The 230,686-nt window shown below is 38.6% G+C and carries 209 protein-coding genes, 23 pseudogenes and 1 other annotated feature (1 of these 233 cut by a window edge); of the genes and pseudogenes, 14 read left to right on the top strand and 218 right to left on the bottom strand.

Translation table 11 applies throughout. The features are described 5' to 3' along the window. The 116 genes and pseudogenes from mutS to smc form a co-directional block, all read right to left on the bottom strand. Nucleotides 1-862, bottom strand: the beginning of a protein-coding gene (gene mutS, locus JCM9140_RS01160; protein ID WP_034741134.1) for a DNA mismatch repair protein MutS. It extends 1,730 nt beyond the left edge of the window; the window shows 862 of its 2,592 coding nt (coding positions 1-862); the start codon lies at nt 860-862; the stop codon falls past the left edge of the window. A gap of 140 nt (nt 863-1,002) precedes the next feature. Further along, on the bottom strand, nt 1,003-1,566 hold the full coding sequence (locus JCM9140_RS01155) for an outer spore coat protein CotE (protein ID WP_034741132.1): 564 nt from the start codon (nt 1,564-1,566) through the stop codon (nt 1,003-1,005). 378 nt (nt 1,567-1,944) lie between these two features. Further along, nucleotides 1,945-2,376, bottom strand: coding sequence for a YlbF/YmcA family competence regulator (locus JCM9140_RS01150; RefSeq protein WP_034741129.1), 432 nt, complete (start codon nt 2,374-2,376; stop codon nt 1,945-1,947). Further along, nucleotides 2,376-3,986, bottom strand: coding sequence for a tRNA (N6-isopentenyl adenosine(37)-C2)-methylthiotransferase MiaB (miaB, locus tag JCM9140_RS01145; protein WP_034741126.1), 1,611 nt, complete (start codon nt 3,984-3,986; stop codon nt 2,376-2,378). Before miaB ends, JCM9140_RS01150 begins: the two co-directional genes overlap by 1 nt. Before the next feature lie 355 nt (nt 3,987-4,341). Beyond that, complete coding sequence (locus tag JCM9140_RS01140; protein WP_034741124.1) at nt 4,342-5,208, bottom strand: 2-oxoacid:ferredoxin oxidoreductase subunit beta; 867 nt, start codon at nt 5,206-5,208, stop codon at nt 4,342-4,344. Beyond that, nucleotides 5,209-6,972, bottom strand: coding sequence for a 2-oxoacid:acceptor oxidoreductase subunit alpha (locus JCM9140_RS01135; RefSeq protein WP_034741121.1), 1,764 nt, complete (start codon nt 6,970-6,972; stop codon nt 5,209-5,211). It lies immediately after the preceding gene. A 271-nt stretch (nt 6,973-7,243) separates the two neighbouring features. After that, a complete protein-coding gene (locus tag JCM9140_RS01130; RefSeq protein WP_034632153.1) occupies nt 7,244-7,504 on the bottom strand; it encodes a stage V sporulation protein S in 261 nt (86 codons plus the stop codon). A gap of 165 nt (nt 7,505-7,669) precedes the next feature. After that, nucleotides 7,670-8,464 (bottom strand): TIGR00282 family metallophosphoesterase, encoded by a 795-nt coding sequence (locus JCM9140_RS01125; RefSeq protein ID WP_034741117.1) that lies wholly within the window; start codon nt 8,462-8,464, stop codon nt 7,670-7,672. A gap of 87 nt (nt 8,465-8,551) precedes the next feature. Further along, nucleotides 8,552-10,114, bottom strand: coding sequence for a ribonuclease Y (gene rny / locus JCM9140_RS01120; protein ID WP_034741114.1), 1,563 nt, complete (start codon nt 10,112-10,114; stop codon nt 8,552-8,554). 161 nt (nt 10,115-10,275) lie between these two features. Then, the gene (locus tag JCM9140_RS01115; RefSeq protein ID WP_034741111.1) at nt 10,276-10,941 is read right to left on the bottom strand and encodes an OLD family protein; all 666 of its coding nucleotides are present in this window, start codon (nt 10,939-10,941) and stop codon (nt 10,276-10,278) included. Continuing rightward, on the bottom strand, nt 10,934-11,182 hold the full coding sequence (locus JCM9140_RS01110) for a hypothetical protein (RefSeq protein WP_034741109.1): 249 nt from the start codon (nt 11,180-11,182) through the stop codon (nt 10,934-10,936). Before JCM9140_RS01110 ends, JCM9140_RS01115 begins: the two co-directional genes overlap by 8 nt. 20 nt (nt 11,183-11,202) lie before the next feature. Continuing rightward, nucleotides 11,203-12,624 (bottom strand): AAA family ATPase, encoded by a 1,422-nt coding sequence (locus JCM9140_RS22210; RefSeq protein WP_052001976.1) that lies wholly within the window; start codon nt 12,622-12,624, stop codon nt 11,203-11,205. Further along, complete coding sequence (locus JCM9140_RS01100; protein WP_034741106.1) at nt 12,617-13,606, bottom strand: metallophosphoesterase; 990 nt, start codon at nt 13,604-13,606, stop codon at nt 12,617-12,619. The genes JCM9140_RS22210 and JCM9140_RS01100 overlap by 8 nt, the downstream gene beginning before the upstream one ends. 75 nt (nt 13,607-13,681) lie before the next feature. Then, nucleotides 13,682-14,731 (bottom strand): recombinase RecA, encoded by a 1,050-nt coding sequence (gene recA / locus JCM9140_RS01095; RefSeq protein WP_034741103.1) that lies wholly within the window; start codon nt 14,729-14,731, stop codon nt 13,682-13,684. Nucleotides 14,732-14,956: 225 nt separating this feature from the next. Beyond that, nucleotides 14,957-16,566, bottom strand: a pseudogene (locus JCM9140_RS01090) (DEAD/DEAH box helicase). Between the two features lie 6 nt (nt 16,567-16,572). After that, nucleotides 16,573-17,817 (bottom strand): competence/damage-inducible protein A, encoded by a 1,245-nt coding sequence (locus JCM9140_RS01085; RefSeq protein ID WP_034741101.1) that lies wholly within the window; start codon nt 17,815-17,817, stop codon nt 16,573-16,575. Nucleotides 17,818-17,832: 15 nt separating this feature from the next. Beyond that, a complete protein-coding gene (pgsA, locus tag JCM9140_RS01080; protein ID WP_034741099.1) occupies nt 17,833-18,411 on the bottom strand; it encodes a CDP-diacylglycerol--glycerol-3-phosphate 3-phosphatidyltransferase in 579 nt (192 codons plus the stop codon). A gap of 199 nt (nt 18,412-18,610) precedes the next feature. Further along, nucleotides 18,611-19,501: a helix-turn-helix domain-containing protein gene (locus tag JCM9140_RS01075; RefSeq protein WP_235715242.1), complete on the bottom strand. Its 891-nt coding sequence runs from the start codon at nt 19,499-19,501 to the stop codon at nt 18,611-18,613. A gap of 10 nt (nt 19,502-19,511) precedes the next feature. Next, the gene (locus JCM9140_RS01070) at nt 19,512-20,285 is read right to left on the bottom strand and encodes a DUF3388 domain-containing protein (RefSeq protein ID WP_034741096.1); all 774 of its coding nucleotides are present in this window, start codon (nt 20,283-20,285) and stop codon (nt 19,512-19,514) included. A 238-nt stretch (nt 20,286-20,523) separates the two neighbouring features. Beyond that, nucleotides 20,524-20,774, bottom strand: a pseudogene (locus JCM9140_RS01065) (DUF3243 domain-containing protein). Between the two features lie 119 nt (nt 20,775-20,893). Then, nucleotides 20,894-21,622, bottom strand: coding sequence for an elongation factor P 5-aminopentanone reductase (gene ymfI, locus JCM9140_RS01060; protein ID WP_034741092.1), 729 nt, complete (start codon nt 21,620-21,622; stop codon nt 20,894-20,896). A 1-nt stretch (nt 21,623) separates the two neighbouring features. Next, nucleotides 21,624-22,919: an EF-P 5-aminopentanol modification-associated protein YfmH gene (gene yfmH, locus JCM9140_RS01055; protein WP_034741089.1), complete on the bottom strand. Its 1,296-nt coding sequence runs from the start codon at nt 22,917-22,919 to the stop codon at nt 21,624-21,626. Then, complete coding sequence (gene yfmF / locus JCM9140_RS01050) at nt 22,916-24,199, bottom strand: EF-P 5-aminopentanol modification-associated protein YfmF (protein WP_034741311.1); 1,284 nt, start codon at nt 24,197-24,199, stop codon at nt 22,916-22,918. Before yfmF ends, yfmH begins: the two co-directional genes overlap by 4 nt. Before the next feature lie 177 nt (nt 24,200-24,376). Beyond that, nucleotides 24,377-25,372 (bottom strand): LLM class flavin-dependent oxidoreductase, encoded by a 996-nt coding sequence (locus JCM9140_RS01045; protein ID WP_034741087.1) that lies wholly within the window; start codon nt 25,370-25,372, stop codon nt 24,377-24,379. 174 nt (nt 25,373-25,546) lie between these two features. Next, the gene (locus tag JCM9140_RS01040) at nt 25,547-26,266 is read right to left on the bottom strand and encodes a GntR family transcriptional regulator (protein ID WP_034741084.1); all 720 of its coding nucleotides are present in this window, start codon (nt 26,264-26,266) and stop codon (nt 25,547-25,549) included. A 33-nt stretch (nt 26,267-26,299) separates the two neighbouring features. Next, nucleotides 26,300-28,630 (bottom strand): FtsK/SpoIIIE family DNA translocase, encoded by a 2,331-nt coding sequence (locus JCM9140_RS01035; RefSeq protein WP_034741081.1) that lies wholly within the window; start codon nt 28,628-28,630, stop codon nt 26,300-26,302. Between the two features lie 117 nt (nt 28,631-28,747). Beyond that, nucleotides 28,748-28,969, bottom strand: coding sequence for a YlzJ-like family protein (locus JCM9140_RS01030; protein WP_034741078.1), 222 nt, complete (start codon nt 28,967-28,969; stop codon nt 28,748-28,750). Continuing rightward, nucleotides 28,966-29,712 (bottom strand): ClpP family protease, encoded by a 747-nt coding sequence (locus JCM9140_RS01025; RefSeq protein WP_034741308.1) that lies wholly within the window; start codon nt 29,710-29,712, stop codon nt 28,966-28,968. The genes JCM9140_RS01030 and JCM9140_RS01025 overlap by 4 nt, the downstream gene beginning before the upstream one ends. Nucleotides 29,713-29,872: 160 nt before the next feature. Then, nucleotides 29,873-31,539, bottom strand: a pseudogene (locus JCM9140_RS01020) (ribonuclease J). Between the two features lie 315 nt (nt 31,540-31,854). Further along, nucleotides 31,855-32,717 (bottom strand): annotated as a pseudogene (dapA, locus tag JCM9140_RS01015) (4-hydroxy-tetrahydrodipicolinate synthase). A gap of 26 nt (nt 32,718-32,743) precedes the next feature. Continuing rightward, nucleotides 32,744-33,973: an aspartate kinase gene (dapG, locus tag JCM9140_RS01010; RefSeq protein ID WP_034741075.1), complete on the bottom strand. Its 1,230-nt coding sequence runs from the start codon at nt 33,971-33,973 to the stop codon at nt 32,744-32,746. An 18-nt stretch (nt 33,974-33,991) separates the two neighbouring features. Next, a pseudogene (gene asd, locus JCM9140_RS01005) lies at nt 33,992-35,032 on the bottom strand (aspartate-semialdehyde dehydrogenase). A 150-nt stretch (nt 35,033-35,182) separates the two neighbouring features. Beyond that, nucleotides 35,183-35,776 carry a dipicolinate synthase subunit B gene (locus JCM9140_RS01000; protein WP_034741073.1) on the bottom strand — a complete coding sequence of 198 codons (594 nt, stop codon included), beginning with the start codon at nt 35,774-35,776 and terminating at the stop codon, nt 35,183-35,185. A 13-nt stretch (nt 35,777-35,789) separates the two neighbouring features. Further along, complete coding sequence (dpaA, locus tag JCM9140_RS00995) at nt 35,790-36,674, bottom strand: dipicolinic acid synthetase subunit A (protein ID WP_156314697.1); 885 nt, start codon at nt 36,672-36,674, stop codon at nt 35,790-35,792. 331 nt (nt 36,675-37,005) lie between these two features. Then, nucleotides 37,006-37,248, bottom strand: a complete 243-nt coding sequence (locus tag JCM9140_RS00990) for a YlmC/YmxH family sporulation protein (protein ID WP_034741068.1) — start codon at nt 37,246-37,248, stop codon at nt 37,006-37,008. Nucleotides 37,249-37,343: 95 nt separating this feature from the next. Then, complete coding sequence (locus JCM9140_RS00985; protein ID WP_034741065.1) at nt 37,344-38,582, bottom strand: M16 family metallopeptidase; 1,239 nt, start codon at nt 38,580-38,582, stop codon at nt 37,344-37,346. Between the two features lie 2 nt (nt 38,583-38,584). Then, entirely contained in the window at nt 38,585-39,574 is a 990-nt protein-coding gene (locus tag JCM9140_RS00980) for a polysaccharide deacetylase family protein (RefSeq protein ID WP_034741062.1), read from the bottom strand. 104 nt (nt 39,575-39,678) lie between these two features. Next, entirely contained in the window at nt 39,679-41,793 is a 2,115-nt protein-coding gene (gene pnp, locus JCM9140_RS00975) for a polyribonucleotide nucleotidyltransferase (protein ID WP_034741059.1), read from the bottom strand. 160 nt (nt 41,794-41,953) lie between these two features. Further along, a complete protein-coding gene (rpsO, locus tag JCM9140_RS00970) occupies nt 41,954-42,223 on the bottom strand; it encodes a 30S ribosomal protein S15 (RefSeq protein ID WP_034629550.1) in 270 nt (89 codons plus the stop codon). A 251-nt stretch (nt 42,224-42,474) separates the two neighbouring features. Continuing rightward, the gene (gene ribF / locus JCM9140_RS00965) at nt 42,475-43,419 is read right to left on the bottom strand and encodes a bifunctional riboflavin kinase/FAD synthetase (RefSeq protein ID WP_034741056.1); all 945 of its coding nucleotides are present in this window, start codon (nt 43,417-43,419) and stop codon (nt 42,475-42,477) included. A 30-nt stretch (nt 43,420-43,449) separates the two neighbouring features. After that, complete coding sequence (gene truB, locus JCM9140_RS00960; RefSeq protein WP_034741052.1) at nt 43,450-44,370, bottom strand: tRNA pseudouridine(55) synthase TruB; 921 nt, start codon at nt 44,368-44,370, stop codon at nt 43,450-43,452. 85 nt (nt 44,371-44,455) lie between these two features. Next, nucleotides 44,456-44,806: a 30S ribosome-binding factor RbfA gene (rbfA, locus tag JCM9140_RS00955; RefSeq protein ID WP_034741049.1), complete on the bottom strand. Its 351-nt coding sequence runs from the start codon at nt 44,804-44,806 to the stop codon at nt 44,456-44,458. A gap of 23 nt (nt 44,807-44,829) precedes the next feature. Next, nucleotides 44,830-45,111 (bottom strand): DUF503 domain-containing protein, encoded by a 282-nt coding sequence (locus JCM9140_RS00950; RefSeq protein ID WP_173585927.1) that lies wholly within the window; start codon nt 45,109-45,111, stop codon nt 44,830-44,832. After that, the gene (gene infB / locus JCM9140_RS00945; protein WP_034741046.1) at nt 45,108-47,213 is read right to left on the bottom strand and encodes a translation initiation factor IF-2; all 2,106 of its coding nucleotides are present in this window, start codon (nt 47,211-47,213) and stop codon (nt 45,108-45,110) included. The genes JCM9140_RS00950 and infB overlap by 4 nt, the downstream gene beginning before the upstream one ends. A 16-nt stretch (nt 47,214-47,229) precedes the next feature. Next, complete coding sequence (locus JCM9140_RS00940; RefSeq protein ID WP_034741043.1) at nt 47,230-47,532, bottom strand: YlxQ family RNA-binding protein; 303 nt, start codon at nt 47,530-47,532, stop codon at nt 47,230-47,232. Next, on the bottom strand, nt 47,529-47,801 hold the full coding sequence (gene rnpM / locus JCM9140_RS00935; RefSeq protein ID WP_166485441.1) for an RNase P modulator RnpM: 273 nt from the start codon (nt 47,799-47,801) through the stop codon (nt 47,529-47,531). Before rnpM ends, JCM9140_RS00940 begins: the two co-directional genes overlap by 4 nt. Before the next feature lie 18 nt (nt 47,802-47,819). Next, nucleotides 47,820-48,935: a transcription termination factor NusA gene (gene nusA / locus JCM9140_RS00930; protein ID WP_034741037.1), complete on the bottom strand. Its 1,116-nt coding sequence runs from the start codon at nt 48,933-48,935 to the stop codon at nt 47,820-47,822. A 55-nt stretch (nt 48,936-48,990) separates the two neighbouring features. Further along, nucleotides 48,991-49,461 carry a ribosome maturation factor RimP gene (gene rimP / locus JCM9140_RS00925; protein ID WP_034741035.1) on the bottom strand — a complete coding sequence of 157 codons (471 nt, stop codon included), beginning with the start codon at nt 49,459-49,461 and terminating at the stop codon, nt 48,991-48,993. 211 nt (nt 49,462-49,672) lie between these two features. Then, nucleotides 49,673-53,838: pseudogene (locus tag JCM9140_RS00920) on the bottom strand (PolC-type DNA polymerase III); the annotation flags it as partial. 304 nt (nt 53,839-54,142) lie between these two features. Next, nucleotides 54,143-55,839: pseudogene (locus tag JCM9140_RS00915) on the bottom strand (proline--tRNA ligase). A gap of 32 nt (nt 55,840-55,871) precedes the next feature. Continuing rightward, complete coding sequence (gene rseP, locus JCM9140_RS00910) at nt 55,872-57,128, bottom strand: RIP metalloprotease RseP (protein WP_034741034.1); 1,257 nt, start codon at nt 57,126-57,128, stop codon at nt 55,872-55,874. A gap of 20 nt (nt 57,129-57,148) precedes the next feature. After that, nucleotides 57,149-58,297 (bottom strand): 1-deoxy-D-xylulose-5-phosphate reductoisomerase, encoded by a 1,149-nt coding sequence (locus tag JCM9140_RS00905; RefSeq protein ID WP_034741302.1) that lies wholly within the window; start codon nt 58,295-58,297, stop codon nt 57,149-57,151. A gap of 36 nt (nt 58,298-58,333) precedes the next feature. Next, nucleotides 58,334-59,131: a phosphatidate cytidylyltransferase gene (locus tag JCM9140_RS00900; RefSeq protein WP_034741032.1), complete on the bottom strand. Its 798-nt coding sequence runs from the start codon at nt 59,129-59,131 to the stop codon at nt 58,334-58,336. A 14-nt stretch (nt 59,132-59,145) separates the two neighbouring features. Continuing rightward, nucleotides 59,146-59,913, bottom strand: a complete 768-nt coding sequence (gene uppS, locus JCM9140_RS00895; protein WP_034741029.1) for an undecaprenyl pyrophosphate synthase — start codon at nt 59,911-59,913, stop codon at nt 59,146-59,148. Nucleotides 59,914-60,061: 148 nt separating this feature from the next. Further along, the gene (gene frr, locus JCM9140_RS00890; RefSeq protein ID WP_034741026.1) at nt 60,062-60,619 is read right to left on the bottom strand and encodes a ribosome recycling factor; all 558 of its coding nucleotides are present in this window, start codon (nt 60,617-60,619) and stop codon (nt 60,062-60,064) included. Beyond that, complete coding sequence (gene pyrH / locus JCM9140_RS00885) at nt 60,619-61,338, bottom strand: UMP kinase (protein WP_034741023.1); 720 nt, start codon at nt 61,336-61,338, stop codon at nt 60,619-60,621. The genes frr and pyrH overlap by 1 nt, the downstream gene beginning before the upstream one ends. A gap of 74 nt (nt 61,339-61,412) precedes the next feature. Continuing rightward, a complete protein-coding gene (gene tsf, locus JCM9140_RS00880) occupies nt 61,413-62,294 on the bottom strand; it encodes a translation elongation factor Ts (RefSeq protein ID WP_034741020.1) in 882 nt (293 codons plus the stop codon). 140 nt (nt 62,295-62,434) lie between these two features. Continuing rightward, a complete protein-coding gene (rpsB, locus tag JCM9140_RS00875) occupies nt 62,435-63,157 on the bottom strand; it encodes a 30S ribosomal protein S2 (RefSeq protein ID WP_034741018.1) in 723 nt (240 codons plus the stop codon). A gap of 162 nt (nt 63,158-63,319) precedes the next feature. After that, nucleotides 63,320-63,802 (bottom strand): DUF6115 domain-containing protein, encoded by a 483-nt coding sequence (locus tag JCM9140_RS00870; protein ID WP_034741015.1) that lies wholly within the window; start codon nt 63,800-63,802, stop codon nt 63,320-63,322. 12 nt (nt 63,803-63,814) lie between these two features. Next, complete coding sequence (locus JCM9140_RS00865) at nt 63,815-64,123, bottom strand: hypothetical protein (protein WP_034741012.1); 309 nt, start codon at nt 64,121-64,123, stop codon at nt 63,815-63,817. A 4-nt stretch (nt 64,124-64,127) separates the two neighbouring features. Further along, nucleotides 64,128-65,516 carry a flagellar assembly protein A gene (locus JCM9140_RS00860; protein WP_034741009.1) on the bottom strand — a complete coding sequence of 463 codons (1,389 nt, stop codon included), beginning with the start codon at nt 65,514-65,516 and terminating at the stop codon, nt 64,128-64,130. Between the two features lie 5 nt (nt 65,517-65,521). Next, nucleotides 65,522-66,305: pseudogene (locus JCM9140_RS00855) on the bottom strand (FliA/WhiG family RNA polymerase sigma factor). A gap of 56 nt (nt 66,306-66,361) precedes the next feature. Further along, nucleotides 66,362-66,853 carry a chemotaxis protein CheD gene (locus JCM9140_RS00850; RefSeq protein WP_034741006.1) on the bottom strand — a complete coding sequence of 164 codons (492 nt, stop codon included), beginning with the start codon at nt 66,851-66,853 and terminating at the stop codon, nt 66,362-66,364. Then, the gene (locus JCM9140_RS00845) at nt 66,846-67,481 is read right to left on the bottom strand and encodes a chemotaxis protein CheC (RefSeq protein WP_034741003.1); all 636 of its coding nucleotides are present in this window, start codon (nt 67,479-67,481) and stop codon (nt 66,846-66,848) included. Before JCM9140_RS00845 ends, JCM9140_RS00850 begins: the two co-directional genes overlap by 8 nt. A gap of 13 nt (nt 67,482-67,494) precedes the next feature. Continuing rightward, complete coding sequence (locus JCM9140_RS00840) at nt 67,495-68,544, bottom strand: protein-glutamate methylesterase/protein-glutamine glutaminase (protein ID WP_034741000.1); 1,050 nt, start codon at nt 68,542-68,544, stop codon at nt 67,495-67,497. A 30-nt stretch (nt 68,545-68,574) separates the two neighbouring features. Further along, nucleotides 68,575-69,429, bottom strand: a complete 855-nt coding sequence (locus JCM9140_RS00835) for a MinD/ParA family protein (RefSeq protein WP_034740996.1) — start codon at nt 69,427-69,429, stop codon at nt 68,575-68,577. Next, nucleotides 69,422-70,585, bottom strand: coding sequence for a flagellar biosynthesis GTPase FlhF (gene flhF, locus JCM9140_RS00830; protein ID WP_034740993.1), 1,164 nt, complete (start codon nt 70,583-70,585; stop codon nt 69,422-69,424). The genes JCM9140_RS00835 and flhF overlap by 8 nt, the downstream gene beginning before the upstream one ends. Before the next feature lies 1 nt (nt 70,586). Next, on the bottom strand, nt 70,587-72,620 hold the full coding sequence (gene flhA / locus JCM9140_RS00825) for a flagellar biosynthesis protein FlhA (protein WP_034740990.1): 2,034 nt from the start codon (nt 72,618-72,620) through the stop codon (nt 70,587-70,589). A 31-nt stretch (nt 72,621-72,651) separates the two neighbouring features. Beyond that, nucleotides 72,652-73,746 carry a flagellar biosynthesis protein FlhB gene (gene flhB, locus JCM9140_RS00820; RefSeq protein ID WP_034740987.1) on the bottom strand — a complete coding sequence of 365 codons (1,095 nt, stop codon included), beginning with the start codon at nt 73,744-73,746 and terminating at the stop codon, nt 72,652-72,654. Between the two features lies 1 nt (nt 73,747). Then, nucleotides 73,748-74,521, bottom strand: a complete 774-nt coding sequence (gene fliR, locus JCM9140_RS00815) for a flagellar biosynthetic protein FliR (protein ID WP_034740985.1) — start codon at nt 74,519-74,521, stop codon at nt 73,748-73,750. Between the two features lie 3 nt (nt 74,522-74,524). Next, nucleotides 74,525-74,794, bottom strand: coding sequence for a flagellar biosynthesis protein FliQ (gene fliQ, locus JCM9140_RS00810; protein WP_034740983.1), 270 nt, complete (start codon nt 74,792-74,794; stop codon nt 74,525-74,527). Between the two features lie 13 nt (nt 74,795-74,807). Next, the gene (gene fliP / locus JCM9140_RS00805) at nt 74,808-75,512 is read right to left on the bottom strand and encodes a flagellar type III secretion system pore protein FliP (RefSeq protein ID WP_034740981.1); all 705 of its coding nucleotides are present in this window, start codon (nt 75,510-75,512) and stop codon (nt 74,808-74,810) included. Beyond that, nucleotides 75,512-76,210: a flagellar biosynthetic protein FliO gene (gene fliO / locus JCM9140_RS22205; RefSeq protein ID WP_052001975.1), complete on the bottom strand. Its 699-nt coding sequence runs from the start codon at nt 76,208-76,210 to the stop codon at nt 75,512-75,514. Before fliO ends, fliP begins: the two co-directional genes overlap by 1 nt. Nucleotides 76,211-76,244: 34 nt before the next feature. Beyond that, nucleotides 76,245-76,607 (bottom strand): response regulator, encoded by a 363-nt coding sequence (locus JCM9140_RS00795; RefSeq protein WP_034740978.1) that lies wholly within the window; start codon nt 76,605-76,607, stop codon nt 76,245-76,247. Between the two features lie 15 nt (nt 76,608-76,622). Next, nucleotides 76,623-77,845 (bottom strand): annotated as a pseudogene (gene fliY / locus JCM9140_RS00790) (flagellar motor switch phosphatase FliY). After that, entirely contained in the window at nt 77,838-78,830 is a 993-nt protein-coding gene (fliM, locus tag JCM9140_RS00785) for a flagellar motor switch protein FliM (protein ID WP_034740975.1), read from the bottom strand. Before fliM ends, fliY begins: the two are co-directional and overlap by 8 nt. A 33-nt stretch (nt 78,831-78,863) precedes the next feature. After that, nucleotides 78,864-79,295 carry a flagellar basal body-associated protein FliL gene (fliL, locus tag JCM9140_RS00780; protein ID WP_034740973.1) on the bottom strand — a complete coding sequence of 144 codons (432 nt, stop codon included), beginning with the start codon at nt 79,293-79,295 and terminating at the stop codon, nt 78,864-78,866. Continuing rightward, nucleotides 79,296-79,508 (bottom strand): flagellar FlbD family protein, encoded by a 213-nt coding sequence (locus tag JCM9140_RS00775; protein WP_034740970.1) that lies wholly within the window; start codon nt 79,506-79,508, stop codon nt 79,296-79,298. A gap of 64 nt (nt 79,509-79,572) precedes the next feature. After that, a complete protein-coding gene (gene flgG / locus JCM9140_RS00770) occupies nt 79,573-80,367 on the bottom strand; it encodes a flagellar basal body rod protein FlgG (RefSeq protein ID WP_034740968.1) in 795 nt (264 codons plus the stop codon). Nucleotides 80,368-80,450: 83 nt separating this feature from the next. Continuing rightward, entirely contained in the window at nt 80,451-80,828 is a 378-nt protein-coding gene (locus JCM9140_RS00765) for a TIGR02530 family flagellar biosynthesis protein (RefSeq protein ID WP_034740965.1), read from the bottom strand. Between the two features lie 32 nt (nt 80,829-80,860). Next, nucleotides 80,861-81,322 (bottom strand): flagellar hook assembly protein FlgD, encoded by a 462-nt coding sequence (flgD, locus tag JCM9140_RS00760; protein ID WP_034740962.1) that lies wholly within the window; start codon nt 81,320-81,322, stop codon nt 80,861-80,863. An 8-nt stretch (nt 81,323-81,330) separates the two neighbouring features. Next, complete coding sequence (locus JCM9140_RS00755; RefSeq protein ID WP_034740957.1) at nt 81,331-83,448, bottom strand: flagellar hook-length control protein FliK; 2,118 nt, start codon at nt 83,446-83,448, stop codon at nt 81,331-81,333. A gap of 28 nt (nt 83,449-83,476) precedes the next feature. After that, nucleotides 83,477-84,037, bottom strand: a complete 561-nt coding sequence (locus tag JCM9140_RS00750; RefSeq protein WP_034740954.1) for a MotE family protein — start codon at nt 84,035-84,037, stop codon at nt 83,477-83,479. A gap of 15 nt (nt 84,038-84,052) precedes the next feature. Beyond that, nucleotides 84,053-84,490 carry a flagellar export protein FliJ gene (fliJ, locus tag JCM9140_RS00745; RefSeq protein ID WP_034740951.1) on the bottom strand — a complete coding sequence of 146 codons (438 nt, stop codon included), beginning with the start codon at nt 84,488-84,490 and terminating at the stop codon, nt 84,053-84,055. Beyond that, nucleotides 84,490-85,815 carry a flagellar protein export ATPase FliI gene (gene fliI, locus JCM9140_RS00740; protein ID WP_034740948.1) on the bottom strand — a complete coding sequence of 442 codons (1,326 nt, stop codon included), beginning with the start codon at nt 85,813-85,815 and terminating at the stop codon, nt 84,490-84,492. The genes fliJ and fliI overlap by 1 nt, the downstream gene beginning before the upstream one ends. Continuing rightward, nucleotides 85,793-86,614 (bottom strand): flagellar assembly protein FliH, encoded by an 822-nt coding sequence (fliH, locus tag JCM9140_RS00735; protein ID WP_034740946.1) that lies wholly within the window; start codon nt 86,612-86,614, stop codon nt 85,793-85,795. The genes fliI and fliH overlap by 23 nt, the downstream gene beginning before the upstream one ends. Beyond that, nucleotides 86,607-87,623: a flagellar motor switch protein FliG gene (gene fliG / locus JCM9140_RS00730; RefSeq protein ID WP_034740943.1), complete on the bottom strand. Its 1,017-nt coding sequence runs from the start codon at nt 87,621-87,623 to the stop codon at nt 86,607-86,609. Before fliG ends, fliH begins: the two co-directional genes overlap by 8 nt. A 12-nt stretch (nt 87,624-87,635) precedes the next feature. After that, nucleotides 87,636-89,213, bottom strand: a complete 1,578-nt coding sequence (gene fliF / locus JCM9140_RS00725) for a flagellar basal-body MS-ring/collar protein FliF (protein ID WP_034740940.1) — start codon at nt 89,211-89,213, stop codon at nt 87,636-87,638. A 28-nt stretch (nt 89,214-89,241) separates the two neighbouring features. Next, nucleotides 89,242-89,540 (bottom strand): annotated as a pseudogene (gene fliE / locus JCM9140_RS00720) (flagellar hook-basal body complex protein FliE). Between the two features lie 12 nt (nt 89,541-89,552). Then, a complete protein-coding gene (gene flgC / locus JCM9140_RS00715; RefSeq protein WP_173585926.1) occupies nt 89,553-90,008 on the bottom strand; it encodes a flagellar basal body rod protein FlgC in 456 nt (151 codons plus the stop codon). 2 nt (nt 90,009-90,010) lie between these two features. Then, nucleotides 90,011-90,412 carry a flagellar basal body rod protein FlgB gene (gene flgB, locus JCM9140_RS00710; RefSeq protein WP_034740937.1) on the bottom strand — a complete coding sequence of 134 codons (402 nt, stop codon included), beginning with the start codon at nt 90,410-90,412 and terminating at the stop codon, nt 90,011-90,013. Between the two features lie 302 nt (nt 90,413-90,714). Continuing rightward, nucleotides 90,715-91,494 (bottom strand): GTP-sensing pleiotropic transcriptional regulator CodY, encoded by a 780-nt coding sequence (gene codY, locus JCM9140_RS00705; protein WP_034740934.1) that lies wholly within the window; start codon nt 91,492-91,494, stop codon nt 90,715-90,717. Between the two features lie 18 nt (nt 91,495-91,512). Continuing rightward, nucleotides 91,513-92,904 carry an ATP-dependent protease ATPase subunit HslU gene (gene hslU / locus JCM9140_RS00700; protein WP_034740931.1) on the bottom strand — a complete coding sequence of 464 codons (1,392 nt, stop codon included), beginning with the start codon at nt 92,902-92,904 and terminating at the stop codon, nt 91,513-91,515. 30 nt (nt 92,905-92,934) lie between these two features. Continuing rightward, nucleotides 92,935-93,480 (bottom strand): ATP-dependent protease subunit HslV, encoded by a 546-nt coding sequence (gene hslV / locus JCM9140_RS00695; RefSeq protein WP_034740930.1) that lies wholly within the window; start codon nt 93,478-93,480, stop codon nt 92,935-92,937. Nucleotides 93,481-93,501: 21 nt separating this feature from the next. Beyond that, a complete protein-coding gene (locus tag JCM9140_RS00690) occupies nt 93,502-94,401 on the bottom strand; it encodes a tyrosine-type recombinase/integrase (protein WP_034740927.1) in 900 nt (299 codons plus the stop codon). A gap of 69 nt (nt 94,402-94,470) precedes the next feature. Further along, nucleotides 94,471-95,777, bottom strand: a pseudogene (trmFO, locus tag JCM9140_RS00685) (FADH(2)-oxidizing methylenetetrahydrofolate--tRNA-(uracil(54)-C(5))-methyltransferase TrmFO). Between the two features lie 174 nt (nt 95,778-95,951). After that, a complete protein-coding gene (gene topA, locus JCM9140_RS00680; RefSeq protein WP_034740925.1) occupies nt 95,952-98,027 on the bottom strand; it encodes a type I DNA topoisomerase in 2,076 nt (691 codons plus the stop codon). Nucleotides 98,028-98,170: 143 nt separating this feature from the next. Further along, nucleotides 98,171-99,043 (bottom strand): DNA-processing protein DprA, encoded by an 873-nt coding sequence (gene dprA, locus JCM9140_RS00675; RefSeq protein WP_034740923.1) that lies wholly within the window; start codon nt 99,041-99,043, stop codon nt 98,171-98,173. Between the two features lie 68 nt (nt 99,044-99,111). Beyond that, nucleotides 99,112-100,026 carry a succinate--CoA ligase subunit alpha gene (sucD, locus tag JCM9140_RS00670; RefSeq protein WP_034740920.1) on the bottom strand — a complete coding sequence of 305 codons (915 nt, stop codon included), beginning with the start codon at nt 100,024-100,026 and terminating at the stop codon, nt 99,112-99,114. Nucleotides 100,027-100,042: 16 nt separating this feature from the next. Then, nucleotides 100,043-101,203, bottom strand: coding sequence for an ADP-forming succinate--CoA ligase subunit beta (sucC, locus tag JCM9140_RS00665; RefSeq protein ID WP_034740918.1), 1,161 nt, complete (start codon nt 101,201-101,203; stop codon nt 100,043-100,045). Between the two features lie 212 nt (nt 101,204-101,415). Beyond that, nucleotides 101,416-101,622, bottom strand: a complete 207-nt coding sequence (locus tag JCM9140_RS00660; protein WP_034740915.1) for a hypothetical protein — start codon at nt 101,620-101,622, stop codon at nt 101,416-101,418. Nucleotides 101,623-101,705: 83 nt separating this feature from the next. Beyond that, nucleotides 101,706-101,978 (bottom strand): EscU/YscU/HrcU family type III secretion system export apparatus switch protein, encoded by a 273-nt coding sequence (locus tag JCM9140_RS00655; RefSeq protein WP_034740912.1) that lies wholly within the window; start codon nt 101,976-101,978, stop codon nt 101,706-101,708. Beyond that, entirely contained in the window at nt 101,975-103,264 is a 1,290-nt protein-coding gene (locus tag JCM9140_RS00650; protein ID WP_034740910.1) for a hypothetical protein, read from the bottom strand. The genes JCM9140_RS00655 and JCM9140_RS00650 overlap by 4 nt, the downstream gene beginning before the upstream one ends. Before the next feature lie 16 nt (nt 103,265-103,280). Beyond that, a pseudogene (gene rnhB / locus JCM9140_RS00645) lies at nt 103,281-104,050 on the bottom strand (ribonuclease HII). Nucleotides 104,051-104,157: 107 nt separating this feature from the next. After that, nucleotides 104,158-105,010, bottom strand: a pseudogene (gene ylqF, locus JCM9140_RS00640) (ribosome biogenesis GTPase YlqF). 13 nt (nt 105,011-105,023) lie between these two features. Then, a complete protein-coding gene (lepB, locus tag JCM9140_RS00635) occupies nt 105,024-105,557 on the bottom strand; it encodes a signal peptidase I (protein ID WP_034740908.1) in 534 nt (177 codons plus the stop codon). Between the two features lie 153 nt (nt 105,558-105,710). Beyond that, nucleotides 105,711-106,055 carry a 50S ribosomal protein L19 gene (rplS, locus tag JCM9140_RS00630; protein ID WP_034740905.1) on the bottom strand — a complete coding sequence of 115 codons (345 nt, stop codon included), beginning with the start codon at nt 106,053-106,055 and terminating at the stop codon, nt 105,711-105,713. Between the two features lie 123 nt (nt 106,056-106,178). After that, nucleotides 106,179-106,913 (bottom strand): tRNA (guanosine(37)-N1)-methyltransferase TrmD, encoded by a 735-nt coding sequence (gene trmD / locus JCM9140_RS00625; RefSeq protein ID WP_034740903.1) that lies wholly within the window; start codon nt 106,911-106,913, stop codon nt 106,179-106,181. Beyond that, the gene (gene rimM, locus JCM9140_RS00620) at nt 106,910-107,428 is read right to left on the bottom strand and encodes a ribosome maturation factor RimM (protein ID WP_034740900.1); all 519 of its coding nucleotides are present in this window, start codon (nt 107,426-107,428) and stop codon (nt 106,910-106,912) included. The genes trmD and rimM overlap by 4 nt, the downstream gene beginning before the upstream one ends. Next, complete coding sequence (locus tag JCM9140_RS00615; protein ID WP_034740897.1) at nt 107,421-107,834, bottom strand: YlqD family protein; 414 nt, start codon at nt 107,832-107,834, stop codon at nt 107,421-107,423. The genes rimM and JCM9140_RS00615 overlap by 8 nt, the downstream gene beginning before the upstream one ends. A 102-nt stretch (nt 107,835-107,936) precedes the next feature. Next, the gene (locus tag JCM9140_RS00610) at nt 107,937-108,161 is read right to left on the bottom strand and encodes a KH domain-containing protein (RefSeq protein WP_034740894.1); all 225 of its coding nucleotides are present in this window, start codon (nt 108,159-108,161) and stop codon (nt 107,937-107,939) included. Nucleotides 108,162-108,302: 141 nt separating this feature from the next. Further along, nucleotides 108,303-108,575: a 30S ribosomal protein S16 gene (gene rpsP, locus JCM9140_RS00605; protein WP_034629696.1), complete on the bottom strand. Its 273-nt coding sequence runs from the start codon at nt 108,573-108,575 to the stop codon at nt 108,303-108,305. A gap of 88 nt (nt 108,576-108,663) precedes the next feature. After that, the gene (gene ffh, locus JCM9140_RS00600) at nt 108,664-110,019 is read right to left on the bottom strand and encodes a signal recognition particle protein (protein WP_034740891.1); all 1,356 of its coding nucleotides are present in this window, start codon (nt 110,017-110,019) and stop codon (nt 108,664-108,666) included. 11 nt (nt 110,020-110,030) lie between these two features. Next, nucleotides 110,031-110,360 carry a putative DNA-binding protein gene (locus tag JCM9140_RS00595; RefSeq protein ID WP_034740887.1) on the bottom strand — a complete coding sequence of 110 codons (330 nt, stop codon included), beginning with the start codon at nt 110,358-110,360 and terminating at the stop codon, nt 110,031-110,033. A gap of 92 nt (nt 110,361-110,452) precedes the next feature. After that, nucleotides 110,453-111,448 (bottom strand): signal recognition particle-docking protein FtsY, encoded by a 996-nt coding sequence (gene ftsY / locus JCM9140_RS00590; RefSeq protein WP_034740884.1) that lies wholly within the window; start codon nt 111,446-111,448, stop codon nt 110,453-110,455. Between the two features lie 56 nt (nt 111,449-111,504). Beyond that, complete coding sequence (smc, locus tag JCM9140_RS00585; RefSeq protein ID WP_034740882.1) at nt 111,505-115,071, bottom strand: chromosome segregation protein SMC; 3,567 nt, start codon at nt 115,069-115,071, stop codon at nt 111,505-111,507. Nucleotides 115,072-115,205: 134 nt separating this feature from the next. Between smc and JCM9140_RS00580 the strand changes: the two genes are divergently transcribed. Beyond that, nucleotides 115,206-115,427: a DUF1128 domain-containing protein gene (locus JCM9140_RS00580; RefSeq protein WP_034740880.1), complete on the top strand. Its 222-nt coding sequence runs from the start codon at nt 115,206-115,208 to the stop codon at nt 115,425-115,427. 64 nt (nt 115,428-115,491) lie between these two features. On the opposite strand, the gene rnc is transcribed toward JCM9140_RS00580, so the two are convergent. The 12 genes and pseudogenes from rnc to JCM9140_RS00520 all read right to left on the bottom strand — a co-directional run bounded on the left by rnc (nt 115,492) and on the right by JCM9140_RS00520 (nt 127,300). Beyond that, complete coding sequence (gene rnc / locus JCM9140_RS00575) at nt 115,492-116,214, bottom strand: ribonuclease III (protein ID WP_034741293.1); 723 nt, start codon at nt 116,212-116,214, stop codon at nt 115,492-115,494. Nucleotides 116,215-116,440: 226 nt separating this feature from the next. Continuing rightward, on the bottom strand, nt 116,441-116,674 hold the full coding sequence (gene acpP / locus JCM9140_RS00570; RefSeq protein ID WP_034740877.1) for an acyl carrier protein: 234 nt from the start codon (nt 116,672-116,674) through the stop codon (nt 116,441-116,443). 518 nt (nt 116,675-117,192) lie between these two features. Next, nucleotides 117,193-117,933, bottom strand: a complete 741-nt coding sequence (gene fabG / locus JCM9140_RS00565; RefSeq protein WP_034741291.1) for a 3-oxoacyl-[acyl-carrier-protein] reductase — start codon at nt 117,931-117,933, stop codon at nt 117,193-117,195. Further along, nucleotides 117,933-118,883, bottom strand: a complete 951-nt coding sequence (gene fabD / locus JCM9140_RS00560; protein WP_034740874.1) for an ACP S-malonyltransferase — start codon at nt 118,881-118,883, stop codon at nt 117,933-117,935. Before fabD ends, fabG begins: the two co-directional genes overlap by 1 nt. Nucleotides 118,884-118,896: 13 nt before the next feature. Continuing rightward, entirely contained in the window at nt 118,897-119,892 is a 996-nt protein-coding gene (gene plsX, locus JCM9140_RS00555) for a phosphate acyltransferase PlsX (RefSeq protein ID WP_034740871.1), read from the bottom strand. Beyond that, nucleotides 119,889-120,407, bottom strand: coding sequence for a transcription factor FapR (gene fapR / locus JCM9140_RS00550; RefSeq protein ID WP_235715241.1), 519 nt, complete (start codon nt 120,405-120,407; stop codon nt 119,889-119,891). The genes plsX and fapR overlap by 4 nt, the downstream gene beginning before the upstream one ends. A gap of 145 nt (nt 120,408-120,552) precedes the next feature. After that, nucleotides 120,553-122,601: an ATP-dependent DNA helicase RecG gene (recG, locus tag JCM9140_RS00545; protein WP_034740867.1), complete on the bottom strand. Its 2,049-nt coding sequence runs from the start codon at nt 122,599-122,601 to the stop codon at nt 120,553-120,555. Then, nucleotides 122,598-123,485: an L-serine ammonia-lyase, iron-sulfur-dependent, subunit alpha gene (sdaAA, locus tag JCM9140_RS00540; RefSeq protein ID WP_034740864.1), complete on the bottom strand. Its 888-nt coding sequence runs from the start codon at nt 123,483-123,485 to the stop codon at nt 122,598-122,600. The genes recG and sdaAA overlap by 4 nt, the downstream gene beginning before the upstream one ends. Nucleotides 123,486-123,511: 26 nt before the next feature. Then, nucleotides 123,512-124,174 carry an L-serine ammonia-lyase, iron-sulfur-dependent subunit beta gene (gene sdaAB / locus JCM9140_RS00535; RefSeq protein ID WP_034740861.1) on the bottom strand — a complete coding sequence of 221 codons (663 nt, stop codon included), beginning with the start codon at nt 124,172-124,174 and terminating at the stop codon, nt 123,512-123,514. Between the two features lie 170 nt (nt 124,175-124,344). Continuing rightward, a complete protein-coding gene (locus JCM9140_RS00530) occupies nt 124,345-125,202 on the bottom strand; it encodes a DegV family protein (protein WP_034740858.1) in 858 nt (285 codons plus the stop codon). Nucleotides 125,203-125,221: 19 nt separating this feature from the next. Continuing rightward, nucleotides 125,222-126,876: pseudogene (locus JCM9140_RS00525) on the bottom strand (DAK2 domain-containing protein). A 61-nt stretch (nt 126,877-126,937) separates the two neighbouring features. Beyond that, nucleotides 126,938-127,300: an Asp23/Gls24 family envelope stress response protein gene (locus JCM9140_RS00520; RefSeq protein ID WP_034740854.1), complete on the bottom strand. Its 363-nt coding sequence runs from the start codon at nt 127,298-127,300 to the stop codon at nt 126,938-126,940. A 226-nt stretch (nt 127,301-127,526) separates the two neighbouring features. Between JCM9140_RS00520 and rpmB the strand changes: the two genes are divergently transcribed. Next, a complete protein-coding gene (gene rpmB, locus JCM9140_RS00515; RefSeq protein WP_034629733.1) occupies nt 127,527-127,715 on the top strand; it encodes a 50S ribosomal protein L28 in 189 nt (62 codons plus the stop codon). A 48-nt stretch (nt 127,716-127,763) separates the two neighbouring features. Here rpmB and spoVM read toward each other — a convergent pair whose 3' ends face one another. From spoVM to JCM9140_RS00440, 15 genes and pseudogenes are all read right to left on the bottom strand, one after another. Then, on the bottom strand, nt 127,764-127,844 hold the full coding sequence (spoVM, locus tag JCM9140_RS00510) for a stage V sporulation protein SpoVM (RefSeq protein ID WP_034629734.1): 81 nt from the start codon (nt 127,842-127,844) through the stop codon (nt 127,764-127,766). 552 nt (nt 127,845-128,396) lie between these two features. Next, nucleotides 128,397-129,044 (bottom strand): ribulose-phosphate 3-epimerase, encoded by a 648-nt coding sequence (gene rpe, locus JCM9140_RS00505; RefSeq protein ID WP_034740851.1) that lies wholly within the window; start codon nt 129,042-129,044, stop codon nt 128,397-128,399. Then, on the bottom strand, nt 129,044-129,916 hold the full coding sequence (gene rsgA / locus JCM9140_RS00500) for a ribosome small subunit-dependent GTPase A (protein WP_034740848.1): 873 nt from the start codon (nt 129,914-129,916) through the stop codon (nt 129,044-129,046). Before rsgA ends, rpe begins: the two co-directional genes overlap by 1 nt. A 66-nt stretch (nt 129,917-129,982) precedes the next feature. Further along, a complete protein-coding gene (gene pknB / locus JCM9140_RS00495) occupies nt 129,983-131,986 on the bottom strand; it encodes a Stk1 family PASTA domain-containing Ser/Thr kinase (RefSeq protein WP_034740845.1) in 2,004 nt (667 codons plus the stop codon). Then, the gene (locus tag JCM9140_RS00490) at nt 131,983-132,741 is read right to left on the bottom strand and encodes a Stp1/IreP family PP2C-type Ser/Thr phosphatase (RefSeq protein ID WP_034740842.1); all 759 of its coding nucleotides are present in this window, start codon (nt 132,739-132,741) and stop codon (nt 131,983-131,985) included. Before JCM9140_RS00490 ends, pknB begins: the two co-directional genes overlap by 4 nt. Before the next feature lie 9 nt (nt 132,742-132,750). Next, nucleotides 132,751-133,830 carry a dual-specificity RNA methyltransferase RlmN gene (rlmN, locus tag JCM9140_RS00485; RefSeq protein ID WP_173585928.1) on the bottom strand — a complete coding sequence of 360 codons (1,080 nt, stop codon included), beginning with the start codon at nt 133,828-133,830 and terminating at the stop codon, nt 132,751-132,753. Between the two features lie 32 nt (nt 133,831-133,862). Beyond that, entirely contained in the window at nt 133,863-135,200 is a 1,338-nt protein-coding gene (rsmB, locus tag JCM9140_RS00480) for a 16S rRNA (cytosine(967)-C(5))-methyltransferase RsmB (RefSeq protein WP_034740837.1), read from the bottom strand. After that, nucleotides 135,193-136,149, bottom strand: a complete 957-nt coding sequence (gene fmt / locus JCM9140_RS00475) for a methionyl-tRNA formyltransferase (RefSeq protein WP_235715240.1) — start codon at nt 136,147-136,149, stop codon at nt 135,193-135,195. The genes rsmB and fmt overlap by 8 nt, the downstream gene beginning before the upstream one ends. A gap of 275 nt (nt 136,150-136,424) precedes the next feature. Beyond that, the gene (gene priA / locus JCM9140_RS00470) at nt 136,425-138,827 is read right to left on the bottom strand and encodes a primosomal protein N' (RefSeq protein ID WP_034740831.1); all 2,403 of its coding nucleotides are present in this window, start codon (nt 138,825-138,827) and stop codon (nt 136,425-136,427) included. After that, a complete protein-coding gene (gene coaBC, locus JCM9140_RS00465) occupies nt 138,824-140,029 on the bottom strand; it encodes a bifunctional phosphopantothenoylcysteine decarboxylase/phosphopantothenate--cysteine ligase CoaBC (protein ID WP_034740828.1) in 1,206 nt (401 codons plus the stop codon). The genes priA and coaBC overlap by 4 nt, the downstream gene beginning before the upstream one ends. 240 nt (nt 140,030-140,269) lie before the next feature. Then, the gene (gene rpoZ / locus JCM9140_RS00460; protein ID WP_034740826.1) at nt 140,270-140,491 is read right to left on the bottom strand and encodes a DNA-directed RNA polymerase subunit omega; all 222 of its coding nucleotides are present in this window, start codon (nt 140,489-140,491) and stop codon (nt 140,270-140,272) included. Then, nucleotides 140,491-141,104 (bottom strand): annotated as a pseudogene (gmk, locus tag JCM9140_RS00455) (guanylate kinase). The gene rpoZ and the pseudogene gmk overlap by 1 nt, the downstream one beginning before the upstream one ends. Before the next feature lie 59 nt (nt 141,105-141,163). After that, nucleotides 141,164-141,424 (bottom strand): extracellular matrix/biofilm regulator RemA, encoded by a 261-nt coding sequence (remA, locus tag JCM9140_RS00450; RefSeq protein WP_034629754.1) that lies wholly within the window; start codon nt 141,422-141,424, stop codon nt 141,164-141,166. Nucleotides 141,425-141,520: 96 nt separating this feature from the next. Continuing rightward, nucleotides 141,521-142,405 (bottom strand): YicC/YloC family endoribonuclease, encoded by an 885-nt coding sequence (locus tag JCM9140_RS00445; RefSeq protein WP_034740824.1) that lies wholly within the window; start codon nt 142,403-142,405, stop codon nt 141,521-141,523. A gap of 119 nt (nt 142,406-142,524) precedes the next feature. Next, entirely contained in the window at nt 142,525-145,230 is a 2,706-nt protein-coding gene (locus tag JCM9140_RS00440) for a calcium-translocating P-type ATPase, SERCA-type (RefSeq protein WP_034740821.1), read from the bottom strand. A gap of 191 nt (nt 145,231-145,421) precedes the next feature. Here JCM9140_RS00440 and JCM9140_RS00435 point away from each other — a divergent pair, with 191 nt between their 5' ends. Next, the gene (locus JCM9140_RS00435; protein ID WP_034740818.1) at nt 145,422-147,131 is read left to right on the top strand and encodes an Rqc2 family fibronectin-binding protein; all 1,710 of its coding nucleotides are present in this window, start codon (nt 145,422-145,424) and stop codon (nt 147,129-147,131) included. A 208-nt stretch (nt 147,132-147,339) separates the two neighbouring features. Here the strand turns inward: JCM9140_RS00435 and JCM9140_RS00430 are convergent, their stop codons facing one another. From JCM9140_RS00430 to JCM9140_RS00205, 46 genes and pseudogenes are all read right to left on the bottom strand, one after another. Further along, the gene (locus JCM9140_RS00430; RefSeq protein ID WP_034740815.1) at nt 147,340-147,987 is read right to left on the bottom strand and encodes a class I SAM-dependent methyltransferase; all 648 of its coding nucleotides are present in this window, start codon (nt 147,985-147,987) and stop codon (nt 147,340-147,342) included. An 82-nt stretch (nt 147,988-148,069) separates the two neighbouring features. Then, nucleotides 148,070-148,702 carry an orotate phosphoribosyltransferase gene (gene pyrE, locus JCM9140_RS00425; protein ID WP_034740813.1) on the bottom strand — a complete coding sequence of 211 codons (633 nt, stop codon included), beginning with the start codon at nt 148,700-148,702 and terminating at the stop codon, nt 148,070-148,072. Beyond that, the gene (gene pyrF, locus JCM9140_RS00420; RefSeq protein WP_034740810.1) at nt 148,699-149,412 is read right to left on the bottom strand and encodes an orotidine-5'-phosphate decarboxylase; all 714 of its coding nucleotides are present in this window, start codon (nt 149,410-149,412) and stop codon (nt 148,699-148,701) included. Before pyrF ends, pyrE begins: the two co-directional genes overlap by 4 nt. Next, nucleotides 149,394-150,323, bottom strand: coding sequence for a dihydroorotate dehydrogenase (locus JCM9140_RS00415; RefSeq protein ID WP_034740806.1), 930 nt, complete (start codon nt 150,321-150,323; stop codon nt 149,394-149,396). The genes pyrF and JCM9140_RS00415 overlap by 19 nt, the downstream gene beginning before the upstream one ends. Beyond that, nucleotides 150,320-151,099, bottom strand: coding sequence for a dihydroorotate dehydrogenase electron transfer subunit (locus tag JCM9140_RS00410; RefSeq protein ID WP_034740803.1), 780 nt, complete (start codon nt 151,097-151,099; stop codon nt 150,320-150,322). The genes JCM9140_RS00415 and JCM9140_RS00410 overlap by 4 nt, the downstream gene beginning before the upstream one ends. A 13-nt stretch (nt 151,100-151,112) precedes the next feature. Beyond that, nucleotides 151,113-154,303: pseudogene (gene carB / locus JCM9140_RS00405) on the bottom strand (carbamoyl-phosphate synthase large subunit). Nucleotides 154,304-154,322: 19 nt separating this feature from the next. Next, entirely contained in the window at nt 154,323-155,411 is a 1,089-nt protein-coding gene (locus tag JCM9140_RS00400; protein WP_034740800.1) for a carbamoyl phosphate synthase small subunit, read from the bottom strand. After that, nucleotides 155,408-156,688, bottom strand: coding sequence for a dihydroorotase (gene pyrC, locus JCM9140_RS00395; protein ID WP_034740797.1), 1,281 nt, complete (start codon nt 156,686-156,688; stop codon nt 155,408-155,410). Before pyrC ends, JCM9140_RS00400 begins: the two co-directional genes overlap by 4 nt. 13 nt (nt 156,689-156,701) lie before the next feature. Then, the gene (locus tag JCM9140_RS00390; protein ID WP_052001974.1) at nt 156,702-157,616 is read right to left on the bottom strand and encodes an aspartate carbamoyltransferase catalytic subunit; all 915 of its coding nucleotides are present in this window, start codon (nt 157,614-157,616) and stop codon (nt 156,702-156,704) included. Between the two features lie 161 nt (nt 157,617-157,777). Next, the gene (locus tag JCM9140_RS00385; protein ID WP_034740794.1) at nt 157,778-159,073 is read right to left on the bottom strand and encodes a solute carrier family 23 protein; all 1,296 of its coding nucleotides are present in this window, start codon (nt 159,071-159,073) and stop codon (nt 157,778-157,780) included. Between the two features lie 113 nt (nt 159,074-159,186). Beyond that, the gene (pyrR, locus tag JCM9140_RS00380; protein WP_034740791.1) at nt 159,187-159,735 is read right to left on the bottom strand and encodes a bifunctional pyr operon transcriptional regulator/uracil phosphoribosyltransferase PyrR; all 549 of its coding nucleotides are present in this window, start codon (nt 159,733-159,735) and stop codon (nt 159,187-159,189) included. Between the two features lie 210 nt (nt 159,736-159,945). After that, nucleotides 159,946-160,860, bottom strand: coding sequence for an RluA family pseudouridine synthase (locus JCM9140_RS00375; protein WP_034740788.1), 915 nt, complete (start codon nt 160,858-160,860; stop codon nt 159,946-159,948). Continuing rightward, nucleotides 160,861-161,334, bottom strand: a complete 474-nt coding sequence (lspA, locus tag JCM9140_RS00370; protein ID WP_034740785.1) for a signal peptidase II — start codon at nt 161,332-161,334, stop codon at nt 160,861-160,863. A 70-nt stretch (nt 161,335-161,404) separates the two neighbouring features. Continuing rightward, on the bottom strand, nt 161,405-162,052 hold the full coding sequence (locus JCM9140_RS00365) for a TraR/DksA C4-type zinc finger protein (RefSeq protein WP_052001973.1): 648 nt from the start codon (nt 162,050-162,052) through the stop codon (nt 161,405-161,407). A 145-nt stretch (nt 162,053-162,197) separates the two neighbouring features. Further along, nucleotides 162,198-164,956 (bottom strand): annotated as a pseudogene (gene ileS, locus JCM9140_RS00360) (isoleucine--tRNA ligase). A gap of 61 nt (nt 164,957-165,017) precedes the next feature. Next, nucleotides 165,018-165,235: a binding site (T-box leader), on the bottom strand. 67 nt (nt 165,236-165,302) lie between these two features. Continuing rightward, nucleotides 165,303-165,791, bottom strand: a complete 489-nt coding sequence (locus JCM9140_RS00355; protein WP_034740782.1) for a DivIVA domain-containing protein — start codon at nt 165,789-165,791, stop codon at nt 165,303-165,305. 313 nt (nt 165,792-166,104) lie between these two features. Then, nucleotides 166,105-166,881: a YlmH family RNA-binding protein gene (locus JCM9140_RS00350; RefSeq protein ID WP_034740779.1), complete on the bottom strand. Its 777-nt coding sequence runs from the start codon at nt 166,879-166,881 to the stop codon at nt 166,105-166,107. A 19-nt stretch (nt 166,882-166,900) separates the two neighbouring features. Then, a complete protein-coding gene (locus JCM9140_RS00345; protein ID WP_034740777.1) occupies nt 166,901-167,158 on the bottom strand; it encodes a YggT family protein in 258 nt (85 codons plus the stop codon). Nucleotides 167,159-167,183: 25 nt separating this feature from the next. Beyond that, nucleotides 167,184-167,642 (bottom strand): cell division protein SepF, encoded by a 459-nt coding sequence (locus tag JCM9140_RS00340; protein WP_034740773.1) that lies wholly within the window; start codon nt 167,640-167,642, stop codon nt 167,184-167,186. 21 nt (nt 167,643-167,663) lie between these two features. After that, entirely contained in the window at nt 167,664-168,344 is a 681-nt protein-coding gene (locus JCM9140_RS00335) for a YggS family pyridoxal phosphate-dependent enzyme (protein WP_034740770.1), read from the bottom strand. 10 nt (nt 168,345-168,354) lie between these two features. Beyond that, on the bottom strand, nt 168,355-169,179 hold the full coding sequence (pgeF, locus tag JCM9140_RS00330; protein ID WP_034740768.1) for a peptidoglycan editing factor PgeF: 825 nt from the start codon (nt 169,177-169,179) through the stop codon (nt 168,355-168,357). Between the two features lie 108 nt (nt 169,180-169,287). Further along, entirely contained in the window at nt 169,288-169,581 is a 294-nt protein-coding gene (locus JCM9140_RS00325) for a YlmC/YmxH family sporulation protein (protein ID WP_034740765.1), read from the bottom strand. Between the two features lie 127 nt (nt 169,582-169,708). Continuing rightward, nucleotides 169,709-170,494, bottom strand: a complete 786-nt coding sequence (sigG, locus tag JCM9140_RS00320) for an RNA polymerase sporulation sigma factor SigG (protein ID WP_034740762.1) — start codon at nt 170,492-170,494, stop codon at nt 169,709-169,711. A gap of 478 nt (nt 170,495-170,972) precedes the next feature. Beyond that, nucleotides 170,973-171,686 (bottom strand): RNA polymerase sporulation sigma factor SigE, encoded by a 714-nt coding sequence (gene sigE, locus JCM9140_RS00310; RefSeq protein WP_034740756.1) that lies wholly within the window; start codon nt 171,684-171,686, stop codon nt 170,973-170,975. Between the two features lie 24 nt (nt 171,687-171,710). Further along, complete coding sequence (spoIIGA, locus tag JCM9140_RS00305) at nt 171,711-172,640, bottom strand: sigma-E processing peptidase SpoIIGA (RefSeq protein ID WP_235715239.1); 930 nt, start codon at nt 172,638-172,640, stop codon at nt 171,711-171,713. Nucleotides 172,641-172,858: 218 nt separating this feature from the next. Then, nucleotides 172,859-173,995, bottom strand: coding sequence for a cell division protein FtsZ (gene ftsZ, locus JCM9140_RS00300; RefSeq protein ID WP_034740750.1), 1,137 nt, complete (start codon nt 173,993-173,995; stop codon nt 172,859-172,861). A 72-nt stretch (nt 173,996-174,067) separates the two neighbouring features. Next, nucleotides 174,068-175,314, bottom strand: a pseudogene (ftsA, locus tag JCM9140_RS00295) (cell division protein FtsA). 198 nt (nt 175,315-175,512) lie between these two features. Continuing rightward, the gene (locus JCM9140_RS00290; protein WP_034740748.1) at nt 175,513-175,863 is read right to left on the bottom strand and encodes a small basic family protein; all 351 of its coding nucleotides are present in this window, start codon (nt 175,861-175,863) and stop codon (nt 175,513-175,515) included. A 3-nt stretch (nt 175,864-175,866) separates the two neighbouring features. After that, the gene (locus JCM9140_RS00285; protein WP_034740745.1) at nt 175,867-176,577 is read right to left on the bottom strand and encodes a DUF881 domain-containing protein; all 711 of its coding nucleotides are present in this window, start codon (nt 176,575-176,577) and stop codon (nt 175,867-175,869) included. Nucleotides 176,578-176,584: 7 nt separating this feature from the next. Continuing rightward, on the bottom strand, nt 176,585-177,301 hold the full coding sequence (locus tag JCM9140_RS00280) for a DUF881 domain-containing protein (protein ID WP_034740742.1): 717 nt from the start codon (nt 177,299-177,301) through the stop codon (nt 176,585-176,587). Next, the gene (locus JCM9140_RS00275; RefSeq protein ID WP_235715238.1) at nt 177,285-177,902 is read right to left on the bottom strand and encodes a cell division protein FtsQ/DivIB; all 618 of its coding nucleotides are present in this window, start codon (nt 177,900-177,902) and stop codon (nt 177,285-177,287) included. The genes JCM9140_RS00280 and JCM9140_RS00275 overlap by 17 nt, the downstream gene beginning before the upstream one ends. Before the next feature lie 4 nt (nt 177,903-177,906). Continuing rightward, nucleotides 177,907-178,065: a hypothetical protein gene (locus tag JCM9140_RS24265; protein WP_235715237.1), complete on the bottom strand. Its 159-nt coding sequence runs from the start codon at nt 178,063-178,065 to the stop codon at nt 177,907-177,909. Between the two features lie 177 nt (nt 178,066-178,242). Continuing rightward, complete coding sequence (murB, locus tag JCM9140_RS00270; protein ID WP_034740739.1) at nt 178,243-179,160, bottom strand: UDP-N-acetylmuramate dehydrogenase; 918 nt, start codon at nt 179,158-179,160, stop codon at nt 178,243-178,245. Between the two features lie 73 nt (nt 179,161-179,233). Further along, nucleotides 179,234-180,325 carry an undecaprenyldiphospho-muramoylpentapeptide beta-N-acetylglucosaminyltransferase gene (murG, locus tag JCM9140_RS00265; protein ID WP_034740736.1) on the bottom strand — a complete coding sequence of 364 codons (1,092 nt, stop codon included), beginning with the start codon at nt 180,323-180,325 and terminating at the stop codon, nt 179,234-179,236. 185 nt (nt 180,326-180,510) lie between these two features. After that, a pseudogene (spoVE, locus tag JCM9140_RS00260) lies at nt 180,511-181,532 on the bottom strand (stage V sporulation protein E). Nucleotides 181,533-181,744: 212 nt separating this feature from the next. After that, the gene (gene murD / locus JCM9140_RS00255; RefSeq protein WP_034740734.1) at nt 181,745-183,112 is read right to left on the bottom strand and encodes a UDP-N-acetylmuramoyl-L-alanine--D-glutamate ligase; all 1,368 of its coding nucleotides are present in this window, start codon (nt 183,110-183,112) and stop codon (nt 181,745-181,747) included. Continuing rightward, nucleotides 183,113-184,086 (bottom strand): annotated as a pseudogene (mraY, locus tag JCM9140_RS00250) (phospho-N-acetylmuramoyl-pentapeptide-transferase). Between the two features lie 136 nt (nt 184,087-184,222). Then, nucleotides 184,223-185,689, bottom strand: coding sequence for a UDP-N-acetylmuramoyl-L-alanyl-D-glutamate--2,6-diaminopimelate ligase (locus JCM9140_RS00245; protein WP_034740731.1), 1,467 nt, complete (start codon nt 185,687-185,689; stop codon nt 184,223-184,225). 96 nt (nt 185,690-185,785) lie between these two features. Continuing rightward, nucleotides 185,786-187,705, bottom strand: coding sequence for a stage V sporulation protein D (locus JCM9140_RS00240; RefSeq protein WP_034740725.1), 1,920 nt, complete (start codon nt 187,703-187,705; stop codon nt 185,786-185,788). Nucleotides 187,706-187,854: 149 nt separating this feature from the next. Further along, on the bottom strand, nt 187,855-190,032 hold the full coding sequence (locus JCM9140_RS00235; protein WP_052001972.1) for a penicillin-binding transpeptidase domain-containing protein: 2,178 nt from the start codon (nt 190,030-190,032) through the stop codon (nt 187,855-187,857). Nucleotides 190,033-190,122: 90 nt separating this feature from the next. Next, the gene (gene ftsL, locus JCM9140_RS00230) at nt 190,123-190,470 is read right to left on the bottom strand and encodes a cell division protein FtsL (protein ID WP_235715243.1); all 348 of its coding nucleotides are present in this window, start codon (nt 190,468-190,470) and stop codon (nt 190,123-190,125) included. 9 nt (nt 190,471-190,479) lie between these two features. After that, a complete protein-coding gene (gene rsmH, locus JCM9140_RS00225) occupies nt 190,480-191,421 on the bottom strand; it encodes a 16S rRNA (cytosine(1402)-N(4))-methyltransferase RsmH (RefSeq protein WP_034740719.1) in 942 nt (313 codons plus the stop codon). Between the two features lie 23 nt (nt 191,422-191,444). Next, nucleotides 191,445-191,876 carry a division/cell wall cluster transcriptional repressor MraZ gene (gene mraZ / locus JCM9140_RS00220; protein WP_034741280.1) on the bottom strand — a complete coding sequence of 144 codons (432 nt, stop codon included), beginning with the start codon at nt 191,874-191,876 and terminating at the stop codon, nt 191,445-191,447. 150 nt (nt 191,877-192,026) lie between these two features. Then, entirely contained in the window at nt 192,027-193,649 is a 1,623-nt protein-coding gene (gene bshC / locus JCM9140_RS00215; protein ID WP_052001971.1) for a bacillithiol biosynthesis cysteine-adding enzyme BshC, read from the bottom strand. Between the two features lie 82 nt (nt 193,650-193,731). Continuing rightward, the gene (locus JCM9140_RS00210; RefSeq protein ID WP_034740716.1) at nt 193,732-194,112 is read right to left on the bottom strand and encodes a DUF3397 domain-containing protein; all 381 of its coding nucleotides are present in this window, start codon (nt 194,110-194,112) and stop codon (nt 193,732-193,734) included. Next, on the bottom strand, nt 194,109-195,050 hold the full coding sequence (locus JCM9140_RS00205) for a 2-dehydropantoate 2-reductase (RefSeq protein WP_156314693.1): 942 nt from the start codon (nt 195,048-195,050) through the stop codon (nt 194,109-194,111). The genes JCM9140_RS00210 and JCM9140_RS00205 overlap by 4 nt, the downstream gene beginning before the upstream one ends. 187 nt (nt 195,051-195,237) lie before the next feature. Between JCM9140_RS00205 and JCM9140_RS00200 the strand changes: the two genes are divergently transcribed. Continuing rightward, nucleotides 195,238-195,729, top strand: a complete 492-nt coding sequence (locus JCM9140_RS00200) for an N-acetyltransferase (RefSeq protein ID WP_034740714.1) — start codon at nt 195,238-195,240, stop codon at nt 195,727-195,729. Nucleotides 195,730-195,815: 86 nt separating this feature from the next. Here JCM9140_RS00200 and JCM9140_RS00195 read toward each other — a convergent pair whose 3' ends face one another. The 4 genes from JCM9140_RS00195 to JCM9140_RS00180 form a co-directional block, all read right to left on the bottom strand. Next, nucleotides 195,816-196,376 (bottom strand): RsfA family transcriptional regulator, encoded by a 561-nt coding sequence (locus tag JCM9140_RS00195; RefSeq protein WP_034740711.1) that lies wholly within the window; start codon nt 196,374-196,376, stop codon nt 195,816-195,818. A gap of 157 nt (nt 196,377-196,533) precedes the next feature. Beyond that, on the bottom strand, nt 196,534-197,304 hold the full coding sequence (locus tag JCM9140_RS00190; RefSeq protein ID WP_034740708.1) for an enoyl-CoA hydratase/isomerase family protein: 771 nt from the start codon (nt 197,302-197,304) through the stop codon (nt 196,534-196,536). 211 nt (nt 197,305-197,515) lie between these two features. Then, the gene (rpmF, locus tag JCM9140_RS00185) at nt 197,516-197,689 is read right to left on the bottom strand and encodes a 50S ribosomal protein L32 (protein WP_034627262.1); all 174 of its coding nucleotides are present in this window, start codon (nt 197,687-197,689) and stop codon (nt 197,516-197,518) included. A gap of 97 nt (nt 197,690-197,786) precedes the next feature. Next, a complete protein-coding gene (locus JCM9140_RS00180) occupies nt 197,787-198,305 on the bottom strand; it encodes a YceD family protein (protein WP_034740705.1) in 519 nt (172 codons plus the stop codon). Nucleotides 198,306-198,503: 198 nt separating this feature from the next. On the opposite strand from JCM9140_RS00180, the gene JCM9140_RS00175 reads away from it, so the two are divergent. Beyond that, on the top strand, nt 198,504-199,709 hold the full coding sequence (locus JCM9140_RS00175; RefSeq protein WP_034740701.1) for a nucleotidyltransferase: 1,206 nt from the start codon (nt 198,504-198,506) through the stop codon (nt 199,707-199,709). A gap of 41 nt (nt 199,710-199,750) precedes the next feature. On the opposite strand, the gene JCM9140_RS00170 is transcribed toward JCM9140_RS00175, so the two are convergent. Beyond that, the gene (locus JCM9140_RS00170) at nt 199,751-200,791 is read right to left on the bottom strand and encodes a SepM family pheromone-processing serine protease (RefSeq protein ID WP_034740698.1); all 1,041 of its coding nucleotides are present in this window, start codon (nt 200,789-200,791) and stop codon (nt 199,751-199,753) included. Further along, nucleotides 200,772-201,581: a patatin-like phospholipase family protein gene (locus tag JCM9140_RS00165; protein ID WP_034740697.1), complete on the bottom strand. Its 810-nt coding sequence runs from the start codon at nt 201,579-201,581 to the stop codon at nt 200,772-200,774. The genes JCM9140_RS00170 and JCM9140_RS00165 overlap by 20 nt, the downstream gene beginning before the upstream one ends. A gap of 128 nt (nt 201,582-201,709) precedes the next feature. On the opposite strand from JCM9140_RS00165, the gene spoVV reads away from it, so the two are divergent. Then, nucleotides 201,710-202,936, top strand: a complete 1,227-nt coding sequence (gene spoVV, locus JCM9140_RS00160) for a dipicolinic acid transporter SpoVV (protein ID WP_034740694.1) — start codon at nt 201,710-201,712, stop codon at nt 202,934-202,936. Between the two features lie 48 nt (nt 202,937-202,984). Here spoVV and coaD read toward each other — a convergent pair whose 3' ends face one another. Both coaD and rsmD read right to left on the bottom strand, forming a co-directional pair. Then, nucleotides 202,985-203,464 (bottom strand): pantetheine-phosphate adenylyltransferase, encoded by a 480-nt coding sequence (coaD, locus tag JCM9140_RS00155; RefSeq protein WP_034740691.1) that lies wholly within the window; start codon nt 203,462-203,464, stop codon nt 202,985-202,987. After that, nucleotides 203,461-204,026: pseudogene (rsmD, locus tag JCM9140_RS00150) on the bottom strand (16S rRNA (guanine(966)-N(2))-methyltransferase RsmD). The gene coaD and the pseudogene rsmD overlap by 4 nt, the downstream one beginning before the upstream one ends. A 363-nt stretch (nt 204,027-204,389) precedes the next feature. On the opposite strand from rsmD, the pseudogene JCM9140_RS00145 reads away from it, so the two are divergent. Then, nucleotides 204,390-204,778, top strand: a pseudogene (locus JCM9140_RS00145) (DUF7147 family protein). Between the two features lie 76 nt (nt 204,779-204,854). Here JCM9140_RS00145 and JCM9140_RS00140 read toward each other — a convergent pair. The 3 genes from JCM9140_RS00140 to uvsE all read right to left on the bottom strand — a co-directional run bounded on the left by JCM9140_RS00140 (nt 204,855) and on the right by uvsE (nt 206,726). After that, on the bottom strand, nt 204,855-205,133 hold the full coding sequence (locus JCM9140_RS00140) for a YlbG family protein (RefSeq protein WP_034740688.1): 279 nt from the start codon (nt 205,131-205,133) through the stop codon (nt 204,855-204,857). 133 nt (nt 205,134-205,266) lie between these two features. Then, nucleotides 205,267-205,707, bottom strand: coding sequence for a YlbF/YmcA family competence regulator (locus JCM9140_RS00135; RefSeq protein ID WP_034740685.1), 441 nt, complete (start codon nt 205,705-205,707; stop codon nt 205,267-205,269). Between the two features lie 41 nt (nt 205,708-205,748). After that, the gene (gene uvsE / locus JCM9140_RS00130; protein ID WP_034740682.1) at nt 205,749-206,726 is read right to left on the bottom strand and encodes a UV DNA damage repair endonuclease UvsE; all 978 of its coding nucleotides are present in this window, start codon (nt 206,724-206,726) and stop codon (nt 205,749-205,751) included. A gap of 73 nt (nt 206,727-206,799) precedes the next feature. Between uvsE and JCM9140_RS00125 the strand changes: the two genes are divergently transcribed. Then, nucleotides 206,800-207,573 carry an ATP-grasp domain-containing protein gene (locus tag JCM9140_RS00125; RefSeq protein ID WP_034740679.1) on the top strand — a complete coding sequence of 258 codons (774 nt, stop codon included), beginning with the start codon at nt 206,800-206,802 and terminating at the stop codon, nt 207,571-207,573. Here JCM9140_RS00125 and JCM9140_RS22200 read toward each other — a convergent pair. The 3 genes from JCM9140_RS22200 to JCM9140_RS00110 all read right to left on the bottom strand — a co-directional run bounded on the left by JCM9140_RS22200 (nt 207,560) and on the right by JCM9140_RS00110 (nt 208,790). Then, nucleotides 207,560-207,991 (bottom strand): hypothetical protein, encoded by a 432-nt coding sequence (locus tag JCM9140_RS22200; protein WP_052001969.1) that lies wholly within the window; start codon nt 207,989-207,991, stop codon nt 207,560-207,562. The two genes, JCM9140_RS00125 and JCM9140_RS22200, sit on opposite strands and share 14 nt — an antisense overlap. 86 nt (nt 207,992-208,077) lie before the next feature. Then, nucleotides 208,078-208,344, bottom strand: coding sequence for a YlbE-like family protein (locus tag JCM9140_RS00115; RefSeq protein ID WP_034740678.1), 267 nt, complete (start codon nt 208,342-208,344; stop codon nt 208,078-208,080). A gap of 26 nt (nt 208,345-208,370) precedes the next feature. Beyond that, on the bottom strand, nt 208,371-208,790 hold the full coding sequence (locus JCM9140_RS00110) for a YlbD family protein (protein WP_034740676.1): 420 nt from the start codon (nt 208,788-208,790) through the stop codon (nt 208,371-208,373). Nucleotides 208,791-209,038: 248 nt separating this feature from the next. On the opposite strand from JCM9140_RS00110, the gene JCM9140_RS00105 reads away from it, so the two are divergent. Next, complete coding sequence (locus JCM9140_RS00105) at nt 209,039-209,548, top strand: PaaI family thioesterase (protein ID WP_034740674.1); 510 nt, start codon at nt 209,039-209,041, stop codon at nt 209,546-209,548. A 205-nt stretch (nt 209,549-209,753) separates the two neighbouring features. On the opposite strand, the gene JCM9140_RS00100 is transcribed toward JCM9140_RS00105, so the two are convergent. Further along, nucleotides 209,754-210,836: a CAP domain-containing protein gene (locus JCM9140_RS00100; RefSeq protein ID WP_034740671.1), complete on the bottom strand. Its 1,083-nt coding sequence runs from the start codon at nt 210,834-210,836 to the stop codon at nt 209,754-209,756. 260 nt (nt 210,837-211,096) lie between these two features. On the opposite strand from JCM9140_RS00100, the gene JCM9140_RS00095 reads away from it, so the two are divergent. Next, nucleotides 211,097-211,444, top strand: coding sequence for a YugN family protein (locus JCM9140_RS00095; RefSeq protein ID WP_034740669.1), 348 nt, complete (start codon nt 211,097-211,099; stop codon nt 211,442-211,444). 36 nt (nt 211,445-211,480) lie between these two features. Here JCM9140_RS00095 and JCM9140_RS00090 read toward each other — a convergent pair whose 3' ends face one another. Next, nucleotides 211,481-211,933: a TcaA NTF2-like domain-containing protein gene (locus JCM9140_RS00090; RefSeq protein ID WP_034740666.1), complete on the bottom strand. Its 453-nt coding sequence runs from the start codon at nt 211,931-211,933 to the stop codon at nt 211,481-211,483. A gap of 165 nt (nt 211,934-212,098) precedes the next feature. Between JCM9140_RS00090 and ytvI the strand changes: the two genes are divergently transcribed. Next, on the top strand, nt 212,099-213,157 hold the full coding sequence (ytvI, locus tag JCM9140_RS00085; protein ID WP_034740665.1) for a sporulation integral membrane protein YtvI: 1,059 nt from the start codon (nt 212,099-212,101) through the stop codon (nt 213,155-213,157). A gap of 181 nt (nt 213,158-213,338) precedes the next feature. Here ytvI and JCM9140_RS00080 read toward each other — a convergent pair whose 3' ends face one another. From JCM9140_RS00080 to cyoE, 6 genes are all read right to left on the bottom strand, one after another. Beyond that, a complete protein-coding gene (locus tag JCM9140_RS00080) occupies nt 213,339-213,899 on the bottom strand; it encodes a DUF420 domain-containing protein (RefSeq protein WP_034740662.1) in 561 nt (186 codons plus the stop codon). 133 nt (nt 213,900-214,032) lie between these two features. Then, complete coding sequence (locus tag JCM9140_RS00075) at nt 214,033-214,377, bottom strand: cytochrome C oxidase subunit IV family protein (RefSeq protein ID WP_034740660.1); 345 nt, start codon at nt 214,375-214,377, stop codon at nt 214,033-214,035. Nucleotides 214,378-214,390: 13 nt separating this feature from the next. Next, a complete protein-coding gene (locus JCM9140_RS00070; protein ID WP_034740658.1) occupies nt 214,391-215,005 on the bottom strand; it encodes a cytochrome (ubi)quinol oxidase subunit III in 615 nt (204 codons plus the stop codon). Nucleotides 215,006-215,008: 3 nt separating this feature from the next. Next, complete coding sequence (ctaD, locus tag JCM9140_RS00065) at nt 215,009-216,877, bottom strand: cytochrome c oxidase subunit I (RefSeq protein WP_034740656.1); 1,869 nt, start codon at nt 216,875-216,877, stop codon at nt 215,009-215,011. 27 nt (nt 216,878-216,904) lie between these two features. Next, nucleotides 216,905-217,933 (bottom strand): cytochrome c oxidase subunit II, encoded by a 1,029-nt coding sequence (gene coxB / locus JCM9140_RS00060; protein WP_034740653.1) that lies wholly within the window; start codon nt 217,931-217,933, stop codon nt 216,905-216,907. A gap of 114 nt (nt 217,934-218,047) precedes the next feature. Next, nucleotides 218,048-218,983, bottom strand: coding sequence for a heme o synthase (gene cyoE / locus JCM9140_RS00055; RefSeq protein ID WP_034740649.1), 936 nt, complete (start codon nt 218,981-218,983; stop codon nt 218,048-218,050). Between the two features lie 299 nt (nt 218,984-219,282). Here cyoE and JCM9140_RS00050 point away from each other — a divergent pair, with 299 nt between their 5' ends. Continuing rightward, a complete protein-coding gene (locus tag JCM9140_RS00050) occupies nt 219,283-220,182 on the top strand; it encodes a COX15/CtaA family protein (protein WP_034740648.1) in 900 nt (299 codons plus the stop codon). 83 nt (nt 220,183-220,265) lie between these two features. Here JCM9140_RS00050 and pyc read toward each other — a convergent pair. The 3 genes and pseudogenes from pyc to glsA all read right to left on the bottom strand — a co-directional run bounded on the left by pyc (nt 220,266) and on the right by glsA (nt 225,235). Beyond that, nucleotides 220,266-223,711: pseudogene (gene pyc / locus JCM9140_RS00045) on the bottom strand (pyruvate carboxylase). 215 nt (nt 223,712-223,926) lie between these two features. Next, the gene (locus JCM9140_RS00040; protein ID WP_034740645.1) at nt 223,927-224,208 is read right to left on the bottom strand and encodes an Fpa/YlaN family protein; all 282 of its coding nucleotides are present in this window, start codon (nt 224,206-224,208) and stop codon (nt 223,927-223,929) included. A 97-nt stretch (nt 224,209-224,305) separates the two neighbouring features. Continuing rightward, nucleotides 224,306-225,235 carry a glutaminase A gene (gene glsA, locus JCM9140_RS00035; RefSeq protein WP_439644253.1) on the bottom strand — a complete coding sequence of 310 codons (930 nt, stop codon included), beginning with the start codon at nt 225,233-225,235 and terminating at the stop codon, nt 224,306-224,308. A gap of 201 nt (nt 225,236-225,436) precedes the next feature. Between glsA and JCM9140_RS00030 the strand changes: the two genes are divergently transcribed. Beyond that, nucleotides 225,437-225,946 (top strand): hypothetical protein, encoded by a 510-nt coding sequence (locus JCM9140_RS00030; protein ID WP_034740644.1) that lies wholly within the window; start codon nt 225,437-225,439, stop codon nt 225,944-225,946. Nucleotides 225,947-226,003: 57 nt separating this feature from the next. Here the strand turns inward: JCM9140_RS00030 and JCM9140_RS00025 are convergent, their stop codons facing one another. After that, complete coding sequence (locus tag JCM9140_RS00025; protein WP_034740642.1) at nt 226,004-227,335, bottom strand: PhoH family protein; 1,332 nt, start codon at nt 227,333-227,335, stop codon at nt 226,004-226,006. A 225-nt stretch (nt 227,336-227,560) separates the two neighbouring features. Then, nucleotides 227,561-228,019, bottom strand: a complete 459-nt coding sequence (locus JCM9140_RS00020; RefSeq protein ID WP_034740640.1) for a pyridoxamine 5'-phosphate oxidase family protein — start codon at nt 228,017-228,019, stop codon at nt 227,561-227,563. A gap of 190 nt (nt 228,020-228,209) precedes the next feature. Here JCM9140_RS00020 and JCM9140_RS00015 point away from each other — a divergent pair, with 190 nt between their 5' ends. Then, nucleotides 228,210-228,413: a YlaI family protein gene (locus JCM9140_RS00015; protein WP_034741264.1), complete on the top strand. Its 204-nt coding sequence runs from the start codon at nt 228,210-228,212 to the stop codon at nt 228,411-228,413. A 23-nt stretch (nt 228,414-228,436) separates the two neighbouring features. Here the strand turns inward: JCM9140_RS00015 and JCM9140_RS00010 are convergent, their stop codons facing one another. Together JCM9140_RS00010 and typA are read right to left on the bottom strand one after the other, a co-directional pair. After that, nucleotides 228,437-228,757, bottom strand: coding sequence for a YlaH-like family protein (locus JCM9140_RS00010; protein ID WP_034740639.1), 321 nt, complete (start codon nt 228,755-228,757; stop codon nt 228,437-228,439). A 15-nt stretch (nt 228,758-228,772) separates the two neighbouring features. Next, a complete protein-coding gene (gene typA, locus JCM9140_RS00005) occupies nt 228,773-230,608 on the bottom strand; it encodes a translational GTPase TypA (RefSeq protein ID WP_034740637.1) in 1,836 nt (611 codons plus the stop codon). Nucleotides 230,609-230,686: the final 78 nt, after the last annotated feature.

Here is a 230,686-nt window from a genome sequence, read left to right as displayed (position 1 = left end):
CCGTTACCGTCTGATCGACAATGGAAAGCAACGAACCAGCCTTCTTCTTCTCTCTAAGTGATTCTGTTAGCTCAAGGTTTCTTTTCGTGTGGGTATCCATTTTCATAAAAGAGTCAACATGGTAGTGAGTGACTTTTTGTAAATGCTGTAACGAACGCTTTTGTGTTCTAATTAAATATTGCAATAATCTAGCAAAACTTGTGATTAGTTTATCAGACTCCAACTTCTCACAAAGATGCATGTATTCGTGATCCATCTCTATATTGTCTTCATACGAAATGGTAACAGGACACCTTTCTAATATACGCTTCATGATTTTCTCATCAATGGTTGATGCAACGACTAATTCCTTAGTTCCTGAACTCGCAATATCATGGATCACATCTTCAAGAGTATCACCAATGAATGTTACGGCAGATTCACCAGTTGTTAAATCGGTTCGAGCAAGGCCAAACGTTTGATCGTCAAATAACGTTAACGCAACCAAGTAATTGTTTTCTTTCTCTTTAATAACATTTCCACTCATCATCGTACCAGGTGTAAGCATCTTTACCACTTCGCGTTTCACAACACCTTTTGCCACTTTCGGATCTTCTACTTGCTCACATAAAGCAATTTTATAGCCTTTTTCAATTAGGCGTGACATGTACTGATCAGCCGAATGATAAGGGACACCACACATCGGAATTCGGTCGTCTCCTTGGCCTCTTCCAGTTAGTGTTATCTCTAGCTCTTGGGCTGCCAATTTGGCATCTTCATAAAACAATTCATAGAAATCTCCAAGACGAAAGAATAAAAAGGCATCTTGATGCTGTGCCTTTATTTCTAAATATTGTTTCATCATAGGGGTAATTTGTGCCATCTTTTTCCTCCACCGTACTATAATTAATACGGTTTATTATATCATAGCCACTATCATTCTCGCATTAGGGAGTCTTTTACTAAAAACCTAGTGAGAAAAACAAAAAATGAGAGCAAGCTCCATTAGCTTGCTCTCACGTCTTATTTATCAAATTCACTGTGTAAGAAATTTGGATCAAGACGTTCATACTCTTCATCACTTACATCGTCAGCAGCTGCTGTAACTGGAAAGTCCTCTATTAGCCCATCAGGATTAACAGCTACCGCCACTTTTGTTTCCCCAATGCATTCAACAAGAAATTCTCTTTCTACTTGGACATCTACATTTGCACCATTTTCTGAAATCGTCGCCTCTAGCGTATTCGGTTGCTGGACAGCGCGTGCAATAACATCCATTTCTTCTGATAAAACATTCTCGTCTTGCATCGAAAGCGGAATCGCATCAGAATAAGTAACAGTTTGCGTTGCAACATCTGTTTTCGTATTTTTGTTATACGAGAACCAAACGTTAATATCGTAGCTTCCTTGCACCACTACAGAGTCGCCCTTTTTCTCTGCCGAGTACTTATGGTTGATAATCCAACAGCCTAGAATGCTTGACGGTCTGTGTGAAGGGCTAATCGTATGAGTTGCTTCTGAAAACTTACGACCTTTTCCACATACCGCTTTTGTAATAATTTCACGATAGTTAAATTCTTGAGACATGAAACAAAACCCTCCTCTTTCTCATATCATATCGAGTTGTCGGTCGCTCGTGTCGGCTCGTCGTGCCTAATTCGCTCCGCCAAATGCTTCACTGTCATCCTATGCAGGGCGAATAACCAATGTGCGAAAAAAGATTAAAAGATGATAGCAAAGCGTTATCCTTATCACGATATGATGAGTTTGCAAAGTTTAGTACATCAATCGAGAAAAGTTCGATAATCCTTTGATTATCGGATTTTCATAGAAAATAAAAAAGCAAATGGACGGAATGATGTAAGAAATAGTTCTAAATTATGTATATGTTAAAACTTCAATTTATGACCTAAAATACAAAAAAAGATCTATTCGTTTTGAATAGATCTCTTTTGTGTTAGTCGCTTATTGTTGACATCCACCATCAAAATAAGGATTTTTTGTTGTTGTTCCTTTTAATAAGTCCCCACCCATTGACGTGATGATTTCATCCGTAACCGTCTTAGAAATGGTATTGGAAACCATTTGAAGCAGCTCATTCACTTCTACTTGGCTTGATTTAAATTCTTGCACTAAAGGAATAGAATCCACCTCTTCAAGAAGTGCATTAATCTTTGTTTCCACTTCTTTTAACGCTTCTGTTTTTCCGTAATGTTGAAGATTTACTGCTTCCTTTTGCAATTTCTTAATTTGAGCAATTAACTCTTGAACTCGTAAGTGCTCATTAATTTGCTTTTCCGCCCGTTTAAAGAAATCAACTTCTTCTGTTTCAACCATCATTTTTGCTAATTCTCTTGCTTTTGCTCGAATATCTTCTCTTGTATAAGTTGCTCCCATTAGTTCCTAACCTCCGCCATTTCAACCATTTCTCCATTTAGTGACCATGTTTTTGCTTCTGTCACTTTCACATATACAATTTCCCCAATTACTGATTTCGGTGCTCTAAAATTCACCAAACGATTCGTTCTTGTTCGGCCTGCTAACACATCAGGGTTTTTCTTGCTTTCTCCTTCAACGAGTACTTCTACAATTTGATCTTGGTAATCAAGATTCTTCTTCGCTGAAATTTCATTGACGAGGGCATTCAGTCGACCTAAACGCTCACGCTTCACTTCCATTGGTACGTTATCCTTCATTTTTGCAGCTGGTGTTCCTTCACGTGGAGAGTAGATATATGTGTATGCACTATCAAACTCAATCTCACGAACAAGTGAAAGTGTTTCTTCAAACTGCTCTTCCGTTTCATTCGGGAAACCAACGATTAAATCCGTCGTGAAAGATGCATTTGGAATCGCCATTTTTATTTTGTGAGCAAGCTCTAAATAACGCTCACGTGTATACTTTCGAGCCATTAGTTTCAAAATCTCTGAGCTACCATGCTGAACTGGTAGATGAATGTGTTCTACTAAGTTCCCACCTTTTGATAACACTGAAATTAAATAATCATCAAAGTCTCTCGGATGGCTCGTCGTAAAGCGAACTCGCGGAATATCAATTTTGTGAATTTCATCCATCAAATGACCTAAGCCATATTCCTTGCCTTCAAGGTCTTTCCCATATGCATTCACATTCTGACCTAGTAAAGTGATCTCCTTATACCCTTGTCTTGCTAGATCACGTACTTCAGCAATGATATCTTCCGGAAGACGACTACGTTCTTTCCCGCGTGTATATGGAACGATGCAATACGTACAGAATTTATCACAGCCATACATAATGTTTACCCAAGCTTGTGTTTTCCCTTGACGAGCTCGCGGCATATTTTCAACAATGTCGCCCTCTTTCGACCAAACTTCAACAACCATTTCTTTACCATAAATAGCGTTTCTTAAAAGTTCTGGTAGACGGTGAATGTTATGTGTACCGAAGATTAAATCAATGTGCTGATGTTTTTGCATAATTCGATTTACAACTGATTCTTCTTGTGACATACAGCCACAAACACCAACGATCAATTCTGGTCGTTCCACTTTTAATGCTTTTAAGTGACCAATTTCTCCAAACACTTTGTTTTCAGCATTTTCACGGATCGCACATGTATTTAATAAAATAACATCGGCTTCCATTGTTTCCTCTGTCGATTCAAAGCCCATTTCAAGCAACAATCCAGCCATGTTTTCAGAGTCATGTGTGTTCATCTGACAGCCGTATGTTCGAATTAAAAATTTCTTTCCATTGCCAATTCCTTTCATTTCTTCAGGAATTAGACTATCAGGTCTTATAACTTGTACATCCTCTTTTCCACGACGCTTTCCCTGCTTGTAATCCGGTTGATCATAAATGGAAATTTCTCTTCCCTCAATACGAATGACCTTTTTGTTTTCTTCTTCAGAAATGACTTTGGCATTGGAGAAATCGAAGTATTTGCTATAATCTTTCTTTGTTTCTTTCTTCTCTATCGGATTTTCTGTATTTCCTAAACGTCCTAAACGTTGATCTTCATTCATCTCTATAACTCCTTCCAACAAGCTTTTCCAACAAACAAATAGAAAGCCCACAAAACGTGAGCGAAATTTTGTGCATAGTTTCCTTTATACATTATACGTGTAACTTTCAAGAAACTCAATCAATCTTGTTTGTCTATCTTTTAACAAGTCCGTACGTAATTGGAAAATCTCAAAGTTATCGCAAAAAGACCAAAAGGGAAAACCACCCTTTTTTTATCTAACCCTGCGATGGCTTCTCTCTCTGCGCGTCTGTTAGGAGAAGAGCACTCCTAACAGACTTAAAACCTTTGCAGCGGCTCCGCTCATCGCTTCGCAAAAAGACCAAAAGGGAAAACCACCCTTTTGGTCTTTTTGCTTACATAAATTCCGCCATTAGTTCGTTGAATTTTTCTTCGGTTATTTCTAGGTCTTGGTTTGCTAGTGGGTTTTTGTCGTACGTGTTGATTAATTCTTGGTATGATTTTTGTTCTGTGTTTTGATAGATCAAGCCCGTTACGAGTCCGTTGTGTTCCATTAATGTTTGCATGGCTGTCATTCGGTTAGCTGGATCGTAGTTTTCTACATCTGCTAGCTTTGTAATATTTTCTTTAAACCAATCGTACGTGTTTACTTTATTAAATGTTACACATGGGCTGAAAACGTTTATAAGTGAAAATCCTTTATGGTTAATGCCTTGTTCAATTAGGGAAGTTAACTCTTTTAAATCACTTGAGAAACTTTGTGCCACAAACGTAGCCCCTGCTGTTAACGACATTTCCATAACGTTTAACGCTGATTCAATCGAACCACCAGGGGTACTTTTTGTTTTGAAGCCCATATCACTACGTGGTGAGGTCTGACCTTTCGTCAAGCCATAAATTTGATTATCCATGACGATGTAAGTGACATCTATGTTTCTACGAATGGCATGAATCGTATGGCCCATTCCAATTGCAAAACCATCTCCGTCACCACCGGAGGCGATTACCGTTAAATCTCGGTTTGCCATCTTAACACCTTGGGCAATAGGCAAAGCACGTCCATGAACACCATGGAATCCATAAGAGTTGATATATCCTGAAATACGGCCCGAACAGCCAATTCCAGAAATGACAGCAAGGTTATCTGGTTCAAGGCCAACATTGGCTGCGGCACGTTGAATCGCTGCTTGAACGGAGAAGTCACCACAACCCGGACACCAGTTAGGCTTTACTTTGTTTCTAAAATCCTTAAATGTAGCCATTTACACCAACTCCTTGCTATCTTGGTATTTTTCTTTACAGATTTCATGTAATTCACCGGGTAAGAACGGATTCCCATCATATTTTAAGACACTTTCAATGTTTGTGTGCCCGACATTCATCTTAATAATATTTGCTAATTGTGCTGTTGCATTGTTTTCTACAACAACTACTTTTCTCGCGCGTTCCATTAATGGTTTTAACTCATCAGTTGGGAATGGGTGTAACAATCGAATTTGAGCATGGTTTACTTTTAATCCATCGTTCTCAAGTCTTGGCATTGCTTCAGCAATCGTTCCTCGAGTTGAATTAACACCAATGATCAGTAAATCAGCTTCGTCATGATTTGCATTCACAAAAAGAGGATTTTTAAATTGCTTTGGTAAATTAGCAACTTTTCTCATCCGCTTATCCATTTGATTTTTACGATTGACTGGACTTTCAGATGGCTTTCCTGTTTCATCATGTTCGACTCCTGTTACGTGATGAATTCCGTTTTTCATTCCTGGTATGACTCGATTGGATACTCCCGATTCTGTCAATTCATAGCGTTTGTAATATTCTTTCTCTTCTCGTTCAGCAATTTCTTGTCCAACTTGCAATGCGCCACGACGAATTTCTACTTTCGTAAAATCCAGTGGTTCAACGGTTTGTTTACCTAGTGACAAAGCAAGGTCTGTAACCAAAATAACTGGACATTGATACTCTTCTGCAAGGTTGAACGCTTCCACAGTATCATAAAAAGCTTCTTCTACGGTACTAGGTGTGATCACAATCTTCGGTATATCGCCATGTGTACTATAAATCATTGCCATTAAATCAGATTGCTCTTGTTTCGTTGGTAGCCCTGTACTTGGACCTCCTCGTTGCGTATCCATAATCACCAAAGGCTGTTCCGTCATTCCAGACAAGCCAATTGCTTCAGCCATTAATGACAGTCCTGGACCAGCTGAAGCAGTAAAGGAACGAACTCCCGCATAGTTTGCTCCTATTGCCATCGTACAGGCTGCAATTTCATCTTCCGTTTGGATGACCGTTCCACCAAACTCAGGTAATTTCTCTATCATATACTCCATAATTTCTGATGCTGGTGTAATCGGGTATGCAGCCATGAATCGACTACCCGCTGCAACCGCCCCCATCCCAATCGCATCATTCCCAATCATGAACATACGTTTCTTTCCATCAGCTGGAGCTAGTTGTAGATCCGGAATACTGGTTCCTGCTTCTTTTCTGAAGTATGCTGCACCAGCGTGAATTGCCTCCATGTTTTTCTCTACTACACTTGCTCCTTTTTTTAGAAAAAGGTCTTCAACGACATCTTGGTAGGAGTCAGGAGATATTCCAAGTATTGCACTAGAAGCACCTACAGCCACCATGTTTTTCATAAGAGATGTGCCTAATTCGGTAGCAATTTCTGTAAATGGCACAGCATATAATGGGACGTTAAACCCGTCGGTTACAACTGGATTAAACTTTGCATCTGCAATAATAATCCCATCTTCACGTAACTCATGAATGTTTACATCAATCGTCTCTTGATCAAAAGCAACCAAAATGTCCAAATCATCAGAAATCGAATTCAATGGAGTTGTACTAACACGAATTTTGTTATTCGTATGTCCACCTTTAATTCGAGACGAAAAATGACGATAGCCAAATAAAAAATATCCTTGACGATTTAGTGCTGAGGCAAAAATTTCACCTGTACTTTCAATTCCTTCCCCTTGCTGCCCGCCAACTTTCCAAGATAACTGTTCTCTCAAATTCCCCACCCCTTGCTTGTCTTTTAGACTAAAAAAACAGAAAACTATTAAAATTATTACTATCTTAGCAAATTTCCGAGTAAAGATCTATACATAGTCAAGTATACGTCATGTACCCACTAAACGTTTTTATATTATTCTCTCTTCTTTCAAAAAGCAAGAGCGATTTTCTTCTATATGAAAAAGTGTTGTTTCATAAGGTTCTTCTTTTAACACAATGTTTAGCCTAAAAAAAACCACTTACACAAAGTAAGTGGGGGTAGTACCATTGTTATCTAGGTTCAACAATGATCTTCATTGCTGTTCTTTCTTCTCCTTCAATCTGGATATCTGTAAAAGCCGGGATGCATACAAGGTCAATTCCACTTGGGGCCACAAAGCCCCTTGCAATCGCAATTGCTTTGATTGATTGATTAAGTGCTCCTGCTCCAATTGCTTGAATTTCTGCCGCTCCCCGTTCACGAATGACTCCGGCTAACGCGCCAGCAACAGAATTGGGAGTAGATTTTGCTGAAACTTTTAAGACTTCCATTCTTGTACCTCCTCTTTATGCGTAAAGTGGGCTGTCCATGATTACGATTGGTTCATGCGTTCAATAGTACTAAAGCATGTGTGACTAATCGTACAAGATGTGAATCTACTTCATCTTATTTCAGAAAACCTATCCTTATTCCTAAAACCGAAAATTTATTGTTATTTACGCATAAAAAGGATGATCATCATTAATTAATATTCGCTTAATAGACTTAGCAAGACCCGTCTTTGGATCAAGATCAATCACGACTCCACTTAACTGTGCGCGGCCTTGCGCCACTTCAAAACGCACAGGTAAGTTTGTTAAAAACTTATGCAAGACGGGCTCTTTCTCAACACCAAGTATTCCGTCATATGGCCCCGTCATTCCTACATCTGTTAAATAGGCTGTTCCTTTTGGCAATATACGCTCATCTGCCGTTTGAACGTGGGTATGAGTACCAACAACAGCCGACACTCGTCCGTCTAAATACCATCCCATCGCTTGTTTCTCACTTGTTGCTTCAGCATGAAAATCAACAAATATATACGGAGTTCGCTCTTTGATTTCTTCTAAAATCTCATCCATTTTTGTAAACGGACAATCCATAGCTGGCAAGAACGTACGACCCATTACATTTACTACAGCTACTTCAATGTTGTTAATCTTCACAAGTGTATACCCTTTGCCAGGTACACCAGCAGGATAATTCGCTGGTCGAACTAACGCTTTTGCTCGATCAATAAACTCAAAAATTTCTCGATTATCCCATGAATGATTGCCTAGGGTAACAACCTGTGCCCCTGCATCTAAAAAACCTTTATAAATTTTCTCTGTTATTCCCTTTCCAGACGCTGCATTTTCACCATTGATGACGGTAATTGTCGGTTTGTATGCTTGTTTTAATTTCATCGTATACTCTTTAATCATCTCACGGCCTGGTGCTCCTACAACATCACCAATAAATAAAATTCTCATAATAACTCCTTCACTTTATGTACTTTACTTATAGTATTAGCTATATTTTTCTCCTTAAAAACAAATAAAGTGGCGAGAATCGCCACTTTATTTCGCGTACTCAACGGCACGTGTTTCCCGAATAACGGTTACACGTATATGCCCTGGGTAATCTAGTTCTTCTTCAATTCTCTTCGTAATATCACGAGCGAGCTTATGTGCAAGTGCATCATCAACTACATCTGGACGAACCATAATACGTACTTCTCGTCCCGCTTGGATCGCGTACGTTTTTTCAACACCTTCGAATGACTCTGAAATTTCCTCTAGCTTCTCAAGTCGTCGAATATAAGTTTCAAGCGTTTCACGTCTTGCTCCTGGTCTAGCAGCGGATAAAGCATCTGCTGCCGCTACTAAAGTCGCAATAATCGATGTTGATTCTGTATCACCATGATGAGATGCAATGGAATTAATCACAACTGGGTGTTCTTTATACTTCGTTGCTAATTCAACCCCAATCTCGACATGACTTCCTTCAACTTCATGATCAATTGCTTTTCCGATATCGTGAAGCAAGCCTGCTCGTTTTGCTAGTTTTACATCTTCACCTAATTCAGAAGCCATCAAACCAGCTAAATGAGCTACTTCCATCGAGTGCTTTAATACATTTTGTCCATAACTCGTTCTAAATTTCAAACGACCGAGAATTTTAATTAAATCTGGGTGTAACCCGTGAATTCCCATCTCAAACGTTGTTTGCTCTCCGTACTCTCTAATGGCTTCATCAACCTCACGGCGAGATTTGTCAACCATTTCTTCAATACGTGCAGGATGGATACGACCATCTTGGACAAGCTTCTCAAGAGCCGTCCGAGCAATTTCACGACGAATTGGATCAAAACCAGATAGAATGACAGCTTCAGGCGTATCATCAATAATTAAGTCGATTCCCGTTAACGTTTCTAGCGCCCGAATGTTACGGCCCTCTCTCCCGATGATTCTTCCTTTCATCTCATCGTTTGGAAGAGTCACTACAGACACAGTCGTTTCAGCTACATGATCTGCTGAACAACGTTGAATCGCTAATGACAACACTTCTCTCGCCTTTTTGTCTGCTTCTTCTTTTGCTTGTGCCATTCTTTCTTTCACAATTAGAGCTGTTTCATGAGCAATTTCTTGCTCCACTTCTCTACGAATGGTTTCACGAGCTTCTTCGCGGGAAAATCCAGAAATACGTTCAAGCTCAGCTTGCTGCTTGTTCAAGATTTCCTCCACTTTGCTATCCATCTCTTCAATTTGTCGTTGTTTTTTGGTGAGAGATTCCTCCCTTTTATCCAAAGACTCTTCTTTCTTATCTAAGGTTTCACTCTTCCGGTCAAGAATCTCTTCTTTTTGTACCAAACGATTCTCTTGTTTTTGAATCTCATTTCTTCGTTCACGAACTTCGCGCTCTGCTTCTGTACGAATTTTATGAGCCTCATCTTTCATCTCGAGGACTGCTTCTTTCTTCCCCGCTTCTGCTTCACGCTTCGCATCTTCCACAATTTGTTTCGCTGCATGTTCCGCACTGGAAATTTTCGCTTCTGCAATGGATTTTCGAACAAGATATCCAACAACTGCACCAATACCTGCAGAGACAACAAGCAAAATGGAGATGATCAATATTTCCATACCCTTTCACCTCCTCTTGCTATCTAATTGTTGGTTTCAAAAAATTAATACGTTTCATTAATATAAAAAACAAACGCATATTACATTTGATCGCGGAAAAAATAAATAGGACAAGAACTTAACCGCATTCTACTTAATTTTATAGCCCGTTTTCATCAATGTCAAGTGCTGTCAATTTGCGCGACTTCACTAACGCCATCCTTAATAGAGACTTCATAGGACAAATCCCCTGATTGTGCAAGATGATAATTATGTGTAATCATGATAATTTGTCGATTAAACATTGTACTTAATGATTTTAAAAATTCATATAAATAAAGAACATATTCCCCTGAAACATGTTTACCTGGTTCATCTAGAAGCAAAGGTCCTTCTCTTTTTGGCTGAATCGTTTCAATTAATGCCACTCTAAGCGCCAATGTAACAATATCAACCACACCACCACCACGTGAATCTTGAGGCTTTGTTTTCACTTTCACTCCCTCATATTCAGAAACAACATAAAAGTCAGCAACGGCTTTATTCCCATGCTCTTCTAACTCAATTTGAAAAGAAAACAGAGGCCCAAAAACGTACTGGAGCGCATTTGTTACGAGTGCTTCAATTTGTTGTTTAGCTTGTTCTCTTGCATACTCAGCTGATTGTTGTAAAAGCACTCTTGCTTTCTCATATGTATCAATTGTCTCAAAATAAGAATCTAATTCTTTTATTTTTTGAGCCAATTGCTCTTCTAACAATGCACGTTTCGCATCTAATCTTGTCCATTTCTCTTGAGCCTTTTCATATCGATTTTCTAGCAATTGCAATTGTCTTGTGAGATTACACATCTTCAATCAATTCCTTAGGAATCAACTCCCAAGTCTCTTTAAGTGATACCTCAATTTCTTTTTCAAGTGTTTGAATCTGATGATCCAGTTCTTCCGGCTTCACTCCAAGTTCTTCTAATTCAGCTAGCAATCTATTTTTTTGGTTTTCTAATTCTTCCAGCTTTGCTTCTGCTCGGTATCGCATATCACGCGCTTTATCAATCGCCTGTTTCATTTGTGCTAATTGTTTCTCAACTGACATACATGTTCACCTTCTCCTCGTTATTGTTCATGCTTGCACAGTGACTGTCCACATGTTGGACAAGTCCCTTCTTCTAACAAACGGCTTTGCCACAAACGTTCTGCTCGTTCCTGTTCCTTTTTTTGCTTTTCAATAAATCGTTTGCCTTCTTCTATTCTCATTTGATATTCTAGTAAATTGGAGCGAATGGATTGGAGTTGCATGGCTTGTTTTACTGTTGCTTCAATCTTTTCTTGGTTTGACAGTAAGTGATTAACGACAGGGAGGCGTTGTAGAATCTGCTTTATTTGCCTTGACTGGGTTTCATTCTTCTGAATTTGTCCACTTACAACCAGTAATTTCCTCAATGTTTCTTTCCGAAATGAGATCTTTTCAATTGTTTGGAGGTTAACCGTATCAATAAACATTGTTCTCATAACCTTCTGTCTTTCTTGTTTTGTAGAGTGCACAACTTCGTCCCATTGTTCCTTCTTTTGCTTTAATTGTTTCATATTATTTAATTTCTTTTGTAATTGATCATGGCGAGAAAAAGCGTCTTCTGTCTCCTCTGTTTTCTGTATCCAATGCTCACAGATCGAAATCGCTTTCGTCACTTCTTTTTCTTGTTTGCGCTTTTGCTCAAACATTACATAACGTTGAATCAGTTCATGCAAATTTATTCTTTTGCTTTCCCACTGCTCTACATCTTTTACACGTTCAAAGCGATCCTTAGTTTCTTTCTCTTCTTTTTGCAGGGTTTCCCATGTTGTCTTTAAAATCTCTAATTGTTCTTTTCGCTTTAAAAGTGATTTTATTTGTTGTATGTTCTTTGCTGTTTCTTGTAAAGGAGTTTGTAATGTATCTAAATGAGCAAATGGCTCTAAATCTTCTTTTAGATGATCAATCATTTGTTGTTCTTGCTTCATTCTTACATTTAGCTGGGAAACATCCTTCGTTGTATCACGAATTGCCATATCAAGAAAATGAGCCCCACTTATTCTTCCAAGTACCTTTGCCCGCATGGAACTTGTCTGTTCTAATAAAAATGGAGCGTCTAATTGCTGAGAAAGGTGAATCATCAGCTCATTGTCATGATCAATTCGTAAATGCTCCATCCCGTGGGCTTTCATTACTTCCTCAGGAACATGAATACCAAACCCTTCTAAGACAAGATCTTCTTTATCTTCAGCTCTTATGATATAGCGGTTTTTTGAGCCTGTACGTTCACGAGTAATTTGAGTACCATTTTCAAACGTTATCGTTACTCGAACAAAGTCACCAGACACTCTAATAAAATCGGTTCCTCGTGGCTGATTATAAAGAACCCAACGAATCCCACGAAGAATAGCTGTTTTTCCACTATCTGACTGTCCAACGATAACATTTAACCCGTTCGTAAACTCTACGAATGTATCTAAGTGTGATTGGAAATTCTCTAGTCGAACTGACTTTATGTTATTCATATTCTCCGTCCTTCCATACTTCTTCAATCACCGTCATTCTTCTGAGCGCTTCTTGCTTCACCTTATCTTCTACATTTTTCAACGAGGCAATTTCTAAAATAATATCACTCATATTGAGTGTTTGAAATTGAGAAGATTCTTTTACTTGCTGAACAAAACTATGTAACTTTTCTTCTTGATGAACAGCTTTCTCTAAAAAGCTCCGATCTAATACCTCTTCACCTTTTTGCGCACTTTTTATAGTCACTTCTTTCAGGCAAATCTTTCCGTTTGTAATCGAGCCAATAATCACTTTCGGCATTCTACTCATTTCTGACCAATGGTTATTAACACGAGACAAAGCACCAGGATTACAAATGAATTTACCATTTCTCTCCTTAATTCCAAAACCTCCGTGAAAATGTCCCGTTAATATAATGTCTGCTGTAGTACCCCAAATATGATCAATGATTGTATGAGGAACTCCTTCAGGCAATGCTTTCTCCACGAGCATGCTATGGACGATATGGATGAGAATATCAGCATCTGAATCATTCGTTGGGTAATAATCTAGTTTGGGATCCCGTTGATCTAAATCATAATGATAAGGTTGTCCGGTTATTTGAACGCGTTGCCCGCCTTTTTCGAATAGAATTGGATTCTGTTGGTCAATAACCGTCATAACTCCAAACGAGTCCATTAACCCTAACATCGTTCTTGAAATCGTTTCAGGGTTGTGGCCAAAGGTATCATGATTACCAGCTACTACATAAATAGGCATTGTGGCTTTCATAAATATTTTTGCAAATTGCCCTACAATGTTTGGAGATAAATCGGGTCTGTCAAACACATCTCCTCCATGTAATAAGACATCTACTTTTTCTGAATTGGCAAGGGCAATCACTTCTTCTAACTTTGCTTTCAGTGTATCGGCATAGACATCTAACCGGTTTTTTGGAGTGGTTCCACGTATATGTGTATCCGTAACATATAAAAATTTCATTCTGTCTCCAGCCCTTTCTCCCTGTTAAACGAAGAAGGCGTTCCACTATTGGAACACCCCTTCAATATACCTATTTTACTTTAAATCAAGAGGAACATCTTCAAATTCTTCATCCGTCGCAGCTGCAACTTCAATTTCTCCATTTAACCCGTGGTGTTCACGAATCAATGTTTCAATTTGTTCCGCAATATGTGGATTCTCTTTTAGAAACTGCTTTGAATTTTCTCGTCCTTGGCCAAGGCGTTCTTCGTTAAAGGAATACCAAGCACCACTTTTTTGAACAATATCAAGATCTGATGCAATATCCAAAATCGAACCTTCACGAGAAATTCCTTCTCCATACATAATGTCGACTTCTGCCACTTTAAATGGAGGAGCAACTTTGTTTTTGACAACTTTAATCTTGGTTTTGTTCCCGACCATATCATTGCCTTGCTTTAATGTTTCCGCACGACGAACTTCTAATCGAACCGACGAGTAGAATTTCAATGCACGTCCCCCTGGTGTTGTTTCAGGGTTTCCAAACATAACTCCTACTTTTTCTCGAATTTGGTTAATAAAAATCGCAATTGTCTTAGATTTGTTAATCGCACCTGATAGCTTACGAAGTGCTTGAGACATAAGACGAGCTTGCAAACCGACATGACTATCTCCCATGTCACCTTCGATTTCCGCTTTTGGAACAAGGGCAGCGACACTATCAATAACAATCATATCAACCGCACCACTACGTACAAGAGCTTCAGCAATTTCTAGTGCCTGTTCCCCTGTATCTGGCTGTGAAAGAAGCAATTCATCAATATTAACCCCTAATTTTTGAGCATAAACAGGGTCAAGTGCATGCTCGGCATCAATAAATGCTGCTTGACCACCTTGCCTTTGAATCTCTGCAATCGCATGTAGAGAGACCGTAGTCTTACCTGATGATTCTGGTCCGTATACTTCAATAACACGTCCTTTAGGATAGCCACCTACTCCTAATGCAATATCAAGCGCAAGAGCGCCACTTGAAACAGTCGATACGCGTTGCTCAGCCTGTTCACCAAGCTTCATAATCGACCCCTTACCAAATTGTTTTTCGATTTGACGCAACGCCATATCAAGAGCAGCTTTACGATCACTCATACTAAATCTCTCCTCTATTATAAAAAGTAATGTATTTAAATTGGAAAAGCGAATCTATGTTTTGTTTCTTATCTATCATACATTTTTTTTTCGCTTTTGCCAATAGTTTTACGAACATTTATTCGCTTAATGGAATTAACAATAAATAACATGGAGGATGAAGAGGGAGAAAGGGTGTCCCATAAGTATTTACCTTTGGGACAGTCCCTTCCTAATTTGTCGTCTTTAGCTACGTGTAGGTGTACGACGTGGTTCACGTTTCGGGCGTGGTTTAGCAGGCTCTAAATTGACTCTAGCGCCACTAATTCTAGAATAACGAAGAGCTTCATATACAAAAGGAGCCGCTTCTTCTGGTACTTCGACAAATGTAAAGTTTTCGAAGATATCGATTTTCCCAACAGACTTTCCTGGAATGCCAACAAGATCTGAAATGGCTTCAATTAATATTTTCGGTGTCATATTAACATTTCTACCTACATTAATGAAGAAACGAACCATTCCCTTTGCTGCTCCTGTATCTCCAAAGCTATAACCAGACTCTTCTGAAGAGGAAGCAGGAGAGAAATTCATTTTTAACAAAGCAGAAACAACATCGCGTGCCGAAAACTCAGCTAATACTTCATCTACAAGTGGATCGAATAACTCTGCCTCTTTCCCACTCGTTGTAATGGTATCTGATATTAACTTCTTCCAGGACCCTTGCTGTTTTACAACAACTTCTTCGATGGTCGGAACATCTTGTGAAGGAATACTCATTTTTATTTCTTGTTCGATTGAACGTAAATGCTTCATTTCACGAGGTGTAACGAGCGTAAGTGCAAGACCTTTACGTCCAGCTCGACCCGTTCGACCAATACGGTGAACATAGCTTTCTGGATCTTGAGGAATATCATAATTGATGACATGTGTCACGTTGTCAACATCAATTCCTCGTGCTGCTACATCCGTTGCAATTAGAAATTCGATTGATGAATCGCGAAACTTCTTCATAACCGCATCGCGTTGCGACTGAGTAAGATCTCCGTGCAACCCGTCAGCTAAGTAACCACGAGCCTGTAGTGCTTCTGCTAATTCAGCAACGCCTTTCTTTGTACGACAGAACAAAATGCCCAACTCAATATCTTCACTATCAATAATCCGACATAGTGATTCAATTTTGTTACGTTCTAGCACTTTATAGTACATTTGATTAATTAACGGAGCGGTAACTTCTCCTTTGTTGATCGTTACCGTCTTAGGAGCAGTCATATACTTCCTAGACAATTTCTTGATAGCTGGTGGCATCGTAGCTGAGAACAACAACGTTTGACGCTCTGTATTCACTTGACGAAGGATGGATTCAATATCATCAACAAAACCCATATCAAGCATTTCATCAGCCTCATCAAGAACAATTGTATGGACCTTATCTAACTTAAGTGTTTGTCTTCTTAAATGATCAAGAATACGTCCAGGTGTACCGATCACCACTTGAACTCCTTGTTTAAGAGCTCGAATTTGATGTCCGATCGATTGCCCTCCGTAAATAGGCAATGTTCGAATGGATTTATGAACAGATAACTTTTGCAACTCACCTGATACTTGGATGGCCAATTCTCGTGTAGGAGTAAGAATTAACGCTTGAACAAAGCGCTCAGATGTCACCTTATCGACTACCGGAATTCCAAACGCAGCCGTTTTTCCAGTTCCTGTTTGCGCTTGTCCTATCACATCTCCACCTTCTAAAATAACTGGAATCGCTTTTTCCTGGATAGGAGATGGCTCTTCAAAGCCATATCTTTAATTGCTTGTTTAATTGGTTCTGAAATTTGAAAATCGTTAAAATACGTAGTCATTCTTTCTTATTCCACCTTTTTCATTTCGTTCAATAAATAAAAACATCCATATTTAATTGCACGATCTCTTATTGCCTCGCGACTTCCTGCAAGCCTCAAATCAAAATGAAGAGGTTCAGGCGTCAAACCAACCACTCCAATAAAAATGGTGCCAGGTTCTTTTCCTTCTTGCTCAGAAGGTCCTGCTACACCTGTAAAACTAATGGCAATGTCAGAAGAAAATTGTTCTTTTGCACACTTAGCCATTTCGACCGCACAATAATGACTCACAACACCATGTTGTTTAATAACATCATTCGACACACCTAAAACATTTTCCTTCACATCTGTCGAATAAGAAACCATTCCCCCTTGAAAAACAGAGGACGCTCCGGAGATCGATGTTAACATGGCTGAAAACTTGCCTCCTGTAAAACTTTCTGCTGTAGCTATCGTACAGTTTTTCTCTTGCAAATGCAAAAAGAGCTGCTCCATAAGAGACGTATCATCATATCCATATAAATATTGCCCGACACGACTCGTAATTTTCTTTTCCGTTTCATCCAAGAGCCTCTTTTGTTCACTAGTGTCTGAATGTTTCACCGTTAATCGCAATGTAACCTCACCTTCATTTGCCAAAGGTGCAATTGTAGGATTCGTTTGAGCCTCAATCAAATCCAACAAATCGGTTTCAAGTTGGGATTCCCCAATCCCAAAAAAGCGTAACACCCTTGAAGTAATAGGTGTTTTCTCTCCTAACATATTAGATAGGAGAGGTAACAGCTCATTCGTAAACATCGGCTTCATTTCTTGTGGAGGCCCTGGCAAAAGAACGATTTTCACATTACCAGTTGAAACAACCATTCCTGGTGCCATTCCGTAGTAATTAGAAAGGACTTGACTTCCTTCTATGACTAAAGCTTGTTTGCGATTATTTTCAGACATTGGACGATTGAGTTTTTGAAAAAAAGCCTCAATCGTATGTAATGATTTCTCATCATGAACTAGTTTTTTTCCTACAAGCGCTGCAACCGTTTCTTTCGTAAGGTCATCCTTCGTCGGTCCTAAACCACCAGTTAAGATGATTAAATCAGACCTAGATACGGCCTGCTCTAAGGTAGTAGTGAGTCTTTTATCATTATCACCAACTGTTGTTTGATAGTACACATTCACACCAAGAACGGCTAATTCCTGGGATAAAAAAGCAGCATTCGTATTAACAATTTGTCCTAATAATAATTCAGAGCCTACAGAAATTAATTCCGCATTCATTTTCTCTACCACCTATTATTTTGACTTTAGAAGAATATGTTGATTTTTTTGGAAATACTCCACCCCAGAAACAATCGTTAGAAATGTTGCAACATACATCATAATCATATCAAACGGCAAGCCAACCGCTTGAAAAGGCCAGTTATGTAACATTAAAGCAGAAATGGCAACGATTTGTGTGACAGTTTTCAACTTACCAAGTTGACTTGCAGCAATCACATCTCCATCGGCTGCCGCAACTAAGCGGATTCCTGTCACAGCAAATTCACGACTGATAATAACAATCGCAATCCAAGCTGGCAAAAGTTGCAATTCTACTAACGCAATTAAAGCAGCCGTAATCAATAATTTGTCAGCAAGTGGGTCTAGGAATTTCCCTAAGTTCGTTACAAGTTTGTATTTTCTTGCATAATAGCCATCAAGCCAATCCGTTGCTGCAGCAAAAATAAAAATAATTGCCCCTATGAAATGAGCAAGAGGAATCGTCGTACCTAAAAGATGGATGTTACCAAGTGAGAAAGGAACTAAGAAAAAAATCATAAACAATGGGATAAGAAATATTCGAGAGATCGTAATTTTATTTGGTAAATTCACAAAATTCCCTTCCTTCATCTAACAATGATCGCTAGTAAAATATGGTCTATATTGCATTGTACCATAATTCTTATCAATTAATAAATAAAAGCAATTCTCAATCATGTTGACACAAAAAAAGCTCATCGGTCTCAATGCCAGCTCGCCAATAAAGGAATGCGCGAGAAGATCATTGAGGTCACGATGAACCTCTCTTATTTTATGATTCAGCATTTAGTACGGTAATATCAAGCTTCTGATGAGTAATATCAAGTGGAAATTCAATTAATTCGTCATTAATATACAACTCAACAAACTGAGAAGCACCAAAATTAAAGATCACTTGTTCTTCTGCTTCTAGCTCAAGAGAAATGACATCACCTTCTGTTGGAGTTCCACTATAAAAAGTTCTTCCTAGTGCGTTCTTAACATCAATATAAGAACGGTCACCTGTAATTTCAATTCGCACATCTGAAAGTTGAGCATTTTCTAGTTCGAAAAATGACGTGTTTCCTGAACTTTCAATGAACCTCAAATCAAAATCAGGTTCTGGTTCAATTTCTTCTTCAGGCTCTTCTTCCTCAGGGCGAACTTCCTCAACTTCTGGTTCTTCGTCCACCTCAGGAGCCGTCCCTACCCCTTCTGAAAAATCAGCTTCAAGATTCTCACTGTCATCTGGGGCAACCGCTCCCCCATCACCCATACCGCCACCTTGTGCCATTAACCAAATCCCCACTACAATAATCCCTACAAAAACAACTGCAATTAAAGCAGGAAAAAAGGAACCTCTTTTCGCTCTTTTTTTCGGAGCTGGTGCAGGCTTACTTCGTTCTGTACGAGACGGAAGCGTCACAGCTTCTTTTTGTGGATTAGGGAGTTCATTTCGATATTGGTCAAACAAAGGCTCTGGGTCAAGGCCGATCGCTTCTGCATATGTTTTCACAAAAGCCCTTGCATAAAAAATCCCTGGCAACGTATCAAAGCGCCCTTCCTCAATCGCAAGCAAATAGCGTCTTTGAATTTTCGTCGTACGTTGAAGGTCATCTAACGACAATCCTTTTTGTTCACGCACTTCTTTTAAATGTTGACCTAATTCTGACAATCCTAACACCTACCTACCTCTAACTAATATCAAAAGAGGAAAAACCTGATTCTACAACCTCGTATGTAATCTCTTCTCCCTCATCATTCCTAAGTTCAATAATACAATCAAAATCATCCAGCTCGTATTCAGTCTCACGTACAAAAATGTCTGGATGTTCAACAACTTTTACAGCTGGAAGTCTCATAATGTCACTAACGAGTGTCCGATGTTTCTCTGTAGACCTCATTGTTGTTACAATTCCATCAATAATGAAAATGTGGTCTTCGCTCATTTCGTCTTCTGCTAATTGACTCCGTACGGTTTGCCTTAGCAATGTTGACGAAATAAAAGACCATCTCTTATTAGCACAAACGCTAGCTGCGACAATTGACTCGGTCTTTCCGACTCGTGGCATTCCACGAATACCCACTAAGAAATGGCCTTCACGTTTAAATTGTTCAGCCATAAAATCAACAAGCAAACCAAGTTCGTTTCGAATAAACCGAAATGTTTTCTTATCATCAGCATCGCGCTCTATATACCGACCGTGACGAATAGCTAGTCGGTCCCGCAGCCTCGGCTCCCTCACTTTACTTACTGAAATGTCCTCAATTGTTTCTAAAATAGCTTTAAATCTAGCTACTTGATCATCGGAGGAGCTTCTTATTAACATTCCACGGCGCATATTATCAACACCATTAATCGTTACGATATTAATTTCTAACATTCCAAGCAAGGATGAAATATCTCCAAGTAACCCTGGTCTGTTTTTATGTATTTCGTATTCCAAGTACCATTCTTTTAAACCCATTTGCTTCACCCTTTTGAACTAATTAAGTCATATGTGAGGCTTTAGAGACTTCATCTATCATGATAATTGATTTTATTCATAAATGAAAGAACTTTGTCGGAAATAATTAACTGTTGACAACCGTGAGATACGTTTGGTATTAATTTTAGTTTGCTTCACTTAAGGTTCTATTATGTAAGAGTACCCATTTTTCCCAAAGAAAAAACGCCGCAACACGCGGCGTTCATTTTTATTTAGCTTAGCCTTCGTTCTGAACAAGTTTCACCATCATGTTGGCAATGGCATGCTGTTCTTGCTCATCCGCTACTTTCCATAGCTCAGCTAAGACACGCTCTTGTTCATTTTTAGGTTCAACTTGTTGCGCCAAATATTCGCCAACTTGATAAGCAACATCAGACACAACACTTTGATTCATCCTTCGCCTTGTGCTTGGTTTAAACGATCTCCTAAAAAGTCTTTCCATTGTTCCCAGTTGTCAAGTACAGACATGTTAAAACCCTCCTAAAAAATGTACTTCGATAGTATTTTTTCTTATTAGGAGAAGAATATTCATCGTTCCTTATTTTTTAAAAAGAAAATTAATCATTTGGGATTAAAATGAAACACGATTAACAGTACCAAGCACCGTTTATCGATAAAATTTGACCATTTATGTAATTGGATTTTTCAGAAGATAAAAATCGAACTGCATGCGCAATATCACTTGGTTGTCCAAGCCTATTTGCTGGTATTTCCTCCTGTATTTCTTTCAAATGTTCATCATCTATTTTGGATAACATTTCTGTCTGAATTGCTCCAGGAGCTATGGCATTTACTTGAATCTGACTGGGTGCTACTTCTTTTGCGAGCCCCTTCACAAAACTATTGACTCCACCTTTAGCTGCAGAATACACCACTTCACAAGAGGCACCTGTTTCCCCCCAAATGGAGGAGATCATAATAATTTTTCCATGGCGTAATTTAATCATATTTGGTAATAAACGTCTTGTGATTTTCATCGGATTCAACAAGTGAACATTCATTAATTGATTCATTTCTCTGTTTGAAACATCCGTAAACAATCCGAATTGACTAATTCCTGCATTATGTATGATTGTGTGAAAAGCAATATCTTCAGGAATTTGTGAAAGGATTTGTTCATCTCCGTTATCTTGGGTTAAATCTGCCTTAATAAATTGTACAATTGCCCCTTTTTCTTTGCACTCTTTTGCTAGGTTTAGAATCGCTTGTTCATTCTTGTAGTAATGCAAAAAAAGAGAGCAGCTAGGAGAAGCCAGCTCTCTTGCAATCGCAGTGCCAATCCCTCCAGATGCTCCTGTAATTAAAATGGTTTTCATCTTATTCTTGATACCCCTCCGCTTTCACTTGGCAAATGGTAAACCGTTCCAATTGAAAATGGTCGTTCAATATATTCGTTAAATCTTTAGCTGTGATCGATTCTAAAACCGGTACAACATCAAATAAATTCATGTCATTAAATTCATATCGAGTGAATTGGTTCGCAATATACTCCGGTGAATTTAATGAGCGTAAAAACGATCCAATTTTCTTCTTAACTGCCCTAGTTACTTGTTCTTCAGTTAACTCAGACTTTTTAAATGATTCAACCATTTCTTGAATTCGACTAGCTAACTTGTCAGGATGTTTCGTATCACCACCAATAATGGTAAAACCAAACCCTAACTCCGCTGAATGGTCAAATGAGAATGAATCGTCAATTAACCCTTCATCAAATAACGCTTGGTAGTTATCTGAACTTTGACCAAACATTAAATCAAGTAAAATATTAATCGATAATTCCCGAGTTAACAATTCATTGCCTTGTCTTGTTGGTCCTATCTCTTTAAACCCAACTAAACATTTTGGCGTTTGAACAGGCATGGTAATAACATTTTTTTCTTTAGCAACGGTATCTGGCTCTTCTTCAAAGAAACGTTTAATTTCTTCAAGCTTAGCAAACGTTTTTTCTGATTGATTTTGTTTTACTTGCTCCATAATCTTCTGTGGTTCGACCGGCCCAACGACAAATAATAACATGTTGGCTGGATGATAAAACGTTTCATAGCATGTATATAATAAATCTTTTGTTATATGAGAAATCGACTCAATCGTTCCAGCAATATCAATCTTTACTGGATGGTGGTGAAACATATTTTCAATCACACCAAAGTACGCTCGCCAATCTGGGTTATCGTCATACATCGTAATCTCTTGGTTAATGATTCCTTTTTCCTTCTCAACACTTTCTTCTGTAAAATAAGGATGCTGGACAAAATTAAGCAATGTATCCAAGTTCTTTTCTACATTATTTGTACTCGAGAAAAGATAGGCTGTTCGTGTAAAGCTCGTGAACGCATTAGCGGATGCACCTTGCTTACTAAAGTCTTGAAATACATCTCCCTCTTCATCCTCAAACATTTTATGTTCAAGAAAATGAGCAATCCCGTCAGGAACCGTTAGCGTATCATCTTTTCCAAGCGGAACAAATGACTGATCAATTGATCCATATTTCGTCGTAAACGTTGCAAATGTTTTATTGAAGCCCTTCTGTGGCAAAATGTAGACATCTAAACCATTCTCAAGTTGTTCATGATATAACGTTTCGTCTACTTGCGAGAATTGAACTGGTTTCATTGGCTCTCCTCCTCCTTACCTTTTAAGAAATAAATTGTATCTAGTTTCACCTTTTGTGCGACACGAACAATATCCTCTTTGGTCACTTGATCAATTTGCTGTAGCCATTCATCAATAGAGCGCTTTTTTCCACTTACGACTTGATGGTAAGATAGTTCAACGAGTCCCCTGGCAACATCAGCTGTTTCAAGTACTTGATTTTTTAACATCGCTTTTGTTTGTTCTACTTCGGCTTCTGTAAAGTCACCTTGCTTCATCGCTTCAAACTGTTCTTTAATGATTTCAACGGCTCTGTCATATTTCGAAAATTCAATTCCAGACATAACCATCATAATTCCTTTATGACTTTCAAACCTTGACGCAGCATAATAAGCTAGACTTTCTTTTTCGCGTACGTTGATAAAAAGCTTTGAGTGAGAAAAAGCACCGTATAATCCATTGCAAACTTGCATCGCTACATAATCATCGTCAGCGTATGTTGTATACGTTCTAAATCCCATATGTAGTTTTCCTTGCTTTACATCTTGTACATCATTGACAATGTTAACGTCTTTTATTTCTGGGCTTTTGGTCGTTTTAAATTGGGTGTCTGTTCCTTCAGGTAAACGAGTAAATGTTTCTTTGACCGTTTGCACAGCCGCATTCTCATCAAATGCACCAACGATATAAAGATCAAATAGATTGTTTGTTAATAACTGCTCATAATAGCTGTATAGTGACTGAGCCGTGATCCCGTCCACTTCTTCTTCGGTCCCAAATGCTGTTAGAGCAAACGGCTCACCTTTACACATTTCTTCCGTTACCCTTACGTTAGCATAACGCATTTTGTCATCATAAACAGATTGTATTCTCTGCTTTAAAGAACGCTTTTCATTTTCTACAACGGACGATACAAATGATCCATTTTCAACCTGTGGCTGCAAAATGATTTCTCCTAACAAGGAGATTGCATGAGCAAATAATGGAGTTGTATCAGATAGATAGCGTTCATTTGCCACATCCAGACGAATGGAGATAACATGTTCCTCCCCTTTTTTCTGAACATCTGTAGATAACATGGCCCCGTACATATCATCAAGTCTTTCACGCAATTGTTTTCTTGACGGGCTATTGGCTGTTCCATTTTGAAGAACATGTGGAAGCAAGGCACGCATTGCTACCGTTTCCTTTGTTAAGGGAGCTTTCATCATAAGGATGAGTGAATTGGTCTTATATTTATCGGTATTCATAGTATGAACGGTTAATCCTTTTAAGTCATGTATACGTTCTTTCAGCTGCATCAAAGTCAATCATCTCCTTTTTCCAATCACGTTAGGTTATGCTTTTACTCTATTTCCTACTACAGTAAATTTGTAACGACATTCTATTTGTATTGTCTTTACAATCGATTTAGATACCTTAAAATCTCCTTTTACCACTCTTTCCAATTCTTTTGTTTGTTATAACCATTTGCTCGTTTACTGAAACATCGATGCTAACAATTCAAATGATTCAATTCGATGGTTAAATTCATGAGTTATCGTTATAACCATCACTTCCTCTACTTCATATCGATTCGCTAATAATGTAAGTTGTTCTTTTACCCTTTCTGGACTGCCCACAATCATTCGTTTTCTATTCTCGTTTATTAAAGCAAGGTCATTCGCCGTATAAGGATATTGCTTCGCCTCATCAATCGACTGGATTTCTAACGACCGGTTTCCTTTTTGAAGCATGAGTAAAGAAAGGTCTAAGCTTAGTGCACGCTCATTCGCTTCTTCGTCTGTTGGTGCACAGATTAAATGGATCGCAACACTAGCAACTGGATTCTCATAAAAAGCAGAACGCTTAAACTGGTTGCGGTATGCCTTTACAACGTCCTCTCCTCCATTGCCATTAATGAAATGAGCAAATGTGAAAGCAGTTCCTCTTTCAGCAGCAATGTGTGCACTTCCCCCACTCGACCCTAACAACCATAGCTCTGGTAATGTCTCAATTTCAGGGGTAGCAGTGATTCCATAATATGGATGACTTTCTGGCAGATTTGTAAAATACGATTGCAAATCGAAAACTTGTTCTGGGTACCGGTCATACTCTCTGCTTCCACTATTTTGCTGTAAAGCCATCGTTGCAATTGGATTGCCCCCAGCTGCTCTCCCTACCCCAAGGTCCATTCGATTTGGATAAAGGGCTTCAAGCATTTTAAAGTTTTCTGCTACTTTGTAAGAACTATAATGAGGTAGCATAACCCCACCTGACCCTATTCGGATGGTGTTTGTTTTTGCCCCAATATGTGCTAGCAATACTTCTGGAGTAGATCCAGCTACTCTTTTAGCATCGTGATGCTCAGAAACCCAAAATCGATGATACCCTAATTGTTCGGCCTGCACAGCTAATTGAACCGTTTGTTCTATAGCTGTGCGAGCGTTTGCTCCTTGTGCAACAGGTGATTGATCTAAAATACTCAGTTTCATTTTTTATCCTCTCCCACCATATTCTATCAAAATCTATACTGTTAACTCGATTATGTTCTTCTTTTAACATGATGTCTACCAATTACTACGATTTTTTTGTAAAGGTTTCCAAAGATTACTTAAGTACCCAGAACAAAAAGGAAACCCTCATTTAAAGCAAGGGTTTCCTTTTGATTAATTTCGTTTGCGAACAACATGAAACTTAAATTTATCGGCTCTAAAATAATTTAGACTATAAAGGACAGGTTGCTCTGTTTGGTCGTAGTGCATTTGCTTTAATAAGAGCAATGAGGCACCTGGTTCGCACTCTAGAATTTCTGATACATGTTCGTGGTAGCCGATCGGCTCAACAAACGTAATCGCATACGAAATCGTTCTTCCGCTTTCCTCTAAAAAGCTAAAAATTGATTTTGTTTCATGAATGGAGTGGTTTTTCACTAATTCATTTGGAATCCGATCTAGACAGTAAACAACTGGTGAATCATCAGCTGTCCTCACTCTTTCAATTTCCATGATTTCCATTAGGTCTTCATTTAGAAATTTTCTTTTATCGTCTTCATTTGCCTGTTGAACTGAGGAAGACAAAAAGATCGTACCTGGTTTCATCTTGGCTTTGACAATCATATCCGTCACACTATCAAGTTCTTCTATTCCAGCTGAAAAGAGTGGTTTTGAATGGACGAACGTTCCCACACCATGTCTCCTGATCACGACTCCTTCTTCTTCTAATAAGCGAAGTGCTTCACGAAGCGTAGCACGGCTTACCCCTAGTATTTTAGAGAGCTCAAATTCTGACGGTAATTTCTGTCCCTCTTTATAAACACTATTTTCTATGTCTTCTTTTAAGCGATCAATTACTTGCAAATATAATGGTCTGTGGTCTGCTCTAATCACACTCTCAACCCCTTCTCAAATCCCATTTCACATTTACGAGGAAACTTCATCTTCTCGTGTTTTATCTACTAACACTTCTCTAGGCTTGCTTCCCTCGTAAGGACCTACAATTCCTCTTACTTCCATTTCATCAATCAGTCTAGCTGCCCTTGTATATCCAATCCTAAATCGCCTTTGTAACATCGATACAGAGGCTGTATTGATCTCCGTGACTAATTCTACCGCTGCATCATAAAGTTCATCAGCTACTTCTTCTGTCACCACTTGTTCTTCAGATGGTGTCATTTCTTCTTGATATTGGGCTTTTTGCTGTGAAATCACAAAATTTACAATGTCTTCAACTTCATTATCTGATAAGAAAGCCCCTTGTATTCTTTTTGGTTTTGTCGCACCAACTGGCATATAGAGCATATCACCACGTCCTAGTAGTTTCTCTGCCCCTCCTGAATCCAAAATCGTCCGTGAGTCGGTTTGAGACGAAACACCAAAGGCAATACGTGATGGAATATTTGCCTTGATCACACCTGTAATAACATCTACGGATGGTCGCTGTGTGGCAATGATCATATGAATTCCTGCGGCACGTGCCATTTGCGCTAGTCTCGCGATAGAATCCTCAACATCTCCTGACGCAACCATCATTAAATCAGCAAGCTCGTCCACAATCACAACAATGTATGGCAACGTCGGCTGCTTGGCCTCTTCTGTTTCATTTTTACGATTCACTAGATCATTATAACCCTCAATATTTCTTGTCCCGCTGTGAGAGAACAGGTCATAACGTCTTTCCATTTCTGCAACCACCTTTTTCAAAGCTTGTGACGCTTTTTTAGGCTCTGTCACAACTGGGGTTAACAAATGAGGAATTCCATTATAGACCGTTAACTCAACCATTTTTGGATCGATCATCATCAATTTCACTTCATGAGGCTTTGCTTTAAGCAAAATACTCGTAATGATTCCGTTGATACATACACTTTTTCCACTGCCCGTTGCACCAGCGACAAGTAAATGGGGCATCTTGTTTAAATGAGCCAAAACAGGTTCACCGGATATATCACGACCTAGCCCAACGGCTAGAACATTTTTGTCAGACGTCGCTTCTGGAGAATCAAGAACTTCTCTTAACGTAACAATAGCGACTTCATGATTAGGCACTTCAATACCAATTGCAGATTTTCCGGGAATTGGAGCTTCAATCCGAATATCTTTCGCTGCAAGTGCTAAAGCTAAGTCATCTGCCAAATTTACAATCTTGCTTACCTTAACCCCTACACTCGGATTGACTTCATATTTTGTGACAGCCGGTCCTAGGTGGACTTTGGATACCCTAGCTTTTACACCAAAGCTTTCTAATGTCTGTTCCAACTTTCTAGCATTTGCTGTTAATTGTTTCTTTTCATTCGTTTGACTAGGGTTATTAGGTAGCAATAACATGTCCACATCTGGAAGTTTATAAGCTTCATTCGTTTCTTCAGCTGTTACAAGAGACACTTGCACCTCTTCCATTTCTTGTTTGTCCTCATTTTTATCTTCCGCTACAGGCTGCTTTTTTTCGACAGGAGCATTACGATATGCTTTTTGCGTAAAATCTACAATTTCTGGCTCAAGCTCTTCAACTTGTTCACTTGAAATGGCATCTCTCTTCTCTTCTTGACGTTCACTCTCTTGTTCCCGACTTTTCTTTCGTTCAAGTTGTGCGTGTCGTTCTTCTTTGATTCGTTCTTGAGCTTTTTCACGTAATTGTGTCAATTCACTTTTTACACTTGCAAAGGTATCACTTACAAAGAGATAGCACTTCCTCACACCTTTTTCCATTAATTCGGCAAGTGATTTTCCCGTCAGTAAAATAAACCCGATTATAAAGAGAATAAAACATAAAAAGTACGTTCCCATTTCTGCAAATAAAAAGTGACTAACAGCAAACGCTAACGATCCAACCATCCCTCCACCTAAGTCTGCTGTAGGCGTCTCTCCTTGCATTTCCATCCAAAATAATTTCCATGTGTTACGGATGACCGACTGATCTTCAAATCCTTCTCTGCCACTAAGTTGGTGAAAAAGTCCAACGTGACTAAATAAGACAAAAGATAAAATGATCACATACATACCTGATAATCTTCTAGACCATACTTTGGGCTTTTGTCGTTTAATCATAATATAAAGAGAAACGACAAGGAGTCCGATGGCTAGCACGATAAACCATTCTCCAAGGAAGAAACGAAAAAGCCTTACAAATGTTTCTCCTACTGTTCCTAATCGTGCAAATGTAACGACGGCAATGACTAATAAGCCGAGACCGATTAATTCATAAGATAGTTGTGACTTCCACTCGGTTTTTCTTTTTTTCTTTCGTCTTGCCATACCTTTCACCCTTTGCTACTATATCTAGCCTTAATATTAAGAAGCAGCCAAAATTGGCTGCTTCGACCATGCTTGGATGAAATTAATTATAGCATAAGACAAACACTCACTACAGAGCTAAAGTTGAGGTTTTGCCTGAATGATAGAGCCTGGAGCATATTTGTTATCTAAATAATTCATGACATTACCACTAATTAATCGAATGATTCGATACTGATTGTTGCTTAATTGTTCAACGACTAAATGTCCAGCATCACAAGAAATCACTTGTTGTGACGTGAAATGTTGTTCATCTTCCGGAAAAACCATTTCATGTGGCATCATCGTGTATAAGATCATTGAACAACATCTCCCCCATGGCTTGGTTTGTTTTGATCAATTAACTCATTCAGCTTTTTTAATGCTTGACCAATTCCTCCTACTTCATTAATCAAGCCATACTCAACAGCATCTGTTCCAACAACGTTCGTCCCAATATCACGGGTTAAATTTCCTTTTGAGAGCATAAGTTCCTTAAATTTCTCTTCACTAACGGACGAGTTTTTCGTAACAAAATTGATCACTCTTTCTTGCATTTTATCCAAATATTCAAATGTTTGAGGAACGCCAATCACTAATCCTGTTAAACGTACAGGGTGAATCGTCATTGTCGCAGTTTCTGCAATAAAGGAATGATTAGCTGCTACAGCGATCGGTACCCCAATTGAGTGACCTCCACCTAAAACAAGTGTGACGGATGGCTTTGACATAGAGGCAATCATTTCAGAAATGGCTAAACCGGCTTCCACATCTCCTCCAACTGTATTTAGAATTAAAAGCAGTCCTTCAATCTTAGGATTTTGTTCAACTGCAACAAGTTGAGGAATAATATGTTCATATTTAGTTGTTTTGTTTTGAGGAGGGAGTTGCATATGCCCTTCAATCTGTCCTACTACTGTCATACAATGTATATTAGATTGGCCCATGTCAGGGACATTTGTTTGTCCAAGTTCTTGAATTTTTTCAATAATGCCTGAACCTTTCTGCTGCTCTTTAGATGGTGTTTGAGGTGCTGGCTGTTGCTCTTGATTTGGGTGTTCCATCGTCATCGGTGAAGACCTCCTTAATAATGATTACTAGGAGTAGTATGAACCTGTTCTGCCTTGATCATCCAAAAAAGAATTACTTTTTCCATTTCATTATCGAATAAAAAAAGTTATCTCAAAAAAGGAATAGTTCACCTTTAAGAGATAACTTTTTAAATTAGACTTCCATAATAATTGGGAGGATCATTGGTCTTCTTTTCGTTTTTTCAAACAAAAAGCGGCTTAACCCTTCTCTGACATTACTTTTTAGTGATGACCATTCATTGACGTTTTCACTTACACACTTCTTCAAAATGACACTAACCAATTCATTTGCATCTTCGAGTAATTTCTCTGATTCACGTACATATACAAATCCGCGAGAAATGATATTAGGCCCAGAAACAAATTCACCGGTTTTTTTATTAAGCGTTACGACCACTACCAAAATTCCATCTTGTGAAAGGAGTCGTCTGTCTCTAAGAACGATATTGCCTACATCTCCTACACCTAGACCATCAATCAGAACATTTCCAGATGGAACTTTTCCGGTCTTTCTTGCTTGTCCATTCGTAAACTCAACGACTTCGCCTTTATCAACTAAGAAGATATTTTCAGGTGCTGTCCCAGTATGAATCGCCAAATCCCGATGAGCATGCTGCATTCGGAATTCTCCATGTATCGGAACAAAATATTTGGGCTTCATAAGATTCAACATAAGCTTTAACTCTTCTTGACTACCGTGACCAGATGCATGTACCTTCGCTTGTCCATAAACAACTTCAGCACCAATGCGGTGTAATTTATCAATGATAGCCGAAACAGATCTTTCATTACCAGGAATCGCCGACGCAGCAATGATGACCGTATCGTATTCGGTAATCGAAATTTGACGATGAGCTCCTTTTGCCATCCTTGTTAAAGCGGACATTGGTTCACCTTGACTACCAGTCGTTAAAATCGTTAGCTGTTCATCTCGATATTTTCCAATTTGATCAACATCAATAAAAATATCTTTAGGAGCATCAATGTAACCCAATCTCGTTGCAATTGTGATAACTCGAACCATGCTTTTACCTACAACAACTAACTTTCGCTTCGCTCTTTCAGTTGCTTGAATGACTTGTTGAATCCGATGAACATTAGAAGCAAATGTAGTCACAATGATTCGCCCTTCTGTTTTTTCAAACACTTCTGAAATCCCTTGACCAACCTCTGTTTCTGATTTCGTCGTTCCAGGCGCTCAGCATTTGTGCTGTCTGATAATAAGCAAAGAACACCGCGCTCACCGATTGCTGCCATCTTGCCAATATCAGCTTGTTTGCCATCAACAGGTGTTTGATCAAATTTAAAATCACCTGTATGGACTACAGCTCCTTGGGATGTTTCAAAACAAATACCAACTGAATCAGGAATACTATGATTTGTACGGAAAAACGACACTTGTGTTGATCCTACCGTCAAACGGGAATTTGCATCAATTAAATGTAATGTAGTATGACGGAAGATACCTGCTTCTTTTAACTTTTCTTCAACTAGGCCAAGGGTTAATTTTGTTCCATATACTGGTACATTCACTTTTTTTAGTACGTACGATAAACCTCCGATGTGATCTTCATGACCATGTGTTAGGAAGATACCTTGTACACGCTCGGCATTTTCGACAAGGTAAGATACATCAGGGATAACAATATCAACACCTAACATGTCATCATCCGGAAACATTAATCCCGCATCAACAACCAAGATGTCATCATTAACTTCAACTACGTACATATTTTTGCCTATTTCACCGACTCCACCTAGGGCAAAAACACGTACTTTTTCAATATATTCTTTTGACAATGGACGTTCCTCCTACTAGTTAAACTGACTAACCGAAATGTTATGTTTGATTACCGCTCTCATCCTTGGCATAGATGATATCACTCGCTAAAATAACAGATGACCGTATTTTTACGATCTAATCCAACCCGAACAAATCAATTACATTTAGTATACCTTAATCATGAAATGAAAAACAAGACTCAACTTCCTCTCCTGGAAACCACGATCATTATTTCAATTTTTTACATATAAAAAATGACAAAAAAAGAGGTTACTTAAAAAGGGATGATCATTCCCTTTCCAGTAACCTCGATGCAATGGTCTTGCTTTTTACTAATTTACTTTATTTTTTACTTCAGACATTTGATCATGAGTTAATGGAATTAATGGTAGTCGTACAGAGCCGGTATCAATTCCTTTTAGTGATAAGGCATACTTAACGGCCGTTGGATTAGGAGCTAAGAACATGGCTTCATAGTTGGAAGAAGATGACGATGCATGTTAGCAGCTTTCTTCACATTCCCACTCTTGAACGCCTCGATCATCTCTTTCATTTCAGCACCAATGACGTGAGCTGCTACTGAAACAACTCCATCTGCTCCAATTGCTATAGCAGGAAGTGCATTTCCGTCATCACCTGTGTAAAGGCTAAACGTATCGTCTGTAGATGAAATAATTTTAGCCATCTGTTCTAGGTCCCCACTCGCTTCTTTTACCGAAACAATGTTAGGAATTTGAGATAACGCAATCGTTGTCTCAGCTTCAATTTGAACTCCCGTCCTCCCAGGAATATTGTAAAGCATAATTGGAAGATCTGTCGCTTCACTTATCTTTTTAAAATGCTCATACATTCCTTGTTGCGACGGCTTATTGTAATATGGCGCCACGAGCATAATACCATCTACACCAAGATCTTGTGCCTTTTTCGTTAGTTCAACTGAAGCTTGAGTATTATTGCTCCCCGTCCCTGCAATAATAGGAACTCTTTTGTTAGAATGCTGAACACACACATCAAAAAGCTCAAGTTTCTCTTTTGTTGTGAGTGTTGGAGATTCGCCAGTCGTCCCAGCTACAACTAACGCTTCCGTCCCATGATCTATCAAATAATCAATTAACTCTTTTGTTCTCTCAACATCTATAGAACCTTTTGGGGTAAAAGGTGTTACCATTGCGGTAACGATATGGCCAAAGTACATAACCTTCAGCTCCTTGTTTCGTATTTCTATGAAGTTTCTTCTTGCTGACCTACTTGTTCAAGTTGAAACATATGATGGAGTGCGTTTACTGCCTTAACCATATCTTGTTCTTTTACTAATACCCATATTGTTGTGTGAGAATCAGCTGATTGAAGTATTTGAATGTTTTGCTTTGACAAGGCACTAACAATTTTAGCAGTAACTCCAGGAACACCGCTCATTCCAGCTCCTACCGCTGACACTTTCGCACAGTTTCTCATCACTTCCGGTTCATAACCCATCTGATGTAAGATGCTAATAGCTTTGTCAGCGACATCCTCCATTACGGTATAACAGACACCTCGAAGGTTGATATTGATGAAATCAACACTAATTTCTTCCGTTGCCATTGCCTTAAACACTTTCTCTTGTAAATCATATTCGCCTTCTTTAGCATATACTTTTATCTGAGCAACTCCTGATAAATTAGCAATACCTGTGATCACTCGGTCTCTCACTGCTACTTGTGACTTTGCTGCCCTTGCTGTTACAATTGTACCTTCACTAGTAGAATAAGTAGAGCGCACACGGATCGGAATGTCTGCTTGCATCGCTACTTCAACCGCTCTTGGGTGAATGACTTTTGCGCCTTGATAAGCCATATTGCATACTTCTTCAAAAGACATGGCATCAAGGGCTCTAGCATCTTCAACGATTCTCGGATCTGCCGTCATGACCCCTTCTACATCAGTAAAAATATCAACCCATTCAGCTTTCACAGCTGCTCCTAGAGCGGTTGCAGATGTATCGCTTCCACCTCTACCTAACGTCGTTGTTTCACCTTCAAACGATTGACCTTGGAATCCAGCAACAACAACAACGTCATGAGTTTCTAGTTGTCTTATTAATTTGTCACACTTCATATCGATAATTTTCGCATGGGAAAAATCATCATTTGTTCTGAATCCTGCTTGAGCTCCTGTAAAAGCCGTGGATGTTATCCCCATACTTTGTAACAAATCGGTAAAAACAACAGATGAAATCACTTCCCCACATGATACTAGCAAATCTTGCTCGCGGTTAGGCAGTTGCTTTTGATTAATGAGTCCGAGTAATGTGTCCGTGGCGTAAGGCTCTCCTTTACGCCCCATTGCTGATACAACGACAATGACCTTGTATCCACCTTCAACAGCTTTTTTTACATGACTTGCTGCCATCGATCGGCTTTTGTCATCACGTACTGAAGTACCACCAAACTTTTGAACAATTATTTTCATACGACACCTACTTTAGATTTACGATAAAAGATTTAGTTTCACGAGACTTTCAGCAATCTGAACTGAATTCCACGCTGCACCTTTTAGTAGGTTATCCGAAACAATCCACATGTGATAGCCATTATCACGATCAAGGTCATGACGAATCCGTCCAACAAAAACATCATTTTTTCCTACACACTCTGATGCAAGTGGGTATACTTGATTTGCAGGGTCATCTTGTAATGTTACCCCCGGAGCTGTAGCAAGAAGATCCTTCAGTTCCGCAACAGTAGCTCCACCTTTTTCTGTTTCAATGTAAACAGACTCAGAATGACCTGTTTCAACAGGAAGACGAACGCAAGTAGCGGCTACTTCAAGATCTGCCATTTCCATGATCTTCTTTGTCTCGTTGATCATTTTCATTTCCTCAAACGTATATCCATTATCTTGGAAAAGGTCAATTTGTGGAATTGCATTAAAAGCAATTTGATAATGCTTTTTGTCCCCACCTACTGGTAAGATCTCAGGTGTAAATTCATTTCCTTCAAGAATATCTTTCGTTTGTTGCTTCATTTCTTCAATAGCTTCAAGTCCAGCTCCAGATACCGCTTGATAAGTTGAAACAACCACTTTGTTTAAACCATATTTTTCACGGATTGGCTCTAATGCAACAACCATTTGAATCGTTGAACAGTTAGGGTTTGCGATAATTCCGTTATGGTTTTTTAAAGCTTCTTCATTCACTTCTGGAACAACAAGAGGTACAGTTGGTCCATTCTAAATGCGCTCGTATTATCAACAACAATCGCACCACGTTTTACGGCTTCAGGTGCTAACGCTTTAGATACAGAGCCCCCCGCTGAGAATAAGGCAATTTGAACGCCTTCAAACGATTCAGGAGTTGCTTCTTCAACTGTGTATTCTTTCCCTTTAAAGGTTAAAACTTTCCCAGCAGAACGCTTTGAAGAAAGTAATTTTAAACTTGCAATAGGAAAATCTCTCTCCTCTAATCGTTTTTAACATTTGTTGACCTACAGCGCCCGTTGCGCCTACTACAGCTACATGGTAATTTGACATTTTCCGTTCTCCCCTCATCTAGTTACACATTTAATAGAGTTTTTTCACATAGATGGAATGATTATAGCATATCCAATCTAGTTTGTATCTGTTGCTTTTCTCTATTAAACTTTAAGGGAAATATTTCATTTGTGCAACCGCGTGAAATGCTTAATCTCTGAATTTTTCAATTAGTACAGGCTGATATTGCTTACCAGCTATGGCAGACTCAACCGTATCCGTTAATGCTTCCATTCTAGCCACTAACGAGTTTGGTTTCTTAATTGGATCATCTTGCCCGAACGGAATAAAATAGATATTTTTTGTTGCCATAAGTTTCATGATGTTGACACCATTAAGCCCTAATGCATCATTTGTAGAAATACCTAAGACGACTGGATTTCCGCTGCGTAATGTCGCTTTTGCAGCCATGAGAACAGGTCCATCTGTCATCGCATTTGCAAGTTTGCTCGTTGAGTTTCCTGTGATCGGAGCCATTACCATACAGTCTAGTGGTGTTTTCGGTCCAAACGGTTCTGCTTTTACAATCGTATCGACAATTTCTTCTTGTGTAATGTCTTCAATTCTCTTTAACCAATATGCGCTCGTTCCAAATTTCGTATCCGTTGTCTTTACATTCCCAGAAACAAAAGGAGTTACTTTTGCTCCTAATTTAAGAAGCTTTTCAATTTGAGGCATTACCTCCTCATACGTACAATGTGAGGCAGATATACCAAATCCTATATGCTTTCCTTCTAGTGACATCAGTCATCCTCCTCTACTTATCTGTCTGATTCGTTAACAATACCGCTAGCACATCAGCTAAAATTTGACCCGCTGTTTTCGGTGCGACAATTCCAGGTAAACCTGGAGCCAGTAACGCCTTCATTCCCCGCTTTTCTGCATAACGAAAGTCGGTCCCACCTGGTTTAGAGGCTAAGTCAATGATAAGTGTGTGAAGTGGCATTTCGGCTAAAACATTGGATGTGATAACTAGAGCTGGTATTGTATTGATACAAAGGTCAACGTCTTTTAATTCATTTTTCAAATCATTCGTGTGAAAGGCCTGTAAACCCATTTCTGTAATTCTAGCTAATTGTGAAGATTCATTGGCACCGACTTTCACATTAGCTCCTAATGCACTGAATGTTCTCGCCACAGACATTCCTACTCTTCCTAACCCAAGCACTGCTACTTTTGCCCGATGGATTGTAATATCCGTATGCTGAATGGCCATCATTACGGTTCCTTCGGCCGTCGGAATGGAATTGTAGATCGCTACATCATCTCTTTCCATGAGCTTCACTAACGAACGGTTGGCATCCTTCATACATTGATCAAGGTATTCATTACTAATCCCGGAATAAACAACACAATGTCGAGGCGTTTGCTTAAGTTGATCCGTTTTAAAGAAAAGAGATTCACTTGAAAACACCGTTTCAACTTTTCCTTCTAAGCTAGCACCACTAACCGGTAGCAAAATCGCATCAACTGTAGACCATTCAATATCTTCTAATGACTGTTTTGATGCACCAATAAAGCCATCATTCAATTGATCAAATCCAACCATTGAAATTTTGGCATCTAAAGTCGAAAGTTTTCTGATGATTTCGAGCTGTCGTGCATCTCCTCCAATAACAACTACGTGTTTATCTGTTAGCATCTGCTTTTGTTCTCCTTTCATCATGCATCTCATTCCAGTCGCTCGCCCAAAAGAATCTTTGCGACACCAAATGCATCTATTTTTTATGAGCAAAGGATGAACAGCAACGATTCACCATAGCATATGAACCTGATACTTAATAGGTGAATACCATTTTTTATTGCTATGACTCTGTTTTTCTACCCGTTTCTCTTATGTCCATTAAGTAAAAAAGAGTGCCTGAATAGGGCAAATAAACCCCGTTTCAGACACTCTAAAATACGAATACACAGACGAAGAGCCTTGAGAAAAATCTTTTTCTCTAAGGTAAATAAACTCCAAAAGTGATCTTTTATTCAAATTCTTCTAAGTTAATAATAATCATGTCCTCACCAATTTTTTTTACTTGATTCCAATAAACAGTCACTTCTCGATCTTTCTTTCCAAAACCAAACCATTTCATCGTAGGAATAATAAACGCCTCAATTTCACCTGTTTCTTCATTGACAAGTAAATCGGTTTGCCCTAAGATCCCGAGACGTTCTCCTTTTTGGTAATCAATGATTTCTTTGCTGCTAATTTCACTAAGTCTCATATTAACTCCCTCCTCGTCCCTCACTTGTAGTAACGTATGAACGACAACGCAAAAAAAGACCAGAGATATGGAAAATCTGGTCTTTGTTTTGTTTATTATTGTAAAGCTTCAGGTAATTTTCCTGTAGTATTAATCAAGGAAACAGAAGGTTTTTCTTTTAAAATCGAAGCTGCTAAATGGTTCACCTGTGTGAGGGTTACACTGTCAATTTCATGAACGATATCATCAAGAGTACGATGACGTTTTAATAATAGTTCATTTTTTCCATTTCGACTCATTCGACTATTGGTGCTTTCCAAGCTTAACATGAGACTTCCTTTAAGTTGTTCTTTTCCATTTCTTAATTCTTTTTCAGACATTCCTTTATCTGCTAAAGAAAATGTCGTTTCTTGGAGTGCTTTTGTTAAGTCCTCTAGTTGGTTATGCGCGGTTGCGGCATAGATCGTCAACATTCCACTATCCTGATACGATGTATGGTACGAAAATACAGAGTAACATAACCCTCTTTTTTCCCGAATTTCCTGGAATAAGCGACTACTCATACTTCCACCTAATAAGTTATTAAGTAAAACAAGAGCATAAACATCTTTTTCACCAATAGATAATCCTGGATAGCCTAAACATAAATGGGCCTGCTCCGTTTCCTTTTTACGAACAAGCGAATGGGCAAAGAAAGTTGGTTTCTCATCTTTATGCTCATATGTTGTGCGTTCTACTTTAGAAAACGTTTCTTTTAGTTGCTCAATCACTTCATCTGTCAGGTTACCCGCAACGGAAATAACGACATGATCTCCCGTGTAAAATCTTGACATATAGTCTCGTAAGGAATCTCCATTGAACGTCTCTAACGTATCAACTGTTCCTAAAATTGGATAGCCAAGTGAATGTTTTTGATAGGTTGCTTCACTTAACATGTCATGAACGATATCATCTGGTGTATCATCAACCATTTTTATTTCTTCAAATACGACATTTTTTTCTTTTTTAAGTTCGTTTTCATCAAATACCGAATTGAAGAACATATCTGCAAGTACATCCACTGCAAGCCCGGCATGATCATCTAATACTTTTGCGTAATAACACGTATACTCTTTTGAGGTGAAAGCATTAACTTGCCCTCCAATTCGATCAAAAGACTCAGCAATTTCAGCAGCTGTTCTCGTTGTTGTTCCTTTAAAGAACATATGCTCTAAAAAGTGTGAAATTCCATTCTCTTCTTTTGTTTCAAAGCGTGAACCTGTTCCAATCCATACACCTATTGATACAGAACGCACTGAAGATATATGCTCTGTTAATATTCGAACTCCATTGTCTAACTCAATTCTATTAACCAATCTTAATCCCCCTTATTTTCATCAAGGGTTACACCTAACGTAACTCGATCTTCCGATAAAACATCTGAAACCGTTCCAATCTTAAATCCTTTTTCTTGTATCCCAATAATTAAGTCTTCTAGACCTTCGGCTGTAGGCTCAGTAGGGTGCATTAATATCATTGCCCCATTATGGACTTTCGATAACACTCGATTCACCATTTCAGTCGGGTTAGGCTTACGCCAATCAACCGTGTCGACAGACCATAAGACTGTTTTCATTCCTTGTTTATGAGCTTGTTCTACCACCGTTTGATTATAGCTACCACTCGGAGGGGCAAACCAGTTAGGTGTAACTTCAATTGTAGCTTCTATGACTGAATTTGTTTTTTGTATTTCTTCATCAATTCTTCCAATTGTTAGTTTGTTCATATCAGGATGCGAATACGCATGATTTCCGATCTCATGTCCTTCTTCCACAAGCATTTTAGCTAGACTCGGATTGTTTTTTACCCATGAACCGTCTAAAAAAAACGTTGTATGTAGGTCATGTTCTTTTAATGTTTTAAGCATATCTGGTAAATATTCATTCCCCCACGCCACATTAACTAAGAACGTAACAACAGGCTTATTTTCATTGCCTTTATAAATAGGCGATGGTGGAAGGTCATCTAAATGTACATTTGGACTCGTTTCTTTAAAGACTAACCGATCTTCATCAAACATATCAAGCTTCTTCATCTTATCATATGAAGCTTCCACGTCAACTTCTAGCCCATTATATCCTGGGACAGCTTTCCAAACCTTATCAACTCTTGCATCAATAGCCGGTTCCGAATACGATTCAGACCGAGCAACAATTTCATCATATAGCGCATCTTGTTCTTTTAAGACCATTTGACTTTCTTGTTTTAATTCAGTTATATAGTTCAACGAAAATGGATTTTGTACAGCTCCAACCGATAGGATGACAATGATACAAAATACGCCAACATGAATTATCTTTTTCTTCATCACCAGTCCCCCCTCCTCTAGTGCGATTGTATGCGAGAGTAGGACAGGTTAGAACGCAAAAGGAGACAAGGTCAGATCCCCCAGTCTCCTTTTTCTTTATATCATTACTTTTGAGCTTGTTGTTTGCGTTCTTTCTCTTCTTTCAGGATGACTTTTCTTGAAAGGTTTACTCTTCCTTGATTATCAATCTCTGTTACACGGACAAGAATTTCATCGCCAAGTTTAACAACATCCTCAACTTTTTCAACTCGCTCTTCCGCTAATTGAGAAATATGAACCAAGCCATCTTTACCTTTGAAAAGTTCAACAAATGCTCCGAATTTTTCGACTCGCTTTACTTTTCCTAAGTATGTTTGACCCACTTCTACTTCACGAACGATATCTTCAATAATCGAACGAGCTTTTTCATTCATTTGTGCCTCTACAGACGAAATGTATACCGTTCCATCTTGCTCTATGTCAATTTTCACGCCAGTTTCTTCAATGATTTTATTAATCATTTTTCCACTTGGCCCGATAACATCACGAATCTTATCTGGATTGATTTTCATCGTCATGATTTTAGGGGCATACGTTGATAGTTCTGTACGATATTCACCAATTGCAGAAAGCATGTTATCAAGAATAACCATACGGCCTCTTTTAGCCTGAGCAAGAGCTTCAACTAAAATTTCACGATTAATACCTGAAATTTTAATATCCATTTGCAATGCCGTAATCCCATCACGAGTACCAGCAACTTTAAAGTCCATATCTCCTAGTGCATCTTCCATTCCTTGAATATCCGTTAAAACAGAAACATGCTCATCTTGTTTAACAAGTCCCATTGCGATACCAGCTACAGGTGCTTTAATTGGTACTCCTGCATCCATCATAGCCAACGTACTCGCACAAATACTTGCTTGAGACGTTGAACCATTTGACTCTAGTACTTCAGATACAAGTCTAACGGTATATGGAAACTCGTTCTCATTTGGAATAACTGGTTCAAGTGCACGTTCCCCTAACGCTCCATGTCCTATTTCACGACGTCCTGGTCCACGGATTGGGCCCGTTTCACCAACACTAAATTGTGGGAAATTGTAATGATGCATAAAGCGTTTTGATTCTTCAATGCCAAGACCATCCAGAATTTGAACATCTCCTAATGCACCAAGTGTACAAATACTCAATGCTTGTGTTTGTCCACGAGTGAACAAACCTGAGCCATGTGTTCGTGGCAGAAGGCCAACTTGAGAAGCAAGCGGACGAATTTCATCCACTTTCCGTCCATCTGGACGAACTTTGTCAACAGTAATTAAACGGCGAACTTCTTCTTTTACAATCTTATGTAAAACTTCTTTGACATCGCCTAAGTCAACATCTTCGCGCTCTTCAAAAGAGCTAACCGTTTTATCCTTTACTACATCAATGGCTTCCGCTCTCGCATGCTTTTCTTGTACTTGAACAGCTTCTTTTAATTCAGCTTCTGCTAGTTGGCGAACTTCTTGTTCTAAATCAGCATCAACTTGCTTTAGTTTCACTTCTGACTTTTCTTTTCCAACTGCTTCTGCAATTTTTTCTTGGAAGGCAATTAATTTCTTAATCTCTTCATGTCCAAACATAATGGCTTCTAGCATCGCTTCTTCTGTCACTTCTGATGCTCCAGCTTCAACCATGTTGATCGCATCTTTCGTTCCAGCAACAACAAGGTCGATGTCACTTTGCTCAAGTTGTTCTGAAGTCGGGTTGATGACGAATTTGTCATCTAAACGTCCAACCGTTACACCAGCAATCGGACCATCAAATGGAATATCAGAAACACAAAGGGCAAGTGATGATCCAATCATCGCAGCCATTTCAGAAGATGCGTTTTGATCTGAACTCATTACAATACTAATGACTTGCACTTCATTTCTAAATCCATCAGGAAAAAGTGGTCTAATTGGACGGTCAATTAAACGGCTAGTTAATATAGCTCTCTCACTAGGACGACCTTCTCTTTTAATAAAGCCCCCAGGAATTTTCCCTGCAGCATATAGACGCTCCTCATAGTTCACAGTTAGAGGAAAGAAATTTAAATCCTTTGGTTCTTTTGAAGCAGTAGCTGTTGATAGAACTGCCGTATCACCATATCGAACGAGAACAGCACCATTAGCTTGTTTAGCTAATTGACCTGTCTCAACAGTCAGCTCTCTACCAGCCCACTCCATTGAAAATACTTGTTTCGTTTGATCCATTTCGCGTACTCCTCTCGTACACCATTATTAATCCAGCTTCATTTATTATTACCAATTCCTTAAGAAACTAAAAGATTTTATAAAATTGGTTAATATTAGTTTAATTACCAATGTAAATTAATCAAGAAAAAAGCGGGATAGATTCCCGCTTTCATCACAATTATCGGCGTAAACCAAGCTTATCAACTAGGTTACGGTAACGTGTAACATCCTTATTACGTAGGTATGTTAACAAATTACGACGTTGACCTACCATTTTAAGAAGACCACGACGTGAATGGTGATCCTTCTTATGAGTACGTAAATGCTCATTTAATGTGTTGATTTGCTCTGTAAGGATAGCAACTTGAACCTCTGGAGAACCAGTGTCCGTGTCATGCGTTTTGAATTCAGAAATTAATTCATTTTTACGCTCTTGTGTTAAAGCCATCCTATTCACCTCCCTTTTTTTATCTCCTATTCCCTAGCAAACGTCGGTGACTCGATCTGCCAAGAAACGGATTTGTACATATAGTACAAACAATACTATACCTTTTTTATGATAGAATTGCAAGTATTCCTGATTATTAATGATTGTTTTCAAATACTTTGTTGTTTTTATCTCTCAACTTCGTTCACAATCGTTTCATAGCAAGAAGTAAGAGTATTCATTCATTACCTATTTTTGAAGAAGGTAGTGGGTTAATAGACCTTTGTTTGTAACAAGGAAATCGCTGTCTCTTTATCTCGTTGAATTTGCTCTATTAATTGTTCAACTCCATTAAACTTTTTCTCGGATCGAATTCGAGAAATCCACTGCAATTCTACTTCCTTGCCGTAAATATCTTGATCAAAAGCAAATAAGTGTACTTCAATTGTAGGGTCTGCCTCATTTTCTTGATGGAAAGTAGGTTTGTACCCGACATTACATACGCCATCGTATTGTGTTTCATTTACGGTCAATTTGACAGCATAAACACCTGTTTTAGGAATGATGTAACGATCATTTGGTTTTATATTAGCTGTTGGGAAACCAATTGTCCTCCCTCTTTTCTCACCATCGACAACAGTTCCCATAAGCGTGTACTCTGAACCAAGGAGAGAGACCACGTCCCAAACGGCTCCTTGTTGAAGAAGTTCTCTAATTTTTGTAGAGCTAACTTTTTCATTATTCATTTCAAACTTCTCTACGGTTGTTGAATGAAGGCGATTGCGTGCATGAAAGGGTAAAGTTTCCATCGTACCTTTTCCTAAAGCTCCATACGTGAAATCAAAACCTGCAACGACATGTACAACATGTAGACCAATTAGGTAATCATCAACAAATTGCTGTGGTGTTAAACTAGCAAATTCCAAACTAAACTCCACAACAAAAAGAGTATCAACCCCTAATTTTTCAATCTTTTTTATTTTCTCAGACAACGGAGTGATATAATTCATTTCCGTATTTCTTAATACTTCTTTAGGATGAGGGTGAAACGTCATTACGGAAGTTGACGTGTTTAATTTATTTGCTATTTCTATCGCGTTCTTAATGACTTTTTGATGCCCAATATGTACACCGTCAAAATAGCCTAAAGCCATTACTGTTTTTTCATGCTTTAACGTTGTTCCATCAATAGGATGTTTCAAGTATATGGTATCCATTGGAGAATCCCCTTTTCACTGCCAATATGTTTACGTTGACTCGCCGGTCCAGAACATTTTCTCTGGTTTAACGAGTCCTTCTTTTGTAGGATGGCGCTTATACACAGCTAAACACTCCCCTTTTTCATTATAAACGGTAAACCGTAATTGATCTAATCCTTTCTTTATCTCTAACACCGAACCATTTTTTATTTGCTGTTCCGTTTCCTGATCAACGGTCGTTTTCGGTAATTCAAATAATGCCGTATCAAATGGAATTAACAGTGAATCAAGAGTCCCATTTTTCTCATAATCTTCTAGTTGTTCAAATGTATAACTCTCTTCAAGCTTATACGGTCCTGAAGCAGTACGAACTAAATCAGACATATGTGCAGGAAATCCTAGTTTTTTTCCTATATCGACAGCTAGAGTTCTTACATAAGTCCCTTTACTACAATGAACTTGAAAACGAAATGAGGCCGTATCGTTTTGATATATTACATCAGACAAAAGTTCTAACGAATGAATCGTTACATTTCTTTGGGGGCGATCAACCTGTTTCCCTTCTCTTGCATATTCATACAATTTTTTTCCTTTTATTTTTACAGCAGAATACATGGGAGGTACTTGAGTAATTTCTCCTTGAAACGAATTAAGTAGATCAGTGATTTCATTGTTTGTCCATTTTGTTGCAACTGGCTTTGACTCGACAACCTCTCCACTTTTATCTTCTGTAGTAGTCGAATAGCCGATGGTTACTTCGCCTTTATATTCTTTTGAGGACCCTGACATGTACTCAACTACTTTTGTTGCCTTGCCAATGCAAATGGGCAATACTCCATTAACATCAGGATCTAGTGTGCCGGTATGGCCAACTTTTTTTGTTTGAAACAAGCGACGAACTTTCATCACACAATCATGTGATGTCATTCCTCTTGGCTTATGTAAAATTAAAATTCCGTTCGGGTTCATCATATCCTCCATAATCGATGTTTTTTGTTTTTAGTTTAACCACATATCAAAAAGGTAGAAGAGCTATTGCCCTTCTACCGTTATATTATCGTTGATTTTTATTAAGGTCTTGAAGAAGTGTTTCAATTCGATTTCCGTATTCAATGGATTCATCGAATTCAAAGAAAATATCTGGTGTTTTACGTAAGCGAATTCGCTTGCCAATTTCCGAACGGATAAACCCTTTTGCTTTTGATAAAGCTTGGAGCGTCGCTTCTTTTTGTTCGTCACTTCCAAGAACTGTAATAAATACCTTTGCTTGCTGTAGATCTCCTGTCACATCAACACCAGTGACCGTTACAAAGCTTACACGAGGATCTTTTAGTTCACGCATAATAATATCACTTAGTTCTTTTTTCATTTGTTCACCGACACGGTGTGCACGAACATTACTCATAACTTTCACCTCTGTCCTTTACATTAGAGCCATTCATAATCGGTAACTGTCCGTTCTGCGTTTGGATCGCCGTCAATGAGACTAAGTGCTTTTTGCAACTCGCGCTCACATACAGCACGATCATTCGAGACAGTTACCATCGTTAGTTCAGCCCGCTGCCAAACATCATGATGATCTGTTTCAGCAACAGAAAGGTTAAATCGCTGCTTTAATCGTGTTTGAATACTTTTTAAAACAGAGCGTTTTTCTTTCAGTGATTGAGCATCATAAATGAGAAGTTCTAGGCGAACAAACCCGATGATCATTTACGCTCAATTTCTTCCATGACATATGCTTCAATAATGTCGCCTTCTTTAATGTCGTTATAGTTTTCAAGCGTGATACCACACTCGTAACCAGCAGCAACTTCTTTTGCATCGTCTTTAAAACGTTTTAAAGCATTGATTGAACCCTCATATACCACAATTCCGTCACGAATAAGACGAACAGTCGAATCTCTTGTTACTTTTCCGTCTGTAACATAAGCACCGGCAATCGTTCCTACTTTAGAAACTTTAAACGTTGTACGAACTTCCACTTGACCGATCACTTTTTCTTCAAATTCAGGGTCAAGCATTCCTTTCATTGCTGCTTCAATCTCATCAATCGCATTATAAATAACGCGGTGAAGACGAATATCTACTTTCTCCGCTTCAGCAGTACGTTTAGCATTCACATCTGGACGAACGTTAAATCCGATAACGATCGCATTTGAAGCTGATGCAAGCATAACATCATATTCAGTAATAGCACCAACACCCGTATGGATGATGTTTACCTTTACCCCTTCAACGTCAATTTTCTCTAAAGAACCGCGCATCGCTTCAGTAGAACCTTGAACGTCAGCTTTAATAATAATGTTAATATCTTTTACTTCCCCTTGCTGAATTTGGTTAAAGAGATCATCTAAGCTTACTTTAGAGTTCTCTGCAAGATTCTCTTCACGTTGACGTGACATGCGAGCTTCTCCAATTTGACGCGCTTTTTTCTCATCAGCAAAAGCTTGGAATTGATCACCCGCAAGAGGGACTTCGTTAAGACCCGTGATCTCGACCGGAGTCGATGGACCAACCTCTTTCACACGGCGACCTAGATCATTTACCATTGCACGAACACGACCAAATGCAGAACCTACAACAATTGGATCTCCAACTTTTAATGTTCCACTTTGAACAAGTAGCGTTGCTACTGCTCCGCGTCCTTTATCAAGCTCTGCTTCAATGACTGTACCTTTTGCTAACTTATCCGGATTTGCTTTTAATTCTTCTACTTCTGCAACTAAAAGAATCATTTCAAGCAGTTCATCAATTCCCGTTTGAGCAAGAGCAGAAACATTTACGAAAATCGTATCTCCTCCCCATGCTTCAGGGACTAATTCAAATTCTGTTAATTCCTGCATAACACGGTCAGGATTAGCAGCTTCTTTATCAATTTTATTTACCGCTACAATAATAGGTACACCTGCTGCTTTTGCATGGCTAATTGCTTCTTTTGTTTGAGGCATTACACCGTCATCTGCAGCGACCACCAAAATGGTAATATCAGTTACTTGCGCTCCACGAGCACGCATCGTTGTAAAAGCAGCGTGACCAGGTGTATCCAGGAATGTAATTTTCTTCCCACCTGATTCAATTTGATAAGCACCAATATGTTGTGTGATACCGCCTGCTTCTCCCTCTGTCACTTTTGTATGACGAATAGAGTCAAGCAATGTTGTCTTCCCATGGTCAACGTGCCCCATAATTGTTACAACTGGTGGTCTCTCTTGTAAGTCTTCCTCTGAATCGGCATCAACATAACTTTCGAAGTCCATTTCATCAATGACAATTTCTTCCTCAACTTCAACCCCATAATCACCTGCAATGAGCTCAATCGTATCTTTGTCTAACTCCTGATTTATCGTAGCCATTACACCAAGGGCCATTAACTTTTTAATGATTTCAGATGGTTCTTTATGTAGCTCTTTTGCCATCTCGCCTACAGTAAGTGAACCGCTAAATGTAATTTTATCTGGTAATGGTTTTGGCTTTGGTGGCTCTTGACGTTGTTGTTGTCCACCACCACGTTTATTTTGTTTGTTGCCACGGTTTTGTTGATTTTTATTATTGGAAGGTTTCGATTGGTTGTTACGATTTCCCACGTTTTTAGACTGTCCCTGACGGTTGCCACTTTTATCATTGCTTTTTTGTGCAGGAGCTGCTGGAGCTTTTGCTTCCGCTTTTTTACCTTGAAGTACTTCCATCATTTTATCGTCTAAAACAGACATATGATTCGTAACGGCAAACCCTGACTCTTTTAACTGATCAATGATGACTTTACTTGCAACGTCCTTTTCTTTTGCATATTCATATATTCGCATTTTTTTCATGTACTTACCTCCACAATCATTGGTCGAGTAATGCGGTCATTTTCTTTGCAAATCCATCATCCATTACTCCAATGACGACTCTCTCCGCTTTTCCGATCGCTTGCCCAAGCGTTGCTCGATCAGACGTAATTCGTACCGGAATATTGTAATGGCCGCATTTGTCCAATACCTTTTTCTTTGTTTGTTCTGCAGCATCAGAAGACAATATCACCAATTTAACTGATTTTCTTCTAACTTCCTTAAGAACGAGCTCTTCCCCAGTAACAAGTTTTCTGGCTCGTGCTGCTAACCCGAGTAACGATATCCACTTTGCCATCATTTACGACTTCTCTTACTTGCTTCGTGAAGAGCATCATAAAGATCTGGATCTACCTTCACTTGTAAGTGTCTTGATAGTACATCCTTCTTTTTCGCTAACTCGAAGCTTTCGTCATCATTACTTATATAAGCCCCTCGTCCATTCTTTTTTCCTGTAAGGTCAATCGAAACCTCTCCCTCAGGAGAACGGACAATTCGTATTAGTTCTTTTTTGGGCTTCATCTCATTAGAGACTACACATTTTCGAAGAGGAACTTTACGTTGGTTCACTGGCTCCATCTCCTTGCTTTATTCTTGTTCATCTGGAACGAACGTTACTTCTTCATTCCCAAAAGGCACAAGCTCTTCTTCTTCATCTAATAACCCTAATTCTCGTGCATCTGATTCACTTTTGATATCAATTTTCCAACCAGTTAGCTTCGCAGCCAATCTTGCATTTTGTCCACGTTTGCCAATAGCCAGAGAAAGTTGGTAATCTGGAACAATGACTTGAGTCATTTTTTCTTCCTCATTAACATTCACTTTTAATACCTTAGATGGACTAAGCGCATTTGCAACATATTCGACAGGATCTTCAGACCAACGAACGATATCAATTTTTTCACCTTTTAGTTCATTGACAATCGTTTGTACCCTTTGACCTCTTGGACCAACGCACGCACCCACAGGGTCAACTTCTGGGTTATCTACATGAACAGCAATTTTAGAACGATCGCCCGCTTCACGAGATACTGATTTGATTTCCACTGTACCGTCATAAATTTCAGGGACTTCTAGTTCAAACAGTCTTTTTAAAAGACCTGGATGAGTTCGAGAAATTAAAATTTGTGGACCTTTGGTTGTTTTTTCTACTTTTGTAATGTAGGCTTTAATACGATCATTATGCTTGTATGATTCATTTGGCATCTGTTCGCTTAATGGTAAAAGGGCTTCTACCTTTCCGAGGTCTACGTAAATAAATCGGTGGTCTTGGCGTTGAACAATCCCCGTCATAATATCTTCTTCGCGGTCAATGAAATCAGAGTAAATAATGCCTCGCTCCGCTTCACGTACACGTTGCGTAACAACCTGTTTTGCAGTTTGAGCAGCAATACGACCAAAATCTTTTGGTGTCACTTCAATTTCTACAACATCGTCGACTTCATAGCTAGGATTTAATTTTTGCGCCTCATCTAATGAAATTTCAAGCCTTGCATCAAACACTTCTTCCACAACTGTCTTTCTTGCAAATACACGAATTCGACCATTATCGCGGTTCACATCAACACGAACGTTTTGTACTTGATTGAAATTTCGTTTATATCCTGAAATGAGGGCAGCTTCAATCGCCTCAATAATTACTTCTTTTTTAATGCCTTTTTCTCTTTCTAACGTTGCTAATGCATCCATAAAATCACTATTCATGGATTGTATTTCCCCCTTTCATTTATCAAAGCTAATGCAAATGGTCGTTATCTAATTAAAAAATAATCGCAAGCCTTGCATTTGCTACTTTGTCATATGGGATCGTAAAGTTCTTTTTACGTGTTTTTATTTTTACCTCAACTTGTAAGTTTTCTCCATCAAAGTTCACAAGCTTTCCTTCGAATACTTTTTCCCCTTCAATTGGCTCATAAGTTGAAATATGGACGTTTTTCCCTACTGCTTTATGAATATCTTTTTCCTTTTTAAGTGGCCGTTCTGCTCCTGGGGACGAAACTTCTAGAAAATAAGCTTGTGGGATTGGGTCTAGTTCATCAAGCTTCTCACTAAGCTTTTCACTTACTGTCCCGCAGTCATCAAGGTCCACTCCCTTATCGGAGTCAATAAACACTCGTAAAAACCAATTTGGCCCTTCTTTTTTAAATTCCACTTCAACTAACTCAAGTTGGAGTTCATCTAAAATAGGCGTGACGATTTCAGTTGTTATCTCAGTAGCTTTCTTACTCATTTGTACCTCCTCGCTGTTCTACCATTTCATATAATAGCGAACCGATATAATGTCACATGTACGATCTTCAGTTACGCTAAATGAAAAGTTGAAAAAGTAGATCGAACAACGAAAGAGTGGGTTTCCCCACTCTTTTGCGTAACGTATTCTAAGTATTACCATATATCACAATACCATACTCTACAACGCATTGCAACAGGACGACATGAGCCTAAAACAAAGATAACTGGTTTGAATCAGGCATTCCTTCTAGACATCCATGCTCGTCTAAATGTTCTAAAACTGTCTTCGTTAATTTGCTTCGTTGTTGAAGATCTTCCTTTGATAAGAATTCGCCATTCTCTCTAGCCTTAACAATATTCAAGCTGCATTTGTCCCTACGCCTGTCATCGCATTAAAAGGTGGCAATAAAGAGTTACCTTCGACGATAAACTCAGTCGCACTTGAACGGTATAAATCAACTTTTTGCAACGAGATCCCACGTTCAGACATTTCTAAAGCAATTTCAAGAACGGTTAGTACAGACTTTTCTTTTGGTGAGGCATCAAGGCCTTTCATCGTAATCTCTTGTACCTTTGCTTTTATTGCCGCCGAACCTTTAATCATCGTATCCAAATCAAAATCATCTGCTCGTACCGTAAAATAAGAAGCATAGTACAGGATTGGATGATGGACTTTAAAATAGGCAATACGGACGGCCATTAAAACATATGCGGCAGCGTGGGCTTTCGGGAACATATACTTAATTTTCAAGCATGAACCAATGTACCAATCTGGAACATCATGCTTTTTCATTTCATCAATCCACTCTGGTTGCAAACCTTTTCCTTTACGCACAAATTCCATAATTTTAAACGCTAAAGACGGTTCTAATCCTTTGTAAATTAAATAAACCATAATGTCATCTCGACATCCAATTACATCTTTTAATTCGCATGTTCCATTGTAAATAAGTTCATTGGCATTATTTAACCAAACGTCCGTTCCGTGTGAAAGACCTGAAATTTGGACAAGTTCAGAAAAGGTACTTGGTTTCGTTTCTTCAAGCATTTGACGTACAAATCGTGTTCCGAACTCCGGGATTCCTAATGTCCCCGTTTTACACATAATTTGTTCTTCTGTTACGCCTAACACTTCAGGCCCACTAAAGATTTTCATTACTTCAGGATCATCTGTCGGAATTGTTTTTGGATCAATTCCACTTAAATCTTGAAGCATGCGAATAACGGTCGGATCATCGTGTCCTAATATATCGAGTTTCAGTAAGTTATCGTGAATCGAATGGAAATCAAAATGAGTTGTTCTCCATTCTGAATTTTTATCATCCGCTGGAAATTGAATTGGGCAAAAATCATGAATATCCATATAATCTGGAACAACGATAATTCCCCCAGGGTGTTGCCCTGTTGTCCGTTTAACCCCTGTACATCCAGAGACGAGCCGATCAATTTCTGCCCCTCTCATATGAAGATCATGATCACCTTGATAACCTTTTACATAGCCATAAGCCGTTTTTTCCGCAACGGTTCCGATTGTTCCAGCACGGTAAACATAATCCTCTCCAAAAAGCTCTTTTGTATAATGGTGAGCTCGTGGTTGATATTCTCCAGAGAAGTTCAAATCAATATCGGGTACTTTATCACCTTTAAAACCTAGAAACGTCTCAAACGGGATGTCTTGTCCATCTTTCACATAGGCAGTTCCACATTCTGGGCAGTCTTTATCTGGTAAATCGTATCCTGAGCCGACTGATCCATCATCGAAGAAATGCGAGTGATGGCAACTTGGACAAACATAATGCGGAGGCAATGGATTTACTTCTGTGATTTCTGTTAATGTGGCAACTAGTGATGATCCAACAGACCCCCTGGAACCAACTAAATATCCGTCAATAAGAGACTTCTTAACAAGTTTGTGTGAAATTAAATAAATAACAGCAAATCCATGTCCGATAATGCTTTTCAACTCTTTTTCAATACGTGCCTCTACAATTTCTGGCAAGGTCTCACCGTAAATACTTCTTGCCATGTTATAACTCATTTCTCTGATTTCATCATCAGCACCTTCAATCTTCGGCGTGTAGAGGTCATCTGGAATCGGTTGAATTTCGGCAATCGAATCCGCTACTTTCTGTGTATTACTTACGACAACTTCTTTTGCCTTTTCTTTTCCTAAAAACGAAAAAGCTGCAAGCATTTCATCGGTTGTTCTAAAATGAACCTCTGGTAACGTTTGTTTGTTTAGAGGATTAGCTCCACCTTGAGACGCAATTAAGATCTTCCGATAAATATAGTCCTCTTTGTGCAAATAATGAGCATTTCCCGTTGCTACAACAGGCTTATCTAATTTTTCACCTAAATGAACAATGTTTGAAACAATTTCTTGCAAAGCTTCTTCATTTTTCACAAGTTCTTTTTCAATGAGATGTTGATAGGTTGCTAGTGGCTGGATCTCAAAATAATCATAGAATTTAGCGATCTCTTCAACCTCATCGATTGATTTTTGCATCATTCCTTCGAATACTTCTCCCTTATCGCAGGCAGAGCCTATTAACAAACCTTCACGATGTTTTTGCAGCTGTGATCTAGGGATTCTAGGTGTCCTAAAAAAGTATTCCAGATGAGACATCGAAACTAATTGATAAAGGTTTTTTAATCCCTCTTGGCTTTGAGCAAGGATTGTACAATGTGCAGGGCGCTGGCGATGAAAGTTTCCTTGCCCCATATGCTCATTTAATTGGTCATGATACGTAATGTCTCTCTCATTGGCATCTTTGACCATTTTCCATAACAAGTATCCTGTTGCTTCTGCATCATAAATGGCGCGGTGATGGCTAACAAGTTCAATATCAAACTTTTTACAAAGTGTATTAAGACGATGGTTTTTCAACTCTGGATAAAGGAAACGCCCCAATTCTAAAGTATCAATAACCGGATTAGTAGCTTCACCTAGTCCTATTTTTTGAAAACCAACGTTTAAAAAGCCCATATCAAAACTAGCATTATGAGCGACTAGTATCGAATCCCCAATGAAATCTTTGAAGTTACGCAAGACATCAGCCACCTCTGGCTGACCTTTTACCATATCATCTGTAATCCCTGTTAGCTCAATGATAGTATTCGTTAACGGCTCATGTGGATCAGCAAAAGACTCAAATCGATCAATAATCTCGCCACCCTTAATTTTGACGGCAGCAAGCTCAATAATCGTATTGTAAACAGCTGATAAACCAGTTGTCTCCACATCAAACACAATGTATTCGTCTTCCATTAGTAGTCGGTGAGCCTCATTATATGCAATAGGTACCCCATCGTCGACTAAATTGGCTTCAATTCCATACAACACTTTAATTCCATGTTTCTTCCCTGCTGAATACGCTTCTGGGAAAGACTGAACAACGCCATGGTCAGTAATGGCTATAGCTGGATGGCCCCATTTTGCAGCCTGTTCAACATATTTCCCAGCCGAGATGATTCCATCCATTTGACTCATGGTCGTGTGAAGGTGAAGCTCAACCCGTTTCTCGTCCTCGTTCGCTTCGTCTTTTCGCTCAACAGGATTCAATTGGTTCACATCATTCCCAATCATGACTAAGTCGCGAACAAATGTATCATTTTGGATTCCGCCACGAACTTTAACCCACATTCCTTTTTTAATTGCCTGAAGAAGAGGAACATCCTCCTTGTCTCTTGAAAACATTTTAATGAGGATGGAATCTGTGTAGTCGGTAATTTTGAACGTTAATAGTGTACGACCACTTCTTAACTCACGAGTCTCAGCATCAAACACATAGCCTTGGACCGTTACACGACGCTCTTCATCAACAATTGCCTCTAACGGCATTGGTTCATCTTTAATCGGATAACCAATAACAAGCGGTTTGCCACTAAGGTCCTTTTCTGCTTGTTGCTCATTTTTCTTTTTCTCTAAAATGGCTTCCACTACTTTAGAATGGTCTTCTTGTTCACGTTTTTCTATGAACTTTTCAAACTCTTGCTTTGATTCATGAATATGCGTATCTATTTGAACTGACGGTAAGCTAAGAAGTGCAAGCGTATCTTGAAATGGTTCTGATAATTTTCTTTTTAATGCGACAGCTTCCGTCTCATTTCTAACCTGAATAACAAGTCTTTTTCCATCAAACGAAGGAGTTTGTTTTTTTAATAATTCTCGAATCCCTTCTGAAATTTGAGTTAGCTTTGATAAAATTAATGGCCAATAATCAAGCCAGCCATCTTGTTCGAGATGTTTCTGGTTGTAATGAAACGTAAATGATACTGCTGCAATATGTTCAAATGTGATACGTAATCGTTCACTAAATAATTCATAAACACTCGCCGGTACAATAACAGGCAAATCAATATGGAAATGCCATGCTTTCTTTTCTTTGGATATAACAAGTTTTCGGATCATGCATCTTCAAAATGCGATTTCACTATTTGGTCTGGCATTTGTAACTGCTGGAGAAGTAGCTGCAATCGTTCTTTTCGCACTTGCTCATCTGACATAACTTTACCTCCCCATTAAAATCTATTTAAAGTTATTATTTATGTTTGCAGGAAAAGAGAAGGGCTGTCTCAAATGTTTCTGACTTATCACAGTTGACGCGATTGTGAGTCAGAATATCAAAATTGAGACAACCCTATTTTAACATATGAACTTCAATTGATCGTACTATCTTTTATAAAAGAGTTGATAATGTCTTTACCAATTCAGAAACGTGAACTTCCATCATTTCACCTGTTTTTCTCATTTTCACTTCAACAATTCCTTCTGCAGCCTTCTTGCCGACCGCTATACGAACTGGTAAGCCAAGTAAGTCTGAATCTTTAAATTTCACCCCAGCACGTTCAGGGCGATCGTCAAATAGGACGTCAAAGCGCTCTTTCTTTAGTTGCTCATAGAGTTCTTCCCCAAGATTCTTTTGAGCCTCATCTTTCACATTTATGGTGACAAGATGCAAGTCAAATGGAGCAACTGAGGCAGGCCAAACGATTCCATTTTCATCTTGATGTTGCTCGACAATAGCTGCAACTGTTCTCGATACACCTATTCCGTAACAACCCATGATCATCGTTTGATTTTTTCCATTTTCGTCGAGATACATAGCCCCTAAAGCTTCACTGTATTTCGTACCGAGTTTAAAAACATGCCCTACTTCAATACCCATGGCAAATTGAATCGTTCCATTTCCATCTGGTGACGGATCACCTTCTTGGATAAAACGAAGGTCCTCATAACGTGAAACAGCAAAATCACGACCAGGATTCACATTGATAAAATGCTTATCTTTTTCGTTAGCCCCACAGACAGTATTTCTCATGAATTCAACTGCTTGATCAGCAATAACGGTTACCGAATCTGGAATGTCAACAGGGCCAATATAACCTGTTTCACATCCTAAGATGGAAGCAGCCTGTTCTGGAGTAGCAAGTTCTACAGCTGTCTTTCCTAGTACATTTCCAACTTTAATTTCGTTTACTTCGTGATCTCCTCGAACAAGGACAAGAACAGGCTCCTCGTTAACGATGAACAATAATGATTTAATTGTCTGTTTCGCTTCAACTGACAAGAAAGTAGTAAGCTCATCTATTGTCCTTGTATTAGGGGTGTCAACCTTTTCTAACTCTAACAATGCTTCTTGAGAATGCTCATAATTGACACGTACAGGAGCTATTTCAATGTTAGCAGCAAAATTCGATTGATCCGAATAGGCAATCGTATCTTCCCCGATATCACTTAGAACCATAAATTCATGGGTGTCCGTTCCGCCAATGGCACCGGAATCAGCTTCAACAGCTCTAAAGTCAAGTTCACAGCGTGAAAAGATATTTGTATAAGCGTTATACATGTCTTGATAACTTTTATCAAGTCCTTCTTGAGATGTATCAAACGAATAAGCGTCTTTCATAATAAACTCACGTGAGCGCAATACACCAAAACGTGGTCTTCTTTCATCCCGGTACTTCGTTTGAATTTGATATAGGTTCATAGGAAGCTTCTTATAAGACTTCACGTCATCACGAACCAATGTCGTAATAACTTCCTCATGTGTAGCACCTAAGACAAAATCACGTTCATGACGATCTTTTAACCTCATTAACTCAGGACCATAATCACCAAGGCGACCTGATTCTTCCCAAAGTTCTGCGGCTGAATGGCTGGCATTAAGACTTCCTGTCCACCAGCAGCATCCATTTCACTTCGAATGATTTCTTCAACTTTACGAAGTACTTTTTTCCCTAATGGTAAATATGAATAAATTCCAGATGCTGTTTGCCGAATCAAACCAGCTCTTAGCATCAGTTGGTGGCTTTTAATTTCTGCATCAGCAGGTACATCACGTAATGTTGGTGAAAAATAATTTCTTTGTCTCATAGTAAAGTCCTTTCCCGCTTATCATTAAACACTTACATGAAAAACTTATTAATATCGTTCCATGTAACGACAATCATTAGTAACATTAACAGTGCAAATCCAATAAAATGGACCATTCCTTCTTTCTGAGGATCAATTGGCTTTCCTCTTACCGCTTCCAGACCAATAAAAATGAGTCGTCCGCCATCCATTGCTGGTATAGGAAGCAAGTTAATGATTCCTAAATTAACACTAAGAGCTGCTGCCCATTGCATTAAAACAAAAATCCCCATTGCCGCTGCTTCCCCAGTATAATTATAAATCCCAACAGGTCCAGCAACGTAATCTAGCGAAAAGTTACCTGTGACAATCATGCCTAGTACTTCAAAGATCATGGTCATAAATAAATAGGTTTGTGTAAAACCAAAAACAATGGAGCCCATTAAATTAAATTCAGTTGGTCTAGCGATTCCTACAAAACCTTCTTGATCACCAAATTGACCGACTCGCTCATCAGGTGTAACAGGGATAGTCAGAACTTCACCCGCTCGTTCTATTTCAAAAACAATGGATTCATTTGGGTGCTGCTGAATAATCGATGTCATTTCTTCCCAACTATCTATAGGTTGCCCGTCTATAGACAGCACCTGGTCACCTTCTTGCAAGCCAGCTTCCAGTGCAGCGCTATCCGGTGTTACATCGCCAATTTGAGCCTCATCAACAGGCATTCCTTGGAATAGGGCAAAAGCAATTAAAATCACGATGGCCAATAAAAAATTCATTAAAGGTCCAGCAAAAATAGCCATGGCACGTTGACCGACTGTTTTTGAACCAAACTGACGATTCCATGGAGCAATCTGTGTTTCCTGTTCATCTTGAACAAGAACCGCTCTTTCATCAACTTGATATTGAATTCGTTCCCCATCATCGTTATATGCTTCAACAATCAAACGATGCTCAAGGTCGATTTTTTCAACTTGAACAACAAGCGCTTCTGGGTGTTTTGATTTGTTATTCACAATAATCTTGCTTACTTTTCGTGAAGCATTAAACACAAGTCCAATTTCAAACCCTGGCTTAATATTGATCATTTCAGGATCTTCACCGGCCATACGAACAAAACCGCCTAAAGGTAGGAGGCGAATCGTATAAACGGTTTCGTTTCGTTTGAATGAAAAGATTTTTGGACCAAATCCAATAGCAAATTCTCGGCATAAGATACCTGCCCGCTTTGCAAAGTACAAATGTCCCCATTCATGAATGAAAACAAGAAGACCGAAAATAATTATGACTGATAATAACGTATTCATCGCTAAATTGTCCACCTTTCTTATTTAATGGTAGAGTGGATAAAGGCTCTTGTTTCGGCATCAACTGCCATAATTTCCTCTAAAGTAGGTTGCTTCAATACAGTATGACCTTCTAAAGCTTGTTCAATCATATGTTCTATTTCTAAAAAAGAAAGTTTCCCTTCTAGAAAGTAAGCTACAGCTACTTCATTGGCTGCATTAAGGACTGTAGGCATGGTTCCACCAGTTTTCCCAGCATCATATGCAAACTTCATACAACGAAAACGGTCCATGTCAAGCTTTGTGAAATTCAAAGTACCTAGCTCCCATAGGTGAAGTCTCTCTTTTGAAACGGCTGGAAGCCTGTTCGGGTATGTTAACGCATATTGAATCGGTCCACGCATATCTGGAGTTCCTAATTGTGCAATCACACTTCCATCTATATATTCAACCATAGAATGAATAATGCTTTCCTTATGTAGAACGACATCAATTTTCTCATATGGTATTCCAAAAAGCCAATACGCTTCAATCACTTCCAACCCTTTGTTCATCATCGTAGCCGAGTCAATTGTAATTTTTGCCCCCATAGACCAGTTAGGATGATTTAACGCTTCACGTACCGTTACTCCTTCTAGTTGATCACGAGATCGGTCACGAAAACTCCCACCTGATGCCGTTAAAATTAGACGATCTACTTCTTTAATTTGTTCTCCATTTAGAGCTTGAAAAATGGCTGAGTGTTCACTATCAACAGGAATGAGTGATACATGATGACGCTTGGCTTCCTCTGTCACAATATGTCCTGCTGTAACAAGTGTCTCTTTATTAGCAATGGCAATCGTCTTCCCCGCTTGAATGGCTGCTAATGTAGGAGCAAGTCCTACACTTCCTAAAACGGCATTAACAAGCACATCCGATTCTTGAACAGTTGCTACTTCAATTAATCCCTCTGCCCCATACACAACTTTTGTTGTACTAGGAACTTCATGAATTAGTTTATCATAGTCTTCCTTTGATTGTACGGATACAAGCTTTGGCAAGAACTCATGAATTTGCTTCAATGCCAGGTCTGTATTTTTCCCCACAGACATAGATTGCAAAGTAAATTGATTTGGATATGCACGTATCACATCCAATGTTTGCGTTCCAATAGAGCCTGTCGACCCTAACAAACTTATATGCTTCAACACTCTCACCCACTATCCTATTTATCTGTATCCTGCTTAAATTAATTGAAGTAGATGCAGGATTGGCATAACATAAATCAAACTATCAAAGCGATCTAATATCCCTCCATGCCCCGGTAGAACATTCCCAGAATCTTTCACAGAATAATGCCTTTTTAAAGCAGACTCGACTAAATCACCTAGTTGTCCAAATACAGAGGCAACAATCATGACAATAATGGCTGTAATATAACTTGGGAAAATCGGAAAGAAATAATAAAAAATCGATCCGACTATTACAGCTGCTACTATTCCCCCTACTGAACCTTCGATGGTTTTTTTCGGACTAATATCTGGCCATAACTTGTTTCTGCCCCACTTGCGACCAACGAAATATGCACCTGAATCAGTTGTCCAAATTAGCAACAAAACAAAAAATACAAGGTAAAGGCCATATTCAGGGATGTCTCTTGTCATAATTAAGAAGTGAAATCCAAAGCCAACATATACGGAAGATAAAACGACAAATCCAACTTGATCGAACGTAAATGTATTTTTCGTAATGACCGTAAACATAAGAAGTACTAATATGACAAAAATAAAGATTTCCACTTTTGTAAAGTGAGACGGTACTAGTTGTTCAAACCAGCTTGCCGGTACAAGTAGTAACCACATGGATAAAAGACTAACGATACCCATAATTGAAAATGGTGCAATTCTTTTCATCTTCAAAAGTTCGACCATCGCTACAGATGCAAGTACAGATATAAAAAGCGCAAACATCCAGCCCCCAAGTAACACCATCGTTAAGAAGACGGCGCCTCCTATAATACCCGTTACAATCCTTTGCTTCATTTTATTCGCCCCTTCTATACGCCACCGTATCTTCGCGCTCGTTTTTGATAGACGGCAATCGCTTCTACTAGGTGCTGTTCATTGAAATCGGGCCATAGAACATCTGTAAACCAAAACTCACTATATGCCAATTGCCAAAGCATAAAATTACTTAACCGTAGTTCTCCACTGGTGCGTATTAGCAAGTCCGGGTCACGCAGTTCAGCAGTCATTAAATGGCTTGTCAATACGGACTCATCTACTTCTGTAGCAGAAATCACACCTTCTTCCACTTGCTTGGCTATTTCTTTCACTGCAGTTATTAACTCAAAACGACTACCATAGTTTAGAGCAAAATTTAAAACGAGTCCTGTGTTGGCTTCGGTGTCTTCCACTGCCTTAAGTACAGCTTTTTTCGTATGATCTGGCAAGCCGTCAACACTCCCCATTAAACGCACCTTCACATTTTTCTCCATTAAAGTTGGAAGTTCTTTATTTAAGAAACGTTCGGGAAGTCTTAGTAAATAATCTACTTCCGTTTTGGGACGCTTCCAATTTTCTGTTGAAAATGCGTATAATGTTAAGATTTCAACACCTAGCTCATCCGCTTTTCTGACCACTTTATTGATCACCTTCATGCCCTCATGATGACCAGCAACTCTAGGCAATCCTTTTTGCTTGGCCCAACGACCATTTCCATCCATGATTATAGCTATGTGCTTTGGGACATTAATATCATCTATATCTTTGCTTTTTTGCTCAGAAGTCATGGCTGACTTCCATTTTGTTAACTTTTCAAGCATGTTTGCGCCCTCCATCTATGTAAGCAGCAGGTTCATCTTCTTTTAGCTTTGCCTTTTTTTCGAAGAGTCATAACTACTAAAGAAAGTGTAAAAAACCCCCTAGAATAAAAGAGGGTCTTTTACTATGTCTATTTTACATGGAACTTGCTTACACTTCCATGATTTCTTTTTCTTTCTTTTCTGCTACCTCATCAACTTGCGCAATGCTTTTATCTGTTACTTTTTGAACATCATCGTTACTACGACGAAGTTCATCTTCAGTCATTTCGCCATCCTTTTGCAACTTTTTCAATTCATCATTTGCATCACGACGAACATTGCGAACGGCTACTTTTGCCTCTTCAGCAGCTTTTTTCACTAGCTTCACTAAGTCTTTACGACGCTCTTCTGTTAATGGAGGGATCGTTAGACGAATTACCGTTCCATCGTTTGAAGGTGTTAGCCCAAGGTCAGCCATTTGAATGGCACGCTCGATATTGGCAATAGAAGATTTATCAAATGGTTGAATTAACAACAATCTTGCTTCAGGTACCGAGATGGTAGCTAATTGATTAAGAGGTGTCTCAGCACCATAATATTCAACTGTCACACGGTCCAGTAATGCTGGATTCGCACGACCTGCTCTTAATTTAGCTAATTCACGATTTAATGCTTCAATCGCTTTTGACATTCGTTGTTCGGCGTCTTTTTTTACTTCAGCTGACATTACGAATTCCCCCTAACTAATGTTCCAATTTCTTCACCTAAAACAGCTCGTTTAATATTTCCTTCTTCCATAATGGAGAAGACAATTAAAGGAATATCATTATCCATACATAAAGATGAAGCTGTTGAATCCATCACAGCTAATCCTTCTTTTAATACATCCATATACGAAATTTTCGTATACTTCTTAGCATTTACATCTACTGATGGATCCGCACTATATACGCCATCGACTTTGTTTTTCGCCATTAAAATAACTTCCGCTTCAATCTCAGCTGCTCTTAATGCAGCGGTTGTATCTGTTGAGAAGTATGGATTACCAGTTCCAGCTGCAAAAATAACAACGCGTTTCTTCTCAAGATGGCGTATAGCTTTACGACGAATATACGGCTCAGCAACTTGGCGCATTTCAATTGACGTCTGAACTCTTGTTTCAACGTCAATGTCTTCTAAGCTATCTTGTAATGCTAAAGAGTTCATGACTGTTGCAAGCATCCCCATATAGTCAGCTGTAGCACGGTCCATCCCTTTTGCACTTCCAGCCATCCCACGCCAGATGTTACCACCGCCGACAACAACAGCTACTTCTACTTCAAGTTCGACTATTTCTTTGATTTGTTTTGCTACGGATTGAATCACAATAGGATCAATTCCATACCCTTGTTCTCCAGCTAGTGCTTCACCACTTAGTTTTAATATAACTCGTTTATATGTTTGCATGAAAACCTCCGACATGAGATGAAGTTGTTCGTATTCTCTCTTTAAAAAAGGGACACATTGTGCCCCTAAAAAAATTATTTTTTAACTTGAGACATTACTTCTTCAGCAAAGTTATCTTCGCGCTTCTCCATGCCTTCTCCAACTTCATAGCGGATAAAGCTCTTAACACTAGCACCTTTGTTTTGAACGTATTTCCCAACTTTTTGATCGCCATCTTTTACAAATGGTTGGTCAAGTAGACAAACTTGCTCAAAGTATTTTGAAAGACGTCCTTCTACCATTTTTTCAACGATATTTGCAGGTTTTCCTTCATTAAGAGCTTGTTGTGTAAGAACTTCACGCTCACGCTCTACTTCTTCTTGTGATACTTCATCACGTGATACATAAGTAGGGTTAATTGCTGCGACATGCATCGCAACATCTTTTGCTAATTCAGCATCATTTGATCCACCTACAACTGTAAGAACACCAATGCGTCCACCCATATGTAAGTACTCACCAAACGCATCGCCATCTTCTTTTTCTACTACTTCAAAACGACGAAGAGAAATCTTCTCGCCAATTTTCGCGATAGAAGCGTTAATGTATTCTTGAACAGATTGACCTTCTGCAAATGGTTGTTCTAAAGCTTCTTCAACTGAAGCAGGTCCATTTGAAATAATGTGTGAAGCTAGATCTCCAACTAGTTTTTGGAAGTTTTCATTTTTCGCAACGAAATCTGTTTCAGAGTTAACTTCAACGATAACCGCTTTGTTTCCTTCTGATTTTACAAGAGCAAGACCTTCCGCAGCTACACGATCAGCTTTCTTCGCTGCACTTGCAATTCCTTTTTCACGAAGAAAATCGACTGCTTTCTCCATGTCACCATTTGTTTCTGTTAAAGCCTTTTTACAATCCATCATTCCTGCGCCTGTTTTTTCACGCAATTCTTTTACCATACTAGCTGTTACTGCCATTTAAAACGCCTCCTTAATAGTGTCAGTATGTACACGTATATAAACGTATAAACAAAACTTCATTGTTGTTTTGAACTTAAATTCACAAAAAAAGGTGGTAAAAGGGTATACCCCTTTACCACCCTTTTGAGTAAATGAAATTAAGCTGTTGTTGATTCTTCAACTTCTTCTACTTCTTCTTCACCAGAAGTAGCTTCGATAACTGCATCAGCCATTTTACCTGTTAAAAGTTTAACAGCACGAATTGCATCATCGTTTCCTGGAATGACATAATCAATTTCATCAGGGTCACAGTTTGTATCTACAATCGCAACAATTGGAATGTTCAACTTGTGAGCTTCCGCAATTGCAATGCGCTCTTTACGAGGATCAATAACAAAAAGTGCGTCAGGAATTCCTTGCATATCCTTGATACCGCCTAAGAACTTCTCTAAACGATCCATTTCCTTTTTAAGAAGAATAACTTCTTTTTTAGGAAGAACATCGAATGTACCGTCTTCTTGCATCTTTTCTAGATTCTTAAGACGAGTAATACGCTTTTGAATTGTTTCAAAGTTCGTTAATGTACCACCTAACCAACGTTGGTTAATGAAGTACATTCCACAACGCTCAGCTTCTTCTTTAACAGAATCTTGAGCTTGCTTTTTCGTACCAACGAAAAGGATTTTTCCTCCGTCAGCTGCTAAGTCACGTACAAAGTTATACGCTTCCTCAACCTTTTTGACTGTCTTTTGTAAGTCAATAATGTAAATACCGTTTCTTTCTGTGAAGATGTAGCGATCCATCTTAGGGTTCCAACGACGAGTTTGGTGACCGAAGTGTACCCCAGCTTCTAGTAATTGCTTCATGGAGATTACTGCCACATCAAACACCTCCTTTAAAATTGGTTTTTTTTATCCTCCGCTCTCATCATCTCTATGCGACACTGATAAATCAGCACCATCACATAAATTAGAGGGCGTGTGTGATTAACACCATGGATTACTATATCATATCCATTGTCTTGTTGCAAACAGATTTAGACATTAACGATAAAATTTCAACATTAGCTCTACTTCACCTTTGCCTAAGTTCAATTTTTGGGCAATTTCTTCAGCACTATATCCTTGCCTCGAAAGAGAAATGATGTTTGCCGTTTCTGACTGCTGAAATTCTACTTCTTTCGAATCCTCAACCATTGGTGGTAAGTAATCTTTGTATTTATCTTCTTCCTTTTGCTCTTTGTGATTTACAACCCTGCTAGGCATTACCGTTTCTGCTGTTCTAGTTTGAACCGGCTTATCCTTTTCCATTTCCTTTTCATGGTCTTTTGACAATTGACGTAATAGTTTCTCATTTTCTTCTTTCATCTCTAATGTATAGGAAATAAGTAAATCTTCTATTTCCTGTTTTCTTTTTTCTTCGTCTTTCGAAGAAGGTCGTGCTTGTTGTTGTTTGATTAATGTTAGAATCCATAGAAACGTAAAAGCATGCAAGAGCAAACTAATTGTGACGAGTAATGTTGTCATAAGTATCCTTTCCTAACCAGAAAAATCAATAAACTTCCCTTTATAAGGATGATCTATTTTCTCTTGTTCTTCTATTTCTTGTTTTCTTTTTTTGTTCTTCTTTTTTGGGTGGTTTTGCTTTTTATCTTCCTGATTAAGTCGAACTCTTTCTTTTCCTTCAGACTCATTCACTTTTTTTCTTCTTTTTTGTTCTTGCTGTTTTTGTTGCTCCGTTAATAGATCGTGACTTATTTGTCCTCGTTGTTGTAACTGTTCTTGAATCTTACCTGTTTTTTGTGAAATAGGAACCGAGCCTTGGACTTCAATTGGACGTAAACTCATTAGGTTACCCTCCTGTTATCACAATCTCATTTTCTATTAAAGAAATATACGGATGCTGATATCTCTTTGTTATATTACGACGATATTTTCCAAATTGTACATGAACGTTAGCAAAAATGGCCCCAGTAGCTTGAACAAATTGCAATGAGCTATCCCATTCATCATTCTCTTCTTCTACGTTTGACACGAGCTCGTCTATTCTTTTTTTTGTTTGTTGGAAAGAGTTTTGCACTCGTAGTTTTGTAATCTTCTCTTTCCCTTGCAAAACGCGCCCGCTTTTTTCTAGTTCAACATAAATTTTGAGTAATTTCCCTAATTTCATAAACTCATCTTTAGCTCGAACTAAGTCTTGTTCCTTTTCTCTTTTTAGCCGGACAGATTCTTCATTGGGACCTATGTATAACTCTGTTTTTGTTTGCATTTCATTTCCAATTTCATTGGCTTCTATGCTTGTTTGAGCAGAAAGAATACCTCCAACGATTAATCCTTTTCCTTCTACGCATACAACACGATATGATGTACAATGACTATGTAAAATCGCTTGGGTTGCTTCAATTTTTCCTTTTGCTTTAACGGTTCCTTCGTTTATAAAAGTTGTTTGAATATTTCCATTTGCCTCAATCAAAGATTTTGATTGTCCAACAATTCCTGCTCCTATATAAATAGACCCGCCAGCTTTTAACGTGGCAGATTCGACTGTTCCAGAAACTCGAATATCTCCACCCGCATGTACAGAAAATCCAGAAGGAACATTTCCATTAATCGAGACATTCCCTATAAACGATATATTCCCTGTTTTCATAGATACATCACTATTTACTTCAAAAGTCGGGTGAACATGAACCGTATATCGTTCAATGCTCATTTGTCCGTTAATTAGAGAAATAAGTGATTGTTCTTCATCATCCAATCGGGTATTTTTCCCTTGGCGTAATACAAAATCCTTCCCTGGTTTTGCTGGTATTGTTTCTCCTAGTACATTCGTACCATCACAGCCTAAGGTTGCAGAAATTTTCCTTGCAACTTGTTCTCCCGAAGAAACAGACGGTATTTTCAGAAAGTCCTTTAAGTCTAATTTTGAAATGGTTTCACTTTCTTCTCGACCAGATTTATTGATCAAGGGATTAATCGGCAAAAGGTAAGCTGCTTCACCATTCATCGGCCTCTCACCTGAGGCTACTAAATAGCTTGTCGACACCATTTCTTTGACTTCCATAATCTTTTCAACCATTTCGTAGTCAATCCCGAAAGTAATTCCATTGGAATGCAAATATTGAAGAAGGTCTTCTGAAGTTAGTTGTTTATCAGCCTTATCTATTTCTTCTTTCACCATAACAAACGCTCTCATTTTATCTTTTGCTATATTGATCTCAAAATAATGCTCTATACACATCTTGATCAAATCCTTATCTGTGTTAAAACCTTTTTTTTAGTAACCTGTTGTAACTTAAACAAAGACTTTGAATGTATTTGAGAAATGCGAGACGTTGATAAATCGAGTATATGCCCAATTTCAGTTAATGTTAATTCTTCAAAATAAAACAAGCTAATAACCAATTGCTTCTTTTTCGGAAAGTTGATTGATAACTTCTGCTAATTCTTTTTTCGTTTCAATCTCCTCTGAATGCTGTTCCGGTGATTTCGTCCATTTATCTTCAATTAAAGAAGCATACGTTTCTTTTTTTGATGATTCTTTTGTTTTTTCATCAATCGACATAATCGCAGAAGTAGCATATTCCATCATCACTTGTTCAACCTCTTGTGGTTCCATATTTAATTTATTCGCTACTTCATCACTTGAAACAAACCGGCCATACTCTTGCTCTAACTCTTCCGTTGCAGATTCAACCTTTTTAATTTTGTCACGCATAGATCTTGGAAGCCAATCTTCCTTTCGCAACCCATCAATAATGGCTCCTCTAATACGAAAAGATGCATACGTATCAAATTTTAAATCCCTATCTGGATCAAATTTTTCTAATGCATCATAGAGACCAATTAGTCCATGACTTTTTAAATCTTCTTTTTGAACGCTTTTAGGTAGCCCTACTGCAATGCGTTGTACATGATAATTCACAAGGGGCATATAACGACGAATCAATTCATCACAAGCAATATGGTTACGCTCTAACATCCATTTATCCCAAAGTACTTGATCTTCAACTGTTGTTACATGTCCCATAAATTACCCTCCATTTAGAGTCATTTCATTTTAAAACCGGTTTTATTATGTAAAAACTATATTTCCGTTGTTCCTTTATTCACGGTACGAATATTCAACAATTTCGTTTTTGGATTAAACTCAATGGTTCTTCCACTCTTCCCACCTACATCTTCTGCAATAAGAGGAATGCGTAACTCTTTCAGCTTTTCCTTTACTGCTTCGACATTTCTAGGACCTATTCTCATTAAATCACTATTTCCTGTTGAAAAAGAAAACATCTGAGCACCGCCTGCAATCTTTGCTTTTAAAGAATAATGACGAATGCCCAGTTTCTCCATTTCAAAGAGCAAAGCTGGAATTGCCGTATCAGCGTACTTTGCTTCATTTGTCTTTTCTTGTCTTGATAGGGATGAGGTAGGTAACATGACATGTGCCATACCTGCTACTAGGCTAGTATCGTCATAAATTACAACCCCTACACAAGAGCCAAGTCCAGAAGTTCGGATCGTATTTGGTGGGGTAACAACTTGTAAGTCTGCCATTCCAACTTTAATGACCTCACTCATGTCGATCCACCCCTAAAGCAGAAAAAATGATCTCAAATGATTCTGGATCAGGAAGTAAAAAGAAATGGCCTGATATAGGCTTTTCAGCTTCAAGTTCCATCATTTGTGTATCAATAACAATCGCATAATCTCCCACTTCAGAAAGAGAGATTAAACCATAGCTTAAAATCGCTCCTGCCATATCCACACTAAAACCTGGCACAGACGGTTGCAAAGATAATTGCGTAAAATCGGATAATGAAGACAGGTAAGATCCTGCAAGGATATTCCCTACCTCTAGGAAAGCAGACTCTCCCATTTCATCAAAAGGAGGTTGTTGCAATTGAAAGGCTTCCTTATTAATGAGTTGACGTATAAGCTTTTCTGTATCTTCAATCGTAGAAATAAAGAACATGCTCCCAGGCGCATCTCCATCAATTCGCAAAAAGATAGCTGCCACTTTCGTATCCGCACCCCCAACTTGGTCAGGTAAATCTTGAAATGAGACGATTCGCACTGAAGGTACACTCATGTCAATGGATTTGTTTAACAACTGAGATAAGGCGGTTGCAGCATGGCCAGCTCCTATATTTCCAATTTCCTTTAAGACATCTAATTGATACGGTTTTAATTTTTTGGCAAAGTCCATCCAATTTCCCCCTTTAGAAGCGCTTCAAAATACGCTCTGTAATTTGCTGAACATGGACTCTTTCATCAACAAGTCTAGTTTGCATAGCTGCTTTTGGCATACCATATACTGTACAAGACTCCTCTGATTCTACGATAGCATAGCAATGGGAGGTCTTTTGTTTTAAATGTATAAGACCTTCGGTACCATCTGCTCCCATCCCCGTCATAATTACTGCAATGGTTTCAATTTCTGGTAATGAAGCTAATGATTCAAACATCACATCAACCGACGGCCTATGCCCTCTCCTTGCCTCTTCCTCTTGATGAATATGAACGACATAGTCAGATGCTACCTTTTTAACAGCTAAATGGTACCCTCCAGGTGCAATATAGGCAACTCCATTTCTTACTATATCACCATCTTTTGCTTCCGTTACATGAATGTTCGAAAGGGAATTTAAACGATTTGCAAGAGACTTTGTAAACCCAGCTGGCATATGTTGAACAATTAAAATGGGAGCATTAAACTTTGCAGGGATCTTTGTAAGAACATCTTTTAAAGCTCTCGGGCCACCCGTTGAGGTCCCAATTGCAACCATTTTTTTTAATTTTGTTTTATTCTTAACTTTGCTTTCCTCTTTCCGTTCAAGAGGTTTCACTACGTTAATTCGTTTTACATTTGCTTTAGAGGCTTGAATGATTTTATCAATTAGTGAATCCTTCACTTTCTCTATATCTAGCGAAATCGCACCAGACGGTTTTGTGACAAAATCGACAGCACCGTACTCAATCGCGAGTAACGTATTTTCAGCACCTACTTTTGTTGTACTGCTAACCATAACTACAGAACAAGGATCATTGTCCATAATCATTTTTAATGTTTCTAACCCATTCATAATGGGCATTTCCACATCAAGTGTTATCACATCTGGACGTAGCTCTTCTCGTTTTGTTAAAGCGTCTTTCCCGTTTCTGGCTGTACCGATCACTCGGATTCGTGGATGGTCATTCAGCATTTCGGAAATGATTTTTCGCATAAAAGCTGAATCATCTACAACGAGTACTTTGATGTATTCAACCATAACCAATCCCCAACTTTCCTATGAGGTTTATCATTTAATTCCAATATTTTTTACATTTTTTATAAATTGGCTCAGTTTGGTTGTAGTTATTTTTTCTTCCCCGATATAGGACGATGCAATCCCTTTAATCGCTTTACTTGCTTTTGATTGCTCATTCCATACGATAAGGGGGACTTGAGCTTTAACCGCTTTTGTTACATTACTATCATCTGGAACGTATCCCAATTCGATGATATCTTTTTTTAGAAATTGCTTGGCTACATGTTTAAAACTATTCAATGTTCTTGAGCCCTCTTTTTCTGTTTCAGCTCGGTTCACAATCACATATAATGGTTTTTCGTGATCTTGTAAATAAATGAATTTCAACATCGAGTATGCATCGGTCATCGCTGGCGGCTCCGGCGTTGTCAGAATAAAGACTTCATGGGCAGCAAGAATAAACTCAAGGCTTTCTTTCGTAGCCCCTGCACTCATATCTAAAAAAATGTAATCATAATGTTTCTCGATTAGTTCCATTTGGGAGAAAAAACGATTCATTTTCTCATCATTGAAGGTTGCAAGTGTTGAAAAACCAGCTCCCCCTCCAATATAGGATATACCATGGGGACTTTCCTCCACAATATCCCAAATGGATAATTGAGGGTCAAACAAATCCATTAAATGATAGCGAGGGGTTACACCCATTAAAACATCAACATTACCCATTCCGATATCTAAATCAATAATAGCTACTCTGTTGCCAAGATTAGCGAAACTAATGGATAAATTAAGACAAATATTTGATTTCCCCACTCCGCCTTTTCCACTAACAATTGCAATAACTTTTGATTGTTTCTGGTTGCTACTTTCAATTAATTTCCGTAAATTTTCAGCTTGATCACTCACCACTTTTCACCTCAAGCACTTGGTCAAGCAAATAAGGAATGGATGCTTGGACAATATCATCTGGGACATTTTGTCCTGTCGTCACATACGCAATGCCTTTCTTTAGCTCCAATGGTATATTTAACATTGCTCCGTTCGTACTCGTCTCATCCTGTTTCGTTAAAATAACTTGGTGAATCGGGATTAAATCGAATTGATTAATAATGTTTTTCATATCTTCAAACTTAGAAGTTAAGGAAAGGATTAAATACGTACTCGCATCATGTTCAAAGTCAATGATCTTGGAAAGTTCCTCAACATAAAGTTTATTGCGAAAGTTCCTTCCAGCTGAATCCACTAAAATCAAATCATAATTCTTAAATTGCTGAATAGCTTTTCTAAAATCCTCAATTGTATAAACTACCTCTAAAGGAATTTTTAAAATTTTTGCATACGTTCGCAGTTGTTCCACAGCAGCAATTCTGTACGTATCCGTTGTAATTAGCGCAACCTTCTTTTGCTTTTTCAAAACACAGTGAGCAGATAATTTCGCAATGGTTGTTGTTTTCCCAACCCCTGTCGGTCCAACGATGTTTACTACCTTTTTATCAAAAGAAAGACCTCCCATATCAAATTGAGTCAATAAACGTTGCAAATGATGATATAGGTCTTGAGTGACAGCAGCTTCAGTACGTTCCTCTAAAGAGCGTTTATTCCATTTCTTCATTAAATCGGTCATCACTTGTAAGCGAATGGCATCGGTAACCCCTTGAGCTTTAAGTCGGTTATCCATTTTTTGAAATGGCTCTGGGTATTCTTCTTTGCTTTTACCTTGTGAAGTGATTCCTTGAACAAGTTCTTTTAACTGATTTATTTCTTGCAGCAATTGTTGTTGTGAAGGTTCTTCTATTTTTGTTTGACTTTTTGGTGATGGAATTGCTCGTTCATAGACACTTTCTCTATCAATATTAGTCTGCTTTCGAATTGGTCTCGGTTGTTTAGTAACAGGTGGACTTATTGCTGCAATGACTTCAATTTGTTTTTTTGTAAAGAAGCCTAAAAAGCCACCTGTTTCAATTTGTTTTGAATTTAAGATCACCGCATCGTTGCCTAGTTGTGCACGAATTTCCTTCATCGCTTCATGCATCGTATTAGCTGTAAACTTTTTCACTTTCATGCTATATGTTCACCACCCCTACACTCTGCACTTCTACATCAGCTTCAAGTTCATTGTAAGATAAGATCGGAACTTGTGGTAAATACCTTTCTAACAATTGTCTTACATACATTCGGACAGCCGGGGAACAAAGGATAACGGCTTGTTGTCCCATTTGGCTAAGTCGTTCTGTTTCTTGAGCCGTTGCTTCTAGAATCGCTTGAGAATCATTTGGATCCATAGAAATAAAATTACCATGCTCCGTTTGTTGCACAGAATCAGCTACCTTCTTTTCCACTTGTCCACTCAATGTAATCACATAAAGTGGCTCACCTGGAATGGTCATCTGTTTAGAAATTTGACGTGATAGGGATTGTCTGACATATTCGGTTACTAAATCCATATCTTTCGTCATATGTCCATAATCAGCTAATGTTTCAAAGATAATGGGCAGGTTACGAATAGACACGTTCTCTTTCAAAAGATTCGTTAATACTTTTTGGATTTCTCCTGTAGATAATGTATTAGGTGTTACTTCTTCTACAAGAGCAGGATATGTTTCTTTTAGATGATCCACTAACTGTTTCGTTTCTTGACGTCCTAATAATTCGTGGGCGTGGCGCTTAATCACTTCTGTTAAGTGAGTGGACACAACAGATGGTGGATCAACAACTGTATAACCTGATAATTCAGCTTGCTCTTTCATCTCTTCCCCAATCCAGAGAGCTGGTAATCCAAATGCCGGTTCAACTGTCTCTACCCCAATAATGCTTTCATCTTCAAATCCAGGACTCATTGCCATATAATGGTCAAGCAATAAATCGCCTTTGGCAATCTCATTGCCTTTAATTTTAATCGTATACTCATTCGGTTGTAGTTGAATATTATCTCGAATTCTAATTACAGGAACAATCATTCCTAATTCAAGTGCCATTTGTCTTCTAATCATAACAACCCGATCTAATAAATCCCCACCTTGATTGGCATCAGCTAGCGGAATAAGACCATAGCCAAATTCAAATTCAATTGGATCAATTTGCAATAAATTGACAACACTTTCTGGGGACTTCATATCATCCGCTTCCACTTCATCCTCTACTTGCTCCTCTTCCGTTTTAACTATTTGCTCATTCTTAGAAAGGAAAAAGCCTCCTAGTCCTAAAAGGATAGCAATCGGAAACGTGAATACAGGACTAATAGGCGTAATTACACCTAATAGAAAAATTGTTCCTCCAGCAATATAAAGCATTTTAGGGTATGCGAAAATCTGTTTTGTTATATCGTGACCTAAATTTCCTTCTGAAGCAGCACGTGTAACAACAATACCCGTAGCTGTCGAAATGAGTAAGGCTGGAATTTGACTGACAAGGCCGTCTCCAACCGTTAAAAGTGTGTACGTTGATGCTGATGTCGATAGGTCCATTCCCATTTGAGTCATACCTATAATTAGACCAAATAATAAATTAATAATAACGATGACAATACCCGCAATGGCATCCCCTTTTACGAACTTACTAGCACCATCCATCGAACCGTAGAAGTCAGCTTCTCTTTCTATTTTTTCTCTTCGTTGTTTTGCCTCAATATCTGAAATCATGCCTGCATTTAGGTCTGCATCAATACTCATTTGTTTCCCTGGCATAGCGTCTAACGTGAAACGTGCCCCAACTTCTGAAACACGTTCAGCACCCTTTGTAATAACGAGGAACTGAATAATAATTAAAATTAAAAACACAACGAAACCAACTAACGCATTTCCACCTACCACAAAATTACCAAACGTATCAATTACATTTCCTGCATTCGCTTCTCCAAGGATCGAACGAGTTGTCGATACATTTAACCCTAACCGAAACAACGTAACAAGTAAGAGCAATGTAGGAAAGATGGAGAATTGCAGTGGTTCTTGCGTATTCATTGCAACAAGGATAATAATGAGGGCAAGAGAAATATTAATAATGATTAGAAAATCTAACATCGCCGTAGGCAACGGGATGATAAGCATGATGACAATTAAAATAACCCCTAATAATACAGATAAATCTCTTGCAGCCAAAAAACTTCTCCCCTAACTGAATCAATATTTACTAATTTATTTGTTTATTTTTTAGACGATAGACATAGGCAAGTATTTCAGCGACTGCCTTAAACAAATCTTCTGGTACTTGATCACCAATATCAGCCTGATGATACAAAGCTCTTGCTAATGGCTTATTTTCAACCGTAACAACTTCATGGTCAGCAGCAATTCCTTTAATTTTCTGAGCTACAAAATCAACACCTTTTGCAACTACAAATGGTGCATCTGCTTTTTCTTCATCATATCGCAATGCAACAGCAAAATGTGTAGGATTGGTTATGACTACATCTGCTTTTGGTACCTCTTGCATCATTCTTTGCATGGCCATTTCCATTTGTTTCTGCTTACGTTTTGATTTAATTCGAGGATCCCCTTCCATGTTTTTATGTTCATCTTTAATGTCTTTCTTTGACATCTTCATTTGCTTTTCGTGGTCATATTTTTGATATAGATAATCAGGAATAGATAAAATTAATAAAATAATCGCAACAGCTATTCCTAATAGAGCGGTCAATTGCGCAATCATAGCAAAGCCTTCCGAAACACTCTTCTGCGATAACAACATCACATCTTCTAAACTCATCCATATGATGACAAATACGACTAGGCCTGCTAACGATATTTTCAATAAGGATTTCAGAAGCTCCACAATAGCTCGAACGGAAAAAATTCGTTTTGCCCCTTTTATAGGATCAAGCTTCGACAGCTTCATCTTAACAGCCTCTGGAGCAAATAACACCCCAACCTGAATGTAGCTTGCTGCCACCCCAGCGATTAATGCAATAACCATAATGGGCAAAAGTACAAGCGCTGCTTCCATTACCAATTCATAAAACAGGGTTGAAACCGTAGCTTCTGTCATATCCATTAAAAGGTACGTTTGGAATGTATGTTTTAATAAATTGAATAAGGTTTCTCCGAGCAATCCACCGAACATCCATAAAAATAAGAAAACCAATAACAAAATAATGGCCGTATTCACGTCCGTACTTTTGGCTACTTGTCCCTTTTTTCGTGTGTCCTGTCGTTTTTTCGGGGTTGCTTTTTCTGTTTTTTCTTCAGCAAAATATTGTAGGTTTAAACGCCACTTGAAATTTTGCATTTTATGCCCCCCCGAGTAATTGTAATAACGTTCGCATCGTGACAATCAATTGATCAAACAAACGTTGAACGACCATAAAGAACACTCCCATGAAAACTGTTAACAATAACAACCCAACAATAATTTTTAAAGGCATTCCGACAACAAACACATTCATTTGGGGAACCGCTCTTGAGACCATCCCTAACCCAACATCAACTAAAAATAGGGAACCGACGATCGGGAAAGCCATTTGAAAGGCAATAATAAACATTGCATTAAACGTAGTTGTTACAAATTGAATTATATTTTCTTGACCAAAAGGGAGAAAAACTTGATCCATTGGAACAAACTGATAACTATAAAAAATTCCATCTAATAATAAATGATGACCGTTGACTAACAACAAAAACAGCAGAGCGAATGTGTATAGATAACTACCAGTCAGTGGCGTTTGCGCTCCCGTTTGAGGATCAACGACATTTGCAATCATAAACCCCATACTATAATCGATAAATCCACCAGCTACTTGAATCGCATATAATAAAATAGTCGCAATAAGCCCTACAAATAACCCTACTAATACTTCTTTAATCAAAAGAAAATAGTACATTGAATCAAACGCAATGACAGGAGATTCTAATGTAAATACCATTGTCCATGCTAGGAAAAGAGACAATCCGATCTTCATTGTATTTGGAATCGACCTATGTGAATAAATGGGCAACACGGCTAAGAAAGCAAGAACTCTCATAAAAACGAGTAAAAAGGCAGGTAAAACATTAATAAAAATCAATCATTATCCAACAAACCTATGAAGATTGCTAAAAATTTGGTACGTGAAATTCGTAACATTAGATAACATCCAAGGACCGAATATAATTAGTGCCGCAAAAACACCGACAATTTTCGGTATAAAGGCAAGAGTTTGCTCTTGAATTTGTGTTGTAGCCTGAAAAATACTTACAAATAAACCTAGGCCGAGTGCAACGAGTAAAAGCGGACCCGCCACTAGGAGGACGGTCCATACTCCATTTTCTGCCATACTGATAACAAATTCGGGACTCATTTACCCCACCACCTTATTGAAAGCTAAGTAACAACGATTGAACAATTAAATACCAACCGTCGACTAAAACAAATAACAGTATTTTAAAAGGCAAGGCAATCATTACAGGCGGTAGCATCATCATTCCCATTGACATCAAGACACTTGCTACAATCATGTCAATGACTAAAAATGGAATGAAGATTAAAAAGCCTATTTGAAAGGCTGTTTTTAACTCACTAATTGCAAAAGCAGGAACTAAAGCAGTCAGAGGAATATCGTCGAGCGTTTCCGGTCGATCTAAACCAGCATAACCCATAAAAAGAGCTAAATCTTTTTCCCGCGTATGGTTTGCCATAAATTCTTTTAATGGAATAGAAGCTAAATATAAAGCTTCTTCTTGATCAATTTCTCCCTCAAAAAAAGGAGTAAGCGCCGTTTCATTCACTTCGGCAAAAATGGGTGCCATAATAAAAAATGTAAGAAAAAGTGCTATACCAATTAGAACTTGATTGGGTGGCATAGATTGAGTGGCCAACCCTTGGCGTACAAATGAAAGAACAATAACAATTCTCGTAAAACTTGTCATTAAGATTAGAATAGAAGGTGCTAATGACAGGACCGTTAAAACAAGAAGCAGTTGAATGGTTGTGGCCACATTGGCTGGCTCGTCCGAAATAAAATCAAGATCGAGTCCAGGTACTGTCGTGACTGCTGAAAGAAGGAACGAATCTAGCATTACTTATCACGCTCCTTTACGACATCACGCAATTGCTTCTGTGATTTTGAAACTTCTTTCAAGTTATTTTCTAATAGACTTTTAAATCGTTCATCATTCAGTGATTTGGATCCTTTGTTCATTTGTTCACTTGAGTTACGATTCACTTTATTTTGAATCCAATTGGAGAACTTTTGGATCGGTTGATCAAACTGCTCCAATTGTTCTTGTTGATGAGTCATAATCGCTCTCACTTCATCTTTGTCTTCTATTTCTTTTAGTAACTGAATCGAATCACCAACACCAACAACCAACACCCGATCTCCAATTTTAACCAATTGAACAGATTTATTTGCGCCAACTGGAACTCCCCCTATATTTTCAAGGAGTTTAGATGAATGAAACGACTGCGACCGTTTACTAATAAAACGTAAAAGAAAATAAATAAGTACGATGACCAATGCAAGTGCACTAATCATCTGAGCAAAAATGAGAAACGTATTTTGCTCAGGAATTATTTCCTCCATTGAACCCTCTTCTGTTTCAGGTACAGGTGCAGAAGGACTCATTTCATCTTCTACTGGTTCCTCCGTAGATGGATTTAACGTTTCTGATACTCTACGATTCTCATCATTTGGTGTGTTCGCTTGTGCCAAAGGTGGTAATCCAACAAAAGTAAAAAGGAAAATGAGAGCTACGATAAACACTTTATTGCTCATTATTTTCGTTACGCCCCCCCCGTTATGGAACATTCTAGCCAAGTGCTTTTTGAATAGCTTCTACTACTCGATCGGCTTGAAATGGTTTTACGATGAAGTCTTTTGCTCCAGCTTGAATGGCATCAATAACCATCGCTTGCTGTCCCATCGCAGAACACATTATAATTTTAGCACTCGGGTCAATGGCTTTGATTTCCTTTAAAGCTGTGATACCATCCATTTCCGGCATTGTAATGTCCATTGTGACAAGATCTGGTGACAATTCCTTAAACTTTTCTACCGCTTCGGCCCCATCATTGGCCTCACCTACTACATCAAAACCATTTTTTGATAATATATCCTTAATCATCATGCGCATAAAAGCCGCATCATCAACTATTAACACTCTCGCTGACATGTCATTCACCTTTTCTTATTTTAAATTTCGTATACGATCTTCTTGACTAACGATATCTGTCACCCTTACACCAAAATTCTCATCGATGACAACGACTTCTCCTTTTGCTATTAGCTTTTGGTTAACCAATATATCAACTGGTTCTCCGGCTAACTTATCAAGTTCAATGATCGATCCTTGTGTGAATTCAAGTATTTCCTTTATGGAACGCTTTGTTCTTCCCAACTCAACTGTAACTGAAAGAGGAATGTCTAATAGCATATTCAAATTATTTGATTCTGTTTGCGATAGCTTCGGCGGTGCAAATGTGGAAAATGCTGCTGGTTGAACATCCACTTCCCTTTGTTGAAAACTACCTAAATGCTGCTGACCTCTCTCTTCGTAAGTAGGTTGTGGTTGTGCCTGATGAGTAGTTGGCTCAACTTCTTTCCTTTGCATCGGCTGTGAAGGTTGTGAAACACCTGGATTTTCCTTTTCCTCTTTGTTCGGCTCCACTGGCTTTTCTGATTGAGCTTGCTGTGGTGTTTCTTCAGACTGCCCTGGATTCATTAACTCTTCCACCAAATTTTTAGCAAATGGTACTGTGACCAATTGCATAATATTTGAATCAATCAATTCGCCTACTTTTAGCCTAAAAGATGTTTTTACAAGAATGTCATCTTCAGGAACTTGGGACGTACCTTTGTCTTTTCTCACATCCATTAAATCAATACCTGGAGGAGAAATATCTACTCTCTTATTAAAGATCGTCGACATCGATGTGGATGCAGATCCCATCATTTGATTCATAGCTTCTTGGACGGCACTTACATGCATCTCACTAAGTTCAGACGAAGCTCTGTCCCATCGCCACCAAGCATTAAATCAGCTATGATCGCAGCATCTCTTGTTTGAATCACTAATAAGTTAATACCTTGAAACCCTTCTGTATATTCAACATGAACTGCTACATGTGGTTGCGGGAATTCCTGTTCAAGTTCTCTCCTTTGAATCATCGAAAGTTGTGGTGTCGTTATGTCGACCTTCTGATTCAATAGGGTTGACAATGCAGTTGCTGCACTACCAAATGATATATTGCCAATTTCTCCAAGCGCATCCTTTTCAATATCTGATAGATAATCAGCTAACTGTAAGGGTTCTGTTTCCTTTGGTTGTTCATCACTTTGTTCGTCTGTGTCTCCACTTACACCTTTTAACAGTTCGTTTATTTCATCTTGGGAAAGCATATCATCATTCATTTTCCTCTGCCTCCTCAATAATTCCTGTCACTTGGACAGCAATCTTATTCTTTGACTTTCCTGGTTGAGCATGATATTTTCTTTCGCCACCAACGGTTACAATTAGTGGTTGATTGATAAGTTGATTTAATTCAATAACATCTCCTTGATCGAGATGCAAAAACTCCTGAATGGAAATTTCTGAACGGCCAAGCTCTGCTTGAATGAGCAAAGGAGCTTTTTGTATGTTCATTTCAATGCTCTCTATTTCGCCAGGTTCTCTTTGCTTTTTCTTTTCTTGCATCCAATAATGAACCGAAAGCTTCGGCAATACTTCTTCCAATACAACATGTGGCAAACAAATATTAATCATTCCAGACGTTTCGGCAATTGTAGTAGAAAGTGAAATGACGACAACCGTTTCATTTGGAGAAACCATTTGAAGAAACTGCGGATTAACCTCAATCTCCTCCATGACTGGATCAAGCTCGATAACAGAGCTCCATGCTTCTTGAAAACTATCTAACGTGCGCTGAAAAAGCTGCGACATGATTCTTGTCTCAATTTCAGTTAGATTTTCCACTTTGTTCACACTTACCCCTCTACCACCTAATAGCCGGTCTAACATCGCATACGCAATGTTTGGGTTAATTTCCATAAGCAGTCTTCCATCTAAAGGATACGGTTCAAAAACATTTAAGATCGTCATTTTTGGTATGGACCGAATAAACTCCTCGTAAGGAAGTTGATCAACTGATGCGACTGAAATTTGAACATGTGTACGCAATTGTGCTGAAAAGTAGGTTGTTAATAATCTAGCGAAATTTTCATGAATTCGTGACAGACTTCGAATTTGATCTTTCGAAAAACGTAACGCTCTCTTGAAATCATAAACTTTTACTTTTGATTCTTTTTCTTCTTTTTTTAATTCATCAGCATTCATTTCTCCAGTTGAAAGTGCTGATAACAGGGCATCAATCTCTCCCTGTGACAAAACGTCAGCCAAGATCCTCACCTCTTTATGTTGGGTAACAAAATGTTACTGGATTACCCAAGCAGTTGTATAAACTTGAATAACTTCCCCCTCTTGCATTAACTCATTAATTTGGTTGCGAATGTCATCCTCGAACGCCTCAATTCCTTCAGGACCAGCTAAATCTGAAGCCCTTTTGCCAGATAAGGCTCGTAAAATAATATTCTTCACTTGAAAATCGCGTTTTTGAACTTCCGTTAATGCACCTTTGCTATCAACGTGTATTCGGAAAGAGGCTCGAACAAAGTCATTAGAAAGGAGGTTTGTTGTAATTTCAGCTGTATCAAATGACTGGGCAATGATTTCGTCAATCGTAGGTTCAGCATCAGGGTCAGGTTCATTCATATATTGATTAACAAGCACAAATGCAACTACGCCAACTAGCGTAAGTGCTACTAAAATGATTAGCATGATGTTTACAAGCTTATTTTTAAACAATCATGACCCCTCCACATCTTTATAAATTCCAATTAAACCAATTTGATTAAACCGAACATTAATCAATTTTTGTACTTCTTCTATACTATTTTTTACCACTATTTTCTTTCCGCTTAACAGCGTAATAGTCGTATCAGGGAACGCTTCTACTTGTTCAATTAACAATGCATTTAATAAAAATGGTTTACCATTTAACCGAATTAATTCAATCATAAATAAATGAACGGGCTAGACTTAGCCTAGCCCTATCCTCCTAGAGTTGTATTGACAGTCTAAATTAACGTTTTAAATTTACTAACTCTTGTAAAATCTCATCTGATGTTGTGATAATACGAGTGTTTGCTTGGAATGCACGTTGCGCTACGATCATTTCAGTAAATTCTTCGGACAAATCAACGTTAGACATTTCTAGTGTTCCAGCAACTAAAGTGCCTGTACCGTTCTCTCCTGGGATCGAAGGGGCACCTGGTTCTCCTGAGTTGACAGTAACTTGGTAAAGATTATTCCCAGCTTTTTGTAATCCTTCTGGGTTCGGAAAAAATGCTAGGGAAATTGTTCCTACAGTTTCTAAGTTACCTTCAGCATCAATGACGTTAACATTACCAGTTTGACTTATACTAAAGCTTTGTGAAGTTGGTGGGATATTAATAACTCCTCCATCCATTCCTAGCAAGTACTGTCCGTCTGAGTTAACAATATCCCCAGCTTGGTCTAAATAAAAATTTCCTGCTCTACTGTAAAAAGTATTCTCTTGATCACCTAATCTAAAATAACCATCGCCGGAAATCCCTAAATCCAACTCGCGATTTGTATTTTGTAAACTTCCTTGCGTATGAATCGTATCAATCGATGCTAATTGTGACCCTAATCCAATTTGTCTTGGATTTGTACCACCAAGATTTCCTCCAGGACCAGATGCACCAGCGATTTGCTGGCTGACCATATCTTTAAATGTGGTTCTTCCCTTTTTATATCCAAATGTATTAACATTGGCAATATTATTTCCAATCGTATCCAATTTAGTTTGCATGTTTCTCATACCTGAAATACCAGAATACATTGATCGTAACATAACAATTTTCCTCCTCTTTATGACTGCTTCAATCGGTCCACAGTCATAAACCTCCCTTTATGGGTCCAGTTTTTTTATTATAATTAATCTATTAAAATCGTTCCATTAATGTTGGTGAAAATTTGGGACTGTGCTTCTTCCCTGTTTAAAACTGTTATAACTGTTTCATTTTTTGCACTAACGACTAATGCTGCATCATTCGTTATCACAATCGAGTCTGTAACCCCTTTTTGCTGGGCTTCCTTCACTTTTTGTTCAATCGTTAACCATTTGTCTGATGAAAACTCAATTCCTCTAGACGTCATCCGCTCTTGCGCATGTTTACTCACTTTTAAATTTGGAGAATCTGCCAGTTGTGTTTGTAGCAACGAATGAAAGTTATTTGTCTGAGGTTTATTGATCGGTTTTCTCGTTGGCTTTGGAAGTGTATGGAATGACTGAGCAATAATTCTAGGATCCATTTATCTTCACATCCTTATAAACGCCATTTTTCTTATTCTGCCTCTTTTGCTTTACTTATTTGAACAATCTGCTCATTACTAATCCAACGACCATCATCTAGTTGAACACGTATGGTTCCATTATTTTCAAGCTTTACAGATTTCACAACATTCTCAACTAGTTCTGTTCTGGTACGATACTGATCAACTTGAACTTCTCGCTTCCATTCGATTTGCTTTCCAATTAGTTCACTATGTTGGACAAGACTTTGACTAGATTGTAATTGAACAAACTTTTGCACTGCTTGATTCATATTTGTCATTTGTTCGAGTGATGAAAATTGAGCCATTTGCGCAATAAATTCACGATCATCCATTGGATTTGCAGGGTCTTGATTTTGAAGTTGTGTAATTAAAATCTTCAAAAAATCATCTTTGCCGAGAATTCCTTGGTTGTTTTGTTGTACTTGCTTTTGCTGATTGTTTAACATTAAATTTTCTTGAATTGTTGTCATCCGATCACCTATACTTGTTCATTTATGGTTGCATCTTGCAAGAAGTCTTCAAATAATACTTGATTGTTGCGATCACGTTTTCCTTGTTGCTCCTCTTTAGGTTGTTGGTCTTTAGAAGAACCTTTATCTTTACTATTCTGTTCATCTAATTGTTGATCTTCTAAGACGACAATTCGATCAATTTGCATCTGTTGTTGTGTGAACGTTTGTCGCAAGTGATGAATGTTCGCATCGATTATCTCTCTACTTGCTGAATTCGCTGCAATGATTTTAGCTGTAATTAGGCCTTCTTGTTGACTTATTTGAATACTCAAACGACCTAAGTGTTCAGGGTGCAACTTAATTGACAACGTATGAATCCCTTGTGGTGTTTGTGTAAAGGTACCACGTTTGACAATGTTAACTAGTTGCTTAATAAATTGTTGTTGCTGCATTTGTTTTGGAAGTCTATCACCTATATAAAGTTGATACACTCCATTTCTTGACCCTTTGTCTTCAATGCTTTGATTCAAACGGACCTCATCCAAAAGACTGCTTTGCTTAGGAGCATTCTCTTCGTCGGTTTCCAAAGTGTTTGAAAAACCCACTACTGTCTGGCTTTTCTCGTCACTACTCTTTTCACGGAATAATGCCACGATTTCATTCAAATCAACTTGGTCGACGTTCGAAAAAGAGTTAAGCACCTGCCCCAACTTTCTTACAGTCACTTTATCTATATTAGCGGTTTGAACAATATCATTACGAACAGTACTGGCTATTTTCGAAAGGTTTTGTCTTATAAACTCTTGGCCATCATTGTTTGATTGATTGAATAGAAGTGCCAAAAATACAAGTTGCTCCTCCATAGGCCACTTAGATAGCTCTAATCCCAGTTTCCCCTGTGCTTCACTTAGAAACGGTGTAACTTTTTCGAGCATTGTCTCTGGTAACGAGTCTAGAAATCGTTGATCCAATATAGCTTCATTGGATATGTGACCTCTGCTTAACACTTCAGAAGTAAGGTTCGCAATGTCTTTCATAATTAATAACGCTTTGTCAGCTAGTGAATTAAATGGTGACATAGACGACTGTTGCATTGTACGAAAGTTTAGATTTTCTGAGGGACTACGTTTAATTTCATTCGTAAGTAGACGAGAATCGGGTTCCCTGACCACTTCTCCCATATCTCTCTTCGTATTAGAGACATGCAACAATGACTGAGAGACGGTCTCTGTTCCTTCTCCTTCAGTAAACCAATTATTCACTTTCGTTACATGGTCCCCTTCCCTTCTTAAGAAAGGCCGAGATTCAGTTTCTTTAACCAGCATGGACATTTTATTGGCATCTTCAAAGCTACGATTCGGCGAATAAAGAGTTCTCCCTTTTTCATTAGATAGTTGATTACCCTCAATCATTCCCTTACTTTCTGGTTCAGGAAGGGAAGGACTATTCACCATTTTCTGGCCGTTACCTACATTTAATTTTCCATCTTGCTGAACTAGCATCAAGTTAGGACCTGAATAAAATGGAGTTACTCCATAAGTAGAAGTTAAAGTTCTAGTCTCTTTGTTCTCCTCAGATCCTAGAAATGCATTAACTACTTCTAACTCATCCTTTAATAAAGATCGTTTCTCTTGAATTTCTATCGAGTTCACATCATCTTTTAGATTGTTTTTAATAAAAGGTACGGAACTAAGTGACAGTTGTTTTTGTCCCTGGTCTAAATCAGTAATAAGTTTTGATGGAACAAGTCCTTTAATAGCATCTTTCACTTCTTCATTCCCTACATAATAGGAGGTGGCTATAAATGAGAGTTGTTTCCCTTCCGGCCACTCAGATCTAATGTGTTGTAAATGATCTTCACTACTTACTGACCAACTACTTAAAAAATCTTCAATCCATAACTCCGGTATTAAGTCAGATAGATCTTCATCTACCGTAACGCCGATTTCAGTAATACGCGATAATGTTCTAAGTAAGAAATCTTCTTCCTCTGCCTGGTGATCTTTAGCCTTTTCGTCAATGGTTTCAACAAGACGTGCGAGTAAATTGGAAAAACCTTGATTCGAGTCAGGCGTTTTGACCGCAGAAGCAGCAGTGGTGACAGATAATGCATTTACAAGATTCGTTACTAAGGCTGCATTCATTTTTTCACCTCCTTTCAAGTAACAACCCTTATTGGTTCGCAAAACCACTCATAATTTCAGCGGCTAGTTCACTTTCCATTTTCGATAATATCCCAGATCTAGCATCTACTGATACTTGTGATAGATGAAGAAGGGCTTCTTCAACAGGTAACTCAGAAATAATGGCAGCAGCATTTTTCGAAGACATCGATTCATACACTTTCGCAATCTCTTTCAAATCTTGTTGTACTTCAATTTGATATTCTTCTATTAATTCACTTTGTTCTTCAAGTTGTTCAACTTCTTTTTCGAGTTCCGCGATGACTTCATCTTTTTCAATTAAAAGCTGTTGCAACCTCTCTAGTTCCGCTTCCTGATTAGAGATTTGCTGTTCTAAGTTAATTACGTCAACCTCGATCATTTCTTCTTCCTCCTCCATCACGGAGGAAATACCAGGTACATTCGTGGCCAGTTCTTTTGATTTCCCAATCACATCGATCCCTAGAAAAGAGAGAATGACTGTAAATAAAATAATGGCAAAAAGGACAGGGATAACAATCACAAGGAAAAACCATTGAAATTTGCTATATGACTTTTCAGTTTCTGACATACTACGTCACCTTTTTCAACGCTTTGCAAATAATTGAATCGATATTTCGTCCATTTGCACAGCTTCTTTTCTTTTCTCTTCTTCTATAAATTCATTTTCTTTCAATTGTTTCATTTTTTCATACTTTTTACATTCAATGGCTTTTTGTAAAAAGTCCTGTTCCTTCATCGACATTTTGTCACGTGCTCGTTGAGTCTCACGTTGATGCAACTGGATTTCTTGTTGTAACCGCATCATTTCATTTTGGTTTTGTTGCAACTCATAAATAGAAGTTCCAACTGAAATCTGTTTACGAGCCCTTTCCTCTAAACTTTCTTTCTTTTTAAGCAATTCATAAAGCTTGGTTGCAACTTTTTCAAATTGATCGATAGCTTTTTGATATTCAGCTTGGCCCTGATTTTTCTCTCTTTCTCTAACCTGCATGACTTTTTGAAGGGTAAATTGGAATGACATTACGAAGAACCGCCTTTCGCAAACTCCGCAATTAACCTGTCAATGGACTGATCTATTGAGACCACTTCTGTTGTAGACTGTTTTAGAAAGTTAATAATTTGCGGATACACAGAAATAGCCTCATCTATTTCTCTGGATGCACCTCGTTTATATGCACCAATATTAATTAAATCTTCATTATCATCGTAAATCGATAAAAGGGAACGAACTTGATCGGCTGTCGATTTATGTTCTTCATCCACAATATCTGCCATAACACGGCTCACACTTTTCAAAACATTAATAGCAGGAAATTGACCTTTATTGGCTAACTTACGATCTAACACTAAATGTCCATCTAGTATTCCCCTTACTGCATCAGCTATCGGTTCGTTCATGTCATCACCATCAACTAAAACCGTGTAAAAAGCTGTTATGCTCCCGAATTGATCCGTTCCAGAACGTTCTAGCAATCTAGGAAGCATCGCAAATACGGATGGCGTGTACCCTTTTGATGTAGGTGGTTCACCAATAGCTAGACCTATTTCACGTTGAGCCATAGCAAACCTAGTTACAGAATCCATCATTAAGTTCACATCGAGACCTTGATTTCGAAAATACTCTGCAACCGCTGTGGCCGTCATTGCACCTTTAATTCTCATAAGAGCTGGTTGATCAGAAGTGGCAACAACTAAAACAGTCTTCTGAAGTCCTTCTTCCCCTAAGTCTCTTTCAATAAAGTCTTTTACTTCTCTTCCACGTTCACCAATGAGAGCAATGACATTCACATCCGCTGCTGAATTTTTAGCAAGCATGGATAATAATGTACTTTTTCCTACACCACTGCCGGCAAAAATCCCAATTCTCTGTCCTTTTCCAACGGTGAAGAGGGAGTCAATTGCTCGAATACCAAGCGACATTTTTTCATGTATTCTCGGTCTAAGTAAAGGATTTGGTGGAGAGTTATCTGTTGGAAATGACGTAAGCCCCTTTGGCAGAGAAGCGTCATTTGTCAATAGCTCCCCACATCCGTCTATGACTTTTCCAATTAATTCAGTACCCACTTTAACCTCTAATGGCTTCCCAGTAGCTTCCACTAAACTTCCAGGTGATATGTCAACTGTTCCATTTAATGGCATTAATAAGACATTCTCATCGCGAAATCCAACTACCTCCGCTTTTACTTTTTGAGACTTAGATTTTCCACAAAATATATAGCAAAGATCACCAATAGAAGCTTGAGGTCCTTTTGATTCGATCGTTAAGCCAACAACACGTGTGACTTTCCCGTACCATTTAAACGGAGTAAGAGACGGGACAATGCTAACTAATTTCTGCGCGTTCATTGTCACCCTCCTTTACCTTTTCAAGCAATTGGCTTTTTAATTCCGTCAATTGACGATCAATCGTAGCATCAATACGTCCATATTTTGTTTCAATCACACAACCATTTTTCATCAGACCAGCATCTGGATAAATAAACAGTTTTTCTGTGTGACTTAACATTTGCTCTAATTCGTCTTTTTGCTGGGTGGTTCGTTCAAACCAATCTGGATGTACATAAATTCTTACATTTTCATGCTCTCTTACTTCTGTCATTACTTGCAAAAGTAGTTGAGACCACATGTCTTGATCTTCTTCAAACTTCTGATTCACCATCCGTTGCGCTAAGGCAGCAGCAAGTTCCACAATAATTGGTTGGGCCGATTCAATGGTTCTTCCATATTCTTGCTCAGATTGGCGAATTACCGTTTTTGCCTGCTCAATTAACTGAGAATAGGTTGAAAATCCTTCTTCTTGGCCTTGAATAAACCCCTCCTCGTAGCCTTTTTCTCGCGCTGTATTTCTTTCTTCCTGGATTTGAATTTCAAATTGCTTTTGTTGTAACGTTATACTTTCTCGTGTTTGCTCGGCCTCTCGCTCAGCTTCAGTTATAATTTGATTTGCTCGTTCTTTGGCATGTTGAACTTCTAGCTCCAATTCCATTAACGTGGCTTGTAAGTCTTCTTGAACTGTTTGGTCTGGTAAGTGTTCAGCATTTCTTTCTTTCACGTAATCGTCTTGTTGATCAAATAAATTTTGGATCTCAATTTTCTTTGATTCCATTTCAGATCGATTAAATTGTGATTTGATGATCTTAGACAATGATATCGTCTCCTCCACCACGGGCAATCACGATTTCTCCAGACTCTTCTAATCGACGAATAATGGCAACAATTCTTGACTGTGCTTCTTCGACATCTCTTAAACGAACTGGACCCATAAACTCCATTTCATCTCTAAACGTTTCGGCCATTCGTTGCGACATGTTGCTAAAGACAATATCTTTCACTTCTTCGCTAGCCACTTTTAACGAAAGCTGCAAATCTTCATTCTCCACATCCCTAATAACTCGTTGAATCGAGCGATTATCAAGGGTGACAATGTCTTCAAAGACAAACATACGCTTTTTAATTTCTTCAGCAAGCTCAGGATCTTGAATTTCTAAAGCGTCAAGAATTGTTCGTTCCGTACTTCGGTCTACACTGTTTAACACTTCAACTACAGCCTCTATACCACCCGTAACCGTGTAGTCTTGAGTAACAGTTGAAGATAGCTTTTGTTCTAAGATGGACTCCACTTCATTCACAATTTCTGGAGAAGTGCTATCCATAAGTGCTATACGCTTAGCTACATCTGCTTGAACTTCTTGTGGCAATTCAGACAAAATCTGTCCTGCCTGTACAGAGTCTAAATAAGACAAGATGAGCGCAATTGTTTGCGGATGTTCATTTTGAATAAAATTTAGGATTTGCGACGGGTCAGCTTTTCGCGCAAAATCAAATGGGCGAACTTGCAAGGTTGATGTTAATCGATTAATGATATCCATCGCATTTTCCTCGCCTAATGCCTTTTCTAAGATGCTTTTGGCATACCCAATCCCACCTTGAGCAATATAATCCTGTGCCAACACCAACGAATGAAACTGCTCAAGTATCTCTTCTTTCATACCACTATCTACTTTTCGAACATTTGCAATTTCAAGGGTTAATTGTTCAATTTCTTCTTCCGATAAATGCTTATACACTTGAGCAGATACATCAGGTCCAAGAGATATAAGGAGGATCGCTGCTTTTTGTTTTCCAGTTAACTCTTTATTTTTTGCTCCAGCCAATTGTCACCCCTCCTAATCTTCCGATAACCAAGTACGTAGTAATTTTGAAAATTCATCTGGTTTCTCTTTTGCCATGTTTTCAAGCTGTTTACGTTTTGCTGCTGCCGGACTATCCTCTTCATTTGGAAGTTCTGGGACTTCATATCCGGTTGCTTCTTCTTCAAGAAATGCTTCATCGTTTTCTACTTTTCTCTTTCTGAAAAGCAAGAACGCTAGAATAAGAATGACAACAACAAGAGCTCCACCAATGATATACATCCACATCGGAATAGCTTGAACTTGTTGTGGTTCAAATTCAACTTTGCCCTCGAATGGCTGAGAGGACACGAAGATTTTCTCGTTAATCGCATCTTGATCAAGTTCCTCTGCGTAAACTCCTGAAATGCTTGTTCGGACAATTGTCCCTAATATTTGTTGGATATCATTCATTCTTTCTTGTGGCAAGGCATCAAGTCCCTCTGGTGGCTCAACCATTACTTGAATTCCAATATCTCTAATCTTATAAGGACTTTCTACAATATCTCGATTAATTCGATTGACTTCGTTATTAATTCGATCTTCCGTTCGCTCCCATTCTGTCGCCCCTTGATTTTGTGCACCCGGGAAATTAGGAATTTCTTCCCCAGCGCCTGGGACTCCCCCTTCTCCAACACCTTCACCACTATACGTTTCAGCAATTCGCTCAATGCTGACAGCGATCCCTTCTATATTTTCAGGGTCAACTGGTTCAACCAATGCTTCGGTTCGATTCTCCTGAGTAAAGTCAATGTCTGTTGATACAGACACTAACACTTTATCTCTCCCCACAACGGTTCCTAACATTTGTTGAAGATTACGTGTTAAATCACGCTCAATCTCTCGTTGGATCGACCGTTGCTGTTCAAATACGGTTAACGTCGTATTTACTTGATTTGCATTTTCATATAAATAATCATTAAACATTTGGTCAGAAATGACGATATTTTCTATAGGAAGGTTTGGCACACTTTTTGATACTAGATGATAAAGGGCTTGTACTTGTGAAGGCTCCAGTTGATAACCGGGAGCTAAATCTAAAACAACAGCTGCTGTTGCTGCTTCATTTGATGAATTCAACCAAACGCTTTCTTCTGGTAAAGTAATCATGACATTTGCATTGTTTACACCATTTACATTTCTAATCAAGCTACCAAGTTCAGTCTGCATAGCAGCTCTTTCCATCAGTGAGAATTCATTATCAGTCATCCCAAATCCCATTTGGTCTTGGAAAAAACTATAATCAATACTTCCGCTTCTTGGCATCCCTTCTGCGGCGAGCTCTACCTTAAGAGAATCTGCAAGTGGCTCTGGAACCATAATCGTTGTTCCATTATCAGCTATTTGCGATTGAATGCCCCTTGCATCTAGCGTCTCTTTAATTTGACCTGTTTCTTGAAGTGTTAAATTACTATATAGCGGTACATAATTGGATCTAGTCGAAAAAAACATTAAAAGAAAGAGCACGATTATAAGTGCAAAGACAGACCCTAAAAGGATGGCCTTTTGTTTTTTCGTTTGACCAGTCCAGTATTCCGTTAGGCGCTCTTTATATGTGGTAAATTTTTCGTTCATGTGGCCTCTCCTTCAAAACTACTTCCTTTTACACTTGCATTCTCATAATCTCTTGATAGGCTTCAACGACTTTGTTACGGACTTCTACTGTACCTGAAGCGCGACACTAGCTTTCTGTCCAGTAATCATTACATCATGAAGGTTATCAATTTTCCCTTTAGCTAGTAAATCCGTTTTATGGGCTGACACATTTTGTAGTTCATTTACATCTTTAATTGCTTTACTTAGTGCCTGTTTAAATGTATCCTGAGCCTGTGCAGGTGTATATTTAGGTTTATTCTGCAGAGTGTTCGTTTGTATGAAAGGAGACTGTATTCTTACGTCCATTCATCATTCCTCCTATTTTCCAATCTCAAGTGCTTTTAACAACATATTTTTCGAAGCATTCAACGTTGTTACATTTGCCTCATATGACCGAGTCGCACTCATTAAATCAATCATTTCTCTTAATGGATCAACATTCGGCATTTGTACATACCCTAATTCGTTCGCATCTGGATGTTCTGGATTGTACACTTGTTTGAAAGGAGTCGTATCGTTAATAATCCCCGTAACTTTAACTCCGTTTCCTACTTGCGTGTTTGTTGACTTCGCTTGACTTAAAAAATGCGAAAAAGGTTGGCCTTCGTTTGGTTGCATCACAACCATTTTCCTCCGATAAGGTTGCCATTCACCGTCAACCATTTGTGCTCTAGTCGAATCAGCGTTGGCCATATTAGCTGAAACAACATCCATGCGAAGGCGTTGAGATGTTAACGCTGATGCACTCGTATTAAACCCATGAAAAATCGTCATCGTTAATTCCCTCCACGTATTACGGTTTGCAAACTAGAGAACCGGCCATTCATACGTTCAATTAGTGCATTATAATAGATTTGATTTTTAGCTAATTCTGCCATTTCAAAGTCAATATCAACGTTATTACCATTATGGTTATACACCGATTGACGATTTGTTTGTATCATCACATCATTTGGATTTCCACTGAATTCAAGATGCCTCTCATTTGTTCGATTAGCCTTTAACGAATGATTATTATTCATCACTTCGTCCAAAGTATGTTTAAAGCTCACTTGCTTCGCTTTATAATTAGGTGTATCTGCATTGGCTATATTTTGAGAAATCGCATTTTGTCTAATTTGTGCACCATTTAAGCCTCTCTCTAGTACTTGAAATGTTGCACTTCCAAATAAATTCAAAACAACCCCGCCTTTCACAATAAAAAACAACATTTTACACAATTCGACATTTCGCAAACGCACGTATATTCAATTAAGGCTCTAAAAGAATTGTAATAAACTCACCTTTAAAAGTCTAACACCGTTTTATCCAACGTTTGAATCAATAAAAAAGAACTAGATCAACCTACGACTTTTGTCACAAAATACTATGTTCGTGTTGTTAATTTACAAGATTCGACATACTCTTTCAAATTGTAACACAAATAATAAAAGAAAATAAAAAAAGAACGTAAAATCTACGTTCTTTTTACATATTTCATTTATTTTGCTTTCAGCTTATCTAGTTCAATTAAAAACTTATCGTTTAATACTTTAATATATGTGCCCTTCATTCCAAGTGACCTCGATTCGATAACACCTGCACTTTCAAGTTTACGAAGTGCATTAACGATGACCGAACGCGTAATTCCTACCCGGTCAGCAATTTTACTCGCAACAAGGAGTCCTTCTTTTCCATCTAATTCATGAAAAATATGTTCAACAGCTTCTAATTCACTATACGAAAGAGAGCTAATCGCCATTTGTACTACTGCCTTACTTCTAGCTTCTTCCTCAATTTCCTGTGTTTTTTCATGAAGTATTTCCATTCCAACCACAGTTGCTCCATACTCAGCTAAAATGAGGTCATCGTCATTAAACGAGTCGTTTAACCGAGCTAAGATTAATGTACCTAGACGTTGTCCTCCGCCTTGTATCGGTACAATTGTTGTCAGTCCACTGCTAAACAAGTCTTTATTCTCTATTGGGAAAGCTGTATATTCACTCTCAATATCTAAATTAGCCGATGTTTCCTCAATTTTGAATAAACCATCTGTATATTCTTCTGGAAAACGACGATCCTCAAGCATTTTTTTCATTCTTTCATTTTCAATTTCCTGTTTAATCGCATAACCTAAGAGCTTTCCACGACGACTCACAACAAAAATATTCGCACTAATTGTATCACGAAGTGTTTCTGCCATGTCTTTAAAATTCACATGTTGAACACCTGTTTTCTGTAACATTTCATTAATCTTTCTTGTTCTTGTCAATAAATCCATTCTTTCTCCTCCTGCATTTTACAATATAAATTGACTTAAATCTCGATTTTTAGCAATAGAAGCTAACTTTTCATCTACATATTCTGGCGTAATTACGATTTCTTCTAACGTGATATCGGGGGCCTCAAAGGATAAGTCCTCTAGTAATCGCTCAAGAATTGTATGTAATCGTCTCGCTCCGATGTTTTCTGTTTCTTGATTCACTTCAGTGGCAATTGTCGCAATCTTATGAACAGCTTCGTCAGAAAATGTTACTTTTATACCTTCTGTTTCAAGTAAAGCGACGTATTGTTTAATTAGCGCATTGTTTGGTTCAACTAAAATCCGCTTAAAGTCTTCAATCGATAAGTTTGATAGCTCTACCCGAATCGGAAAACGTCCTTGTAACTCCGGGATTAAATCCGATGGTTTTGCGATATGAAAGGCTCCTGCTCCAATAAAGAGGATATGATCCGTTTTTACAGAGCCATGTTTTGTGACAACTGTTGAACCCTCAACGATCGGTAAAATATCGCGTTGAACGCCTTCTCGTGAAACATCTGCTGATTGTTGACCTTTACTAGCCACCTTATCAATTTCATCAATGAAAATAATGCCGAGTTGTTCAGCTCTTGTAACAGCTTCTTGTGTCACTTCATCCATATCAATTAATTTTTGAGCTTCTTCGTCGATTAAAACTTTTCTCGCATCAGATACTGGCAAACGCTTTTTCTTCTTTTTCTTTGGCAGCATTCCACCAAGCATTTCTTGCATGTTCATTCCCATTTGCTCCATCCCTTGCCCTTGGAACATATCCATAAAACCTTGAGATTGCTCATCCATTTCAACTGTTACCATATGGTCTTCCAGTTCACCTAACGCCAATTTATGAGCCATTTGTCTTCGTCTTTGCTCAATATTGTTGTCCTCAGTCTGGTCTGACTCTACTTCTTCTGTCCCCTGTTGGCCAAAAAGCATCTCTAATGGATTTTTATAAGTGGATTGCTTCTTCACTTTTGGTACGAGTAGCTCAACTATTCGTTCATTTGCATTCGTTTCCGCTTGAGCCCTGACTTTATGAGCCTTTTCTTCTTTGACAATCCGAACACTCGTTTCAACTAAATCCCGTATCATTGATTCAACATCACGTCCAACATAGCCTACTTCTGTAAACTTTGTCGCTTCCACCTTTACAAAAGGCGCCCCAACTAATTTGGCTAATCTCCGGGCAATCTCAGTCTTCCCGACCCCAGTCGGTCCAATCATTAAGATGTTTTTCGGGGTAATTTCATCCTTCATTTTCCCTTCGAGCAAGCTGCGACGATAGCGGTTTCTTAAAGCAATAGCAACAGACTTTTTTGCTTCTTCCTGTCCGACAATAAATTGATTTAAACGGCTAACAATCTCTCTAGGAGTTAAATTCGTTTTCACATTACCACTCTCCAATTAAAGTATCGATCCCTATTTAAGTTCCTCAACGATAATGTTTAAGTTAGTATATACACAAATTTCCCCAGCAGTCTCTAAGGATGCACGAGCAATTTCTTTAGCTGATAGCTCTGGAGCATGTTTCTTAAGAGCTCTACCTGCTGAAAGCGCATAATTGCCACCTGAACCAATCGCTAAAATTCCATCATCTGGTTCAATAACTTCCCCAGTTCCCGATACGAGCAGCAGATGCTCTTTATTCATTACGATGAGCATAGCCTCTAATCTTCTTAGTACTTTATCACTTCTCCATTCTTTCGCTAATTCAACCGCAGCACGCTGGAGATTTCCGTTATATTCCTCTAGTCGCCCTTCGAACTTCTCAAATAGTGTAAAAGCATCCGCAACCGAGCCAGCAAAACCTGCTATTACTTTCCCCTGATAGATTGTACGAACTTTCTTTGCCGTATGTTTCATAACGACGGCATTCCCAAATGTTACTTGGCCATCTCCAGCCATTGCACATTCACCATTATGTTGCACAGCAAAAATTGTCGTAGCGTGAAAAGTTTGATCCATAAATATCCTCCTTAACATCCTTTACGCTCTAGGATGAAAATGTTTGTATACATCTTGCAATCGATCTTTCGTTACATCTGTATAATTACGAATGTCTATCAGCTGTTCGTTCCCTAATAAGTCCTGAACAACTTTCACATCAGCTCCATTTTTTAACAAATGAGACGTAAAAGAATGTCTAATATCATAAGGACGGAGTTTCATGTCGTTACACTCAACTCCAATCCGTTTCTTAATTATTGATCTTATACTCCGATCAGAGAGGGATAACCCTTGCACATTAAGAAATAACGAAATTTGTGGCTGATTCGTCTTTTGTAAAAGGACATTGCGTCCATCATTAATATACGTTTGAAGAGCTTCTAAAGCAAACTTTCCCACTGGCAAGTACCGTTCTTTTCTACTTTTTCCCTCAATTAAGATTGTTCCTAACGAAAGATTTAGATCTGTTATTTTAATCTTTGCACATTCACTCACCTTAATCCCAGTACCATAAAGAAGTTCTAGAATGGCACGATCTCGCTGTTCTAACGGGCTAGCCCCACTTACTAACTGCAGGCTATAAACCATCTGATCTTCACTGAGTGTATGGTAAGTTTGATTTGATCTTTTTGGTAGAATTACCGTTGCAAAAGGATTCTCGCTCACTCGACCTTCTTTCATATGAAACTTAAAAAAGCTTCTTAAAGAAGATACCTTTCTAGAAATAGTTGCCCTTGAATACTCCCTATTAAACAGGAAAGACAAAAAGTCTGCCGCATCAGATCCCTTTACATCTAAAAATGAAACAATTTGAGCCGCTTTCATATACTCAACAAAATCTGTTATATCATTTGTATAATTTCTCGTCGTATGTATAGAACTATTCTTTTCTAATTGCAAATATGTAATAAATAAATGTATCCAGGCTTGCTCTTTCACACAAGCACCACCTAACACTAATGAGAGCTACTAAATTCTATCATGATTTAGTAGCTCTGACAACGTAATTTACACTTTTTTCACAAAATTCTGAATTGATTCTAATGCACGGTTAGCAAGTTGTTCATATCTTTCCTTCTTGTCTCGAATACGCTCTTCAAGTGGTGGAAGAAGTCCGAAGTTCGCATTCATTGGTTGGAAATTCTTTTTATTAGCGGTCGTAATGTAAGCCGCCATGCTTCCCATTACAGTCGTGTCAGGGAAAACAATCATTTCCTTACCTTGTACATAATTTGCCGCATTAATACCTGCTACGAGCCCAGCTGCTGCAGATTCAACATAGCCCTCTACACCTGTAATTTGACCAGCGAAAAACAAATCATCACGGTCTTTGTATTGATAAGTTGGCTTTAATAAGTTTGGTGAATTAATAAACGTGTTCCGATGCATAACCCCATAGCGGACAACTTCTGCATTTTCTAGTCCTGGTATTAACTTAAGGACTTCCTTTTGAGGTCCCCATTTCAAATGAGTTTGAAACCCTACTATGTTATAAAGCGTCCCAGACGTGTTATCCTGTCTTAATTGAACGACAGCAAATGGCCGTTTACCCGTTTCCGGATGCTCTAGCCCTACAGGTTTCATTGGTCCAAATAACATCGTTTTTCGACCGCGTTTTGCCATAACTTCAATTGGCATACATCCCTCAAAAAAGACTTCCTTTTCAAATTCTTTCAACGGAACGGTTTCAGCAGCAATTAACGCTTCATAAAAACGATCAAATTCTTCTTCTGTCATTGGACAGTTTAAATAGCTGCCTCACCTTTATCGTATCTAGATTTTTTGTATACTTTGCTCATATCAATTGAATCTGTTTCAATAATTGGAGCAGCCGCGTCGTAGAAGTACAAATATTCTTCTCCCGTTAACTCCCTCAGTTGCTTGGATAAATGCTCTGAAGTTAAAGGTCCAGTTGCGATAATCGTTGGTCCTTCGGGAATCGATGTGATCTCCTCAGTAAACACTTTCACGTTTGGGTGATTCCGAACTCGATCTGTTACTGCTCCAGCAAACTCATGTCGATCTACAGCTAGAGCGCCTCCAGCTGGTACAGAAGCATCATCAGCAGAACCGATGATAACAGAATCTAATCTTCTCATTTCTTCCTTTAACACACCGACGGCATTTGTTAAACTATTTCCTCTTAGGGAATTGCTACAAACTAGCTCAGCAAATTTATCAGTATGGTGAGCTGGAGTTTGTTTAACAGGACGCATTTCATATAAGTGTACAGTAACGCCTCGTTTTGCAAGTTGCCATGCTGCTTCACTGCCAGCAAGACCTGCTCCGATTACGTTAACATGTTGTTGTGGCAAAATAATCCCTCCATCTAACAGTAGAACGAGGGTGACTCATTTTGTCTAACTGCTAGTCCATTTACTCATGTCCTACCAGTTAGACATTTGGTTTGTGTGAGCCACCCTCTCTTTATGATGAAACTATATTATCATAATACATTAAACAACTTCAAGATTTTCCACTTTTCCTTATTAGTTTGAATCTTCCTTATAGTCACATGCTGAGCATTCGACATGAACACCTTTTTTCGTTTTCTTCTCTACAAGCATTTTGCTGCACTTTGGACAAGGCCTTGCGATTGGCTTATCCCAGGAAATAAACTCGCATTCTGGATAGCGATCACAGCCATAAAAGATACGACGCTTCTTACTTTTCCGCTCGACAATGTTTCCTTCCTTGCAGTTAGGACATTTCACGCCGATATCCTTAACAATTGCTTTTGTATTTCGGCAATCCGGGAAATTGGAACATGCCATAAACTTTCCATATCGGCCCATTTTGTAAACCATCTCATGTCCGCATTTTTCGCAATCTTCCCCTGCAGGTTCATCCTTGATTTCTACTTCTTTCATTTCTTCTTCAGCTACAGTTAAGCGCTTTTCAAAACCATTATAAAACCCATCAATGATTTGAATCCATTCTTGTTGTCCGTCTTCAATCGAGTCCAAATCATCTTCCATTTTTGCCGTGAACTCAACATCAAGTATTTCCGGAAAGAATTCAACAATTAACTCTAACACGATTTGACCTAGCTCTGTTGGTACAAAGCGTTTATCTTCTAAAGCAACATACCCGCGGCGTTGGATGGTATCCAATGTCGGAGCATATGTAGAAGGACGTCCAATTCCCAACTCTTCCATTGTCTTAACTAACCTTGCCTCTGTATATCTTGGTGGCGGTTGTGTAAAGTGTTGAGTGGGATCGATCTCAACTTTGTTAACTAGTTGACCTTCTTCTAAGTTTGGCAATAAGCGATCTTCTTCTTTTTTTCCATCATCGTTGCCTTCAATATACACTTTCATAAATCCGGCAAATTTGACTTTTGAACCCGTCGCTCGGAATAGAACGCCATTTTGTTCAATGTCTACAGTCATTGTATCCATCACAGCCGGTGCCATTTCACTCGCAACCATTCGCTCCCAAATTAACTTGTAAAGTCTTAATTGATCTCTTGATAAATAACTTTTCACTGTCTTTGGATCTTTAAAGACGGATGTTGGTCGGATGGCTTCATGGGCATCTTGTGCTTTTTTATCCTTTTTGACTGCACGCTTTTCTTTCCTCGTATACTCTTCACCAAAGTTCTCTTCGATGTATTGCTTTGCTTCAGCCTGGGCGGTTTCAGATATACGAGTTGAATCTGTACGCATATAGGTAATTAACCCTACAGCTCCCTCTTTTTTATCTAACTCAATTCCTTCATATAATTGCTGGGCAATCATCATGGTTTTCTTCGCACGAAAATTTAACTTGCGCGCTGCTTCTTGTTGTAGAGATGAGGTTGTAAATGGTGAAACTGGATTCCGTTTACGCTCTTTCTTTTTTACCGACGCAATCGTAAATTCATCTTTACTTAGTTTCGCAAGGATTTGTTTAACATCTTCTTCTGACTTTAAGTCTTGTTTTTTCCCTTCGATCCCATAAAATTTGGCATCAAATGTTTCACCCTCTAAAGAAAATTGGGCTGGAATGCTCCAATATTCTTCTGGTTCAAAATTCTGAATTTCTTTCTCTCTTTCAATAATCATCTTCACTGCTACCGATTGAACACGACCAGCACTTAACCCTTTTTTCACTTTCTTCCATAATAAAGGACTAATGTTATAGCCTACTAGGCGATCAAGGATTCTCCGCGCTTGTTGCGCATCAACTAGGTCCATATTAATCGGTCTAGGCGTTTTGAATGCATCTTTTATGGCATCTTTTGTTATTTCATTAAAAACAACTCTACATTCCGAATTTTCATCAATATCAAGACTATGAGCAAGGTGCCAAGCAATTGCTTCCCCTTCTCTATCGGGGTCAGCCGCGAGATAAATTTTTTTAACTTTTTTTGCAGCGGTTTTTAATTCTTTTAAAACGGGACCTTTTCCACGAATTGTAATGTACTTGGGTTCATAACTTTTTTCAACATCTACTCCCATTTGACTTTTTGGTAAGTCTCTAACATGTCCCATTGAAGCTTTCACAATAAATTTTTTCCCTAAATATTTTCCAATGGTCTTTGCTTTGGCGGGAGATTCAACGATTACTAAATAATCGGCCATGTACGTAACTCCCTCTCTCGAAGATATAATTAAAATCTTCCCTATTATTAAACAGACTTTTGCTATTTGTCAAACAGGAGTTGGAAAGAAAGGAAATGAAACAGCGTTGATTTTTGTCGTTTTTTGTAAAAAGAAGTGAGGTATTATTGGAAGTCTTCTAAAATATCTTCGGCACTCATGACGAGTTTTGCCCCTTGCTGAATGAGGTAATTTGTTCCTTTAGAGAGAGGAGAAAAAATGGAACCAGGAATAGCATAGACGTCTCTTCCTTGCTCTAATGCTTGATCAGCTGTAATTAAAGAGCCACTTTTCTCTTTTGCTTCAATCACTAAGACTCCTTTACTCATCCCACTTATAATTCGATTTCGTGCAGGAAAGTGCCATTTTTGCGGTGGTGTATCAGGAGGGTATTCCGAAAGGATGAGTTGATTTTTTGACATTTGTGAAAATAATTGCACATTTTCTTTAGGGTACATATGCAAATGTCCTGAACCTAAAATAGCCATAGTCCGACCAGACGTTTGGATCGTCTTCCAATGAGCAATTGAATCAATCCCTTTGGCAAACCCGCTGACAATGGTCAAACCTTGTTTTGAAAGGGCCGGTATGAGCTTAGCAACTGTTTGAGATCCAGTAGATGTAGGAGAGCGGCTTCCTATGATGGCAAGATTTTTTTTAGATTGAATTATCCCTCTATGCCCCATACCATACAGAACAAAAGGAGGATCATAAATTTCTTTTAATAATGTGGGATAGTCTGAATCTAAATACGTAAGTGGAAATACATGAATAGAAGAAAGGTATTTCAAACAAGAATCAGGAGAGGAGCTTTTTAAATAAGCATGAATGGTTTGTGCTTTTTTTATAGGAAGGTTAATGTGATTTTGGAGAAATGAAAGGGAACAATCATAGATGTTAAGTAATTCTGGATCGACGCGTATGATAGAATGAAGCAAAGATCTCGACATGGCGGGGCACATGTGTAGATGAATCAGCCTTTTTCGAACATCTGTCATTAGATGACCAACTCCTTGCCATTAGGAAGAAAGCCCTCATTATTGAGGACTTTCTTTCTTATCTTTTATTAGTTTGTTACTTTATGTGTTGTACATTTTTCTAGCAATCCCTTTTCTTTTAGAACAGAGATTAACGTTTCACCCATAACTGAAGGTGTTTCAGCTACTTTAATACCGCAGCTTTCCATTGTTTTGATCTTCTCTGCTGCCGTACCTTTCCCTCCAGAAATAATGGCACCAGCATGCCCCATGCGCTTTCCAGGAGGTGCTGTTTGACCACCAATAAAGCCAACAACAGGCTTCGTCATGTTTGCTTTTACCCATTCAGCGGCTTCTTCTTCTGCTGTTCCACCGATTTCACCGATCATGATGACAGCATACGTATCAGGATCTTCATTAAATAGATTTAATACATCGATGAAGTCCGTTCCATTTACTGGATCGCCACCAATTCCTACTGCTGAAGATTGACCAATGCCATTTGTTGATAATTGATGAACAGCCTCATACGTAAGAGTACCAGAACGAGAAACTACTCCTACATGACCTTTTTTGTGAATGTAACCTGGCATAATACCAATCTTACATTCTTCTGGTGTAATTACACCTGGGCAGTTAGGTCCTACTAGGCGCGTTTTCTTACCTTGCATATAACGCTTCACACTAACCATATCCATTACTGGAATTCCTTCCGTAATACAAATAGCTAAGTCAAGTTCAGCATCTGTTGCTTCCATAATCGCATCTGCTGCAAAAGCTGGTGGTACATAAATAACTGACGCATTGGCACCGGTTGCTTTTACTGCATCTTCTACTGTATTAAATACTGGGATTCCTTCAACCTCAGTACCACCTTTACCAGGAGTAACACCCCCGACAATATTTGTACCGTATTCTACAGCTTGCTTCGTGTGGAACAAACCAGTTGCCCCTGTAATTCCTTGAACAATTACTTTTGTATCTTTATTAATAAGGATACTCATCTTTCGTCCCGCCTTTCTATTTCACTAATGAAACGATTTTTTGTGCGCCATCAGCCATTGAATCTGCAGCTGTAATATTCAATCCAGAGTCTTTCAGGATTTGTTTACCTAGCTCTACATTTGTTCCTTCTAAGCGAACGACAAGTGGAATCTCAAGACCAACTTGCTTCGTAGCCTCTACAACACCTTCAGCGATAATGTCACACTTCATAATTCCACCGAAGATGTTAACGAAAATCCCTTTAACATTTTCATCTGAAAGAATAATTTTAAAAGCCTCTGTTACCTTTTCAGCAGTAGCACCGCCACCTACATCAAGGAAGTTTGCAGGATCTCCATTGTAATGTTTAATGATGTCCATCGTTGCCATTGCAAGACCTGCACCATTTACCATACATCCGATATTTCCATCTAAAGAAATATAGCTTAAGTCATATTTTGACGCTTCAATTTCTTTAACATCTTCTTCTTCAAGATCACGATACGCAAGAATCGCTTTTTGGCGATACAAAGCGTTTGAATCGAAGTTCAATTTCGCATCTAAAGCCATAACTTTCCCGTCGCCTGTTGTAACAAGTGGATTGATTTCAGCAATTGAACAATCCTTTTCAACAAATACTTTGTATAGGCCTAACATAAATTTAACTGCCTGACCAACCAATTCTTTAGGAATGTTAATGTTAAAAGCAAGACGGCGAGCTTGGAACCCTTGTAAACCGACTGCTGGGTCTATAATCTCCTTAAAAATTTTCTCAGGAGTTGCTTCAGCTACTTCTTCAATTTCCGTTCCGCCTTCTTCTGAAGCCATTAAGACAACGCTTGAAGTAGCACGATCTAATACTAAACCGATGTAATATTCCTTTTGAATATCGCAACCTTCTTCGATAAGTAAGCGCTTTACTTCTTTGCCTTCTGGACCTGTTTGATGAGTGACAAGTGTCTTACCTAAAATTTCATTTGCATATGTACGAACTTCATCTAAATCTTTCGCAACTTTTACACCGCCAGCTTTTCCACGCCCACCTGCATGGATCTGTGCTTTAACAACATTAATCTTTGAACCTAGTTCTTTCGCTGCCTCTACTGCTTCTTCAACCGTGAATGCTACCTTACCATTTGGTACAGCAACACCGTACTCACGAAGTAGCTCTTTACCTTGATACTCGTGGATATTCATTCTCTGTCCATCCTCCTATCAGTTGCATGTATTTTCATGCCATTCTATACATTCGAGGTTGAATGGCTGAATCCTTCTTTATTCTACCATTCTTTTCTTGAATTGGGGAGGGGTAATTCCTCCCTAATTCAAATTAGTAAAAAAACTTAGACTTTTTCAGCTTTTTTACTTACTTGCTTATTAGTTTAAAAGAATGAAATCCACTTTGGTTTTTACGTATCAAAATTATTTTTTTCTTCCTTTGCTTTTACTTTTTTCTCTTTTTTCTCTTCTTCTTTTTTACGATTTAAACGTTTTGCTGCCACATATTTTGCGTCCATTTCCTGTACGGAATGGTGAATGCCAAATTCGTTTCCATACTCCTCTTTCGTATTCGATCGTTGAAATTCATTCCGATTTGATTGTCGTTTTTTCTCCATTTCCGAACTCTCCTTTCTAACATAAAAAAACTGGCTATTATCAGTATGTCCACGATGGAACAAACTACTATAACCAGTTCGTATTACGTATTTTGATCAATTTTATAAATAAATGCAAAAACTTCAGCTACTACTTCATATAATTCACTCGGGATCGCTTGATTGAGCTCAAGCTGAGCTAACATTTCGACCAATGTTTCATCTTCTTGAATGGGAATATCATGCTCTTTTGCTTTTGCAATTAACTGTTCTGCAGCCATCCCTTTACCGGTACCAATAACTTTAGGCGAAACGTCGAGATCTGGCTGATACCTTAGTGCTACAGCTTTCTTTTTATTTATCCCGTTCTGAATCATATGCGAATGTCAACTCCTTTGTAGGTAGAAGAAGATTGTTGGATTGGACCACTAGTCTTTACTTGAGCATCAGATATTTTTTTCCATGATACAGTAGACAAAAGATACTGTAAGTTAGATAAATGTGTTTGTAAGGTCGGGATTAGATGCTTCAACAATGCTTCTGGCTTTTCGTTTTCATTATAAATGGAAATGGAAACAACTCGATTTTGCACTTGAACATCCACCATTGTTTCCTCGAGTTTTTCCAGGGTGAGATAGAATACTATTCGACAATGATCAGGATCTAGCTCCCCATTTTCTTCTCTTTTTCCTTCCCATTTTATAGTTGCATCTGTTTGAAATGGCCCTAGAGCTAATGGCAAATGAAGAAGAAACTGATGATATGCTCCTGTTTGCTCATGTGCTGTAAGCTGATAAGCAGTAATTCGTGAAATGACTTCTTTCGAGAGGTTTTTCATTTCCATAGAAATATCTTGTTGTTGCAGCTGTAAGAGCAATGCCTTTAATTTTGTTGAAGTGAGGTCTTCTTTCCCCATTTCACCTCGAATGAACTTTGCTACATCATGTTCATAATCATAGCCAATTAACGAAGCAATCGATTGTATAAAAGAACCGGCATTTCTCGAAACTTGACCAGCATTGAAGCCAAAATTCTCTGTTACATCCGTCTTGAGTAATTGGTTTAAAACATTGACGGCTTGATTTGCCACCTGATTATCAGCTACCCTTAGTTTAGCAACCAATTGCGAGAGGAGTTCCCCAAATGACTGCGACTGATTGCTCGAGTGAGATGCGAGGAACCATTCTTGTGTAAGAGGGATCCCTTGTTGAATCATTGTCACCATTGTTTGTATGGCATTTGGATTGGACTGGTTAAGCTGTTTTAGTATTTGTAGTCCATTCATCACTTCGTTTCGAGTAAATAGAGTTTGTTTCGCTGTTAATTGACTTAAGATCATTTCTGATTCTTTTTTTAATGGTAACCCTAAATTTTGTACAAGATTGCTATTTGAGGCGAGTTTTGTTTGATTATCTGTAAGCACCTTTAGCTTAGGAATTCCTTTCCCGTCCTTCACTTCAAACCAATAGCGTTGCCCCACTGTTAAGGCTGCTTCAAGTTTAGCTGTTAAGTGCATTCTCCCGACCTTTAACGTCGCTAACTGATTTGGAAAAAGCTTTGTAATTTCCCCTTGAAAAAGTTGCCCTTCTTTTAGGTTAACTACTTTAGATTGTTGTGCTGGCACTCCACCTGGCTGTTGAGTTTGAATAGAAGGTTGAAACATACTTACTCACTCTCTCTTATGATGATATTAATTCCCCAATCGGTTTAAACGATTTCCGGTGCTCTTTCGTAATACCCAACTTTGAAATAGCCCCAAGGTGTTCACGTGTACCGTAACCTACATGACTTTTAAAACCATAATGCGGGAACTGCCGATCTACTTCTTCCATATATCGATCACGTGTTACTTTAGCTAAAACTGAACTAGCAGCTATTGTTATGCTTTTTGATCACCTTTTATAAGAGATGTTTGCGAGATAGTTAAATCTAGTTTCATAGCATCAAGTAAAAGGTGATCTGGCATGTAGGTTAATCCCTTTACTGCATTAGACATAGCTACTTTGGTCGATTCATAAATATTTAATTCGTCAATTTCAGCTGCATGAACCATTGCCACTGAATAGCAAATGGCTTGTTCGACAATGACATCGTAAAAAGCTTCTCGTTTTTCTTTTGATAACTTTTTAGAATCCGTTAGACCTAGTAACTTGAAATCATGCGGTAAAATGACTGCCGCTGCAACGACAGGGCCTGCAAGCGGTCCACGACCAACTTCGTCAAGACCTGCTATATGTACATACCCTTCTTTGTGTAACGCTTTTTCATACTGAGACATTTCTTTGTGCATATTTTCCAATTCTATTGTTTTTTGTTTCATTGAGTCATAGCGTTTTAGTAATTTTTGAACCCCTTTACGTTCGTCTTTCCTTAGACGTTCTACCATCGTTTCATCTATTTCTTCTCTACCTAAAAGCTCTTCTTCTAGTTGTTTAATAGAAACAGTCATATCTTCACTCCTCACTATGTATATCGGCCATTCCTCTTACATTCTCAATACTTTATATGTACTAAAAAATAAAACCGATGCAAAAGCCAATTTGGCTTGCACCGGTTTTACACATTTGTAGGTGTTTCCAATGAAATTCTCCCTAGTGTTCCCGAACGCATTTCACGTAGGATTATTTCGGCAGCCTTATCATAGTCAACATATCCGCCACCTAACAAACATCCTCGTTTTTTGCCAATTTCATCGAACAATGCGAGCCCATCATCTGGTACATCTTCAAGCTTGTATCGATTTTGAACAGATGTTGGATATTCATCTTTTAAATAATTTAAAATAAATAAAGCTATATCTTGAAAATCAAGCAATTCATCTTTAATTGCTCCTGTTGCCGCTAAACGATATCCAATAATTTGATCTTCGAACTTAGGCCATAAAATACCTGGAGTATCTAGAAGTTCTAATTCTTTTCCAACTTTTATCCATTGCTGTTTTTTTGTTACCCCAGGTCGATCGCCGACTTGAGCTGTACGCTTTGATGCTAATCTGTTAATCAAAGTCGACTTTCCAACATTCGGAATTCCTAGTATCATCGCTCGAACTGCACGAGGTTTCATTCCTTTAGAAATCATCTTATCAATGATCGGCTTAGCTAATTGCTTACATGCATTTGGGATTTTTTTCTGTCCCTTTTCCGGTTTGTGCATTTACAGCAAGCACCATTGCACCTTTTTCTTCAAAGTATGTCTTCCACTTTTCCGTTACACTTGGATCCGCTAGGTCTGCCTTGTTAAGCAATATCAATCTCGGTTTATGAGAAACAATCTCATCAATCATTGGATTACGTGAAGCGAGTGGGACTCTTGCATCAAGAAGTTCAATTACAACATCGATAAACTTTAATTTTTCCGTAACTTCTCGTCTAGCCTTGGCCATATGACCAGGAAACCATTGAATCGTCACATCTTTCACCTTCCTATCTTGCTACACGAATATTTGAAATGGGCCAGAATACGACATTAGCTTTCCCAATTACCTCGTCAATATGAATCGTGCCTATGTCTCGACTATCCTTGCTGCGCCCCCTGTTATCCCCTAAAACAAAAAGTTCATTTTCAGGAACAGTAATAGCTTGAAAATCTCTTGTTATTCTTTCGCCGCCGGACATTTGCTTTAATTCCTCAAGGTGAGGCTCGTCAATCGCTTCGCCATTCACATATAGGGTATCATCTTTAAACTCAATTACGTCTCCTGGCAATCCAATGATTCGTTTAATATAGTCTTTCCCTGCTGGAGCATGAAAAACAATAATATCGAATCGATCTGGCTTACCAAAAGAGTAGCTAATTTTGTTCACAATCATTCGATCACTATGTTCAAGAGTTGGCATCATTGATTCCCCATCAACGATAACTGGAGCAAATAAAAAATGGCGGATAACAAATGCAAGGACTAGTGCTATAACGACCGCTTTAAGCCACTCCCAAGATTCTTTCTTCTCCTTACTCATGTTAATGCCCTCCATTATGTAACGAATCATAAACATAAGTGTACCATAACTGCATGTAGATGTCGTTTGAATTATCTTATGAAAATATAGAAGGTTTTTGGTATCAATGAATTTAAAAAAGAGCTTAGTTTCCTAAGCTCTTTTCGTTGCTCTTTATCGAATTTCTTTAATACGAGCTTTTTTACCACGTAGGCTACGTAGGTAGTAAAGTTTAGCACGACGTACTTTACCGCGACGCTTCACTTCGATCTTAGCGATCTTCGGTGAATGTAATGGGAATGTACGCTCAACTCCTACACCGTACGAAATTTTACGTGCTGTGAAAGTTTCGCTAATTCCAGTACCACGACGCTTGATAACAACGCCTTCGAATAACTGGATACGTTCACGAGTACCCTCAACAACTTTAACGTGGATCACTAACGTATCACCAGGACGAAATGCCGGAAGATCAGTACGTAGTTGCTCACTTGTAATTTCACGGATAATGTTGTTCATATAATTCCACTCCTTCCATACAGATGCTCTTGATAGGTTTATGCTACAGCGGAACATCGTAATAACAGGCCTTAAGCCACAAGATCTATATTAGCACAAATAAACACCACTCACAAGTTCTATTTAATTTTTTCTAGTAAATTCGTCAATCCATTTCAGTTCTTTGTCACTAAGTGGTTTCTCTTCTAGTAAATCAGGACGTCTTTCCCAAGTTCTTCTTAATGCTTCTTTCTGTCGCCAATCCTCAATATTCTTATGATGTCCTGATAATAGAATATCCGGAACCTTCATTCCTCGAAAATCAGCAGGTCTCGTATAATGAGGATGCTCTAAAAAACCAGTCGAAAACGAATCCGTTATGGCTGACTGTTCATTACCAAGTACGCCTGGAAGAAGCCTTGTTACACTATCTGCTATCACCATCGCCCCTAACTCGCCTCCAGTTAGAACATAATCACCAATAGAAACCTCATCTGTTACAAGGTATTCTCTCACTCGTTCATCATAACCTTCATAATGTCCGCAAAGAAGAATTAGATGCTGTTCTTTACTAAATTCTTCGGCTTTCTTTTGCGTATATCTCTCCCCTTGTGGACAGAGCATAACCACTCTAGGCTTTACTTGGCCTTCTTTTACTAAATCATCGACTGCATCAAAAAAGGGTTGAGCTCTAAGTACCATCCCGGCTCCTCCACCATACGGATAATCATCTACTTTTTTATGTTTATTATCAGCGTAATCACGAAAATTCACAACTTGATAGCTAACAGCACCTGATGTTTGGGCCTGTTTTAAGATGGAAGAGCCAAAGACATTGGTAAACATTTCTGGAAAAAGAGTTAAAACATCTATTCTCATTCTAGCAAGCCTTCTAATAAATGAATTCGGATGACTTTGTTCTCTATATCTATTTCTTTGACAACATCCTCAATATATGGAAGTAAAAGATCCTTTCCTCCACCGGCCCGTTGTACCACCCACACATCATTCGCACCTGTTTCAAAAATTTCCTTTACTTTCCCCAAATTCTCTTCCGCCTCTGTTACAACCGTACAACCAATAATTTCATGATAATAAAATTCATTTTCTTCGAGTTCTTCAAGATATTCTTCAGATACGTAAAGAGTAGAACCTTTGAATGGCTCAACATCATTGATTGAATGATATCCTTCCAATTGAAGCAAATCAAAATTTTTATGTTTACGATGATGACGAACCACTACGGTCTGCTGTTTGTTGTTTTCTCCCTGAATCATCAATTTTGTGCCAACTGCATAACGATCATCTGCAAAGTCCGTTGAAGAGATCACACGAATCTCTCCTTTAACACCATGTGTATTCACAATTTTTCCTACTTTGTACCATTCACTCATCAACATTCCTACTTTCACGAATTTCTTCTATTATACCGTCTTTCACAACAATTTCAGCTGGCTGGTGCATCTCTGGCCATGGATCCCCTTTTCTTACCTCAATTATGCTAGAAACGGTTCCTTCAGACAATTCTATCCCTTCAGTTAGCGTTTCCATTTGCTTTACTTTGAATAAGATAGAAGATGCCTTTGCTTCTCGATTTTTTATATCTTTCATATATCGTGCTCGTATTTCTTGCTGATCATGCTTATTTCCGCTTTCTTTCGTTGCTTTATGTAAGTGAAATTTTAATTGCTCTATCTCACGATTAACTTGTTGTAACTTCCCTTGTAACTCCTGAATCATTTTGGCTTTTCTCTTCTTTGTTAGCACTTGCTTAATGACAACATCACGTAATAACTTCATCTAGCACCTCTTTTCATAAGAAAGTGATCATTCTAGTAAAACGAGATTGTCTAAGTAATAGAAAAAGGGAGAGGTTATCCCTCACCCTTTCCACCTGCGTTACTAATCCACGATGTCTAGCCGGACCCGTTGCGAAGGTGTTGCGGCATATACAACCGAACGGATCGCTTTTACAGTTCGACCTTGCTTCCCTATAACCTTCCCCATATCTTCAGGGTGAACAGTTAACCGTAAGTTAAGGGTTTGTCCTTCTTCAACTTCTTCAACTTGAACAAAGTCAGGCTGATCGACAATTGCTTTTACAATGTGTTCAACTAACGCTTTCATCTGATTCTCCTTTTAATCTGTCATCAAAAAAGGGAGAGGCAATGGCTCCGTATAGCAGCTTAACTGCTACTACTCGGTTACGTACATTGCTACATACAGAAAAGAAAAAGGTGAAAACATCAGCCTTTTTCTCTCTAGATATTACTTCTGGTTTTTAGCGTTGTGTAACTTTTCCATTAAACCTTCTTTAGAGAAAAGGTTACGAACTGTATCAGAAGGTTTTGCACCTTTCAACATCCAGTCAAGTGCTTTCTCTTCAGCAATATCAACCTTAGCTGGTTGAGTTAATGGGTTGTACGTTCCAATCTCTTCAATGAAACGACCATCACGCGGTGCGCGAGAATCTGCTACTACTACACGATAAAATGGGGCCTTTTTAGAACCCATACGCTTTAAACGAATTTTTACTGCCATTCGTGGGACACCTCCAAAAATATTTAACACAATTTTTTATAATATCATCAATTTTTCTAGTTATCAACTAAAAAAATGGATTTCAACGTTAAAATGGAAGTTTAAAACCTCCAAGACCTTTGCCTTTTTTCTTACCTTTGCCAGAGGTCATACCAGCCATTTGCTTCATCATTTTCTTCATATCTTCAAATTGTTTGAGAAGACGGTTAACATCTTGAATGGTTGTTCCGCTTCCTTTCGCAATTCGACGACGTCTACTTGCGTTCATAATGCTTGGGTCTTGTTTTTCTTTTTTGGTCATAGAGCGAACAATCGCTTCTACTTTCCCAATTTGCTTATCATCAACTTTTAAGTCTTTCATGCCTTTTTTATTCATACCAGGCATCATATTAAGCAATTCATCAAGCGGACCCATGCTACGAACTTGATCGAGTTGCTCAAGAAAATCGTCAAAGGTAAAATCCATTGTTCGCATTTTCTTCTCAAGCTCTCGAGCTTTTTCTTCGTCTACACTCGTTTGTGCTTTTTCAATAAGGGAAAGCACATCCCCCATTCCAAGAATTCTAGACGCCATACGGTCTGGATGGAATGGTTCGAGTTGGTCAATTTTCTCTCCCATACCCGCAAATTTAATTGGTGTGTTCGTAACAGCTTTAACAGAAATCGCAGCACCACCACGAGTATCACCATCAAGCTTTGTTAAAACAACACCCGTTACATCAAGCTGTTCATTAAAACTCTCTGCAACATTAACAGCATCTTGTCCAGTCATCGCATCGACAACAAGTAAAATCTCATCAGGTTTCGCGATCTCTTTTACTTGTTTCAACTCATCCATTAGAGTTTCATCAATATGCAAGCGACCAGCTGTATCAATTAAAACATAATCATGATGATCTTCCTTTGCCTTTTCAATTGCCTGCTTGGCAATTTCTACAGGACTGACTTGATCACCAAGTGAGAAGACAGGCATATTTAGTTGCTTCCCTAACGTCTCTAGCTGCTTAATCGCAGCAGGTCGGTATATATCAGCCGCAACAAGAAGTGGCTGTCTGTTATGCTTTTTACGCAAATGGTTAGCAAGCTTTGCTGTAGTTGTCGTTTTTCCGGCCCCTTGAAGACCAACCATCATAACAACTGTTGGCGATTTTGCTGCAACAGCAATTTTACTTTGCTCACCGCCCATTAATGCTGTTAACTCTTCATTTACAACTTTAATGACTTGTTGTCCAGGCGTTAAGCTTTTCATTACTTCTTGCCCAAGTGCTTTTTCTTTCACACTTGCAATAAACTGTTTGACAACTTTAAAGTTAACATCCGCTTCTAGTAAGGCTAAACGAACTTCACGCATCATTTCTTTAACGTCAGTCTCGCTTACCTTTCCTTTTCCACGAATTTTGGTTAACGTCCCTTGCAGTCGTTCCGCTAAACCTTCAAAAGCCATGTTGTCGCCTCCTAGTCTAATTTCTCAAGAGAATCAATCAGTAACATGATCTCTTCAGGAGTCGCATTTTCTTCAACTGCCGATTTCATTTGAGTTAACAGTTGTGTACGCTTTTCGAATTTCGAAAGAAGCATCAACTTCACTTCGTAATCTTCTAACATTGCTTCTGTGCGCTTAATGTTATCATATACGGCTTGGCGACTAACCTCAAACTCCTCAGCAATCTCACCTAACGAGAAATCGTCAAGGTAGTACAATGACATATACTTTCGTTGCTTCTGTGTTAGCAGTGACTGATAGAAGTCAAATAGATAATTCATTCTAAACGTCTTATCTAACACACAACCAACCCCTTGTTAAGTGAATTACCTTTACGAGATATCATGTTACAACATCTAGGTTTATGTGTCAAGTTTTTTTCTTAACATTCATTTCATTCTTCCTCTTCTACTTCAGCTTCTACTAACTCTCGAAACAATCCGTAGACAAATTGTTCTGCATCAAATACCTGAAGGTCATCCATTTGCTCACCAAGCCCAACAAACTTAACAGGAATATCAAGTTCATGGCGGATGGCAAGCACAATCCCTCCTTTGGCTGTCCCGTCTAACTTTGTTAAAACAATGCCAGATACATCCGTTGCTTTACCAAATGTCTTTGCTTGAGACATCGCATTTTGACCTGTTGTTGCATCTAAAACAAGCAGAACCTCATGGGGAGCTCCTGGAACTTCACGTTCAATAACCCGCTTTACTTTTTCAAGTTCATTCATAAGATTAACTTTGTTTTGAAGTCGTCCAGCAGTATCACATAATAAAACATCTATATTACGCGATTTTGCAGCCTGTAAGGCATCATACATAACAGCTGCTGGGTCCGATCCTTCTTGCTGCTTAATAACGTCAACTCCAACACGTTCTCCCCATACTTCTAACTGTTCAATAGCTCCTGCACGGAACGTATCTCCAGCTGCCATCATAACGGATTTGCCTTGTTGTTTTAGATGATGAGCTAACTTTCCAATTGAAGTTGTTTTTCCAACTCCATTTACACCAACAACTAAAATAACCGTCATTCCATTTTCTTGTATGTTGAGGCTTGTATCATCACCTTCTTTTTCTAAGAGCTCGGCTAGCTTTTCTGAAATAACAGGTTGTATTTCCTTCGTATCCTTTATATTACGTAAACGAACTTCATCTTTTAAGTCATCAATTAAATCCATAACAGTCGTAACACCTACATCAGAACTAATGAGAAGTTCTTCCAATTCCTCAAAAAAGTCTTCATCTACTTTTCGATACTTGTAAACCAACTCATTCATTTTCCCAACAAAGGATTCACGTGTTTTCTCTAATCCTTCTTTAAACTTATCTGTGACTTCTGTTGTTTGATTCGTTATTTTGTCTTTTAATTTCTTAAAAAAACTCATTGCGATCACCTTGCCCTTCTTAAGTAGATTTCAATATATATATAATTCGAACCTAACTAACTCTCTATTAGTTCTTTCGTTTCCTCTAATTTAACCGAAACAAGACGAGACACACCAGACTCCTGCATCGTAACCCCATACAAGACATCTGCTTCTTCCATTGTACCTTTCCGGTGAGTAATAACAATAAATTGCGTAGCTCCACTAAAGTCTTTTAAGAAATTGGCAAAACGGCTAACGTTTGCTTCATCAAGGGCTGCCTCTACCTCATCTAGTACACAAAACGGTACAGGTCGTACCTTTAAGATTGCAAACAAAAGTCCAATAGCGGTTAAGGACCTTTCCCCACCTGATAATAAGGCTAAGTTTTGCATTTTCTTCCCAGGTGGCTTTGCCAAGATCTCTACACCCGTATGAAGCAAATTATCTGGTTCCGTTAACACTAAATCAGCTTGGCCACCACCAAATAATTGCTTAAAAACAGTTTGAAAATGTGCACGTATTTGAACATAAGAGTCATGAAATCTCTTTGTCATTTCTTCATCCATTTCAGAAATAACATCGTGCAACGTTGTTTTGGCTGTAAATAGATCTTGCTGTTGTTCAGTCAAGAACTCAAATCTTTCTCTCACTCGCTCATATTCCTCAATGGCTCCAAGATTGACCGTCCCTAACTCTTCAATCGCAAGTTTAATCAGCTTTACTTTTGTCCTTGCTTCTTCAGGCGGAAGCGCCAGTTCATATTGACTTTTCGCTGCTTCAAATGACAATTCATATTCTTCGCGAAGGTGAGTAAGTCGATTATCAAGCTCTACATCCATTCGATTTACTTTCACTTCTATTTTCCGACATGTATCCGCTAAAGTAACAAGTTCTACCTGCTCACCTTTTAATTTATGTTCTAAATCTGCATAATTTGCTTCTACCTCTGCACGCTCTTCCTTCATCTTTGAAATGGCTTCTGATAATTCCACTTTTCGCTTACGCTTTTCTTCAATCGTTGAATCAAGGCTTGTCTCACCATCAGAACGATTTGTCATCTCACCAAGTAACAAGTCATAATGATCTTTCAGTTCTTTTAACTCTTCTTCTAATGCCTCTTTACTCCTACTTAACGCTTTTAACCGTTCATCTATTGAATGATAACGTTCTTTAGCCGTTGCCAAATCAATTTTTTCCTGCATTAATTCTTCTTTTAAATTTTCTTTTGTTTCCCTCTGCATTTGCTGGTCTTGTTCTAAATGCTTTACTTTTTTCTCCAACTTAGAAGCTTCGTTTGTTGCCACTTCATATGATGTTTCGAGTTCAATTATTCTATTTTTTAGACGATCAATTTCTTCTTTAAAGCCTACTTTATCTCGGTCAAAACGAGAAAATTGTTCTTGAGATCGCTCTACCTCTCGTTCTAACTCACGAACAGCTGATTTTGCATCTTGAAAATCCTGTCTTGCTACTTCCCCTTTTGTTCGAAGTTCTTCTAGTGCTTGTTCCATTTGTAATTGAGTTTGCTTCAGCCCTTTTACCTCTTGTTCTAACTTTGTTGTACCAGCTTTTAATGTAACTAGCTTACCTTGTAAATCTTCTAGTTCTCTTTTGCGTCCTAGTAACGGTGTTTGCTTCTGCTTAACAGACCCACCAGTCATCGATCCACCTGGATTCACCACATCTCCTTCGATGGTTACAATTCGAAAACGATGTCCAGATAGTTTCGCTATTTCATTTGCACCTTGTAAATCTTTTGCAATAATGACGTTTCCTAATAAATTGTAAACGATTGACTCATACATGTTTTCATATGTTAGCAATGAAGCTGCAACACCGATAAAAGATGAATGTTTATTCATTTGCGCAAGCTGAAAATCAGGAATAACTTTTGGTTTAATGACTGGGAGTGGCAAAAAAGTAGCTCGTCCAATTCGATTTTGTTTTAAAAACTGAATCGCTAACCTTGCATCTGCTTCAGATTTCATCACAATATGTTGAGACGCCCCCCCTAAAGCAACCTCAATCGCTGTTTCATATGATTTAGGAACTTGTAATAATTCAGCTACGGCACCAATAACCCCAGAAAGCTTTCCTCCTCTTGCCTTTAATACTTCTTTAACCCCATGAAAGAAGCCAGAGAAATCAGCTTGCATCTCCTCTAACACATCAGCACGCGATTGAATTTTTTGGATCATTTGATACGTTTCATACAACTGCGTTTGTTTTTTTTGATACCGCTCTTTATCTTGTTCATATTGTCGCGATACTTGTCGGTACTCTTCTCCTATTTTTTCTAACTGCCGTTCTTTTTCACTCATATTTTCTTTTTCGGCTTTTGCCTTCAACTGTATTCGTTGTCGCTCTGTAAGTAAATCCTCATTTTCAAGCAAGAGTCGCTGCTGTCTTCCTTCTTGGTTGCTAAGCTGTTCTTCTAAATAACGCTTTTCATTGCGAATACTCGCTTGTTCATTTAGCACTTCAATATAATCGGCCTTTAACTGATCAATCTCTTCTTCTATATCAACATTTGACCGTTCAACTAGCAGTTGTTTACTTTCTACAGCGTCTTTTAATGCATTTAGTTTTTGACGCGCTTCACTTGAGGCAACTTGTTCTTTTTTCCAATCATTTTTGACATTTGCTAACTGAATCGTCTTCTCTTCTATAGAGCGCTGCAGCTGCTCTTTATTTTGTGATGCGTTCTTTTTTCTTTCTTTTAGAACTTCTCGCTTCCCCTCACTTTTCTCAAGATCCTCACTCGTACGTAGAAGTTCATCTTGCAAATTTGTGAAAGCCGAAGATAATTGACTCGTCTTTTCTCTTAATTCAATCCGTAAACGTTCCATCTCATCTAATCTCTTTTGGCGCTCATCATAAGAAATAACTAAACGTTGTAGTTCGTTTTTCTTTTCGGTCCAAGTTTCATGTAATTCATCAATCTCATGAACGAGAAGAGCAATATCCACTTCCTTTAATTCAGACCGCTTATGTAAATAATCTTTAGCAATAGATGCCTGAATTTCTAATGGCTCCACTTGTCCTTCAAGTTCATGTAAAATATCTTCCACTCGATAAAGGTTTTCTTGTGTTTCTTGTAGGCGTTTTTCCGCTTTTACTTTTCTTGTTTTGTATTTTAAAACACCTGCTGCTTCTTCAAAAATAACGCGGCGATCCTCTGCTTTGTTACTTAAGATTTCTTCTACCTTGCCTTGCCCTATAATAGAATAGGCTTCTCTACCTAAACCAGAATCAAGAAATAAATCAACGATATCTTTTAATCTGCATGTTTGTTTGTTGATTAAATATTCACTTTCTCCCGTTCGGTATACTCTTCTTGTCACACTAACTTCACTATAATCTATCGAAAGATGTTGATCTTCATTATCTAAAATCAAACTAACTTCTGCGTAATTTAATGGTTTTCTACTATCGCTACCGGCAAATATAATGTCTTCCATTTTTGACCCACGTAAAGATTTAGCTGACTGTTCACCTAACACCCAGCGAATGCTATCTGAAATATTACTTTTTCCACTTCCATTCGGTCCAACTACTGCTGTTACACCTGGTACAAAATCAATATTGATTTGTTCAGCAAAAGATTTGAACCCAACGACTTCAAGTCGCTTGAGGAACATATTCCTTCCCCCTTACTTTAATTAACAACAATCTATTTTACCATAGCTATAGCCTGAATTACAGATGAATGGGACAAACTAATGGACAGTATGGTACGATACTTACATAAACCAAACAGGGGTGAATGAAGCACATGAATCTAGACGTCAATACACGTGATAACATTGAATACATGATTGAAGAGATTAAAAACAAACTACAAATTGTAAATGCTGGTGCCCTTAACTCAAAAAGCTTTGATACTGAACAATATGAAGATCTTCGTGACATTTATGAAATGATTAAAAAGAAATCTTCTTTCTCCGTAAGTGAGCTAGATGCCATCGTAACCGAACTAGGAAAACTACGCAAATAGCCAGGAAGCTTTTGAACGCAAACAAAAAGTCCTCTCGAATTGTCATTATGAGAGGACTTTTTTGTTATTTTAACTTTTCTTGCTCACTTAACTTCATTAAGGCTTGTTGCGCAGCGTGTTGCTCTGCTTCTTTCTTTGAACGCCCAGTTCCAATTCCAAGAGCTGCTTCATTCAACTGTACCTCTGAGACAAACTCTCGATTATGTGCCGGACCTCTTTCTTGTACGATAATGTATTGGATCTGTCCTAGGTTATCACGTTGAATGAACTCTTGAAGCTGACTTTTGAAATCCATCATATGAGAAAAAGCACCCTCATTAATTTTTGGATACATCGTATCATTCAAAAATTTCAGTACAGAATCTAATCCTTGATCAAGATAAAGAGCACCAATAAACGCTTCAAATACATCTGCTAATAGAGCTGGTCTTGCACGACCACCTGTCATTTCTTCTCCTTTTCCTAACAGCACAATCTCCCCAAATTTTAACTCAAGTGCAAATTGGGCAAGTGACGGCTCACAAACAATAGATGCTCGCAGTTTCGTCATATCCCCTTCACTCATCGTTTTAAATTTCTTAAATAAAAACTGTGAGACGGAAAGCTCTAGTACAGCATCTCCTAAAAACTCTAAACGTTCATTATCTTGAAAAGAATAAATTCGGTGCTCATTCACATAGGATGAATGGGTGAAAGCTTGAATTAAAAGCTTTTTGTTTTCAAAAGTCAACTCAGTTCGCTGCATTAAATCATCAAACTGTTTTTTCTGTTCTTCTGTAAGAATCATTTTACGATTTCCCCGTCTTCGATCATTTGAATAATGGGACTTCGATTTCCGATGGTATTTCGAAGATTGTGGCATAGCTACCTCCAACACTATAAATTAAACAAAGGCTTTGGAAAGTCTTTTGAAAGGAAGAGGTTGTCTCACCAAGCTTTAAACTCCCAGAAGGACGAACGTACGTTTCATCACCATAAGAAGCTTAAGACACTCTGAGACAACCTAACCACTCTTACTGACGGCTGTTTATGTAATCAACTACATCCGCTACAGTTGAGATTTTTTCAGCTTCCTCATCAGAAATTTCTAAATCAAACTCATCTTCAAGCTCCATAACAAGTTCTACAACATCCAATGAGTCAGCGCCTAGATCATCTTTGAATGAAGCTTCTGGTTTCACTTCTGCTTCTTCCACACCTAAACGATCAACAACGATTTTCGTAACACGTGATAATGTATCTGCCATGTTTCGTTCACCTCCTCTCAAAATTAACGCAAGTTGCACCACTACAGGTGAAGGCTAGGAAAAGTTTACCTATGAACACCCTCTCTGTCAACTAACTTTTCAACAATTTACAATAAAACATTCTAATCGACTGGATTCGAGTCGATGACTGTTCCATGGTCACTTCATTTCAATATGAGAAAAACCAGCCATTTTTCACGAAAAAAAGTTCACCAAAGAAAAGTCACCCTTTCTCTTTAACAGTGCGAACCTGTTGCGATGGCTTCACTCGCCGTGCGCCTTTAGGAGAAGATCACTCCTAAAGGCTTAAAACATAACGGCGGCTTCGCTCAACGCTTCGAGTTTATACCAAAAGGAAAGTCACCCTTTCTCTTTAACAGTGCGAACCTGTTGCGATGGCTTCACTCGCCGTGCGCCTTTAGGAGAAGACCACTCTTAAAGGCTTAAAACATAACGGCGGCTTCGCTCATCGCTTCGAGTTTATACCAAAAGGGAAAGTCACCCTTTTGGTATAAACTCTACATAACCATTCCTCCGTCTACGTGGAGGGTTTGGCCTGTCATGTAGTCTGCATCTGGGCTTGCTAGGAAGCGTATGACATTCGCAATGTTTTCTGGTTTTCCTAGTGTAGCGAGCGGAATTTGGGTAAGCAATTGCCCCTTAATATCCTCTCCTAGCTCATCTGTCATATCTGTTTCAATAAACCCAGGAGCTACTGCGTTTACATGAATGTTTCGATTAGCTAATTCTCTTGCCATCGACTTCGTTAATCCGATCACACCAGCTTTAGCTGCTACGTAATTGGCTTGTCCAGGATTACCAAGAACTCCTACAACTGAGGCTACATTGATAATACGACCATAACGTTGCTTCATCATTTGCCTTGTAACAGCTTTTCCACAGTTAAAAACACCCTTAAGGTTCGTGTTTATAACAGCGTCCCACTCGTCTTCTTTCATCCTCATAAGCAAATTATCTTTTGTGATCCCAGCATTGTTCACAAGAATATCTACACGGCCAAAAGCGTCAATTGTTTCTTTGACCATCGCCTGCACTTCTTCACTGTTTGCTACATTTGCTTGAATCGCTAGAGCATCTACACCAAGACCTTTGATTTCAGCCACAACTTGTTCTGCTCGTTCTTGACTGCCAGCATAATTGACCACGACATTCGCACCATTTCGAGCAAGCTCAATAGCAGTAGCTTTTCCAATTCCACGAGAAGCTCCCGTGACAATCGCTGTTTTCCCTTGTAACATCATCCTGTCACTCCTTCTAGCATTTCTTTCACTTTCAGCACACCATCTCGATCACTGACTGAAACGACGTTTGCTCTTCTTTGCACCTTACGAACAAGACCTGCTAAAACATTGCCAGACCCAACTTCTACGAATAAATCAACACCCTCATCCAATAGCGTCCGAATCGTATCCTCCCAAAGAACTGGTGAGTATACTTGTTCTATAAGGTTTTTTCTAATTTCGGAAGCGTCTTGAACTGCATTCGCTGTACTATTAGCGATGACTGGTACCGTTGCATCTGTAACGGTTAAATCCTTCAAAACACCTTCTAATTTGTCGGCTGCCGGCTTCATCAAGCTCGAATGAAACGGTCCACTCACTTGTAATGGAATCACTCTTTTTGCACCCGCTTCTTTTGCTTTTTCTCCAGCTATTTCCACCCCTTTGGCAGAGCCGGAAATCACAATTTGTCCTGGACAATTTAAGTTCGCTAATTCAGCTGATTCAGAAGTTTCCTTGCTTACGCTTTGGCATACGTCTTCTAAAACTTCTCGTTCTAACCCTAAAACCGCAGCCATTGCACCCTCTCCAAAAGGCACAGCTTCTTCCATGAATAAACCACGATTTCTAACTGCAAACACCGCATCCTCAAACGTCATTGCTCCAGCGGCAACTAATGCACTGTATTCTCCTAAACTATGTCCAGCTACAAAATCGGGCTTAATGTTCTCTTCTTTAAAAAGTTCCAACACAGCTGTGCTCATCGTTAATAGTGCAGGTTGTGTATGTTCAGTTCTTCTTAACGTTTCTTCAGGACCATTGACCATAATCTCTGTTAAAGAATAACCTAGCGTTTTGTCAGCTGCTTCAAAGATTTTTTTACTAACTTGCTCTTTATTTAATAATTCTTGCCCCATACCAACAGATTGAGACCCTTGACCTGGAAATAAAAAAGCAACTTTGGCCATATTCGTCCCCCCTTTACTCTTTTTCTTCAACTTTAGCGACTTCATTTTTGATAATCGTGACAACTTGATGATTTACCATTTCTTTTGCTTGCCTAATGGCATGAAAGAAGGCTGTCTCATCGGATGAACCGTGCGCTTTTATAACTGGTGCCTTCAAGCCATAAAGACCTGCGCCGCCATATTCTGAATAGCTTAATTGACTTTTTATATCTTTAAAGCTTGATTTCAAAACACCTGCAGCAAGTTTATTAACAAAAGAACTGGTTAATTCTCTTTTCAACAAAGAAAACAAAGTTCCTGCAGTTCCTTCTACCGACTTTAAGACAAGATTCCCCGAAAAACCATCACATACGACAATGTCGGCTACACCCGACAATAGATCTCGCGCTTCTACATTTCCAACAAAATTTAGATCACTGGATTTTAATAGAGGAAACGCTGCTTTTGTAAGTTCATTCCCTTTTCCATCTTCCGTGCCAACATTTAATAACCCAACACGAGGATTTTTCACGTTACGGACCATTTCCATATACGTTTTTCCAATAATAGCGTACTGTTGTAGATGCTCTGGCTTAGCATCCATATTCGCACCTACATCTAAAAGTAAGAAGCCTTTCCCATCTAAAGTTGGTAGCATTGGCGATAAGGCTGGACGATCAATCCCTTTAATGCGCCCAACATATAACAAACCCGCTGTCATTAAAGCACCAGTATTCCCAGCTGAAATACAAGCATCTGCTCGCCCTTCCTTTACCTCCCTAACAGCTAAAACCATCGACGACTCTTTTTTCCTGCGAACAGCTGTTGTAGGTTGATCCGTATCTTCAATTTTTTCTGTTGTATGTAAAATGGTAATACCTTTATCAATTGTTAAATACTTTTTAATCTCTTCTTCATTTCCAACAATTGTCACTTTCAGTTCTGGAAATGCTTGTATCGCCTTTTGAGCTGCTTCAACTTGAGCTTTGGGCGCATGATCTCCTCCCATAGCATCGATCGCTATATTCATTCAGTTTCTCTCCTTTTTGTTTCTCTTTCATTCGTCCGAAACATGATGAACTCTCCTGAAAACACTAATTCTTTGTCAACATAGCTTTTTACTTCTACTGTTGTTCTTTCTTTTTCTGTTCCCTTCACGCTAGCTTTTGCAATGACTCTTTCACCGGCCTGAACTTGTCTTGTAAAGCGAATAGTTGCTTTTTGTGTAAGAGCCAGTTCATCATTAATAATAGCAACAGCTAATGAATTAGCTTGGGCGAATAAATGATGTCCCCGCGCAATGCCTGTTCTAGCAAATACGTGCTCTATTCTTACATCTAAAATAGAAATAGCTCGTTCATCTAACTGAAGGTCAATGATTTCCCCAATTACTTCTTCAGGCGACAATGCCTTTACATCATCTAGCTGCTTTTTGGCAACTCCTTTTATTCTTTCACGTAATTCCGGAATGGCTAATTCTAACCGATCAAGGCGGATGGTTTGAATACTAACAGAGAATTGATCAGCTAAATCTTCATCTGTCATAAAAGGGTTCTCTTCTAACGTTTCCCTCAAAAGGTCCTGTCTTTCCTTTTTTTACGCTTCATGCATTCACCGCCTATTTTAATACAACGAATATATGACTAGGTACTAAGAGTAGTATATAATTGCTTTCCAGTGATTTCAATAGTCAATCAATTTTTTGACCATTTAATACACCTTGTTGTTCAACATACTGACGTAATCCTTCATACTTTTTCTCTTGCCAAAATTGTTTTGATTGAAACATTGTTGCCGCATCCTGTCTAGCTACTTCTAATGCTCGGTAATCATGAACAACATCCGCTACTTTAAAATCTGGTAACCCACTTTGCTTTGCTCCAAAAAAGTCTCCAGGACCTCTAAGTTCTAAATCCCTTTCTGAAAGGGTAAATCCGTCATTCGTTTCCGTCATAATCTTCATTCTTTCTTTTCCAACTTCTGATTTCGGATCAGCTAACAATACACAATAGGATTGGGCATCTCCCCGCCCAACTCTTCCTCTAAGCTGATGAAGTTGAGCCAAACCAAACCTCTCCGCATCATAGATAACCATGATCGTCGCATTAGGAACATTCACTCCTACTTCCACGACGGTGGTAGAAACGAGGATTTGTGTCTCATTTAGACTAAAAGATTCCATTACTGCATCTTTTTCAGATGCATGAAGGCGCCCATGCATCAAACCGACCTTCCATTTGTCTTTGTAATGTTGCTGCAGAATCATATGAACATCAATGGCATTTTGAACATCCAATTTTTCAGATTCCTCAATTAACGGGCAAATAACATAAGCCTGTCTTCCTTCTTTCAGTTCTTTTTCTATGAAATCTAACACTCTTTCAAGCATGTCTGGTTTAGCCCAATAAGTTTCAATTGTTTTTCTTCCTGCTGGCATTTCATCAATGATGGAGACATCCATGTCTCCGAAAACAGAGATGGCTAACGTTCTAGGAATCGGCGTAGCTGTCATAAAAAGAACATCGGGATTTTCTCCTTTGTCTCTTAATACACGCCTTTGTTCAACACCAAAACGATGTTGCTCATCTGTAATGACCAAGCCAAGACGAGAAAAATGGACATCATCTTGTATTAAAGCATGAGTCCCAACGACGACTTGAATGTCACCATTTTTTATTCTATCCAAACGTTCTCTCCGCTTTTTACCTTTAACCGATCCTGCTAGTAGCTCAACCGTAACATCAAAGGGCTCTAATAAGCTTTTCAAGGATTGGACATGCTGCTCCGCTAAAATTTCCGTCGGTACCATTAAAGCTGCTTGATAGCCTGAACAAACGATCGCATACATACAAATCGCTGCTACAACGGTTTTCCCTGAACCTACATCTCCTTGTAGCAAACGATTCATGCGGTAATCAGACTCTATATCCTTTATGATTTCATTCACAACTCGTTCTTGCGCACCTGTTAACGGGAACGGAAGCTCTGTCATAAAACGCTCAATTTCTTCTTTTGGAATAATGATGGCTTTCCCTTGAGATTTATCTCTATTTACCTTTCTGAAAACTTGCATTTTTAATTGAAATAAAAGAAATTCCTCGTAAACCATTCTTCTTCTTGCATGTTTCATTGATTCAGCATTCGGGGGACAATGCAACCTGGATAAAGCTTCTTTTTTTGTTGGTAGTTTATATTTTTGAAGCAGCTCATCAGGCAATAGATCCGTCAATTCCGAGCCGAACTGTTTCATTGCTTGATAAATATATTTTTTCAGTGCCTTAGTTGTTAGTTTACCTGCGACAGAGTAGATGGGAGAAATAGTTGTATCTCTAATAACCTGGCCTGCTTGTAGCTCATTTCCCGTTATCGTCATCCGGTGCTGATCCCATTTTCCTGTAATCGTCAATTCCGTCCCAACTGTAACTTTGCTTTTCAAAAAAGCTCTGTTAAAGAACGTAACCGTAATTAATACTTGATTCACCAAGAAGCGAAAAGTTAGTCTGTTTTTTTTCTTACCAAAATAACGAATGGACGGTTCACTTTGAACAATACCATTAACCGTCACACGTTCCTCATGCTTTACTTCATGTAAATCTTTTAATTGATAGTCCTCATACCGAAATGGGAAATGCTCAAGCAAATCACCAACCGTATAAATTCGTAATCCTTCTAATTGCTTTGCTGTTTCCTCACCAATCCCATTCACTTCAATAACTGGTCTATTCATTGCTCCACTCATTTTCGTTTCTGCGACTCACCGTAAATTTTAGCTTCTAGCTCTCGTCCAGTCTTTGTCGCCGCCAAACCTCCTTGTCCCGTTTCTCTTAACGCCTCAGGCATCGTCTGTCCAATTTTATACATGGCATCAATCACTTCATCACATGGAATCCGACTTGTAATTCCTGCTAATGCCATATCAGCAGCAACAACAGCTATCGACGCACCTATTGCATTACGTTTTACACATGGTACTTCCACCAACCCGGCTACAGGATCGCATACAAGCCCCAACATATTTTTCAACGCAATCGCCATAGCTTCAGCGGATTGTCTTGGCGTTCCGCCCGCTAGTTCCACTAAGGCAGCTGCCGCCATACCGGTTGCTGAACCAACTTCTGCTTGACAACCACCAGCCGCTCCTGAGATAGATGCATTATTTGCAACAACAAATCCAAATGCACCCGCTACGAATAAATATCGGACCATTTGCTCATCAGTCGGCTTTAATCTTTTTGTCATCCCAAATAATACACCTGGTACTACTCCCGCAGAACCAGCAGTAGGTGTTGCACAAATCATTCCCATTGCTGCATTAACCTCATTTGTTGCCACAGCTTTACTAACTGCATCTAAAACGGTCTCACTCGATAAGTAATTGCCTCGATTGATATAATCCTGGAGAAGAACAGCATCTCCACCTGTTAAACCAGAAACAGACCGCACTTTTTCTGAAATTCCTCTCTCAACGGCCGCTTTCATAACGTGTAAGTTCTTTTCCATTTGTGAAGTTATGTCTTCTCGCGTACGGCCCGTCACTTCCATCTCTTGTTCAATCATTACTTCTGAAATCTTTTTTTCATTTACTTCAGCTAAATTAATTAGCTCAGCTACATTTTTGAACATGAGGATTCCCCTCTTCTTATCATTTTTTAGTCGTGTATCTTTGTAACGTTCATAATGTTAGGCAATTTTTCTAACTCTACTAATAACGGATTTTCTACGTTTTGATCTACCTCAATGACCATTAGGGCTTCTTTTCCACGCTCTTTCCTTGATACTTCCATGTGGCCAATGTTTATTTCATATTTAGCAAGAACATGTGAAACTCCTGCAATGACCCCATAACGATCATTATGAACGACAAGTATAGCAGGATGGTTACCAGATAACTTAAGAGCAAAACCATTTAATTCAGTGATTTCTATTTTACCACCACCAATTGAAATACCTACAAGCTCCAGTTTATGATTACCTTTGGAAAGGATAATTTTAGCTGTATTCGGATGTTCAGCAATGGCTTCTTCCTCAAAAAAATTCACTTCTATATTTTGATCTTTTGCAATGGTTAATGCTTCCGTTATTCTTTCATCTGAGGTTTCGAAGTCTAATATACCTCCAACTATGGCAACATCTGTAGCATGACCTCTATACGTTTTGGCAAAAGAACCATAGAAATAAATATTTGCTTGATCTGGTTTTTCAGCAAATAACGTTCGGGCCACTTTACCAATCCTTGCTGCTCCAGCCGTATGTGAGCTAGACGGGCCAATCATAATCGGGCCAATAATATCAAAAACCGTTCGGTACTTCATGAACCAACCTCCTTAGAACTATCCTTTTAAACGAAAAAGAAGTGACCCAAGTTGAGCCTGTACGTAGCAAAAACAATTATAACAACGAAAAACAAGATGCTTTCCATTATCTATTGCACACTAGTAGCAAGACTTCTTTACATGAGTCACCCTCATATTTAATCCATTTGTTAAGCTTTCGTTATGGCTATTGAAATCGTACCCGGACCTACATGAGATCCAATAACAGCACCAATTGACGTTACAACACTGCTCTTCACATCAAATTCTTCCTGTAACCTAAGAATCATTTCCTCAGCCAGAGATTCATTCACTGCATGCGAAATCCCTATATGAACTGAATCAGATCCATACTTTTCTTTCAGTATTTCAACAATACGGTTTAATGCCTTTTTTTGTCCACGAACTTTTTTACTAAAAGGGGTAACCTCTCCTTCTTCTGTTAACGTTAAAATAGGTTTGATTTTCAATATAGAACCTAACATTGCAGAAGCTTTCCCAATTCGTCCATTCTTTTGAAGATATTCAAGTGTATCGACCATAAAAAAGACATTTGTATCGTTTAGTAATTCGTCTAACCTCAAACGACACTCTTCAAGAGAAGCGCCTTCTTTAGCTAACTTTGCAATTTCTGCAACAATAATCCCAATGGCATAAGATGCTCGCTTTGAATCAACAACGATGATTGAATCATCGTCATCCATTGATTGCTTAGCAATCGTAGCTGCCTGGTACGTCCCACTCATTTTAGAAGAGATATGAATCGAAATTATTTTCGTGTCACCTTCACTTAAAATGGAACGATAGACTTCTTCAAACTGATATGGTGTCGGTTGAGAAGTGGAAGGGATTGTATTTGACTGAGTCACTTTTTCATAAAATTCATCTGCTGTTAACGTCACACCATCTTCATATGATTCTGTTTCTGAGAAAATCACATTAAGTGGAACAATTGTAATTCCTAAATCTTCCGCCAGGCTAGCTGGAAGATCAGCCGTACTATCTGTTACAACTTTAATCTTTGGCACATCAATCGCTCCTTTGCCTTTACTCAACAGAAATAATGTATGAGTAAAGCGGTTGATTTCCTAAGTGTACATCGACTTCTACTTCAGGAAATTCTTTTTCTATAAATTGAACAAGAATATTCGTTTGTTCATCAGCCGCATCTTCGCCTTGTAACAGAGTCACAATTTCCGTTTCATCGTCTATCATTTGCGTGAAGAGTTGTTTTGTCACATCTAAAATGTCAGATCCTGAGCTGACAATTTTCTTCTCAGCAATACCCATAAAATCGTCTTTTTTAATGTCAATTCCATCAATATTTGTGTCACGTACGGCATAGGTAACTTGCCTGATTTAACTGTTGACAGAGCATCCTTCATCATTCCACCATTTACTTCTAGACCTTGAGTTGGGTTAAATGAAAGCAACGCAGCTAACCCTTGTGGCACCGTTTTCGAAGGAACAACAATCGCTTTCTCACCAACAACTTCTGCTGCTTGCTCTGCAGCCATAATAATGTTGCCGTTATTTGGTAAAATAATCACTTTTTCTGCATGAACTTCTTCAATCGCATTCACAATATCTTCCGTACTTGGGTTCATTGTTTGTCCACCTTCAATGACAACCCCAGCTCCTAACCCTTTGAAAAGATTTGCGATCCCATCTCCCATTGCGACCGTTACAATTCCAAACTCACTTTTTTCCTTTTTCTTTGATACCACATCTTGACTCGTATTCTGGCCATACGCTTCTTTCGTTTCATCAAGTAAATGAGTATGTTGTTCACGCATGTTCTCAATTTTAATATTAATCAATTCGCCATAGCGTTGAGCTTTCGTTAAAACTTCTCCTGGTTGTTCAGCATGAATATGTACTTTTATTAAATCGTCATCTGAAACAACAAGAAGGGAATCTCCAATTTGGCTCAGCTCTTCTCTAAAATCAGATTCGACATAAGGATGTTTTCTGATTTTATCATCCTCAATTCGAACCATCACTTCTGTACAGAAACCAAATTCAATATCCTCTGTAGCCATGTGACTTTGCGCATTGTGATGCTCCATTTTAACAAGGTTATCCATGGAAACCTCATCTACAGGTGAAACATCCGAAAGCTCCTCGCCCTTTAGAACAGCTAAGAAACCTTCATAAATATAAACTAAACCTTGCCCACCTGAATCGACTACACCAACTTCTTTTAAAACAGGTAATAAATCAGGTGTACGCTTTAACGACTCTTTCGCTTCTTTTAACGTTTCTTCCATGACATATATAACATCATCATGTTTTTTCGCTATTTTCATTGAATGCTTTGCTGCATCCTTCGCTACTGTTAGGATCGTCCCTTCAACTGGTTTCATGACAGCTTTATAAGCTGTCTGTACACCACTTTCAAAAGCTTGAGCTAAATCAGTAGCTGAAATTTGAGCTTTGCCTTCTACATGCTTTGAAAATCCACGAAACAGCTGGGAAAGGATGACCCCTGAATTTCCTCTTGCTCCCATTAATAACCCCTTCGCAAAAGAAGCAGCTACTTTACTGGAGTCATCTTGAATAGCAAGTTTTACTTCCTTTACTCCTGAAGTAATAGAAAGATTCATATTCGTACCAGTGTCCCCATCTGGTACAGGAAACACATTTAGTGCATCCACCACTTTAACATGCCTTGATAAATTAGCTGCTCCCTCAATAAACATGTAGGCAAGCTGTTTACCTTCAATTTGTTTTGCCACGAACTTTTTCCTCCTAACCAAGCACTTACGGGTTCGTCACGCGGACCCCTTGAACAAAGATGTTCAGGGAATCAACATCAAGCCCTAACATTTGTTCTAGTTGGTATTTTACTTTTGTTTGTACGTTGTAAGCTACTTCAGAAATTTTTGTTCCATAGCTAACGATAATGTACATATCGATATGAATTTGTTCTTCGTCTTCACGAATGACGACGCCCCGGCGAAAGTTCTCTTTTCCAAGTAAATCGGTAAGACCATCTTTCAGTTGCTTTTGAGAAGCCATTCCGACAATTCCATAACAATCTACAGCTGCTCCACCAGCAATTGTTGCAACAACATCCTTTGATACATCTACAACCCCTAGTTGAGTTTTCATTTCGATTGACATTCCCATTCCTCCCTCTCGAAGACAAACTTGATTCACTACTATCATTTTACTATACTATGCTCTAATTTAAAAGCGTACGCAAAAGTGTAAGTTTTTTCAAGTGGTAAGTGTCAAGTAAGAATACTTGATAAACTTTTCACGAACCTATTGCATTATACCAAGGGCTATGCTACTATATTCAAGTATGATTTCAAGTGTCTGTATTGGGAATAAGGAGGTGCATATCATGGCACGTAAATGTTATATTACAGGAAAACAAGCTCGCACGGGAAACAAACGTTCTCACGCACTTAATAAAACGAAGCGCCGTTGGGGTGCAAACGTTCAAAAGGTACGTATTTTAGTAGACGGTAAACCAAAACGTGTGTACGTTTCTACTCGCGCACTTAAGTCTGGTAAAGTAGAACGCGTATAAGTTGTCTTACAACGCTAACAAAAAAGCACCGAATTCGGTGCTTTTTTGTTAGCCTTTTTTTAATGAGTTCAATACTGCCTTGACAAACCCACCTAGAAATTTAGGTAGCTTGATCGTGTAGAATTTCATAGCTCCTCCTCCTCAACGTGAATAGCGACCACGGGGATAATGTTAAAGAAACTTGACTCACGACCTAGGACGAAGCGACGTGCCCCTATCCATCAAGCCATTTTACTTAGACAAGAATCAATGATAAGGATAAAAATAATTGCTCCTTATAAACTTATATCTAGATACGACAAACTATTCCTATTTTTTTATAAAGCCGTATCAACCTTCATTTTTCTCCTGAGCAAATTATCCTTGTCTCTTTATCATTATGCATATGCCCTATACCTCAATATATGTCTATGGAAAAAGAATGTTCATCTACAAACAAAATTTAATTCTTGATCCTACTTAGAGCGAGTTGAGTCTATAAACATTATGTAAAAGGCTGTAACTTTTTTGTTTATCATGTTATTTTTCCTTAACAGAGCCATACCATTGCGCTTTAGAAGGAATCCAAGTATCTAACAACAACCTTAAGAAAGCAGCCATGTAAAAATAGAGTTGTCAAAAATATAGTATAAAAAAAGAAAGGAACATAAGAATCATGCTCCTTTCTTTTCTTAAAACCACTTATTCGCCTCTTATTTCCTTTATGGCTTGAGCTCGGTCTTTGCGATTGTAGATAGCTGAACCAGCCACTAAAACATTCGCACCAGCTTCGACACATTTTTTAGCTGTTTTCTCATTAACTCCACCATCTACTTCAATTTCTACTTGTAGCCCTTTTGTTTTGACTAAATGAGCCACTCTTTCAATTTTCGGCAAAACCGATTCAATAAACGATTGGCCTCCAAAACCAGGATTTACGGTCATAAGAAGGACTAGATCAATGTCTTCAAGAACAGGTTCAATCCATTCAACAGGTGTAGCAGGATTGACAACGACTCCAGCCTTTACACCTTGTTCCTTAATTAAATGAATCGTTCTATGTAAATGCGTACATGCTTCGACATGCACGGTAATAATATCTGCTCCCGCTTGAGCAAACTGAGTAACATAACGATCTGGATTCTCAATCATTAGATGAACATCAAGCGGCAATTTCGTAATTGGTCGGATTGCTTCTACTACTAATGGACCAATTGTAATATTTGGAACAAAATGACCGTCCATCACATCAACGTGTATGTAATCAGCCCCACCATTTTCAACATCTTTAATATCATCGGCTAAGTGGGCAAAGTTTGCCGATAATATCGATGGTGCAACTTTAATCATCAATCATATCTCCTTTTCTGACTTTTAATTTCATCTAGAAATTGCAAATAATGCTTCATTCTTGTTTCACTGATTTGTCCTTGATTCAAAGCGTCCTTTACCGCACATTTTGGTTCAGATGTATGAGTACAACCTCTAAATTTACAAGCTGACGAAAGCTCAGCCATTTCCGGAAAACAATTTGATAAGTCTTCTGCTTCTAGGTCAACAAAATCAAGAGAACTAAAACCAGGGGTATCAGCTACTAAGCCTCCACCAATTGATAGCAATTCAACATGCCTCGTCGTATGTTTTCCTCTTCCTAGATGCGAGGATATTTCATTTGTCTCAATATTCAACCCTGGCTTTAAACTGTTCAATAAAGAAGACTTTCCTACCCCTGATTGTCCTGCTACAACTGTAATTTTACCGTGAAGATACGGCACAATGTCATTGATACCGTTGTTTTCTAATGTTGATGTTAAAAGTACCGTATAACCTATCTTTTCATATTGCTGTTTGTACTCTTTTATCTCATCAAGTAATTCATCCGTAAGAAGGTCAACCTTGCTAATGACGATTAATGGAGATAAATCATTTGCTTCGATATGTACGAGAAAACGATCAAGAAGTAACGGGCTAAAATCAGGCTCTAATGCTGAAAAAACTAAAAGAGCTTGATCTACATTCGCGATGGGGGGGCGTATTAACTCATTTTTTCGTTCAAAAACATCAAGAATATAGCCATCTGTTTTATTTTCAGCTTCAAACTCTACTTCATCCCCAACTAAAGGCTTAATTTGACGCTTCCTGAAGTTTCCTCTTCCACGACATTGGAACACACCGTCATCTGTTTGTACGTAGTAAAAACCACTTAAAGCTTTTACAATCATCCTGTTGCCATTAGCGACCTCCTATAATCATCTAAATAACAAGAGGCGCTACCCCCTTGTTATTGGTTAATTCTCTCGAAGTTGATAAGGACCTAATTCCTTTTCTAAATTTCCATTAATAAATATTTTGACAAAACCGCTTTGGGACCTAGTTGCTTCTATCGGGATCGTATATTGGACCGAATCGCTTATCGTTTCTTCCGTAAACACAACTTCTTGTCCACCGGTAGAGTGATCTCTTATTAAAATTCGAATATCAAAGGTTTTTCCAGCATCTCTGTCAGCCTCAGATACTTCAATCTCTTGCGTAACTTCGTATGAAGAAACTCGTTCTTCTTCAGGCTCTGGTTCTGGTTCTGCTCCTTGAGAGATTGTCACGCGAACAAGATCGCCTTTATTGAGTACAGTATTTGGTGCTGGTGATTGACGTAAAGCTCTTCCTGAATCAATTGTATTGGAATGTTCATACTGAAAATCATACCTTAACCCTATTTCATTCAAATAGCGAGTAATGTCTGCTTCTCTTTCATTCTGAAGATCACGTAATCGAATTTGTGGTTCAACACTATATGTTAAAAAGACAGTTGTTTCATCCACAATAACAAGAGTTCCTTCCGAAGGATCTTGAGAAAGGACGATTCCAGTATTTTCCTCATCCGTTTCTTCTTCTGTTGATTCCACTTCAAAACCAAGACCTCGAAGGTGTCTCTCAGCTCGATCAATGTGCATCCCAACAACATCATCAAGTTCAATCTCTTCTTTACCTATACTAACAAACAATCGAATCGTAGAACCTTCTTTCACAATAGATCCAGGAGCTTGATTCTGTCTAACGACATGATCTTTAGGAATTTCATCATTTTCACTCACATCTTCGCGCTGTACATTTAAATTTAATGCTAACAATTCCTCTTCTGCCTCATCAAACGGAAGATTTACAACGTTCGGAACTTCCACCTCACCTACTTGGAAAACACTTGGTAAAACCGCAAAAGCAGCAACGATGGCTCCAAAAATTAAAAAGGCAATCAATATTAAAATAACAAGCCACTTTTTACCTTTTTTCTTCTTTTTCTTTGCAGGTTCTGAAGTTCCTTTTTCTTTCGGTTGTACTGGTTTTTTATCAATCGTAACTGGTTTCGCTTCAACCGTTTTTTCTAATTCATCCGAATGGTCATTCGTTATAATCGGAATCGCCTTTGTTACTTCATCTTCTTCATCATTCAGCTGAAAAATTGGTTCATTTCTTCGTTCAGGTTCAAGTGCTGTAACAACATCTTCTTCCATTTCTTGCACGGTAGCATAACGATTAAGAGGATCCTTCACGGTCGCCTTGCGTATAATGTTTTCTACACTTTGTGGCAACGTTGGTACTTTGGTCTTTGCAGAAGGAACCTCGCTTTGGAGATGCTTAATAGCAATTGATACAGCTGTATCGCCTTGAAACGGTAGCTCACCTGTAAGCATCTCATAGAAAACGATACCTAACGAATAAATATCGGATTTATATGTAATATGCCCACCTCTGGCTTGTTCAGGAGATAAGTAATGAACCGAACCCATAACAGAGTTTGTATGTGTAATCGTTGCAGCAGATATCGCTCGTGCAATCCCAAAATCTGTTACTTTCACAACACCATCTTGGCTAATTAAAATATTATGTGGCTTTATATCTCGGTGAATGATGTGATTTGCATGAGAATGTTCGAGCGCTAGTAGCATTTGTACCATATAGTCAATCGCTTCTTGGACGGGAAGTGGTCCGCGGGCTTGGATTAATTCTTTTAACGTTTGCCCTTCGACATATTCCATTACGATATAATACGTATTCCCCTCTTCACCTACATCATAAATATTAACAATATTCGGGTGAGCAAGGCTTGTAGCAGACTGCGCTTCACGTCTAAACCTTTTTATAAATTGCTCATCATCTGAAAATTGTGGCTGCAACACTTTGACAGCAACATGGCGGTCAAGAATGACATCGAGCGCTTTATAAACATTTGCCATTCCCCCTCCACCAATTGTGTCTAATATTTGGTAGCGGCCACTAATACGTTGTCCAATCATTCTTTTATGCTCCGTACATTTGGCTTTTCACTGTAATGAATAAGAGCAATTGTAATGTTATCTTCTCCACCGCGCTCATTTGCTAAGTCAATTAGCTTTTCTGCTTTTGATGGCAATTCCTCCGGTTGTTCAAGATTCCTTTTTAATTCGTCATGATTCACTTTGTTTGTTAATCCATCTGAACATAATAATAAGTACTGCTCATCTTCTACTTGCAACGTTGTAACATCTAACTTAATTTCTTCTTCCGTTCCTAACGCTCGTAGTAAAACATTTCGTCTTGGGTGATGCTCAGCTTCTTCTTCTGTTAGTTGCCCTTTACGAACAAGCTCTTGAACAAGGGAATGGTCGGCTGTTTTCAATTGAAACCCAAATTCATTAAAGAGATAAGCGCGACTATCACCAATATGTGCAATCGAGACAAACTCATCGGTACAAAGGGCTGCGACTAATGTCGTCCCCATACCTTGGCACTCTGTGTGTTTTTTTGCGTGCACGTGTAATTTTAAGTTAATTTGTTCAAATTGCTCTGTGAGCCATCTTTCAGCATCGAGAACGGAAGTCATTTCTGTTACTTCGTCCCATGCCTCACGTAATAGATTTGTCGTCATCGAGCTCGCAACATCACCAGCTCGATGTCCCCCCATTCCATCAGCGACAACGGCTAAAACGCCTACCTCATTTTTAAAGACCCCGCCGCTGTCTTCATTATGCGCACGAACTTTTCCTACATCTGTTCGAAACGTAAACTCCATCTCCTATGTTCACCTCGTCTCCTCTTTTCGCTCCTTTGCCCGGAGCTGTCCACATGCCGCATCAATGTCATGACCTTGCTCTCTACGAATCGTTACATTTACGCCACGATTTTTCAACACTTTCTCAAAAGCAAAAATTTGATTTCGTGGTGTACGAACGTAATCTCGTTCTAATACATAGTTTACAGGTATTAAGTTCACATGACATTTAATGCCTTTGATTAGATCAGCTAACTGTTCTGCGTGTTCTTCTTGATCATTCACTCCACCAAACAACCCGTATTCAAACGTAACTCGTCTTCCTGTTGTTTCAATGTAATAGCGAATGGATTCCATTAATTTTTCAAGTGGCCAAGCTCGATTAACAGGCATCAACTTGCTTCGAATTTCGGTCGTTGGCGCATGTAGTGAAATCGCAAAGTTAATTTGCATTTTTTCATCAGCAAACTTGTAAATCTTTGGAACAACTCCACTAGTTGAAACTGTAATGTGTCGTGCACCAATGTTAAGTCCTTTTTCATGATTAATGGTTTTTAAGAAAGGCACTAGTTCGTCATAATTATCAAATGGTTCACCAATCCCCATAACAACAACAGAACTTACACGCTCGTCCACTTCGTCCATAGCCCTTTGAGACTCTAAAACTTGTGCAACAATTTCTCCTGCCTCTAAGTTTCGTTTTAATCCTCCGAGAGTTGATGCACAAAACGTACAGCCTAAACGACAGCCGACCTGCGTCGTCACGCAAACGCTATTCCCATACTCATGGCGCATAACAACCGTTTCAATTGAATAACCATCATGTAATTCAAACAGAAATTTCACTGTCCCGTCTGAAGAAGCTTGTCTTGTAACAATTTTCAATGTTGTAATTGAAAAGGATTTCGTCAATTTCTCACGTAAATCCTTTGAAAGATTAGACATTTGTTCGAATGATGTTACACGTTTTTGATACAACCATTCAAAAATTTGCGTAGCTCGGAACTTTGGCTCTCCTTGATCTACTAACCAATTTTGCAGGTCTTCAAATTTTAATGAATAAACAGAAGGTAGTTGTCCTGTCTCTGGAACTTCTACCGTTTTTTTAATTCTTCCATCGTCGCACACCTTTCGCCTTTTTGTTATTGTTTGACTAGACTTGCAATAAAAAATCCGTCCGTTTGAAAATCTTGTGGAAGAATTGTAATCATCCCCTCTTGATAACGGCTCAGTGCTTTTTTCGGCAGTCTATCTTTTAACGTATGATCTAGTTGAAATTCTGGATGTCGAGCTAAGAAATTCGCGACAGATTCTTCATTTTCATCTTTATCAACCGTACATGTACTATAAATCAGAGTACCACCTTGTTTGAGTAATGGAGCAACTGCATCTAGAATTTCTAGTTGAATGCTTTGGATTCCCTTTATATCATTCTCTGTTTTTGACCACTTAATATCTGGCTTTCTTCTAATAACACCAAACCCGCTACACGGAGCATCAACCAAAATACGGTCAAACGGACCTATTGCTTTTTGATGAATGTTTCTTGCATCACCAGCTTCAGCCGTAATACAAGTTAATCCTAATCTGCTCGTTTGTTGATGAATCAGCTTCACTTTGTGATCATGTAAATCAAAAGACATAAGGGTTCCTGTATCATCCATTTGTTCAGCAATATGAGTTGATTTTCCTCCTGGGGCTGCACAAGTGTCTGCTACCATCATTCCAGGTTTGGCACCAATGGCTCTTCCAACTAACATTGAGCTTTCATCTTGTACCGTAACATACCCTTGTTTATACGTATTTGTTTGAAATACATTGCCACTCTCGATGATAATCGCATCAGAAGATAAATCACCTTTTCTCACTTTCAGGCCTTCCTCACCTAATAGCGAGATCACTTCCTCAACGGTTGCTTTTATTTGATTCACTCGAACAGTTACGTTCGGAGGCTCTAAACTAGATTGACACATTTTTTTTGTTTCCTCAAAACCATATTGGTCGATCCATCGTTTTATAAGCCAGATCGGATGACTAGATTCAATCGCTAATCTTTTCGTCTCGTCGGTTATCGTATCGAAGGAAGGAACCCCTTCCCTGACAAACGAACGAAGCACACCGTTAACCATCCCGCTTATTCCTTTATGGCCTCGTTTTTTGGCAATCGTAACAGCCTCATGAACAACAGCGCGATCAGGAACTCGGTCTAAGTAAACCAATTGATATACGGAAAGTCGCAGTAACACCTTAACCCAATCTTGTAAGGAGTTTACCCCTTTTTTTACAAAAGATTGTAAAAAATAATCTAATGTATCTCTTCTTTGAATTGTACCATAGACGATTTCGGTTAATAACCCAACATCTCTTGGATCTAATTTGGACCGATTAACCGTTTGATTTAACAAAAGATTGCTATATGCCTGATTTTTTTCAATTTGAAGCAATATGTCTAAAGCTACTTCACGAACTGGTTTACTCATTAGATTCTCCTAGCTTTATTCCAATAGTTAAGTGTGACCCTGCTCCGCGAATATAGGACGTTGCATCCATTTTCTTCTTTCCTGAAGGTTGGAGCTCTTTTATTTTTATTGCCATGTCTGAGCCTGTTGCAACGACAATGCCATCTTCCTCTATTCTTTCGATTGTTCCAGCCTCATACTCTTGTGTTGATTTTGTTTTTTCTCCCCACCATACTTTTAACGGCTTGCCTTCTATTGTTGTATAGGCAACAGGCCACGGATGCAATCCTCTTATTTGATTATATAAATCTTCCCCAGATCGCTTCCAGTCAAGCCACTCCATCTCTCGTGTTATGTTTCTAGCAAACGAAACCGCTGAATCATCTTGTTTTTGAGGTGTAACTGCTCCATTGATTAAATCCGGAATTGTTTTAATTAGTAACTCAGCGCCAGCTTGGCTTAGTTTATCATGTAAAGTTCCAACATGATCAGTTTCTTCGATTGGAACACGTACTTGAGAGATCATATCGCCTGCATCTAATTTCTCAACCATATACATAATCGTGACCCCTGACTCTTTCTCCCCATCGATAATGGCTTGATGGATAGGAGCCCCCCCACGATAATTTGGCAATAGAGAAGCATGAACATTAATGCACCCATGTTTTGGATAGTCTAACAATTCCTTCGGTAAAATCTGACCAAAAGCAGCCGTCACAATAAGATCCGGCTTATAGGCAAAGACCTTCTCTAATTCTACTTTCTCTTTAATCTTTTCTGGCTGCAGTACATCAATTTGATGCTTTTCTGCTTCTACTTTTACCGGAGGAGGTGTGAGCACCCGTTTTCTACCAACAGGTCGGTCTGGCTGAGTAACAACCGCAACAATATCATATCCTTCTGTTCGTAAACTTTGTAAAACTGGAACAGAAAAATCAGGTGTCCCCATAAAAACAATTTTCACGTTCATTCCGCCTTTCTTTCAATTGTTCAAACATCAATATTTAAGGTTACCTATATGTAAAAGACTTTTTTATCATTAGCTTTATTCAGTTCAAGAGTTTAAAGAAAAAGGTAAAGATCGACCTTTTTCTCCCTACTTGTGCGTCAACTGTTGCGATGGCTCCTCTCGCCGTGCGCCATGCAGGAGAAACCCACTCCTACATGGCTTAAAAGATAACGGCGGCTCCGCTCAACGCACCGAGTTTAAAGAAAAAGGTAAAGATCGACCTTTTTCTTTAAACTCTATGTAAATAAATATGGGTGTAGGTCGATGGATACTTGGAGTTGTCCTTGGTTGATTTCTCTTGTGAAATGTTGTTGGATTTCACGTAGCGTTTCTAACAACCTCGGTTCGTTTCTGTATTTTATCATGCATTGATATCGATATCTATCTTTAATGCGCGCTAGAGGAGAAGCTACTGGTCCTAAAACAGCTGTAGTTGATGCTGTGAGCTCTCTCTTTAAAAACGAGACAATTTTCTCTGAAACAGTAATCACTTTGGTAAGTTCCGGATGAGAGATATTAATTAAAACCATAAACACGTAAGGTGGATATAACGCCGTTTTACGTTGCATCATTTCCGTTTGAAAAAATGCTTCATAGCTATGGCTTTTTACTAATTCAATACTATAATGATCTGGTGTGTACGATTGAATAATCACTTGTCCTTCCAAGTCGTGTCTTCCTGCTCGACCACTTACTTGCTCCATTAATTGAAAGGTACGTTCTGCAGACCTAAAATCGGGAATGTGAAGCATAGAATCTGCAGCTAGGACTCCAACAAGAGTAATCTTAGGAAAATCCAATCCTTTTGCGATCATTTGTGTACCAAGTAAAATGTCAGCCTCACCTCGTCCAAAGGAAGAAAGCAATTTTTCATGGGAACCTTTGCGTCTAGTTGTATCAATGTCCATCCGGATTACTCTGGCTTCTGGCAGAACTCGAGTTAATTCCTCTTCGACTTTCTGGGTTCCTGAACCGAAAAATCGTATATGTTCACTTCCACAAGAGTCGCAGGAATTTGGCATTTTCTCTTCATGTCCACAATAGTGACATTTTAATGAATGTTGTGTGCGGTGATAGGTTAACGAAATATCACAATGGTCACATGTAGCTACATATCCGCAGTCTCGACACATAACAAATGTTGAATACCCTCTTCGGTTTAAAAAAAGTACAGATTGTTCCCCTTTTTTTATTCGCTCTTTTAACGACTGTAACAGCTTTTCTGAAAACATGGATCTATTTCCACTTCTGAGCTCTTCACGCATATCCACAACTTCCACACTAGGCATTGCACGTTCGTTAACCCTTGTCGTAAGAGGTAGCAAATGATAAACCTCTTTCATCGCTCTGGCATAAGACTCAAGGGATGGTGTCGCACTGCCTAAAATAATCGGACATTGGTGATATTCCCCGCGAAAAATAGCAACATCTCTAGCATGATATTTCGGGTTTTCTTCTTGCTTATAGCTTGTTTCATGTTCTTCATCGATGATGATGATCCCAACATTTGTAAACGGAGCAAAGACAGCGGATCTTGCTCCAACAACGACTTCAACTTCTTTTCGTAAGATCTTTCTCCATTCATCATATTTTTCTCCCATAGATAAACCTGAATGAAGAACGGCAACTTTAGAACCGAATCGCCCTTTGAAACGCTGAACCATTTGCGGCGTCAAAGAAATTTCCGGTACGAGAACAATGGCTTCTTTGCCGGATTTTAGAGCCTTATCAATGGATTGTAAATAGATTTCCGTTTTCCCGCTTCCAGTAACGCCATGTAATAAAAACGTTTGATGACTTTTGTCTTCAAGTGTATGTAAAATAGGGCCAATGACTTCTTGCTGTTGACTAGTTAATTGTAAAGGGGTTGTTCGTTCATACTCTACACCTGCTAGCGGATCGCGATAAACCTCTTTCTCGAATTCCACAATTAAGCCTTTTTTTACTAAGGTCGTAATAAGTTGTCTTGTCGTCTCTAGTTCTTTTATAAGAGATTGTACATGAACCGGCTTTTTACTCTCTTTTAGATAGCTAATAATCTCTCTTTGTTTAACAGCACGAGTTGGAATTTCTTCTATCAAACCATCGCATTCACTTAATTTAATATATCGCTCTGTTTTCTTCTTACCTTTTTCCTCCACTTTATAACGAACCTCAAGCAATCCATCCTTTACAAGTTGTTGAATCAACTTCATATTGGCTTTTTCTTGAGAAATAACGTCCGACCATAATGCTTTTTTCCCTGAATGAAAAAATACTTGTAAATGTATGGGGAGTTGATTCACGTCTCCAAGCAAGATGATCTCTTTTTTCACTTTTGTACGCATCGCAGCTGGGATCATTAGTTGATACGCTGAAAGTTTAAAACTTAGCGTTTGATCTGATAACCATTCGCCTAGTGTAAGCAACTCATCTGTCAGCACCGGAGTGACATCCAATACATCTTCAATCGGTTTCACTTTATCGTGGTCCGATTCTTGCTCAATCGCAATGACAAACCCCTGAATTTTTCGTGGTCCAAACGGAACAACCACCCTCATTCCAGGTTGAATAGCGCCTGTCCAAACATCGGGGATCTCATAGTCAAATAAACGATCAGTTTGAGATGCGGGCACATCCACTATAACTTTTGCAATCATAGATGTTGCTGCCTTTCTATATACGAAATGACATCAGCAATAATACATGTAGCTGCCTCTTTTTTTGATAAAACAGGATATTCTTTTTTCATTCCATCTTTATCTAGCAGAGTAATGATATTAGTATCCCCTTTAAAACCCGCACCTTCTTGTAATATATTATTCGCAACGATTAAATCTAGATTTTTAGAATGAAGTTTTTGAAGGGCATATTGCTCAACGTTTTCAGACTCAGCTGCAAAACCAACGAGTATTTGCTGCTTTTTTGCCTCCCCCATCGTTTTTAGGATATCGGTCGTTCTTTCCATTTCAATTGCCCATGGTCCTGACTGCTTTTTCCGCTTATGGTCAAACGTTTCCTTTGGTCGATAATCTGCGACCGCTGCTGACTTAATGACAATATTAGCAGTATCAAAATGGTGCATAGTCGCATCAAACATCTCTTTTGCGGATACTACGTTAATGACGTGTACACCATGAGGGGGCTGTAGAGCCGTAGGTCCTGAAACTAAAATGACATTAGCTCCTTGAGATAATGCTGCTTCAGCGAGGGCATATCCCATTTTTCCAGAAGAATGATTCGTAAAATAACGAACAGGATCAATGCGCTCTTGTGTTGGTCCCGCTGTAATTAAAACGGTTTTTCCCTGAAGTTGACCTGTTACTTGAAAATGGTCATTTAACACTTTAAGAAGGTCTTCAGGTTCAGCCATTCTTCCTTTCCCCGTCCACCCACATGCAAGATAACCTTCATTTGCGTCAATTACATGATATCCGTCTTCTTGTAATGTTTTCACATTTCGCTTAACCGCTGCTTTTTCGTACATATTTACATTCATAGCTGGAGCAAGATAAATAGGAGCAGTTGTTGCAAGTAACGTTGTTGTTAACATATCGTCGCCAATGCCACTTGCAAGCTTCGCCATTACATTGGCAGTTGTTGGAGCAACAAGAACAACATCTGCCCAATCAGCTAGATCAATATGAGCAATTTTTGTTGGATCAGGCTCTATAAACGTATGTTCATAAACGGGCTGGCGTGAAAGTGCTTGGAAAGTTAAAGGAGTAACAAATTCTTTTGCAGATTCCGTCATAATCACTTTTACATTTGCACCAGCTTGTACAAGCTTACTCGTTAAAGCTGCTGATTTATAAGCTGCAATTCCACCACAGACACCAATTAATATATTTTTTCCATTCACCTAATGCACCTACTCCCTATCTCTATTCGCTTAGCTCTTTTCACATACTTTGCTGTTTTGATCAAAACATGTTCATTCGATTGCGTTTTACTTCACAATGCGAAACCTTTCTTTTAGCAACCATCTTGAAGAAGCAGCTATCGTTTTCCAACAAAAAAAGGCTGACTCCACATCAAACCCTACTCAACATTTGTTGCTTTTAGGTTTGATGCATTTCACTTGAGTCAGCCTCCATCTTACTTATTCCTCATCGTCTAACGGGTTAATACGTTTAAAATGCAAATGATCATCAATTATTTCTTCAAGAGCAACCCCTACTGGTTTATGAGAAACGGGCCTAGTAATCATAGGTCCGCGGGAGAGGTCCTCACGAATTTCACGCGCTCTTTTAGCAGACACAGTAACGAGTGTGTACTTGGAATCTAATTTGGTTAAAAGAGAATCAATCGAAGGATATAGCATTAGTCAACCTCCACAAGTTCTTTGTATTTTTCTATTAAGCGTTCACGTTTGCAATGTTCTGCCGTCACAATTGATTTAATGCGTTCCACAGCTAACTGAACTTCGTCGTTTTCCACAACATAATCATATTTTTTCATCATTTCAATTTCTTCACGAGCCACGGTCATTCTTTTGTTAATTATATCTTCTGTTTCTGTACCACGTCCAACAATTCGGCTTCTAGCTCCGCTAGGCTTGGTGGCATTAAGAAAATGAATACACCTTCTGGAAAGCGCTCCCTTACTTTTAGCGCTCCCTGAACCTCTATTTCAAGAATAATATCTTGACCACTATCAAGCGTTTCTCTCACATATTCAATCGGTGTACCATAGTAATTTCCTACGTACTCTGCCCACTCTAAAAGCTGATCGTGCTCAATCATTTTTTCAAATTGCTCTCTTGTTTTAAAAAAATAATTGACCCCGTCCTGCTCACCTTCGCGCGGCGAACGCGTCGTAGCTGAAACGGAATATTGAATGGATGTATTTTCTTGACGCAACGCCCCGCAGACTGTGCCTTTTCCAACACCAGCAGGACCTGATAATACAAGTAATAGACCTTTCTCTTTCTTCATGGAAACCTCCTACACGCTTTCATGCAATACAATGTTTATGTATCCTAACACATTTTTAACTAGTCTTCACCTGTATCGTCTTTACTAGTCAATCTTTGAGCAACGGTTTCTGGTTGCACCGCACTTAAGATCACGTGATCACTATCTGCAATAATAACAGCTCGTGTTCTGCGCCCATAAGTTGCATCAATTAACATGTTACGATCTCTTGCATCTTGAATAATTCGTTTAATTGGTGCTGACTCTGGACTTACGATGGAAATAATTCGATTAGCTGAAACAATATTTCCAAAACCGATGTTTATTAGTTTAATGTTCATTCTTTTTACCCCCACTTTAGGAGAGCCAGATCCACTCTCAACATTGTTATCCAAACTAATCTAACTATATACGAAACTTCTTATGAATTCTAGCTCCTATTCAACATTTTGTACTTGTTCTTTTAATTTTTCAATGAACCCTTTCAATTCAACGACATGTTGTCTAATGATGGAATCCGCTGCCTTCGACCCAATCGTATTCAATTCTCGATTCATTTCTTGCAGTAAAAAATCAAGACGCCTTCCAATCGCTTCATCTGTTTTGTCTAAATAGTGCTTGTATTGAATCACATGTGCTTTCATTCTAACTAACTCTTCACTTATATCCATTTTTTCTGAAAAGATGGCAATCTCCGTTAACAACCTTGATTCATCAATCTCTATTTCACCATCTGTATATTGTTTGATTCTCTCTTCTATTTTTTCACGATAACGATCAATGAGCATAGGAGCTATTTCTTCAATTCGATCACAACATTCTTCTACCTCTTGTAACCATTTCAACATATCTTGTTTTAAGTAGTTACCTTCTGTTTCCCTCATGTTATTGAAAGACAAAAGTGCTTGCATAAGCCCTTCCTGAAGCAACTGCTCATGTTCCGTCCATTTGTCCTCACTCATTTCTTCAATTTGAACAACACCGTTATCTAATAACAGCGCGCTTAGATCAAGGGGAAAATCAGAACCAAGTTTTCCTTGTAATAAATCAGACGCTTGCTTAAACTGTTCGAGTAATTCCTCATCGATTGTCACCTTACGCTTCGTATTTCGGTTCTCCTCTAAATGAAAGACAACATCCAGTTTACCTCTAAATACATGACGTTTCATTTGTCTTCTAATCGATTCTTCCAAGAATTGAAAAGGATTCGGAAGTTTAACTTGCATGTCTAAAAAGCGATGATTTACAGCTTTAACTTCTATTGATACTTCCGCATGTTCAAGTGAAACAGTGGAAGAACCATATCCTGTCATACTTTTCATTTTTATCACATCCGAGTTTTATTTTACAAAAAAACAACTACTCCAACAAGTCAAACAAAAAGAGTTGCCTCTAAAAGTCTCGTTATGACTTCTTGAAGCAACCCTATCATGCATCTTTTTTATTTCCGTTTCATAAGCTGAAATCCCCCAAGTACAACAGTTGGAATCGATGCCATTCCTAGTACTAATAACCATTCATATCCTGTAAGTGCAACAGTATGAAAAACAGTCTGTAATGGTGGATAATAGATAACCGCTAGCATGAGTAACGTAGAAATAAGAACAGCACCAACTAAATATTTATTTTCAAAAGGGTTTCGGTGGTAAACAGAATATTCACTCCGACAGTCAAATACATGGATAAGTTGTGCCATAACAAGCGTAACAAAGGCAACGGTTTGAGCCCTTGTTAAATCGTTTGGATCTGCTTGCAATGTAACCCAAAAGGCAACAAGGGTCACGACCCCAATCATAAAACCACGACTAAGGATTTTCCACGTCAACCCACGAGCAAATACACCTTCATTTGGACTTCTTGGTGCGCGCTTCATGACATCGCCTTCTGCTTGGTCCATACCTAAGGCCATTGCTGGAAGACCATCTGTTACAAGATTAATCCATAAAATTTGGATTGCGACAAGCGGAAGTGGCATTCCTAACATCATGGCAAATAACATGACCAATATTTCACCGACGTTTGATGCCATCATATATCGAATAAATTTACGAATGTTTTCGTAAATGTTACGGCCTTCTTTTATGGCAGCTTTAATCGTTGCGAAGTTATCATCACTTAAAATTAATGAAGAAGCTTCTTTGGCCACGTCTGTACCTGTAATCCCCATGGCAATCCCAATATTTGCAGCTTTAATCGCGGGTGCATCATTTACTCCGTCACCAGTCATTGCGACAATGTGACCTTTCGCTTGCAATGCCTTTACAATTTTCAATTTGTGTTCTGGAGAGACGCGGGCATACACATCCACATCATCTACAATCTCTTCTAATTCGGCTACACTAAGTTGCGTTAACATTTGTCCATCTAGCACTTTTCCATGTTTAGTTAAGATCCCTAATTGACTCGCAATAGCAGAAGCAGTTACTTTATGATCGCCTGTAATCATAACCGTTTTAATACCAGCTTGACGACATTCAGCAATTGAATCTTTCACCTCTGGTCTTGGCGGGTCAATCATTCCTTGTAAACCGATGAACGTTAGACCTCTTTCCGCTTCAAACGGTTGTTTACAGACCTCTTGTGCCCCTAAAGGTCGGTAAGCAATGGCAATTGTTCGAAGAGCTCTTCCTGCGAGTTGATCAACCGCAGCTTCTACTTCTTCCTTCCGCTTTGATGTAAGTGCTTCTTCATTGCTTCCATATGCTATTTTTGTACATTGACCTAACACGACATCTGGTGCGCCTTTTGTAATAATAAATGAGCGTCCTCTAGCATCTTTTACGATAACAGACATCATTTTCCTAGCCGAATCAAAAGGAAATTCTGTTACCCTTTGAAAATGTTTCTCCAATCCCTCTTTCGTATACCCAGCTTTCATTGCCGCTACAACGAGAGCTCCCTCTGTCGGATCACCATCCATCACATACTCTGTCGTGTGCTTTCGTAACATCCCTTGCTTGACTGTCTTCTCTATTAAATTAGCATTATTACATAACCAGCCATAGCTTACTAGTTGTTGAAGTTTTCTTTCTTTATTTGGATCTATTTTCTTCCCATTTTGAGTGAATGTTCCTTCCGGTTCGTAGCCACCACCTGAAATCTCCCAAAGCTTCCCTTCACTCCAAGCATGTGTGACTGTCATTTTATTTTGGGTGAGTGTACCCGTTTTATCGGAGCAGATGACAGAAGCACATCCTAACGTTTCAACTGCAGGCAGTTTACGTACAATTGCTTTTCTTTTTATCATTCGCTGTACACCAAGAGCTAACGCTACCGTAACAATGGCCGGAAGACCTTCAGGAATTGCCGCAACAGCTAACGAAACCCCTGATAAAATCATCGTATACACATCATGGCCTTGTATGACACCAATAATGACGACTAAAGCTGTGAGAACGAGCGCCACGGCAATTAATATTTTCCCTAACTGCTCGAGGCGACGTTGAAGTGGAGTGATGAGTGTTGTCGTTGATTGCAATAAATGGGCAATCTTGCCCATTTCCGTCTTCATTCCTGTTGCAACAACCACTCCGATGCCACTACCTTGCGTCACAAGCGTTCCCATAAACGCCATGTTTGTCTGGTCGCCAAGTTCCACATCTAAGCCATTTAACGATTGATGCTGCTTCTGTACAGGAACGGATTCTCCTGTTAAAGAAGATTCCTCAATTCGTAGCCCATTCGTTTGGAGAAGACGTAGATCAGCCCCAATTCGATCCCCACTTGAAACTTTAATGATATCGCCAGGAACAACCTCGGCGGATAACACCTTTTTCCATTCACCATTTCTAAGAACTTGCATTTGGGGTGCAGACAATTCTTTTAACGCATCAAGAGACTTTTCCGCTTTTCTTTCTTGCACAAAACCTAGTATTCCATTTAAAAGAACAATGACCATAATTGTAATGGCATCAATGTATTCTCCGAGTAAACCTGAGATGAGGGTGGCCGCTAGAAGTACGAGAACCATAAAATCTTTAAATTGTCCAAGAAAGACAAATAAAGCAGATGGCCTTTTTCCTTCATCAAGCTTGTTCGCACCATATTTCTTCATTCTCTTTTCTGCTTCCTTTTCTGTTAACCCCTTCTCCATACTTGTTCCAATAGATGAAGTTACTTCTTCTTCCTCTAACTTGTACCATTTCATCTCCCACACCCCACATATATTCTCTTTTCACCATCAATGATCAAGGCTTTTCCAACTGTTTATACAAGCCATCATATTCAGTGAAAGAAGAAAACATGCTATACTCATAAGTGCATTGTAAAAAAACTGACTGCGTCTTAATGTCAGACTATATAAAGCAACATTGGGATTTAGAAAGGATGGATCAAGCCATGTCATTTGATGGATTTATGACAAGGGCGATGACACACGAGCTACAAACGTTGTTAACGTCAGGAAGAATATCGAAAATATACCAACCATACAAAACAGAGTTAATCTTTACCATTCGAGCAAACGGAAAAAATCATCAGCTATTGCTGTCTGCAAATGCGAGCTTTGCTCGAATACACCTTACAAAAGAAAAATATGATAACCCCTCTACACCACCAATGTTTTGCATGCTGCTTCGAAAGCATTTAGAAGGGAGTTTCATCGAGAAAATTGAACAACTCGATATGGAACGAATTATCGTCTTTCACGTAAAAAATAAAGATGAACTCGGAGATGAGACATTCAAACAACTTTACATAGAAATAATGGGGCGTCATAGTAACATTAGTTTAGTAGACAAACAAACCGGAACCATTTTAGATAGCATTAAACATATCGGACCTACTCAAAGTAGTTATCGTACTGTGATGCCGGGCCAGCCTTACAAGCTTCCTCCCGAACAAAACAAAGCGAACCCGTTTGAACTTGACGGAGACGAATTATTAAAACGAATTGATTTTAATGCTGGAAAAATTGATCGACAATTGGTCAATCAAATTGCTGGACTGTCACCTCAATTAGCCAACGAAATCACGTTTCAATCAGGAACTTTTGTGAACAGGAGCACACTTCCATCTGCTTTTTTACAAATTATGGGGCAATTAAAAGAGCACCGTTATGAGCCTGAAATGATTACAGTTAATGGAAAAGAGACCTTTTCGATTATCCGTCTGGAACACTTAAACGGGGAGCGTAAATCATTTTCGACCATTAGTGAATTACTTGATCGTTTTTATTATGGTAAAGCAGAACGCGATCGTGTGAAGCAACAAGCCCAAGACCTCGAGCGTTTTTTACGAAATGAATGGCAAAAAAACAAAAAGAAGATAAAAAAACTCGAACAAACGTTAGTCCAAGCCGAACGAGCGAAGGAATATCAAAAACTTGGCGAGCTGCTAACGGCTAATTTGTACCTCGTTAAACGAGGCGACAAAAAAGTCGAAGTAATCGATTATTATGATGAATCTGGCGGATCCATCGAAATCAAACTTGACCCGCAAAAGAGTCCTTCTGACAATGCCCAAGCGTATTTTAAAAAATACAATAAAGCGAAAAATTCGGTTGCTGTCGTAGAGGAGCAAATTGAAAAGTCAAAAGAAGAAGTGGCCTATTTTGATCAACTTATACAGCAAATGGAAAGTGCTGCACCTAGAGACATTGAAGAAATTCGTGAAGAATTGATGGAAGAAGGCTATATAAGAAGACGTGTCAAACAACAAAAGAAAAAGAAAGAAACAAAGCCACAACTAGAGCAATATATCTCAACAAACGGCATTGAATTTTTTGTAGGGAAAAACAACAAACAAAATGATTATGTTACAAACAAATTTGCGAGACAAGATGAAATTTGGTTGCATACAAAAGATATTCCGGGTTCACACGTTGTCATTAGAAGTACGGACCCTGATGACGAAACGTTGCTTGAGGCAGCCACCGTTGCTGCTTTTTATAGCAAGGCGAAACAGTCTAGTTCTGTTCCGGTTGATTATACGAAAATACGTCATGTAAAAAAACCAAATGGAGCCAAGCCTGGATATGTTATTTATGATAATCAAACGACCATTTTTGTTACGCCAAATGAAGATGTTGTGCGATCACTAAGAAAATAATCGTTTAAGGGGGTGTCTCAAAAGGTCTGTTTTTGACCTTTTGAGACACCCCCGAAGCAATGAGCGAAGTCGCTACATCTTTTGAAAGCCTTGAGAGGAGCGGGTTTCTCCTCTCAAGGCGCGTAGCGAACGGAGCCATTGCCACCTCTGTTCCGGACTTTTGGGACAGCCCCTTATTTTTCATAGAAAGTAATTCTTTAAATTTATTTTAATACGTTTTCTTCACTGCGGTCGTAATGGTAGCTAACCCATCCAAGACAGATGTATGGTAAATGTCGCTTGCACCTAACTCTGTTAACAAATGATCAAGTTGTTCATTTGAGTACCGATGTCTTTTGGTGGAGACATTCGACCAAGCGAGAAGGGATTCACGTTCAAATCCACTCATTCTATATATAGTTGCATAATCTGCAGCCGTATCTGGTGCCATTTTTGGTGAAGGATTGAGCATGGTGATCGTACCCGATGGTTTAACGACACGGATCATTTCCGTTAAACCTTTCAGAAGGAACATGACACAAGTCGATAAGGCGACATCAACTTGCTGATCTTTTAGTGGCAGGTTATAAGCATCTCCTATCATGATCTTACTGTTCACACCGCTTCTCTCTAATAAAAGGCGGCTTTTTTCAACCATCTCATGAGACAAGTCAATACCTATTAGTTCGTGAGCTTCTTTTAGACCTCTCTCTAACAATCGTCCTGTTCCACACCCTATATCTAATACCGTTTTCTCCTGCCAACTACCAGATTCCGTTTTTAAACGCTCATGAATAGCACCAAGCCACCTAGTTTGAGCCATTTGATCAAAAAAATCTACGAGCTCATCAAAATCGTCGCCGCTCATTTTTCTCATTTCTAGTACACCTCCTTTGTTTAAAAGAATAACACAAAAGGTGTTCCAACCAGCTTTTGACTGATGAAACACCTCTTTTTGATTAAACTTGTTCCGTCATCCACGCTTCGGAAGAAGGATCTTTACGCCATTCATTCAATCTCTCAACTTGATCAGCTGAAATCGTACCTTTTTCTTTCGCCACTTGAAGCAAGGTTGAATATGAAGTGATGACATAAGTTGGCAAGTTCGCTTCTTGAAACGCGTCATATGCTTTTTGAAACTCATATGTAAAAATCGCAACAATTGCCACAACTTCTGCACCACTTGCACGCAACGCCTCAGCCGCTTGAATAACGCTACCTCCAGTTGAAATTAAATCTTCAACTAGAACCACTTTTTGGCCTTTTTCAACTTTGCCTTCAATTTGATTTTGCTTCCCGTGACCTTTTGCGCTTCCTCTCACATAAGCCATCGGCAAATCTAAATGATCTGCAAGCAAAGCAGCATGTGGTATACCTGCTGTAGCTGTCCCGGCAATAACGTCCACTTCCATTCCTTCTAAAAGGTTAGCAAAGCCTGCAATAATGTCTTTTCGCACCTCTGGATAAGATAGTGTTAAGCGATTATCACAATAAATAGGTGATTTTATTCCAGATGTCCAGGTAAATGGATCTTGCGGGCGAAGGTGGACTGCTCCAATTTCAAGTAAATGTTTTGCAATTAGCTCCTTCATCGTGAACCCTCCCAATCTTGTTTCATTGCTTGATATACGTTAAACGGTTCTGCTGCACTCGTAATACTTCTTCCGACTACAATGCCCCAGCTCCCCAGCTCTCTCGCTTCTTGTGGTGTCACGACACGCTTTTGATCGCCTACTGCATCCTCTGCCCTACGAATACCTGGACAAACCGTGTAAAAAGACGAACCACAAGCATCGTGAATAAGAGGGACTTCTTTTGCCGAACACACGACTCCATCCACACCACTCTCTTTAGCAAAAGATGCATATGATTGCACCACTTCCGACAAAGGACGATTGATTAACAAATCACTTCTCATCGTTTCCTCGTCTGTGCTTGTTAATTGAGTGACAGCAATTAAAAAGGGGCGATCAAACCCTGCTTTTGTACCTTGTTCCAAACCTTCACGAGCAGCAGCCATCATCTTCTTTCCACCAGCAGCATGCACATTGACAATATCTATATCAAGGCTTGCTAACTCTTTCATCGTTCGTTGAACCGTGTTCGGGATATCATGCAACTTAAGATCAAGAAAGATTTGATGTCCTTTTTCTTTCAATTCTTGAATGACTTGTCTACCTTCACGGTAAAACAATTCCATCCCAACTTTGACATAAAGAGATTCTCCTTCAAATTGCTCTAAAAGAGCTCTACGTTTTGCTGCATCATCTAGATCTAGAGCAATTATGAGTGGACGTTGCATGTTTTCCAACTCCTTCCAACAAGGTCCTGAACATGATCCACTTCTAATTCATCAAGCATTGCAGGCAGTTCTTCTATAATCGTTGGACATACGTATGGGTCCGTGAAATTAGCTGTTCCAACAGCAACCGCACTGGCTCCAGCTAACATAAATTCAACAACATCTTCTGCCGTGTAAATTCCACCCATTCCAATGATTGGAATCTCAACCACTTGGCTTACTTGATGAATCATGCGGATTGCCACAGGCTTAATCGCTGGTCCCGATAATCCCCCGTAGCCATTCGCTAAAATTGGTTTTCTGCTCTTCAGATCAATACGCATCCCAAGTAGCGTATTGATCATCGACAAACCATCTGCTCCAGCCTTTTCTACTGCCTTTGCAATTTCAACAATATCAGCAACATTTGGAGAAAGTTTCACATAAACAGGTACATCTGAAACATTTTTTACTTCTCTCGTTAACTCTGCTGCTACTTCTGGGATTGTTCCGAATGCGATGCCACCTTTTTTGACATTCGGACAGGAGATATTTAATTCGATCGCATGAACATTTTTTGCTTTTGAAAGCTTAGCCGTAGTTTCCACATAATCAGCAATTTCCGTTCCAGCTACATTCGCTACAATCGGAACATCGTATTGACTAAGCCAAGGTAACTCATTAGCTAAAACCCCTTCTACACCAGGGTTTTGAAGACCAATCGCATTTAGCATTCCCGCTTGTGTTTCAGCAACTCTTGGAGTAGCATTTCCAAACCTCGGTTGATCGGTTGTAGCTTTAATCGCAATCGCACCTAGTAACTCAAGATCAAAGTAGTTTGCGTATTCTTTTCCAAATCCAAAGCAGCCTGAGGCCGGCATTATAGGATTTCTCATGTTTAATCCAGGTAATTCAATTTGTAATCGACTCACAATACAACCTCCCCAACTGGAAAGACTGGCCCATCTGTACAAACTTTCCGGTAACTCGTTCCTGTTTCGTCACCAACCACATGACAAACACATGCAAAGCACGCACCGACGCCACACCCCATCCGTTCTTCAAGAGAAATATATAATCGCCTGTCATGATAAATTTTCGATAATGCAGCTAGCATTGGCGTAGGGCCACAAGAATACATCGTATCAAAGGCAAGGTCATGCTCTTTAATCACATCGGTTACATACCCAGTTGATCCATACGTTCCATCAGCTGTCACCACATATGTATCACCTAGTTCTGCAAACTTGTCTTCATAGAACACATTCTCTTTACTTTGAAAGCCTAAAACATGAATGACGTTTACTCCGCGTTTTTTTAGCTCCTTTGATAAGTAATAAAGAGGAGGGACTCCAATGCCGCCACCAACAAGGAGAGCAGTCTCTCCTTGTTCAGTAGCATCCAATGGAAATCCATTTCCTAAAGGGCCTAGAACGTCAATACTCTCTCCTTCATGTTTGAGAGAAATCCGTTTTGTCCCTTTTCCTTCTGTACGATAGAGCATCGTCACTGTTTCATTTTCTACATCTACATCACAAATGCTAATCGGTCTTCTAAGAAGAAGATCGTGACTTTCATCAACACGCAAATGTAAAAATTGACCGGGTTCTGTCATTTGTTTCACAAGACTTCCAGAGCACGTTAACTCCATAATATTTGTTGCAATTTCTTGCTGATTTAGTATCGTTAAATGGTCTTTCTTTAACATTGGCAAAACCCCCTTACATTTGCATTTGTGGCATACTTTCAGAAGAGAATGTAATGGATTCAAGTACTCTTAAAAGAGCCTCTCCTGTATCAATAGATGTTAAGCAGACAACGCCGTTTTCGACTGCTTCACGACGAATACGGAAGCCATCACGTGCAGGCTGTTTGCCTCTTGTTAACGTATTGATGACAAACTGTGCTTGTCCTTCACGGATAACATCTAACAGATTTGGCTTTTCTTCTGCTATTTTGTTCACAACTGTAACAGGAATGTTAGCTTCCTGAATAAACTTTGCTGTACCTGCAGTTGCTAAAATGTCAAATCCGATTTGGTGGAATCGTTCAACCAGGCTTAAAGCTTCATCCTTATCTTTATCAGCCACTGTAAATAGAACTGATCCGTGTGTTGGAATGCTCATTCCTGATGCGATTAAGCCTTTAAAAAGTGCTTTTTCAAGTGTTGTGTCACGGCCCATTACTTCCCCAGTTGACTTCATTTCAGGTCCTAATGTAATGTCTACACGACGAAGTTTTGCAAACGAGAATACTGGCACCTTTACAGACACTTCTTTTGCTTCGGGTTGGTACCCTGTTTCATAGCCAAGCTCCGGCAAAGTTTGTCCTAGCATCACTTTTGTTGCAAGGTTTGCCATCGGTACACCTGTAATTTTGCTTAAGAATGGTACCGTACGACTCGAGCGAGGATTTACCTCAAGCACATATACTTCATCTTTATGCCAAACGAATTGAATGTTCAGAAGTCCAACAATATTTAATCCTCTTGCAATCGCAATTGTACGATCAATTAATTTTTGTTTTAAATCCTCAGGTACCGTTTGCGGTGGATACACAGCAATCGAGTCACCAGAGTGAACACCAGCACGTTCAATGTGCTCCATGATTCCAGGAATGAAGACATTCTCACCATCTGAAATTGCATCAACTTCCAATTCTTTTCCTGTTAAATAACGGTCAACCAGTACAGGATGCTTAGGATTAACACTTACTGCTGTTTTCATATAATTTAGAAGTTCTTCTTCTTTATAGACAATTTCCATTGCTCGTCCACCTAAAACATATGAAGGACGAACAAGTACCGGGTAACCAATTTCTTTCGCGATTTCAACCGCACCTTCAACAGATGTCGCTGTACGCCCAAGTGGTTGTGGGATATCAAGTGATAAAAGAGTTTGCTCAAATTTATCACGATCTTCAGCGCGGTCCATACTTTCTAATGATGTACCGATAATCGGAACCCCCCTAGCTTCAAGCTCTGCTGCTAGGTTAATCGCTGTTTGTCCACCGAATTGAACAATAACACCTTCTGGTTTCTCTTGTTCATACACATGCATCACATCTTCAACCGTTAATGGCTCAAAATAAAGCTTGTCAGAGGTGCTGAAATCTGTTGAAACAGTCTCTGGATTATTGTTGATAATAATGCTTCAAGGCCAGCTTCTTTAATAGCCCAAACCGTATGAACCGTTGCATAGTCAAACTCAATTCCTTGTCCAATTCGGATTGGACCTGATCCTAGTACTAAGATACTCTTTTTCTCAGTTTGAATCGCTTCATTTTCATCTTCATACGTGCCGTAGAAATATGGCGTTTCAGACTCAAATTCCGCCGCACATGTATCAACCATTTTGTAAACAGGACGAATGTTTTGTTCCATGCGAAGTGTGTAAATATCTCTTTCTTCTTTGTTCCAAAGTCTTGCAATGGCAATATCAGAAAATCCTCTTTCTTTCGCCTTTTGCAATAATGAAACATCTTCTGGTGAATCTTGAAGTTCATTCTCAAGGGCAACAATTCTAGCTAATTTTTGCATAAAGAAACGATCAATTTTCGTTAATTCACATAGTGATTGAACAGAGTGTCCTCTTCTTAGCAGTTCAGCTAAGACAAATAAACGTTCATCATCCGTCTTATCCAGTCGTTTTACTAATACTTCTGTATCCGTATTAGCAATTTTTTGATCATAAATATGGTCATAACCAGCTTCTAATGAGCGGACAGCTTTTAAAAGAGATTCTTCTAAGTTACGACCAATCGCCATAACTTCTCCAGTCGCTTTCATTTGCGTACCTAGTGTACGATTTGCCGCCTCAAATTTATCAAACGGCCAACGTGGAATTTTAGAAACGACATAATCAAGTGCAGGTTCAAAACTTGCATATGTTTTCCCTGTAATAGGGTTCATCAATTCATCAAGGCTGTAACCGACAGCAATTTTCGCTGCCATCTTGGCAATCGGATAACCTGTTGCTTTTGAAGCAAGTGCAGATGAACGGCTTACACGTGGGTTTACTTCAATAATATAATATTGATCGCTGTATGGGTCATGTGCAAACTGAACGTTACATCCGCCTTCAATTCCTAAAGCACGAATGATCTTTAATGATGAATTCCGTAAACGTTGATAGTCTCGATCACTTAACGTTTGACTTGGTGCTACAACGATGGAGTCACCCGTGTGAACACCAACGGGATCGATGTTTTCCATGTTACAAACAACAATGGCTTGGTCCTTCGCATCGCGCATCACTTCATACTCTACTTCCTTAAAACCTGCAATGCTTTTTTCAATTAAACACTGAGTAACAGGGCTATATTTCAATCCACTTGTTACGATTTCACGCAGTTCTTCTTCGTTATGAACAATCCCGCCTCCTGTTCCTCCAAGAGTATAAGCAGGACGTACGATGATCGGATATCCGACTTCTTCTACGAATTTATATGCTTCTTCAAGCGTGTGAACGATATCGCTTTCTGGTACCGGTTCATTTAACTCATTCATTAATGTACGGAACAAATCGCGGTCTTCTGCACGTTTGATGGCGTCAAGGTCTGTCCCTAATAGTTCAATGTTATATTGTTTTAAGATTCCTGATTCGTCTAACTCCATAGCCATATTAAGACCTGTTTGTCCACCAAGAGTGGCCACAATTCCATCTGGACGTTCTTTTCGAATGATTCTCGATACGAAGTCTAATGTAATTGGTTCTATATATACGCGATCAGCCATCGTTGTATCAGTCATAATCGTTGCAGGGTTTGAGTTAATTAAAATCACTTCGTACCCTTCTTCTTTAAGCGCCTGACATGCTTGTGTTCCTGCATAATCAAATTCTGCAGCTTGTCCAATTACGATAGGACCTGATCCAATTACTAAAATTTTGTTTACATCATTACGTTTGCCCATTTTTTACTCTCCCCTCAACCTATGCAAGTACAGTTGTTTTCTTTTTAGTTTCCATCAATGTTACGAATTGATTAAACAAATGATTCGCATCATGTGGACCTGGTGATGCTTCTGGGTGATACTGTACACTAAATGCTGCGTGCTCTAGATGTCTTACTCCTTCAACCGTTCCATCATTGACCGCAACATGAGTTAATTCTAGGTTTGTTCCTTCTAGAGATTCAAGGTCCACTGTGTAACCATGATTCTGTGCGGTAATATCAATTTTCCCTGTTGAAAGTTCACGAACAGGATGGTTTGAACCTCGGTGGCCAAAGCGTAATTTGCTTGTCGTTGCACCGCATGCTAGAGCAAGTAATTGGTGTCCTAAACAAATGCCAAAGATTGGAACTTTACCTAGGATTTCTTTAATCATGTCAATCGCACCTGGTACATCAACCGGATCTCCAGGGCCATTACTTAACATCACGCCATCTGGACGCAAACGTAAAATTTCTTCTGCACTTGTGTTATAAGGAACTACAACAACGTCACATTGTCTAGCAATTAGTTCACGTAAAATACCATGCTTCATTCCAAAATCAACAAGCACCACTTTGTTTCCTCTTCCCGGTGCATGGTAAGGTGATTTTGTCGAAACACGATGAACTTGATCTCGTACGAATGTGGTCTCCTTTAATTCATTGATCACTTCTTCTATGTTAACGTCAAGAGAACAAATGCGTCCACGAAGGGTCCCGTGCTCTCTAATTAAACGAGTTAATTTGCGTGTGTCAATACCGAATAGGCCAGGAATGTCTTTTGCTTTTAAAAGAGTATCGAGTGATTCTTCTTCACGCCAATGGCTAGGCTCGGCTTCATACTCTTTGACAATAAAGCCATTAATAGCAGGTGTAACAGATTCAAAATCATCGCGATTGATTCCATAATTTCCAATTAAAGGGTACGTCATTGTTACAATTTGTCCGCAATACGAAGGATCAGACAAAATTTCCTGATAACCCGTCATCCCCGTATTGAAAACTACTTCACCGCTCATTACTTTATCTGCTCCAAACCCTTCTCCTACAAAAATACTGCCATCTTCTAAAATTAATTGACGCTTCATGCTGTCACCATACCTTTCTCAAATACAAGCTTTCCATTCACAAATGTATATTCAGGCCACCCTGCGCAAGTCCATCCTTGGAATGGCGTATTTTTTCCTTTTGAAAGAAATGCCTCTTTATTAATTGCTCGTTCCTCTTCAAGGTCAATGACGGTTAGATCCGCAATCGCACCTTCTTTTAACGTTCCTGATTGTAAATTAAATGTAGATGCTGGTTTTATGGTTAACCAGTCAACAAGCTGCTTTAATGTTGCTTTTTCTGTTTTCACTAGATGTGTATATAACAATGGAAATGCTGTTTCTAAGCCAACAATCCCAAATGGAGCTCGCTCCATGCCTTGAGCTTTTTCCTCTTCTGTATGTGGAGCATGATCTGTTGCAATAAAATCAAGAGTTCCATCTAATAAGCCTTCCCAAAGTGCCTCTTGATCTTCTTTCGCACGAAGTGGTGGGTTCATTTTATAGTTTGTATCTAATCCAGGAATATCATCTTCACAAAGCAATAAATGATGAGGTGATACTTCAGCTGTTACATGAATCCCTGCTTTTTTTGCGTCACGAATAACGCGAACAGATTCTTTCGTGCTAACATGGCAAACATGATAATGACAGCCAGTAGCTTCAGCTAACAGTACATCTCGTGCAATGTGAACAGATTCGCACACAGACGGAATTCCAGGAATATTATGAGCGGAAGAGAATTTCCCTTCATGTACAGCTCCACCATGAATTAACGTATTTTCTTCACAATGTGCCACAATGGCCATATTTACTTCTTTCGCCTTCTTCATTGCTTGTAGCATCATGTCAGCAGACTGAATTCCGACTCCATCATCTGTAAAAGCAAACGCCCCCGCTGCCTTTAATGCTTCAAAATCGGTTAATTCTTTTCCAAGTTGCCTTGTTGTAATGGATGCATATGGTAAGACACGGACATGCCCAGTTGATTCAATTCTTTCTTGTAACCAATTCATTTGTTCTTTTGTATCAGGAACAGGTCTAGTGTTTGGCATAGCCGCAATCGTTGTAAATCCACCTGCAGCTGCTGATTGCGTACCTGTTTCAATTGTTTCTTTCTTTTCTCCACCAGGCTCACGTAAATGAACATGAACATCCACAAGACCAGGAGTAATTAACTTCCCATCAACGTTTATAACTTCCATGTTGTCCGTAGTCGGTTTTGAAAATTGAATGATCCCGTCTACCATGTATACATCCTTTGCCTCTAACGTTCCATTCTCTGCTAAAATCATGCCACCTTCAAGTTTAATTACCATATATATCTCCCCCTTAGTATTGTTCAAGTGCACGTTTCACAACCGCTTTTCTTACAGCAACCCCATTGCTCATTTGCTTAAAAATTCTTGATCGTTCACATTCAACTAACTCACTTGCTAACTCTACATCTCTGTTTACAGGTGCTGGATGTAAGATAATGGCTTTGTCTTTCATTGTCGTTTCTCTTTCCATTGTTAAACCAAACTTCTGATGATACGATTCTTTCGTAAAAGACATCTTACCATCGTGACGTTCATGCTGAATGCGTAAAAGCATCACAACATCAGCTTTGGGCAATTCGTTATCTAAATCTACATATTCGTAAGACTGTTCATAACCAGCCATCCAATCTTTCGGACCTGCAATTTTCACCTTTGCTCCTAAGCGTGTTAATACTTCAGCATTGGAACGAGCCACACGACTATGCCTTAGATCTCCTACAATAACAATGTTTAGCCCCGAAAAGGATTTGAATTCTTGCTGTATTGTTAATAAATCTAATAAAGATTGTGTCGGGTGATGACCGCTTCCGTCTCCTCCATTAATAATAGGGATTGACAATTTTTCACGAATATGGTGGTAATAATCATTTTCTGGATGTCTGATGACAAGAGCATTGGCACCTATTGCTTCGAACGTTTTTACTGTATCAAGAAGAGTTTCTCCTTTTTGAACACTTGAGCTTTCCTCTGAGAAAGAAAGAACATGAAGTCCTAAAGACTTTTCTGCTACTTCAAAACTGTAACGTGTTCTCGTGCTTGGTTCAAAAAAGAGATTGGCAATAAAAAGCTCCTTTTTCACTTTCCACTCTTTCCCATCGGCAAAACGTGCTGCTTCTTCAAGAATAGTAGCAATTTCAACTGTTGACATAGCCTCTAGTGTAAGTAATTCCCCTTTAATTGCTTTTTGTTCGGTCATTGTCACCATTCAAACCAGCCTCCTTTTGTAGTATGTAGTGTGATCTTGTCATAAAAAAATACCCTTTGAGATAGACTCAAAGGGTATAACGAGGTAGAGGAAGATGTACGTCTCCCACCGCATTACCCTTTGAAGTCTCTCTGTACTTCGTTTAAAGGGACCTATTCTTTTTACTCGCTTTCAAACATCTGCTTCTTCCCATAGCTTACTTCTTTTTCAGGTAAAACAATATGCAGAATAATTCCAATAATGGTCGCTAAAGCCATGCCTGCTATTTCAATATTGTCACGAACTTGGATAAAAGCTCCGCCAATTCCAATTACCAAAATAACTGATGAGATAATTAAGTTTCGTTTTAACCCAATGTTAATTTCATTGTCAATTAACATTCTAAGTCCTGAAGAGGCAATTACCCCAAATAATAGGATTGAAACTCCTCCCATTACTGCAGTTGGAATGGTTGATATTAGAGCGGCAAATTTTCCTACAAAGGAAAAGAGTACAGCTAACACCGCGGCTCCTGCGATAACAAAAACGCTAAACACTCGCGTAATCGCTAGAACTCCTATGTTTTCTCCATAGGTAGTGTTTGGAGGTCCTCCAACGAAAGAGGCAATCATCGTTGCTATCCCATCCCCTAAAATCGATCGATGCAAACCAGGTTTTTTCACAAAATCTTTTCCTACTACTTTGCTTAACACCATTTGGTCACCAATATGTTCCGCAATCGTTACGACCGCAACAGGTACCATAATGAAAGCTATTTCCCAAGAGAATGATGGAATATACGAAACAAATGGAACAAGTACATCCGGTGCTGCAAGCCAGTTCGCGTCACGTACAGGTTGCCAATCAACAAGCCCCAAAAATAATGCTGTAATATACCCTCCCACAATTCCGAACATAATCGGTACTAAACTAAAGAATCCTTTAAAGAACATGGATGCAACAACTGTAATTGCTAATGTAATTAAGGCAACAACAAAGTGTGTTGTTGAATATTCTCCTGATACCGGATTATTCATTGCCATATCAATCGCAACACTTGCAAGCCCTAACCCGATTACCATAATAACGGGCCCTACCACGATTGGTGGAAGAAAGCGCATAATGGACTGGACTCCGTAGGCTTTAATAATAAGAGCAATCAATCCATAAACCAAACCAGCTAGAAAACTTCCGATCATTGCGCCCTCTGGTCCATTTAAAGATGTTGCTGCAATAATGGGTGCAATGAAGGCAAAAGATGAGCCTAAGTAGGCTGGAATTTGCCCTTTTGTAACAAGTAAATAAGCTAAGGTTCCTAACCCACTTGATAGCAAGGCTACTGCCGGACTTAGTCCAACTAGGTAAGGAACAAGAATCGTTGCACCAAACATTGCAAATAAGTGTTGCAAGCTTAATACGATCCATTTGTCCAATCTTGGCATTTCTCTGATGCCGACTTCTTTTGTGTTTGATGCCATCTGATAATTCCTCCTAAATCTAAACAAAAACCTCTTTGTTCTTTAACAAAGAGGTTCAATGCTTTCTTTTCACTTAAGAAAGCTCGATCTCTTTCTAGACTCACTGGACTACGTTAAAGAGGTTTTTGTATTTGTTCAATTGTTACTTCATCAGTACGATCAACTTCACTGAAGTTCGCAACAATTTGTTCACTTTTTGACGTTGGTACATTTTTTCCAACATAATCTGGTCTAATTGGTAATTCGCGATGACCTCGATCAATTAAGACGGCCAACTGAATTTGTTCAGGACGTCCAACATCAATCAATGCGTCAAGTGCTGCTCGGACAGTTCTTCCTGTGTATAAAACATCATCCACTAAAATCACTTTACGATTGCTAACAGCCACTGGTATATCAGTGCCTTGTAAGATTGGTTCCTCAGTTGGTGTTTTCACTGTTAAGTCATCACGGTAAAGTGTAATGTCAATCTCACCAACAGGTATCTTTTGACCTTCAATTTGTTCAATTCGCTCTGCTAATCGCTTCGCAAGGTAAATACCACGAGTTTTAATTCCAACAAGTATACAGTTTTCAATACCTTTATTGTGTTCAATTATTTCATGAGCAATACGAGTTGTTGCTCGTCGAATTGCTTGTTCATCTAATATCACTCTCGACACATCTACTCACCTCCATTATTTCCCAGAAAACGAAAAACTCCCATGTCCATTTTGGGCATGAGAGGATAAAGTACGTACGTCAAGCATAAACAAATAAGTTTATGTCTCGATTACATTCCGCTTCCTTCCAAGCCTCACAGGACTAAGTTAAAGGACTATTAAATTCTTTACTTAGTATGACGTAGAAAGAACTACCTGTCAACTAAGTTTTTATACACTACGTAATTGTTGTAATAACAACTCCATATCTTCTGGCAATGATGCTTCAAACAACATGTCCTCTCCTGTTTTAGGATGAACAAATCCAAGAACTGCTGCATGTAGAGCTTGACCATTTATATCCAATGTTTTCTTTTTCGGACCATATTTCGGGTCTCCAGCTAAAGGATATCCAATGTATTTCATATGAACACGAATTTGATGAGTGCGTCCCGTCTCTAGCTCACACTGAACGTATGTGTATTTAGAAAATGTTTCCAACACTGTAAAATGAGTAACTGCATCTCTGCTATTTTCCTCTGTCACAGTCATACTTTGGCGATCCTTTTTATCACGGCCAATTGGAGCATCTATCGTCCCATGTTCATGCGGAATGATGCCATGAACAATTGCTTTATAAAGGCGTCTAGTTGTTTTTGCCTTTAGTTGATTAACTAGTGATTCGTGCGCATGATCGTTTTTAGCAACCATGATTAATCCAGAAGTGTCTTTGTCAATGCGGTGGACAATACCAGGTCTAATAACACCATTAATACCAGATAAGTCTTTGCAATGATGCATCAATGCATTTACTAACGTCCCTGAATAGTGACCTGGTGCCGGATGGACCACCATTCCTCTTGGCTTGTTGATTACAATAACATCCTCGTCTTCATACACTACATCTAAAGGAATATCTTCTGCTGTAATTTCCAATTCTTCGGCTTCAGGAATTGTAAGAGAAATTACATCTCCCTCATTTACTTTATAATTACTTTTTATCTTCACATCATTTACTTTTACATGTTCGTCTTTAATCCACAATTGCACTTGGGTCCTTGACCAACCTTCATCCATTGCAGTTAAAAATTTATCAATGCGATCAGATGCATGTTCACTCGTAACTGTCCACTCATAGTGTTCCATTTATTTAGTCTCCTTCTTCTGTCTTCGCTCATCTTGTACCATTTTAATAAATAACAGTCCTACTCCTACACAAAGAGCTGCATCAGCTACATTAAAAATAGCAAAATTATAGCCGAAAATATATGTATCAACAAAGTCAACCACTTCACCGCGGAAAATTCGATCGATAAAATTACCCACCGCTCCCCCAAGAATTAAGGCGAGGGAAACTCCAAATAACGCACTTTTCTTCGCTTCCTTTTGCATATAATACACAATTGCCACAATCACAATCACAGTCACAATATAAAAGAACCACATTTGCCCTTGTAATATTCCGAAAGCCGCTCCTTTGTTACGATGTGATGTAAAATAAAGAACCTGTTCAAGAATGGTTATTCTTTCTCCTATTGCCATTTGTGTATCCACAACCCATTTAGTGAGTTGGTCAACCAATACAACAACAATGGCTATTACATAATATTTTAAAATCATTTGTATTCCCCCATTCTACCCTCTTTCCATACGATAAGCATTATAGCACAAAAAGGAGGGGGATGACCCCCTACTTTCCGTTCAAGTATTGGTCGTAATGAACATTCCTTTGAAAAGTGACATCTTCATCGCCAGTATACCCATCAATCCCAGTTGATAGAAAGCCCTCAATCTGCTCTACATACCCTACAAGTTCACCATTTTCATCAAGAGAAGAATCCTCAAACACCATAGGCAATTCATTAAATTCAGCTACAGATTGATATGAATCCTCCGCATCAAATTGAGTCTCCGAATCATCATTGTCAAAATCGAATCGACTAAAGCCTTCTAATACATCTTCTTCAGCTGGCCTATCATCCGTTATGCGATTGTTTACAGCTTCGACTACTGTTCTTGCAGCCGGGCTTGCTTCTAGCCGTTCGTAAGGTATTTGTTTCCCTGTTACTTCACAAACACCAAACGTTCCGGTTTGAAATTTATTTAAGGCATGTTCAATTTCTTCATGCTCTCTTTCCAATTGCTCTAATAACGCAAAATCTTTTTCTCGTTCGTATAAGTCTGTTCCAGCATCAGCAGGATGATTATCATAAAGAGAAAGCTCTTGAGATAATTGAAAGGTTCTCGTTTGTTCTTCAGTAAAATGCTGTTGTATTCGCTCTTCCACTTGTTGTTTTCGGTTTAATAACTGCTCTTTTATCTTTGTATAATCAGCCATTTACATCTCCCCCATTACTATCACGTTTTGTAACGCTCAATCTTATTGTGACCAACAGATGGAGATATAGCCAACACAACTTTTGTCAAACTCGAAAAAAGGCGTGCCTTATTCAAACCTTGGCACGCCAGTACTATTCTAAATATTAATTAACGTAGTGACCTTTAACTGTATCTGCACAAGATGAACAAAGTCCTTTGTGCTCTTCATCTGCTCCTACCGTTTGTGAAACAACCCAACAACGTTCGCACGTTTCTCCATCAGCTTGTTCTACAACAATAGCCAGTTCGTCAAACGAAACCGCATCACTTGGTGCATCATTTACTTCTCCAGCGAGTGTTACACCAGATACAATAAATAATTTTTCTAGATCAGCTGTATTTTGTAAAATGTTTCTTACATCTCCACTTGAATAAAGCGTGATCGCAGCGGTTAGAGATTTCCCAATTTTTTTCTCATTTCTAGCTTGCTCAAGTGCTTTTAGAACATCGTCTCTAATGTTCATAAACTGATTCCACTTTGCTTTTAGTTCTTCAACATCGCCATATGATTTCACTGTTGGCATGTCTGTTAATTGAACACTTGCTTCCGTAACATCAGGAATATGCTCCCATACTTCATCTGCAGTATGACTAATGATTGGAGAAACAAGCTTTGTTAAACTCACTAATACTTCATACATAACTGTTTGAATCGCTCGACGTGCTGGATGATCCGCATGTTCAATATATAAAGTGTCTTTTGCTAAATCCATATAGAATGAACTTAATTCAATTGTACAGAAGTTATGAATCGTATGATAAACCGTTGAGAACTGATATTGATCATAAGCTTGTGTCACTTTTTCAATGACTTCATTCAATCGAACAAGCATAAATAAATCTACACCAGAAAGGTTATTAACATAATCTTTAGCCGGATCAAAATCGTGTAAATTTCCTAATAAGAAGCGGAATGTATTTCTAATTTTCCGGTAAGATTCTGATACTTGTTTTAATATTTTATCTGATACACGTACATCTGCTTGGTAATCAACAGAAGCTACCCACAAACGAAGAATATCTGCTCCAAGCTGCTTCATGACATCATTTGGAATAACCACATTCCCAATGGATTTACTCATTTTCCGTCCTTCCCCATCAAGGCAAATCCATGACTTAGGACACCTTTATACGGTGCTTTGCCTGTAACAGCCACACTTGTTGAAAGAGAGGAATTAAACCATCCACGGTACTGATCGGAACCTTCCAAATATAAATCCGCTGGACGTTGCAAGTCATTACGCTCTTCTAAAACAGCTTGATGGGAAGAACCCGAATCAAACCAAACGTCCATGATGTCCATTTCACGAGTGAACGTACCATTTGGACTGTGTTCAGATGTAAACCCTTCAGGTAATAACTGATTGGTTTCCCACTCAAACCAAACGTTTGAGCCATGTTCACGGAATAAGTTTGATACATGTTCAATTGTTTCATCCGTAATGATCGGCTCTCCGTCTTCACCGTAAAACACTGGAATTGGTACTCCCCATGCACGTTGACGTGAAATACACCAATCGCCACGGTCACGAACCATGTTGAATAAACGAGTTTCTCCCCATTTCGGCATCCATTCTACTTCTTCAATGGCCTTTAATAAGTCTTCTCTAAAATTGGCAATTGAGGCGAACCATTGTGCTGTCGCACGATAGATAACTGGTTTTTTCGTACGCCAGTCATGTGCATATGAATGTGTAATAAATGATAATTTAATTAAAGCACCGATCTCGTCTAGTTTTTCTGTAATAGGTTTATTTGCTGCGTCATAAAACAGCCCTTCAAATCCAGGTGCTTCCTCAGTCATATTTCCTTTATCGTCAACTGGACATAACACATCTAAACCATATTTCTGTCCAACAATAAAGTCCTCTTCCCCGTGTCCTGGAGCGGTATGTACACAGCCTGTCCCCGCATCCAATGTTACGTGCTCTCCGCACATTACTAATGAATCACGATCATAAAATGGATGCTCGGCTTTTACATATTCAAGTTCTTTCCCTTTTAAGGTCTTCACAACCTCCGCATTTTCCCATTCAAATTCTTTTTCCAACGATTCGAGAAGGCCAGCAGCAACAATATACTTTTTACCATTCACTGCTACGACATTGTAATCTAACTCTGGATGCACAGAAATACCGAGGTTTGCTGGAATTGTCCATGGTGTTGTTGTCCAAATAATCATTTGCTCATCGCCGTCTAAAACGCCATTACCATCTTTAATTTTAAATGCTACATAAATCGAAGGAGAACGCTTATCTTGGTATTCAATCTCTGCTTCTGCTAAAGCTGATTCCGATGATGGTGACCAATAAACAGGCTTCTTCCCTTTGTAAATATGACCATTTTTTGCCATTTCACCAAATACTTTAATTTGCTGAGCTTCATAGGCTTTATCTAGAGTCACATAAGGATTCCACCAATCTCCACGAACACCTAAGCGCATAAATTGTTCTCTTTGACGATCAATTTGCTTTCTTGCATATTCTTCACAAAGTTTACGGAATTCAGCTACGCTCATTGATTTACGATTGACTTTTCCACTCTTTGTCAATGCGGTTTCAATTGGCAAACCGTGCGTATCCCATCCTGGTACATATGGAGCGTGATAACCGCTCATTGATTTAAAACGAACAATAATATCTTTTAAAATCTTATTTAAAGCGTGCCCCATGTGAATATCACCATTGGCATACGGCGGTCCATCATGTAAAACAAATAACGGTCGGCCTTCTGTACGTTCTTGTACCTTTTTGTAAATGTCCATTTCATTCCATTTGTTTTGTCTTTCTGGTTCTCGATTTGGTAAATTTCCGCGCATTGGAAATTCTGTTTTCGGCATCAATAATGTGTCTTTATACTCCATTGATTCAATCCTCCTGTATCTTTTAAAAAATGTTAGACAAACACAAAAAACCTCTCATCCCAAAAGGGACGAGAAGCTAACCCGTGGTACCACCCTAATGAAAAGTTTATCACTTTCCACTTGATATTCGTAACGGGAATCACTCGTTGCATCCTACTTTTTTCATTTCAGTGCAAAACTCAAGGGTGATTTTCCAATGTGAACGTCTTCAGGCTCTCACCATCCCTGAATCGCTTCGCACGTTTACGACATTGTACTCGTCCCTTTCAACGTTTTTCAACATGTAATTAATGATTATCATTATATGCTAGCCGTATAAGAAGTGCAAGCGTATGAGTGAAAAAGATTACGAACGTTCTTCTAACACTTCTTCTTCTTCCGTTACTTCATCCCAATCATCAGATTGAAGCATTTCAAGCTGTGCTTCAATTAACATCTTAAATCTCATTTTATAGACAGATGCTTGTTTTTTTAATTCTTCCATGTCCATCATAACTTTTCTTGACTTGGAAAGTGCATCGTTAATAATACGATCCGCATTCTTTTCTGCTTCTTTCACAATAAGTTGAGCTTCTTTTTGAGCGTTTCGTCTTACTTCTTCCGCAGCTTCTTGAGCCACTAGAATGGATTTGTTTAACGTTTCTTCAATGTTTTTAAAGTGTTCGAGTTTTTCATCAAGATCTGTCACTCGATCAAACAAGTCTTTTTTTTCACGAAGAACTGCTTCATAGTCTTTTATGACTTGATCCAAGAACTCATTCACTTCATCTTCATCGTATCCGCGAAACCCTCTAGTAAATTCTTTGTTATGGATATCCAAAGGGGTTAAAGGCATGTCAGCCACCTCCATGTTGTAAAATACCTAAAATAAAAGGCTGTTTTGTTGTTTAAGTGTTTTTCTCAGTGTTCGTTCCATTGCGCCCCAGCCCCTCGCTTTCCGCGGGGAGGCGTCGAGCCTCCTCGCTACGCCTGTGGGGTCTCAAACCCTACCTCTTTTTCCCGCAGGAGTCGAGTGGCTTCTGCTCCATTTCACTAAGAGAAATAACATTTAATCAGGTAACAACCAAATAAAAAATAGCTTAGTTCATCTTATCATAGATCATTCGACACGGTTCTGAGTATTCCTGCAAAATGATGCAAAAAATTCTTTATTGTTTTCTCCCGAAGCGTAGCCGATACTTTTCTTTCTTTGTCATGCCTTCAATGGCCTGTATTCTTGCCCGTCCAAAGCCTCTTACGGATATGTAGTCACCGACTTCTAATACATAATCTGGACGATCGATTGTTTTCCAATTTACCTTTACGAGTCCCTTTTCAATGTACGGCGCTACTTTCGCTCTTGAAAGCTTGTACATTTGTGCCAAAATGGTATCTAATCGCATAGAAGAAGCTGTAGTTGTTTCTTCAGTCCAAGAATCTTTAGGTATAATGTGCTCAGATATTGGAATTCGATTCAATTTAACAGGTGCTTTGCCAACAGATTGTAGATTCATTTCTACGTAGTCTGCTATTTCTTGGTTGACAATCATTTGTGCTGTGCCATTGTCATCCAGCAAAAGATCACCAAATTTTTCTCGTTTAAGTCCCATATTCATGACGGCACCTAGAAGATCTCTATGTTGTATCGTGACAAACTTACTAGGGTATTGAATTAAAAATAGTGTTAGTTGAAAATCTTCCAGATTCGTTTCTAAATATGGAGGCGTCAAACGTAAGCGACATCTTTCTGCATAAGGAGAGCCTCCCGAATAGGAGAGGCTCACTTCATCATCATTTCCAATTATCGTACGTGCAATTTCTTGTTGTCTCGGGTCGAGAAAATCGGTCAAGCGAACGAGATGCTTAATTTTCACGTCTTCCCGCCACTGTAGCACTTGATCTACAAATGTACGCTCTTCCTCTCGAAAGTGCTGATAAATACTAATGGTCGTTCACTCCTAACTATTAAATACCAAATAGAGCACGAACACCGCCACCAGCTAAACGTAATACGATAATAGCTACAATTGGTGATATATCAATCATTCCTAGTGGTGGAATAAATTTTCTAAATGGTTCTAAATACGGTTCAACAATTCTTCCAATAAATTGTCCGATTGATGATTCTCTAGCATTCGGAAACCACGACATAAGAATATATCCAATAATAAAGAACGAATAAATATATAACACTTGATGAATCAATAAACCGATCGTTTGCAATACATTCACCACCTTTTACCTGCTTCTATTCAAAATGCTCCTGCATCATTTCAGTAATCGTACCAGATACATCAACATTATCAGGTGTACAGAAAAAGATGTTGGAACCTACTTTTTGAATGTCTCCTCCAATAGCATACACTGTTCCACTTAAAAAATCGACTATTCGCTTAGCTTGGTCATGAGAAATTCGCTGTAAATTTATAATAACTGCTTTACGGTTTTTTAAATGGTCCGCGATTTCCTGCGCCTCATCATATGTGCGGGGCTCAAGAAGAATCACCTTTGTCGATTTTTGAACACTTTGCAAACTCACAACATTTTGTGTTGTTGATTGACTTGTTGGCTGTTTATTTTGTTGGCTTCTCGTTCGACGCTTTGGTTCAGCTTCTTCATTTCCCAAACGATCCTCAACATATTCTTCTATTTCTTCATATTCATCTTCTAATTCAAAAAAACGTTTAAATTTTGCCTTCATCCCCATTATGATTCCCCTCTCTATTGATTACTCTCTGCCAACTAACGCAGAGCCAATTCGAACAAAGGTTGCTCCTTCTTCAATTGCAACCTTAAAATCATTTGACATCCCCATTGATAACTCAGTACAAGGTGCATGTTGAAGCTGTAGGGATTGAACTTTATCACGTAATACTCTTAACTGTTTGAAAACAGGTCTTGTTAACTCAGGATCTTCAACGAAAGGCGCCATTGTCATAAGACCCACCACTTCAATGCTTTTAAACTCAGCCAAGCTTTCGAGGAAAGGAACTACTTCTTCTGGGGATAGCCCTGATTTCGACTCCTCACCTGAAACATTTACTTGTACAAAACATTTCATCACGTGTCCATCATCGATTCGCTTGTCCAATTCTTGAGCAAGAGAAAGTCGATCCAGTGAATGGAGATATTTAACTTTCCCTGTAATTTGCTTTACTTTTCTTGTTTGCAGCGATCCAATAAAATGCCAAGTTCCTCGATCACCTAGCTTCTCCCACTTTTCTACTGCTCCTTCTGCTCGATTTTCTCCAATATGAACTAAACCTGCATCAAGTGCTTCTTTTGTTGTTTCCATACTAACGTATTTAGTCACCGCTACGATCTGAACCGAAGATGGATCTCTGTTGCATTCCTTACATACTTCATTAATTTGTTTTTGTAAGGAATGTAATCGTTCTTTGACACTCATTTTTTACCCATCACCATCCTGTTTTAAATCCTATAAAACTCATAAGTCTTCCTGTCTTGCCCTCCTCAGCACGATGAGAAAACATTCTCACATCATTTGCTGTACAGATTGATGAAAGAATAATTTGTTCTTCTCTTACACCAGCTTGAATGAGCAGTTGCTTATTCACTTCTCTCAAATCAAGTAGGAATTTACCATTTGGTAATGATTGATACGGTTGTGACTTTATATGTGAAGGCCATACGTTTTCCACTTCACTGACTACTTTTTGATCAACTTCATAAGCAACACTACTTATACATGGACCTATAGCAACATGTATGTGTTCAACTGGAACGTTTTCTTCTTTTGTCCATTTATTTATCATAGCTGGCCCTATATTTTGAACAGTCCCTCGCCAACCTGCGTGAGCCAAACCAACAACATGATCCTTTGGAGAAAAGAAATACAATGGAACGCAATCTGCATATAAACTCGTTAATAAAATATTTTTCTCTCTTGTATAAATCCCATCAGTACGTTTAATTGCTGTTTCAAGGCAATCACTCCCGAAGCCTCTATCTATTGTTGTAACCTTGTGAATGACCGCTTCATGAACTTGTTCTGTCCCTACCCAATTGCATAATGGAATCCCTAAATCTTCAGCCAATCGTTGGCGATTCTGTTTGACAATTTGAGGATCATCGCCGACATGAAAGCCTAAATTTAGACTTGAATAAGGAAACGTACCTTCGCCGCCGTCTCTGGTAGAGAATCCAACAATGAGGTTAGGAAAAGATTGGTGCCACTGTTCAATTTCTAAATAACGTTTATTTCTTTGAACAAACGGGTCCATTCAATCTCTCCCCTTCATTTTAATAAAAAGTACCTGTTAAAAAGGAAAAACTTCTCATATTCTATATTATCACATTCAACGTCATACAAGAAACGACTTTCTTTTCAATCATCTTTTTCTTATTGTCGAAGGCTGTTCAGCATTTTGCGGTGGTCGTCCATAATGATTGGGTACTTCTACTAAGATGACATCAGAACCGATACGGATAATGTTTTTCCATGGAATGACTACTTCCTCAGACTCTTTACCAAACAACCCCATCATTTTGCCTGAACTGTTTATAATTAAAGCTTCTATCGCACCCGTTGATAAATTAATTTCTAAATCGGTTAAATGACCTAATCGTTTTCCGTTATCCATATTTACAATATCTTTTACTTGAAGTTCTGATATTTTCATCATCGCTAGCACCTCTTTATAGTAAGATTCTTCTGTTCCTACTATATGCAAGGTTGTATAGAGATTATGAACATTACTGAAGACATACTAAAAAGGATGACTCCATTTTAATAGAGCCACCCTTTTTAGATTAAATTTGAGCGTGCTTATTCATTTGTTGAATCGCCGCTTTTTCAAGACGAGAAACTTGTGCTTGTGATATTCCGATTTCATCGGCTACTTCCATCTGCGTTTTCCCTTGGAAAAATCGCATGTTTAAAATCATCTTTTCTCGATCATTCAATCTAACCATAGCTTCTTTTAAAGCAATTTCTTCAACCCAATTGACATCTTTGTTCCGTTCGTCAGAGATTTGATCCATGACGAAAATCGGATCCCCACCATCATTATAAATTGGTTCAAAGAGCGATACTGGATCTTGAATCGCATCTAACGCAAAAACAACATCCTCTTTCGGTACGTCTAATACCTTAGCAATTTCTTGGACAGTTGGTTCTTTTTCACGTTTCTTTTCTGACATGATCTGATCACGAACCTGCAACGCTTTGTAGGCGATATCCCTTAATGAACGGGAGACACGGATCGGATTATTGTCTCGTAGGTAGCGACGAATTTCACCTATAATCATAGGAACCGCGTATGTAGAGAATTTGACGTTTTGGCTTAAATCAAAATTATCAATTGATTTCATTAAACCAATACAACCTACTTGAAAGAGGTCGTCCACATATTCTCCGCGATTGTTAAATCGTTGAATTACACTAAGCACTAGACGTAAATTTCCATTCACTAATGTTTCACGTGCACTTTCTTCACCATTTTGCAATCGCTGAAATAACTCTCGCATTTCAGTGTTCTTCAGAACAGGTAACTTCGAGGTATCTACACCGCAAATCTCAACTTTATTTCGTGTCAATTCTTTCCCTCCTATCGCGGGAGATGATGTCTATGAAAAGTATCTCCTCTGCAGGAAAAAATATGCACGAGCAATGTCGAAGGAATTTCTTTGACATCACTCGTGCTCGTCATGACAACAAAAAAGAGTCGAAAAAAATTTTTGCGGATATTTTGTTCATAAAAGTTGGAAAATTATTGCCTTTCAAGAAAAGGGGGTCTCTTTTCTTGAATTGTGAACATGCTGCGTTGGCTCCGCTCGCCGTGCGCCTTTTGAGAAACCCGCTCAAAAGGCTTAAAAGATGACGAGGATTTTCGTCACGCCCTGAGATTCGAAAAGGGGTAGGACTCTTTTTCTTTAATAGTGCGAACATGCTGCGTTGCTTCGCTCGCCGTGCGCTTTTGAGAAACCCACTCAAAAGGCTTAAAAGATAACGGCGGCTTCGCTCAACGCTTCGAGGGTAGGAAAAAAGGGAAGGGCACCCTTTTTTCCTACCCTCTTATACCATCTTATTAAATTCTTTTTGTAGTCTTTTGATGATTCGTTTTTCTAATCGGGAAATGTAGGATTGTGATATCCCTAGCATGTCTGCTACATCTTTTTGTGTTTTTTCTTCATCCCCTGCTAGTCCGAATCGGAGCTCCATTATTTGTTTTTCGCGGTCATTTAATGTGTGTAACGCTTTAACTAATAGCCTTCTATCTACTTTTTCTTCTATCCCTCTCGTTATAATGTCTTCCTCTGTCCCTAATACATCTGATAATAAAAGTTCGTTTCCATCCCAATCAATGTTTAATGGTTCGTCAAATGACACTTCAGAACGTGTTTTGTTATTGCGTCGTAAATACATAAGAATTTCATTTTCTATACATCTTGATGCATACGTCGCTAATTTAATTTTCTTTTCGGGGTTAAATGTATTTACAGCTTTAATGAGACCTATTGTCCCAATGCTGATTAAATCTTCAATGTTAATTCCGGTATTTTCAAATTTACGAGCTATATAAACAACTAATCGTAAATTTCGTTCAATTAACATCGATTTAACCGCCTTATCACCTGATGGTAGCTTTTTTAACAAGACTGCTTCTTCCTCTTTCGAAAGTGGAGGTGGTAATGCCTCACTTCCTCCTATGTAATAAATCTCATCTGCTTTCATTCCTAGCCGATACATTAATTTGTACCATAATAAGGTTAGTTTTAGCTTTAACATGTTGTGTGCCTCCTAATTACTGGATTATGCTAGCTTATCAGTGGAAACACCGAGTACTAACTTTGGATGAATGATACAAGTAAACACTCCATCTGGAGATAACTCCTTATCTTGCAAACCTAACAAAACATTCTTTGTTTCAAACTGTTCTCCTTGATGATAAATTCGTACTTTGTCCGGGCGCAGTCCAGTAATAAACGGTTGAGATTGGCCAATAACTTGATATGGGATAATACTTACTCGCTCCATTAAACTCGTTTCGACACCGTCATCATTTGCGTGCTCATGAAAATGCATAACGTGTTGAATGACTTCCTCTGAGAAATATGGATTTAGAAGTTTTGCTTCAATGATCATGACGGGCTTTTTTGTAATAGGGTCTGACAACTGATTTCCACTATCAATTAACCCTCGTGTACGGAACGTATATTGAGCAACCGTAATATCAACATCAACTATTTGATCATATTGAATTTTTTTCATTTCAATCGTATCAAATCGATGCTTTGAGAAATACCACACTAAAGGAAATCCAATTAAAACAAACACCCAACTGATCCCACTTCCGAAATATCCCGAGTTAACAAAAGCAACCCCATCAAGAAGCTGAATCTCTGATTGCCAGAAATAATGGAGGGCAAATAGACCACCCCCTGTCATAAAGGCAACAAAATAAAACATTAGCAACCCTTGTATAAAATATTTCCAACGCTTATAGCCAAAAGCAATAAGCACAATGACGGCTGAGTAAAGAAACTTTACCCAAGGTTCATTAAATAATGATGCAACTGGACTGAACATTAAAAAGACAATTAATGATGCGAACAGTGCTGCTAGGATCATGCGAATGTGATGGAAACGCCGCTTCAACACAAGAGCTGTTAAAGCAATCAGTAAATAGTCAATACCTAAATTCAGTAACCAAATCACATCAATATATAAGGTCATAATCATCCTCACATCCATTGATTTGAAACAAGTATATTACACATTCTATTAAGAAGTCTGTCGCTTCATGACAAGCAAGAGGGGGTTATTTTAGGAGATTTTTTGTAATATTGTCACCTAGAAAGCTTAGGAAATTATAAAGATAGGAATCGGGAAATTAGAATACAAAAAAAAGACTACTCACTTAGTTATAATAAGCTTGCCTAAGTAAGTAGTCTTTTACATTATCTATTTCTGTTTCTACGATTACGCAAGAAAGTTGGGATGTCTAGCGTATCGGTTGCTTCTTGAGACTGCTGCGTGGATTGAGCAAATCTTGATTCTTTTTGCTCTTCTTGTACAGGCGCTTGATTTGCTGTTGTTTTCGTCACTTTAGGTGAAATTGGTCGTGGCTGACCATTATTCTCAACATCATCAAAACCCGTCGCAATTACTGTTACAACAATCTCATCTTTTAGATTTTCATTAATAACAGATCCAAAGATCATATTTACTTCTTGATCAGAAGCAGCCGATACAATTTCTGCAGCTTCATGAACTTCATACAAAGATAAGTTTGAACCACCAGTAATATTCATAAGGACACCTTGTGCCCCATCAACCGATGTTTCAAGCAATGGACTCGAGATGGCTTTTTTCGCTGCCTCACTTGCTCTGTTTTCACCAGTGGCAATCCCAATCCCCATTAATGCCGAACCTTTTTCACTCATAATCGTTTTCACGTCTGCAAAATCTAAGTTAATCAAACCTGGTACTGCGATTAAGTCTGAGATACCTTGTACACCTTGTCTAAGTACATTATCCGCTTCTCTAAAAGCTTCAAGCATTGGTGTGTTTTTATCGACAATTTCTAATAAACGATCATTAGGAATAACAATTAATGTATCCACTTTCTCTTTTAAAGCTTGGATTCCTGCTGCAGCATGTGTGGAACGTTTACGACCTTCGAATGTAAATGGTCTTGTTACAACCCCAACTGTTAAAGCGCCTAGCTCTTTCGCCACTTCAGCAATAACTGGAGCCGCACCTGTACCTGTACCTCCACCCATTCCAGCAGTAATAAACACCATGTCCGCACCTTGCAAGACTTCTTCTAACTGCTCACGGCTTTCTTCTGCAGCTTTTTTTCCTATGTCTGGATTAGCTCCAGCTCCAAGACCACGTGTTAGCTTTCCGCCAAGCTGTAACTTTGCTTCAGCTTTTGATAAATGCAATGCTTGAGCATCTGTATTCACAGCAATAAACTCAACACCTTGCAAGCCATTTTCAATCATTCGGTTCACGGCGTTGCTACCACCGCCACCGACTCCTATAACTTTAATTTGTGCTAATTGATCCATATCCATTTCAAACTCTAACATGTAAGGTCCCCCTAATCAGACTAAATCCCGTTCAATGTCTATTCAAAAAAACTTTAAACCAGTTTTTCACTTTTACCTTTTTGTTTTCGGTTTTTCTTTTTTCGTAGCTGTCGGCTTATCGTTACGCTCACGCGTTGGTTCCTCATAGGAATGATCTTCACTAACGGAAGCAGCAACTTCTTTTCCTTGTACTTTTGCATTTTTGTAAGCAAACTGGATGAGGCCAACACCTGTTGTGTACTGAGGTTCTCGAACACCCAAATAATCGGGGACAGCCACTCGGACATTGCCTTGTAATAACTCACTAGCTAATTCTAACACACCAGGAGTCATAACAGTACCACCTGTTAACACATATCCACTAGGAAAATCACGATAACCTAAACGCGTTACTTCTCGATAAATTAATTCAAACATTTCTTCGACTCTCGGTTCAATAATATGAGCTAATTCAAATTGTGAGTACTCTTCCGACTCCGAACGACCAATAGTCGTCACATCGAAACGCTCTTCTTTTGAAGCATCATCAATATAGGCATGTCCATATTTGGTCTTAATTCGTTCCGCTTCCTCAGTAGAAATCCGAAGACCTATCGCAATATCATTGGTAATGTGGTCTCCACCAATAGGTAAGACGGTTGTATTTTGCAAAGTTCCTTGTTCAAAAACCGAAATAGTTATCGATCCACCACCAATATCAATTAAACAAACGCCTAGACTTTTTTCATCTTTTGAAATAGCGACAGAACTCGTTGCTAAAGGCTGTAAACAAATTTCGGCAACCTGTAACCCTGCTCGTTCAACACATCTAAGCAGGTTATGTAAAACCGTTTTTGAACCAGTTATAATCATACCTTCCATCTCAAGTCTTACGCCGATCATCCCACGAGGATCATTAATTTCGTCCAGTCCATCAACAATAAATTGCTTTGGAATTACATCAATAATCTCACGTTCAGGTGGAATAGATAAAACTTGGGAAGCATCAATTACACGCGTAATATCTTCATCACCAATTTCTCTATCCGGCTTGAAACAGCCACTACGCCATGACATGGCTGAAGTTGAATATGATTCCCATTCACCCCTACTACCACTTGTTTTATTGAAAGTCCAACCATTCGCTCTGCCTGGTCCACAGCTCTTCGAATGGATTGGACCGTTTCATCAATATCAACAATTGAACCTTTCTTTATCCCTTCAGAGTTTGCTTTTCCAACTCCAATAATGTTCATCGTTCCATTTGACATTTCACCAATGATCACTCTGACATTGGATGTACCGATGTCTAAACTTACGTAAATCTCGCTGTTGTTCAATCTATGGCACCTCCTTGTTGTAATCCATCGCGTCAATTTAATTTTACATAATAGTATCCCTTTTGCATTAGCGACATTACCATATTCATAGATTATAGACTAATTCAACATTTGATACTATTATCCTTTTAAATAAACGTCGATTTTCTAAATTTTTTCATGTTTCTCACTTATTTTCATATATTTGTTAGATTTTGTTCATTTTGACCGATTTACTTGCCATTTTGAGAGTAACATTCGGCGAATAACAGCTATGTTATTAAACAGGCGCACCCCAAAGGCAAAGATAGCGGCTAAATACAAGTCTACACCAAGATGAACACCTAGAAAAGCTAAACCTGCCGCTAATAAAATATTAAAGAAAAAACCCGATAAAAATACATTAGAATCAAATGTATCTTGCAAATAAGCTCGAATTCCACCAAACAATGTATCTAATGCTGCAAGAACCGCGATAGAAAGATAACTAGAATATTCAGCCGGAACTCGAAAGTCTGTTAATAATCCTAGAACAATTCCAACAAGCAACCCGATGATCGGCAACCACATCGACTAGCCCTCCTTTACTTCTTCCATATAACGAACACGTCTCGTTTGATCATACCCTGGTATCTCCACTTCTTCTACTTGATCAATCGTTACAGAAAAACCTCGGATCTCTAAATATTCAACTGATGCCGAAACAACCATATGATTGTGTAAGCTTTCTGATTTATTTGTAAGAACGTGAACTTGTAATGGAAGAGGGGGCAATCGACGATTATTTAAATAAGTAATTTCATTAACATCTCGAAACGCGGAAGTCGTAATAATTCGCTCTGTTCCAACAGCAATTTCTTCCGCTCCATAAATATTTAACTCATTCACTAAATAACGAAGAACTTCAGAAGATGGAGAACGTCTTGCCTGACCAACAAATTGGTCATTATACAAACTATCAATGGTAATCACTATTCCCTCTCCATGTGTTGGTTCAAGTCCTGCATCGTTACGTAATTGATCAATTTGTTGAGAAAGAACCAACGTAACATCCTCTTCTCGATTATCCATTGACCTTTCATATTGAAGCAATAACGTTTGTGCTTTCTCAATCTCGTTATTCAGTTGCTGCCTTCTTTCTTGCTCCGTTAGCATTTCTCTTCTTAGTTCACGAATATCTCTTGTATCCCGTATGACAGGTTCTTGAGTCGATTGAAATTGAATTGCTAACATTAAACCAATGATGAAACAAACAATCGTAAAAATCCATGTAACATTTTTCATGACTTCCTCACCCACTCTCCGCCAGGTAAGGCTCAAGTGTTAACATATTCTTTTTTTGAATTCGAACAGAAATTTCATCATTTACAAGTTGCTGTTGCACACCACCAGGCAATGTTAAAGCTGACTCTAAATGATCCGAATCACCAATAGCTGTCACAACAAATGGTGCAGCCGAAACATTTCCATCAACTCTAATGACCGGTCCCGTGCACTGAATATATGATTGGTGTGAAAGTCTAAAACCATTAATAGCTATTGCTTCTGCACCGGCAACAAATAATTCGTGCACGACTTTTTGAATGTGAAATTCATGAACGATATAATCGTTTGGGTTCGCACCATCTGGCAAGTAATCAGCATCTTCAAGGGACACCTCAATTCCAGGTCCTTGAACCGCCACTTGTCCTACAAGCTTACGCAAACGCTCAATGTCCTCTAACATGTTTTTCGCTTTTATTTCTTGCTCTTCGTCCATAGAAGCAAGGTTCGTTTCAAGGTCTCTAATTTGAGATTGATACAATCGCAAATCTTCTTGCAATTTCCGATTGGTTGTTTGCTCCATTATCACTTGGTTTCTAAGTTCATCTTCAAGTTCCCATTGTCGCTCAAACCCAGGAAGAAGCGAAGAACTTCTTTCGCTTGTTATTTCGTAACTAAGGGCTAAGATAAATCCAGTTACCAGCAAGACGAAGGATAGAATGATATGTTTACCCTTCACCTTCACTTTCTGATTCCTCCTCTGTTACAAATTCTTCAAAATAAGGACTCATTCTCATATGAAGAATACCTTGTTTATTTCTATCTAATTCCTTTACGATAGATGGATACGGTGCCATGTGCTCTGAAAAATTTCGAATGGACGTATGCACTTCAATTCCGTCAGTCATATAAAGAATGATCGAAAGAGAATCATTTTCAGTCGGTTTATAAAAAATCTCTGAAATTCTTTCAATTAATTGACTTGGGATATTCTGGAGTTCTGCAGATAATTCCGCTAATTCTTCACCTTGAGAAAACCCAATTAATAAAGGGGCATCTGAAGGAAAAGTTTGTCTGGGCAATTCGTCCAAAAATTGACCTGTTTCTAAAATAGGAAAGTATTTATCATCACGAAAAAGATACCCAATTCTAGCATACTCCTCAATTGTAAGGACAATTGTGCTAGGTAATTCCCTCTTCACTTCAACAGAACTAATTTCAACATGTTCGAGAACTCTATTTTTCACTTCTTCTTTATCAAGATTCCACATGCTTGTCCCAGTACTCAAATCACTTATCGTGACCAATTCACTTTCAGAAACAAAATGATTCCCTTCAACGATCACATTTCTAACGTGACTTAAAGGAGATTGAAAGTAGACCATTAATAAAAGAAGAATAAAAAAGAAAAGATAAAAAAAACAGCAATCGGCGATTTGAACGCTGTTTGCGCTGTTCCTTTAAAGATGGGATTCTTTCATTAATCGTTACTACTTTTTCCTTACTCATATGTTCTCCTCCGACTATGTCAGCAATCCTTTTACTAAATTCCTAGATTTTCAATTTTAAGGAAATTCATTTGAACAGAAACCCTCTCTTCCTCCATATTCAGAGGAAAAGAGGAATGATTAATCAAATTGCCTGATTTGCTAATTGTAACATATTCACTCATAAAAATAAGCTCTTTTACTCGTTTTCTTTTGGCCGCCCAATCATTTCAACTTCTGTTTCAATTTCAACATCATGTTTCGTTTTAATCGTTTCTTTCACATGATTAATCAAATTGATAACATCTTCAGCTTTTGCATTGTCAATGTTTACAATGAAATTGGCATGCATCGTTGAAATTTGCGCTCCACCAATTTGAAACCCTTTGAGACCAGCTTCCTCAATTAATTGGCCCGCATAGTTAGGCAGTGGATTTCGAAAAACACTTCCACACGTTGGATGTTTCCACGGCTGCGATTCCCGGCGGTAATCTTTGTTTGCTTGCATATGCTTTACAATTTCTGATTTTTCACCTTTTTTTAATTGAAAGACTGCTTCCACACATATTCCTTTTTCTTCTTGAAGACGAGACGTTCGGTACGAAAATCCCATCTCTTCGTTCTGTATCCACTCAAGTCGCCCATCAGGAAAAAGAACAAGAGCCTCTTTTAATATGTTTGAAATATCTGAACCATGTGCTCCTGCATTCATAAACACAGCCCCACCAACTGATCCAGGAATTCCTCCCGCAAACTCTAAGCCCGCTAACCCTTCTCGACTTATTACTGTTGCAAGTTTAATGAGTGGATAGCCTCCACCAACTCGGATCGTTTCGTCATCAATTTCAAGTTGATCAAGACCCTTCCCTAACTTGATCACTGCTCCTTGAATTCCACCATCAGACACGAGTAAATTAGAGCCCCTTCCAATGACTCTCCAAGGAATATCAAAATCATTCAATAACGTCATTACATGTTTTAAGCTATCCAAACTATTCGGTTCAATGAGAACATCGGCCGGCCCGCCAATTTTCCATGTAGTATGATTAGAAAGGGGTTCATTTACTTTAACAATCCCTATGTTCTCTTTTTGAATCTCTTCCAAAAACTGTTTCATATCTTTCCCTCTTTTCATAAAGCAAGAAGTAAACTAACTAGTTTATTTATAGTTACCCTATGCAAATACCTAGTTATCGTGAAACTCCTTTTAATAGTTCATACAGATTGTGTGCTGCTTTTGGTACTCCTAAATCTTTTGCAGCCTTTTTCATATCATTCCACTTTTGCTCCGTAGTTAAAACCGTATCAATATGCTCCAAAAGAAGCGGTCCATTCATCTCATTCTCTTTCAAGACAATAGCTGCACCATTTGACTTCAGGGCATTCGCATTTTTTTCTTGGTGGTTATTCGTTACATATGGACTAGGGATCAAAATACTCGGCAACCCAAGTGCCGTTATTTCTGCTAATGTCGTTGCACCAGCACGGGCAACAATTAAATCAACTGCACCTAATACATCAGGCATGTTATGAATAAACGGTTTTATTATAACCTGATCGGATTGACTGTTTTGATTCACTTTTCCCATGACGTTATCGTAATGCACCGACCCTGTTACATAAACAACTTGGTACCCTTTTTTAGGCCACTCGTCAAGTACTGATAAAAATGCATCATTGATCGGTTTTGCGCCTCGACTTCCACCAACAATTAAAACAGTTTTTTTGTTACGATCTAGCCCTAATGAAGTTCTACCTGCTTCCCCGTCAATATTTAATACGTCTGATGCTCGAGGATTACCTGTAAACACAACTTTGCTTTCGGGGAAAAACTGCTTTGCCTCATCAAAACAAATTGCAATTCGATCGACATACTTACTTAAAAACTTATTCGTTAATCCCGGTACACTATTTTGTTCATGAATGACTGTAGGTATGTTTAATTTTGCTGCAGCATAAACGACTGGACCACAAACATACCCTCCTGTTCCAATCACAACATCTGGTTTAAAATCGTTGATTAATTTCTTCGCACGTTTTACCCCTACTAAAAAGCGAGTAACGGTTTTAATATTCTCAATCGAGAGCTTTCGTTTGAAGCCGGTTATATGTATCGTTTTAAATGGAATTCCTTCTCTTGGAACAATATCTGCTTCTAACCCTTTTTCTGTACCAATGTAAAGAATTTCTGCATCTACATGATTTTTTTGTATTTCTTTAATTAATGATAAGGCGGGATATATATGTCCCCCTGTGCCTCCACCACTTACAACTACTCTCATTGATATCCTCCCAAAAAACATGATTGTTACCATTTTATCATGAACAGAACTTGTATTATACACGAAACCTTTTAGTTTTTTACAGTTCTATATATGTTTTACACTTTTACACACTATTCAATCGTTTCAAATAAAAAAGCAGTTGCAACAATGAGCTACAACTACTTCTTTATTTATCTATTTATCTATCTAACATACCGACTAATATTAAGTAAGACTCCAATTGAAACGAGCATTAATGTTAATGAAGAACCACCATAGCTTAATAGCGGAAGCGTTATACCCGTTACAGGCATCAAACCTGTTACAACCCCAACATTGATCATAACCTGGATTGCTACCATTGATATAATTCCAACAGCTAAAAAACTACCAAATAAATCTGGTGCTCCTAATGCGATCCGAATTCCTCTCCACAATAAAATTCCAAATAAGAAGAGAACAATAAATCCACCGATGAAACCAAGCTCCTCTGCTAATATAGCAAAAATAAAGTCCGTTTGTGGCTCAGGTAAATAAAAATACTTTTGTCTACTTTCCCTAATCCCATTCCCATTAAGCCCCCAGGGCCAATTGCATAAAGCGATTGAATAATTTGGAACCCACTACCCAAAGGGTCCTCCCAAGGATCTAAGAATGAGGTAATTCGTTTTATCCGATATGGAGCAGAGGCTATAAGTGCTACAAAACCAATAAGACCCGCAACTCCAAGCCATGCAAAATGACTAATTCTAGCTCCAGCAACAAAGATCATCACAACACATGTCCCTACCATAACAGCACCTGTTCCTAAATCAGGTTGAAGCATAATCATTCCAAACGCAACCATCACTAGTGACAAAGATGGAACAAGGCCATGTTTAAATGAGACAATTTTCTTTTGATTTTCAGACAAATATTTCGCTAAAAAAGCAATCATTGCCATTTTCATAAATTCTGAAGGTTGAATAGAAAATGCACCGACTCCTAACCAGCTTCTAGCTCCCCCACGCACGAGTCCAACTCCTGGTATTAGGACGATAACTAGTAAAATAAAACAAACAATAATAATCACCTTTGACCAAGTTCGCCACGTCCAATAATCAACCCTCATAATAAATAACATGGCTAGAACCCCTACCCCAGCAAAAAACAACTGCCTTTTTGCAAAGAAAAAAGAGTCGTCAAACCTGTAGCCTGCCCATGCAGCACTTGCGCTATAAACCATAATTAGTCCAATAACCAAAAGCAAAATAGTCGTAAAAAGCAGGACATAATCTGGTGCTGTTCTTGTTTTTGGCATATCTTCACACCTCATCTGACACAATTTAAGTTCATTCTGTACAACCCTTCACCTTAAACGTATGCAAGACAAGCCAAAAACATGTCCACTTCTACACATAAAAAAGGTCGACTCAAGCAACTGAGCTGACCTTTTTTCTACGATTTTGATGTTGTATTCAAACCTTGAACAGCCTCAACAAATCGTTTTCCTCGTTCCTCAAATGTTTTATATTGATCCCAACTTGCACAAGCTGGAGACAATAATATTACATCACCTGGATTTGACTGTTCGAATGCTGTTTCAACTGCTTCTACCATATCATTTACAAAAATAATGGTATTTACATTGGCTTCCTTTGCAACTCTTGCAAGTTTTTCTTTTGTTTCTCCAAATGTTATTAAGGCTTTAACATTTCTTAAAGAAGAAGCAAGTTCGTCAAACTCATTTCCTCTATCAAGACCACCTGCTAGCAAAATAGTTGGCTGTTGAAATGCTTCTAATGCTTTTTGAGAAGCCAAAATATTTGTAGCTTTAGAGTCATTAAAAAACTGCCTACCTTCAAAATTCGTAACAAACTGTAAACGATGCTCAACTCCACTAAATGTTTGAAGAACATGTTTAATTTGCTTTAGTTCGGCACCCATTATCAAAGCTGCTCCTATCGCGGCTAAAATATTCTCCTTGTTATGAGAACCAGGCAAGACAACAGATTCAAGCTTTATTATTGCTTGATTTTGATAATAGACTGACCCTTCATGAATGTAGACTCCTTTTTCAAGTCGTTCATTAACGGAAAAGGGGATTAAAGTTGCTTGACTTTCATTAGCCATTCGTCTGACGAATGGATCATCATAATTAAAAACGAGATAGTCTTCTTTTGATTGGTTTGCTGTGATTTTAGCTTTTGCAAGACCATATTCTTCCTTCGTGCCGTGGTAATCAAGGTGAGCATCAAATAGATTCAAGAAGACACTTACCTTTGGTTTAAACTGCTCTGTCCCTAACAATTGAAAAGAAGATACTTCTACTACCATGATCTGTTCGTTAGTTGCTTTTTCTGCAACCTCACATGCCACAGTGCCGATGTTACCTGCAATTAATGGCTCTCTTCTGCTATTTTTCAGCATTTCATGGATAAGCGTAGTCGTTGTTGTCTTTCCATTTGAACCAGTAATTGCAATCATTTCAGCCTCACTAATAAGAGAAGCAATTTCAATCTCAGTCACAACAGGCAATTGCCTATGTATTGCTTCTTGCACAAGTGGATTTGTATACGGGATACCAGGATTCTTTACCACATAATCAAGGGACTCCTCCAAAAGAGATAATGGGTGGTGCCCACATACAACCTTTATGCCAAGCTTTTCTAAGTCTTTTGCTTGTTCATTTTCCACATACGGCTTTGAATCGTTAACTGTTACGATTGCTCCAAGTCGGTTTAACAACTTTGCAGCCGCTTCACCACTTTTCGCTAATCCTAAAACCAATATGCGTTTTCCTTTAAATTGATTCTTATCCTTCATCTATAACCACACCTCTAAATAGATTCCAAGAACCGCGAAAATCATTCCAACAAACCAAAATGTTACAACCACTCTCCACTCTGACCAACCAGATAATTCATAATGGTGATGAAGTGGGCTCATCTTAAACACTCGTTTTCCTCTTGTTTTAAAGGAAATCACTTGTATGATAACAGAGAGTGTCTCAATGACAAATACACCACCAATTAGGATTAACAAAATCTCTGTTTTGGTCATAATCGCAATAGCAGCAATGGCTCCCCCTAAAGCTAACGAACCTGTATCCCCCATAAATACTTTGGCTGGATGTGCATTGTACACTAAAAATCCTAGTACAGACCCTACAATTGCTGCACTAAAGATCGAAACATCAATAAATCCAGCATACCAAGCAAGAACGGCAAACGCTCCAAATGCAATAGCCCCTGTTCCAGCAAGTAACCCATCTAAACCATCTGTTAAATTAACAGCATTCGATGCGCCAACTAACATCACAATGACTAACGGAAGATACAACCAGCCAAGGTCAAACGAAACATTCGTAGCTGGGATGTGTATTTCTGTTGAAAAATCCATTTGAATAAGACCCGTATAAAAAAGAACTGCAATGACTAATTGACCTGCTAGTTTTTGTTTGGACGTTAAACCCAGGTTTCGCTTAAGTACAACTTTGATAAAATCATCCAAGAAGCCCACCAATCCAAAGCCGACTGTTACGAGCAATAATAGCATGATTTCTTGACTAAAAGAGAGAAATTTAAACGAGATAAATAGCGTAGTAGCAATAATGGAAAGAACAATGACAATTCCACCCATCGTTGGTGTACCACTTTTCTTTTGGTGTGATTTTGGACCTTCCTCACGAATACTCTGCCCAAATTTAAGCCTTCTTAAAAATGGAATAAAAAGTGGGATAGGAGGACAGCTATTAGAAATGAAGCCAGCAAGGTAAGAAGTAAGACACGCTCTAACATCACTGATCATTCCTCCTTTCTTTCAACAATTAACCTTATTCATTTGTCCGTTTATTTTTTGAAAATTGATCACTTATAGTTATTGATATCATTTAATAACGATCGATATGTCCTTTGTTACAAATTTTACGCTGAATTAATTAACGAATCGACTCCGAATCGCGTCACGGGCAACCTCTCGATCATCAAAATGAATCGTTTTATCTTTTAAGATTTGATACGTTTCATGACCTTTTCCAGCAATGATAATAATATCACCTTTTTTTGCTTCATTAATAGCTTGTTTAATCGCTGTTTCACGGTCAATAATGACTTCATATTCGCCGCTTGATACCCCAGCAATCATATCTTCAAGAATAATCTCAGGATTCTCTGACCGAGGATTATCTGATGTAAAGATGGCTTGATCGGCATACTTAGTAGCAATTTGTGCCATAATCGGTCGTTTTGTTCGGTCTCGGTCTCCACCACAACCAACAATAGCGAAAATTCTTGCTTGGGCAAACTCCTTAACCGTTGTTAGTACATTTTCTAAACTATCTGCCGTATGGGCGTAGTCCACGATAACGGTAAAGTCTTGTCCTTCATCAACCGTTTCAAAACGTCCCGAAACACCCTCAACCTGTTCTAAGCTTTGCTTAATCGACGTAAGGCTAACACCTGAGACGTAAGCAGCGGCGATTGCAGCGAGCGCATTGTAAACACTAAACATCCCAATTAACTGTAATGAAATTCGCTCTGTTTGTCCAAAGACCACGACATCAAAAGTTGTTCCTGAAGGGGTCATTTCAATATTTTTTGCTGTAATATCAGCTTCCCCTCTCACCCCGTATGTGACAACATCAACGGTCGTCAAACGAGCCATTTCTTCTGAAGCGGCATCGTCTGCATTAAGAACAGCCACTTTATTTGAGTAGGTATTTCCTAACTGCGCAAACAGCAAGCCTTTTGCATATAAGTAAGATTCCATCGTTTTATGGTAATCTAAGTGATCCGGCGAAAGGTTTGTAAATACAGCTACATCAAAATCACACCCTCGAACTCTTCCTAAATGAAGAGCATGGGAAGACACTTCCATTAATGAAACGTCCACCTTTTCATCGACCATTTCCTTAAATAATTTTTGTAAAGGCAGTGATTCAGGAGTCGTATTTTTTGTTTCATACTGCGTCTTGCCGACTTTTGTATACATCGTGCCAATTAAACCCGTTTTACGGTTTGCATCTTGCATGATCTTTTCAATTAAATGCGTAACTGTTGTTTTTCCATTTGTTCCCGTCACACCAATTAGCTGTAACTTTTCTGTTGGATAATCATAAAAATGACATGCTAATTTCGCCATAGCTCGTTTCGTATCAGGAACAACAATAACCGGCACAGACACAGAAAGGGGGCGTTCAGCGATAATCGCAACCGCCCCTTGTCCTTCCGCTTGCTTAGCAAAATCGTGCCCATCTACGGTATATCCTTTAATACAAAAAAATACAGTACCGTTTTTTACATTTCTAGAATCCATTTCAAGCGAAGTCACAGTAGGGTTTGCTAAGACTTGATCTTGATTATATTGGAACTTTAGCGGTACAAGAAGCTCTTGTAATTTCATATTTAGAAGACCTCTCAATCATCCATTTCATAAATTAACGTCGTTTACCAAAATGTAACTTTCTAAAACACTTTACCTATTTTAGACGTTTTATTCTCATTTGTCACCCATATAAATTCTGATTGTTGAACCCTCTTCAACTTTCACACCAGGTTCAGGAGATTGAGCAAGTACAACATTCCCTTCTCCATCTGCATGAACTTTCAGCTCATAATACGATTCATTTAACTCACGCCTTGTACGTCCAACTAAGTCGGGTACTTCAATAAGTGGTGTATCCGCCCAGGTCATTTCTTTCTCAATTTGGCCATCACGTTTTTCAACTCCCATTGCAAGCAAACTATCTCCTATAATGTTACCGACAATCGGAGCAGCTACAATCCCACCAAATTGAAGTGTATCTTTCGGGTTATCAATGGCCACGTATACAACAATCTGAGGGTCATCAGCAGGTGCAAAACCAATAAATGATACGATATGATTATTTTCTAAATAGCGTCCATCTTTTGCTTTCTGAGCTGTACCGGTTTTTCCACCAACACGGTACCCATCAATATAAGCTCCTTTACCAGACCCTAACGCAACAACATGCTCTAGCGCATAACGCACTTCTTCTGAAGTCTCTTCTGAAATAATGCGTCTTTTTACTGTTGGTGTCGTTTGATCCACTACCTCATTTGTAAGAGGGTCAACCCATTCTTTCGCTAAAAATGGTTGATATAAATACCCACCATTAATCGCTGCGGATACAGCGGTAACTTGCTGGATAGGTGTTACGGCAACCCCTTGACCAAATGCCGTTGTTGCCTGTTCAAGAGGACCAACATTATCACGATTAAAGAGAATTCCTGTCCCTTCACCTTGCAAGTCGATCCCTGTTTTTTTCCCAAAGCCAAAATCTTCAATGTAGTCAAACAAACGGTCTTTTCCTAAACGTTCACCTAATACAACAAACCCTGGGTTACAAGAGTTTTGAACGACTTCTAAAAACGTTTGATGACCATGTCCACCTTTTTTCCAACAACGTAGATTTCTTCCTGCTACTTCTATATACCCCGGATCATTAAATGTATCTTTTTCTAAATCTACTTCTCCTTCTTCAAGAGCAGCAGCTAATGTAATAATCTTAAATGTCGAACCAGGCTCATACTGCATCCAAACTGGTTTATTCTGGTTGTAAATTTCCGCAGGGACATCCCGGAAATTTTCAGGATTGTAATGGGGTCTACTACTCATTCCTAGTACTTCCCCCGTATTAGGATTCATCGCAATCGCAATCGCTCCATCTGGATTGTACGTTGCTTCTGCAATGTCTAACTCTCTTTCCATAATCGTTTGCACTTGACTATCAATCGTCAGGCGTAAATCGAGTCCATTAACAGGTGCTGTATATTCGTCTGCCAGATTTGGCATTCGATTCCCTTTTGCAGTTGAAAAGAAAGATACATAGCCACTGTCGCCTTTTAATTCATCATCATAATACAGCTCTAATCCGGTTAACCCTTGGTTATCAATACCAGCAAAACCTAACACATGCGATAAGTAGCTACCAAATGGGTAATGTCTTTTACTATCTTCGGCAATATAAACACCAGCTAAACGTAATGACCTAACCTCACTAGCTTTTTCTTTTGTCACTTTTCTTCCTTCAGGGTTAATCCGAACAATTGATTCATTTTTAGTCACATACTCGTATGCTTTTTGATGATCCATATTTAAAACGGAAGCAAGCTTCTCAGCTGTGTCGACAGGGTCCTGCACTTGCCTTGGAACAACAAGGATGGACGGAGCACTGACATTCGTCGCTAATACAACGTCATTTCGATCTCTTATTTCCCCTCTTTTTGCTTCAAAAGGCACATCTCGACTCCATGAATCTTCTGCTCGATCTGTTAACCAATCTCCTAGTGCAAACTGGACGTAACCAAGTCTTAGTGCAATGATTAAGAACACAGCCAGTCCAAAAAATAATACAAGAATGAGTCGTTTTCTAACTGTTACGTTTGAAACTCGCACCGTAATACCTCCCGAAATCCATCGTTTCAATCTACCGCCATTAAAATGGATTACACTGTAACATCTTTGTAATCTACTATGACGGGGCTTGTTTAAACGTATGCTTGTACACGAGAGGTTAGAACATGTTATGTGCGATTCACCCTTTTCTATTCGTCGTTTGATTCAGCTTCTAAATCCCTTTCATCTGAATTCAAAGCATTTGTTGAAAACTCCACTACGAGGTATTCCCCTTCGCTAATCATTGTCCCCGGTTCGATGCTCTGTTTGTTAACATACCCATTCCCGAAAAATGTTGGATTTAGCTCCATCACTTGAGCAAAACGACGAACGTCCCGATTGGACCAGCCAGTCAAATCTGGCATCTTAACAGAATCACTACTTGTTCGAAGGAATAAGCGTTCCCCTTCTAACATCCCTCGTTCTGGTAAAGGCTGTTGGGCTTCTATCGTTAGTCCGTCTCCAAGGATCATACCCTCAATTCCTTCAGCAGCTAGAATTTCTCTAACGTCCGTTGGCGATTGTCCTACGTAATTTTTCGTTTTGAACCCGGATTCAGTTTCCTCTGTAATTTCATCAACAGTTGGGGAGATATTTAAATATTGTAAACTATGCTTCATAATCGTGTTGAATATCATTGAAGTTGGTGCCGAGCCAGATTCATCCAAACCAATCTTCGGACGCTCTACTGCCACATAAACAATAACGCGAGGATCTTCTTTTGGAGCCATTCCTAAAAACGAAAAAATGTTCTCGCCATGACCCTGTATATACCCTCGTGCATGCGGGTTATTAATTTGAGCCGTCCCTGTTTTTCCAATAACATCAAACCCTTCTATGTAATAAGGGTGACCTGTACCAGTAGAGTGAGTTACAACTCCTTCAAGAAGGTCCTTCACTTCATCAGCCGTTTCTTTAGATATCGGTTCTCCAACAACTTCAGGTTCATTTTGTTGAACAACTGTCTCTGTATTTGGATCGACAATACGGTCGATAATAAAGGGTTTCATCATTTTCCCATCATTTGCAATCGCTGTTGCTGCCTGTATTTGCTGAATCGGTGTAACGGCACTTCCTTGTCCAAAAGCAGTTGTGGCAGCATCAACACGACCATTTCTTGCAAGCAAACTATCTGCCTCGTTCGGTAAATCAATACCCGTCCTCTGGTCAAAACCAAACTTACCTAAATACTCATAAAGTTTCTCTGAGCCAAGTCGATCTAATACAAGTTTAGCCATGGCCACGTTAGAAGATCGATAGAAACCTTCATTAAATGAAATGGCCCCCCATCCTCTAGCCTCATTATGGTCACCAATTCTACGATCTGCCACTTCAATCGTACCAGATTGATAGAGTTCCTCTCCATTGTAGACCCCTTCTTCAATAGCAGCGGCAACAGTAAACATTTTCATTGTAGACCCTGGCTCATAGCGATCCGCAATAGCATAATTCAAATAATTTGTAATTTGTTCATAATGATTTGGATTGAAACTAGGCCGATTGCTCATTCCTAATATCTCACCTGTCTCTGGGTCTGCTACAATGGCAATCATTTTTTCAGGGTTATACTGCTCTTCTACTTGTGTCATCACTTGCTCTAGTGCAGTTTGGATATTAGAATCTAGTGTCAAATACACATTATGCCCATTTTTAGCAGCTGTAATGGACTCATTCGGATGAAGAAGTGGAAACCCTTTTCGGTCTCGTTGATAACTAATTTCCCCATCACTCGGTGCCATCATTTCGTCTAGGCTTCTCTCAAGTCCCATCTTAGATTCCCCTGTGTCGCGTTCAGTAAAACCGATAATATGAGAGGCATATGTCTGTTTCGGATAATACCGCCTTGACTCTTCACGGAAGTATATGCCATCCAATTCCAACTCCACAATCGCTGATACTTGTTCATAAGTTAAATGTCTTGCACCTGTACCAAGCTCTATCTGAAATCGTTCTTCTTCTTTTCCATTTGAAAAAGCCTTAAATAAACTTTCTTCATCCATATTAATATGTGGAGCTAAAAGCTGTGCCGTTTCTTCAATATCTGCAACATAACTTTGATAATTCTCATCCAATACAGCGTAGACCGTATACGAATTCACCTCTTGAGCAACCGGGCTACCAGAGCGGTCAAAAATGGTCCCTCTTACACCCTTAATGACTTCTGTACTCGTCCAACGCTCCTCGCCTAGGGCTTGTAAATTTTGTCCGTCTATTTCCTGTGTTGATTGAATATATATAATGCGAACAAGCAAAACAAGAAACAATACCAATATGACACTTAATAACAACACGGCACGCTTATTTGTAACCGATCTTTTTATTTCCATTTCCCCACCTCATTTCTACTATACAAAAGAGAAAAGACTCCCACCAATCCAATTTATGGAATGAGCGAAAAAAACTAGCTCATCGCTGAACTAGTTTTGCACGACTTTCACTTTATTGTCATCTAGTGACATCCCGAGCTGTTCGGATGCAATATGTAAAATACGATCTGGAGCACTAAGTTCAATCACTTGTAATGTCAGACCTTCATTCACTTGTTGTTGTTTACTTATAGATTGCTCCAATCTATACAATTCTTGGTTCATTGTATAAAGGGATGCGAAATTATTTACGATTACAGCAAGAATAATAAATGTGACGATCGCAATCAAGGCAACAATAGTCTTCTCTCCCCTTGTAATAGGGTTACGAACGTGACGTACTCTTGTCCTTGTATGAGTTTGTGGTTGTTGTTGTTCTTGTATTTTGCGTGCTACCATTGCCAACTTCTATTCCCCCTTTTGCTTCTCTGCTACTCGTAACTTCGCAGAGCGTGAGCGATTATTACTTTCTAACTCCTCAATTGAAGCTACAATTGGTTTTCGTGTGATTAACTTTAAGATCGGCTCATACCCTACAGGTACGACAGGCAATCCTGGTGGTAAATCTGGACCTTTGCTTTTCTCTTTAAAGACTTCCTTGCATAGGCGATCTTCTAAAGAGTGAAACGTAATAACAGATATACGGCCACCTTTTGCTAAAAGAGCAATCGCATCTTCTAAAGCCTCTTCAAACGCTCCTAATTCATCATTTACTGCAATACGAATGGCTTGAAACGTTCGTTTAGCCGGGTGACCACCTGTTCGACGTGCCGGAGCTGGTATGGCCTCTTTAATAATTTCAACCAGTTCACCCGTTGTTTCAATCCTTTTGTTCTCACGGTGCGCTTCAATTTTTCTTGCGATTTGCTTAGCGAATTTTTCTTCCCCGTATCTCGAAATTATTTTTACAAGGCGCTCAAAAGACCAGTCATTCACAACATCGTATGCAGACAAATCTGCTGTCTGGTCCATCCTCATATCGAGGGGGGCATCTTGATGATAACTAAAACCTCGCTCTGCCTCATCAAGCTGCGGACTAGATACACCTAGATCAAATAAAACTCCATCCACTTTTGTTACACCGTGCTCGAGTAATTTCTCCTTCATATAGCGAAAATTACTACGAATCAACGTTACATTTGCCTCAAACGGTTGCAATTGTTCTCTTGCATGCTCTAATGCTTTATCATCCTGATCAAACGCATAGAGATGTCCACTTCCTGAAAGCTGTTCTGCAATCAAAGAAGAATGCCCAGCACCCCCTAATGTACAATCTACATAAATTCCATTAGGTTTAATATTTAAGCCATCTACAGACTCTTGTTTTAAAACTGTCACATGATGAAACATTCCACTACCTCCAAGACAAACAGCTAAAAATCAAAATCAACAATATTTTCTGCTATTTCACTAAATGATTCTTCAGATTCAGCAAAATAGTCTTCCCATATTGTTTTGCTCCAAATTTCTACTCGGTTTGAAACACCTATTACCACACACTCTTTATCAAGTTGTGCATAATCTCTTAATGGTGAAGCTATATTTACTCTTCCCTGCTTGTCTAATTCACATTCAGTAGCTCCGGAGAAGAAAAAACGAGTAAATGCTCTAGCATCTTTTTTCGTAAAAGGAAGATCCTTTAATTTGGTCTCAAGCTTACTCCATTCATCCTGTGGATAAACAAACAAACAGCGATCAAGTCCACGAGTTACAACAAAAGAAGATCCTAAACGATCCCGAAACTTAGCCGGGACAATCATACGACCTTTTTCATCTACGTTATGGCGATATTCTCCCATAAACATCGTGAACCCAACTCCCCCCACTTACTACCCTTAAGTTACCACAATCCTCCACTTTACACCACCAAAAATTTTTAATTTATCCACAAAAAAATCCTGCCACAATGGCAGATTTTATTTATCCACAATTCGACGGAAAAACACAACAGCAATTTACAAATAGACAACTTTATGAAGATGATTAACCGACATATCTGTTGACAATAATCGTCTGAATCCATCTTCACCAATGACATTCATCAACAAAATCGGATGAAATATTCGTTCCTGTGGTCGATTTAACGGAGAAAGCCAATCACCTGTTTCAGTAAACTTTGCAAGTGTATGACTATGAGTTTGTCGAATGAAATTTTTCATCTTTTTTTCCATAAACTGAAGTTGATTTTCGATAATCGCTAAATTCTTTTCACTTAACTTCGCCAGATTAGGGTCAATCTGTTGAGCCAATTCACGAAGGGGATGATGAGATGTACGCACTTTTTCATTCACTTGTTTCATCACATCATCTACTGGATATTCAGTTGCTTCTTCTAACCAACATTCTCTTACTTGTTCCATCTCTCCCATTAAAAACGGCCTTACATCATAGTCATTTTGCGAAAGCCATTTCTGAATATGAGCTGGGATAAACGTCATTTGGATTCGTGGAATAACCGGCGGTACGTTCAGATCAAAATGAGAAAATACATGTTTTAATGTAGCCCAGTAGCGCAGCTCACCCGGTCCAGAAATGAACGCTAAAACTGGCAACAACCATTCCTGCATCAACGGCCTTGTTACGACATTATTGCTAAATCTTTCCGGATTCTCCTTCACCAGCACTTTTAATTGTTCTTTTGAATAATGAAGGTTAGTGCCCTTTATATAAAATTCACCATTTTCGTAATCGACTCTTTTACGCTCACCATCAACTTCTAAAAAAAGATGTGCATTAAGTGGTTCGGTTACAATTGGTTCCCCATACCCAGCTTCCGCAAAAGCAAGTGCTCCTTTTTGTTGATTCAGCTGCACATGTTCAACTTCATCAATTAATTTTTCGAAATAATTGATTTCTAATTTTCGTATCTCTGGGTCATGAGCATCTAACAATAGCAATCCTTCTTTTCCAAAGATCCAGTTCATCATGTTTCTAAAGAAGTCCACAAATGTCACTGATTCATCCGATAAAGAAATCAGCTTTGTATGCAAGTAATTCGTATGAGCTGTTTCAGGGAATGTTGCAAATAATTCTTCAACCCATTTTTTTAACTCCATTTTATTTAATAACAATGTTGAAGCAGAAGAAGCATCTTCTACCGGATGAAAGACATGCTTTTTCCAGCGCTTGCTTTTTTCTTTGTAGACAAATCGAATCTCATCAATATCATGATCCTCGCCGGCAATCCAAAAAATAGGGACTACAGGAACATTGAGTCTTTCTTCTTGTTGTTTTGCTAAAATGAGAATAGACATTGCTTTATAAACGGTATACAACGGGCCTGTTAATAATCCTGCCTGCTGCCCACCAACTACAACAACAGAGTTTTCTTGTTTCAATTTTTTTATTTGCTCATGCGCTACTTCTGCATGGGGCAGGTTTGTATGGACGCGTGTAAAATACTCAGCTAACTCTTCTCTTTTATAAGCCCTCTGATGAAGATCATCCACTCTCTTATGAAACTTTTCTTCGTCAGTGTATGTAAAATCAAAAAAAGGTTTAGTCATTAAATGACCATTTACATAATCTCTTATAAAGCCTGTTTCTGATAGCAAATCTATATCTTTTACTTCCAACATAAATAGACGTCCCTTCATTTGACTAAAATTACCTTCATCATAGCAAATTTATTAGCTCTAGAACAAATAAGAGGACTTAGCTTCAACTGATTATTATCGAAATCAATCCATACCCACTTAACAAGAAATAGAGAATAAGAAAGAACAAGAAATTAAATCTCCATATTCCTTTAAACAGCTTCCTTGTCTGTATATCTCCTGAAACCTTCCAGTGCATCCACGTCACAATTATTGAAATGAAAAAAAACACCGCTAAAATAATCCAAATAAAAGACTGTCCCCAAAGTTCTGCCATGATAAAATAGACGGCAACCATAAATAATAAGGTCGTCCAGTCCGAAGCTAGACGAATAGCTTTCGATTTGTTTTTGGTTACTTTTACATTGACAATGTAAATGAAGTACCATCCTAAAAGTGGAATCGTGACAATCGTCGCGATCACTGAAGCTACTAAATTGGTCATGATTCAACCTCCCCTTCTCTGAACTCTACTTCTTTGCCTTTTATAGCGTCATGTAGGTAAGCAATTATAGGTGCATGAATCTTTTTGTTAGCAGCTTGACGTAGCAGATAACCTAATATGCTATCAATTTCTGTTTTTCGTTTTTTTTCAAAGTCTAAAAGCATTGATGAGGAGTTCGACGATGTCTTTTGGCAAACATCACGTACATACTCCCACATTTGATCTTTTTCGCTCGTTTCAAGAACCGTACACGCTTCATCAAACACTTGGCTCATCATGTTCAAGTAATATTTATTTTCCAGAAGTTGACCGTTTTTAACCATTAATAGGGCTGTTAACGGATTAACACATGCGTTTACAATTAATTTCGAATGCAGTAAGGGGATCCAGTTCTTTTCTTGAAGAATAGGAAACTCATTTAGCCGTAGTGGCGAAAAAGCTGTTTCAATCACCTTTTTTCCTGCCTGAACATAACTCCAACGTAAACGCCCTACCCCAGTATGATAGACTGTCCAATCATTCGTCCGCATTGCTCCATGCTCCACTACGCCAACAGCAACTTCAGGAATAGAAATGTCATGAAACATTTCCGTATGCCCCATTCCATTTTGCAGAAATAAGATAGATGCTACTTTATGCTCAATTCCTTTCAGATCTTCAAGAACTTGTTTGACTTGGTGGGATTTAACGGCAATGATCATGACATCAATCGTCTCTATATCTGTTAGATTATTTTTTAATAAAGCCGAACACGAAGACGTTCGTACATGTTGTACTTTGGTTATCTTATCTGTATGAACTAGATGTAGCCCTTTTTGCTCAATTTGATTTGCCTGAATGTTTCGATGTGTAGCGAGCAAAAGAGAGTTCGTTTGCTGCGCAAGGTAAGATGACAGCAACATACCAATTGAACCCGATCCTATAATTACGTATTTCACTTGTCTTGCTCCTTGTTTTTTTATGAAAATTGTACCACACTCTTCCACCAAACTTACACATTAAAAAAATCTGACTTTTTAAACATTTTCCGCTTCTATAAAAAATTAAATAAAATAAGAACGCTTTCAGAGTAAATTGTAGTAAAATAAAAGAGTCACTAGTTATGAGAAGGAGGATGATTCTTTTATGTATGATTACGAAGTTAAGCGATTACTTGTCAATTATAAAACACTAGAAGAATTTAAAAACTTTCGCGAATATGGTTCAGCAGAACTTTCCATGAAAGGTGATTTAGAGGCCAATATCATTGAAAATGATAGCGAATCTCCTTTTTACGGAATCTACTTTGGAAATAAGCTCGTTGCCAGAATGAGCCTCTATCGGATTACCGGAAAATATGATCGGTACTTTGACCCACCACAAGATTATTTAGAATTGTGGAAACTCGAAGTGTTAGAGGCATATAGAAAGCAAGGGTATGGAGAAACATTAGTAAACTTTGCTAAATCCTTTAAATTACCTATTAAAACGAATGCTAGACAAGGTTCTGGATCCTTTTGGGAGCATATGGGATTTGAAGCTGCTACATACGATGCTTCGCGAGATCGTGGAGAAAGCCCATATATATGGTTCCCTGAAGGTGTTCAAGAACAAGTTATGGACTCGTCATTAAACTAAGCAAGAAGATAACGAAGCAATCAAACAATTACCTCGAATAAGTAAAGAAAACACACATTCTAATAAGAGTGTGTGTTTTCTTACTTTTAAATGGACAGCTTTCTAGCCCGGTCCATTATTGATAATAAGGCCCGGTAATCTTCCGTCATTATTTTTTTCTCTTCTTTAATCTTTTCTAGCTCATCATTTAGTTTTTTATTTTCCTGTTTAAGCTTTTCAATTTCCTCTGTAGGCATCCGATCTTTCATGCTTTCATGATAATCGCTTAGAAAGGATAGAACCTCTTCCATTGTTAATTCGGAAGAAGAAGCCTCTTTCTTTGAAACTTCTACCTCCCTCTCTTTAACCGCCGTTGGAACAGGTTCAATAATTTCGTTACTTGCTTCTGTTGCCCACTCTCTGTCTTCAAACGGTTGCTTTTTCCCTTTTGAACGCTGCTTCTTCGCTAATGCGACCGCAGATTCATATTTTTTTCGGATCGCCGAATTCCATCTGAACCCGCACGCTGCACTCGTTCTAGACAAGCGTTCTCCAACTTCTTCAAAGGCAGCAAGCTGTGTACTCCCTTCTCGTATATGTCTAAGAACAACTTCAGCTAAAATTAAATCTTCATCTGTGCTCCATGCATCCTGGCGAATCGTTGTCATAGAATCCCTCCTCAAAGTCTTGGTTGCTTATTCATATGCATCTACTAGAGTAGAAAGACTAATATTCCTAAAAAAGATCTCTCTTCTTTTCGTGAGATAGATTAGTTCTAGTATTCAATTATGACCGTTTTGCCAGGATCTATTCATAAATCTAGCATCAGTTGTTCTTTGGACGATTCAAAAAGGCTTGTACAGCCTCATGATGCTCAGCAGACTCCCATAACCTAGCGCATTCACGAATCTCTTTTTGAATGTTTTCATGTATCAGATTTTTATCGTAACGATTAACCAGCTTCGATTTGTAAGCTAGGACAACCTCTTTAGAATGTTGTAAAAAAGGTTCTACATAGCTGATGACTCCATCTTTAAATGATTCATCTTCTATAACAGACTGTAAAAACCCATTATGTAAAAGTTCCTCTGATGTATACATTCTTGCTGACAACAACATGTTCAATGCTTCGGTTACAGCCACTTTTTCAAAAAGCAAAGTTGAACCACCCCAACCTGTTGTAATGCCTAAAGTCGCTTGAACAAAACCAACTTTGCAAGCAGGTGTCCCAATTCTAAAATCACATGCAGAAGCTAACTCACTTCCACCACCAACAGCTATTCCATTTAGAGCCGCAACGGTTATTTTCGGAAAAAAAGCAATCTTTTCCAAAATTGTTCCCATCTTCTCTAACATCTTTTTCGCCTCTTTTGCTGTTTGTAAATGTTGAAATGTTGACAAATCACCTCCTGAGCAAAAGGCACGGTTCCCCTCTCCAGTCAATACAACTAGTTTGCTGTCATCGTGTTCGGCTGTTAAAAGCGCTTTCTCTAGTTCATCTATAACATCATGATTAATCGCATTTCTCATTTCTTCTCGATTGAGTACGATCCATGTTATCCCGTTATCTTCCTGTATAACTTTGACAGTATTCACTTTTGACCACTCCTCATCCATTAACAAAAATAGTATACTTTGTAGGTTTATTCGTTTAAGGAGGGAAGAGGAGGTTCGTTCCACTCCGCTACAGCCACTCTTTTTCCACATGAAGTGGAGGTACCCGGGATATTCTAGAGCAACCATCTTTACGATAACAGCCTACAAAAAAGGCGAAGAGAAGTCTCTTCGCCTTTTTGATCATATCAAATTACTTGCTTACTACATCTTGGCCTTTGTAAGAGCCACACTCTTTACAAACACGGTGAGCAAGTTTCAATTCTCCACACTCAGGACATTTAGTCATACCAGGTACTGCTAATTTGTAGTGAGTACGACGCTTATTTTTGCGAGTTTTAGATGTTCTTCTAAATGGTACTGCCATCATTCCCACCTCCTTAAAAAATCTATAAAATCTAATCCAACTTCACTTAGTTGTTGTATGAAATGAAGGCACGAGCGTTGCCGGTGCTTCGATTTTCCTAATCCTTTTTCTCAAAAAACTTTGCCAAATCAGCGAGTCTAGGGTCAACACGGTTCTTATGTTCTTCTTCTGTGACAATTCCCCAGTCTTTCCCTGATGGTGGAGCAAGTCGCTCTGTTTCCGATTCAGCATATACTTGAATAGGAATTTCCAACAAGATAAGTTCTTGAACAACAGGTAGAAGATCAATTGTTTCTCCTTCAAAGAAATGAATTTCATCATGATCAACATCGGCCGTGACATAATCATTGGTAGGATGAAAATGTTCTTTCACATGAAGATCAATAGGAAATACAACATCCGCTAATGTTCGAACACATGGGAGAATCAACTCTCCTGTAATAGAAAGTTGAAAGGTTACCATAGAACCAGTATAGTGGACTTCCCCTTTTACCAAGAAAGGAGAAACAGACCGAATATCTGGATTTAAATCTTTTAAGCTTGATAAATCAACTTCTTCTTCAAATGTAAATGGTTTGCGCTTGGCAATAGATAATTGCTGTAATGACCATTTCATGTCTGATCACCTCTAAGACAACAAAATTAAGTATAGCTCTACAATAAATTAATGTCAACCTTTTTTCTTTACACTGTAAAATCAATTTAGTAGAACTTGTACTTGTTTAAGCATGACGTTTATTGTAGCATGTCATAAAAGAAGAGTAAAGAAACTGTCTTTTTTCTTACTTACTTTATATGGGGATGTGAACATTGAGTGAAAGCAGTTGGGATTGTCGTCGAATATAATCCGTTTCATAACGGTCATCTTTTCCAAGTAAATCAAGCCAAGAAGATTACAGGAGCAGAAGTAGTAGTAGCCATCATGAGTGGAACCTTTTTACAAAGGGGCGAACCTGCTATCATCTCTAAATGGTACCGAACGAAGATGGCCCTTCTATCTGGAGTGGACCTTGTAATTGAACTACCCTATTGTTATTCTGCCCAAAAAGCAGAATTATTTGCTAATGGAGCGATTTCCTTATTATCGGAAATTGGCGTTGACTTCCTGAATTTCGGTAGTGAGTCCGGGGACATTCAAGAATTCCTGCAGTTCGTAACGTTTATGAATAAACACCAAACAGAATTTGACCAATTTGTTCAAGCAAATATGAAATTAGGTTACAGCTATCCTCGAGCTGCCTCAGCAGCTTTTACACAACTACACACTTCTTCGACTGCTCTATCTCTTACAGAACCTAATAACATTCTAGGTTTTCATTATGTAAAAGCAATCGCTGATCAAAAGTGTACGATAAAACCAACAACAACGTTACGAAAGGCTGCACAATACCACGATGAAGATATAAGAGAAGGAACGATTGCAAGTGCAACAAGTATTCGAAAATTGCTTACTAGCAATCAACTTGAAGAAAGCAAACATGTTATGCCGGAGCCTTCTTATCAACTTCTAAAAAACTATCAAGAAACTTACTCTCTCTTTCACACATGGGAAGAGTATTATCCTTTATTGCAATACAAACTTCTTTCAACACCAGTTAATGAGTTACGCTCTATATATGAATGTGAGGAAGGACTTGAGTACCGTTTAAAAGAAGCAAGCAAAAAAGCCGATTCCTTTCATGACTGGATGAATCTTGTAAAAACAAAGCGTTATACTTGGACCAGATTACAAAGAGTTTCAACTCATATTGTTACAAATACAACAAAAATTGAAATGAACGAAGCTCTTAATACAAAACCTAACTATCTCCGTTTATTAGGAATGACTGAAAAAGGTCAGGCTTACCTAAACAAAACAAGAAAACGAAGAACTCTCCCAATTAGGAAACCTGCAAAAGTAGAAGGCATTATGACGGAATTAGAAGAACGAGCCGCCAATGTTTATCTTTCCATACTGCCGAGCCACACAAGAACAGCTGAAATGAAAAAGGAAGCGACCAGGTCCCCCATTCGCTTATAAATGTACGAAAAAACGACTCGAACAATATCGAGTCGTTTTAATTACGATTTTTCAGGCAACGACTGTAAAAAGTTGATGGCTTCTTCAAATGTATCAACAGCAATAACTTCCATATCTGTTCCAATATCACTAGCAGCCTCTACCGCTTCTAAATAATTTGAATTGTAAGCTCCGCCTTCATTTGGAGCAAAAAAGTATCTAGCTCCAGCCTTATCTGCGGCAACAACTTTTTGGGCAGCCCCGCCAATTCGACCAACCATTCCATCTTCATTAATGGTACCCGTTCCAGCAATATCGTATCCTTTCGTTATATCCGCTTCAAGCAATTGATTGTAGATCTCTAATGCAAACATTAGTCCTGCAGATGGCCCTCCAATTTGACTTGTGTCAATCGTTACATTAGGCTCAAACGTTACTTCTCGATCAGTTACAGGCGCAGATATTCCAATTCCTACCCTATCTTCAGGAGCATTCATTTCTTCTGGAAATGGAGAAAAGCCCAGTTCAGCTGTTTGCTCTAATCCATCACGAATATACGTAATTTCAACGGTCTCCGTTTGTGTCTTCCCTTGCAATGTCTCAATCAATTGCTCGGAGGTTACAATTTGCTCTCCATCGACAGCAACAATATGATCGCCCATTTGCAACACATCATGAGCGGGCATTCCTTCAATCAACGTTGTGACCAAAACTCCCTTATGTTCATACTCTACTATTTTTCCCGCTGCCTCATAAGCAACAATTTTAGCCACTTCTTGTGAGCTCGTCATTGCCATTATTTGCCGATGTTGGTACTCATCATCTGTTTCCCCTTCATAGCGAAGTTGTTCTTCTGGATAAATCATTCGATAAGGACTTAAATGAGCCCATGCATAAAAGAAGAGGTTTGCTTTTCCCATCTGAACAGTCGTAAGCATAAACGACCCTTCCTCCTCTGTAAAGCCACCCTCAACCGCAATGACTTCGTCTAACACCTTTGCCCCACCCGGTTGCGAATAATAGTAAGGCAATTGATAAAACTGAACAAACAGCAAAAGTAAGATCAGAACGATCCACCTTTTCTTAATTTTTGAACCGCTCATCATTGTTCTCCTTCCAAGTTTCCATGCATCGTCTTATTTCCGGAAGTTGCTCTCTCGCAGCTTCCTCCCCTCGTTCAATCAGCCGTTCCACTTGTGAGAAATCAAGGGAACTCGAATGTTCTACTATAGGGCGCAACATAATCGAACTGTCGATCTCTTGTACACGAACTAACTCTCTAGCCATAATATCCATGCTTTGCATAATAATATCGTAGACCGTGTTCAATTCTGGTTCTGTACGAAAATATGAAACGTCAACTGCTATTGTAACATCTGCGCCCATTTCTTTCACTACTGAGACAGGTACACGGTCAATCACGCCACCATCTACTAACAAACGATCTTCAACCTTTTCAGGAACAAAAATACCAGGGATCGCAATGCTCGCTCTAACGGCCGTAGCAACGTCCCCTTTTCGTAAAACCACTCGTTCACCGTTTTTTATATCTGTCGCAACAACAGCTACTGGCGGATGTAGCTCTTCTAACTTCTTATCTTTTGCTAACATCCGAATAACCTCTTTAGCCTTAACACCAGCTACAAATCCGAGTTTGGGAACGATAAAATCAATGAAATACTTTCTACGAAACAGCGTTGCAAATCGCTCTAAATGAGCAGGAGATTGGCCTACTCCATACAAGCTGCCAACAAGAGCACCCATACTGCTCCCAGCAATATAATCGATTGGTATTTGCTCTTCCTCTAATACTTTTAAAACCCCAATATGAGCAAAACCCCTTGCTCCCCCGGATCCAAGAGCAAGACCGATTTTTGGTCGTTCTCCCCCCATTCCTATCCTCTCCTTACTGTGTTTATCTCTCACAATAAAATCATATGGTCTATTACGAGCTTGTATACGTATAGTTATATTATGGACAGGTTGGTTTCGAAGTTACATAAAAGGAGGCAGCTATTTCAATGCCATTTTCAATGATAAAAACTCTCACTCTTGCACTTATAAGCATTTTATTAGCAGCCTCTCTCATGATATTTCCACAACAAGCTCTAGAAGGTTCGATTAGAGGGTTAAATATTTGGTGGGAAGTGGTCTTTCCCTCGCTCTTACCCTTTTTTATCGTTTCTGAACTGTTAATTGGCTTTGGCGTTGTCACATTTATTGGGGTTTTGTTAGAGCCTTTAATGCGACCACTTTTCAAAGTTCCAGGTGTTGGAGGGTTTGTTTGGGCTATGGGGCTTGCTTCTGGCAATCCAGCTGGAGCTAAAATAACGGCCCGGTTGAGACAAGAAGGGAAACTATCAAGGATTGAAGCAGAACGCCTCGTTTGCTTTACAAGTTCCGCCAATCCTTTGTTTATCTTTGGTGCCATTGCTGTTGGCTTCTTTCATAATGCAGCGCTTGGGATTGTTTTAGCCCTCGCTCATTATATTGGCAATATCATCGTTGGGCTTCTGATGCGCTTTCATGGTCGTGAAGAGGAAGCAAGTAGTCCACCACCCAAAGCGAATGCTAGCGGGATTGTCACAGCATTTAAAATGCTCCACAAAGAAAGAATAAAAGATGGCCGTCCAATCGGAAAATTATTGGGGGATGCCGTTCAATCTTCTGTACGAACTCTACTTATGATTGGTGGATTCATCATTTTATTCTCTGTATTAAATGAACTATTAAGCTTAGTTGGCTTTGTCCATTTGATTGGTTCATTATTTTCTATCGTTTTAACATTCTTCCATTTGCCTAGTGACTTAAATAGTTCACTTATTTCAGGAATTTTTGAAATGACCCTAGGTGCTCAAATGGCAAGTGAGACTATATCAGTCGGTTTACTTGAACAAATAATCGTAACTAGCTTTATTTTAGCCTTTAGTGGGTTTTCAATCCAAGCTCAAGTAGCAAGCATATTAGCAGAAACGGATATTCGCTTTAAACCCTTTCTCATATCACGGTTTATGCACGGATTTTTTGCAGCCTTTTTAGTCTTTTTGTTTTGGCGTCCCTTTTATCTTAATCAAACTGCTAGTGAACAATGGCAGGCTATTCCCGTATTTCTACGCGAACAATCAAGCTCTTGGTTCCACTCTGCATGGGGATTGATTACTCAGTACGGAGCCTTATTTACATTAATGATGCTACTTGTGTTTATTCTCTTAACAGCCCGAAAAGCACTAAATCGAGCTATCGATTAAAAGAAGGGGATCAAAGGCCATTTGTCCGTTTGATCCCCTTTACATATTTTATTGGAACTTTTTAACCAATGCCTTCGCTACAACTTCTGGAACAATATCAGAAACATCCGCTTGATATTTTGCCACTTCCTTGACGATGCTAGAACTTAAGTAAGAATAACGGTTGTTTGTCATCATGAAAAAAGTTTCAATGTCAGGTCCTAATTTTTTATTAATAGAAGCTGCTTGCATTTCATATTCAAAATCTGACACAGCACGTAAACCACGTATAATCGCTTTTGCTTTTTTGTCCTTCACATAATCAATTAATAGTCCGTTAAACGAATCGACCTCGACATTCGGTAAATCCTTTGTCGCTTCTTGAAGAAGAGCCACTCGCTCCTCCACAGTAAAAAGAGGTTGTTTATTACGATTATGTAAAACAGCAACAATCACTTTATCAAATACAGAAGCACCTCTCGTAATAATATCAAGGTGACCTAATGTGACTGGGTCAAAACTTCCTGGGCACACTGCTATGCTTGTCATGATTCCACCTCTTTTCCTTTTTGAAAAATTGTAATTGTTGTCTCACCGTACGTTTCACTACGGAGCTTTGTCCCAACACCGATTTGCTCTGGGAGTTCTATCGAAGAAGTATGTTCGCACACAATCACTCCGGTATCTGTGACCAATTGGTGATCGAACATAATGCCCATTTCATTTACGATGTTTTGCTTCGCATAAGGTGGATCTAAAAAAATAAGGGAAAAAGCAATTTCTCTTTTAATTAGCGCCTTTAAAGCACGGTTCGCATCGTTTCGATACACTTCGGCTCTTTCTTCAAACTGACATTGCTTCAAATTGTTTTTAATCGTTTCAATTGCTTTTTTATTCTGATCAACAAATACAACTTTATCGATTCCCCGGCTAATGGCTCAATTCCTAAGCCACCACTCCCAGCATATAAATCAAGCGCCATTCCTCCAGAAAAATAAGGACCAATCATATTAAAGATAGACTCTTTCACCTTATCAGTAGTTGGCCTCGTGGAGGAGCCTGGTACCGCTTTTAATGGCAAACCTCTTTTATCACCTGATATTACTCTCACACTATTCACTCATCCTTTTTCTACCTGTTTCTTTTCTTTCAAACGTATCATACGAATATCATTTAGACAAACATCTTACAAGAAAATAACAATTTTTCATTTGAGACGTATGGAATAAAGAAAGACGGGTCATACTTCAATTAGTAGCACTTAATGTGTTGCTACAACCGCGGAGAAGGCTTACGTTTCCCCATAAGTTCTTCCTCCGGTTTCTCCTCTCCCATAGCCTCATGACATACATAAGTATGTGTATGGGCACCTCGCAAGGAGTTCCTTGCGGGGATTTTTTTGCTCGACATAGGCCACTAATCATGCTACATTTTCATTCATAGAAAGATCTAATAGAAAGAAGGCTTTTTTAACATGATCCAAAAATTTATTCACTTAGGAGAAGGCTTTAATGATTTGTATGAGCTACTTGAACTCGCCAAATCGAATCAATCTAGAATACATATGCTATTAAGGTTAGACAGCGTTTACGACTCCATAGAAAGAAGCTCAATTGTCGTGATTTTACAACCGGCTTCCCCTGGTAAAATGATGCCACTTTATCTTTGTCTCGAAGGAATTCCTCAACCAGAAAAAAGCCATCAGAGCGATATCGACTTTTTGATCAAGTAGCAAGTGACTTGAACAAGCCCATACATGCGTTACAAGTAAAATCAGCAAAAGAATTTAAAGAACTTGAACTGTACTATCAATACTTAATTGGTGTATTGCGAATGAATCGATACATCCCCCCACTTCAGTAAGACGGCACTGAAAAGGTCGATTTTATCATTTATGATTAGTCATCGAAAAAGAGACGACTTCATAAACGAAGTCGTCTTAAATTCCCATTTTATAATCATACTCTTTTGCTTTATCCGGTTTTGCATTTTGAAATTCTGTCTCAATAAATGGACGCATGGATGGTTTCACGTCACGCACAAATGGAAATGTATGTAGTTTTTTGATTGTGTCGTCTACCTTCTCTTGATCACAGTAAAAAATAACGTATTTCATCTTTTTTGAAACATAATGCACATTTCCAAATCGTCTTAGTTGTCTAGCAAACTTCAATGATGTTAACCAAACAGCTATTCCTTGGCGCTTTGAACCTAACATAGAATGGTTTCTCCTTATCCATTTTTATTCTTAGCTTTTAGTCTAGCACGTTCCAAATAATCGAGCAATACGTGTTAATTGTTCTAAAAAAGATGCGCGAAAGATCCAAACGAGATCTTCGCACACCTCTAAATTAGCTACAGCCACAACCTCCACCGGAACTACACCCTCCACTACATGACATGTTATCAAAGAATGGATTCCCGGTAGGCACTTTTATCGTTTGTGATACCGATTTAGCTATAATTTCACAAATTTCATTTAAAAGAGACTCAAGGTCTCGTTCTGCTTTTTTGAACAAAGAAACCGTTTCTGTTAAATCGACTTCTCTTTTGGCTTGCCGTATATTTGTTGAAACTTTATCGTAATCTGGATGATATCTTCCAAAACGTTGAACTTCTTCGTATTGTTCTTTAAGCTGATTAAATTTAGCGATTCGCTTCTGAGCATCTAGGTCATCTTGCATCTCTTTTTTAGCGATAATATATTCCTGGTAAATGTCAGACTGAATGACTGCTTGACCTAATTCACTAGCCTCATCAATCAACTCCAGAGTTGAGATTGTTGCGAGCATACTCACACCTCCTAAAACACATTATAGCATGTCTTTAGGAATTAACATAATACCTGAATTTCTGAAGGATTATGAACCTCTATTCCTCTTTCTTTTGTTAAGTCTTTAGTTAACCTAAGCAACGCTTCATCTTTCTGTTTTGCCTCTATCATAACATCTAGTTTGTTTACTGTTCCTTTAATTAATTGCAAAAAGTCATAAAACCTTTTTGCATCAATATAATCATGATGCTTTCTGTCTCCAGGCCCTTCTTTAGGACTTGAGATATGTATTTTCACAGGGAAAGGACTATGTTGCCAAGTAGAAACCACTCGTTCCCACAATGCAAGGAGTTCAGTGGATTCATGCAAGACATCATAATGATGAAGATCTAAAATAACTGGGATATGTAATTTTTCCCCAAGATACAAGGCATCTTCAATTGTATAATTAACATCATCATTTTCAATCATGATCATCTCTTGAATCACTTTTGGTATTTCAGAGAAATTTTCAATAAATTGCTCTAAGCCTTCATCTCTTCCATCTTTCTTTCCGCCTATATGAAGAACACAACGATGCTTATGTGAGAGCCCCATTCCTTTTAATAGTTTGTAATGCATCATTAACGTTCGTAACGATTGCTGTAAAATGTCTTTTGAACGATTATTTAAGACAACAAAGTGGTCTGGATGAAAATCAACTCTCATTCTTTCATTCTGAATAAATTGCCCTAACTCTTTTAGAACGGGTGCTAACGTTCGCTCATATTTCCACCCTTCTGTTAACGGGTGATTTGCAAGTGGGACAAGTCGGGAAGATAGACGAAAGAAAGAGATTTGATGCGCTTTATTATGTTTCATAAGTCGAAGGCAATTTTTAACATTCGATTCAGCTATTCGTTCTAGCTTTCGAATTCCTGCCTCTTCATCACTAATTTGTTCAAACTGTTTTACTGTCATCGTTTGAGAGGGGGACGCATTTGAAAGTACGACACTCATAGCCACATACCCTAACCGAACCTCATAAGAATCAACCATGTTTGACTTACCTCCCTAGTTTGTCTATAATTCACTCGTCTTGTTTATTTGTAAGAAGAAGGTGACTAGAATAATGAAGATCGTGACATTTAATCCATTTAGAACAATTGGAATGCCAGGAATCCAATACGTTAAACCTGAGCAAATGTTTGAAGAGCGTGAAAAAATTGCCGCTGCAGATGTTTGTTTGTTCCCAGAGAATTGGCAAGTTAATGCCCTCGTTTATGGAATGAAAAAGAACATTTTTCCTAGTATTCAATCAATCCAGATGGGCTTTAACAAAATTGAAGTGACACGTGCCCTTTGGAGTGTTTGTCCTGATCATGTACCTAAAACGGTCATTTTAGGACGGAACCACGATAATATTAATCGAGTTTTCGATGAATTTCCTTTTCCTTTTGTGGCAAAAGAAATTCGTAACTCAATGGGTAAAGGTGTTTTTCTTATTGAAAATCATAAACAATTCAATGAGTATGCTGAAAACAATCCTTATTTCTATGTGCAAGAGTATTTACCAATTGACCGTGATCTAAGGGTTTGCGTTGTAGGTGATGATGTCCTTACTGCTTATTGGCGTATCAATGAGCGAAATACGTTTCGTAACAATGTTGCACAAGGAGCTCGAATCTCATTTGACGATATTCCAGAAGAAGCCATTGAGCTTGTTCGTCAAACAGCTAGAAGCTTGGGAGTAAATCATGCTGGTTTCGATGTGATTTCCGCTGGTGGTAAATTTTATTTCTTAGAATTTAATACTTTATTTGGCAATCAAGGGTTTCAACAACTCGGCATCTCAGTTGAACAAAATATTTATAAATATTTACAAGAAACGATCACTCTACAGTAATCTCAAATTCTTCTTCCAACTCATACGGTGAATAATCATTTTTCACGACAACGACCTTGATTTCATGCTCACCAGCCGGTAAATCTTTAATTAAAAATGCTGGTTCAAATAGAGTGTCAACATGTTCATCGTTTACGTATAGCCGGATGTGCCCTTCTCCTTCTTGATGAAGCGCTCCGGCTTTTTCATTAAACGTGAAATTAGGAACGAAACATTCAACAAACACATCCCTCTCCTTAACTTCGTGATAGACCGTTAACTCCCGACTTCCCCCAACTTTCACATCGACCATACCTGTACTACGAAATGAAATAATTTCAAGTTGTTGAAGAGCCATTGGTACGCCTTTTGCAAAACCTGTAGAGCCTCCGAGTCCTCCTATTAAAATAAATGAACAAATCAAAATCTTTTTCCACATTACTAAATTCCTCCATATTTTCATTACTGTTATGTTCTCCTTGATAAGCGTATCTATTCTTCCTACAACAAAAATAGACCTGTCATTTATTGAACAGGCCCTTGTGACTCAACAGAATTTGTTGACTGATTCATTTTTAACATCTCCATCATCATCATGACTAATCCAAGAGAATTTTGAACTTTTTCTACACGTTGAGGAAGTGTCCGTCCGTAAAATTGGTTTGCTTCCTTTTCTAATGCCGGAATCTGACTTGGGTCTCTTGTTAATTTCCGATACCAAATTGGGTGCTGCCTAATGTACTGTCGTAGCTCTGGACGTTCAAAAAGAACTCTTTGTACATCTGCTCTCATTTCCCTCACTCCTTGTGTCATTAAAATTAATCTCGTCTAAAGGAAAATGGGTGATCTTGTTGACTCTGATTGGATGGATTAGAAGGTTTCTGAAATGATTGGATTACATTTTGAACATTTGCTAGCACAGCACTAAATTGTGTTAAATGTTGTTGCAGGTCATCAACATTCATTCGTTTCACAAGTCCCATTATTTGACCTAACGTATCACTAGCACTTTTCGAAGACTTTTCGGTTTGCTCCTCCGGCTTCTCTTCCACGTTGTTTTTTTCCACCGTTGAAGAGGCGTTCCACTGTTCATGATCACTACCTACTATACTCCATTCTTCAAAAAGTTCCTGAAGCGTCTTCTTCTCCTCCTTTACTTCTTTTAGTAAATGAGGATGTTCTCGCATAAACTGTTTAAATTCTTTTACGGAAGGATGTAGTTCTTTTTTTGAATCCATCTCACGTATCCTCCTTCTTTTCCTTCTTTCTAATATTCTACACAAGTGCCCAGTCCAACGTTCACATGAATAAGGAAAAAACTTGAGTATTGTTTGTCTTTTAAATTGGTTTGCTCTAGAGAAGATTGATTGGAGCTAGAAGGACGTTCCATTACCTTTCACGAACCTATAAAAACAACAAATAATGCCAAACGACCATTAATTTTGCTACAATATGTAATAACAAGAAAAAATTTGGAGGATTTATTATGTCAAAAGTAAACCAAGACCTAGCGACTAAAACACAACAATTTTTAGATCAAGCTACAGCTGAAGAAATGACGATCGTTTCTAATTTAATTGATGGATTATCAGAAAAACGGGACGGGAAGTATCATACATACTTAGCAGCTATAACTCAGATTTCATCGTGCTTTTTGGAAAATGGCGACTATGAAATCAAGCTTCCCATTCAACCACTTATTATGAACCCTCTAAATATGCTCCATGGGGGAATGACAGCAACCCTATTAGACACAACGATGGGTTCCTTAGTCAATCGTTCTCTGCCAACGGACTTAGCCGCTGTTACATCAGAAATGAATATCCATTTTATTAAACCAGGTGTAGGTGAATATGTTCGATGCATTGCAACCATTACTCATCGCGGTACCCACACCTATATATCAGAAGCAAAAGTGTACGATGAACGCGAAAAACTGATTGCCATGGCAACTGGCACGTTCTTCATTCTTAATAAACCAACTCAGTTAAAATAAAGTCCGTATTCGCTTTATTTAATATATGTGTCTTCACATGGTCGTTCCCTAGCTCTTCGGCTCCATTTTTCATTTGAGCACTCACGATTCTATTACCATCTTGTCGACAAATAGACAAATAAAGAGAGTGTATCAAAAAAAAATGATACACTCTCTTTAACTGAGAGACTGAAAAAGGTGAAAATCACCTATTTCAGTCCCCTCTCTATGATTGCCATGGAGTCATAAAATTTTGAGTATAATGCTCTCGATATACTCCGACCCCTAAATGAGTAAATTCTTCATGTAATAAATTCACTCGATGGCCTTCACTATTTAGCCAACCTTCAACAGATGCGACCCCATCAACATATTTAGCAGCTATATTCTCACCAGCTAACATAAACGGAACGTCCCCTCTCTCAAATCGATCAGACACTTCCCCATAATTCGGAGACGTGTGTGAGAAGTATCCATTTTCACTCATATCTTTGCTATGAAGATAAGCAACAGATGACACTTTCACTTCCCACTGAAAAGGATCTAGTTCATGTCGCGATCGGATCATATTTGTAAAATCAAAAATTTGTTTCGCATTGCCTTCTTCTATTTTAGCCCACTCTTCATCTGTAAACGTTGGACGTTCAGGGGGAGCCCCACGATAAGAAACAGAATATGGTCTTTGTTTAATTAAAACATCATCTTTTACAATTCTCAAACTAGATAGCTTCTCTGTATACGTGTCAAAATAAAACTGTACCCAGACATCATCGACCTTTCCAAGTGGCCTCATCTCAAGATCTTCTTTCGTTAATTCAAACTGATACATCCCTCCATCACTTGAACTCACATTAACTTTTTCTTTAAATTGCAACATGTCATTTATTTCATGATAGGTTTGACCAAGAGAAAGAGATTGCCCTCTTAGATCTCCTGTTAAAAATACAGTCACAACCTCATCATTCTCAATTCCAATTTGCATGTAGGAGCTATTAGAATCAGGGTAAATCCACCAATCGTAACCATATGCGGACATATCTATTCGCTCAGGATCACCAAACTCTTCTAATATGGATTCAGAAGATAAACCAATAAATCGTTCATGTTCTTTAAATGAGGGAAGCAACTCTTTATGGCTTTCGGTAGATTCAACAACAAATGTCGACGCTTCTTCGACTTCAAGTGTTTCTTCCTCTATAGATACGTTTTGTTGAAACCACTCTGCTATTTGTCCCTCGAAGACAGATTCAAATACAACAAGCGAGACAAATACTAAAAGGCTTCCTACCACAACATATTTTTTTCTCATATTTCTCCTCTCTCTTTCTAGTACTTAAATATTAGCAATCATTATTACCACACAAACAGCATTTTACTCTCTTACTGTATTCGTAAAAGGGATCGTATTTTCCTTTCACTAACTATGTAAGGTTGTGTCGCATCCATTGACAATCGTGTCGATAAACGATTAGCCATAAAACATTCATGATTAATACGTTGCAACTGAAGGGTTTTCATACTATCATAAGTAGAGTACATATTTGAGAATGAATTGGAGGCGGATTCGTAGTGAAATTTGAACATATTGAACTTGCGGACAAAGAATTAAAATTTGAAACACTTCGTTACGCTGCAGAATCAATTGGCTTTATTCATGCTGGTCAATGGGATTATCAACGTGTAACATTCGATTACAAAATCGTTAATCAAGGAGATGTCTACTACCTTCGTTTACCTGCTTACGCAATTAAAGGAGATATCCCTAAAGACGATGCAATTGTAAAGGTTATGACACCAATGTTAGGGAAACACTATTATCCACATGGTGTAGAATATGAGGGAGAAGATTTTCCTAAAGCGATTGTGGACAAATGTAATAAAAAGCTTGAACTACTTCTTAAAAATTTAGAAAGCTAATGAAAAATAAGACAACGAGGCATATGCCTCGTTGTCTTATTTTCTTGCTTTTATCGTTATAATACGAAGAGAGTCATTTCCTCCACGTACGATTTCAAATCGCAAACTTCGCGTAACTTCATTTTTAACCCCATGTTCATTTATCGTCACAGTCTCGTTAACGTCTGCATGTAATTCTCCAATTTCATCTTCATATACTGCCTCTACTTCAAATAGATTCAGTTCTTTTGTTGTGTTCTCTCCATGTAAATCACTCGTATACCGTCTGACTGAGTGATAAAAGCTGTTATTGGTAATTAAATAAGGTTCAAGATGATTAAAATCACCCGTGTTAACTGAATGAATCATTTCTTCCTTGTATGATTGTAAAAATAATGCGACTTCCTCTGCTTCTTCTCCTTCAAGTAACGTTAACTGTTCCGGTTCTGAAGAACTACAAGCAGTAGCCAGGAAAACAAATAGCAAAAGTAAAACAGTAATTTTTTTCATTATTATCTCCTTGCTTACAAATTAGCCTACGAATGATTATACCATTTAATTGAGTACCTACGTAACTGAGAAAAGTGACGACTTTAGGAAATTAAGTCATTGCCCTGTTCATCTTATTGTCTTCGTACTATAATGTAAATAGTATTTCTGGAGAGGAGTCTCAAATTGGCAGCATTTATGACAAAGAGAACATTCATTATTATTTTAACTATCCTTGCTATTTTGCTTGCAGCTTATTTTATATTGCCAGTATCCATTCCGCTTATTGGCGCATTTATCACAGCACTAGTATTAACCCCGGCTGTAACAGCTTTACACAAACGAGCTAAACTAAAAAGAAACATAGCTGTGATGATTGTATTTACGTTATTTATTCTGTTTATTGGTCTAGCTGGCTACTACATTACAACACAAGCTGTAACACAAGGCACTCAAATTGTCGAAAACTTACCACAATATATTAACGATATTAATCGCGCTTGGCTTAATTTCCAAAGAAACTTGGAAGAAGAATATCAAAGTCTTCCTCCAGATCTTGTCCAAGAAATTAACCTACAAGTTACTCATACATTAAATTCATTTCGTACAACGATAAGTGAACGGAACTTAATTAATGACCTTGCAAACGTCATTACAAGCATTCCAGGCTACTTAGTTACCTTTATCGTTTATCTAATTGCATTGTTTTTGTTTATGTTAGAATTGCCGTCACTTAAAAATAAGGCGTTTACGTATTTATCTGACAAGACGAAAGACAAAGTGAATTTCATGACATCAAGATTAACGTATGTTATTTGGGGCTTTTTTAAGGCTCAATTCTTAGTCAGCATTATTATTTTCATTGTCTCCTTAATAGGACTCCTGCTCATCGTTCCTGAATATGCCCTACTTATGGCATTTATCATTTGGCTAATTGATTTCATTCCCTTAATTGGCTCTATCGCGATATTAGCACCATGGGCAATCTTTCAATTTATTGCGGGCAATGCCAACATTGGAACACAGCTTTTAATTTTAGCCGCAATTTTGTTAATTATTCGCCGGACAGTCGAACCGAAAGTGATGGGACAACAAATTGGACTCTCTCCACTCGCCACACTTATTGCGATGTATTTGGGACTGATGTTCTTTGGCGTGATGGGTTTTATCATTGGGCCCCTTCTTGTCATTGCTTTTACATCAGCTAAAGAAGCTGGCATTATTAAGCTTAACTTTAAAATTTAAAACAGTGTTTTTATAGTTTTCCATTGTGCTACAGTCACCACACCAAGTAGTCGACTGACTGTAGCGCAATGACCCTTAAGGAAAACAATACAGTCGTAGCACCTTATAAAAAAGAACTTAGCCAAATATATTGGTTAAGTTCTTTTTTTAGACTTTATAGATACTGGATTAGATCATTCTCTTAGTAATATGGAGAAATCATAATATATACAATAACACCCGTTAAACTCACATATAACCAGATAGGCATCGTCCATCTTGCAATTTTGCGATGTCGTTCATTTTCCATATTCCATGCTCTAGCAACAGAAGTCAGAGCTAGAGGCACGATAATAGCTGCTAATACAATATGAGTAATTAAGATGAAATAATAGATGCCAGCCATTACTCCACTTCCACCATAAGGGGTGGATGCTGATAAGAAATGATGAGCCACATATGTGACAAGGAAAAGCGTAGTTGTCGCAAATGCTGCATAGATAAAACGACGATGAAGAGTGACATTTCTTTTCAAAATTGCTATTAAAGCAGCTAACAAAAACAAAAATGTAAAGCTATTAAAAATGGCATTCATTAACGGCAAAATTTTCACGTCAAATGCTGTAAAGTTGTCTACCCCTGGTAATCCAGCAAGCAACGCTACTAATCCATTAATTAAAATCGTTATAATGATGATGGCTGGCTTATAATTGCGCTTTCGATGAGGTTGTCCTAATACCTCTTGATTATGTTGATGGTTCATGTCATCACGCCTTTTTTAGATTTCATACGTGTCTATTATACATCATATTAATTGGACAGACATCTAGTAGCTTTTACAATATAATGAACAAAAAGAAGGTGATTCTATATAGAACCACCTTCTTTTTTTATCGTTAATACTTTGTAACACCTAATAACAACATTAACGCTGCTATCGTTGGTACTGTTACAAAAATTCCAGAAATCATAAACGCTGTCGCCCAGCCGTGATCTTTATCTTTAAGATGCATAAAGAAGATCAACTGAAGCGCGAGTTGTACGACCGCTAATAACAAGATAAACGGAATTGCAAATGAGCGTGGAATAATATCTGCTCCAACAGCTAAAAACGACATAATCGTTAAGAAAATCATTAAAGCAAAAACGACAATTTGCTTGCGAATTTCTTTACTCGTTTGACGTTTCTCTTCTTCTGTCATCGCACTTTTCTCAAATGGTGTACTTAAGTTATCTGCCATGAACTAGCCCCCCTTATACTACTCCCATAAGATAGACAACCGTGAAGATGAATACCCACACGACATCAATGAAGTGCCAGTATAAACTAGCTAAATAAAACTTAGGAGCATTCGTTAATGTAATCCCACTCTTATTGTAGCGGATAAGCAGGACAATAATCCAACAAAGTCCAAAAGCAACGTGAGCACCGTGCAGTCCAACAAGAGAATAGAAAGATGAAGCAAACGCACTTGTCGTAAAGCCTAAACCATGGTGAACATACTCGTAGAACTCATAAATTTCAAAGCCTAAGAAAGCAAGACCTAATAAGACCGTAATCCACATCCAAATCTTGAATGTGCCGAACTTATTTTTCTTCATTGCAAACATAGCTAATACACTTGTTAAACTACTCGTTAAAAGGATCATTGTCATAATAAAGACAAGTGGAAGATGGAACATCTCTTGTGAAGAAGGCCCATCAGCGATTCCGTTACGAAGACCTAAATACGTACCAAAGAAAGTCGCAAATAGAATCGTTTCACCACCAAGGAAGAACCAGAAACCGAGAAATTTGTTTTTACCTTCTAATGTCGCTCTCTCCGGATGTGAAGGAAGCCCTTTTGAAGTATCTACATGACCCGCCATTTCTTAGTTACCTCCTTTCTTTAGATCCGCTTTTACTTGTTCAACAGGAACATAATATCCATGGTCCTCTTTCACAGAACGAACAAACATAGCACCAAAAGTAATAGCCAAACCACCGATCGTAACAAACCACGGACTAACAATTGGGTTTTCCATGTTCATCATAATAACACCGAAACCAGCAAAGAATAGACCAACAGCGATGATCAATGGCAGAATGGAACCATTCGGCATATGGATCGCTTGTACTGGTTCAGCCGGCTTCATTTTTCCATCACCATGAATTTTTTCATAGAATAATGGGTCAAGTGAACGAACTTGTGGAGTTTGTGCAAAGTTATACTCAGGTACAGGAGTTGGAACAGCCCACTCAAGTGTACGAGCATCCCATGGATCTGCAACTGTTACGCGCTCACCTTTGAACGCTGAATAAATGACATTAATCACAAGCAGTATGATAGCTGCTGACATGAAGAATGTACCAATTGTACTAATAAAGTTAAATGTATCAAGACCTTGATCTCCAAGATATGTGTATACACGACGTGGCATACCCATTAGTCCTAATAAATGCTGAACGAAGAACGTTAAATGGAATCCAATATAGAAAATCCAGAAAAACAATTTCCCTAAAGTTTCATTCAACATATGTCCAAACATTTTTGGATACCAATAGAATAAACCAGCAAATAAAGATAATACGATACCACCAACAATAATGTAGTGGAAGTGAGCTACAACAAAGTACGTATCATGGTAAAGATAGTCAACTGGTGCCATTGCTAACATAACCCCTGTTACCCCACCAAGTACGAACGTTGGTACGAAAGAAGAAGCAAATAACATCGCTGTATTAAATGTAATCTTCCCGCCCCACATTGTAAAGAGCCAGTTAAAGATTTTGATACCAGTTGGAACCGCAATCGTCATCGTTGCAATCGCAAAGATTGAGTTAGCCACAGGTCCCATACCTACTGTAAACATATGGTGAGCCCAAACCATGAACCCTAAGAAAGCGATAATCATCGTTGCAAATACCATAGCAGTATATCCGAAAAGACGCTTTCTAGAGAATGCAGGGATAACCTCAGAAATAATACCAAAAGCAGGTAATACTAGAATATATACTTCTGGGTGTCCAAAGATCCAGAAAATATGTTGCCATAAAACAACATTACCACCCATATTCGGAATAAAGAACTGAGCATCGAATACACGGTCAAACATTAAAAGAGCAAGACCAGCAGCAAGTGGTGTAAAAGCAAATAAAATTAATGTAGAAGAAATGAATGACGTCCATACAAATAATGGTAAGCGCATCATTGTCATTCCTGGTGCTCTCATATTAATGATCGTAACTAAGAAGTTGATCGCTGATACAAGAGTACCAATACCTGATACTTGAAGTCCTAATACATAAAAGTCAAGACCTAAACCACCGTAATCACGGCTAGAAAGTGGTACATACGCAGTCCAACCTGCATCGGGTCCACCACCGAAGAACCAACTCATACTTAATAATAAACCACCTGATAAGAAAATCCAGAAACCAAGTGCATTGACAAATGGGAATGCAACGTCACGTGCCCCAATTTGTAATGGTATGACATAGTTCATAAATGCAAATAATAATGGTGTGGCGGCTAAAAATAGCATGATCGTACCATGCATCGTAATGAATTCATTAAATGTTTGACCACTTAAGAAATTCATCTCTGGATACATGAGCTGGATACGCATAAAAAGCGCCATCACCCCAGCTTTTACAAAGAAAAGCGTCCCTGCAATCAAGTACATGATTCCAAGCTTTTTATGGTCAACCGTTGTTAACCAATCCCAAACAACGCTTTTTTCCTGTTTTTGTGCAGCCAAAGGGTTTACCTCCTTTATTGTCTATTTTTAATTGTTTTGTACATCTAAAGAACGAAGGTAAGCAATAAGCGCTTCCATATCTTGATCGCTCATATCTGGGAATGCAGGCATGTTGTTTCCTTGTTTTAGAGACTCTGGATCACGAATCCATGCTTCAAGATTCTCATCAGTGAACTCTAAGTAACCTGCAATTACTTCACGATTTGCAAAATCTGATAAAGCTGGTCCTGTAGCAGAACCCATTCCACCAACTGCGTGACAACCAATACAGCTAGCTTCGAATACATCGCGCCCTTGTTGAGCTAATGTTTCAGTAGGCTCTTGTACTTCAGCTTGCATACCAGCAACCCAAGCATCATACTCATCACGTTCAAGAGCAATAAGTTTAAAGTCCATTAATGCATGTGAAGGTCCACATAGTTCTGCACACTTTCCTTTAAATACACCTGGTTCATCAGCTTCCAACCACATATGGTTCGTAATTCCAGGAATCGTATCTAATTTACCACCTAGTGCTGGTACCCAAAATGAGTGCATTACATCTTGTGCATGTAATTCGAAAATGACTTTCTCTCCAACTGGAATATACACTTCTTGACCAGCTGTAAACCCTTCATTTTCATAATCAAATTGCCACCAGAATTGGTGTCCCGTCACCGTAATGTAGACCGTATCTTCACCGATCTCTGGATCTGGTTCAGTATCTGCTAACATAAATTGTCCCGTAATAGTCGGAACAGCTAAAATCGTTAACAAAATAATTGGGATAACAGTCCAAGTTATTTCTAATGCCGTATTTCCATGTACTTGTTTTGGAATTTCATCATCTCCTGGAGCACGACGGTACTTAGCAAGAATAATGAAAAAGATTGCAAATACGACAATTGTCACTAGGGCCATAATGTACAACGATAGTAACATGTTGTCAAAAAGCCATTGTGATTGTGGTCCCTTTGGATCAAGGGCAGTTAAGTTCGTCTCTCCCAAACAACCCGTTAATACAAACACGAGCAATGAAAGAGGTAGAAAACGCCATGCAGTTTTCCAAAGTTTCATCTGACAATCCAACCTCACTTTCGTTACGTAGTTAATACTACTATTAAGATATATATCTATAGTCATTATTCATTTTAATACTTCTAAAGAAACACATTAGAGATGTGTGCATTATTAAATATGAACAATAACCATAAGAACAAATAAAATAGTTAAATAGTTGAGCGAATACACAAACATTAATCTCGCCCATTTTATGTCGTCTTTCATTTTAAAACCTGCAAATCCTAGAACAACCCAACCTAGGCCAAGTAATGCAGCAACGACTGTATAAACAATCCCAAAAGGATACAACATAAGCGAAACTGGTAATAAGGCAATGACATAAACGACCATTTGACGTTTTGTCACTTCAAACCCAGCAACAACGGGCAACATCGGTATTCCTGCTGCTCGATACTCCTCTACACGCTTCATTGCAAGAGCAAGAAAATGTGGTGGTTGCCAAAAGAACATTATAAAGAACATTACCCAGGCAAATGTGTGTAAACTGCCATCAATAGCAGCCCAACCAATTAGTGGAGGGACAGCACCTGAGAAGCTACCAACTATTGTATTTAGCGTGGTAGTACGTTTTGTCCACATTGTATAGAGTACAACATATATAAATAACCCAATTAATCCAATGACAGCTGCTGTTGCAGTTGTCAAAGCTAAAAAGATTAATCCTAATGCAGCTTGAAGTAGTCCGACAACTAAAACGTGGTTAGCACTAAAACGACCAGTGACAGTTGGACGATCTTTCGTCCGTTCCATAATATGATCGATATCTCGGTCAATGTAGTTATTTAACGTACATCCACCTGCCATCACTAGGGCTGCACCAATTAATGCAAAGAACATCGTTGCTAGATGTGATCCTAATCCCACTCCTGTATAGACAGCAGCTAAATATATACCGGCAAACGTAGTAATCAAGTTTGACGTAACAATCCCCTGTTTGGCAAGTACTAAGTAATCCTTCCACGACTTTTGCTGACTAACTGCAACTGATGAATCAGGACTAGGAATAACTTCTGATGAGTCCAACACAGTATTAGTCTTATTCATCAATTCTTTCACCCCCTTTGTAGAGTCAACCAAATCGAGCACTTTTTAAAAGGCTAAGATACAGAATTCTCTCTTCTTACATGTGCTACAAGTCACATTATATCTTAAAATCTATTTTGTTTCATTAAAATCATGAGTTTCACATTATCTTCACATTTAGCAACAGCCATAAAATATTCACTCTAGTAAAATTGACTTTTCTCACGTTTGTTTTTAATATCAATGAGAAAGCCATAAAAGATTCCCTTGCTAACTCTAGCATATATCTTACCAATTTTATAGAAGGAAAGGTGAATTGAATGCATAAAAAATTAAAAGTTTTTGGCATTCTGTCCTCAATCGGTCTCTTAATTGTCCTTTTACAAGGTGCACTCGTTACAAAAACGGGTTCCGGTGAAGGCTGTGGTGCTACGTGGCCGTTATGTTTTGGAGAGGTTATTCCAGTAAACCCTGCTATCGAAACCATTATTGAATATAGTCATCGGATTGTTTCAGGTTTTGTTGGGGTCATGATCATTATATTGGCCATCTGGTCTTGGAAGCAGTTAAAACATATGAAAGAAACAAAGTTTATGTCAATCGCTGCAGTAGCACTGATTATTTTTCAAGGGTTACTTGGTGCAGGAGCAGTTGTATTCGGGCAATCTAAAGCGATTTTAGCTTTACACTTTGGTATTTCTGCTATGTCTTTAGCCTCTGTTGTCTTATTAATGATTCTAGCTTTTGAAGATGGAAAACCTAGACAGATTGCGCCTAAAGTTACATCGGCTTACAAGGCATTCTTCTTTTTTGTTATTACGTACTGTTATTTAGTTATTTACACAGGTGCTTATGTAAAACATACAGACTCAGCATTAGCTTGTGCTGGTTTTCCTCTTTGTAACGGAATGATTTTCCCTGGTTTATCTGGTCCAATTGGGGTTCAATTTTTGCACAGACTTGCTGGAATCTCATTAGCTATCTTCATTTTAATTTTAATGATTTGGACGATTGGTAGCTTCAGAAATGAAATTGTTCTAGTTTGGACAAGCGTTATCGCCTTTGTTCTAATTGTTCTTCAGATGCTTACTGGAATTTCTGTTGTCTTTACTCAAAACGAAATTCTTTCCATTGGACTTTTGCATGCCCTTATCATTTCTGTTCTCTTTTCCAATTTAGCTTATATGGGCATGATTCTTCTTCGAAAACCAAGTAAATAAAACGGAAAAAAATGACAGCATTTAGCTGTCATTTTTTCATTTATTGCCCATTTTAATAAATTTTATACATTGATCATGTGGATTTACTCCAATTCAATGAGCAAATCTCCAGTCGAAATTGGCTCCCCGTCTGTTACATAACTTCTTTAATCACCCCATCAAATTGGGCTTGAACAGTCGTTTCCATTTTCATCGCCTCTGTGATCATTAAATGATCACCTTTTTTAACTTGATCGCCTTTTGAAACGAGCGTTTTGACAACCGTTCCAGGCATCGTTGCACCAATTTGGTTCGGATTGTCTTTATCTACTTTTGGACGGACCACAGATGATGTTTGAACATTTAAATCTTTTATTACAATTTCACGTGATTGACCATTTAATTCAAAGTACACAATTCGCGTACCATCCTCTTTGGGTTTCGATATAGAAACAAGTTTAACAATTAACGTTTTACCTTGTTCAATTTCTACTTCAATCTCTTCACCTAAACGTAACCCATAGAAAAACGTAGGTGTATCTAATACCGAGATGTCTCCAAATTGTTGACGGAATTGATCAAACTCCATAAAGACCTTCGGGTACAATGCATATGAAAGAATATCATGACTTGTCACCTGACGATCTAACTTATTAAAAAGCATCTCTTTAATTTCTTGGAAATCCACTGGTTCCATCGTTTCCCCTGGACGGCCCTCAAGTGGTTTTCTACCTTTTAGAACAATGTCTTGAAGTTTTTTAGGGAACCCTTGGTACGGTTGCCCCAATTGACCTTGGAACAGTTCAATGACAGAGTCAGGAAAATCAAGCTTATCTCCTTTTTCATACACATCTTCTTCTGTTAAATCATTCTGGACCATATAAAGCGCCATATCACCTACAACTTTAGATGATGGTGTAACTTTTACGACATCCCCGAACATGTCATTTACGGTGCGGTACATCTTCTTCACTTCATTCCAACGTTCTCCAAGCCCAACTGCTTTTGCTTGTTGTTGAAGGTTACTGTATTGTCCACCTGGCATTTCGTGTTCATAAACTTCAGTATGCGGTGCGTTCATTCCGCTTTCAAAACCTGCATAATATTTACGCGTATAATCCCAGAATTCCGCTAATTGCTCATACGATTGCACATTTACATTTGGTTGACGTTTTGAACCACTCAGAGCATAGAACAAGCTATTGGCACTTGGTTGAGACGTAAGGCCTGCCATTGAACTCACAGCTACATCGACAATATCTACCCCTGCTTCAATAGCACGAGCATACGTAAACAACCCATTTCCACTTGTATCATGTGTATGCAAATGAATTGGAATGTCAATTGTACTTTTTAACTCTGTAACTAATTGGTAAGCAGCCTCAGGCTTTAATAATCCAGCCATATCTTTTATGCCTAAAATATGTGCACCTGATTGTTCTAGTTCTTTTGCTAAGTTTTTATAATACGTTAAATCGTATTTTGATCTATTCGGATCTAAAATATCACCTGTGTAACACATCGAAGCTTCCGCAATTTTTCCACTTTTCCGTACAGAGTCAATCGCCAACGTCATTCCTTTAACCCAGTTTAAACTGTCAAAAATCCGGAAAACATCAATACCCGCATCAGCTGACTTTTCTACAAACTCCTCAATGACATTATCAGGATAATTCGTATACCCAACTGCATTGGATGCTCGTAATAACATTTGGAATAAAATATTTGGAGCTTTTTTCCTTAATGTAATTAATCTCTCCCAAGGATCTTCATGTAAAAATCTCATCGTAACATCAAATGTAGCTCCACCCCACATCTCCATCGAGAAGAGATTAGGTAGCATACGTGCTGTTGGTTCTGCTATTTGTTTAAGATCATGAGTTCTTACTCTTGTTGCCAATAAGGATTGGTGAGCATCACGGAACGTCGTATCTGTTAGTAATACTTCCTTTTGATTCTTAACCCATCTAGCTAGACCTTCTGGGCCCTGCTCATCTAGAATTTGTTTTGTCCCTGTAGGCATCGGTTCTGTATACTTCACTTTAGGAATTGGAGCTTTCTCAAGAACAGGCTTTTGCGTATTTTCAAGCCCTGGATACCCATTTACGATCGTTTCACCGATAAACGTTAACATCTTTGTCCCACGGTCTTTTCTCTTTGGAAAAACAAATAATTCAGGTGTTCGATCAATAAACGACGTATTATATTCTCCATTCAAAAATTGCGGGTGCTGTACAACATTTTCTAAAAAGGCAATATTCGTCTTAATCCCTCGAATACGAAACTCTCTTAAATTTCGTAGCATTTTCGCTGCTGCACTTTCAAACGTTAATGCCCATGTGGAAACTTTAACAAGAAGTGAATCATAATAAGGTGTAATTACAGCTCCTTGGAATCCGTTTCCTGCATCCAACCTCACACCAAATCCGCCACCTGAACGATATGCATTAATACGACCGGTATCTGGCATAAATCCATTACTTGGATCTTCTGTCGTTACACGTGATTGAATGGCAAAACCACTGCAGATAATCTGCTCCTGTGCCGGAATACCTAGTTTGGCTCCATGCAGATGTTCACCATCAGCGATTAATAATTGAGATTGGACAATATCTATACCTGTCACCATCTCTGTTATTGTATGCTCTACTTGAACGCGTGGATTTACTTCAATAAAGTAAAATTCTCCTGTATCTGTAACGAGAAATTCTACCGTTCCAGCATTTACATAATCAATATTCTCCATCAGCTGAACAGCAGCATCACAAATCTTTTTACGAACATCTTCCCCAAGAGAGACGCTCGGTGCAATTTCAACTACTTTTTGGTGCCTTCGCTGGACTGAGCAGTCTCTATCATGCAAATGAACGATGTTATGATGCTTATCGGCTAGAATTTGCACCTCAATATGCTTTGGATTTTCAATGAATTTCTCAACATACACTTCATCATTTCCAAAAGCTGACTTTGCTTCAGACTTTGCTCGATTATATGACTCAACCACATCTTCTTCGCTGCGGACTATGCGCATGCCTCGTCCACCACCGCCAAGAGATGCTTTTATAATAAAAGGAAATCCATGTTCATTTGCAAAAGCTTGTACTTCTTCCACATTATGTACTGGACCATCACTCCCTGGAATAACAGGTAAATTCGCTTTTAAGGCTTGTTCACGTGCTTGCACTTTGTCACCAAACATGACTAAATGTTCAAGTTCTGGACCAATGAAAATAATCCCTTCTTCTTGACAACGAGTTGCAAAATCAATGTTCTCGGATAAAAATCCATAACCTGGATGGATCGCATCAACATCATGCAACTTCGCTATTTCAATTATTCCCTCAATATCTAGATACGCTTCAATCGGTTTTTTTCCTTCACCAACTAAATAGGCCTCATCCGCTTTATAGCGATGATATGCTCCGGAATCCTCTTTTGAGTAAATGGCAACCGTACGAATATGCAACTCTGTACAAGCTCGAAAAATACGGATGGCGATTTCCCCTCGGTTTGCGACCATTACCTTTTTGATGTTCGTTAATCCATTCATTTTTTGCCCCTCTTTCCTAATGATCTCGTCTTTCCCCATTAAACATTTGTCTTTCTTGTTCATCTCACCAAAGACCAATGACCTATTGAAATCACTGCTCTTTCCGCTTTATTCTAGTATAGATAAAAGCGCAATCGCTTGGCAATCTTTTTTTAATACTATGGACAACTCACAAAAAAAAAATAAAAGCCAGCTATGAATAGATAGCTTGGCTTTTATTTTCCTACAGATGCCTCATGCAAGTCATCTAATTTGCGTTGTAACTCACCTAATATTTGTTTGCCATTTTCTTCATTGACTAAACCTAAGCGAACAGCAAAATCAATTTCTCTTGACAATCCAAACATTTGTGTATCAAGAACCTCTTCATAGAGAGGACATTGGGGCATCGTTAAATTCTCCAACTGCACTTCGATGAGTTGACGAATTTTATCCGCATCTGATTTCAGAAGGGCATATGCTTTTTCTTTATCTCCAGTCACCATTTCTGCTGACATGTTGATCCCCTCCTTCGTGAATTTTCCTTGTCTTAATAGTATCTTTTTCAAATGAAAATTGCAACGATTTTAACAGAGTTAAGGAGGCTTGTCTGTGTTAAAAGATACTTAAATGGTATTTGGCTGATAATAATTCCAATAATTTCATTCCGGCAATGCTATTTCCTTTGTCATCCAAAGCTGGACCATATAACCCAATTCCTATCCCACCTGGGACAGCCCCTACAATTCCACCTGATACTCCGCTTTTTGCCGGAATTCCTACTCTTATCGCAAATTCACCAGATGCATTATACATCCCGCAAGTGACCATAAATGTCTTCACTAAGCGCGCGATCTCAAAAGGGATTATCGAATAGTTTTTATCAGGATGTTCTCCGTGGTGCGCTAAAGCAAAGCCGATTTTCGCTAGATCTTCGCAGTCAACCTCTATAGCACATTGCTTCGTATAAAAATCAAGTAAAACATCGACATCTCCATTAATCACACCGTGTTGTTTCATAAAATAAGATAAGGAACGATTTAAATCAGCTGTATCAAACTCCGACTTAGCTACCTCAGCATTATAAGTAATAGATTGATTCCCACTCAACTCTCTAACAAATTGAAGAAGTCTATCTAGTTTTTCTTCATTCGAACTCCCTTTAATAAGGGAACTAACGGCTAGAGCTCCCGCATTGATCATTGGATTTAGGGGTTTAGACGGGATGTGCGACTCTAGTTTCGCAATGGAATTAAACGGATCTCCAGTCGGCTCCATCCCAACTTTACTAAAGACCACCTCTTCCCCATGGTCCATTAAAGCAAGAGCTAATGTTAAAATTTTTGAAATGCTTTGTAATGTAAATAATTTCCGATGTTGCCCTTCACTAAAACATGTGTCATGACCATCAAAAATAGCGATTCCTACATCTGTCGGATTAGCCTTTGATAGTGCCGGAATATAATCGGCCACTTTTCCATGATGAGTATAACGTTCAACTGTCTCAACCATCTCTTTCAAATCAGTACCATAGTGACAAACCACATAACCACCCCGAAATTTAAGTTTTGAAGCTAGTAGTAAAAGTGACAAAACCCTAAAAACGCTTTATACTTTAAACTGTCTAATTTATTATGAATGATACTTATCTTTTTAAGCTTACTCTAATTATTTTCTCCATTACAAGCAATACCATTTATCACGACTATTTTTTGAACATCAGATTAATCAATAGGAGGGATTATGATGCAAGAATTTGTTTTTTTCATAGAAGGAGAAGTTGGTCATCCGTTAACAATTGATCCAACGGTTTGGATTTTCGACGAAAGAAAGGTAGACTTAGATACATATTTTGATGAGATAAAAACTAGAGATGATGAGGAGACAGCTTATAAAAAGGCCATTTCTGCTCAGTGGGATAAGGAGATTACAGAGGGTTCTGCCCCGCCACGCCCAAATAGCAATGGCAATGAAATTAAATACGAAAAACAAAAATTAATTAATGGGTCATTCGGGATGCCTCTTAAGCCGTTCCTTGTAAATGCAGAACCAAAAGAAACAGCTAAAAAGGTTGAACTAATTGGAGCTAACGGTTCACGTCACACCGTTGAACTCAGTGAAGCATTAGATGGTATCGTTGCTTTTTCATATAGGGGAAAGCCATTAAAGGAAGATGGCCCCATTCATTTTTATTATGGAGATGGATCTAATCGTACAGAACCTATTAAAAATATATGTAAAATCATTCTTTTATAATGGATGACTCCGAAAATCACACTGCAGCCTGCTGCAGTGTGATTTCTTCATGTAAGCTTACAATAAGTCAGCCGCCAACTGAGCTAACCCCGAACGCTCACCTTTCACTAACTTAACATGGCCACTTACTGTTTGATCTTTAAATTTTTCAACTACATAAGTAAGACCATTGTTATATTCATCTAAATAGGGATGATCAATTTGTTGCGGATCTCCCATTAAGACTATTTTGCTTCGCTCACCTACACGTGTTAATATGGTTTTCACTTCATGCTTTGTTAAGTTCTGAGCTTCGTCAATAATGATAAACTGATCGGGTATGCTTCTTCCCCTTATATAAGTTAAAGCTTCCACTTGAATAGAACCCATTCCAGCTAAAATGTGATCAAGCTCACCTGGCTTCTTTGTATCAAATAAAAATTCCAGATTATCGTAGATCGGTTGCATCCACGGTCTAAGCTTCTCTTCTTTCTCCCCAGGTAAATAACCAAGATCTTTCCCAAGGGGTACAACCGGTCTTGCCACAACAAGTTTTTTGTACTTCCCAAGGTCCTCAGTTTGCATCAATCCAGCGGCTAGGGATAATAGCGTTTTTCCTGTACCAGCTTTCCCTATCATCGTCACAAGGCTAATATCATCTCGCAACAATAGTTCAAACGCCATTTTTTGCTGAACATTTCTAGCCCGAATTCCCCATACATGATCCGGTTCACTTAAAAATGGTTTTACTTTCTTTCCATCCGGCTCGACTTTCCCAAGTGCAGAACTCGAACTACCTAACGCATCCTTCATAATAATAAATTGATGAGGATAAAATGGGTGTTTTGCTAGCTCCGAAATCGCAATTTCACCATTGGAATAAAACTTCTTCATTATATCTGCATCGACAAAAATTTCTACATACCCTGGGTAAACGGAGTCAAACTCTACGACTCGATCACTCAGAAAGTCTTCTGCAGGTAATCCTAATGCATCCGCCTTTACTCTTACTAACGCGTCTTTACTTACAAGAATGACACTTCGGCCATCAACACGCTCTTGTTCCTCAAGCATTAAATTTAAGGCTACAGCAATAATCCGATTATCATTTGTCATTTCAGCAAAGGAATCTTTTAGTCTTAAGAAGGACCGGTGATTCAATTCAACTCGTAACGTTCCACCTGATTCAATCGGAACCCCTTCATGTAGCTTCCCCATACCCCTTAGGTTATCTATTAGCTTCGAAAATTGACGTGCATTTCTACCAATCTCGTCCATGTAGCGTTTCTTCGAATCAACTTCCTCTAAAACAATTGCTGGAATCACTACTTCATTGTCCTGAAATGAATAAATAGAGTGAGGATCCTGTAAGAGTACGTTCGTGTCCAATACGTAGATTTTTTTCAACATTCCGCCTCCTGACTAAAGAATCGTTTATCAACAACATCTTACTATTAAGTTATGCTAATTGAACAAGTTGGTCCAAACTTTTAGACAATTGTTCAACACCTTCTTATTATTGAATGTATGTTCAAGCCATCGAAGTTAGACGAGTGAAATCAAAAAACAAAAACAGTTTGTACAAAAAAATCCAAATAACCGCCACCAACTTAGCGATTATCTGGATCAATGTCTTTACGATTTTTTCTTTAACGCAGCCATTACTTGTCGATCGAGTTTTGCTGCAGCTTCTGCATCATAGGTTTTTTCATACGAAGGGACCTTTGTCATTCTTGCACCATAAAACATCACATCACGAACTTCTTCAATGTTCATTTCAATAAGGGCTAGTTTTAACGGTACCTCTTCCATCTTTTCTGTTATCACTTTCGCAGATCCAGAAATAGAATAAGTCGATCCATTCCCGATTAGTGTTAAAACGACCCCTTCCGTCGCTTGAATGTTTTTCACTATTCGTGAACGGTTATCAATAGCAAAGCGTACGGTTTTGGAATCTGTTGCAAAAACCCACGAAATGGCATTAACGTTAGGGACGTTTTTTTCGTGATCCACTGTCGCAAGCGTTACATAACACTCTTTTTGTAACAAAGGCAAGATATCATTGGTTAATACGTGTTCAACTTGGTTACCCATATTAAAACCTCCTAAGTCATGCTACATATTCATCATGTTTATCATACCATTTTTTTCAGCGAACGTTGAACGCTTTAAATAATTCTTGTATGACCTTATCATTTTACAACGAATTGGTTTTTTCTTTCTAGAAGATAGCTTTTTTTGTCCGTATTGCTTACAATGGAATGAGAACGGAGTGGTTGGACAAATGAGAGTGAAATGTGTACTTTGTGATAAGATTGATAAACTAGATGATCAATTGCCACTAGCAAAGCGTTTACGAAATCGCCCTATCCACACATATATGTGTGATCGTTGTTATGAAAGAATTAAAAATCGAACAGAGGCCAGAAAAGCATCAAATTCTTTTCAATTAACCGTTGAAACAAAAGAAGAGAGTGATTGGATTTAAAACCAATCACTCTCTTTTTACGCTTATTCTTTTTCTTTTCGATGTTTATGAAGCCTAAACCGATACATCCCAAGCACGATACCTGAAATGATTAATACAGCAATGATCGGAGCTCCAAATGCAAATTCCAAAAACCACATAACAAAACTACCGATCACTAGTAAAGCATAAACAACGGCTTTTTTTAGAACTGGCAACTCTCTCGCAAAACCTAAATTAAATACAACAATGGTCAATAAGACGACAACCAAATATGATATAAAACCATACCAAGGGTTCTCTGCCGTCATCCGCATCATCCACGTTAATGCTTCTAATTCTTCTTCTGTGAACTGGTTGTCCATACTATCACCAACTCTTTACTTTGCTGCAAGCTTTCTGCGTTTTTCCTCACGCTCACGCTCTGATTTTACTAGAATTTTCTTACGAAGGCGAATAGACTCTGGTGTTAATTCGCAATATTCATCTTCATTTAAGTACTCAAGTGCTTCTTCTAGACTCATAATACGCGGTTTTTTCATCGTAACTGTATTATCTTTATTCGCAGAACGGACATTTGTTTGTTGCTTCATTTTTGTAATATTAACAGCCAGATCATTGTCACGAGTATGCTCACCAACGATTTGCCCTTCATAAATTTCTGCACCTGGTTCAACGAATATCGTTCCTCGATCTTCCACTTGCATAATTCCATACTGACTTGTCTTCCCTGTTTCCATTGATACTAGAACACCTTGACGACGGCCACCAACTTGTCCAGGAGTAAGTGGTGCATAACTGTCAAACGAGTGGTTAATAATTCCATACCCACGAGTTTGTGATAGAAATTCAGTCGTATAACCAATAAGACCACGTGCTGGCACTAAAAACTCTAGACGAACTTGTCCACTTCCGTTGTTCGTCATATTAAGCATTTCACCTTTACGTTCTCCAATAGATTCCATAACTGACCCTGTATACTCTTCTGGAACATCAATCTGAACGCGCTCCATCGGCTCAGATCTCACACCGTCAATCTCACGAATAATAACTTCAGGTTTCGAAACTTGAAGCTCATATCCTTCACGACGCATGTTCTCAATAAGAATAGACAGATGAAGTTCACCACGACCTGAAACGATCCACACATCTGGAGAATCTGTATTTTCTACACGAAGACTTACATCTGTTTCAAGTTCTGATTTCAAGCGTTCCTCAAGCTTACGACTTGTTACAAATTTCCCTTCACGACCTGCGAATGGACTATTGTTCACTAGGAATGTCATTTGAAGAGTAGGCTCATCAATACGTAAAATCGGAAGAGCTTCTTGATGCTCAACAGGACAAACAGTCTCCCCTACGTTGATTTCTTCCATTCCAGAAATTGCAATTAGGTCTCCTGCTTTTGCTTCCTGAATTTCCGTACGCTTTAACCCTAGGAAACCAAACATTTTCGTAACACGGTATTGCTTCACAGAACCATCAAGCTTCATTAACGCAACTTGTTGTCCTACTTTAATCGTTCCTCTAAACACACGACCAATCCCAATACGCCCAACATAGTCATTGTAATCAAGCATGGTAACTTGGAATTGAAGAGGCTCGTCACTATTATCAATTGGAGCAGGAATGGTTTCAATGATTGTATCAAACAATGCAGACATATTCTCATCTTGTTTGTCTGAGTCCATGCTTGCTGTTCCGTTAATCGCAGAAGCATACACAACTGGGAATTCTAACTGATCTTCGTTTGCTCCTAAATCAATAAATAGATCGATGACTTCATCCACTACTTCAGCTGGGCGGGCAAAGTCACGGTCAATTTTATTCACAACAACAATTGGCGTTAAATTTTGTTCTAACGCTTTTTTAAGAACAAATCGAGTTTGTGGCATACATCCTTCATACGCATCAACGACTAATAATACGCCATCAACCATTTTCATAATACGTTCTACTTCTCCACCGAAATCAGCGTGTCCAGGTGTGTCCATTATATTTATACGTTTGTCGTTATAATTAATTGCCGTATTTTTAGCAAGAATCGTAATTCCACGCTCTTTCTCAAGTGCATTGGAGTCCATCGCACGTTCGTCAACTTGCTCATTTTCACGGAATGTACCCGATTGTTTTAATAGTTGGTCAACTAAAGTAGTTTTTCCGTGGTCAACGTGGGCAATAATTGCGATGTTACGTATATCGTTACGAATTGTCATTTTTTTCTCTCCTTATTTCGTTCATTAACTGTACAAGTATATCATAAATTCCCTTCAAAGAAAGTATTATAAAAAAAT

This window comes from Halalkalibacter wakoensis JCM 9140 (genome assembly GCF_000513095.1).
Taxonomy (GTDB): domain Bacteria; phylum Bacillota; class Bacilli; order Bacillales; family Bacillaceae_D; genus Halalkalibacter; species Halalkalibacter wakoensis.
This window is presented reverse-complemented; position numbering and strand designations above follow the sequence as displayed.

What these genes read in the sequence shown, in the direction of transcription:
- JCM9140_RS01155 (WP_034741132.1), bottom strand. Translation starts at nt 1,566, where the DNA reads ATGTCTCAAGAATTTAACTATCGTGAAATTATTACAAAAGCGGTATGT.
- JCM9140_RS01150 (WP_034741129.1), bottom strand. Translation starts at nt 2,376, where the DNA reads ATGGGAGCAACTTATACAAGAGAAGATATTCGAGCAAAAGCAAGAGAA.
- miaB (WP_034741126.1), bottom strand. Translation starts at nt 3,986, where the DNA reads ATGAATGAAGATCAACGTTTAGGACGTTTAGGAAATACAGAAAATCCG.
- JCM9140_RS01140 (WP_034741124.1), bottom strand. Translation starts at nt 5,208, where the DNA reads ATGGCTACATTTAAGGATTTTAGAAACAAAGTAAAGCCTAACTGGTGT.
- JCM9140_RS01130 (WP_034632153.1), bottom strand. Translation starts at nt 7,504, where the DNA reads ATGGAAGTCTTAAAAGTTTCAGCAAAATCTACTCCCAATTCTGTTGCT.
- JCM9140_RS01125 (WP_034741117.1), bottom strand. Translation starts at nt 8,464, where the DNA reads ATGAGAATTTTATTTATTGGTGATGTTGTAGGAGCACCAGGCCGTGAG.
- rny (WP_034741114.1), bottom strand. Translation starts at nt 10,114, where the DNA reads ATGGAAATATTGATCATCTCCATTTTGCTTGTTGTCTCTGCAGGTATT.
- JCM9140_RS01115 (WP_034741111.1), bottom strand. Translation starts at nt 10,941, where the DNA reads ATGTGTAATCTCACAAGACAATTGCAATTGCTAGAAAATCGATATGAA.
- JCM9140_RS01110 (WP_034741109.1), bottom strand. Translation starts at nt 11,182, where the DNA reads ATGTCAGTTGAGAAACAATTAGCACAAATGAAACAGGCGATTGATAAA.
- JCM9140_RS22210 (WP_052001976.1), bottom strand. Translation starts at nt 12,624, where the DNA reads ATGAATAACATAAAGTCAGTTCGACTAGAGAATTTCCAATCACACTTA.
- JCM9140_RS01100 (WP_034741106.1), bottom strand. Translation starts at nt 13,606, where the DNA reads ATGAAATTTTTATATGTTACGGATACACATATACGTGGAACCACTCCA.
- recA (WP_034741103.1), bottom strand. Translation starts at nt 14,731, where the DNA reads ATGAGTGATCGTAAAGCTGCTCTTGATATGGCGTTGCGTCAAATCGAA.
- JCM9140_RS01085 (WP_034741101.1), bottom strand. Translation starts at nt 17,817, where the DNA reads ATGAATGCGGAATTAATTTCTGTAGGCTCTGAATTATTATTAGGACAA.
- JCM9140_RS01070 (WP_034741096.1), bottom strand. Translation starts at nt 20,285, where the DNA reads ATGGGTTTAAAAGAATGGTACTTGGAATACGAAATACATAAAAACAGA.
- ymfI (WP_034741092.1), bottom strand. Translation starts at nt 21,622, where the DNA reads ATGAAAACCATTTTAATTACAGGAGCATCTGGAGGGATTGGCACTGCG.
- yfmH (WP_034741089.1), bottom strand. Translation starts at nt 22,919, where the DNA reads ATGAAACCAGTTCAATTCTCGCAAGTAGACGAAACGTTATATCATGAA.
- yfmF (WP_034741311.1), bottom strand. Translation starts at nt 24,199, where the DNA reads ATGCAGCTGAAAGAACGTATACATGACTTAAAAGGATTAACCGTTCAT.
- JCM9140_RS01045 (WP_034741087.1), bottom strand. Translation starts at nt 25,372, where the DNA reads ATGAAACTGAGTATTTTAGATCAATCACCTGTTGCACAAGGAGCAAAC.
- JCM9140_RS01035 (WP_034741081.1), bottom strand. Translation starts at nt 28,630, where the DNA reads ATGGCAAGACGAAAGAAAAAAAGAAAAACCGAGTGGAAGTCACAACTA.
- JCM9140_RS01030 (WP_034741078.1), bottom strand. Translation starts at nt 28,969, where the DNA reads ATGATCTTATACACGATGATGCCACATGAAATGGTTTTTCCGGAAGAT.
- JCM9140_RS01025 (WP_034741308.1), bottom strand. Translation starts at nt 29,712, where the DNA reads ATGGAACACCCAAATCAAGAGCAACAGCCAGCACCTCAAACACCATCT.
- dapG (WP_034741075.1), bottom strand. Translation starts at nt 33,973, where the DNA reads ATGAAAATAATTGTTCAAAAGTTTGGTGGTACTTCAGTACGTGATGAC.
- JCM9140_RS01000 (WP_034741073.1), bottom strand. Translation starts at nt 35,776, where the DNA reads ATGTCACTAGAAGGAAAGCATATAGGATTTGGTATATCTGCCTCACAT.
- dpaA (WP_156314697.1), bottom strand. Translation starts at nt 36,674, where the DNA reads ATGCTAACAGATAAACACGTAGTTGTTATTGGAGGAGATGCACGACAG.
- JCM9140_RS00990 (WP_034741068.1), bottom strand. Translation starts at nt 37,248, where the DNA reads ATGAGACTTAGTGAAATTAGCAGCAAAGAAATCATTGATTACCAAAAA.
- JCM9140_RS00980 (WP_034741062.1), bottom strand. Translation starts at nt 39,574, where the DNA reads ATGAAGAAAAAGATAATTCATGTTGGCGTATTTTGTATCATTGTCATC.
- pnp (WP_034741059.1), bottom strand. Translation starts at nt 41,793, where the DNA reads ATGGATCAAACGAAACAAGTATTTTCAATGGAGTGGGCTGGTAGAGAG.
- rpsO (WP_034629550.1), bottom strand. Translation starts at nt 42,223, where the DNA reads ATGGCTTTAACACAAGAGCGTAAAAATGAATTAATTTCTGAATTCAAA.
- ribF (WP_034741056.1), bottom strand. Translation starts at nt 43,419, where the DNA reads ATGGATACCATATACTTGAAACATCCTATTGATGGAACAACGTTAAAG.
- truB (WP_034741052.1), bottom strand. Translation starts at nt 44,370, where the DNA reads ATGAACCCGAACGGAATTTTAATTTTACATAAGCCAAGAGGAATGACA.
- rbfA (WP_034741049.1), bottom strand. Translation starts at nt 44,806, where the DNA reads ATGAGTAATGTTCGTGCACACCGTGTCGGTGAACAAATGAAAAAAGAA.
- JCM9140_RS00950 (WP_173585927.1), bottom strand. Translation starts at nt 45,111, where the DNA reads ATGATCATCGGGTTTGTTCGCCTAGAACTTCTCATTTATGATGCTCAA.
- infB (WP_034741046.1), bottom strand. Translation starts at nt 47,213, where the DNA reads ATGAAAAAAATGCGAATATATGAATATGCAAAAGAAAAGGACGTTGCA.
- JCM9140_RS00940 (WP_034741043.1), bottom strand. Translation starts at nt 47,532, where the DNA reads ATGATGGCAAAGTGGATATCGTTACTCGGGTTAGCAGCACGAGCCAGA.
- nusA (WP_034741037.1), bottom strand. Translation starts at nt 48,935, where the DNA reads ATGAATAGTGATTTTATGGATGCATTAGCAACGTTAGAAAGAGAAAAA.
- rimP (WP_034741035.1), bottom strand. Translation starts at nt 49,461, where the DNA reads ATGAGTAAGAAAGCTACTGAGATAACAACTGAAATCGTCACGCCTATT.
- rseP (WP_034741034.1), bottom strand. Translation starts at nt 57,128, where the DNA reads ATGAATACGTTATTATCAGTCATAATTATTTTCGGTCTTCTTGTTTTC.
- JCM9140_RS00900 (WP_034741032.1), bottom strand. Translation starts at nt 59,131, where the DNA reads ATGAAGCAAAGGATTGTAACGGGTATTATAGGAGGCGCCGTCTTCTTA.
- uppS (WP_034741029.1), bottom strand. Translation starts at nt 59,913, where the DNA reads ATGCTTGAAAAGTTAACAAAATGGAAGTCAGCCATGACTTCTGAGCAA.
- frr (WP_034741026.1), bottom strand. Translation starts at nt 60,619, where the DNA reads ATGTCAGCTGAAGTAAAAAAAGACGCCGAACAACGAATGTCAAAAGCG.
- pyrH (WP_034741023.1), bottom strand. Translation starts at nt 61,338, where the DNA reads ATGCAAACATATAAACGAGTTATATTAAAACTAAGTGGTGAAGCACTA.
- tsf (WP_034741020.1), bottom strand. Translation starts at nt 62,294, where the DNA reads ATGGCAGTAACAGCTAGTATGGTAAAAGAATTGCGTGAAAAAACAGGC.
- JCM9140_RS00870 (WP_034741015.1), bottom strand. Translation starts at nt 63,802, where the DNA reads ATGACAACATTACTCGTCACAATTAGTTTGCTCTTGCATGCTTTTACG.
- JCM9140_RS00865 (WP_034741012.1), bottom strand. Translation starts at nt 64,123, where the DNA reads ATGAGTTTACGTCCAATTGAAGTCCAAGGCTCGGTTCCTATTTCACAA.
- JCM9140_RS00860 (WP_034741009.1), bottom strand. Translation starts at nt 65,516, where the DNA reads ATGTGTATAGAGCATTATTTTGAGATCAATATAGCAAAAGATAAAATG.
- JCM9140_RS00850 (WP_034741006.1), bottom strand. Translation starts at nt 66,853, where the DNA reads ATGAGTGAGGTCATTAAAGTTGGAATGGCAGACTTACAAGTTGTTACC.
- JCM9140_RS00845 (WP_034741003.1), bottom strand. Translation starts at nt 67,481, where the DNA reads ATGGACTTTGCCAAAAAATTAAAACCGTATCAATTAGATGTCTTAAAG.
- JCM9140_RS00840 (WP_034741000.1), bottom strand. Translation starts at nt 68,544, where the DNA reads ATGGTTGAATACATCAAAGTACTCGTTGTAGATGATTCAGCTTTTATG.
- flhF (WP_034740993.1), bottom strand. Translation starts at nt 70,585, where the DNA reads ATGAAAGTGAAAAAGTTTACAGCTAATACGATGCATGAAGCGATGAAG.
- flhB (WP_034740987.1), bottom strand. Translation starts at nt 73,746, where the DNA reads ATGCAAAATTTCAAGTGGCGTTTAAACCTACAATATTTTGCTGAAGAA.
- fliQ (WP_034740983.1), bottom strand. Translation starts at nt 74,794, where the DNA reads ATGAGTCCCGAATTTGTTATCAGTATGGCAGAAAATGGAGTATGGACC.
- fliP (WP_034740981.1), bottom strand. Translation starts at nt 75,512, where the DNA reads ATGCTAGATTCGTTCCTTCTTTCAGCAGTCACGACAGTACCTGGACTC.
- fliO (WP_052001975.1), bottom strand. Translation starts at nt 76,210, where the DNA reads ATGAGCAATAAAGTGTTTATCGTAGCTCTCATTTTCCTTTTTACTTTT.
- JCM9140_RS00795 (WP_034740978.1), bottom strand. Translation starts at nt 76,607, where the DNA reads ATGTCAGCGAGAGTGTTAATAGTTGATGATGCGGCTTTTATGCGCATG.
- JCM9140_RS00775 (WP_034740970.1), bottom strand. Translation starts at nt 79,508, where the DNA reads ATGATTGAATTAATTCGGTTAAATGGTAAACCATTTTTATTAAATGCA.
- flgG (WP_034740968.1), bottom strand. Translation starts at nt 80,367, where the DNA reads ATGTTACGATCAATGTATTCTGGTATTTCAGGTATGAGAAACATGCAA.
- JCM9140_RS00765 (WP_034740965.1), bottom strand. Translation starts at nt 80,828, where the DNA reads ATGGATCCTAGAATTATTGCTCAGTCATTCCATACACTTCCAAAGCCA.
- flgD (WP_034740962.1), bottom strand. Translation starts at nt 81,322, where the DNA reads ATGACAACAATTCAAGAAAATTTAATGTTAAACAATCAGCAAAAGCAA.
- JCM9140_RS00755 (WP_034740957.1), bottom strand. Translation starts at nt 83,448, where the DNA reads ATGAATGCAGCCTTAGTAACGAATCTTGTAAATGCATTATCTGTCACC.
- JCM9140_RS00750 (WP_034740954.1), bottom strand. Translation starts at nt 84,037, where the DNA reads ATGTCAGAAACTGAAAAGTCATATAGCAAATTTCAATGGTTTTTCCTT.
- fliJ (WP_034740951.1), bottom strand. Translation starts at nt 84,490, where the DNA reads ATGTCATTCCAATTTACCCTTCAAAAAGTCATGCAGGTTAGAGAAAGA.
- fliI (WP_034740948.1), bottom strand. Translation starts at nt 85,815, where the DNA reads ATGAACGCGCAGAAATTAGTTAGCATTGTCCCGTCTCTTACTCCGTTT.
- fliF (WP_034740940.1), bottom strand. Translation starts at nt 89,213, where the DNA reads ATGAACGAAAAATTTACCACATATAAAGAGCGCCTAACGGAATACTGG.
- flgC (WP_173585926.1), bottom strand. Translation starts at nt 90,008, where the DNA reads ATGACGATTTTTCATGGGTTTAATACGAGTGCATCAGCGTTAACATCT.
- codY (WP_034740934.1), bottom strand. Translation starts at nt 91,494, where the DNA reads ATGGATTTATTGACAAGAACAAGAAAGATTAATGAAATGTTACAGAAA.
- hslV (WP_034740930.1), bottom strand. Translation starts at nt 93,480, where the DNA reads ATGGATCAAACTTTTCACGCTACGACAATTTTTGCTGTGCAACATAAT.
- topA (WP_034740925.1), bottom strand. Translation starts at nt 98,027, where the DNA reads ATGGCCGATTATTTAGTAATCGTTGAATCTCCCGCCAAAGCAAAGACC.
- dprA (WP_034740923.1), bottom strand. Translation starts at nt 99,043, where the DNA reads ATGACAGATGTTCGAAAAAGGCTGATTCATCTACACATGTGCCCCGCC.
- sucD (WP_034740920.1), bottom strand. Translation starts at nt 100,026, where the DNA reads ATGAGTATCCTTATTAATAAAGATACAAAAGTAATTGTTCAAGGAATT.
- sucC (WP_034740918.1), bottom strand. Translation starts at nt 101,203, where the DNA reads ATGAATATCCACGAGTATCAAGGTAAAGAGCTACTTCGTGAGTACGGT.
- JCM9140_RS00660 (WP_034740915.1), bottom strand. Translation starts at nt 101,622, where the DNA reads ATGGAGAAAAAACGACAATCAAATCGGAATGAATTTCAACGATCGAAT.
- JCM9140_RS00655 (WP_034740912.1), bottom strand. Translation starts at nt 101,978, where the DNA reads ATGATTCAGAACGGGATAAATAAAAAGAAAGCTGTAGCACTAAGGTAT.
- JCM9140_RS00650 (WP_034740910.1), bottom strand. Translation starts at nt 103,264, where the DNA reads ATGTTTCAACCTTCTATTCAAACTCAACAGCCAGGTGGAGTGCCAGCA.
- lepB (WP_034740908.1), bottom strand. Translation starts at nt 105,557, where the DNA reads ATGAGTAAGGAGAAGAAAGAATCTTGGGAGTGGCTTAAAGCGGTCGTT.
- rplS (WP_034740905.1), bottom strand. Translation starts at nt 106,055, where the DNA reads ATGAACAACATTATCCGTGAAATTACAAGTGAGCAACTACGTACTGAT.
- trmD (WP_034740903.1), bottom strand. Translation starts at nt 106,913, where the DNA reads ATGAGAATAGATGTTTTAACTCTTTTTCCAGAAATGTTTACCAATGTC.
- rimM (WP_034740900.1), bottom strand. Translation starts at nt 107,428, where the DNA reads ATGAGTGAATGGTACAAAGTAGGAAAAATTGTGAATACACATGGTGTT.
- JCM9140_RS00615 (WP_034740897.1), bottom strand. Translation starts at nt 107,834, where the DNA reads ATGAAGTTATTACGTGATGTTGTCATTAAGCAAGTGCTAACAAAGAAG.
- JCM9140_RS00610 (WP_034740894.1), bottom strand. Translation starts at nt 108,161, where the DNA reads ATGAAAGCGTTAGTTGAACACATTGTAAAAGCAATTGTCGATCAGCCT.
- rpsP (WP_034629696.1), bottom strand. Translation starts at nt 108,575, where the DNA reads ATGGCAGTAAAAATTCGTTTAAAGCGTATGGGTTCTAAAAAGGCCCCA.
- ffh (WP_034740891.1), bottom strand. Translation starts at nt 110,019, where the DNA reads ATGGCTTTTGAAGGTTTAGCGGAACGACTGCAAGGGACGTTAACCAAA.
- ftsY (WP_034740884.1), bottom strand. Translation starts at nt 111,448, where the DNA reads ATGAGTTTTTTTAAGAAATTAAAAGACAAAATAACGAATCAAACAACA.
- smc (WP_034740882.1), bottom strand. Translation starts at nt 115,071, where the DNA reads ATGTTCCTCAAGCGACTTGAAGTCGTTGGGTTCAAATCTTTTGCTGAA.
- JCM9140_RS00580 (WP_034740880.1), top strand. Translation starts at nt 115,206, where the DNA reads ATGAATCTAGACGTCAATACACGTGATAACATTGAATACATGATTGAA.
- rnc (WP_034741293.1), bottom strand. Translation starts at nt 116,214, where the DNA reads ATGATTCTTACAGAAGAACAGAAAAAACAGTTTGATGATTTAATGCAG.
- acpP (WP_034740877.1), bottom strand. Translation starts at nt 116,674, where the DNA reads ATGGCAGATACATTATCACGTGTTACGAAAATCGTTGTTGATCGTTTA.
- fabG (WP_034741291.1), bottom strand. Translation starts at nt 117,933, where the DNA reads ATGTTACAAGGGAAAACAGCGATTGTCACGGGAGCTTCTCGTGGAATT.
- fabD (WP_034740874.1), bottom strand. Translation starts at nt 118,883, where the DNA reads ATGGCCAAAGTTGCTTTTTTATTTCCAGGTCAAGGGTCTCAATCTGTT.
- plsX (WP_034740871.1), bottom strand. Translation starts at nt 119,892, where the DNA reads ATGAATATAGCGATCGATGCTATGGGAGGAGATCATGCGCCCAAAGCT.
- fapR (WP_235715241.1), bottom strand. Translation starts at nt 120,407, where the DNA reads ATGACAGATGAAGATTTAGCTGATCAATTCTCTGTTAGTATTCAAACC.
- recG (WP_034740867.1), bottom strand. Translation starts at nt 122,601, where the DNA reads ATGAGTGGAGCAATGAATAGACCAGTTATTGAAGTGAATGGGATTGGT.
- sdaAA (WP_034740864.1), bottom strand. Translation starts at nt 123,485, where the DNA reads ATGTTCAAAAATGTAGCTGAGCTAATTAATTTAGCTGAAGTAAATGAA.
- sdaAB (WP_034740861.1), bottom strand. Translation starts at nt 124,174, where the DNA reads ATGAAGTACCGAACGGTTTTTGATATTATTGGCCCGATTATGATTGGC.
- JCM9140_RS00520 (WP_034740854.1), bottom strand. Translation starts at nt 127,300, where the DNA reads ATGTCAATCGAAATGAAAACTCAACTAGGGGTTGTAGATGTATCAAAG.
- rpmB (WP_034629733.1), top strand. Translation starts at nt 127,527, where the DNA reads ATGGCACGTAAATGTTATATTACAGGAAAACAAGCTCGCACGGGAAAC.
- spoVM (WP_034629734.1), bottom strand. Translation starts at nt 127,844, where the DNA reads ATGAAATTCTACACGATCAAGCTACCTAAATTTCTAGGTGGGTTTGTC.
- rpe (WP_034740851.1), bottom strand. Translation starts at nt 129,044, where the DNA reads ATGATTAAAGTTGCACCATCGATATTATCGGCAAACTTTGCCCACTTA.
- rsgA (WP_034740848.1), bottom strand. Translation starts at nt 129,916, where the DNA reads ATGATTGTAAAAGCTTTAAGTGGTTTTTACTACGTACAAACAGATGAC.
- pknB (WP_034740845.1), bottom strand. Translation starts at nt 131,986, where the DNA reads ATGATTGGACAACGTATTAGTGGCCGCTACCAAATATTAGACACAATT.
- JCM9140_RS00490 (WP_034740842.1), bottom strand. Translation starts at nt 132,741, where the DNA reads ATGGAGTTTACGTTTCGAACAGATGTAGGAAAAGTTCGTGCGCATAAT.
- rsmB (WP_034740837.1), bottom strand. Translation starts at nt 135,200, where the DNA reads ATGAGTAAACCAGTTCGTGAAGTAGCTTTAGACATATTGCTTCAAATT.
- fmt (WP_235715240.1), bottom strand. Translation starts at nt 136,149, where the DNA reads ATGAACGTGAAAATTGTTTTTATGGGGACACCTGATTTTTCTGTTCCA.
- priA (WP_034740831.1), bottom strand. Translation starts at nt 138,827, where the DNA reads ATGATTGCAAAAGTTATAGTGGATGTGCCCGCATCTCAAACTGATCGT.
- rpoZ (WP_034740826.1), bottom strand. Translation starts at nt 140,491, where the DNA reads ATGCTATATCCTTCGATTGATTCTCTTTTAACCAAATTAGATTCCAAG.
- remA (WP_034629754.1), bottom strand. Translation starts at nt 141,424, where the DNA reads ATGAACATTAAACTAATAAACATCGGTTTTGGAAATATTGTTTCAGCT.
- JCM9140_RS00445 (WP_034740824.1), bottom strand. Translation starts at nt 142,405, where the DNA reads ATGAAAAGTATGACAGGATATGGTTCTTCCACTGTTTCACTTGAACAT.
- JCM9140_RS00440 (WP_034740821.1), bottom strand. Translation starts at nt 145,230, where the DNA reads ATGAAATGGTACAAGTTAGAGGAAGAAGAAGTAACTTCATCTATTGGA.
- JCM9140_RS00435 (WP_034740818.1), top strand. Translation starts at nt 145,422, where the DNA reads ATGTCATTTGATGGATTTATGACAAGGGCGATGACACACGAGCTACAA.
- JCM9140_RS00430 (WP_034740815.1), bottom strand. Translation starts at nt 147,987, where the DNA reads ATGAGAAAAATGAGCGGCGACGATTTTGATGAGCTCGTAGATTTTTTT.
- pyrE (WP_034740813.1), bottom strand. Translation starts at nt 148,702, where the DNA reads ATGAAGGAGCTAATTGCAAAACATTTACTTGAAATTGGAGCAGTCCAC.
- pyrF (WP_034740810.1), bottom strand. Translation starts at nt 149,412, where the DNA reads ATGCAACGTCCACTCATAATTGCTCTAGATCTAGATGATGCAGCAAAA.
- JCM9140_RS00410 (WP_034740803.1), bottom strand. Translation starts at nt 151,099, where the DNA reads ATGTTAAAGAAAGACCATTTAACGATACTAAATCAGCAAGAAATTGCA.
- JCM9140_RS00400 (WP_034740800.1), bottom strand. Translation starts at nt 155,411, where the DNA reads ATGAAGCGTCAATTAATTTTAGAAGATGGCAGTATTTTTGTAGGAGAA.
- pyrC (WP_034740797.1), bottom strand. Translation starts at nt 156,688, where the DNA reads ATGGTAATTAAACTTGAAGGTGGCATGATTTTAGCAGAGAATGGAACG.
- JCM9140_RS00390 (WP_052001974.1), bottom strand. Translation starts at nt 157,616, where the DNA reads ATGGTGACAATGACCGAACAAAAAGCAATTAAAGGGGAATTACTTACA.
- JCM9140_RS00385 (WP_034740794.1), bottom strand. Translation starts at nt 159,073, where the DNA reads ATGGCATCAAACACAAAAGAAGTCGGCATCAGAGAAATGCCAAGATTG.
- JCM9140_RS00375 (WP_034740788.1), bottom strand. Translation starts at nt 160,860, where the DNA reads ATGGAACACTATGAGTGGACAGTTACGAGTGAACATGCATCTGATCGC.
- lspA (WP_034740785.1), bottom strand. Translation starts at nt 161,334, where the DNA reads ATGATTTTAAAATATTATGTAATAGCCATTGTTGTTGTATTGGTTGAC.
- JCM9140_RS00365 (WP_052001973.1), bottom strand. Translation starts at nt 162,052, where the DNA reads ATGGCTGATTATACAAAGATAAAAGAGCAGTTATTAAACCGAAAACAA.
- JCM9140_RS00355 (WP_034740782.1), bottom strand. Translation starts at nt 165,791, where the DNA reads ATGCCTTTAACCCCTTTGGATATCCATAACAAAGAATTTACTAGAGGG.
- JCM9140_RS00340 (WP_034740773.1), bottom strand. Translation starts at nt 167,642, where the DNA reads ATGGGGATGAAGGCAAAATTTAAACGTTTTTTTGAATTAGAAGATGAA.
- JCM9140_RS00335 (WP_034740770.1), bottom strand. Translation starts at nt 168,344, where the DNA reads ATGAGTGTCAAAGAACGATTACATTCCTTACAAAAACAAATTAATGAA.
- pgeF (WP_034740768.1), bottom strand. Translation starts at nt 169,179, where the DNA reads ATGGACCCGTTTGTTCAAAGAAATAAACGTTATTTAGAAATTGAACAG.
- JCM9140_RS00325 (WP_034740765.1), bottom strand. Translation starts at nt 169,581, where the DNA reads ATGATGAAAATATCAGAACTTCAAGTAAAAGATATTGTAAATATGGAT.
- sigE (WP_034740756.1), bottom strand. Translation starts at nt 171,686, where the DNA reads ATGTTAAAGCTAAAACTAACCTTATTATGGTACAAATTAATGTATCGG.
- spoIIGA (WP_235715239.1), bottom strand. Translation starts at nt 172,640, where the DNA reads ATGATTATGACCTTATATATTGATGTGATTTGGTTACTGAATTTAGGT.
- ftsZ (WP_034740750.1), bottom strand. Translation starts at nt 173,995, where the DNA reads ATGTTAGAGTTTGAAATGGATATGGATCAATTAGCACAAATTAAAGTT.
- JCM9140_RS00290 (WP_034740748.1), bottom strand. Translation starts at nt 175,863, where the DNA reads ATGTGGTTGCCGATCATCGGGTTGCTTGTTGGAATTGTTCTAGGATTA.
- JCM9140_RS00285 (WP_034740745.1), bottom strand. Translation starts at nt 176,577, where the DNA reads ATGAAAAATGTTACATGGATTTTTACGATTGTTTGTTTCATCATTGGT.
- JCM9140_RS24265 (WP_235715237.1), bottom strand. Translation starts at nt 178,065, where the DNA reads ATGAGTAAGGAAAAAGTAGTAACGATTAATGAAAGAATCCCATCTTTA.
- murB (WP_034740739.1), bottom strand. Translation starts at nt 179,160, where the DNA reads ATGAAACAGTTTTTGGAAGAGATTCAAAAAGAGAACATAGGGATTGTT.
- murG (WP_034740736.1), bottom strand. Translation starts at nt 180,325, where the DNA reads ATGAGAGTAGTTGTAAGTGGTGGAGGCACAGGGGGACATATATATCCC.
- murD (WP_034740734.1), bottom strand. Translation starts at nt 183,112, where the DNA reads ATGAAGGATAAGAATCAATTTAAAGGAAAACGCATATTGGTTTTAGGA.
- JCM9140_RS00245 (WP_034740731.1), bottom strand. Translation starts at nt 185,689, where the DNA reads ATGAAATTACAAGAGCTTCTTGTACCGCTAAAGTTCCAATATAATCAA.
- JCM9140_RS00235 (WP_052001972.1), bottom strand. Translation starts at nt 190,032, where the DNA reads ATGGAAATAAAAAGATCGGTTACAAATAAGCGTGCCGTGTTGTTATTA.
- ftsL (WP_235715243.1), bottom strand. Translation starts at nt 190,470, where the DNA reads ATGGTAGCACGCAAAATACAAGAACAACAACAACCACAAACTCATACA.
- rsmH (WP_034740719.1), bottom strand. Translation starts at nt 191,421, where the DNA reads ATGTTTCATCATGTGACAGTTTTAAAACAAGAGTCTGTAGATGGCTTA.
- mraZ (WP_034741280.1), bottom strand. Translation starts at nt 191,876, where the DNA reads ATGTTTATGGGAGAATATCGCCATAACGTAGATGAAAAAGGTCGTATG.
- bshC (WP_052001971.1), bottom strand. Translation starts at nt 193,649, where the DNA reads ATGTTGGAAGTAAAAGATATAGATTTGCTATCAGAAACAGGCTTTATA.
- JCM9140_RS00210 (WP_034740716.1), bottom strand. Translation starts at nt 194,112, where the DNA reads ATGACCAATTTAGTAGCTTCAGTGATCGCGACGATTGTCACGATTCCA.
- JCM9140_RS00200 (WP_034740714.1), top strand. Translation starts at nt 195,238, where the DNA reads ATGTATGATTACGAAGTTAAGCGATTACTTGTCAATTATAAAACACTA.
- JCM9140_RS00195 (WP_034740711.1), bottom strand. Translation starts at nt 196,376, where the DNA reads ATGACAACGATTCGCCAGGATGCATGGAGCACAGATGAAGATTTAATT.
- rpmF (WP_034627262.1), bottom strand. Translation starts at nt 197,689, where the DNA reads ATGGCAGTACCATTTAGAAGAACATCTAAAACTCGCAAAAATAAGCGT.
- JCM9140_RS00180 (WP_034740705.1), bottom strand. Translation starts at nt 198,305, where the DNA reads ATGAAATGGTCATTACAGCAATTATCTATTGCCAAGCGCAAACCATTT.
- JCM9140_RS00170 (WP_034740698.1), bottom strand. Translation starts at nt 200,791, where the DNA reads ATGAGCGGTTCAAAAATTAAGAAAAGGTGGATCGTTCTGATCTTACTT.
- JCM9140_RS00165 (WP_034740697.1), bottom strand. Translation starts at nt 201,581, where the DNA reads ATGGGGGGAGAACGACCAAAAATCGGTCTTGCTCTTGGATCCGGGGGA.
- spoVV (WP_034740694.1), top strand. Translation starts at nt 201,710, where the DNA reads ATGCCATTTTCAATGATAAAAACTCTCACTCTTGCACTTATAAGCATT.
- coaD (WP_034740691.1), bottom strand. Translation starts at nt 203,464, where the DNA reads ATGACAAGCATAGCAGTGTGCCCAGGAAGTTTTGACCCAGTCACATTA.
- JCM9140_RS00140 (WP_034740688.1), bottom strand. Translation starts at nt 205,133, where the DNA reads ATGTTAGGTTCAAAGCGCCAAGGAATAGCTGTTTGGTTAACATCATTG.
- JCM9140_RS00135 (WP_034740685.1), bottom strand. Translation starts at nt 205,707, where the DNA reads ATGCTCGCAACAATCTCAACTCTGGAGTTGATTGATGAGGCTAGTGAA.
- uvsE (WP_034740682.1), bottom strand. Translation starts at nt 206,726, where the DNA reads ATGGTTGATTCTTATGAGGTTCGGTTAGGGTATGTGGCTATGAGTGTC.
- JCM9140_RS00125 (WP_034740679.1), top strand. Translation starts at nt 206,800, where the DNA reads ATGAAGATCGTGACATTTAATCCATTTAGAACAATTGGAATGCCAGGA.
- JCM9140_RS22200 (WP_052001969.1), bottom strand. Translation starts at nt 207,991, where the DNA reads ATGTGGAAAAAGATTTTGATTTGTTCATTTATTTTAATAGGAGGACTC.
- JCM9140_RS00115 (WP_034740678.1), bottom strand. Translation starts at nt 208,344, where the DNA reads ATGAGAGCAGATGTACAAAGAGTTCTTTTTGAACGTCCAGAGCTACGA.
- JCM9140_RS00110 (WP_034740676.1), bottom strand. Translation starts at nt 208,790, where the DNA reads ATGGATTCAAAAAAAGAACTACATCCTTCCGTAAAAGAATTTAAACAG.
- JCM9140_RS00105 (WP_034740674.1), top strand. Translation starts at nt 209,039, where the DNA reads ATGTCAAAAGTAAACCAAGACCTAGCGACTAAAACACAACAATTTTTA.
- JCM9140_RS00100 (WP_034740671.1), bottom strand. Translation starts at nt 210,836, where the DNA reads ATGAGAAAAAAATATGTTGTGGTAGGAAGCCTTTTAGTATTTGTCTCG.
- JCM9140_RS00090 (WP_034740666.1), bottom strand. Translation starts at nt 211,933, where the DNA reads ATGAAAAAAATTACTGTTTTACTTTTGCTATTTGTTTTCCTGGCTACT.
- JCM9140_RS00080 (WP_034740662.1), bottom strand. Translation starts at nt 213,899, where the DNA reads ATGAACCATCAACATAATCAAGAGGTATTAGGACAACCTCATCGAAAG.
- JCM9140_RS00075 (WP_034740660.1), bottom strand. Translation starts at nt 214,377, where the DNA reads ATGGCAGATAACTTAAGTACACCATTTGAGAAAAGTGCGATGACAGAA.
- JCM9140_RS00070 (WP_034740658.1), bottom strand. Translation starts at nt 215,005, where the DNA reads ATGGCGGGTCATGTAGATACTTCAAAAGGGCTTCCTTCACATCCGGAG.
- coxB (WP_034740653.1), bottom strand. Translation starts at nt 217,933, where the DNA reads ATGAAACTTTGGAAAACTGCATGGCGTTTTCTACCTCTTTCATTGCTC.
- cyoE (WP_034740649.1), bottom strand. Translation starts at nt 218,983, where the DNA reads ATGAATAAGACTAATACTGTGTTGGACTCATCAGAAGTTATTCCTAGT.
- JCM9140_RS00050 (WP_034740648.1), top strand. Translation starts at nt 219,283, where the DNA reads ATGCATAAAAAATTAAAAGTTTTTGGCATTCTGTCCTCAATCGGTCTC.
- JCM9140_RS00040 (WP_034740645.1), bottom strand. Translation starts at nt 224,208, where the DNA reads ATGTCAGCAGAAATGGTGACTGGAGATAAAGAAAAAGCATATGCCCTT.
- JCM9140_RS00030 (WP_034740644.1), top strand. Translation starts at nt 225,437, where the DNA reads ATGCAAGAATTTGTTTTTTTCATAGAAGGAGAAGTTGGTCATCCGTTA.
- JCM9140_RS00025 (WP_034740642.1), bottom strand. Translation starts at nt 227,335, where the DNA reads ATGTTGAAAAAAATCTACGTATTGGACACGAACGTACTCTTACAGGAT.
- JCM9140_RS00020 (WP_034740640.1), bottom strand. Translation starts at nt 228,019, where the DNA reads ATGGGTAACCAAGTTGAACACGTATTAACCAATGATATCTTGCCTTTG.
- JCM9140_RS00015 (WP_034741264.1), top strand. Translation starts at nt 228,210, where the DNA reads ATGAGAGTGAAATGTGTACTTTGTGATAAGATTGATAAACTAGATGAT.
- JCM9140_RS00010 (WP_034740639.1), bottom strand. Translation starts at nt 228,757, where the DNA reads ATGGACAACCAGTTCACAGAAGAAGAATTAGAAGCATTAACGTGGATG.
- typA (WP_034740637.1), bottom strand. Translation starts at nt 230,608, where the DNA reads ATGACAATTCGTAACGATATACGTAACATCGCAATTATTGCCCACGTT.